The sequence below is a fragment of the Ensifer soli genome (genome assembly GCF_041928815.1).
Classification (GTDB): domain Bacteria; phylum Pseudomonadota; class Alphaproteobacteria; order Rhizobiales; family Rhizobiaceae; genus JBHFEI01.
In genome coordinates this window covers 112,545-336,789 of sequence record NZ_JBHFEI010000003.1, presented here as the reverse complement: position 1 = coordinate 336,789, position 224,245 = coordinate 112,545, and the positions used below count along the sequence as shown (strand labels likewise).

Sequence of the window (224,245 nt, the reverse complement as noted above, 5' to 3'; positions counted from 1 at the left end):
CGTCCGCCACACCCGCGATGATGCGGCATGTCCCTTCCGCCCCTCCCGGCTCCGGAAGGTTCTCCTTTCGGCGCGGCGTTCCCGGCAACAGCGGGCGCAGGAATGGGGTCATACGATATTGTCATGAATCGCGCGCCGCGCCATGGTCTAGAGAGGCAACACCCTCCCCGGATCCGAAGGACGCGAAGCTCCATGGCCGCCGAGCCTCATCTTCCCAATCTCTGGCATGCCACCGCGCCGGAGGCGCCCGTCACGCCGGCCCTCGACCACGACGTCAGCGTCGATGTCGCCGTCATCGGCGGCGGCTTCACCGGCCTTTCCGCCGCCCTGCACCTGGCGGAGCAGGGCGTCCGCGTCCTCGTCGCAGAAGCCGTGATGATCGGCCATGGCGGTTCTGGCCGCAATGTCGGCCTCGTCAATGCCGGCATGTGGACCCATCCGGACGATCTGGTCGCAACGCTCGGGGCAGTCGCCGGCGAGACACTGCTGAAGGCGCTGGGCGACGGGCCGTCGCTCGTCTTCGACCTCATCGAACGGCACGGGATCGACTGCGAGGCGGTGCGCAACGGCACGCTGCACCTTGCCGTCGGCGCGGCCGGGGTAAACGACATCACCGCGCGTGCCGCGCAATGGACGGCACGGGGCGCGCCCGTCGCGGTTCTGTCGGCCGCCGACGCGGAACGGCTGACCGGCGCGCCCGGCTTTGCCGGTGCCCTGCTCGACCGCCGCGCCGGCACGATCCAGCCGCTCGCCTATGCGCGCGGCCTCGCCCGGGCCGCGCTTGCGGCGGGCGCCGCGATCCACACGCAGACGCCGCTGACCGGCGCGCGCCGCGACGGCGGCCTCTGGCACCTGACCTTTCCGGGCGGCACCGTCTCGGCAACCCATGTGATCGTCGCCACCAATGCCTATGGCGCGATGCTTGCCGGCACGCCCTGGACGGCGCCGGTGAGCGAACTGACGATCCTTCCCTATTTCCAGTTCGCCACGCGGCCGCTCAGCGACAATCTCGCCCGCAGCATCCTTCCCGAGCGGCAGGGCTGCTGGGACACCGGCACGGTGATGACGTCGTTCCGGATGGACCGGCAGAACCGCCTCGTCTTCGGCAGCATCGGCCGGCTCGACCGGCTGGCGGCCTCGACCCACCGCGCCTTCGCGCGCCGTTCGCTGCGCGCGCTTTTCCCGCAGATCGCCGACCTGCCCTTCGAATACTGGTGGGACGGGCGCATCGGCATGACGACCGACGCCCTGCCGAGACTGCACCGGCTCGACGAGAACGTTCTTTCGGTGAGCGGCTACAACGGCCGCGGCATCGCGCCGGGCACGGTGTTCGGGCGCGCGCTGGCGCGGCATGTTCTGGGCGAGGAGAACGCGCTGCCGATCGCCGAGAGCCCGATCGTGCCGGATCGGATGCGAAGCCTCAAATCGGCCTTCTACCACGCCGGCGCCCACGCCGCCCATCTCGTCGACAGGCGGTTCTGAGCGTTTCAGGCCGCCGTCCGCGTGCCGGCCGGGATTTCGCCCGGAAGGAGCTTGAGGAGGTCGGTCGCAACACACGCGGCATTGGCGATCGCCTGGCCGGGACGCACCGTGCCTTCCAGCTCCGTTTCGAGCATCCGGCCGCGCTGAAGCATCGCGGCGAAGGCGGCCCGCTCGACGACCGGCGTCTCGAGCACGGGCACGCCGCGTTCGGCAAGCGCCCGCCTCAGTGCCGCAAGCAGCGATGCCGGCACCAGCGGGTTCAGCCGCGACAGGAGCACGGAATGCGTGAGCCGGACCGCCGACCGCGACTGCATCGCGGCGAGCAGCGCCAGCACCGGTTCTCCCCCGCCCTCCAGATGCTCCGCCGGCATCGGCACGACGACATGGTCGGCAACGCCGAGCGCACAGGCGAGAAAGGCATTCCGGTCCGTCGACAGGTCGATGACGACGTCGTGGCGCGCCCGTCGCCCTTCCCGCGCGAGGCTTGAGAGGCCGGCGGCACCCGGAAGCGTCGCCAGCGCCAGGCCGCTTGCCTTTGCGCCCGCCTGGCGGTGCCAGACCGTCAGGCTCTGCTGCGGATCGCCGTCCACCAGCGTGACGAAGCGGCCGCGGGCGGCCAGCGCGGTCGCCAGAAGGATGGCACAGGTGGTCTTGCCCGTGGCTTTGCGGCTGCTGGCGAACGTGATGACGGCCATGGTTCCTCTCAGGGTGGACGAAAGACGGGCAAGGACGCACGCGCACGGGCGTGCGACGAAGACAGGCTGGATCAGACCGGCGAAGGACCGCCGATATGCTTTCCCGATTGTTTCAGAACATGATTAAGAAAGAGGAAATCCGCCACCTGTGCGGCTGCGGCGACGCCCGTGGCGATCACCCGGTGGCTCCCACGCAAGGCAGGACATCGCCGATGGATGGGGCCCGCCGGGACGGGCCGGCGGAGCATGTCGATCGCAGCCCATGGAGCCGCCGACGAGATCCCATAAGGCGGGGAAACACGCCCTCAGCACCGGCGGAGCGGCGGCGTGCCACTCCGCCGCGCGCCATCAGATCGTTTCGGCGTAGAGCGCCTTGGCCGCGTCGAGCGTCAGTTCGACGGGGTTGCCGCCGGCGGTCGGATCGACGATCGCCATCGCCGCCATTTCGTCGATGCGATCGGTGGTGACGCCGAGGCCCGAGAGCTTGTCCGGCACGCCGAGCGTCTCGCGCAATTGCAGCACATACTCGTAGAAGCCGTCGAAACCGCCGGAAATGCCGAGATAGGCGGCGGCAAGGCCGATCTTCTCCTCGATCGCCGGACGGTTGAAGGCGAGCACCGGCGGCATCACGACGGCATTGGTCATGCCGTGATGGGTGTTGTAGATCGCACCGACCGGATGGGAGAGCGAATGGATGGCGCCGAGCCCCTTCTGGAACGAGACCGCGCCCATCGCCGCAGCACTCATCATGTGGGCCCGTGCCTCGATGTCCGTGCCGTCGGCATAGGCGCGGGGAAGATACTCCTTCACGAGGCGCAGGCCTTCGAGCGCGATGCCCTGGCTCATCGGATGGTAGAAGGGCGAGGAATAGGCTTCGAGGCAATGGGCAAAGGCGTCCATGCCTGTGCCGGCGGTGATCACCTTCGGCATGCCGACCGTCAGTTCCGGATCGCAGATGGTGACCGCCGGCAGGAACTTGGGATGGAAGATCACCTTCTTCGTGTGCGTCGCCGAATTGGTGATGACCGAGGCGCGGCCGACCTCGGAACCCGTGCCGGCCGTCGTCGGCACGGCGATGATCGGCGCGATGCCGTCGAGGCTCGCGCGCGTCCACCAGTCGCCGATGTCCTCGAAATCCCAGACTGGCCGCGTCTGGCCTGCCATGAAGGCGACGCACTTGCCGAGGTCGAGGCCGGAACCGCCGCCGAAGGCGACGACGCCGTCATGGCCGCCGTCGCGGAACGCCTTGACGCCGGCCTCGAGGTTGATGTCGTTCGGGTTCGGATCGACATCGGCGAAGATCGCCCGGCCAAGGCCGGCGGCCTCCAGAATGTCGAGCGCGTTCTGCGTGATCGCCATCGAGGCGAGGCCGCGATCGGTGATCAGCAGCGGCCGCGTGATGCCGACGGCCTTGCAATGATCGGCGAGTTCCTTGATGCGGCCGGCGCCGAACTTGATGGCGGTCGGGTAGCTCCAGTTTGCGGTGATCGACATGCGTGTCACGCCTTCTTCAGGTGGTAGGATTTCGGCCGGGTGAGGTTCTGGAAACCGAGGACGGAGAGCGAGCCGCCGCGGCCGGTTTCCTTGACGCCGGTCCAGCACAGCGCCGGGTCGAGATAGTCGGCGCGGTTCATGAACACGGTGCCCGTCTCGATCTCCGCGCCGATCGCGGCGGCACGCGCCGGGTCGCTCGTCCAGAGCGAGGCGGTCAGGCCGTATTTCGAATCGTTCATCAGGGCGATCGCCTCGGCATCGCCCGACACCTTCATGATGCCGACGGCCGGGCCGAACGTCTCCTCGGTCATGAACTCCATCGAATGATCGACGTCGACCAGAACCTGCGGCGCGAGATAGGCGCCGCCATCGTCGGCCGGGAACAGTTTCGGATCGACCAGCGCCTTCGCCCCCTTGGCGACGGCATCGGCGATCTGCTTGCGGACGGTCGCCGCGAAACGCTTGTTGGCCATCGGCCCGAGCGTCGTCCCCTGGTCGAGCGGATTGCCGAGCGTGTAGTTCGACACCCAGGCGACCGACTTTTCCACGAAATCGTCATAGAGCGACTCGTGCACGTAGATGCGCTCGATGCCGCAGCAGCACTGGCCGGAATTGTAGGTGGCGCCGTCCATCAGCGTATCGACGGCGGCGTCGAGATTGGCGTCCTCCATCACATAGCCCGGATCCTTGCCGCCGAGCTCCAGCCCGATGCCGGCGAAGGTGCCGGCCGCCGCCCGCTCGATGGCGCGGCCGCCCTCGACGGAGCCGGTGAAATTGATGAAGTCGAAGCGGCGCGAACCGAGCAGGGCCGAGGTCGTCGCATGGTCGAGGAAGACGTTCTGGAACACGTCCTCCGGCACGCCGGCCTCGTTGAAGGCGCGCACCATCCGCTCGCCGACGAGCAGGGTCTGCGCCGCGTGCTTCAGCACCACGGTATTTCCGGCCATCAGCGCCGGGGCGACCGTGTTGATCGCTGTCATATAGGGATAGTTCCACGGCGCGATGACGAAGACGACGCCATGCGGCTCGCGCAGGATGCGGCGCTCGAAGGAGGCGCTCTCCTCGATCACCATCGGCGCCAGCGCATCGGCGGCGACGGCGGCGACGAAGTTCGAGCGCTCGTTGAAGCCGCGGAACTCGCCGCCGTAGCGGACCGGCCGGCCCATCTGCCAGGCGATTTCCGGCACGACCTCATCGACCATCTCGTTCAGCCGCGCGACGCCGACAAGCACCAGCCTGACGCGGTCCTCGAGCGGCCGCTTCGCCCAGGCCTTCTGCGCCGCGCGGGCGCGGGCGGCGACGGCTTCCGCCGCCTCGAGCGTCAGGGCCTCGCGTTCGGCATAGACCGAACCGTCGATGGGGGAAATGCACTGGATCATCGTCATGACCGTCTTCCTGATCGTTTCAAAAGAAGAGGCGGCGGCCGGGCGGCCACCGCATGATGTCGGGCGTCGACAACGCCGGAATGGACTTGCGCTTCTACGCCCTCTCGAAGCCGCGCGCCACTTCCCAGTCGGTAATGCGGCGGTCGTACTCCTCCTGCTCCCAGAGGGCGGCGCGGGTGTAGTGGTCGACGACGTCGTCGCCGAAGGCCTCGCGCAGCATCGTCGAGCCGGTCAGGTGCGCGGCGGCATCGCGCAGCGTCTTCGGGATCTCGCGCACGCCCTTGCCGCCATAGGCGTCGCCGACGAAGGCCGGTTCCAGCTCCAGCTTGCCCTCAATCCCGGCGATGCCGGCGGCGAGCAGCGCCGCCATGGCGAGATAGGGGTTGAGGTCCGAGCCGCCGACGCGGCATTCGACGCGGATCCCCTTCGTATGGGCGCCGCAGAGCCGGTAGCCGGCGGTGCGGTTGTCGGGGCTCCAGATCGCCTTGGTCGGCGCGAAGGTGCCGGCCATGAAGCGCTTGTAGGAATTGATATAGGGCGCGAGGAAATAGGTGATCTCGCTCGCATGGGTGAGAAGCCCGGCCATGTAGGACTTCATCAGCGCCGACATGCCGTTCGGGTCGTCGTGATCTACGAAGAGCGGCTTGCCGTCGAGGCTCCACAGCGACTGGTGGATATGGGACGACGACCCGGCGGCGGAATAATGCCACTTGGCGAGGAAGGTGATCGCCTTGCCCTTGCTCCAGGCGATTTCCTTGCAGCCGTTCTTGATGATCGCATGCCGGTCGGCCATGGTCAGCGCCTCGGCATAGCGGACGTTGATCTCCTCCTGCCCCGCCGACGCCTCGCCCTTGGAGTTTTCCACCGGGATGCCGGCGCCCTGCAGCCCGTTGCGGATCGCCCGCATCACATCCTCTTCCTTGGACGTCTGGAAGATGTGGTAGTCCTCGTTGTAGCCGCTGGCGAGCTTGAGGTCGCGATAGCCGGAAAGCCGCGCCGCGTCATAGGTCTGGTCGAAGAGGAAGAATTCGAGCTCGCTCGCCATGAAGGCCTTCATGCCCATGGCCTCGAGGCGCTTCACCTGCTTCTTGAGGATGGCGCGCGGGGAATGCGGCACGTCCGCATGGGTCTTGTGGTCGAGCACGTCGCAGAGCACCAGCGCCGTGCCTTCGAGCCAGGGAATGCGGCGCAGCGTCGACAGGTCCGGCTTCATCGTATAGTCGCCGTAGCCCGTCTCCCAGCTCGTCGACGTATAGCCCGACACCGTCTCCATCTCGAGGTCGGTCGCCAGGAGATAGTTGCAGCTGTGGGTTTCCTCATAGGCGCCGTCGACGAAGAACTGCGCATGAAAGCGCTTGCCCATCAGCCGGCCCTGCATGTCCACGAGGCAGGCGAGCACGGTGTCGATCCGCCCCCCGGCGACATCTTTCTTCAGGTCTTCGAAGCTGTAGGTCACGGTCATGGCGCCGTCCGATCCTTGTCCGTCTCGTTCTGTCTTGAATGGACCGGCCGCATGGGACGCGGACAGTCCGGTGAATGGTCTGCCTGCCGCTCCGGGCCGACGCGTCAGAGGCTCGCAAGGCTCTCGTCGAGCAGGCCTCTCAGGACATCGGCGATCGCGTCCTGGCCATCCTCGGTTTCCAGAAGATCGTTGCGGACCTCGAGCATCACATTGGCGATGCCGTTCGCCAGTCCGTGCTCGATCAGCGTGTGCGTCACGCCGTCCTCAGGCCCGTAGGGTTCGTTGCGACGCACCGCAAGCGCCGTCGCCGAGCGTTCCGCCGCCAGCAGCATGGCATCGGCGAGGCGCGAATCGGCATCGTGGAGGATGCCGAGCTCGACGGCGCGCGGACGGCCGAAATAGACCGGCGTGAAACTGTGCATCGTCACCAGGATCGTCGGGCGGCCTGCATCCAACCGCGCCCGGATCAGCGCCGAGAGCGCATGGCGAAACGGTTCATAGATCTCGGCGACCCGCTCGGCCCGATCCTTCGGCGTCAGGTCACGGTTGCCGGGAATGTCGTAGACCTCGCTTTTCGCCGGCATGGCGCCCTCGGCCGTCGGCGGCCGGTTGCAGTCATAGGCAAGCCGCGAGAAGCGCTGATGGATCAGCACGCCGTCGAGCGCGCGCGACAGGCGCTGCGCCACGGCAAGCGCACCCGGATCCCAGGCGATATGGGCGCCGAGCGCCTCGTCCGGCAGGCCGAGCGTGCCGAGCCGTTCCGGCAACCGTTTCGACGCATGCTCGCAGACAAAGACGAACGGGCCCTTCGCGGCCGCGTTTTCCACAGCCACCGGCTCGCCGTCCGACGCCGTCAACAGACCTGTCACCTTGCCGCCCCTTGGCCGCCACGCAGCCGTTTCCCCGATTTTTGAAGAGAATTCTTCACGAATGCGCCAAAAGTCAATCCGTGCCTGAAAAAATCTCTTCAAAAAACGCATTGACTTGAATTGTGACAGAGTTGTTTAATCCGTTTCAATTTCCGGCGAAGACCGGATCGGGGGACCTGTGACGAGCATTGCGCCATCGGCCGCAGACGAATCGGGCATGACGGTGTCGGACGTGATCAACGCCCGCTTCCCGATGCTGACGCGCGCCGAGCGGCAACTGGCCGAATCGCTCCTCGAAAACTACCCCGTTTCCGGCCTCGGCTCGATCACCGCGGTCGCAGAAAGCGCCGGCGTGTCGACACCGACCGTGGCCCGCATGGTGCAGAAGCTCGGCTTTCGCGGCTTTCCCGATTTCCAGTCGCGGCTGCACCAGGAACTGGAGGCGACGATCTCCAATCCGATCGCCAAGCACGACCGCTGGCGCGCCAACGCTCCGAAAGGCCACATCCTCAACCGCTTCGCCGACGCGGTGATGAACAATCTGCGCCAGACGCTGTCGCAGCTCGAGACCGGCGACTTCGACAATGCCGCCGCGCTGATTTCGGACGGCCGCCGCCATGTCCATCTCGTCGGCGGGCGCATCACCGGGGCGATCGCGGAGTATTTCTTCACCCATCTCCAGGTCATCCGCCCCGGCGTCACCCAGATCGCGCCGCAGCCCGGCGCCTGGCCGCATTACGTGCTCAACATGAAGGCCGGCGACGTCCTGATCATCTTCGACATCCGCCGCTACGAGCGCGACATGGAGACGCTGGCGCGCATCGCCAGGGCGCGCGGCGTCGAGATCATCCTCTTCACCGACCAGTGGGGTTCGCCGGCGGCGAAATCGGCGACGACGACGTTCCGGCTGCAGATCGAGGCGCCCTCGGCCTGGGACAGTTCCGTCGCCACGCTCTTCGTCGTCGAGGCGCTGATCGAGGCGGTGCAGAGCGCCGAATGGGAGGGGACACGGGCGCGCATCGATGCGCTCGAAAGCATGTTCGACGCCGCGCGGCTGTTTCGCAAGCCCGGCTAGCAAAGAAAAGGCAGGCCGTGTTGCGGCCATGCCTGCGACAATTGGGAGACAGGGCATCGGCGTGAGCGGCACCTCAACCGAAATGCCCGACGATGTCCGGTCCGGGACGCCTGACGGCGGACCGGCGGAAATTCAGGCCGGAAGACAGGGGAGGAACCCGCTGCCGGACTGGAGCGCAGTTTTGTCGCAGGCGGTCGATCCTTCGGGTCCGCGGCCGCGACAATACTGTCACATGAGCGTCACCGGAAAACCTTAATCAGCCCACGCGGAACTGATGAACAACAACAGGAGAAACCCCGTGATTTCCAAGACCCGCCGCCTGCTTTCGCTGACCACGGCGATCCTCGTCGCGACCACGGCCGTCGCGGCCGCCGAGCCGAGCGCCGAACTGATCGAAGCGGCCAAGAAGGAGGGCATGCTGACGACGATCGCGCTGCCGCACGACTGGTGCGGCTATGGCGACGTCATCGCCTCGTTCAAGGCGAAGTATCCCGAAATCCAGGTCAACGAGCTCAACCCCGACGCCGGTTCCGCCGACGAGGTCGAGGCCGTCAAGGCGAACAAGGACAACAAGGGCCCGCAGGCCCCGGACGTCGTCGACGTCGGTCTCGCCTTCGGCCCGCAGATGAAGGCCGAAGGCTTGCTGCAGCCCTACAAGGTCTCGACCTGGGACGAGATCCCGGATTCCGTCAAGGACGCCGAAGGCTACTGGTACGGCGACTATTACGGCGTCATGTCGTTCTTCGTGAACAAGGACCTCGTCACCAACACGCCGAAGGACTGGGCCGACCTGCTGAAGCCGGAATATTCCGGCCAGGTGGCGCTTGCCGGCGACCCGCGCGCCTCGAACCAGGCGATCCTCGGCGTGCTCGCCGCCGGTCTCGGCAAGGGCGCAAAGTCCGGCAAGGACGCTGGCGAGGCCGGCCTTGCCTATTTCGCCGAGATGAACAAGGCCGGCAACTTCGTTCCGGTCATCGGCAAGTCCGGCACGCTGGCGCAGGGCTCGACCCCGATCATCGTCGCCTGGGACTACAACGCGCTCGGCTGGGCGAAGACGCTGAACGGCAACCCGCCGACCGAGGTCGTCGTTCCGGAAAGCGGCGTCCTCGCCGGCGTCTACGTGCAGGGCATCTCCGCCTATGCGCCGCATCCGAATGCCGCCAAGCTCTGGATGGAACACCTCTATTCGGACGAAGGCCAGCTCGGCTGGCTGAAGGGCTTCTGCCACCCGGCCCGCTTCAACGCCATGGTCAAGGCCGGCAAGGTTCCGCAGGAACTGATCGACGCCCTGCCGCCGGCGGCGGCCTATGAGAAGGCATACTTCCCGACGCTCGAGGAAGTCGACGCCAACAAGGCCGCCGTCACTGGCGGCTGGGACTCGGTCGTCGGCGCCAACGTCCAGTAAGGCCTGATCCCTTCCGCCCCGGCGCCCGGTCGCCGGGGCGGTTTTCGATATGCTTTTCCTTAAAAAAACAGGCGGACGACCGCCGACCTTCCAGGGGCGAACGGGGATGTCATCTGAAAATTCCGGCGCTGCGGCGCCGCCGGCAGGGGAGCGCGCGCAACTGCCGCTGCACTGGCTCGGCGTGCTGCCGTTTGCCGCCTTCGTGCTGCTGTTCCTCATCCTGCCGACGCTGAGAATCGTCGTCGGCGCCTTCCAGACGCCGGAGGGCGGCTTCACCGTCGACAACATTGCCGCGCTCTTCACCGACTCGATCATGCGCGCCTACTGGATCTCGATCCGCATCAGCGTCGCCTCCGCGCTGCTCGGCTGCCTCATCGGCTTCGCGATCGCCGCCGCGGTCGTGCTCGGCGGGCTGCCGAAGGCGATCCGCGGGCCGCTTCTGACCTTTTCCGGCGTCGCCTCGAACTTCGCCGGCGTGCCGCTCGCCTTCGCCTTCCTCGCGACACTCGGTCCCGTCGGCCTCGTCACCGTGTTCCTGAAGACCCAGCTCGGCATCGACCTGCGCCTGCTCGGCTTCAACCTTCTGTCCTTCTGGGGCCTGACGCTGACCTATCTCTTCTTCCAGATCCCGCTGATGATCCTGATCATCACGCCAGCGCTCGACGGGCTGAAGCGGGAATGGCGCGAGGCGGCCGAGATCCTCGGGGCGACCGGGGCGCAGTACTGGCGCATGGTCGCCTTCCCGATCCTGCTGCCGTCGCTGCTCGGCACCTTCGCCCTGCTCTTCGCCAATTCCTTCGGCGCCGTCGCCACCGCGATCGCGCTCACCGGCTCGTCGCTGTCGATCGCGCCGATCCTGCTCTTCGCCCAGATCCGCGGCGACGTGCTCGGCAATCCCCATCTCGGCTATGCGCTCGCCTTCGGCATGATCGTCATCACCGGCATCGCCAACGCGATCTACATCTGGCTGCGCGCCCGCAGCGAAAGGTGGCTGAAATGAAGAAGATCTTCGCCTGGGGCGCCCTCCTCTTCGGCCTGCTCTATTTCGCCCTGCCGCTGATCGGCATGACCAACTTCTCGCTGAAGATGCGCCGCGGCGAGTATTCGTTCGACGCCTACGGCAAGGTGCTCGCCGATCCCGCCTTCCAGCAGACCTTCGGCTATTCGGTGATCATGGCGCTGGCGACGATCGTCTTCGGCGTCCTTCTCGTCGTTCCGACCGCCTACTGGGTGCGGCTGAAGCTGCCCTTCCTTCGGCCCTATATCGAGTTCGTCACGCTGCTGCCGCTGGTCATCCCGGCGATCGTCATCGTCTTCGGCTATATCCGCCTCTACAACACCTCGAGCTGGCTGCCGCTGACGGGATCGATCACCGGTACCAACATCCTCCTGATGTTCGGCTATGCGACGCTGGCGCTGCCCTACATGTACCGCGCCGTCGACACGGGCCTGCGCACCATCGACGTGACGACGCTGACCGAGGCGGCCCAGAGCCTCGGCGCCGGCTGGATGACCATCCTCGCGCGCATCATCCTGCCGAATGTGCTCGTCGCCGTGCTGTCCGGCGCCTTCCTGACCTTTGCCATCGTCATCGGCGAGTTCACCATGGCCGCCCTCCTGAACCGCCCGGCCTTCGGGCCCTACATGCAGCTTCTCGGTGCAAACCGGGCCTATGAACCGGCCGCCCTCGCCGTGATCGCCTTCGGCATCACCTGGGGATGCCTCGGTCTCATCCAGCTCGTCTCGCGCTTCCAGAAGAGCGCGCCGCAAAAGGCCTGAGGATTTCACCATGAGCTTCCTGACCCTCACCCGTATCCAGAAGTCCTTCGGTCCCGTCCAGGTGGTCAAGGATTTCAACATGGCCATCGAGAAGGGCGAGTTCGTCTCCTTCCTCGGGCCGTCCGGCTGCGGCAAGACGACCGTTCTGCGCATGATCGCCGGCTTCGAGAGCCCGAGCGGCGGCGCGATCACCATCAACGGCCGCAACCAGAACGACCTGCGCCCGAACCAGCGCAACATCGGCATGGTCTTCCAGGCCTATGCGCTGTTTCCGAACATGAACGTCTTCGACAATGTCGCCTTCGGCCTCAAGGTCGCGGGCCGCCCGAAGGCGGAGATCGAGACGCGGGTGAAGGAGATGCTGAAGCTCATTCATCTCGAACATCTCGCCGACCGCTTCCCCTTCCAGATGTCCGGTGGCCAGCAGCAGCGCGTCGCGCTCGCCCGCGCGCTCGCGCCGAAGCCGCAGGTGCTCCTCCTCGACGAACCGCTCTCCGCCCTCGACGCCAAGATCCGCGTGTCACTGCGCGAAGAGATCCGCATGATCCAGCAGCAGCTCGGCATCACCACCGTCTTCGTCACCCACGACCAAGAAGAGGCGCTGTCGATTTCCGACCGCATCGTCGTGATGAATGCGGGCCGCGCCGACCAGATCGGCTCGCCCTTCGATATCTACAACCGGCCCGCCACCCGCTTCGTCGCCAATTTCGTCGGCACCCTCAACCTGATCGACGCCAAGGTCGTCGATCCCTCGGCCAACCGGGTCTCGATCGGCGACCAGGGCGTGACGCTTCGCGAGCCGCTCGGCGCGGTCAAGGCCGGCGACACCGTCTCGCTGGCACTTCGCCCGGAGGCGGGCTCGATCGCCGAAGGCGCGAAGGGCGACACGGCGCTGACCGGCACGGTCGTCTCGACCAACTTCCTCGGCTCCGTCATCCGCACCCGCATGAAGGTCGGCGCCAGCGTCATCTCCTTCGACATGTTCAACGCACCGGGCCTCGTTCCCCCATCCGTCGGTGAAACGGTGACGCTGCGCTTCACCGCGAGCGACCTGCTCGTCATCCGCGACTGAGGACGGGCGGAACGGACGTTCCCCGCGTGCCGGGAAAATCGGAAAATTTATCGCCGCTCCGCCGGTCCACGCGGTCGGCATCGTTTGAAATCTCCCCTGCAGGCGCTAGACTGGCGGCGTTCTCAGGGCGGGGCGGAACTCCCCACCGGCGGTATGAGGGGCAACCCTCGAGCCCGCGAGCGCCCGCCGCAGCCAGTGCGGCGGGGTCAGCAGATCCGGTGCGATGCCGGAGCCGACGGTCACAGTCCGGATGAAAGAGAGCGGCAGGGATGATCGGCACCGCCACGGGTGCCGGTGCGTCCGTGCCCGTTCGCCCAGGGGCAGACCGATCCAACGGCTCAACCCTGAAAGGCCAGACCCGCATGACCCTCTCCACCCGACCCTCCACCCGGATCGCCGTGATCCGCGCCCGCTGGCATGCCGACATCGTCGACCGCGCCGTCGACGCCTTCATCGCCGAATGGCGCGACACCGGCGGATCCGAAGCGGATGTCGACGTCATCGACGTGCCCGGCGCGCTCGAAATTCCGCTGCATGCGCAGACGCTCGCCCGCAGCGGCCGCTATTCCGCCGTGCTCGCCGTCGCCTTCGTCGTCGACGGCGGCATCTACCGCCACGATTTCGTCGCGGCAAGCGTGGTCGACGCCATCCTCCGCGTCGGCCTCGACACCGGCGTGCCCGTCCTGTCGGCCGTCCTCACGCCGCACCACTTCCAGGAGGGCGAGGCCCACATCGCCTTCTTCCGCGAGCATTTCGTGGTGAAAGGCAAGGAGGCGGCGCACGCCGCCCGCGACATCCTCGCCGCCCGCGCCGCGGCGGCCCTTGCCTGAAGCCGCCTGCCGCCGGCGCTGGGGTCTGTCAGGTTCATTTGAACCGGACAGACCCTCCGCTCTCGTTGTCGTTTGCCTTTTCGGCGGAACCGGATTGCACGTCTCCCTGACAAACTCCGGGGCCGGCGGCCTCCGCCCGCCTTGGGGCAACGCTCCGGCACTTGCCACCGGGGCGGGCGGGCGGTTAACCTCCCCCATGGCCTTCACGCTCCGGCAATTGCAGTATTTCGTCGCCGTTGCCGAACAGGGATCGGTGACGCGGGCGGCGCAGAACCTCTCCATCTCGCAATCCTCGATCACCGAGGCGGTGCGCGAGCTCGAAGGCGATCTCGGCGTCGCCCTCTTCGAGCGGCATCCGCGCGGCCTGACCATCACCCATAACGGCCACCAGTTCCTGCGCCATGCGACGAAGATCCTCGCCGACGTCTCCGACGCGCGCAGCGCCTTTTCGCCGAGCGCGCGGCCCGTCGGCGGCACGCTCAATCTGGGCGTCACCTCGCTCGTCGCCGGCTATGTGCTCTCCGATCTTCTCGCCCGCTACCGCCGCGCCTGCCCGGAGGTCGAGGTCAGCGCCATCGAGGACAACGGCTCCTATCTCGAACATCTGCTGATCGGCGGCGAGCTCGACGTCGCCGTCATGGTGATCTCGAACCTGCGCGACCGGATGGCGCTGCAGGCCGAGATCGTCGAGACCTCGCCCTACCGGCTCTGGCTGCCGCTCGGCCACCGGCTGGTCTCCGCCGACATCATCTCCATCGCCGACATCACCAGGGAACCGCTGATCATGCTGACGGTGGACGAGATCGAGGAGAACACCGGCAAGCTGCTCTCCGCCCTCGGCGCCCGTCCCCATGTCGCCTTCCGCACCCGTTCCGTCGAGGCCGTGCGCAGCCTCGTCGCGACCGGCGCCGGCATCGCGCTCCTCCCCGACCTCGTCTACCGCCCCTGGTCGCTCGAAGGCGACCGGATCGAAAGCCGCGACGTTTCCGGCGCGCTGCCCGTCGTTCAGGTCGGCATGGTCTGGCGCAAGGGCTCCGGCCTGCCGCAGTCGGCGCGCGATTTCATCGGTGTCGCCGAGGCGCTGCGCAGCGGTCGCGGCCGCTGAGCATTCGGAATTTCCGATAGCGACATTCTGTTTAATGAATTTGCGAAAGCGGCGAAATCGCGGCAGGTTTTTCTCCGGGAACCACACAATCGCAAAACGCGAACCACCGGGAGACCAAGATGAAGCATTTCCTTCGTTGCTGCACCGCCCTCACCCTCTCGCTCACGCTCTCCACGGCGGCCATCGCCCAGGAACCGCTGAAGGAACTCGGGCCCGGTGAAGGCGAGCTTTCGATCGTCGCCTGGGCCGGCTATATCGAGCGCGGCGAGACCGACAAGAATTACGACTGGGTCACGGAATTCGAGAAGTCGAGCGGCTGCAAGGTCTCGGTGAAGACCGCCGCCACCTCCGATGAAATGGTGGCGCTGATGAACGAGGGCGGCTTCGACCTCGTCACCGCGTCCGGCGACGCGTCGCTGCGCCTCGTCGCCGGAAAGCGCGTCCAGCCGATCAACACCGCGCTGATCCCGAGCTGGTCGACCATCGACGAGCGGCTGCAGAACGCGCCCTGGCACACGGTCAACGGCACCCATTACGGCACGCCCTATGTCTGGGGCCCGAACGTCCTGATGTACAACACCGAGGCCTTCAAGGGCGAGGCACCGAAGAGCTGGAAGGTCGTCTTCGAGGAGATGACGCTCCCGGACGGCACGTCGAACAAGGGCCGCATCCAGGCCTATGACGGTCCGATCCATGTGGCGGACGCCGCCAACTACCTGATGTTCCACAAGCCGGAACTCGGTATCAAGGATCCCTACGAGCTCAACGAGGACCAGTACAAGGCCGCCCTCGACCTGCTGCGCGTCCAGCGCACGCTCGCCAACCGCTACTGGCACGACGCGATGATCCAGATCGACGACTTCAAGAACGAGGGCGTCGTCGCCTCCGGCTCCTGGCCCTTCCAGGTCAACCTGCTGAAGGCCGAGAAGCAGCCGATCGCCTCCGTCTTCCCCGAGGAGGGCGCGACCGGCTGGGCCGACACGACCATGCTGCATGCCGACAGCGAGCATCCGAACTGCGCCTATATGTGGATGGAGCACACGCTGTCGCCGAAGGTGCAGGGCGATGTCTCCGCCTGGTTCGGCACGGTGCCGTCCGTTCCCGCCGCCTGCAAGGGCAACGAACTGCTGACGGATGAGGGTTGCGCCGCCAACGGCTACAACGACTTCGAGAAGATCAAGTTCTGGAAGACGCCGGTGACGAAATGCGCGAGCCAGAGTGAATGCGTGCCCTATCACCGCTGGGTCTCCGACTATATCGGCGTCATCGGGGGTCGTTGACCCGGGGCGGCCGCTGAAGAGGTCGGCATGCCGTCGGCTCCCCTCGCGTCATGCGAGGGCGCCACGGAGCTTCGGACCGGCTGATGACGCGTCGGTGGCTTTTGGCGCCCTGCCCTGTCGGCCCTCCAGCGGCGCAGGGAGGCGGCTGCCGCTGAGTCATCGCGATCGCGCCGGGTGATGATGCAGATAGCCGTTATTGCGGCCCACGCGCGAGTCAGGCCCCCTACGCGGAACCTCAAGCATGTCCAGCCGGAGCGAGATTGCCGTCGGCGTTGGACGATGCGAACACGAAAGAACACGTCAGGTGATGCGTTGTCACCGGACATGCTCCAGCAACGCCGTTGACGGACCCCTCCATGACCGCTGCCGTTCTCTTCGACACAGTGTCCCGCCATTTTGGCGCCGTCCGGGCCGTCGATGCCGTGGATCTCGCGATTGCCGAGGGCGAGTTCTTCGCCATGCTCGGGCCCTCCGGCTCCGGCAAGACAACCTGCCTCCGGCTGATGGCCGGCTTCGAGCAGCCGACCAGCGGCCATATCGAGATCTTTGGTGCGACCGCCGAAGGGGTTCCCCCCTACCGGCGCAATGTCAACACCGTCTTCCAGGACTATGCGCTGTTCCCGCATCTCTCGATCCTCGACAATGTCGCCTATGGACTGATGGTCAAGGGCGTCGCCCGCGAAACTCGCCATCGGGCGGCAGAGGATGCGCTCGCCATGGTCAAGCTTCCCGGATATGGCGCGCGCCGCCCGGGGCAGCTTTCCGGCGGCCAGCGCCAGCGCGTGGCGCTCGCCCGCGCGCTGGTCAACAAGCCGAAGGTGCTTCTCCTCGACGAGCCGCTCGGCGCGCTCGACCTCAAGTTGCGCGAACAGATGCAGGAGGAGTTGAAGACGCTGCAGAAATCGCTCGGCATCACCTTCGTCTTCGTCACCCACGACCAGGGCGAGGCCCTGTCGATGGCCGACCGCGTCGCGGTCTTCAACGAGGGCCGCATCGCCCAGCTCGGCACGCCGGAGGAGATCTACCGCAGGCCGAAGACGCGCTTCGTCGCCGACTTCGTCGGGTCCTCCAACGTGCTCGACGCCCGGACCTGTGCCCGACTTGGCATTCCCGCGCAGGCCGCCAGCATAAGGCCGGAATCGGTGCAGATCGGCGCCTCCTGGGCCGACCAGCTCACCCTGCCCGGCATCGTCACCGCCACCAGCTTCCTCGGCGCGGTCAACCGCGTCACCGTCGATTGCGACGGCCAGCGCATGAGCGTGCTGAGCCCGCCGACGCTCCCCGTTCCCGCCGTCGGCTCCCCCGTCGAGCTCGGTTTCGAACGCGCCGACCTCCATCCGATGGAGGCCGAATGACACTCGTCGCCGACACGCCGCTGACGCCGCCGGCGCGCAACCTCGCCGGCCGCCTGTCGGATTTCTTCTGGAAGCACCCGCATCTGCTTCTGCTCGTCCTGCTCGGGCCGCCGGTGCTCTGGCTTGGCATCATCTATCTCGGCTCGCTCTTTGCCCTCCTGCTGCAGAGCTTCTTCTCGATCGACGATTTTTCGGGGATGATCTCCTACGAGCCGACGCTTGCCACCTACCGCCAGCTCCTCGTCGCCAGCAATCTCGACATCATCATCCGCACCGTGGTGATGGCGGCGATCGTCACGCTGATCGCGGCCGCAGTCGCCTTTCCGATCGCCTATTACGCCGCCCGCTATGCGACCGGGAAGTGGAAGGCCGCCTTCTATCTCGGCGTGATGCTGCCGCTCTGGTCGTCCTATCTGGTAAAAGTCTATGCTTGGAAGCTGATCCTCGCCAAGGAAGGCATCCTCACCTGGATCTTTGCCAAGCTGCATCTTCTCTGGCTGCTCGACGCCTGGCTGGCGCTGCCGGTCGTCGGCGGCAATTCGCTCTCGGTCAGCTATACCGGCACGGCGATCGTTTTCGTCTATGTCTGGCTACCCTTCATGATCCTGCCGATCCAGGCGGCGCTGGAGCGCGTGCCGGGCAATCTGGTCGAGGCTTCGTCCGACCTCGGCGGCACGCCGCAGCAGACGTTTCGCCACGTCCTCTTCCCACTGGCGCTTCCGGGCATCGTCGCCGGCTCGATCTTCACCTTCTCGCTGACGCTCGGCGACTACATCATCCCGCAGATCATCGGCTCCTCGCGCCTCTTCATCGGCCAGGCCGTCTACGCCCAGCAGGGCACGGCCGGAAACATCCCGCTCGCCGCCGCCTTCACCGTCGTGCCGATCATCATCATGGGCCTCTATCTGTGGATGGCCAAGCGCATGGGGGCCTTCGATGCGCTCTGACCGGACCTCCCGCGCGCCGCTGGCGCTGAAGATCGCCGCCGCCGGCGGCCTTCTCTTCCTGCACCTGCCGATCCTTTTGATTTTCCTCTACGCCTTCACCACAGAGGAAAAGAGCTACCAGTTCCCGCCGCCCGGCCTGACGCTGCAATGGTTTGCCGTGACCTGGAACCGGCCGGACGTCTGGGAGGCGCTGACGCTGTCGGTCAAGGTGGCGGCGATCGCCACCGCGATCGCCATGGTGCTCGGCACGCTCTGCGCCGCCGCCGTCAGCCGCACCGCCTTTTTCGGCCGCGAGACGATTTCGCTCCTCGTCATCCTGCCGATCGCGCTGCCCGGCATCATCACCGGTATCGCGCTGCGCTCGGCCTTCTCGCTGGCGGAGATCCCGTTTTCGATCTGGACCATCGTGCTCGGCCACGCCACCTTCTGCATCGTCGTCGTCTACAACAATGCGGTCGCCCGCTTCCGCCGCGTCTCCGGCTCGCTGATCGAGGCGTCGATGGATCTTGGCGCCGACGGATTCCAGACCTTCCGCCACATCATCCTGCCGAACATCGGCACGGCGCTGCTCGCCGGCGGCATGCTCGCCTTCGCGCTCTCTTTCGACGAGGTGATCGTCACGACGTTCACCGGCGGCCAGCAGTCGACCCTGCCGATCTGGATGCTCGAGGAACTGGTGCGCCCGCGCCAGCGGCCGGTGACGAACGTGGTCGCCATGGTGGTGGTGCTCGTCACCTTCCTGCCGATCCTGATCGCCTACTACCTCACGCGCGACGGCGACCAGGTCGCCGGCGCCGGCAAATAACCGCAAAGACCATGACACCCAGGGAGAACGACATGGACACTCAGATGCTGATCGGCTCGACCTTCGCGGCCGGCACCGAGGCCGAGGAACCGATCCTCAACCCGAAGACCGGTGCCCTGATCCTCGATCTTCCCGAAGCCTCGCATGCCCAGATCGACGCGGCCGTCGACGCGGCCGACAGGGCGTTTTCGTCCTGGTCGCAGACGACCCCGGCCGAGCGTTCCGGCTATCTCCTGAAGATCGCGGACGCGATCGAGAAGGACGCGAGCGGCTTCGCCACGCTCGAATCGCTGAACTGCGGCAAGCCGATCAACGCCGTGCTCAATGACGAACTGCCGGCGATCGTCGATTGCTACCGCTTCTTCGCCGGCGCCATCCGCTCGATGCAGGCGACCGTCGCTGGCGAGTACCTGCCCGGCCACACCTCGATGATCCGCCGCGATGCGGTCGGCGTCGTCGGCTCGATCGCGCCGTGGAACTATCCGCTGATGATGATGGCGTGGAAGCTGGCGCCGGCGCTTGCCGGCGGCAACACCGTCGTCTTCAAGCCCTCCGAACAGACGCCGCTGACGGCGCTGAAGATGGCGAAGCTGCTGGCCGATATCCTGCCGGAAGGCGTGGTCAACATTGTGCTCGGGCGCGGCGAGACGGTCGGCAATGCCATCATCAACCATCCGAAGATCGCGATGGTGTCAATCACCGGCGACATCGCGACCGGCAAGAAGGTGCTCACGGCAGCGGCGAAGACGGTGAAGCGCACCCATCTGGAACTCGGCGGCAAGGCGCCGGTCATCGTCCATGACGATGCCGACCTCGACGCCGTCGTCAACGGCATCCGCACCTTCGGCTTCTACAATGCCGGCCAGGACTGCACCGCCGCCTGCCGCATCTATGCGCAGTCCGGCATCTACGAGACGCTCGTCGCCGACCTCTCCGCCGCCGTCTCGACCATCCGGTATAATCAGGAGGACGACACGGAAAACGAGATCGGCCCGCTGATCTCCAAGCGCCAGCGCGACCGGGTGGCGAGCTTCGTCGAGCGCGCCGCCGAGCAGACGCACATCGAGGTCGTCACCGGCGGCAGGAACGGCAGCGAGGCCGGCTTCTTCTACCAGCCGACCGTCGTCGCCGGCGCAACGCAGGAGGACGAGATCGTCCGGCGCGAGGTGTTCGGCCCCGTCGTCTCCGTCACCCGCTTCGACGATCCGGACCAGGCGATCACCTGGGCGAACGACAGCGACTATGGCCTTGCGTCGTCCGTGTGGACCAAGGACGTTTCCCGCGCGATGAAGGCGGCCGCCCGCCTGCAATATGGCTGCACCTGGATCAACACGCATTTCATGCTCTGCAACGAGATGCCGCATGGCGGGCTGAAGCAGTCAGGCTACGGCAAGGATCTGTCGATCTATGCGCTCGAGGACTATACGGCCGTCCGCCACGTCATGATCGCGCACGGATAAGCGGAAAGGGCGGGCGATGGCCCGCCCTTTCCGGCCCGTTGACGGGATTTTGACGGAGGATTTCCGCAAAGTGCTGCGCATCGCTCCCCGACCTGCCTATATAGGCAGCCGGAGGACCCGCATGACCCTTTATATCGCCGCCTTCGCCGCCCTGCTGATCGTCTACCTCGCCGCCCGCTCCTCCCGGTTCCGCAACATCGCCGAACCGATCCTGTCGGTCGGCGTCGCCATCCTTCTCCTCGTCGCCTTCGTCATCTGGCTGACGGACCGCCCGGCGCCCGAACCGCAGAGCGAGGACGTGGCGGCGCCGGCGCTGACGGCCGCGGACCTGTCGATTTCCGCGATCGCCTTCGAGCCCGCGCGCCAGGCGACGAGCTACCGCGCCACCGGCACGGTGACCAATGCGAGCACGACGGCGCGGCTCGACTATTTCCGGTTGGAGGCGACGCTGGAGACCTGCCCGGATCGCGCCTGCACGCCGGTCGGTTCCGACGAGGCGCTGATCGTGCTCGCCGTTCCGCCCGGCCAGTCGCGCAGCTTCGAGACCTTCTTCGTCGTCGCGCCGCGCGACGGCGCGGTGCCCGTCGATCCGCAATGGGTATGGGAGATCCGCGACGTGCGCGGGCAGCGCGTCGACTGACGCGCGCCGATCGGCAGGCCGGGGTTAGGCCGCGATCGCCTCGGCGACGCGGTCGCGGCCGGCCGCCTTGGCGCCGTAAAGGGCGCGGTCGGCCTGCTGCATGAGTTCGCCCGCCGTGACGATGCCGTTCTCGCCGTCGCAGGTGGCCACCCCGGCGCTGATCGAGACCGTGCCGATATCGCTGGCGCGATGCTCGATCCGCAGCCCCTTCACCGCCGCGCGAAACGCCTCGGCGAGCGCATGCGCGCTCTGCGCATCCGTGTCCGGCAGGATCGCCACCAGTTCCTCGCCGCCGTAGCGGCAGGCGAGGTCGGCGGGCCGCCGGACGATGGTGCGGAAGACCTGGCTGATGAACCGCAGGCAATCGTCGCCGGCAAGATGGCCGTAGCTGTCGTTGTAGGCCTTGAAACAGTCGACATCGACGAGGACGAGGCTGAGGCAGCTTCCGTCCCTGCCGCGACGGGCGAACTCGATCTCCAGCGTCTCGTCGAACACGCGCCGGTTCGAAAGCCCGGTCAGGCCGTCGATCGCCGCCAGTTCCTCGAGCTTCCGGTTGGCGTCGGCAAGCCGGTCGCCGGCATGCTTGCGCTCCGTCACGTCGATGATCGTGCCTTCGTACCAGCGGACCTTGTGGTTGGCGTCGAACACCGCCCAGGCCGTCTCGGAGATCCAGATGCGTTCGCGGGTCCTGTGCCGGTAGATCTCGGAGACGAAATCGACGACGCCGCCGTCGCGCTCCATCAGCATCGAGAACTCGTCCCGGCGTCTCGGATCGACATAGGATTCGCCGGCGATGTCACGCACCGCTTCGACCAGCGCGCTTTCGCTGTCATAGCCGTTGAGTTCCACCAGCGCCGGGTTGGCCCGCAGCACCTGGCCGTCCGGCGTCGAACGATAGATGCCGACGACCGCGTTTTCGAAGAGCGCGCGGTATTCCGCTTCCGCCGCCTTCAGCTCCTCGACCGCCTGGCGCTGCTCCGTCACGTCGGTCAGCACGAACAGGATACCTTCCTTCACCGGCGCCGTGCGGATCTGGAGCCAGCGGCCATCGGCAAGCTGAACCCCGTGATTGTCGCCTGCGAGAAGCATCCGGTAATGGCGTGCGATCCAGTCCTCGAGCTGGTGGCCCGGATCGACAAGCGCCTCGCCGCGGGCGACGCCGGCGCGCAGGATATCGACGTAGCGCGCGCCGGGCACCCTCAGGTCTGCCGTGCGCGGAAAGAGCTCGCGATAGCGGTTGTTGCAGAAGATCAGGATGCCGTTGCCGTCATAGATGGCGAGGCCGTCGGTCATCATGTCCATCGCATCGTTGAGGCGCTCGCGCGTCGCGTCGAGGTCGCAGCGCAGCTGTTTCTCGGCGGTGATGTCGCGGTTGTGCGTGATCAGCCCGACAAGACGGCCCGCGCTGTCGCGCAGCGGCACCTTCAGCGTCGAAACCCAGCCGGTGCTCCCGTCGGGAAAGGCGACGAACTGGTCGAGCCCTTCGATCACGCCCGCCTCGAGCACCCGTTTCTCGTCCTCCATGAACTGCCGGGCGATCTCGGGTGGATAGAAATCGGCGTCGGTCTTGCCGATGAGCGCGTCGACGCTGCCCGACCGCATCAGGGCCACGGTCCCCGGATTGGCGGCAAGGAAGCGGCCGTCGAGATCCTTGATGTTCAGCGAATAGGGAAGCGCCTCGATCGTCGTGCGGTAGAGACGGTTGGTCTCGATCAGGTCGCGCCGGCGCTGGTCGTGGCGCAAGACCAGGCTCGTCATCAGCGTGGCGATGAAGACCAGCACGCCGAACGGCACGGCGGCATCGGGAAACATCAGCGCGCGGACCTCGGGCGTCAGCGTCAGCGAGACGCCGACCGCGACGACCGCGACCGCGAGCGAGAACAGGAGGAGGGCGGCAAGCCCGAGACCGCGCCCCCGCACCATGTGGTATCCGGCGACGCCCACCAGCATGGCAAGCGCGATCGACGCGGATCCGACCACGACGCCCGCGCCGCCGAGATAAAGCCGGTAACCGAGCGCGAAGACCGCGGCGACCATCGCCGAGACCGGGCCGCCGAACAGCCCGGCATTGGCGACCATCGCCACGCGGCAATCGAGATAGACGCCGGGCGCCAGCGCGAGCGGCACCGACATCAGCACCATGGCGCCGCCGCCGGCGATGACGCCGAAGACATAGGGGCGCAGCCGGCCGATCGAGAGGGTGACATTGTCCTGGACGATGGTCCAGAGCATCAACGTCGCGGCGAGAACCGCGAGGTTGGTCACCAGCCCTTGCCAATCTCCAAGCATGGACACGCCGCTCCAGGTTACAAGATCCATCGCCAAGCGTCATGCTTGCCTGTGCTGCAGGCTCGGGCAGTCCTCCCGGGACGCGTCCGGCGGGTCCGTTCGCGCCCGCGCCGTCTGCAACCCGCAGCCAGAACGCCCTTGATACAGGTGTCGTCCTGTAGATTCGGTTAATCGATGCCGGCCCGCCCCGCATCGGCCCGAGGCAGGCCCTCGCCGCCTTCCACGGGCCTGTCCCCGCAGCCGAGCCAGCCGCCGGAAAAGCCGGCGCGGATCAACCCCTTCCGGATCACCGGCACGTCGCGCATCAGCCGCCAGACCAGCCCCGAGCATGCGTTCTCGATCATCAGCACCAGGAGACCCTGGTCGAGCCCGGTGAAGCGACGGTCGATGAAGCCTTCCGGGCCCGTCCCGGCGAGATCCGGCGTGAAGGCACCGTAGAAGCGGCCATCCGCCAGCACGCCGGGATAGCGCTGCAGGATGTGCCGCGTCGCGGAAAGCGCCGCCTCGGGCGCGAAGGGCAGGCAGGCGAGCGGGGCCCAGGGCGCGATCGTGCCGTCGTCCGGACCGAAGGGAGCGCCGCGCGCGAGGTAGCCGCCCGGCGACGGCCGGCGGCGTTTCGCGCCTCCCGCGGAGCGATCGGCGTTCGTCGGGCCGAGACAGGCGGTCAAGCCCCAGAGATCCTCGCCATATCCCCTGAACCCTTGAGGGTTCTCGCGCGCATAATGGCGCTGCGTCGCCACGGCCAGCCGCGTGTTCTCGGCGTAGTCCGTCGATCGGGCGGCCATGGCGGCATCCCGCAGTCCCGCGAAATCGATCCACGCATGGGAAAAGAGGTGGATGAACAGCGGGCCGGCATAGAGATAGGGCCGGCCTTCCACCGCAAGCCAGTCATAGGTCGCGGTAAAGGCGTCGTAGGCGGAAAACGGAACGGAATGCGTGTCGGCCCCGAGCGCCAGCACATGCAGGAGGATCGCCTCGCTGTAGCCCTGCCAGCGATAGGCGAGGCGCCCGCGCCCCGGCTTCCACCCCATCGTCATCGTGTCGCCGCCCGCAAGCGCGAAGGCCCAGTCGATCCGGTCGAAGAGGCGGGCGGCCCGCTCCCGCACTTCCGCCTCGCCGGGGTCGGCGCCGTCGAAGTAGCGCTGCGCCATCAGCACCCCGGCAAAGAGCAGGGCCGTGTCCATCGTCGAGGCTTCGGACTGCCAGGCGCGGTGCCCGGTCCGCATGTCGAGGAAGTGGTAGAAGAAGCCGCGATGGCTCGCCGCGCCCGGCTGCCGGCCGGTCGGCGCATCGTCGAGGAACCGCAGGCAGGCGAGCGTGCGCTTCAGGGCTTCCCGCCGCGTCACGAATCCGCGCTCGACGGCCACGGGATACGCCGAAAGCCCGAAGCCGGTGGCGGCGATGCTGGCCGGCGCGCCGGGGGCGGACGTGTCGGCGACGAGGCCGGTCCCCGGGTCGGTATGGTCCAGAAAATAGCCGAACGCCGACCGCTGCAGGGACGCGAGCGGCACCCCTTCCATCCATCCGTCCTGTTGCATGCGGGTTCCATCCGAGGCGAGATCGCGCCATCACTTAGGCCTGCGGCCGGGAAAGGCAACGGCAGGCCTCCCGGCGCCCCGCCTCACCTTTTGTTGATGGCGGGACAACGCTTCGGCGTCGCGCCGCGCCGATCCTGTGCTACTCTTTTACGGCTGATCGACCACGGGAGGCCCGATGCCATGATCCTGGCGACGCTCGCCCTTCTCCTCGGACTGACCGGCCTTGCCGGACAGCGGGCGATCCCGGTCGACGCGGGCGGCGACGTCGACGTGCAGCTCGTTCTTGCGGTCGACATGTCCGGGTCGATGGACATCGAGGAGGCACGCGTCCAGCGCTCCGGCTATGTCGATGCGCTGCGCCATCCGGACGTGATCAACGCCGTCACCGGCGGCCTGACCGGGCGGGTGGCGATCAGCTATTTCGAATGGGCCGGCACCGTCAACGAGGCCTCGCGCATCGACTGGCATGTGATCGGGAGCGCGGCGGACGCCGAGGCGCTTGCCGCAAAGATCGCCGCCGCCCCCGTGACGACGAGGCGGGGAACCTCGATCTCCAGCGCGATCGCCTATGGCGCGCGCCTGATCGGGGAGGCCCCCTTCCGCGCCCTGCGCCGCGTCATCGACGTTTCCGGCGACGGGCCGAACAATGCCGGGCCGCCGGTGATGCCGGCCCGCGAGAGGGTGGTCGGAAGCGGCATCATCATCAACGGCCTGGCGATCCAGATCCGCCCATCCGCCTCCGTCGGGCCGCTCGACCGCTACTATGCCGATTGCGTCATCGGCGGACCTGGCTCCTTCGTCCTGCCGGTCCATAAAGCCGAGGATTTCACCATCGCCATCCGCCAGAAACTGGTGCTGGAGATCAGCGGCCTCGATCCGAGAGAGGTCGTCATCCCGGCACAGGCGGCGCCGAAGACGGATTGCATGATTGGGGAAAAGCTGCGGCCGAGTTGGCTCGACCGATAGCGCTCAGGGTGCGAACGGCGCCATGGCGCCCGCATAGGCCTTCGAGAGAGGCGCGGCATAGGAGCCGCGCTTGCTGGTCGAAAGGCCGAGCGACACCAGCGCCTCGGCCTGCTTGACCGCCGCAGCCACGCCGTCGACGACCGGAACGCCATAGTCTTGCTGAAGCCGGCGCGCGAGATCCGCCATGCCGGCGCAGCCGAGCACGATCGCCTCGGCACCATCCTCGGCAAGCGCACGCTCAATTTCGCTCCGCAGCTTCGGCAGTGCCCCGGAAGCGGGATCCTCCAGTTCGAGGACGGGAATATCGGCCGCCCGGACCCTTGCCCGCCCGCCCATGCCATAATGCCGCGACAGGTTTTCAAGGAGCACGCGGGAGCGCTCCAGTGTCGTGACCACGGAAAAGCGCTGGGCGAGGAAACCGGCCGTGACGAGGGCGGACTCGCACAGGCCGAGAACGGGGACGTTCGCCCGCGACCGCGCCGCATCGAGCCCCGTATCGTCGAAACAGGCGATCACCGCCGCGTCGATCCCCTCCGCCTCGCCCCTTGCGATCTCGGCCAGCAGGCCGGGCACGGCGAGCGCGCCGTCGTAATGGCCTTCGATCGAGGCGGGCCCCATGCGCGAGGTCGCCTCGACGATCTCGGTGCCGGCGGCCGCGACCTCCCGTGCCGCCCCGGCGGCCTTGCGGGTCATCGAAACGGTGGTGTTCGGATTGACGATCAGGATGCGCATGGGATCAGAGGACTTTCGCCTGCTTGCGGCGGCTGTAGAGGATGAAGCCGAGCGCCGCGAGGATGATCGAGAAGGAGAAAAGCGTGGTCACCGTGCCGAGCGCGTAGAGAACGGGCGTCGTCACATTGGTGGTCATGCCGTAGATTTCGAGCGGCAGCGTGTTGTAGGTGCCGGACGTCATCAGCGTGCGGGCGAATTCGTCATAGGAGAGCGTGAAGCCGAACAGTCCGACGCCGATCAGGCTCGGCGCGATCATCGGCAGGACGACGTGGTAGAAGGTCTGCCAGGAGGTGGCGCCGAGGTCGCGTGCCGCCTCCTCATAGGCCGGCGAGAAGCGGTTGAACACGGCGAACATGATCAGAACGCCGAAGGGCAGCGTCCAAGTGAGATGGGCGCCGAAGCCCGACGAATACCAGGCCGGCTTGAAGCCGAGTTGCTGGAAGACGACGCCGATGCCGAGCGAGATGATGATCGACGGCACGACGAGGCTGGCGACAGTGATGTAGAACAGCGTCGTCGAGCCGCGAAACCGGTTGCGGAACGCGAGACCGGCGAGCAGCGAGACGACGACGTTGACCACCATCACCATGACGCCGAGGGTGAAGGACCGGCGGAACGAGGCGCCGAAATCGCCGACGGCCTGCTTCTCGAAGAGATTGCCGAACCAGTGCAGCGAGGCGCCGTTCATCGGGAAGGTGAGCCCGCCATTCGGGCCCTGGAACGACAGGATGAAGACGGCCGACAGCGGCCCGTAGAGGAACAGCACGAAGACGAGGAAGAAGGCGGCGAGCACATAGAATTCGAGGGTGCGCTTTTCGTGGCTCATCTCAGAGCTCCTTGCGGATGTCGACGACGCGCAGGATGGCGGCGACCATCATCAGCACGACGATCAGCAGCACCACGGCATTGGCGGCGGCGGCGGGATATTGCAGGAGCGACATCTGGTTCTTCATCATCAGCGCAACCGATGCGCTCTGCCCGCCGGACATGACCTGCACGGTCGAAAAATCCGCCATCACCAGCGTGACGACGAAGATCGAACCGATGGCGATGCCGGGCTTGGCAAGCGGGATGATCACGTTCCAGAGGATCTGCCCGCCGCTAGCGCCGGCGTCGCGCGCGGCCTCGATCAGCGAGCGGTCGATGCGCATCAGCGTGTTGAAGACGGGCGTCACCATGAACAGCGTGTTGAGATGCACCATGGCGAGGATGACGGCGAAATCGGAATAGAGCAGCCACTCGATCGGCTGGTCGATGACGCCGGCATTGACCAGCGTCGAGTTGACGAGGCCGTTGCGGCCGAGCACCGGGATCCAGGAGATCATCCGGATGATGTTCGACGTGAGGAAGGGCACGGTGCAGACGAGGAACAGGATCATCTGCATCGTCGCGGTGCGGATGTGGAAGGCAAGGAAATAGGCGACCCAGAAGCCGATGAAGGTGGTCAGCACCCAGACGATCGCCGTGTAGCGCAGCGTGTTGAGATAGGTCTTCCACGTCACCCAGGAGCCGAGCGTCTCCTCGTAGTTCATCGTCAGCAAGTCGGGATAGAGGCCGGCGAAGTCGTAATCCCAGAAGCTCACCACCGCGATCATCAGGATCGGCAGCAGGAAGAAGAAGCCGAGGATCAGGAGCAGCGGCGCGGCCTGAAGATAGGCGATGACGGCGGCCGGAAGCCTAAAACTGCGTTTCGCCAGGGCCGGCGCCCCGACCGCATCTGAGGAAAGCACTGTCGCCATCTGGAAGCCCCCGGGACGATCGTTTCAGGAGAGAGGCGACGCGGAGAGATCCGCGTCGCAGGCAAGCGCCCGCAGCCGGACGCGACGAGGCGTCGTCAGGCGGCGATGAACTCGTTCCAGCGCTTCACCATGTAGCGGTCCTCGTCCATGACCGAGTTCCAGCAGGCGACCTTGCCCATGCGCTCCTCGAAGGAACCGCCGTCGCGGACCGCCCCGGCCTTTTCCATGACCTTGCCCTCCGGGGACATGATGTCGCCCTCGGCCGGCTTGCCTTCGATCCAGTAGCCCCATTCGTCGGCGGTCATGTACTCCTTGGCGGTGTCCATCGCGGCCGAATAGTAGCCCTGGCGGTTGAGGTAGCCGCCGACCCAGCCGGACGTGTACCAGTTGATATACTCGTAGGCCGCGTCGAGCTGGGCGCCCGAGAGATGCGCGGCGAGACCGAGACCGCCGCCCCAGGAGCGGTAACCTTCCTTCAGCGGCTGGTACTTGCAGGCGATGCCCTTGGAGCGAACGGCGGCGACGGCCGGCGACCACATGGACTGGATGACGACCTCGCCGGACGCCATCAGGTTGACGGACTCGTCGAAGGACTTCCAGAAGGCACGGAACTGGCCGTCCTGCTTGGCCTTGATCAGGAATTCGATCGTCGCGTCGATCTCTTCCTTGGTCATGTTACCCTTGTCGGCATATTTGATGTTGCCCATCGCCTCCATGATCATCGCGGCGTCCATGATGCCGATCGAGGGGATGTTGAGGATCGAGGTCTTGCCCTTGAAGGCCGGGTCCATGATGTCGGCCCAGGTGGTGATCTCGCGGCCGACGAGGTCCGGGCGGATGCCGAGCGTGTCGGCATTGTAGATCGTCGGAACCATGGTGAAGAATTCCGTCTCGCCCTTGGCGAAGGTCTTCGCATCCATCGCCTCGACAAAGCCGACCGTGTGCGGCGCCGTCCCTTGCGCGATCACGCTGTCGGGCGTCAGCTTGCCGGTTTTGAACAGCGGCACGATCTTGTCGTAATATTTGAGCTTCTTGGTGTCCATCGGCTGGATCACGCCGGCGGGGAACACCTTCTTCAGGATCCAGTATTCGATGTCGGCGATGTCGTAGCTGTCCGGCTGGGTGACGGCGCGCTGGGCGGCCGCATCCGAATCGGTCGCCGTCATCTCGAGCGTGATGCCGAGGTCTTCCTTGCACTTCTCCGCGATCGCGTTGATGTTCGACACGCCGGTGCCGAACTGGCGCAGCGTGATCGGGTTCTGCGCCCAGATCGTCGGGAAGCCGGTGATCGCGCCAGAACCTGCGATCGCGCCGGCGGCGGCCGCACCCGTCTTCAACAGCGTGCGGCGCGTCAGGCCCGCAGCCGTCGTCTTCGTCGTTTCGCTTGTCATGCCCATGCTCCCTCTTTGAAGTTGTCTTGACGTCAGCCCGAGACGCGGCCGAGGAGGACCGCATCCTCCAGCGCCCAGCTCAGCGCGATCGCGTCGCCCGTCTGCACGGGCTTGGCGAAGTAATCGCCGTCGGAAAGGATGGCGGTGAAATCGTCGCTGCCGGCGCCCGCCACGGTGATCTTCACGGACGAACCGCGATATTCGACATTGGAGACGACGCCGTGGAAGCCGAGGCTGCGCTCGTCCGGCGCATCGAGGCGCACCCGGTCGGTGCGAACGCCGATATCGACCGGGGAGCCCACCTCGCGCCCCGCTCCCGCCACCTTGAAGGTCTGGCCCTCCGGCACTTCCATGGTGATGACGCCGTTGAGTTCCGAGACGACCCGGCCGGTCAGCACGTTGTGATCGCCCATGAAGCGCGCGACGAAGGCGGTCGCCGGCCGCTCGAACACCTCGCGCGGGCTTGCCGCCTGCTCGATGCGCCCGCCATTCATGATGACGATCAGGTCGGCGAGCGCCATCGCCTCTTCCTGGCTGTGGGTGACATGGACGAAGGTGATGCCGAGCGTCTTCTGCAGCTTCTTCAGTTCGGCCCGCATGCGGATCTTCAGGAACGGATCGAGGGCCGACAGCGGCTCGTCGAGCAGCAGCGCCTCGGGATCGGTGATCAGCGCGCGGGCGAGCGCCACGCGCTGCTGCTGACCGCCGGAAAGCTGCGCCGGGCGCCGGGTGGCATAGGGCTCCATCTGCATCAGCTTCAGCATGTCGAGCGCCTTGGCGCGGCGCTCCTCCTTCTCGACCCCCTTCATCTTCAGGCTGAAGGCGACGTTGTCGACGAGATCGAGATGGGGAAAGAGGGCATAGGACTGGAACATCATCGCCGTGCCGCGCTTAGCCGGCGGCAGGTCGGTGACGACGGCATTGCCGAGCCGGATGTCACCGGTCGAGATGCTCTCGTGCCCGGCGATCATACGCAGAGTCGATGTCTTGCCGCAGCCGGACGGGCCGAGGAAGCAGCAATAGCTGCCGGCGGGGATCTTCAGGCTGATGGCGTGGACCGCCGTCGTGGCACCATAGATCTTCGAAACGGAAGCGATATCGATTTCGGCCGCTTTGGACATCGTCTGGTTCCCCTTGATCGTGAACCAGACGATGCATCAAGCGTGCCAACTTCGAGAGCAGTCGGACAAGCCGCTGATATTGCTTCTTAAAACGAAGGGAAGACGGTCGCGGGAAAACCCTCGGCCAGATCCGGTGCATATTATTTAGTCTTTTGCATCCGATTTCAGCCTATCATTGTATACGATATGCCATCACCTCCGAGACGATTTCCGGTTAACATCGGCAGCGGAAATCGCTACGGTCTCCGGAGCATCGAAGTCGGACCCATGACGATTCCCGCAGCAGAAGACGCCAGCCTCGCCTCCCACCAGATCCGCGATGCGCTGCGCACGGCGATCGTGGAACACCGCCTCTCGCCCGGAACCAAACTTTCGGAGAACGACGTCGGCGGCCTGTTCAACGTCAGCCGCACGCTGGTGCGCGCCGCGCTGCAGGCCCTGTCCTATGAGGGGCTGGTGCAGGTGGAAAAGAACCGTGGCGCCTTCGTCGCCTCGCCGACGCCGGAGGAGGCCCGGCAGATCTTCGCCTCGCGGCGCCTGATCGAGCCCGGCATCGTGCGCGAGGCGGTGGCGCGGGCCGTGCCGGCGGACGTTGAGCGGCTCACGGCGCTGCTCGACACGGAGGCACGGCTGATGGACGAGCGCGGGCCGGACGCCCGCCGGGCCGAGATCAAGGCCTCAGGGGACTTCCACCTCGCGCTCGCAGCGATCGGCGGCAATCACATCCTGCAGCGTTTCATGGAGGAGCTGGTCGCACGATCATCGCTGGTGATCGCGCTTTACGGCCAGACAGCCGTGTCGAGCTGCGGCCATCGCGAGCATCGCCAGATCATCGACGCCGTCGGCCGCCGCGACGCCGACGCGGCCTGCGCGCTGATGCTGCACCATATCGACCACATCGAGGCCGACCTCGACCTCCGGGCGAAGCGGCAGGCGGATCTTCGCGCCGCCCTCAACCTTTAAGAGAGCCTACCTTCAAACGGCATACGACCGGCAGCCGCGATCCGAATACGGACGACGGGTACCGGCCGCGGATCCGGCACGTGCCGCAACTCAGGCATTCTTCTTTGCGTCGCCTTCCTGCGCGATCGCCGCGTCGTGATACCACCCGCTGCCGAAATCGGTCGAGGGAACGGTCTGGCCGCGATACTGCACCGAGTGGCGCATCCACTGCGAACGGTCGGATCCGAACGCCTTGGGGCGAACGGGGAACTGATAGATCTTTGCGGTCGGCTTTTGAAAACCCAGGTTCATCGTCGATTTCCTCTTTTGGTTGTGGATGCCACGGCATCCCTTGAGGAGGAATATAGCATAGCTGCTCAGGATTTCACCTGTTTGGCTAAAAAAAATACCATTTGCATATATTTTAGGCTTAATTCTGGGCTGCCGCTTTGTTGATGGGAATTCTGCCTTCAAAAAGGCACTCGCCCGGCGTGCATTTTCCCCGAAGGAAAGTGACATCGACGGGCGGTGGCGGATGCCCGTCAAAACCTGCCGCGCGCGCAAGCAGCACGGCTGAAAATGTGGAAACTGCAACAATTTAAGGCAGCCCCATACGACGGAACCCGAGGCCTGCCCAAAGGTTCCACCGGCTCCCGGACTGCCGCCGGCGCGGGCAGAAATTCCGGACGTCAGCCGCTCGGAGCTCAAACTGGCACGCGGCATGCATGGTGTCGGACAGCCGTTGGTGAATACACGCATCTTTGGCAGCGAGGCATACAACCAGACGTGAATGCCCCGTTTCATCAACCCATGAAAGGTTCGCAATGACTAAGTACAAGCTCGAGTACATCTGGCTCGACGGATACAAGCCGGTCCCCAATCTTCGCGGCAAGACGCAGATCAAGGAATTCGAATCGTTCCCGACGCTCGAGCAGCTGCCGCTCTGGGGCTTCGATGGTTCCTCGACCCAGCAGGCCGAAGGGCACAGCTCCGACTGCGTGCTGAAGCCCGTCGCCATCTATCCGGATCCGGCCCGTACGAACGGCGCGCTCGTCATGTGCGAAGTCATGATGCCCGACGGCAAGACCCCGCATCCGTCGAACAGCCGCGCGACGATCCTCGACGATCCCGACACCTGGTTCGGTTTCGAGCAGGAGTATTTCTTCTACAAGGACGGCCGCCCGCTCGGCTTCCCGGAGCATGGCTATCCGGCGCCGCAGGGCCCCTATTACACCGGCGTCGGCTACTCGAATGTCGGCGACGTCGCCCGTGAAATCGTCGAGGAGCACCTCGACCTCTGCCTCGAAGCCGGCATCAACCATGAAGGCATCAATGCCGAAGTGGCAAAGGGCCAGTGGGAATTCCAGGTCTTCGGCAAGGGCTCCAAGAAGGCGGCCGACGAGATCTGGATGGCGCGCTACCTGCTGCTGCGCCTTTGCGAAAAGTATGGCATCGACATCGAGTTCCACTGCAAGCCGCTCGGCGATACGGACTGGAACGGCTCGGGCATGCATTGCAACTTCTCGACCAAGTACATGCGCGAAGTCGGCGGCAAGGACTATTTCGAGGCGCTGATGGCGCAGTTCGACAAGAACCTGATGGACCACATCGCCGTCTACGGCCCGGACAACGACAAGCGCCTGACCGGCAAGCACGAAACGGCGCCGTGGAACAAGTTCAGCTATGGCGTCGCCGACCGGGGCGCCTCGATCCGCGTTCCGCACTCCTTCGTCAACAACGGCTACAAGGGCTATCTGGAAGATCGCCGCCCGAACTCGCAGGGCGACCCCTACCAGATCGCCTCGCAGGTTCTGAAGACGATCTCCGAAGTGCCGACCAGCGCCGCGTCGGCTGCCGCCTGATATCGGGTGGCCGGGCATCCGGCCGCCGCTCCTCCCAGGACGAAAATCCCCGGGCATCGACGATGCCCGGGGATTTTTCATGCGCGGTTTCGACGTATGTTTCAGCCGTGCATGGTGTTCAGGCCGTCGAAGACCGCTGCGATCGTTCCGTTTTCGGCGGCGAAGCGCAGTGGCTTGCAGCGCTCGACGATGATCTCGGCCGGTGTCGGCTGGGTGCCGAGAAGCGTGACCACCTCATCGATGAAATCGGCGAGCGGCATGGCGCGGGGATCGCTTGCCTGCGCCTCGCCCATCAGTTCGGTCTGCACATAGGGCGGCGCGATCTCGATGACCTCGATGCCGCTCTCCTTCAACCGGTGGCGCAACGACATCGAATAGGAATGAATCGCCGCCTTGGTCGCCGAATAGGTCGGCGTCGCCGCCAGCGGCACGAAGGCAAGGCCGGACGACACGGTCAGGATCGCGGCATCGTCCTTGCCTTTCAGGTGCGGAAGAAGAGCCGCCGTGAGCCGGATCGGGCCGAGCAGGTTCGTGGCGATCGTCTCCTCGGCGATCGCGAGATCGTCCGGCGCCGCGCCGATATCCTCGGGCTTCATGATGCCCGCATTGTTGATCACGACATTCAACGCGGGGAACTCGGCGACGGCCCTGCCGGCGAAGGCGGCGATGCTCGCCGGATCGGTCATGTCGACCGTCAGCGCGGCCATGCCCGGATGGGCGGCGACGACCGCATCGAGCGCGGCGCGCCGCCGGCCGGAAATGATCACCTGGTTGCCGAGCCGGTGCAGCGCCTCGGCCAGCGCCCGGCCGATGCCCGAGCCGCCTCCGGTGATGAGGATCGTATTGCCGGTGGTCTTCATAGCAGCATCCTTTCTTGATTGTCCGGCGAAAATCTAGGAGGATCGGTCTCCGATGGAAAGCAGGCACCCGAAAGATTGATACGCACCGGAAGGAGAGCGTGGATGAATCAAACATATATGTCGGATGTGACGAATCCCATGCCGCCGCCGGCGGAGGTCGATCCGGCGATCGAGGCGCTCGTCCGCGACATCATCGCGAAAGTGGCGGACAAATGGACGATGCTGATCTTGGAAGCGCTGGAGGAGCACGGCACGCTGCGCTTCACCGAAGTCGGCCGCGCGGTCGACGGCATCAGCCAGAAGATGCTGACGAAGACGCTGCGGCAGATGGAGGCGGACGGGCTGGTGGCCCGCACCATCCATCCGGTGATCCCGCCCCATGTCGACTACTGCCTGACGCCGCTCGGGCGGAGCCTCGGCGCGGCCTTCTGCGGCGTGTGGATCTGGGCCGAGACCCATCACGGCGCGATCGAGGCGGCGAGACGCGCCTTCGAGGCACGCGAGACAAGGCGCTGACGCCCTCTTGTGTTGCAGATCCCCTCAGAGGCGGGCGAAGAACCGCTGCGTCGCGGAAATGCGCGGCACGATCTGCATATGGGTCACATCGCCGCGGCGGAAGGCGTTGAGGAACCGCTTGTAATCCTTGAAAGCGACGCAGCCGTGGGAGTTGCCGTTCGGTCCGAGCAGGTAGGAATGGGCGAGAAGCCCGGTGCGGCCGAGCGGCGCGATGCCGTCTGTCGGCGTCAGGCGAATGGCCGCCACGCCGTGGAACAGCGCCTCGCGCATCGACAGGCGATAGCTGCCGGGCGGCGTCGGGCCGCGCATCTTCACATGGGTGTATTTCGGATTGTCGCGCATGTTGCCGATGCCGGAATGCGCCTCGAGCCGCTCGCCGTTCGGCATGTAGACCACGCCCGCGGTGATGTCATAGATCGCCGTCTTTCCCCGCGCCATCGGAACGGTGAAGCGCGACGTGCGCGATTCTTCCTCGGCCGCGTTCGGTTCGGGCCGGGCATAGGCGAGTTGCCGGCGCGGCGCCTGCCGCTCCTCTTCCTCCGCGATGACAGGCTTCACCGTGAGCTTCGGCCGCCAGGCGGGCAGCGGCAGGTTTTCCGGCAGCGGATGGACGAGGTTCGCCTGGCGCTCGGGCAGGATCAGGTCGAAGGGCTGGCTGGCCGAGGCGGCGGAGGAGGCCGCACGGCTGTCGGCATAGGCGGTGACCATCACGGACGGCAGGGATGCGGTCGTGATCGGGTCGACCGGCGGCAGGGCGGTGATCTCGACCCTTTCCCGGCCCACGACCGGCACGGCCGGCCGCCGTGCCGCCTCGGCCGCAAGCCGCACCTCTTTCAGTCGCCCATGCGAGGAACGGATGTCCTCCGGCGTCAGTTCGGCCATCTGCTCCTTCACGGTCGGCCGGATGCTCAGCCGCGCGAATTTCTCCGGCTGAAGCAGGCGCTCCGTCGATGTCGGGCGCGGCAGTTCCCGAAGGCCGAGCGACACGTCGATGCGCGCCTCCTGCATCGGCGGGGCGGCCGGCAGGCCGGTGCCGCCCAGGGCCCAGCCGCAGGCTGCAACGGCGAGACCGGCAAGCAGGCCGGCGCAGGCAAGGACGCCGGGCAGACCCAGGCGGCCGGCGAAGGAGGAGGAACGGTGTGCCGGACGGGACGTGTCGATCGCAGGCGCCATGATACTCGATACCCAAACTCGTGACCCGTCCCACGGCGCCTTCCAGCGCGCGCGAACGCGGCGGTTGAACGGAGTGCCGGCAGGCCTGACGCCGCCGACGCTCCGTCGATCCCGAGCAGAATGACGAATTATGGTAACCAAAGCCTTTAGACGCGATCACCGCATCTTGCCGGAAGCGTCGCGCGCTGTCGCGGGCCGACGCCTTCTCTCCGCGGTATCAGGAACGACGCCGGTTCGCCTGGGTCGAGTAGTAGATCTTCTTCTGGGCGTACATCTCGGCATCCGCGCGCTTGACGAGGTCGCTCACCGCCTCCCCGGCCCGGATCGTCGCCGCGCCGATCGAGACGGTCAGGACGGCGTTCGAATAATACTGGTTGTTGATCGTCAGGAGCCGGTCGATATTTTCCAGCGTCGCCTCGACGGCGGCCTCGTCCGCGCCGGGCATCAGCAGGGCGAACTCGTCTCCGCCGATGCGCGCGGCATGGTTCGGCGGGCTGACGGCCTCGTTCAGCACCTCGCCGAGCCGCCGCAGCAGCGCATCGCCCGCGTCATGGCCGAGCAGGTCGTTGGTCGTCTTCAGGCCGTTGAGATCGATGATGACGATCGACACCGGCCGCAGCGACTTGCGCTCCATCCGGTTGAGTTCGTCCATGTAGAAGGCCCGGTTGTGCAGCTTGGTCAGGACATCGTGCTTCCCGAGATATTCGAGATAGGCCTCCGCCTTCTTGCGGGCGGTGATGTCGGTCAGCGCCACCTGCACCAGCGACCAGTCGTCCTCATGGCCCGGCAGGACGGAGAACTGCATGAGGACGAACCGCTTCGAACCGTCCAGCGCATAATTCACCACCTCGCGATGGTGGAAGAGGTTGTTGTTCCAGAGCTCGACCAGCTGTTCGCGGAAATGCGGCTCCATGTCGTCGCGCAGCACATCGGCCAGCCGGCGCAGCAGCGTCTGCTTGTCCGGCGCGCGGAAGAGGTCGAGCGTCGCCTGGTTGATGTCGATCACGCGGATCTCGCTCATGCACTGGCGGACGAACTCCGGATGAACGTCGGTGAAGACCCGGAAATCGAGGATGCCGCGATCCCGCACGCTGTCGAGCAGCACCTTCACCCGGCTGAAATCCTCGACCCAAAGCGACACCGGCGAGTGTTCGAAAATGCCTTCCGCGTAGCGCCGGCTCTCCTGCTCGGCACGCCGCGCCGCTTCGCGCACCGTGACGTCCTCGGTCGTCAGCAGCACCTTGCCGAGGCTCTCCTCGTAACCCGGCAGCACGGAACCGCGCAGCTGGATGTCGAGCCTGCGACCGGACAGCGTATAATTGACGGCGTTGCTGGAAAACGCCGTCCGGCCGTCCCAGAGCTGGCCCAGCTCGTTGATGTGGCTTTGCAGCATGTCGCCGCGAAAGACGAGATGCAGGTTGGCGACGAGATGGGCTTGGTTCTCCGCCTCGAACAGTTCGAGCGTGCGGCGGTTGACCTTGAGCACGCGGATCCGCTGCGAGCAGGCCATGACGCGCGAGACGTCCTCGGCGAGGAAGGCGCGCAGATCCGTCACGCCCTCGGCGCGCCAGCCGTCGAAGATCGCCTTCACACCGCTGAAATCCTCGATCCACATCGCGATCGGCGCAAGGTCGAACGTCATGGCCTCGTCTGGATCGATCATGTCGTCGGTCTGCTCCCTGCCCTGCTGTCCTCCATGCCGAAGCCCCTCGATGCGATGGCGGCGGCACTGGTCCCGAAACATGTCTATACGACAAGCGGGTAAAACGTCGATTGACAATTTCAGGCGGCGCCCATGCCCTGCATGCATCGGTCGCCGCAGGGGAAAAACGGAAAACGCCGCCGGGAGATCCCGGCGGCGAAGCGATTTTCCATGCGTTCTTCCGGAGCGCTGCGGCTCAGAGGAAGAGGAAGTCCGAGGCCGACAGCTGTGCCGCGTCGGTCAGCCCGGTCAGCGTCACGGTGATGTCGGCGACGCCGTTGCCGTCGATGTCGATCAGCACCTTGTTGCCGCTGATGCGGGCCTCGCTGTTGTCGCTGCCGCCGCTGAAGGCATCGGCGCCGACATAGGCGAAGGTGCCGACCAGGGCGGCGGAGATGGCGATGAGGTCGCCTTCCGCCGCGCCGCCGTCGAGGGCGTTGAAATCGGCGATCGTGTCGCTGCCGCTCGACGTGTTGAAGAGGAAGCGGTCCGCACCGAGGCCGCCTGTCAGGATGTCGTTGCCGGTGCCGCCGTCGATCGTGTCGGCGCCAGCGCCGCCGGTGATCGTGTCGTTGCCGCCGCCGCCGTTCAGCACATGGGCGCGCGTGCCCGTGCCGGCCTCGATCGTGATCGTATCCGCCTTGGCGCCGCCATTGATGGTGTAGCCGGCAAGCCCGTCATCCTTGAGCTTCAGCGTGTTGCCGACCGACGACAGGGTGAAGACGCTCGTCGCCACGCTGGCATCCGTCAGGTCGACAAGACCGGACGAGGTCAGCGTAATCGCCCCGGTCTGGACCGCCGTCGTGAAGCCGTCGAGCTGGCTCGCCTTCAGCTGCACCCCGCCGGCAAAGCCCGAGAGGCTCTCGATGTTGGCGATCGTCGACGTGCTGAGATCGACGGCACTTCCCATGGCGGCGCCGAAGAGCGTGTCGGTGCCCGCGCCGCCGTCATAGCTGTCGCCGAAGGCGACGTCGGTGGTGGCGAGGATGCTCAGCGTGTCGTTGCCGGCACCGCCGCTGACGGTGTCGCGACCGGCGCCGCCGACCAGCGTGTTGTTGCCGTCATTGCCGATGATCACGTTGCCGAGCGCGTTGCCGGTGCCGTTGATCGCCGAGGTGCCGGTCAGCGTCAGGTTCTCGACCTCGGCGCCGAGCGTCCAGCTGAGGCTCGCCTCGACCGTGTCGGTGCCGCCGCCGGCGGTCTCGACGGTGGTGTCGCCGGAATGGTCGACGACATAAGTGTCGTTGCCGGCGCCGCCGATCATCGTATCGGCCCCGAGACCGCCGTTGAGAATGTTGCGGCCGCTGTTGCCGGTCAGGATGTTGGCGAGCAGGTTGCCGGTGCCGTTGATCGCGGCCGAGCCGGAGAGCGTCAGGTTCTCGATCTCGCTGCCGATCGTCCAGCTGATGCTCGACACCACGGTATCGGTGCCGCCATTCGCGGCCTCGATCACGGTGTCGCCGACATTGTCGACGATATAGGTGTCGTTGCCGAGGCCGCCGGTCAGGGTGTCCGCGCCGGCGCCGCCGTCGAGGACATTGGCCGCGCTGTTGCCGATGATCGCATTGGCGAGGCTGTTGCCGGTGCCGTTGATCGCCGAGCTTCCGGTCAGAACCAGGTTCTCGACTTCGGCCGACAGGGCCCAGCTGACGCTTGCCTGGACCGTGTCGACGCCGCCGTTCGCCGCCTCGATCACGGTGTCGCCGGCATTGTCGACGACGTAGGTGTCGTTGCCGGCACCACCGGCCATCGCATCGCCGCCGGCACCGCCGTTCAGCGTGTTGGCGCCGCTGTTGCCGGTCAGCGTGTTGGCGAGCGCGTTGCCGGTGCCGTTGATCGCGGCCGTGCCGGTCAGCACCAGCTTCTCGATCTCGTTCGCCAGAGTCCAGGTGATGCTGGACTGCACCGTGTCATTGCCGCCATTGGCCGCTTCGATCGTCGTGTCGCCGACATTGTCGACGATGTAGGTATCGTGGCCCGCGCCGCCGGTCATCGTGTCGGCACCGACGCCGCCATCGAGGATGTTGTTGCCGCTGTTGCCGGTGAGGCTGTTGTCGAGCGCGTTGCCGGTGCCGTTGATCGACAGCGATCCGGTGAGGACGAGCCGCTCGATATTGCCGGCCAGCGTCCAGCCGATGCTCGACTGCACCGTGTCCGTACCGCCATTGGCGAGTTCCACCGTCATGTCGCCGGCATTGTCGACGACATAGATGTCGTCGCCGTCGCCGCCCGTCATCGTATCCGCGCCCGCGCCGCCGTCGAGCCTGTTGGCGGCGCTGTTGCCGATCAGGGAATTGGCGAGCGCGTTGCCGGTGCCGTTGATGGCGCTGGTGCCGGTCAGAACCAGGGTTTCCACATTCGCGGCGAGCTGGATGCTGATGCTGGCGCGAACCGTGTCGGTGCCGCCATTGGCGGCCTCGATCACCTGGTCCTTCACGTGGTCCACGATATAGGTGTCGTCGCCGGCACCGCCGGTCATCGTGTCGGCGCCGGCACCGCCATCGAGCGTGTTTGCGGCACTGTTGCCGAGAAGCGCGTTGGCGAGCGCGTTGCCGGTGCCGTTGATCGCAGTCGTCCCGGTCAGCTGCAGCCGTTCCACCTCCGCGCCGAGAACATAGTCGATGCTCGACTGCACGGTATCGGTGCCGCCCTTCGCCAGTTCCACCACGACGTCGCCGGCATTATCGACGACATAGGTGTCGTCACCCGCGCCGCCGGTCATCGTGTCGGCGCCGGCGCCGCCGTTCAGGATATTGTTGCGGCTGTTGCCGGTGAGCGTGTTGGCGAGCGCATTGCCGGTGCCGTCGATCGAAAGCGCGCCGGTCAAGACGAGGCGCTCGATATTGTCGGCCAGGGTCCAGCTGATGCTCGACTGGACCGTGTCGACGCCATTGTTCGCCAGCTCCACCGTCGTGTCGCCGACATTGTCGACGACATAGGTGTCGTCGCCCGCGCCGCCCGCCATGGTATCGGCGCCGCCGGCCCCGTTCAGCGTGTTGTTGCCGCTGTTGCCGACAAGGGTGTTGTTCAGCTTGTTGCCGCTGCCGTCGATCGCCGCCGATCCGGTCAGAGTCAGGTTCTCGACATTTGAAAAGAGCGCGAAACTGACGCTCGACTGGACGCTGTCGATGCCGCCGGTGCTGATCTCGGTGATCTTGTCGCCGACATTGTCGACGATGTAGAGATCGTTGCCGGCACCGCCGGCCATGCTGTCGGCGCCTGCGCCGCCGTCGAGCGTGTTGGCGCCGCTGTTGCCGGTCAGCGTGTTGGCAAGGGCGTTGCCGGTGCCGTCGATCGCGGCGGTGCCGGTCAACACGAGCTTCTCGATCTCGGCTGCGAGCGTCCAGCTGATGCTCGACTGGACCGTGTCGGTGCCGCCACCGGCGAGTTCGACCGTCGTGTCGCCGGCATTGTCGACCACATAAGTGTCGTCGCCCTTGCCGCCGGTCATGGCGTCCGCGCCGGCGCCGCCATTGAGGATGTTGGCTGCGGCGTTGCCGGTCAGCGTGTTGTCGAGCGCATTGCCCGTGCCGTTGATCCCGACGGTTCCGGTCAGAACCAGGCGCTCGACATTGGCGCCGAGCGTGTAGCTGACGCTCGACTGCACGCTGTCCGTGCCGGCATTGGCCGCCTCGACGACGACGTCGCCGACATCATCGACGAGATAGGTATCGTCGCCGGCACCGCCCGCCATCGTATCGATACCGGCACCACCGTTAATATAGTTGGCGCCCGCATTGCCGGTGATGGTGTTGTTCAGCGTGTTGCCGATAGCATAGATGCTGCCGCTGCCGGTGAGAACGAGGTTCTCGATATTGGCCGCCAGCCGGTGGTCGACGCTGGCCTGGACCGTGTCGATGCCCTCGTTCAGGCTTTCCAAGACCTTGTCGCCGACATTGTCGACGACGTAGGTGTCATCGCCCTTGCCGCCGGTCATCGTGTCGGCGCCGGCGCCGCCGTCGAGGATGTTGGCGGCCGTGTTGCCGGTCAGGGCATTCGCCAGCGCATTGCCCGTGCCGTTGATCGCCGTGGTCCCGGTGAGCACGAGCTGCTCGACATTGGCGGTGAGGGCATAGCTGATGCCCGCGAGCACCCGGTCGGTTCCGGCACTTGCCGCCTCGGTGACGATGTCGCCGGCGTTGTCGACGACGTAGATGTCGTTGCCGAGCCCGCCCGCCATCGTGTCCGCGCCGACGCCGCCGTTTAGCGTGTTGTTGCCGGTATTGCCGGTCAGGGTGTTGTCGAGCGCGTTGCCGGTGCCGTTGGTCGCATTCGATCCGGTCAGCACCAGGCGCTCGATCTCACTGCCGAGCGTCCAGGTGATGCTGGAGCGGACCGTGTCCGTGCCGCCGCCCGCCGCCTCGACGGTGGTGTCGCCCTTGTCGTCGACGACGAAGGTATCGTCGCCGGCACCCCCCGTCATCGCGTCGGCCCCGGTGCTGCCGTCGAGCGTGTCGTTGCCGGCGCCGCCCGAAAGCGTGTTCTTGCCGGAATTGCCGATGATGATGTTGTTCAGCGCATTGCCGGTGCCGCTGAGGCCGGCGGAGCCGAGGAGCGTCAGGTTCTCGACGTCGGAGCCGAGCGTCCAGCTGACGCTGGAGCGGACCGTGTCCGTGCCGCCATTGGCCGCCTCGATCACCGTGTCGCCACTGTTGTCGACGACATAGGTGTCGTCGCCCGCGCCGCCCGAGAGCGTATCGGCGCCCGCACCGCCGTCGAGCGTGTCGTTGCCGGCGCCGCCGGCAAGCACGTTGACGCCGATCGTGCCGGTGATGACGTTGTCGAGGGCGTTGCCCGTGCCGTTGATGCTCGAAATGCCGGCGAGAACGAGGTTCTCGACCTCGGCGGAAAGCGTCCAGCTGATGCGCGACTCCACCGTATCGATGCCGCCATTGGCGAGCTCGACGGTCAGATCGCCGGCATTGTCGACGAAGTAGCGGTCGTTGCCGGCGCCGCCGGTCATCGTGTCGGCGCCCGCGTCGCCGTCCAGCCTGTCGTCGCCGGCACCGCCTGAAAGCACGTTCACCGCACTGTTGCCGATCAGGGTGTTGTTCAGCGCGTTGCCTGTGGCGTTGATCGCTGCCGAGCCGATCAGCGTCAGGTTCTCGACCTCGGAGGCGAGCGTATAGGTGACGCTCGAGCGCACCGTGTCGATGCCGCCATTCGCCGCCTCGACGACGATATCGCCGATATTGTCGACGATATAGGTGTCGTCGCCGAGCCCGCCGGTCATCGTGTCCGCGCCGACGCCGCCGTTGAGCGTGTTGGCGTTGGCATTGCCGGTGATCAGGTTGTTGAGCGCATTGCCGGTGCCGTTGATCCGCGCGGTCCCGGTCAGGACCAGCCGTTCCAGCTCGGCGCCAAGCGTCCAGCTGATGCTCGACTGCACGGTGTCGGTGCCCTCGCCCGCCACCTCGGTCACCTTGTCGTTGACGTTGTCGACGATGTAAATGTCGTCACCGGCACCGCCGATCATCTCGTCCGCGCCGGCGCCGCCGTCGATCGTGTCGTTGCCGGCATCGCCATAGATGATGTCATCCTGCGACTGGCCGGTGATCGTGTCGGCACCCGTCGTCACGCCGGTGACGTCGGTATAGCCCGCAGGCACCACGCGACCGTCGCCGAGGCGGTGGATAAAGCTCTTCGTTGCTGCACCAACTACAGTCGCCATGGTTTGTTCTCTTTCATGATCGGCGCCGGACACGCCCCGGAATCTGACTGTCCGACATCTACAACCTGTCCCTTAAACACGGCTGAATGAGCGTCATTAACAATTTCCATCAGCTATGATTATGATTTGATATTCATTTATTTTCAAAGACTTGACCGTATCGATCCGTCATCCGGATGGTTAATGCCCGTCGAAGATCAGGGGACCTCGGCAGGGACCGCCCGTGAAAGCCCCCTGAAGGCCGGCTGTTCCCGGGGAAACAGGCGCGACCGCAGGTTAAACATAAGGTCGACCCCGAAGGCCGCGACGGAGCGGCGGAAGAACGGGAGGCGGCCGATGGCCCGCATCGACAGAAGCACCGGGGACGACGACCAGTTCATCGAAGGCACGTCCTCGGCCGACACCATTCTCGGCGGCGGCGGACGCGACACGATCAATGGCGGGGGCGGCAGCGACGAGATCCGTGGCGGCGAGGGCAACGACTACATCAATGACGAATATTTCTATATCGGCTTCCGCTTCTTCGGCATCCTCCCCTACCTTGCCAATATCCATGACGGCGGCGGCAACGACCGTCTTTTCGGCGGCGGCGGCCATGACATCCTCTCCTCAGGCATCGGCAACGACACGATCAGCGGCGGTTTCGACAACGACCTGATTTCCGGCGGCATCGGCAACGACACGCTTGAAGGCGATGCCGGCGACGACGCGCTCTTCAACGAGGCCGGAAGCGACATCATCGACGGCGGCGCCGGCACCGACATCGTCATCTTCAGCTATCAGTCGGCCAACAGGCTGCAGGGCTATGCCGGCTCGCGCGACAATGCGGTGGCGGCACGCCACGACGTCGATTTCACCGTGCGCGACAGCGACGACTTGGACGTGCGCGCCGCCGTCTTCAGCGTCAGCTACCGCATCGATGTCGAGGCCGGCCGCTACGGCTATATCGACGACAACGAAGACCTCGTCAGCCTCGGTGCGGACACGATCCGCAATGTGGAGATCTTCGAGTTCCGCCATCAGCGCGCCGCTTCCGCGCGCAGCCAGGCCGATATCCTGCGCGACGACGACAATGCCCACACGATGCGCATGGGCGACGGCGACGACATCGTCGAGGGTCGCGGCGGCGCGGACATGCTCGACGGCGGCAATGGCAGCGACACGGCGGAGTATCTGTCCGCCGACACGGCGATCCTCGCCGATCTTATCGGCAATCGCGGACGCGGCGGCGACGCGGAAGGCGACCGGTTCCTCTCGATCGAGAACCTGACGGGCGGCCGCTTCGACGACACGCTGATCGGCGCCGACGGCATCAACGCGCTGAAAGGCATGGGGGGCGACGACCTGCTCGACGGGCGGCTCGGCAACGACACGCTCGACGGTGGCGAGGGCTCGGACACGGCGAGCTACGGCTATGCCGAGGCGGCGATCGTCGCCGATCTCGGCAGGAACGAGGTCGTCGCGACGAACATTCTCGTCGCCTTCGACGTCGACCGGCTGGTCTCGGTCGAGAACATCATCGGTTCGCGCTTCAACGACACGATGATCGGCGACGGCGGAGCGAACAGCTTCACCGGCGGAGCGGGGGCGGACGCGATCTACGGCTTCGGCGGGCGCGACCGCCTCGATCTGTCGCTCGGCGGCGACTTCGCCGATGGCGGAGCGGACATCGACACCATTCTCTACAAGGCGGCGAGCGGAGGCGTCGTCGCCGATCTCGTCGCTGGGCGCGGCGAGGAATGGAGCGGCAACGCGCCCGGCACGGACCTCTCCCCCCTGCCGCTCGCAGCCCCCCCGGTCGGCACCTCCCTGATCGCCGGGCCGCCCGTGACCGGTGGTCCGGCCCCGTCACCCGTCTCGATCGACCGGTTTTCCACCGTCGAACGCCTCGAAGGGTCCGCCTTCGCCGACCGGCTGGCGGGCGACGGCGCCAGCAACCGCCTCTACGGCGGAGGCGGGAACGACATGATCGAGGGGCGCGGCGGCGCCGACATCCTCGCCGGCGGCGAGGGCAGCGACACGGCCACCTACGCTGCCTCCGCCTCGGCGGTGACCGTCGATTTGTCGGTGTTCACCCCGCCCCCGGCCGGGCTGGCGCGGCCGGTTCTCATCGGAAACGAGGCGGCCGAACTCGAAGGCGCCTTCGGTTGGGGCCAGGGCGGCGAGGCCGAGGGCGACCGCCTCTCCGGCATCGAGAACCTCCTCGGCTCCGCCTTCGACGACAGGCTAACCGGCAACGGCGGCGCCAACCGGCTCGACGGCAATGGCGGCGCGGATCTTCTGGCTGGCGGCGCGGGCAACGACACGCTCGCCGGCGGCGCCGGCAACGACACCCTGCGTGGCGATGCCGGCCGCGACACGCTTGCGGGCGGCGCCGGCGCCGACCGTTTCGTCTTTCGCGCGACAGGCGACAGCGGCGCGGTGGCGGGCAGGGCCGACGCGATCCTCGACTTCCAGACCGGGCTCGACCGGATCGATCTCGCGGCCATCGACGCCGTCGGCCTGACGCTCGGCGACGACGCCTTCCGCCTGACCGGCGCCGCCTTCGACGGCAGGCCCGGCGCGATGATGATCGAGGCGGCCTCGGCGGCGATCCGGCTCGTCTCGCTGGATGTCGACGGGGATCGCGCGGCCGACATGGTCCTCGCCGTGACGCTCGCCCGGGGATCCGTGGCGCTCTCCGCCGCAGACTTCGTGCTCTGACATATCCCCAGCGAACGGAGGCGGCCGGTTTGATGTTGCAGCGTCTCTCGGGTGAAGGGCGGACGGCGGAGGAAGCCCGGGATCCTGCCGAGGGTATTCGCCACGCTGCGCTGAGGAGGCCATGCCTATCCTCGAAAACGGCCGCAGGCGCGGACCAGGCATCGCCGTATCCATGTCGAGCGGCTCCGACACGACCGCCCGTGCAACGGCCCGTCCCTGCCAGAGTTGGTCAGGTTGATACTGGACCAGCCGGACTCCAGGCTTCTTTGTTGCCGCTTGTCTGTTCAGGAAAGCCGGAGTCCTAATGTCCCTGATGAACTCAATCGTCTGGAGAATGGCGGACAGCATGGCATCGCCACTGCGGAAATGAGTCGGTCAGCGTTCTGCTGACGATTTCTAACGGAGCGGCGGACGTTCACAGGACATCCGCCTCCGTCGCAGAGCCCCTCGCCGCCACCGCCATCCGATCCCGCCATCCGGAGCCGCGCAGGGATCGCGCGGCTCCTTTCAAAGCCCGGGCATGGCTTTACCAGCGCGCGATCACCGGGCAGCCACGGACATTGGCGAAGGCAATCGCCGCGCGATAGCCGTGCCTGCGTCCCTCCACCACGACGCGGTTGCGCGAGACGCCGGCAATGTCGGGACGGCGCAGGCCATGGGCGCGGGCCTTGTCGATCGCGAGCCACGGCGCGCAGCGGCCGCGCCAGCCCTCGCCTCCATGCCGGCCGCGGTCACGACCATGGTCATAGCCACGGTCGCGGCCCCGGTTCCAGTCACGCTCGTCGCGATACTGCACCTCGTCCCAGCGCCCGCCGCCGTCGCGGATCTCGACACTCCAGCCGAAACCGTCGGCCATCGCCGGCGCGGCGGAAAACGCGCCCGCCGCCATCATCGCCACCATTGCCATCCTGCTGATCATCTTCATCATTCCGGTCTCTCCCCAACGGGCCTTCCGGGCGTATGCCGGACAACCCTTCCCATCGTCCCGGAGGGAACCATTCCGGCCGGGATCATGGCAGGAGACTAGACCGGCCGGGCTGAACCGGAGCGGAACCATCCGTTCAGCCGCCGTTCAGCGGTGCGTCCGTCAGGATGCGCGCAGCAGTCCTTCGAAAACCCGCATGTTGCGGTAATGGGTCAGGCGCTGGACCAGCCCGTCCTCGATCTCGAGCACGAAGATGCTCGGCACCGAATAGGCCTGCCCGCTGGCGGGGGGGAACCCGTCCATCGTTTCGCGGTAGGCGCCCCGCGCCGTGACGTCCACGGCCGCGCGCTGGCCGAAGGCATCGTGCATCAGCACCATATCGCCGAAAGTCTCGTCGAAATGGCGGAAATAGCTCATCACGGCCGTGACCAGCGGCTCGGCGCCGACAGTGCGCTGGCCGGTCAGGCTGTCGAGCGCCACGTCCTCGTCGATGAGCGCGCGGATCGTGGTGAAATCCCTCTGGTTCAGCGCCTCCATGAAGCGGAGCGCGATCGCCTGCGCATCGGTCATCCTGATCCTCCCGTCCGGTTTTCTTTTTGTCTCTAGGAGATAGGGCGATGCCGGCCTCCCCTCAAGGGAGGGTGGCCCGCCCTCAGGCGCCGAGATGCAGCACGATCTCGCGCCGGTGCGGCAGGTCGCGATGCTCGAAGAGGTAGATGCCCTGCCAGGTGCCGAGCATCAGCCGGCCGGCCGTCACCGGCACGCCGAGCGACACGGCGGTCAGCGCCGCCTTGATATGGGCCGGCATGTCGTCCGGCCCTTCGTCACGATGCACGATCCAGTCCATCGAGGGATCGTCGGTCGAGGGCACGAGCCGGTGAAAGAACCACGACAGATCGGTGCGCACGGAGGCGTCGGCGTTTTCCTGGACGATCAGCGACGCCGACGTATGGCGCACGAAGAGCGTGAGCAGGCCCTCCTGCGGCGCATGTCTTCCGACGAAGGCCTGGGCCTCGCGGGTGATCTCGTAGAATCCCTGCCCGCGCGTTGCGACGGTGACGATCGTCTGCGGCATGCCGGTCCCCTCGAAACGACGGCGCCCCGTCGCCGTCCCTCGAAGACTGTGTGGCACGCAAGGGGCGGAACCGCAAGCGCGCCGGGCTCAAAGCGCGACGAACGGAACGAAGCCGCCATAGATCATCCGCTTGCCGTCGAAGGGCAGGTCGGACATCGCGTCCTTCAGCCGTGGATCGGCCATCACCTTCTCGTTGATGCTGTCGCGTGCCTCGCGCGACGCATAGAGGATCCATGAAAAGGCGATCACCTCGTGGTCACGCGCCTGTACCGCGCGAGGAAAGGAGGTCAGTTCGCCATAGGGCGCGTCGTCGCCGATGCATTCGACATAGGCGAGCGCGCCATGCTCCTTCCACACCTCGCCTGCCTTGAGGGCCAGCCGCTTGTATTCCTCCAGCCGGTCCTTCGGCACGGCGACGATGAATCCGTCGGCATAGGACATCGCGAATAGTCCCTCTCCCGTCGATCTCGTCCGCAACGGCGCCTGCACCGTTTCGGTTCCGCGCGGCAGTGCGGATCGATGTCGGCGACGCCGGGCCCTGCCTCAGCAGCCGCCGCGCAACTGCCGGGCATAGGTCGTGGCGATCTTCGCCGCCCGCGCCGCGCCCTTGCGCGCGGTCGCGGTGAAGGAGCCGCGCGCGTAGCCGCCATGGCCGCTGTAATAGGCTAGGTAGAGGCGGTAGGCGTCGTTGCGGGCAATGCCGTTCGTCCGGTGGCTCTGGTAGTGATACCAGCCGATGAAGCGGATTGCGTCGGCGAAATTCGTGCGGCGTGCGGCAAAGCGGCCCGTCGCACGCCGATAGCGGTCCCAGGTGCCGTCCAGCGCCTGCGAATAGCCGTAGGCGCTCGATTCCCGCGTCCACGGAATGAAGCCGAGCAGCATCTTGCGCGGTGGCCGCGCATTGTGGCGGAAACCCGATTCCGTGTAGATCGTCGCCATCAGGATCGGCACGGGAATGCCGTATTCGCGTTCGGCCGCGTTGGCGGCGCGCCGCCAGTTGCCGAACATCCCGTCCTTCTGGGAAAACACCGCGCAGACATTGCCCTGCTGGCGCGGAATGCTGGCGCAGCCGGACAGAAGGATCAGCATCAGGCACAAACAAGCGATACGCACGGACAAGCTCTCTCGTTTGGCGAAACTTTATAAATGGTAAAACTTAACGATCGGTTTTGATCGACCTGTCCCTGTCGCGCATGCGAAAAGGCCCGGCGCGCTGCCGCGGGCCGGGCCTTCAAAAATCGGGTGGATGCCTTCGCCTCAGCTGTCGAGGAAGCTCCGGAGCTTGCGCGAGCGGCTCGGATGCTTGAGCTTGCGCAATGCCTTCGCCTCGATCTGGCGGATGCGTTCGCGGGTCACCGAGAACTGCTGGCCGACCTCTTCCAGCGTGTGGTCGGTGTTCATGCCGATGCCGAAGCGCATGCGCAGCACGCGCTCCTCGCGCGGCGTCAGCGAGGCGAGAACGCGGGTCGTCGTCTCGCGCAGGTTCGCCTGGATCGCCGCATCGATCGGCAGCAGCGCGTTCTTGTCCTCGATGAAGTCGCCGAGATGGCTGTCCTCCTCGTCGCCGACCGGCGTTTCGAGCGAGATCGGCTCCTTGGCGATCTTCAGCACCTTGCGCACCTTTTCGAGCGGCATGGCGAGCTTTTCCGCCAGTTCCTCCGGCGTCGGCTCGCGGCCGATCTCGTGCAGCATCTGGCGCGAGGTGCGCACGATCTTGTTGATCGTCTCGATCATGTGCACCGGGATGCGGATGGTGCGGGCTTGGTCGGCGATCGAGCGGGTGATCGCCTGCCTGATCCACCAGGTCGCATAGGTCGAGAACTTGTAGCCGCGCCGGTACTCGAACTTGTCGACCGCCTTCATCAGCCCGATATTGCCTTCCTGGATCAGGTCGAGGAACTGCAGGCCGCGGTTCGTGTATTTCTTGGCGATCGAGATGACGAGGCGAAGGTTCGCCTCCACCATCTCCTTCTTGGCAATGCGCGCCTCGCGCTCGCCCTTCTGCACCATATGGACGATGCGGCGGAACTCCGTCACCGAAATGCCGGTTTCGGTCGCGAGATTCTGGATCTCTCCGCGAATGTCGCGGATCATCGTGCCTTCGTTCTTGGCGAATTCCTTCCAGCCGCGCGCCGAGAGATTGGCGATCGACTTCATCCAGTTCGGATCGAGCTCCGCGCCGGAATACTGCTCGAGGAACGAGTCGCGCTTGACGCCATAGCTTTCGGCGAGACGAAGCAGCCGGCCCTCGTTCTGCACCAGACGCTTGTTGATGTCGTAGAGTTGCTCGACGAGGCTGTCGACGCGGTTCTGGTTGAGCGACAGCGACTTCACCGAGAGGATGAGTTCGTCCTTCAGCTCCTTGTAGCGGCGCTCCTGCGCCGGCGACAGCGTGCCGGTCGCGGCAAGGCGGGCCTCCACCTGCTGGTCCTGCAGCTTGCGCAGCTTCTTGTAGGTCTCGGCGATCGTGTCGAGCGTCTCCATCACCTGCGGGCGAAGCTCGGCTTCCATCGCGGCGAGCGAGAGGTTCGATTCGTCGTCGTCCTCCTCCTCCTCGACCGGTTCGGCGTCGGCGCCCCCGACATTGGTGATGTCGTCGTCATTGGCAGCGACGCGCGGCGGACGGCGGGTCTTTTCCTTCTCCTCGGCCGCCTTGCGGTCGGCCTCGATCTTCTCCGGGCTCTGGAACTGCGGCGCCGCCTTCGCCTCCGGACCCGAATAGGTCGTTTCGAGATCGATGATCTCGCGCAGGAGCGTCTGGCCCTCGTTCAGCTCGTCGCGCCAGATGATCAGCGCCTGGAAGGTCAGCGGGCTTTCACAGAGCCCCGCGATCATCGTCTCGCGGCCGGCCTCGATGCGCTTGGCGATCGCGATCTCGCCTTCGCGCGAAAGGAGCTCGACCGATCCCATCTCGCGCAGGTACATGCGCACGGGATCGTCCGTCCGGTCGGTCGGTTCCTTCTTCTTCGCCGTCGCCAGCGCCGTGCCGGCCGAGGTGGCGATCTCGCCGCCCTCGCTGTCGGAATCGCTGTCGCCGTCCTCGTCCTCGGTCGCGCCGGCCGCCTCTTCGGCGTCCTCGTCCTCGACGACGTTGATGCCCATCTCGTTCAGCATCGACATGATGTCCTCGATCCGGTCGGGATCGACCTGATCGGAGGGAAGCACCTCGTTGAGCTCGTCCATGGTCACGTAGCCGCGCTTTTTGGCGGCCTTGATCATCTTCTTGACAGCGTCATCCGAAAGGTCGAGAAGCGGTCCGTCCGGTGCACCCTCGCGCTCAGAATCCGCTTCTTCGTTTTCTTTGACCTTGGTTGCCATGTAGTCGTCGCTTTCCTTGGACAGCTTTCACTTCTAGGGCGCTGCAAATTCGTCGCCTGAGGGGCCATGCGCGGCTGCGGCCCTGCGACTCATTTCCCCTGACGTAACGGGATGATGTTTAAAGCCTGATTAACCACGGTGACCCTTGCAGTTCCGCCGGCGCTCCTCAGGTGGAGACAGCCGCTGGCTGACGTGGCATGATATCCGGCCCGAAGCCCTATCACGACGCCTCTTCTAATGAGAATGGTGATTCCCATAAAAATCGGCCACGTCAAGCCTTTACTGACGATGAGACGACGGAATCTGCCGGGAACGCGATCATTGCACCATTCCTCCGCTTGCACCCGCATGTAGTGGGCCGGCTGAGAAAGACAAGGGGCCCGCGCGGCGGCGAAGGAAAAGTGAACGGTCCTCACTCTTCCGGCAGGCGAGGATTACGCGCTCCGGCCGTGGGTGGCCATCGATTGTAGCCGACGGCCGGGTCGTTGGAACCGAAACGCCGGATCCATTCAAGCTCCATCGCCGTCAGTTCCGCTCTTGACGCCGAGTCCGACTCCCACAGGATCTCGCGCCGAACGGAAAAATCCCGGTACTGATCCGCGGAAAAATCAGCGGCCACCCGGTGCCGCGCCGGACTGCCGAAATAGAGGATGCTGCGCGTCCGGTCCTGCCCGACGTAGATTTTTCCGTTCGGGTAAGTGATCTTGTCGATGACACCGCCGCCCATTTCCCGCCTCCGTTCATCCCCAGCCCGCGGAGGGATGGGCGCCCCTTCGACCTCCGTGCTCCGCCGCGGGCAGCAGTCACATCGTCTCGACGAAATCCCCGATCACCGCGAGGAAGGCCTCGCCGAAGCGGTCGCGCTTGGTCTCGCCGATGCCGGGAATGTCGAGAAGCTCGGCGAGATCGCGCGGCCGTTCCCGCGCCAGCGCGATCAGCGTCGTGTCCGGGAAGATCACATAGGGCGGCACGTCGAGGTCCTTGGCGATCGACAGGCGCTCGGCCCGCAGCTTCTCGAAGAGCGCGCGATCGTCGCCCGAAAGGGTCGACCGGTCGCGCGCGGCCGGCGCCTGCCCTGCCCTCGCCTTCCGGCCCGTTTGCGGCCGGTCCTTTCGGAAGCGCACCTCACGCTCGCGGCGGAAGACGGCGCGTGCCTCCGGCTCGAGCTTCAGCGCGCCATAGGCGCCGTGGTCGACGCTGACGAGCCCGCCGGCGAGCAACTGGCGGAAGATCGACTGCCAGACGCCGGGCGCGATGTCGCGTCCCGCGCCGAAGACCGGCATCTGCGTGTGCCCGAAGCGCTCGGTCTTTTCGTTCGCCTTGCCGGTGAGGACGTCGATCAGGTGGCCGGTGCCGAAGCGCTCGCCGGTGCGGTAGATGGCGGCCAGCGCCTTGATGGCGGCCTCCGTCCCGTCCCAGGTCTCGACCGGCGTGTTGCAGGTGTCGCAATTGCCGCAGCCGCCCGGATGGGCCTCGCCGAAATGGGCAAGGATCGCCTGGCGCCGGCAGCCGACCGTTTCGCAGATCGCGAGAAGCGCGTTGAGCTTGGCGCGCTCGACCCGCTTCACCTCGTCGGCCGCCCCGCCCTCGTCGATCATGCGGCGACGCTGCACCACGTCGGCCATGCCATAGGCCATCCACACGTCCGAGGGCAGCCCGTCGCGCCCGGCGCGGCCGGTCTCCTGGTAATAGGCCTCGACCGAGCCCGGCAGGTCGAGATGGGCGACATAGCGCACGTCCGGCTTGTCGATGCCCATGCCGAAGGCGACGGTCGCCACCAGGCAGAGCGCGTCCTCCTTCAGGAAGGCATCCTGGTTTGCGTCGCGCAGCGCCCGGTCCATGCCGGCATGGTAGGGCAGAGCGCGCAGGCCCTGCGCATTCAGCCATTCGGCGGTCTCCTCGACCTTGGCGCGCGACAGGCAGTAGACGATGCCGCTTTCGCCCGGATGGCGGGCGAGAAAGCGCAGGAGCTGCTGGCGCGGCTGGTCGCGCTCGGCGATCTCGTAGGCGATGTTCGGCCGGTCAAAGCTGGTGGTGAACACTTCCGCTGCATCGAGCCGCAGCCGCTCGATGATGTCGTCGCGCGTGTGCGGATCGGCCGTCGCCGTCAGCGCCAGGCGCGGCACGCCGGGAAACTGCTCGGCAAAGGCGCCGAGCGCGCGGTATTCCGGCCGGAAGTCATGCCCCCATTGCGACACGCAATGCGCCTCGTCGATGGCAAGGAGCGCGATCGGCACACCTTCCATCATCTCGCGGAAGGCCGGCGTGACGATGCGCTCCGGGGTGACGTAGAGAAGGTCAAGCGTGCCGGCGGCGAGCGAACGGCGGACAGCGAGGAACTCCTCCCGCGTCAGCGACGAGTTGAGCGCCGCCGCCCGGACACCGAGCTGCGTCATCGCCTCGACCTGGTCGCGCATCAGCGCGATCAGCGGCGAGACGACGAGGCCGACGCCCTCGCGGCAGAGCGCGGGGATCTGGAAGCAGAGCGACTTTCCCGCACCCGTCGGAAACAGCACCACCGCATCGCCACCGGCCACGACCCGCTCGATGACGCGCTGCTGCTCGCCGCGAAAGGCGGAATAGCCATAGACGCTGCGCAGCACGTCGAGCGGGTCGCGGCGCCCGCCCTTAAACAGCCGCTTGATCGCGCCACCACCCTGCATCGCGTCACCCTTCATGATGGATCCCCGTCCTGTCGCCGGCAGCCTGCCTCATCGGGCACCCGCCGGCCCCTTGACCCGACCGGACAGCACGCCGAAACCGTCGATGATCGCCTCCTGGTTCTCGAGCCTGGCGATCTCCGCCTGCACTTCCTCCAGCGCGCGCAGGATCGCGGGAACCCCGTCGCCGTCGCCATCCTCGATCGCCTGGGCCAGTTCCTGCTCCAGTTCGCGGCGCTGGGCCGAGAGCGCGCGGCCGCGCTTGTGCAGCGCCAGCGCCTGCAGATAGCCCTCGCGCGCATCCTCGAAGGCGGCCGCCTCGGTCGCCGTCCACAGCCGCGCATTGCGGATCTGCCGGTCGAGCGCCTCGACGAGCGGCCCGAAGCCGGCGGCGGCGATCGCCTCGCGCAGCGCCTCGGGCGACAGTTTCGGTCCGCGCGCGGCGGCGATGTTAAGGATCTCCGGCCAAAAGCGCTTCAGGTCGGGATGATCGAAATCCATCGCCGACATCTCGTCGAACTCGTCGAAGAGGAGCTGCGGATGGCTGACGATGGTCAGAACCAGCACGCTTTCGCGCAGGAGCGGCACCGCCCTGTTGCCGCTGACGAGGGAGGACTGGGCGAGGCGGTCGGAAACGGGGCGCGGCGCCCCCCTTGCGTCGCGCCCGCCCCGATCACGCCGCTCGCCCTCGCGGCGACGGCCGGCGAAGGCATCGCCGCCGGAACGGCGCGCGCCCTGGAAAAAGGCGTTCAGCCGGTCGCGGACGTCCTGCCCGTAATGGCGCCGCACGCTCTCGTCGGCGATCACCCCCGTCACCTGCTTCAGCCGGGCCTCGAGCTCGGCCCGTTTCTCCGGCGTGTCGAAGGAAGTCCCTTGCGTCTCGCGCTGCCACAGCATCTCGGACAGGGACCGGGCGGCGTCGAGCACCCGGTCGAAGGCGGCGCGACCGTCCTGGCGCACGAGATCGTCGGGATCCTTGCCGTCCGGCAGCAGGGCGAAGCGCAGCGAGCGCCCCGGCTTCAGGTGCGGCAAGGCGAGGTCGAGGGCGCGGTTGGCGGCGCGGATCCCCGCCCCGTCGCCGTCGAAGCAGAGAACGGGCTGCGGCGTCATCTTCCACAGGAGATCGAGTTGGTTCTCGGTCAGTGCCGTGCCGAGCGGCGCCACGGCGTTGCCGACGCCCGCCTGGTGCAGCGCGATCACGTCCATATAGCCCTCGACGGCGATGATCGTGCCGGCCCCGTCCGCCCCTTGCGCTGCCCGGCGCGCCCGGGCGAAGTTGTAGAGCACGTTGCCCTTGTGGAAGAGCTCGGTTTCGTTCGAGTTCAAATATTTCGCCGGCGCGTCGGCGGACATGGCGCGGCCGCCGAAGGCAATCACCTTTTCCCGGGAGGAAAGGATCGGGAAGGTGATGCGGTCGCGGAACCGGTCGTAGGAGACGGGGATCTCGGGTCCATGCACCACGAGCCCGCAGGCCTCGATCTGCTCCTTCGGCACGCCCTTCCCGGCGAGGAATTCCTTGAGCGCATTGCGGCTGTCGGGCGCATAGCCGAGGCGGAACGTCTCGATGGTCCGGCCCGTCAGGCCGCGATCGCGCAGATAGGCCCGGGCCCTGGCGCCGGCGGCGGTCTGCAATTGCTCCTCGAAGAACGCGGCCGCCATCTCCATCACGTCGATCAGCCCGGTGCGCTCCCGGTCGCGCCGCTCGGCCTCGGCGTCCGGCTGCGGCATGGCGACGCCCGCCATGTCGGCGATCTGCTGCACGGCTTCCGGAAAGCTGACGCCGTCGAGATCCGTCAAAAAACGGAAATGATCGCCCGATACGCCACAGCCGAAACAGTGGTAGCGCCCCTTCCGGTCCTCGCAGTGAAAGCTCGGCGACTTCTCGCCGTGAAACGGGCAGCAGGCCCAGAAGTCGCCGCGCGTCGTGTTCGTCTTCTTGCGGTCCCAGGTCACGCGCCGGCCGATCACGCTCGAGATCGGAACGCGATCACGGATCTCGTCGAGAAAATGGGATGGGAAACGCATAAAACACCTCGCCCGGTCGTTATAGCCACGAGGCCGGAGGCAAACCAGTCCGAAGCCTTGCGCCGGGCGCGAAATTCGTCGCCCATAAGCGCTCGCTGATGAAACCGAATCCGAGGATCAGGCGTTGATGCTTCGTGCAGAAATGATTTGACGGCGGAAATGAGGCAAGCGAAGACATAAGCCGATTGGATTGGACTACTTTATGCCTATTTCAGTTTCAGAATTCGCCTCCAGCCCGGACTTTTTCAACGCCATCCTCGGGCATGCCCGCACGATGGTCGCCGGCTACAGCGAAAACCCGCGGGTGAGCTCGATCTTCGCCTCGCAGCAGCGATGGCTGATGGCCCATGCCGGCTTCGCCCTGCATTTCGACACGGGACACGAGGGCGGCCTCTACGCTGCCCGCTTCATCGCCGCGGTCACCGGCCACAATATCGCCAGCCGCAACACGGCAGCGAGCTTCCTGCAGGAAATGCAGGCCTACAAGCTCCTGCGCCTGCTCTCCGAGCCGCCGGACAAGCGGATAAGGCGACTGGAGCCGACCGAGCAGGCGATGACGGCGATGCGAAAATGGGTGCGCTGCCATCTCGCTCTCCTCGACAGCCTCGACGGCGGTTCGCGCGTCGCAACCTTTGAGAACGACCCCTGCCTGATCGCGCGGCTCCAGCCCTTTCTTGCCAGCCGCATCCTGCGAAACCCCCGCCTGCGCCAGCCCGGCCCGACCTTCGATCTCTTCACCTGGGCCAATTCGGGCGGCGTCGTGATGGATTTCCTCTTCGCCCGCATCACCGATTTCGATCCCGACATGGACCGCGTGATGATCGAACCGTTCTCGCCGCGCGACGTCGCCGAACATTTCCTGATCTCCAAGACCCACCTCAAGCGGCTGATCGGCAAGGCGGCCGAGATGGGCAGCAACGGCTGGGACGGCCTGCCCGGCAAAAGCCGGTTCTGGATCTCGCGCGATTTCATCCGCGAATACTGGGACTACCAGGCGGAAAAGTTCGCGCTTGTCGAGGAGGCCTACCGTCGCGCGGCGCAGAGCGCGCGCAAGATCGGCGGAACGGAGGGACGCGGCCTGACCTCGCCGCTCCTGCACGAATCGCTCAGGTCAGCAGCGCCTTGACGATGGCGGAGGCGCGGGAGAAATCCATCTGCCCCGCATGGCGCTGCTTGAGCAGGCCGACGACCTTGCCCATGTCGCGCATGCCCTGCGCCCCGGTCTCGGCGATCGCGGCGGCGGCGGCGGCCTTCACCTCTTCCTCGGAGAGCTGCTTCGGCAGGAAGGTCTCGATGACGGCGATTTCCTCGCGCTCCTTGTCGGCAAGATCCTGCCGGCCGCCGTCCACGTAGAGCCTTGCCGATTCCTCGCGCTGCTTGATCATCTTGGCGAGGATCTGCAAGATCTCCTCTTCGCTCGCCGCCGGCTTTCCGGTTCCGCGATTGGCGATGTCGCGGTCGTTGACGGCGGACTGGATCAGGCGGACGGTCGCGAGCGTGCGGGCATCGCGGGCCTTCATGGCGGTCTTGATGTCAGTGGCGATACGGTCGCGCAGCATGGGCTCTCTCCCTCAGGGGCAATGACGGCGGGCATCGGGGCCCGCGTCGATCGGGCGTCTTTAGCCCATGGACCGCCCCTCGCGCAAATGGCGCGCCGGGCCGAGCAGCGGACGGGGCGGGCGAGAGACCTAAATTTCCCGTGCAAGAATTGACCGGAGGGCGGGCTTTGTCTATTTTCCCGCACTTGCACACGAGAGAGGTGAAACGGACTGGCACGGCACCGCCGCATGCCCCGTTTCCACGCAACCACGACAACGGCCCTCCTGACGCGCCTGGCGAAAGCCCGGGCGCCGGACGGCGAACGGGATGACATCATGACCGCGACCCCCGCCTGGACGACGCACACGCCGACAGCGCTCCTTGTTCTTGCCGACGGCACCGTGATCGAGGGCACGGGGATCGGCGCCACCGGCAAGGTGGAAGCGGAAGTCTGCTTCAACACCGCGCTCACCGGTTACCAGGAGATCCTGACCGACCCCTCCTATCTCGGCCAGATCGTCACCTTCACCTTTCCCCATATCGGCAATATCGGCACCAACGACGAGGACATCGAGGACCTGACGCCGGCGGCGCGCCACGGTGCCGTCGGCGTGATCTTCAAGGCCGACATCACCGATCCCTCCAACTACCGCGCGGCAAGGCATCTCGACCAGTGGCTGAAGGCGCGCGGCATCATCGGCCTTTGCGGCATCGACACGCGGGCGCTGACCGTCTGGATCCGCGAGAACGGCATGCCGAACGCCGTCATCGCCCATGATCCGAACGGCGTCTTCGACGTCGAGGCGCTGAAGGCGGAGGCAAAGGCCTGGAGCGGCCTCGTCGATCTCGACCTTGCCAAGGTCGCGACCTCCGGCCAGACGTCGCGCTGGCAGCAGACGCCCTGGCTCTGGGACAAGGGCTATTCCGAACTTAAGGAGGCCGATGCCGCCTATCACGTCGTCGCGCTCGACTTCGGCGTCAAGCGCAACATCCTGCGCCTCTTTGCCGGGCTCGGCTGCCGCGTCACGGTCATGCCGGCGACGACGACGGCGGCGGAGGTTCTGGCGCAGAAGCCGGACGGCATCTTCCTGTCGAACGGCCCGGGCGATCCGGCGGCGACCGGAACCTATGCCGTGCCGGTGATCCGCGACCTCGTCGACAGCGGCCTGCCGGTGTTCGGCATCTGCCTCGGCCACCAGATGCTGGCGCTGGCGCTCGGCGGCACCACGGCCAAGATGCATCAGGGCCACCACGGCGCCAACCATCCGGTGAAGGACCACACCACCGGGAAGGTGGAGATCGTCTCGATGAACCACGGCTTCGCCGTCGAATCGGCCTCGCTGCCGGCGGGGGTCGAGGAGACGCATGTCTCCCTGTTCGACGGCTCCAACTGCGGCCTGCGCCTTGCCGGCAAGCCGGTCTTCTCGGTGCAGCACCATCCGGAAGCCTCGCCCGGTCCGCAGGACAGCCACTATCTCTTCCGTCGCTTCGTCAACCTCATCCGCGAGCGCAAGGGCGAACCGGCACTCGCCGAACGCTGAGGCGAGGACCTGGAGCATGTCCAGCCGAAGCGGGATCGCTTCGGCGTCGGACGCTGCGCCAAGAACAAGGAGAAAGCCCCGTTCGACGGGGGAAAAGACGCCGCGCCCTTTTCGGGCTGCGGCGTCTGCCTGTTTCGGGCTCCGCCGCTCAGCGGCGGGCGGAGACGAGGCGGAAGAACCGGAGGTTCAGCATGACCGCAGCGGCGAGAAGGCCGAGCAGAAAGCCGAACCAGACGCCGACGCCGCCCAGTCCAAGCGGGAAGGCGAGCACGAAGGCGAAGCCGAAGCCGATCGGCCAGTAGGCGACCATCGCCATGATCATCGGCACCGTCGCGTCCTTCAGACCGCGCAGCATGCCGGCGGCGATCGCCTGCAGCCCGTCGACGAGCTGGAACGCGCCGGCGATCACGATCAGCGGCCCGGCATAGGCGAGCACGGCAGCCGCATCCGGCCTTCCCGTATCGAGATAGAGCGCGGCGAGGCCGTAGGGGATCGTCGCGAAAAGCGTGCCGCCGAGGGCGGCACAGGCGGCACCGAGCACGAGGGCGGCGATCGCCGCGCGGCGCACGCCGAGCCCGTCGCCGCGGCCATGGGCGAGGCCGATGCGCACCGTCGCGGCCTGAGCGATGCCAAGCGGGACCATGAAGGCGATCGAGGCGAACTGCAGCGCGATCCCGTGCGCGGCGAGTTCGATCGTGCCGATCGACCCCATCAGCAGCGAAGCGACGGTGAACAGGCTGACCTCGGCAAGGATGGTGATGCCGATCGGCAGGCCGAGCCAGATCACCTCGCGGAAGCCAAGCCAGTCCGCGCGCCAGAACCGCACGAAGATCTCGTAGTCCCTGAGCTGCGGCACGATCTGGACGTAACCGACGGCAAGCGCCAGGCCGAGCAGCGCGACGGCGAGCGCGGCAAGCGCCGCCCCGACGATGCCGAGCGCCGGAACGCCGAAATGCCCGTAGATCAGCACGTAGCAGAGCGCCGCGTTGAGGACGAGCGTCGCCAGCGTGATGTGCAGGATGATGCCCGCCCGCTCCAGCCCGCTCAGGAAGGCGCGCAGCACCATGAAGAGGAGGCTCGGAAAGATCGCCCATTGCGCGACGCGCAGATAGGACTGCGCCAGCGCGGCGACCTCGGGCTGCTGGCCCGCGAATCTCAGCACCGCACCGGAATACCAGAGGATCGGCGCGGTGAGCGCCCCGTAAAGCACCACCACCCACATGCCCATGCGCACCGCGCGGCGCACGGCGACGGCATCACCGCGGCCGACCGCCTGCGCCACCATCGGCACGACCGCGTTGGCGAAGCCGGAACCGAAGATGAACAGGGTGAAGAACATCTGCGTCGCGAGGATGATCGCGGCGAGCTCCACCGCGCCGAGCTTGCCGACCATCAGCACGTCGGTCGCGTTGATGGCGAGCTGGGCGAGCTGGGCGCCGACGAAGGGCAGGCCGAGCGCGAATGTGGCGCGATAGTGCAGCGACCAGGAATTGTCGTCGGGGACGCGCTTGGCGTCGTTGATCGAGAGAAGCATGGCATGGGTCCGGCAATGGATGGACGGACGGGCCGCCGATCGGCGGCCGTCGCGTCGATGACGCAGTTCTTCCAAGACGTCCGCCCGGGCGCATCGCGCGGCCGGACGCTTCGACGGGAAGCCGGCTTGCAGGCGAGAACGGGATCCTGATAGTCGAACCCTGCCGCAAACGCCAGAGGCGTCCGCAGAGATGCTCATTATTTCATCAAAACATCACAGAAGTTGATCAATTTTCCACCACGCCCCGGTCTCCGGCCGCCGGCGGCGGCGCGGCCGGCACCTTGGCGACAAAGACGAGGACGCCGAGCCCGACGAAGACGGCGGCGGCGAGATAGGCCGCCCCGGTAAAGGCGACGGGAGCGTTTCCGCCGCTGAAGCCGCTGTAGATCTGGGTGAAGATCACCGGGCCGAGGATGGTGGTGATGCTGGAAAGGCTCGACATCGCCCCCTGGAGTTCGCCCTGCGCCGAGGGCGGGACCTTCGCGGCCGCGATGCTGCGCAACGGCGCATCGGCAAGGCCTTCGAGGCAGGTGAGAAGGATGACGGCATAGACCATCCAGCCCTGCCATGCCGAGGCATAGCCGAAAAGCGCCAGCGTCGTGAAGACGAGGCCCGTGAGCGCGGTCCGCCATTCGCCGAGCACCGGCACGACCCGCGGCAGGATCACGCCCATGACGATGGCGCCGCAGACGCCGAAGACGCCGAGCGACAGGCCGATCTGCCCCTCGCTCCAGCCGTAGCGGTCGGCCGAGACGAAGGGCCAGACCGCCGGATAGACGGCATGGCAGAGCCAGTAGAGGAAGAAGACCAGCCCGACCCAGCCGATGCCCGGATAGTTGCGCATCTGCTTCAGCGCGCCGAGCGGATTGGCGCGGCCCCATTCGAAGCGGCGGCGGTTTTCCTGCAGAAGCGTTTCCGGCAGCATGAACCAGGCAAACGCGAAATTGAGGAAGGCGAGCGCGGCGGCGCCATAGAAGGGAACGCGCGGGCCGAATTCCCCCAGCAGCCCGCCGATCACCGGGCCGATGGCGAAACCGGTGCCGAAGGCGATGCCGATCAGGCCGAAATTCTTCGCCCGGTTGCTGTCGTCGCTGGCGTCGGCGATCGTCGCCGAGGCGGTGGCGAAGCTGGCGCCGCTGATGCCGGCGAGCACGCGCCCGACGAAGAGCATCCAGTAGCTTCCGGCGAGCGCACAGATCAGGTTGTCGACGGCGAAGGTGAAGACCGAGGCGAGCAGCACCGGCCGCCGGCCGAACCGGTCGGACAGGTTGCCGATCAGCGGCGCGAACAGGAACTGCATGGCGGAATAGACGAGCAGCAGCCAGCCGCCGTCGACCGCCGCATCGGCGATGCTGTCCCCGGTCAGTTCCGACAGGAAGGCCGGCAGCACCGGCATGATGATGGCGATGCCGATCACGTCGAGAAACAGGATCATGAAGACGAGCACGAGGCCGCGACGGGCGATCTTCGGTTCGAGCATCGGGGAACCTGACATGGCGGCATCGTCTCCGGAGGGGGCGGTCGGAAGGGCCGGATCGAACCGTCAGCCGGTTCCGGTCGCGGCGTAGATTCTGACCTTGTCGAGATGCAGGCAGGCCCGCCCCTCGATCGACAGCCGCACGTAGCGGGCCCGCCTTGCGCCCTCCAGGCGGACGATCAGCGGATGCCCGTCGGCGCCGCCGAAGGGCCGGCCATCCGCCTTGTACACGTCGACATAGGAGGAATCGTCGAGCGAGACCGAGACCTTCAGGTGGCGCGACGGGGCCTGGTCGCCACCATTGATCCGGTTGAACACCCACACTTCGGACAGCGGGTAGGCGCTGCCGAGATCGACGCGCCACCACGGATCGTCCTCGAGCGCGGTGTGGAACGAATAGTCGCCGGAAACCGCGCCGGCCAGCGCCCGGTTCGCGTCCTCGTCCGCCACCTGCGAATGGGACCAGGGCGAGACGGAACTCGCGCGCGCGGTACCCAGTTCCGCGACGGACCGGCCGGATGCCTCGGGCACGCAGGCGATGGCATAGCCGATCTTCGACAGCCAGTGGCGCGCGAGCGAACGATCCTCCACCGCGTTGAACTGGGCGGCCTGGCTCTGGATCTCCTGGTCCGAAAAACTGCCCCAGACCTTCTGTCCGGCAAAGTCGCCGAAGGTGCCGCGCTCGACGCGGCGCCTGTAGTCGGTCAGCGACTTCATCGAGTAATGGTGGATGACGGCCGTCTCGAGGATGTCGCGCCCACGCGGCCCGTTGACGTAGCCGATCGCCTTCTCGGGAAAATTCACGTAATAGTCGTCCATGCTGTCGCCGACGACATTGACCACCCGCATGCGAAACTCGCTGAACATGTGCCATCCATGCCAGAAATGCGAGTTGCGGTGCGCCGCCGACGTGACGACCCCGACATCGATGCGCGACGGCCTGAAGATATTCTTGGTATAGTGGTGAACGCCCGCCTCGCGGCGCGTGTAGTTTTCGAGCACGCAGCCCCTCGGCCGCTCGAGGAAGCCGTTGTTTCCGAAATTGAGCCAGTTGAAGTACACGGCGTCCGCGTAGGGAAACCTGTCGAGGAAGTCGACGATCGTCCGGCCGCGCAGGTTGAGAAACTCGTCGATGTCGATGAAGGCGCACCACTCCGTCTCGTGCGCGTAATTCTCGAGATAATGGCAGTACATCGACCGCTGCTGCCCCTGATACGGGAAGTGATGATAGGTCACATATCCGCCATCCGGACCGCCGATGAACGGCAGGAGGGCCGAACGCAGGGAAGACTCGTCCTCATCGTTTGAATAGATGTAGATGTGGTCGACACCGAGGTCCTTGTAATAGGCAACCCATTCGGAAATATAGTCCGCCTCCCATCGCGCGCAGGCAACGGCAGACACTTTATATTTCTTCATTCCGTATTCCCCTGGACGACAGACCGGTGGCACGCTTCGCTGCATGCCTTACAGGAGGGTGACCGCCCTTTCAATGAAGGGTGGCACCTCGGACAGCAGATTCGCCATGTCTTGAGATCCGAAAAGCGCCGGCTGCCGCTTTTTCGCCACCGTTTCATCCAGGCACGGCGCGGCGGGGCCGACCCGCCGCCTGCCGGACCGACCGGCCGTGGCTGTCTTTCCTCACACCGGCCCGGAGAATGTGTCGCAATCGGACATCCGGCCGCTGTCGAAGCCGCGCTTGAACCATGTGCTGCGCTGCGCCGAGGTGCCGTGGTTGAAGCTTTCCGGCACGACGTAGCCCTGCGTGCGCTTCTGCAGCGTGTCGTCGCCGATCTGGCTCGCGGCGTTCAGCGCCTCTTCCAGGTCGCCGGCCGACAGCAGACCCTTCTGCTCGGTATACTTGCCCCAGATCCCGGCGAAGCAGTCGGCCTGAAGTTCGACGCGCACCGACATCTGGTTTGCTTCCGCCTCGCTCATCGACTGGCGCATCTGGTTGAACTTCGGCAGGACGCCGATCAGGTTCTGGACGTGATGGCCGACCTCGTGGGCAAGGACATAGGCCTGGGCGAAGTCGCCGGAGGCGTTGAACTTGCGCGCCAGTTCGTCGAAGAAGCCGAGATCGAGATAGACCTTGCGGTCGCCGGGGCAATAGAAGGGGCCGGTCGCGGAAGAGGCCGCGCCGCAGGCCGACGAGATGCCATCGCGGAAGAGCACGAGCTTCGGTTCCTCGTAGGTCTGGCCGTTGGCCTGGAAGATGCCGTTCCAGGTGTCCTCCGTCTCGGCAAGCACGGTCGCCATGAAGGCCTTCATCTCCTCTTCCTGGGGCGAGCCGGTCGTGGCACCTTCCGACTGCTCGTAGCCCGATGTCGGCGACAGACCGCCGCCGTCCATCACCTGCAGAAGGTCGATGCCCATCGCCTTCAGGATGAAATAGAGGACGACGAGGACGATGATCGTGCCGAAGCTGAGGCCGCCGCCGGCCCGGCGCATGCCGCCGCCACCCGGAATGCGGAAGCCGCCGCCCCGCCCGAACGGATTGGTCCTGAGCCCGCCGCCCGGCATGCCCCGGCGATCCTCGACATTGTCCGACTGGCGCCGCCCCTTCCATTCCATGCTGGTCACTCCCCTGTTCCTGCCGCCGTAAGGCCCGTGATGGCGATATAACGCGCGAGCGGCGGTTTTGCACAAGGGCATGCTGAAAAATGCCGGGCACGGCTTGGGAATGCCATATCGGCTTGACCGCGGAACGGTTTGCCGCTCCTATCCGCGCGAGGAAAAAGAATCCGGGAGGACTATCATCATGAAGGCTGTGAGGCTCGACGCGATCGGCAACCTGTTCGTGCGCGAGGTGGAAAAACCCGTGCCGGGACCGAACGACCTGCTCGTGCGGGTGGAGGCCTGCGGCGTCTGCGGCACCGACCGCCACATCCTGCACGGGGAGTTCCCCTCGAAGCCGCCGGTGACCCTCGGCCACGAATTCTGCGGCATCGTCGAGGCGGTGGGCGACAAGGTGACGACGGTCAAGCCGGGCGCCCGCATCACCGGCGACCCGAACATCTCCTGCGGCCTCTGCCCGCAATGCCTGAACGGCCGCGTCAATCTCTGCCGTAATCTGAAGGCGATCGGCATCCAGATCGACGGCGGCTTCGCCGACTACGTCATCGTGCCGGAAAAGCAGGCCTACGAGATCCCGCTCGACCTGCATCCGCATCACGGCGCCTTCTGCGAGCCGCTCGCGTGCTGCCTGCACGGCGTCGACATGGCCGAGATCAGGGCAGGCTCCAGCGTCGTCGTGCTCGGCGGCGGCGTCATCGGCATGCTCACCGTGCAGCTCTGCCGGATCGCCGGCGCGACGAAGGTCGTGCTGGTGACGCGGCAGGCGGAAAAGCGGGCGCTAGCCGAGGAGATCGGGGCGACGCACAGCTTCGACCCCTCCTCCGGCGATGCGATCGAGGGCCTGGTCGGGGCGAACGGCCTGCTGCCGGGCGGCGCCGACGTGGTGATCGAATGCGCCGGCGTTCCGGAGACGATGGAGCAGGCGCCGAAGCTGGCGAAGGCTGGCGGCACGGTCGTCATCCTCGGCGTCATGGCCGCCGGCGACAAGATCGAGATCGAGCCCTTCGACATCCTCTTCCGCGAGCTTCGCGTGCTCGGCTCCTTCGTCAATCCGTTCACCCATCGCCGCGCTGCCGACCTGATCGCTTCGGGCGCCGTCAAGGTCGAAAAGCTGATCAGCCGGACGGTCGGGATCGACGAGGCGCCGGACGTCATCTCCAATCCGCCCCGCAAGGGCGAGATCCGCGTCATGGTGCTGCCGAACGGCTGAAAACGCGCGGTTTCCGGCCTGTTGCACTCAAGAGTAATTTAATAGACCTGTCTTAAACTCCGACCGATATGCGTGGCCGAAGGGTTCCCGGGGGAAACGGGCTCCCTCGGTCCTGATACGGGAAGGGGCGACAGACATGCTGTTCAGGTCGGCGACGAGCCGCAACATCTTTTCCATCGCCGCAGCCGGCGTGGTCACGACGATCGCGGCGGCAGGCGTTCTCTTTTCCATCGCCTACAAGAGCACGCATGACGATGCGCTGACGCAGATGCGCCAGATCGCCGGCATCCATGCCGCCGAGATCGAGCGCGGCATGGCCGGCGGCATCGACGTCGCCCGCGGCCTGCGCAGCGGTCTCCTGGCGCTGTCGGGCGCGGCCAGCGCCGACCGCAACGCCGCCGACGCGCTGCTCAAGGAAACCCTTCTCGACAATCCCTCGACGCTCGGCACCTGGACCGTGTGGGAGCCGGACGCCTTCGACCGCGACGACAAGAGCTTTGCCGGCAAGGACGGCCACGACGCCACGGGACGCTATATTCCCTACTGGGTGCGCTCCGGCGCGACCGTCCGGCGCGAGCCGCTCGTCGACTACGAGAAGCCCGGCGCCGGCGACTATTATCTCCTGGCGCGCAACAGCGGCAAGACCGTGGTTCTGGAGCCCTACGCCTATTCGATCGACGGCAAGGACGTGATGATGACGACCATCTCCGTCCCGATCCTGCGCGACGGCAAGCCGGTCGCCGTCACCGGCATCGACATCTCGCTGGCGGAAACCAACGCCCAGCTCTCGAAGATCCGGCCGATGGGCGACGGGCTCGTTAGCCTGGTCACCGGCTCCGGCCATATTCTCAGCCATCCGGACGCCGCGCTGCTCGGCAAGTCGCTCAAGGACGCGGGGCCCGGCGTCGCCGGCTGGGATGGCCTGATCGCCCGGCCGGGGACGGAGACGCGGATCATCGCGCCGGACGGAACGCCGCAGATCGCGATTGCCTATCCGATCCGGCTCACCGACGAGATCCGCTGGTATGCGCTTGTCTTCGTGCCGGAAGCGACGGCGCTCGCAGGCGTCGACCGGCTCGCCTGGAGCGCGCTTCTCACCACCGTTGTCGCCGCCCTGCTGCTCGGCCTCGTCGGCTGGATGATCGCGCGCCGCTTCATCGGCCGCATCGACAATGTGATCGCCGAAACCACCCGCATCGCCGGCGGCGACCTGGAGGTGACGCTGAAGGACATCGACCGCAGGGACGAGATCGGCGACCTGTCGCGCTCGCTGAAGACGCTGCTCGACAGCAACCGCCGCCGGGTCGAGCTGGAGCAGGAGGCGAATGCCAACCGCGCCGCCCAGCTCGCGCAGGAGGCAGAGCGCGCCCGCATCGCCAGCGCGCAGGAACAGGACGTGCGCGACGCCGTCGGCGAACTGGCGGCGGGCCTTTCGCGGCTGGCCGAGGGCGACATGACGGTGCGCCTCGACCGGCCGTTCATCGCAGCGCTCGACGAGATCCGCGCGAACTTCAACCAGTCCGTCGAGAAGCTCGAATCGGCGATGCTTTCCTTCAGCGAGAATGCGCGCACGATCCACACCGGCGCCGAGGAAATCCGCAGCGCTGCCGACAACCTCGCCCGCCGCACGGAGCAGCAGGCCGCCTCCGTCGAGGAGACCGCGGCGGCACTGGAGGAGATCACCACCTCGGTGAAGGACTCCGCCCACCGCGCCGAGGAGGCCGGGGCCCTCGTCGCCCGCACCAAGGCGGGCGCGGAAAAGTCCGGCACGATCGTCGGCGACGCCGTCCAGGCGATGAGCGCCATCGAGCAGTCGTCGCAGTCGATCTCCAACATCATCGGCGTGATCGACGAGATCGCCTTCCAGACCAACCTTCTCGCGCTCAATGCCGGCGTCGAGGCGGCACGGGCCGGCGAGGCGGGCAAGGGGTTCGCCGTCGTCGCGCAGGAAGTGCGCGAACTGGCGCAACGCTCCGCCACCGCCGCCAAGGAGATCAAGAGCCTCATCCATTCCTCGAGCGACCAGGTGAAGCGCGGCGTCACCCTCGTCGGAGAAACGGGCGCGGCACTGCAGTCGATCGTGCGCGAGGTGCAGGAGATCGACGCCAATGTCACCGCGATCGTCCAGTCGGCGCGCGAACAGTCGACCGGGCTTCAGGAGATCAACGCCGCCGTCAACCAGATGGACCAGGCGACGCAGCAGAACGCCGCGATGGTCGAGGAATCGAACGCGGCGAGCCACACGCTGGCGACGGAGGTGTCCGCCCTCTCCGCCCGCCTCGGCCAGTTCAATCTCGGCCGCCGCTCCGAGACCGCGCGCGTTGCGGCGGCGCGCCCGGCAAGGATGGGGACGACGGTCGCCGCCGTCGAGACGCGCAAGCCCGCCTTGCGCGCGGTCCCCTCGCCCGCCCGGGCGCTCGGCGAAAAGCTGACATCGGCGTTCGGCGGCGCGCCGGCGGCCTCCGGCGGCGGCGACTGGGAGGAATTCTGAGACCACGGAAGAGCGGCGGCCTCGCGCCGCCGCATCCGTCGCCGCGCGGGCGGCACCCCGTCGCAGCCGCCCTCCAACTTTCCTTGGGAGCGGTCGATTTATGGGGTTGGTTTGCGCCGCGGACTTGCCTATAAGGCCCACCTAGCCTTGAAAGACGATCCTTGCGCATCCGGCCCGCGGCATCTCGCCCAGGCCGGTTTTTCGCGCAGGCGGTAAAGACGGACGGACCCATGCCAAAGCGCCAAGACTTGCAATCGATCCTCATCATCGGCGCTGGGCCGATCGTCATCGGCCAGGCCTGCGAATTCGACTATTCCGGAACGCAGGCCTGCAAGGCGCTGAAAGAGGAAGGCTACCGCGTCATCCTCGTCAATTCCAACCCGGCGACGATCATGACCGATCCGGGTCTGGCGGATGCAACCTATGTCGAGCCGATCACCCCGGAAGTCGTCGCCAAGATCATCGCCAAGGAACGCCCCGACGCGCTGCTGCCGACCATGGGCGGCCAGACGGCGCTCAACACCGCGCTCTCCCTGAAAAGAATGGGCGTGCTCGACCGCTACAATGTCGAGATGATCGGCGCCAAGCCGGCCGCGATCGACATGGCCGAGGACCGCGCGCTCTTCCGCGAGGCGATGGCCCGCATCGGGCTCGAGACGCCGCGCTCGATGCTCGCCAACGCCACCGAGATCAAGGAAGCCGACCGCAAGACGCACGAGGCGGCGCGGGCGGAACTGAAGACCAGGCTCTCCGGCGCCGAGCTCGACGCCGCGCTCGACGAACTCGAAAACCAGTGGAACCTCGGCGAGACCGACCGCAAGCAGCGCTACATGAGCCACGCTATGGCGGTCGCCGCCCAGGCGATCGACCATGTCGGCCTGCCGGCGATCATCCGCCCCTCCTTCACGCTCGGCGGCACCGGCGGCGGCATCGCCTACAACCGCTCGGAATTCTTCGACATCGTCAATGGCGGCCTCGACGCCTCGCCGACCACCGAGGTCCTCGTCGAGGAATCGGTGCTCGGCTGGAAGGAATACGAGATGGAGGTGGTCCGCGACACGGCGGACAACTGCATCATCATCTGCTCGATCGAGAACATCGACCCGATGGGCGTCCACACGGGCGACTCGATCACCGTCGCGCCGGCGCTGACGCTGACGGACAAGGAATACCAGATCATGCGCAACGCCTCGATCGCGGTGCTGCGCGAGATCGGGGTCGAGACCGGCGGCTCGAACGTGCAGTTCGCCGTCAATCCCGAAAACGGCCGCCTCGTCGTCATCGAGATGAACCCGCGCGTCTCGCGCTCGTCCGCGCTCGCCTCGAAGGCGACCGGTTTCCCGATCGCCAAGGTCGCCGCCAAGCTCGCCATCGGCTACACGCTGGACGAGTTAGAAAACGACATCACCGGCGGCGCGACGCCGGCCTCCTTCGAGCCGTCGATCGACTACGTGGTGACGAAGATCCCGCGCTTCGCCTTCGAGAAATTCCCCGGCGCCTCGCCGGTACTGACGACCGCGATGAAGTCAGTCGGCGAGGTGATGGCGATCGGCCGCACCTTCGCCGAATCGCTGCAGAAGGCGCTGCGCGGCCTCGAAACCGGGCTGACCGGCCTCGACGAGATCGACATTCCCGGCCTCGGCGAGGGCGACGACCGCAACGCCATCCGCGCCGCGATCGGCACGCCGACGCCGGACCGGCTGCGCATGGTCGCCCAGGCGCTGCGCCTCGGCATGAGCCCGGAAGACGTGCACCAGGGCTGCCGGATCGACCCGTGGTTCATCGCCCAGCTGAAGGCGATTGTCGACATGGAGGTGCGCATCCGCGAGCACGGCCTGCCGGAGGACGCGTCGAACCTGCGCATGCTGAAGGGCATGGGCTTCTCCGACGCCCGGCTCGCGACGCTGTCGGGCAAGCGGCCGAAGGAGGTGGCCGAACTGCGCAACCGGCTGAACGTGCGCCCCGTCTACAAGCGCATCGACACCTGCGCCGCCGAATTCGCCTCGCCAACCGCCTATATGTATTCGACCTACGAGGTGCCGTTCATCGGCGAAACGCGCAGCGAGGCCGAAATTTCCGACAGGAGGAAGGTCGTCATCCTCGGCGGCGGACCGAACCGCATCGGCCAGGGCATCGAGTTCGACTATTGCTGCTGCCATGCCGCCTTCGCGCTGAAGGATGCGGGCTTCGAGGCGATCATGATCAACTGCAATCCGGAGACGGTTTCGACCGACTACGACACCTCCGACCGGCTCTATTTCGAGCCGCTGACGGCGGAGGACGTCATCGAGATCCTAAAGGCCGAGCAGGAAAACGGGGAACTCGTCGGCGTCATCGTCCAGTTCGGCGGCCAGACGCCGCTGAAGCTGGCCGAGGCGCTGGAGAAGAACGGCATCCCGATCCTCGGCACAGCGCCCGACATGATCGACCTCGCCGAGGACCGCGACCGCTTCCAGAAGCTGCTGCAGAAGCTCGACCTCAACCAGCCGGAAAACGGCATCGCCTATTCGGTCGAGCAGGCACGGCTCGTCGCCGGCGAGATCGGCTTCCCGCTGGTCGTGCGCCCGTCCTACGTGCTCGGCGGCCGCGCCATGCAGATCATCCATTCGGAAGGCATGCTGCAGAGCTACCTGCTCGACACCGTCCCCGGCCTCGTACCGGAGGACATCAAGCAGCGCTACCCGAACGACAAGACCGGCCAGATCAACACGCTGCTCGGCAAGAACCCGCTGCTCTTCGACAGCTATCTGACCAATGCCATCGAGGTCGACGTCGACGCGCTGTCAGACGGCAAGGAGGTCTTCGTCTCCGGCATCATGGAGCATATCGAGGAGGCCGGCATCCATTCGGGCGACAGCGCCTGCTCGCTGCCGGTCCACACGCTGTCGGCCGAGGTGGTCGACGAGCTCGAACGCCAGACGAAGGCGCTCGCCAAGGCGCTGAACGTCGGCGGACTGATGAACGTGCAGTTCGCCATCAAGGACGGCACGGTCTACGTGCTCGAGGTCAATCCGCGCGCCTCGCGCACCGTGCCCTTCGTCGCCAAGACGATCGGCGCGCCGATCGCCAAGATCGCCGCCCGCGTCATGGCCGGCGAAGGCCTCGACGCGGCGATCTCCGCCTATGGCGCCCGGCCGGATCCGCGCAACCTGAAGCATATCGCGGTCAAGGAAGCCGTCTTCCCCTTCGCCCGCTTCCCCGGCGTCGACACGCTGCTCGGGCCGGAAATGCGCTCGACCGGCGAGGTGATCGGCCTCGACCGCGATTTCGCCATCGCCTTCGCCAAGGCGCAGCTCGGCGCCGGCGTCGACCTGCCGCGCGAAGGCACGGTCTTCGTCTCCGTGCGCGACGAGGACAAGGAGCGGGTGCTTCCGGCGCTCAATATCCTCACCGCGATCGGCTTCAAGGTGATGGCGACCGGTGGCACGCAGCGCTTCCTCGCCGAACACGGCATCGCCGCGATCAAGGTCAACAAGGTGCTCGAGGGCCGACCGCATATCGAGGACGCGATCCGCAACCGGCAGGTCCAGCTCGTGATCAACACGACGGACGGCTCGAAGGCGATCTCGGATTCGAAATCGCTGCGCCGTGCCACGCTGATGCAAAAGGTTCCCTACTACACGACGATGGCGGGCGCCCAGGCCGCCGCCGAGGCGATCCGGGCGCTGAAGGCCGGCAGCTTGGACGTCGCCCCGCTGCAGAGCTATTTCTGAGGCGTTCAGTAGCCGCCGACGATCGGCAGGATCTCGCCGGTGATGTAGCTCGAGCAGTGCGGCGAGGCGAGGAAGACATAGGCCGGCGCGATCTCTTCGGGTTGCGCCGGCCGTTTCATCGGCGTCTTCGAACCGAACTTCGCCACGTCCTCCGGCGTCTTGTCGGACGGGTTGAGCGGCGTCCAGACCGGCCCCGGCGCCACGGCATTGACCCTGATGCCGCGCGGGACGAGCTGGCCGGACAGCGCCTTGGTGAAGGCGTGGATGCCGCCCTTGGTCATCGAATAGTCGAGAAGCTCCTTGCTGCCCTCGAGGCCGGTGACCGAGCCGGTGTTGATGATGGCGCTCCCCTCGCCCATGTGGGGGATCGCGGCTTTCGCCATGTGGAAATAGCCGTACAGATTGGTCTTCAGCGTTTCGTCGAAATGCGCGTCCGAGAGATCGAGGATGTCGGCGGTGTGCACCTGGAAGGCGGCATTGTTGACGAGGACGTCGATGCGGCCGAAGACCTCGACCACGGCGGCGACCGCCTTGCGGCAGAAGGCCGCGTCCTTGACGTCGCCGGAGATGGCGAGCGCCTTCCGCCCCTCCGCCCGGATCGCCGCGACGGTGTCGTCGGCATCGCGCGTCTCGCCGATGTGGAGGATGGCGACATCGGCGCCTTCGCGGGCAAAGAGCACGGCGACGGCCCGGCCGATGCCGCTGTCGCCGCCGGTGATGAGCGCGATCTTGCCGGCGAGCTTTTCCGACCCCTTGTAGAAGGGTGCATCATAGAGCGGCGGGGGATCGAGGCGCGCCTCCTCGCCGGGTTTTGCCTGATGCTGCTCGGGAAAGGGCGGTACCGGATAGGGCCGCGCACCGGCCTGCATCGGCCTGTCGCCGTTGCCGGTGCTGGAAGCGGCATCGGCCCTGGCGACCTCGTTCTGGATGTCGCGCTGTTTCTCAAGCGTCGCCGCCACGGGGGATCGGCTCGTCGTCATGGCAGTCTCCTTTCATTGTTCCCTCCGGCCTAACCCGGCGCCATGGACAATGTTCCGGGCGGCGTTCCGGGCGGGCGGCGGCTGCGATTAATCTGGCGTTCGCGCGCCTCTTTCTGCTATAGAGGGCGTTCTGACGTTTTGAACGGTTCCGGCGGTAACGCGCCGGCGACCGTTTTCTTTTGTGCGGGAGGACGAGAAAGCCCACCCGCACCGATGATGAAGGACACTGCAATGGTCGAGAAAGTACCGATGACGCACTCCGGCTTTGTCAAGCTGCAGGAGGAGCTGCGCTGGCGCCAGCAGGAGGAGCGTCCCCGGATCATCGAGGCGATCTCGGAAGCGCGCGCCCATGGCGACCTGTCGGAGAATGCCGAGTACCATGCCGCCAAGGAAGCGCAGAGCCACAATGAGGGACGCATCGGCGAGCTCGAGGATTTCGTCGCCCGGGCGGAGGTGATCGACCTGTCGAAGATGTCCGGCTCCAAGGTGAAGTTCGGCGCCACCGTCAAGCTCGTCGACGAGGATACCGACGAGGAGAAGAGCTACCAGATCGTCGGCGACCAAGAGGCCGACGTGAAGGCGGGACGCATCTCCATCTCCTCGCCGATCGCCCGCGCGCTGATCGGCAAGGAGGTCGGCGATTCGATCGAGGTCAACGCGCCGGGCGGCGCCAAGGGCTACGAGATCCTCTCCGTCACCTGGGGCTGAGCCCGCGCCCGCATGGTCGACATCCGTGACGTCGAGGTCATCGCGCTGAACTTCAAGCGCCGCCTGTCCGGCGTGACCTCGACGATCGTCCAGCTCGTGCCCTGCCAGGCCGATCTCGGCCTTCGCATCGCCACCCTCGGCGTCGGCCTGCCGGACAGCCTGCCGAAGATCGCCTGGCGGTCGCTCTGGCGGCTCTGGTCGCCGCCGCCGGGACGGAGCCACCGCATCTGGCATGCGCGCCGCAACAACGAGATGGCCGTCGGCGTCCTGTTGCGCGACGGGCTGCGGATGCCGCTGAAGCTCGTCTTCACCTCTGCCGCCCAGCGCCGGCACACGGCCTATACCCGCTTTCTCATCCGCCGCATGGACGCCGTCATCGCGACGAGCGGCCGGTCCGGCGCGTTTCTCGACGTGGCGCATCGCGTTATCCGCCACGGCGTCGATGTGGCGCGTTTCCGGGCGGCGGCCCAATCGCAGCCTGAAGACGCGGGCGACGCCCCCCTGCTCGTCGGCTGCTTCGGCCGCGTCCGCCACCAGAAGGGCACGGACCTCTTCGTGCGGGCGATGATCGAGCTCCTGCCGCACCATCCGCAATGGAGGGCGGTCGTCTGCGGCCGCGTCACGGCGAAGGAGGCGCGCTTCGGCGAGACGCTGACGGAGGCCGTCTCCAAGGCGGGGCTCACCGACCGGATCCGCTTCCCCGGCGAGGTCGACGACATCACGCCGTGGTATCGCAGGCTGACGCTCTATGTCGCGCCGTCGCGCAACGAGGGCTTCGGGCTGACGCCGCTCGAGGCCATGGCGTCCGGTGTCGCGGTCGTTGCCTCCGACGCGGGGGCCTATGCCGAGATGGTCGTCCCCGGCGAAACGGGGGCCGTGGTGCCGGCCGGCGATTACGAGGCGCTGCGGGATGCGCTCGCGCTCTATCTCGCCGATCCGGTCGCCGCCCGGCGCGCGGGCGAAGCGGGCCTTGCCCGCGTCAGCGCCGATTTCGCCCTTGCGGGCGAGGCACGCGCCGTCAATGACGTCTATGCAACATTGCTTGATCCGTATACACGGGGTGCCGAGGCGTGACGGGCCGCCCTGCTCGCGGGCCGAGCCTGTCCGGCGATGTTTCCGGAGACGAGACGACGATGCAGCAAAGCCGGACGCCGACCGAGACCGTCAATGTCCTGTGCATGAAATGGGGCAGCCTCTACGACCGGGATTACGTCAACAATCTTTATCGGGGGGTGCGGCGGCACCTGAAGCGCCCGCACCGCTTCGTCTGCTTCACCGACGACGCGAGCGGCCTCGATGCCGGGATCGAGGTCTTTCCCCTGCCGGACCTCGACCTGCCGGCAGGCCACCGGGACAACCGCTGGCGCAAGCTCGCGCTGTTCCAGAAGGACCTCGCGGGCCTCAGCGGCACCGCCCTGTTCCTCGATCTCGATCTGGTGATCGTCGACGACATCGACTGCTTCTTCGACATGCCGGGGGCGTTCCGCATCATCCGCGACGACGACCTGTTCCGCGCCAAGCCCCTGCGCCGGATCCGCCCGGAGCGCGACCGCTTCCTCGCCTCGGTCGGCAACAGTTCGGTGTTCCGCTACGAGATCGGCGCCCACACCTATATCCTCGACGCCTACCGCGCCGATCCGGCCGCCGCCACCGCCGGCTACGAGATCTCGCAGCAGTTCCAGAGCGCGCAGCTCGCGGAGCACGGCCACCTGCACTACTGGCCGCGCGACTGGTGCGTCAGCTTCAAGAATGCCTGCGTGCCGCGCCCGCTTGCGAGCTTCTTCAGGGATCCCGCCCTACCGCACGGCGCGCGCATCGTCGTCTTCGCGGGCACGCCGAAGATGGGCGACGTGTTTTCCGGCCGGGGACGCAAATGGTATCGCCGCATCGGCGACGTTTCCTGGCTGAAGGCCGCCTGGACCGGACGACCCTGATGGCAAGACCGCTCACACCCCCGCCCGCCTTCGACGACAGCATGCCCTGGGGCACCTACCGGCCCTCCTGGCCGAATGCACTGCGCCTTTCGCTCGCCCACCGGATGCCGCCGCTGCTGAAGCAGACCGCACTTGCCCTGCGCCGACCGGTGAAATACGGCCTCGACACGCCGCTCGATCTTGAGATCCGCGGGCTCAGGCTGCGGCTGCTGCCGCGCGGCAATATTTCGGAGGAAAAACTCTACACCGCGCCGCAGCTCTTCGATCCGGACGAGTTCCGCATCATGGAGGAACGGCTGAAGCCCGGCGGCGTCTTTATCGACATCGGGGCAAATGCCGGCATCTACAGTTTCCACGCCGCGCGCTGCATGAAGGACGGCGGCCATATCCTCGCCGTCGAGCCGGATGCGGAAATGTGCCGGCGCATCCGCTTCAACATCGCCACCAATGCGCTTGCGACCATCGACCTCGTCTCCGTCGCGCTCAGCGACCATGAGGGGACGGCGGAGTTCTCCGTCAATCCGCGCCAGCGCGGCACGAACAAGCTCGCCGCGATCGGCACGGACGATCACGGCGACGAGGCCTTCGTCGCCACCGTGCCGGTGACCACGCTGTTTTCGCTCGTGGCCGCGCGCGGTTTCAGCCGGATCGACGTCTTGAAGATCGATGTCGAGGGCCATGAATACACCGTGCTCCGGCATTTCGTTGCCTCCGCCCCGACGGCGCTGCTGCCGAAGATCGTCATTGCCGAACATGGCGGCCACGGCACCGGAGAAACATTCGCGTTGCTCGAGGAAAACGGCTACAGGCGGCGCAAGACCACGCGGCTCAACGCGATCTTCGAGCGGGCTTGAGCGTTTCACGATCCGGGGTCTCAGGCGGGTGCGCCCGCGACGGACCCGCAACCCGCCCGATACGATCAAGGGCGCCAAGGCTTTGACGGAGACCCCGATGGCACGCAAGAAAAGCCGGCTCGAAACCTTCTTCTCGCTCAGCCGGCACCGCAAGCGGTGGGGCGGCGGCAAGCACAGCACGCTTGCCGGCGACCTTCAGCCACTGAAGGAGCGGCGGGTCGAGCCGAGCGACAAGGTCCATTATCCCGGCCACATCGCCTCGATCGACGACCACGTCGCCAATCTCAGGATCGAGTTCGCCGGCAAGCCGGAACTGGTGTTCGAGCATGCGAAGCTGATCGTGCTGATCCGCCGCGAATTCGACATTCCTGGAAACTATGCGCGCTTTCGCCGGCTGTGGGACGAGGAGACGGACTTCCTCTGCGAGCATCTCAACCTGCGCTGGCTGCTTTCGGCCGCCGACACCTTCGCCGACCATGACGCCGATCCCACCGCCCGGGCGATCGCGATGATGACCTCGGTCTTCGCCACCACCGTGAAGATCTACGAGACCGACCGCTTCATCTTCGGCCGCGCCTCCGAAACCCCGATCCCCGAACGGATGACGGACCTCAGGGAAAACCGCAGGCATCTCTTCGAAGGCATGCGCATGTTCCTTGTCGGCTCGGGCGACACGCTGCGCAACATGCGCTGGCGGCTCGAACCCTTCTTCGATCAGGGGCCGGCCGGCAGCCTGCTGCGCACGCTCTACGACCGCTTCCAGGCGAACGACACCGCCTTCCGCCGCTTCGCCGCCCTGCACGAGCGCGACCGCACGCGCTGGTAGGCCGGGCGGCCATCACAGCGCCACCAGTCCTTCGCGCTTGACCTGCCGGATCGTCAGCATGGTGCGCACCGTGTCGACCTCCTCGTTCGCCGTCAGCACCTCGATGACGAAATCCTGGAAACGGGTGAGGTTTTCGGCGACGCAATGCAGCAGGAAGTCGCTCTCGCCGGAGACCATCCAGGCCTGGCGCACCAGCGGCCATCCGGCCGTCGCGGCGGCGAAGGCCTTGAGGTTGGCGTCCGACTGGCGTTTTAGCCCGACCATGCAGAAGGCGACGAGATCGAAGCCGAGGGCGGGCGCGTTGAGCAGCGCGTGATAGCCCTCGATAATGCCGCCCTCCGAAAGCTGCCGGACGCGCCTAAGGCAGGGCGGCGGCGAGATGCCGACGCGGGCGGCGAGCTCCACATTGGTCATGCGGCCGTCGGCCTGCAATTCCTTGAGGATCTTCAGGTCGATGGCATCGAGGCTGGCACGGAACACGCTGGCGTCACCCTTGTCGCGGCCGGCACAGGCCGGAATCGGCCGGTGCCGCACCGGACTATCTCGCCCGACGCGTCGAAAATGTCACGGGGGCCGCGCGCCGATTGTGGTAAACGCCGCTGCACCCTTGAATGTGAAGGCCCTGCCCCCATAAATGACGGGGACGACAGGCGCCGGACGCATGCCGGGACGGCGCCGCCGAAACGACCGCAGGATCTGCCCAACAGGAATTTGCCCATGACGACCCGCCATACCGACGTCCTGATCATCGGCTCCGGCCCCGCCGGCTACACGGCGGCGATCTACACCGCCCGCGCCATGCTGAAGCCGGTGCTGATCGCCGGCATGGAGCAGGGCGGCCAGCTGATGATCACCACGGACGTGGAAAATTACCCCGGCTATGCCGAGCCCGTGCAGGGCCCCTGGATGATGGAGCAGATGCTGAAGCAGGCGCAGCATGTCGGTGCAGAGATCGTCAACGATCTCGTGACGAAGGTCGATCTCGCCGTGCGTCCGTTCCGCATCGAGACCGACAGCGGCACGGTCTGGACGGCGGATGCGCTGATCATTGCCACCGGCGCCAAGGCCAAATGGCTCGGCATCGAGACGGAGGCGACCTTCAAGGGCTTCGGCGTCTCGGCCTGCGCCACCTGCGACGGTTTCTTCTACCGCAAGAAGGACGTCGTCGTCGTCGGCGGCGGCAATTCGGCGGTCGAGGAGGCGCTCTACCTTTCGAACATCGCCGCGAGCGTCACGGTCGTGCACCGCCGCGACGGCTTTCGCGCGGAAAAGATCCTGCGCGAGCGGCTGATGGCCAAGCCCAACGTCCGGGTGATCTGGGACCACGAGGTCGTCGAATATCTCGGCGCGCCGGCAAAGCCGCCGATGCCGGCTTCGGTCGACGGCGTGCGCCTGCGCAACACCCGCACCGGCGTCGTCCAGGACGTCGCGACCGACGGCGTCTTCGTCGCCATCGGCCATGCGCCGGCCGTGGAGCTCTTCGAGGGGCAGCTCCGCCAGAAGCCGAACGGCTATCTCTGGACCGCGCCCGATTCGACGGCGACGGACGTGCCGGGCGTCTTCGCCGCCGGCGACGTCGCCGACGACGTCTTCCGCCAGGCGATCACCGCGGCGGGCATGGGCTGCATGGCCGCGCTCGAGGCGGAAAAATATCTGGCGGCGCAGGAAAGCGCACCGCATAATGCAACCCGCGCGGATGCGGCCGGCGAGAAGACGCTCGAGACCATCTGACCGGATCGACGAGGGCGGCGGACGAAGGGAGAGCGTTCACCGCCTGAAGCGGGCCGAAGGTCACAGGAGCGTCGCAATCCTGCCCGAGAAGGCGGGCGACCGCGCATCGTCCCGGCTCCGGCCGCAAGGGGACGGAGACAGAGACAACGAAACGGTGATCCGGCGATGGGGGAAACCGCACGCGACAGATCGCCAAGCAGGGGGACGGCATGCCGCTTGACTGGGACAAACTGCGGATTTTCCACGCGGCGGCGGAGGCGGGTTCCTTCACCCATGCGGCCGACAAGCTGCATCTGTCGCAATCGGCGATCAGCCGCCAGGTAAGTTCGCTCGAACAGGACGTCGGCATCAAGCTGTTCCACCGCCATGCGCGCGGGCTGATTCTCACCGAGCAGGGCGAGATCCTCTACCGCACCGCGCATGAGGTGCTGATGAAGCTCGAAAGCGTGCGCGTCCAGCTGACCGAGACCACCGACAAGCCGAGCGGCAAGCTGCGCATCACCACCACCGTCGGCCTCGGCCAGGGCTGGCTGACGGACAAGGTGCAGGAATTCATGTCCCTCTATCCGGAGGTCCAGGTCCAGCTCATCCTCGACAACGAGGAACTCGACGTCAACATGCGCCACGCCGACTGCGCCATCCGGCTGCGCAAGCCGCAGCAGTCCGACCTGATCCAGCGCAAGCTCTTCACCGTGCACATGCATGTCTATGCGGCGCCGAGCTATATCAACCGCTACGGCGAGCCGCACTCGGTCGAGGATCTCGACAATCACCGGATCATCACCTTCGGCGAGCCGGCGCCGAACTACCTGCTCGACGTCAACTGGCTTGAAATCGCCGGGCGCGAGCCGGACAGTCCGCGGGTCTCCCACCTGCAGATCAACAGCCAGACGTCGATCAAACGCGCCTGCCTGCTCGGCATCGGCGTCGCCATGATGCCGGACTATATCGTCGGCCGGGATCCGGGCCTGATCCAGCTGTCGATCAGCGCCGACATTCCCTCCTTCGACACCTATTTCTGCTATCCGGAAGAGATGAAGAACGCCGCCAAGCTGAAGGCCTTCCGCGATTTCATCGTCGCCAAGGCCCGCAACTGGAACTTCTGACGCCGGTTCCTCGAACCGCCCAATCTTGCGCCATCGGTTGTCGGCCGGATAACCGATGGTTTTTGCTGCCTCTTTGACACCGGGCTTCCGGCCGCGGCGGCATGATCCGGAAAATTGGCGCAAAAATATGCAGTTATGCGCCTAAAGCATGGCTCATCTGCACAATAATTGATTGCCTGCCGGCGCGAAAAGCCGCATATCACACCCAGCTGATGCACTTTGGTGGCTTTTTCCTCCCAGTGCCACCGCAGCAGCTGTTCCCCTCTGGAGGTTAGACACCTTCAAACTTAATAGGGCCCAAGGAAACTTGTGGCCCTTTTTTTTCGTCGGCGCGACAAAACTGCACGAAAACGACCCCTAAATCTGACAGTTCTTCGGCACGAAGCGCATTTTCTCATCATCCATCGTTGAAAACCTCTCGCGGCATCCTATATCTGCATCAGTCGTCGCACGATGGTGGCCTTTGCCTCCCATGCCGCCGCGACGGCTGTTCCCCTCTGGAGGTTATAGAACCTTCAACACCTCATGGGCCCAAGAGATCTTGCGGCCCATTTTTTTTGCGCCCTTGCGATCCGTCACCCTTGAATATCGTTTCCAGGCGATACAAATATCGCTAAAACGCGAATTAACGATACGACGGCGATGGACAGGGACGAGATACTGAAGGCGCTGGCGCATCCGGTGCGCATCGAGATCCTCGCGAAGCTGAAGGATCCGGCGGCGCATTTTTCCGCGCAGACGCACCCGCTCGACCACGGTGTCTGCGCCGGTCAGTTCCAGTCCTGCGGCCTGTCGCAGTCGACCGTTTCCGCCCATCTCGCCGCCCTCCAGCGCGCCGGCCTCGTCACGACGCACAAGATCGGACAGTGGGTCTTCTACAAGCGCGACGAGAAGACGATCGCCGCCTTCCTCGAGGATCTCGGCACCACGCTCTGATCCCGATCTTCCCTCCCAAGCCAGCCGAAAGGACCTTCCATGCCCACCCTCTTCGATCCGATCACCGTCGGGGACATATCGCTTGCCAACCGCATCGTCATGGCGCCGCTGACGCGCAACCGCTCGCCCGAGGCCGTACCGACCAATCTCGTCGCCGCTTATTACGAGCAGCGCGCCACCGCCGGCCTGCTTATCACCGAGGCGACCGCCATCACCCATCAGGGCCAGGGCTATGCCGACGTTCCCGGCCTCTACACGCCCGCAGCGCTGGAGGGTTGGCGCCAGGTGACGGACGGCGTCCACAAGGCGGGCGGCAAGATCGTCGTGCAGATGTGGCATGTCGGGCGCATCTCCCATGACACGCTGCAGCCGAACGGCGGCAAGCCGGTCGCCCCTTCCGCGATCCGCGCCAAGTCGAAGACCTACCTCATCAATCCCGACGGCACCGGTTCCTTTGCCGAGACCTCTGAGCCACGCGCGCTCGAGACGAACGAGATCGCCGGGATCGTCGAGGATTACCGCAAGGCCGCCCGCGCGGCGATCTCGGCCGGCTTCGACGGTGTCGAGATCCATGCGGCGAACGGCTACCTGATCGACCAGTTCCTGCGCTCGGGCTCGAATGTGCGCACCGACGCCTATGGCGGCTCGATCGAGAACCGCGCCCGCTTCCTGTTCGAGGTGGTCGAGGCGGTGACGAGCGAGGTCGGCGCCGGCCGCACCGGCATCCGCATCTCGCCGGTGACGCCCGCCAACGACGCCTTCGATCCCGACCCGCAGCCGCTCTTCACCCATGTCGTGGAAGGGCTTGCGCGCTACGGCCTCGCCTATGTCCATGTCATCGAGGGAGCGACCGGCGGGCCCCGCGACCACCGGCAGGGTGATGCGCCCTTCGATTATGCGGCACTGCGGGCGGCCTATGCGGCGGCGGGCGGAAAGGCCGCATGGATGGCCAACAACGGCTATGACCGCGCGCTGGCGCTGAAGACGGTGGAAAGCGGCGCGGCCGACCTCGTCGCCTTCGGCAAGCTGTTCATCGCCAATCCCGACCTCGTGCGCCGTCTGAAGGAAGACGCCCCGCTCAACACGCCCGAGCAGGCGACCTTCTACGGCGGCGGCGCGGCCGGCTACACGGACTACCCGTCGCTCGACCAGGTCGCCTGACGCGGCATGACGGCAGACCCCGCCCGGCAGCGGCGGGGTTTTCGCCCGGCTGCGGGCGTTGACAGGCGGCCGCCGCTGGCGCACCTCTCTCAGCCCATCCATCCGCAGGGAGACAGACATGATCGTCAGGGACGCGACCGGAGACGACCTCATCGGCATCACCGCCATCTACAATGACGCGGTGCTGAACACGACGGCGATCTGGAACGAGACCCCCGTCGACGTCGCCAACCGCGCCGCCTGGCTGACGGCACGGCGGGAGGCCGGCTACCCGGTCCTCGTCGCCGTGACGGACGCCGGTGCGGTCGGCGGCTATGCCTCCTTCGGCGACTGGCGCCCCTTCGAGGGCTACCGCTTCACCGTCGAGCACTCCGTCTATGTGGAAAAGGACGCCCGCGGCCTCGGCATCGGCCGGGCGCTGATGGACGCGCTGATCGAACGCGCGGTCGCTCTCGGCAAGCATGTCATGGTCGCCGGCATCGAGGACGGCAACAGGGCGTCGATCGCCCTGCATGAGCGCCTCGGCTTCGTGACCGTCGGGGTCGCGACGGAAGTGGGCACGAAGTTCGGCCGCTGGCTCGACCTGCGCTTCATGCAGCTGACCCTCCCCGTCTCCGGCGCGACGACACCGCTCGACCGCACGGCGCTTTGATCCGCCCCGCAGAAAGGCGCCCCGAACGTCGTCCGGAGCGCCCGATGTCACATCAAAAGCCGGGGAAAACTCAGCGGCAGGATCCGGCAAAACGCTGGATGCGCTTGCAGGCCTCCTCGAGGAGTTCCTCGGACGTGGCGTAGGAGATGCGGAAATTCGGCCCGAGGCCGAAGGCCGAACCATGCACGACGGCGACGCCTTCGGCTTCCAGAAGCTCGCTGACGAAATCCTCGTCGGTCTCGATTACCTTGCCCGACGGCGCCGTCTTGCCGATCAGCCCCTTGCAGGACGGATAGACGTAGAAGGCCCCTTCCGGAGAGGGGCACTCGATGCCGGTCGCCTGGTTCAGCATCGACACGACGAGGTCGCGGCGACGCTCGAATACCTTCTTGTTTTCCGGGATGAACGCCTGCGTGCCGTTCAGCGCCTCGACCGCCGCCCATTGCGCGATGGAGCAGGCGCCGGACGTCTGCTGGCCCTGGATCATGTCCATCGCCTTGATGAGGGCGAGCGGGCCTGCGGCATAGCCGATGCGCCAGCCGGTCATGGCATAGGCCTTGGAGACGCCGTTCATCGTCAGCGTGCGATCGTAGAGCGACGGCTCGACCTCGACCGGAGTGACGAATTTGAAATCGCCATAGGTCAGGTGTTCGTACATGTCGTCGGTCAGGATCCAGACATGCGGGTGCCTGACGAGGACGTCGGTCAGCGCCTTCAGCTCGTCATGCGAATAGGCGGCACCGGACGGGTTCGACGGCGAATTAAACACGAACCATTTGGTCTTCGGCGTGATCGCCTTGTCGAGGTCCTCCGCCGTCAGCTTGAAGGCGTTCTCCTGCCGGGCCTCGACGAAGACGGGCGTGCCGCCGCACAGCGCCACCATTTCCGGATAGGACACCCAGTAGGGCGCCGGGATCACCACCTCGTCGCCGGGGTTCAGTGTCGCCATGAAGGCGTTGAACAGGATCTGCTTGCCGCCGGTGCCGACGATCGTCTGGGCGGCCGTGTAGTCGAGGCCGTTCTCGCGCTTGAACTTGGCCGCGATCGCCTCGCGCAGTTCCGGGATACCGGAGACGGGCGTATACTTGGTCTCGCCGCGGTTGATCGCCTCGATGGCCGCCTGCTTGATGTTGTCGGGCGTGTCGAAATCCGGCTCGCCGGCACCGAGCCCGATCACGTCCCGGCCCTTGGCTTTCAGCTCGCGCGCTTTCTGCGAAACGGCGATGGTGGCGGAAGGCTTCACGCGGGAAAGGGCATCGGCAAGAAAGGCCATGATGAGGCGTCCTGATGGGTTCGAAAAAACCGGCATCGCCCGGCCGTGCGGGCCTTGCGTTGGCGGCGACGCGAAGCTGTATGTCGAAAGACGGCGGGGGTTTCAAGCATAAAGGCGGCGAAGGCGTGCAAGGGCCGGCGAATTCGCCGCTTTCCGGCCGTCAAAGGGGCTGGAAAACACAGCGGGACGGACGGCGCCAACAGGCAAGGATCCCCGCCACGATTTCACCACAGTAAGGACGACGGCCTGCCGCAATCCGGTCCTTGTAGAGCCCGCTTCACCCTGTTTCCTCGGCACCATTCAACAGGCATGGCATGAGGGGGCGGCAGCATGTTTCCGCGCGTCGGAAAAATCTTTTGTGTACCGGCCGGCCAGGGGCGGCGGGCGGTACGGGCGGTGGTCATGACGGCGGCGCTCGCGGCGGCGGGACACGCCATGGCGGCGCGCGCGGACAGTTCCATGGGCGAGGTACGACCAGCCGTGTTCGACGGGGTCGCCGACAGTGGCACGGAGGCCGGGCGGCGGCTTGCGACCGACGTGCTCCCCGGCGTGCACGGGCCGGACATGAAGCCGCGCGTCGCCGATCTTTTCGTCGGAACCCCGTCCCTCGAGGGCTCCACCGTTCTTCCCGGTGCGGGACAGCCCGCCCCCGATCTCTGGCGCGACCATTTCATCGACACGATGGTGACCGGCTCGATTGCGCCGCAGATGACGCGCTGGCTGGTGCCGGTCTCGAACTGGCAGTCCGGTGCCGCCGCCTTCAACGACGCCGAGCGGCACATCTATGCCGGCCTGATGCTGATCGCCATCGCGCTGATGGCGTCGATGAGCTTCGGCCTCTGGCGCTGGCAGGTGCGCGGACTGGTGGAGCACCATCTCCATGGCTGAGAAAAAGGCTGCCCCCCGCACGCCCGGCTTCCTGGAGCGCCTGTCGCCGGCCGAGACCCTCATCCTCGCCGCCATCGTCATGGCGGGGCTCGCCGGCGTCATGCTCGTGGGCAAGGGGCTGGCGCTGAAGGCGCAGGCCGGCATCGCGCTGTTCTAAGGCATGTCCGGTCAGATCGGATGGGATTGAATGTCCGGACGATGCGCCAGAACAGAGAGAGGGACCGTGTCCCGTGAACCCGTGATCGCCGGACACGCCTTAAATCGCGCACGCCGCCCTCACCCCGGATCACATGCCGTTGATCCGCCTTGCCGTCCGTTTCCTGCGCCCCACCTGATGGGCCATATGAGGACATGCAAAGGAACGGACATATGCCTGCAGGACGACACAGCACCGAGCTCCCGATCGCTCTCGCGCTTGCGGGCCTTCTCGCCGCTGCAAGCGCCACCCGCGCCGAGGAGCGCCAGTTCGAGACCCGCTCCGGCACCGTCACCGTTTCGACGCTCGCCACCGGCCTGAAGGAACCCTGGGCCGTCGAAGTGCTCCCGGACGGCGCGATGATCGTCACCGAGAAGGCGGGAGCGCTGCGGATCGTCCGCAATGGCGGCGTCTCCGCGCCGATCTCGGGCGTGCCGAAGGTGGCCACGCTCGGCCAGGGCGGTCTGCTCGACGTCGCGCTCGACCCGGACTTTGCCGAAAACCGCACGCTCTATCTTTCCATGTCGGTCGCCGGCAGCGGCGGGGCCGGCACGGCGATCGCACGCGGCACGCTTTCGGCCGATGAGCGGTCCCTCGCCAATGTGCGCGAACTGTTCCGCATGACGCCCTTCAGCCGGCGCGGCCAGCATTTCGGCTCGCGGATCGCGATCGCCGCCGACGGCACGCTGTTTTTCGGCATCGGCGACCGCGGCGACCGCAACCGCGCGCAGGACATGAAGGACCACGCCGCCTCGATCCTGCGGATCAACGCCGACGGCTCTATCCCGGCCGACAATCCCCATGCCGACGGACGAAAGGCCCTGCCGGAAATCTGGTCGAAGGGCCACCGCAACCCCCAAGGCATCGTCATCGACCGCGAGACCGGCAAGGTGATCACCGTCGAGCACGGCGCGCGTGGCGGCGACGAGGTGAACATCGCGGAGGCCGGAAAGAACTACGGCTGGCCGGTGATCACCTATGGGCGCGACTATTCGGGAAAGGAAATCGGCGAAGGTCAGGTGAAGGAAGGTTATGAACAGCCGGCCTTCTACTGGGATCCCTCGATCGCGCCCGGCGCCATCGACATCTATTACGGCCGGATGTTCCCCGAGTGGAACGGCGACCTGCTCGTCGCCGCGCTGAAATACCAGTTGCTCTCCCGCCTGGAGCGCGGCGACGACGGCAAGATCCTGGGCGAGGAACGGATGCTGAGGGGCGAGTATGGGCGCATCCGCGATGTCAAGGTGGCGCCCGACGGCGCGATCCTGATGGTCACCGACGGCAACGACGGCGCGCTGTTGCGCATGAGCCGGACGGTCGGACAGTAAGCGGGTGCCCGTCAGGGGCTTGTCGGCACCGGTCGCGGGATGATAGCGGAGCGGGCGTCGCGCCGGCGCGGCGCCGCATCCGCATCGGACCCGTCGATGACACGCATTCAGGCCAATCTTCTTCTGCTGCTTGCCGGCGCGATCTGGGGCGCGGGCTTCGTCGCCCAGTCGACCGCGATGGCGGCGATCGGTCCCTTCTGGTTCATCGGGCTGCGTTTCGCCTTGGCGAGCCTCGTCGCGCTGCCGCTCGCCTGGCGCGAGGCCCGCGCGGCGGAAAGGCCGCTCGACCGTGGCACCGTCCTCCCGTTCATCTGGATCGGCCTCGCGCTCTTTGCCGGCGCGGCGACCCAGCAGGTCGGCCTGCTGACGACGACCGTCACCGCCTCCGGCTTCCTCACCGGGCTCTATGTGGTGATCGTGCCGATCCTGACGGTGGTCTTCCTTCGCCGCCGGCCGCACTGGATCATCTGGCCGGCGGCATCGATGGCCTTCCTCGGCATTTTTCTTTTAAGCGGCGGCACGCTCTCCGGCCTGACGCCCGGCGATCTGCTGACGATCCTCTGCGCGGTGTTCTGGGCGATCCAGGTCGTGCTGATCGGCACCTTCGTCGGCCGCAGCGGCCGGCCGATGGCCCTGTCGCTCATCCAGTTCGTCGTCTCGGCCATCGGCGGCTGCGCCGCAGGCCTTCTGCTCGAGCCGCTCGACATGACCGCGATTCAGGGCGCGCTTGGCGAAATCCTCTATGCCGGCCTCTTTTCCAGCGGCCTTGCCTTCATCCTGCAGGTGGTCGGCCAGCGTCACACGACGGCGCCGCAGGCGGCGATCTTCCTGTCGAGCGAGGCGCTTTTCGCCGCCCTCTTCGGGGTCATGCTGCTCGGCGAGGTGATCACGCCGCTCGGCTATGCGGGATGCGCCATCATCTTCGCCGCGATGCTCCTCGTCGAGATCGTGCCGGAGCGCGAGGCGCGGCTGCGCGCAGGACGGGAGGCCTGACGCCGGCACGATCATCTGTCGACACCTGCCCGGTTATACTGTCCCGGAATGGAGCAGACCGGCGGGATACCGTAAAAGTTTCTTGACGATCGCCGCATTGTCTTGACCGCAGCGCCGCGATTGGCCTGAGCCGAAGCCTGAGGCCGTGCGGGTTCGTGGCTCTCGAAAAGGCGAAAGAGCGGCGGCGACGGTCGCCGGCGCCTGCCTTCAGGAGGGCAGATCCATGCTTCCGTTCAGCGATTTTCACGAATTATATCAGTGTTTTATCTATTGCGAGCCGTGCATTTGCACATCAGGGCATTTGACCGGTTTTTGAACAATGTGAAGACATCGCGGCGAATCAAAAAACTTTTGCTTGCCAATTTAAAATAAACCCATCACTCTTATTGCGTTCGGGCGATGTGCGAACGCGGGAAGACCTTGAAATATGCGTGCCGGCGACGTCAACTCTCCGGACGGCAGGATACCAGGAAGGCCTCCGGGCCGGATGGATGTCGTGCCGATGACAACAGGATCCTTTCCTCAGACGTGGATCATTGCCTGTGACCCACGCCCGCAGGGGCAAATCGTAATTGCTGCCCGCCGATGAACAGCGGCGTTAAAAGGACCTGACGCATGGCCGAAACTGGTACCGTGAAATTCTTCAATACTGAAAAGGGGTTTGGCTTCATTAAGCCCGACAATGGCGGTGCTGATATTTTCGTCCATATATCGGCCGTCCAAGCCTCCGGCCTGACGGGTCTCTCCGAGAACCAGAAGGTCAGCTTCGATACCGAGCCGGATCGTCGCGGCAAGGGTCCGAAAGCGGTCAACCTTCACGTTTCCGGCTGAGATCGCCCTGCTTCCTCGCGTCAGCGCATGCGGCACGACCGCATGACGCCGCACAGCGCGAGGAGCTTGCCTCAGACGTCCCGTCGAAGCCCGGCAATCGTCGGGCTTCGTCGTTCAGGCTGCATTCAGTCAATGCACGCTACGGTCCGCCATCATGATGCCCGGCAATTCCACCGGGCCATGCACAGGATTTGGAGCCATGAACAAGTTCATCAAGGCGGTCGTTCTGTCGGCGCTGGCGACGGCGACGGTTCTTCCCACGCTTTCGGTCGTCCATGCCGACGACCGCTATCGCCCGCGCCGCATCCATCGCCACCACGGTGGCGGCGATGCGGTGGCGCTCGGCGCCCTCGGTCTTGCGACCGGCGTGATCATCGGCGGCGCCATCGCGTCGCAGCCGCGCGAGCGGGTCTATACCGAGCGAGTCTATGTCGATCCCGAGCCCGAATACTACGAGCCGGCGCCGGTCTATCGCCGCCCGCCGCCGCGCCGGGTCGTGGTCGAAACCTACGGCACGCTCGAGCCCTGGACGCGCGAATGGTACAATTATTGCGCCGACCGCTACCGGTCCTTCAATCCGCGCACCGGCACCTTCCGCGGCTATGACGGCCGCGCCTATTTCTGCACCGCCGGCTGAACCGCCGCGATCCTGTCGTGGGAAAGGGCACGCCATGGCGTGCCCTTTTTCATGTCGGGAACCGGTTGCCGGGGCTTGACGCCGAAAAGCACGCACGAGACATCGCGCGAGAAGACGCCAAACCGGCCCGGGCAAGGGTTCGAGGATGTCGGGAACGGTCAAGGTGCCCTGCCCCACTCGATGTCGCCGAGTGAGGATGGATCATCGGCGTGCGCAGACCCGCGATCCCTCAAGCATCGCTTATTGAAGGGCGCCGCGGTCTTACGGGAGGGCTTGCGTGAAAGCCGAGACCCGAGGCGTAGCAGCGAACTCGGAAAAACCGCGACCGCCCCAAAGCGTATCGCGCTCTTTCAGATTCGCTCTTACCCTTGAGGTTTTTGTTTTTACGCGTGTCTTTTCGCAAAACCGCTGCACACCTTCGCGAGACACGCTCTAGGATCGGGCGTAATCGCCCTCAAAGCCCGCGCAGGTAGGGGTTGGTGCGCCGTTCCTCGCCGATCTGGCCGCCGGGGCCATGCCCGCAGATGAAGCCGACCGTGTCGCCGAGCGGCAGGATCTTGTCCCGGATCGAATCGAGCAACTGGTGATGGTTGCCGCCCGGAAGGTCGGTGCGGCCGATGGAGCCGTGGAACAGGACGTCGCCGACATGGGCGAAACCCTGGGCACGATGGTAATAGACGACATGGCCGGGCGCATGGCCCGGGCAATGCAGCACCTCGAACACATGATCGCCGAAGCCGACCGTGTCGCCCTCCTCCAGCCAGCGGTCGGGCACGACATTCTGCACCGTCATCGCCAGGCCGAAGCGCTCCGCCTGCGCTTCGAGCCGTTCCAGCAGCGGCAGGTCGTCCCGGTGCGGCCCGACGATCTCGACGCCGAGCGCATCCTTCAGTTCCTTGGCGCCCCCGGCATGGTCGATATGGCCATGGGTGATCCAGATCGCCTGCACGGCGATGCCATTCTCGCGCACGGTCTGCAGGATGACCTCGACATCGCCGCCGGGATCGACGACCACGCCCTCCCGCGTCTCCGAATCGAACAGAACGGTGCAGTTCTGCTGGAAATGGGTCACCGGTATGATTCCAGCCTGCAGCATGCCCTGTTCCTCAATAAGCCTCGGGGATGAGGGGATCACTCGGCGGCGGCTGCGACCGGATGGACTTCCTTCATATAGTCGTTCATCAGCGTCTCGCTGATCGTCGCCGGCGTGAAGCGATAGGGGCCGATCTCCGACACCGGCGTCACCTCGGCGGCCGAGCCGGTCAGGAAGCATTCGGAGAAGGACGGCAGTTCCTCCGGCGTGATGGCGCGCTCGACGACCTCGATGCCGCGGCGGCGGGCAAGTTCGATCACCGTCTGCCGCGTCAGGCCGTTGAGGAAGCAGTCCGGCACCGGCGTGTGCAGCACGCCGTCCCTGACGAAGAAGATGTTGGCGCCCGTCGCCTCGGCGACAAGACCGCGATAGTCGAGCATCATCGCGTCCGCATAGCCCTTGGCTTCCGCCGCATGCTTGGAGATGGTGCAGATCATGTAGAGGCCGGCCGCCTTCGAGGCGCAGGGTGCCGTGCGCGGGTCCGGACGGCGATACTCGGCGATGTCGAGGCGGATACCCTTCAGCTTCTCTGCCGGGTTGAAGTAGCTGCCCCACTGCCAGATGGCGATGGCGACGTTGATGCGGTTGTGCTGGGCGGAAACCCCCATCATCTCGCTGCCGCGCCAGGCGATCGGGCGGACATAGGCCTCTGAGAAGCCCTGGCGCCGCAGGAGCTCGATGCTCGCCGCGTCGAGCGCCTCGACGCTGTAGGGGATGGTGAAGCCGAGGATCTCGGCGGAGGCGTGCAGGCGGCGATTGTGCTCGGTCAGCTTGAAGATCCGCCCGCCATAGGCGCGCTCGCCCTCGAACACGGCGCTCGCATAATGCAGCCCATGGGTCAGCACATGGATCTTCGCGTCCTTCCACGGCACGAAGGCGCCGTTGAACCAGATCTCGCCATCCAGTTGATCGAAGGGAATGCTCGCCATCCTTATGCTCCTCCGGCGTCGTTGCGCCCTGTTCATCCGGCGTCCGCGCACCAGCGTCGCGATCGCTGCCCGCGCCATTTTCGCAATCGCGCATTGGCGGAAAGGTCGCGACCGCCTATTTTGCAGTGACGCCGAATATCGGGCTTTTTCGGGTCGCGACGCTATCAATCGCGACAAAATATGTCAATAAAGCTGACATATCTTTTCGTTTGTGTCGCCCGCGGCAGTTTGGTGGAAAGGACGAGTGCGTGAAGCGTGAGGGAAGCGACGTGGAGGGCGGAAAGACGCCGCCTGCCGGTGATCCGATCGATTTCGAGATCATCGAACTGTTTTTCTTCGCCTATCGCGACTTCACATCCGATCCGGACGCCATCCTGGAGACGCGCGGCTTCGGCCGCGCCCATCACCGGGTCGTCCATTTCGTCGACCGGGAGCCGGGCATGACGGTGGCCGACCTGCTGGAGACGCTGAAGATCACCAAGCAGAGCCTGGCGCGGGTGCTGAAGCAGCTGATCGATTCCGACTATATCCGGCAGGTCGCGGGGCCTGAGGACCGCCGCCAGCGCCAGCTCTTCACCACGGACAAGGGCAAGGCGCTCGCCCGCGCGCTTGCCGAGCCGCAATCGCGCCGCATCGCGCGCGCATTGGCGGCCACGGGTCCGCAGATGCGCGACACGGTCAAGCGTTTCCTGGAAAGCATGCGCAATCCGCAGGACGAGGCAGAGCGGAGGAGGCCCGACGCCCGATGAGCAAGACCGTTCCCATGGCCGACGACGCGGCCCATCTTCTGATCGTCGACGACGACCGCCGCATCCGCGACCTCCTGAACCGCTACCTCGCCGAAAAGGGGTTTCGCGTGACCTCGGCGGCGGACGCGGCGGAAGCGCGCCGCAAGCTGGAGGGTCTGGATTTCGATCTCCTGATCGTCGACGTGATGATGCCGGGCGAGAACGGCATGTCGCTGACCCGCAGCCTGCGCGGCGGCAAATCCGTGCCGATCATCCTGCTCACCGCGCGCGCCGAGCAGGAGGCGCGCATCGAGGGGCTCGAATCGGGCGCGGACGACTATGTCGCCAAGCCCTTCGACCCGCGCGAACTCGTGCTCAGGATCAACAACATCCTGCGCCGCAACGCGCAGCAGCAGCAACCGAAGGTCGACCAGGTGATCTTCGGCCCCTACACCTTCTCCGTCGTCAAGCGGGAGCTGCGGCGCGGCGCCGACCACATCCGCCTTACCGATCGCGAGCAGGACATCATGATGATGTTCTCGCAGCGCGCCGGCGAGACGATCGCCCGCCACGAACTCGTCGCCGACGATGTCGACGTCGGCGAGCGGACCATCGACGTGCAGATCAACCGGCTGAGGCGCAAGATCGAGGACGATCCCTCCAATCCCGTCTTCCTGCAGACGGTGCGGGGCATCGGCTACCGGCTGAGCGTCGACTGACCATGGCGCTGATCGGGGGCGGCGTGATCGGCAGGATGTTCGGCGGCGAGGCGCGCCGGCGCGCCGGGCGGTTTCTGCGCCGCCACCTGCCGATCGGCCTTTATGCCCGCTCGCTGCTGATCGTCATCATCCCCATGGTCCTGCTGCAATCCGTCGTCGCCTTCGTCTTCATGGAGCGGCACTGGCAGATGGTGACCGAGCGGCTGTCGGCCGCCGTCACCAGCGACATCGCAGCCCTGATCGACCTGATCGCGCGCGAGCCGGAGGGAAGCGACCATTCCGCCATCAGCCGCATCGCCAGCGAGCGGCTGAACCTCAACATCTCGGTCGACCCCGCGGGCGAGCTGCCGGCACCCCGGCCGAAGCCCTTCTTCGACATTCTCGACGAGACGCTTTCCGACCAGATCTCGCGTCAGATCCGCCTGCCCTACTGGATCGACACGGTCGGCAACTCGAAGATCGTCGAGATCCGCATACGGCTCGAAGGCGGCGAGATCCTGCGCATCTATGCGCGGCGCAGCCAGACCTACGCGTCGAACACCCATATCTTCCTCGCCTGGATGGTCGGGGCGTCCCTGGTGCTGCTCACCATCGCCATCCTCTTCCTGCGCGGCCAGATCCGTCCGATCGTCGCCTTGGCGGAGGCCGCCGAACGGTTCGGCAAGGGGCAGAAGATGGAGGACTTCTCGCCGCGCGGCGCCGTGGAGATCAGGCGGGCCGGCTTCGCCTTCATCAAGATGCGCGAACGCATCGAGCGCCAGATCGAGCAGCGCACCGCGATGCTGAGCGGCGTCAGCCACGACCTGCGCACCATCCTGACGCGCTTCAAGCTGCAGCTCGCGCTCGCCGGCGACCATCCGGACCTCGACGGCCTCAACCAGGACGTCGACGACATGCAGGCGATGCTGGAAGGCTATCTCGCCTTCGCCAGGGGCGCGGCCGAGGAGGATGTCGGTCAGCTCCGGCTGACGGAGCTGCTGGCGCGCTTCGAAGCGGAAGCGGACCTCGCCGGAAAGGTGCTGAGCGTGGCGATGGAAGGGTCGGACGCCATTCTCGTGCGGCCGAACGCCTTCACACGCCTCGTCACCAACATCGTCTCCAACGCGCTTCGCTATGCGCGCACCGTGCGCATCGATGCGCGCCACGGCGCCAAATGGCTGACGGTCACCATCGACGACGATGGGCCGGGCATTCCGGCGGACAATCGCGACGACGTGTTCAAGCCCTTTTTCCGCCTCGACGAGGCACGCAATCTCGACAGTTCGGGGACAGGCCTCGGCCTGTCCATCGCCCGCGACATCGCCCGCAGCCATGGCGGCGATGTCACGCTCGCCGACAGTCCGCTCGGCGGCCTGCGCGCGGTCATCCGCGTGCCGGCCTGAATCGGAAGTGACGGATTTTCAGGATCAGAACAGCTTCTTCCCGTTCGGCACGTTCCGCTCGGGCGAAACGAGGACGACCTCGCCCGTCGCATCGGCGAGGCCGAGCGTCAGCACCTCCGAACGGAAGGGCCCGATCTGGCGCGGCGGAAAGTTGACGACGCCGAGCACCTGCCGCCCGACGAGGTCGGCGGCGGCATAGTGGCCTGTGATCTGGGCCGAGGACCTGCGCGTGCCGATCTCGGGGCCGAAATCGATCACCAGCTTGTAGGCGGGCTTGCGGGCCTCGGGAAAGTCGAGGACCTCGAGGATGGTGCCGACGCGAATGTCGACCCGTTCGAAATCGGCATAGGTGATGGTGTCCGCCATGGTCTCAGCCGGCCAGGTCCTCGGCGCGCTGGCGCGCGGCCGCGATCGCCTTGTCGAACAGGGGCTGCATGCCGTCCTCGGCCATCAGGACCGAAAGCGCCGCCGCCGTCGTGCCCCCGGGCGAGGTCACGTTCTGGCGCAGCCGCGAAGCGTCGTCCCGGGACTGGTGCAGGAGTTCACCAGCCCCGGCGACAGTTTCCCGTGCAAGACGCATGGCGAGGTCCGCCTGAAGACCGGCCTTGCGGCCGGCCTCCGCCATGCACTCGACGAGATAGAAAACATAGGCAGGGCCGCTGCCGGAGACGGCGGTGACGGCATCGATGTCCGCCTCCGTGCCGACCCATTCGACCGGACCGCTGACCTTCAGGAGATCGTTGACGGCGTCGCGCTGCTCCTCCGTGACGGAGGGATTGGCGAAGGCGCCGGTGACGCCGCGCCCGATCATCGCCGGCGTGTTCGGCATGGCGCGCACCATGGCGCTAGCACCGAGGTGACGTTCGAGAAAGGCGAGCGTCCTGCCGGCGGCGACCGATACCACGACGGTGCCGGGTCCGACCAAGGGGACGAGCGGCGGCAGAACCGCCTCCATCACCTGCGGCTTCACGGCGAGGAACAGGACGGCGGCCGTCACGCCCTCCGGCACGGCCGTCGCGTGGCCGACGCCGCTCTCGGCGATCAGTTTCGCCATGGCCGGCGGCGGGCCGGGATCGATCACCAGCATGTCCGCGCCGGAGAGCCCGCTCTTCAGCCAGCCCGACAGCATCGCCCCGCCCATGTTGCCGGCACCGACGAGAACGACGGGCCCCGAAAGCCTTGATGCCATCACGCCTGCCCGACCGTTTCGAACATGGCGACGTTCACCGCGCCTTCGGCGTCCATGCCGGACCAGACGACGAACTGGAACGCCTGGAAATAGGCCTCGCAGGCATCGAGCGCGCTCGACAGCAGCACCTCGACCTGCTGGTTGGTCGGCTCGGCGCCGCCGGCGAGCAGCAGCGACTGGCGGAAGATCACGACGTCCTCCTGCCGCCAGAGATCGAAATGGCCCATCAGCACCTGACCGTTGATGTGCGACAGGAGCCGGATGACCTCGTTGACGCGGGCCTCCGGAACCTTGATGTCGAAGGCACAGGCGAGATGCAGCGCCTCGAACTCCTCCATCCAGGAGAAGGAGACGTGATAGTCCGTCCAGCGCCCCTCGACGGTCATGGCGATCTCGTCCTCGCCGGAACGTTCGAAGCACCAGTCATTGTTGGCAGCAACGAACTCGATCATGTCGACCGGGTTCGACTGACGCTCCACGTCCATTCCCATCAGGCTCATGCACCACTCCAAAGCCGGCAAAAAATGCCCGTCCCCGCGCTTTCGCGCGACGGTCGCAATACCACTCAAACACCGGAACAATCGACGATCTGACGCTCGGCAGCGGCACCATCCTGACAAGCGGAGCCTGCCTGGAGCTTGCGTGACCCGTTCCGAATCATCATTTAAAATCAGTGTATAATGGCTGAGTCGCGCTGCCATCCCCCTGCCGCGCATTTTGCCGTGGAGGACGTTTTCAGCGGTTCTCAAACTGATTCAGGGCTTGAATCTAAATGATTCACCCGTAAGGACTTTTTGAAGCTTTCCACAGGTGGAAAACTTTTTTGCCCGCACCTTTGGCAAGGGCCGAAAGAGGCTTGAAAAACAAGCGCGCGGGCAGCATCCGCCACCCGCGCGCCGGCGCAACGCTTGTGTGATTTCAGGACGGTCAGGACGCCTGGCCGGCGATCTTCGCCTCCAGCGCGGCGATGCGGGCGGCAAGCACGTCGTTTTCCTCGCGCGCCTTCACCGCCATGTCGCGCACGGCCTCGAAATCCTCGCGGCGGACGACGTCCATCGAGTTCAGCACGCGCTCGGCCTGCGCCCGGAAGGCCGTCTCCATTTCCCGGCGCACACCCTGCGCGGCACCGGCGGCATCCGTCATCAGCTTGGCAAAGTCGTCGAGAATGCGGTTCGTGCCCGTCGTCATCGTCCTGGCCTCCATTGATCGTGGCGGACCGGACGCTATGTCCAGCCTTGCCCCTGAGGTAGGAGACGGGATCCCCCGATGCAAGGAAAAAGGCGCCAATCAGCTGTTGACGCCCGGGCCCCCCGCTTGACCGGCTCAAGGCCGGACGCCATGGTCCGGAACCCGATGTTTGCTCAGGATTTTCCGACAACGTGACCCATCTCGCCGGCCTTCTCGCCATCCTGCCCTTCCCGCAGATCGACCCGATCGCCTTCGCCGTCGGGCCGTTGGCCGTGCACTGGTACGGGCTTGCCTATGTCGCGGGCATCCTGCTCGGCTGGTTCTACGCACGCCGGCTTCTCGCCGATCCCCGCCTGTGGCCGGAAGGCAAGGCGGCGATGACGCTGACGGAGATCGACGACGTCATCTTCTGGATCGCGGCCGGCATCGTGGGCGGCGGGCGGATCGGTTACATCCTCTTTTATGATTTTGCCGCCGTCGCCGCCAATCCGCTGCGCGCCTTCGAGATCTGGAACGGCGGCATGTCGTTCCATGGCGGCTTGATCGGCACGACCCTCGCCATGATTCTCTTTTCCCGGAAGCGCGGCATCCGCCCGCTGAGCCTGTTCGATGTCGTCGCCGCCGTGGTGCCGATCGGCCTCCTCTTCGGCAGGCTCGCCAACTTCATCAACGGCGAGCTCTGGGGCCGGCTCTCCTCGGCGCCCTGGGCGGTGATCTTTCCCGGCGCCGGTCCCTTCGCCCGCCATCCGAGCCAGCTCTACGAGGCGGCGCTGGAAGGACTGTTCCTCCTCGCCCTGCTCGCCTTCCTCATCTATCGGCGCGGCGCCCTCGCCAGGCCGGGCCTCGTCAGCGGCACCTTCATCCTCGTCTATGCGTCGGCGCGCATCTTCGTCGAGTTCTTCCGCGAGCCGGACGCGCAGCTCGGCTATCTCGCCGGCGGCTGGCTGACCATGGGCATGCTCCTCTCCCTGCCGATGGCGCTGCTCGGCATCGGCCTCATTCTCCGCGCGAGGCGCAACGGCGTCCAGCCGAACGACAGGCAGGCGCTGCCATGACCACACCGCTTGCCGAGAAGATCAAGGCGATCATCCGCGCCCAGGGCCCGATCAGCATCACCGACTATTTCTCGCTCTGCCTCGCCGATCCCGAGCACGGCTACTACAAGACGCGGGAGCCTTTCGGGCGGGAGGGCGACTTCACCACCGCTCCCGAGATCAGCCAGCTGTTCGGCGAGATGCTCGGCGTCTTCTTCATCCATGCCTGGCAGCGCCATGGCGCGCCCGTCCCGGTGTCCCTCGCCGAGATCGGTCCCGGCCGCGGCACGATGATGTCGGACATGCTGCGCGTCATTGCCCGCGCCGCGCCGGCGCTCTACGAGGCGCTCGACGTCCATCTGGTCGAGACGAGCGCGCGGCTGCGCCGGATCCAGACGCAGACGCTGGTGGCGCACAAGTACAAGATCGCCTGGCACGACAGTTTCGACACGCTGCCACAGAACTTCCTGCTTCTTGCCGCCAACGAGCTGTTCGATGCGATCCCGATCCGCCAGTTCGTCCAGACGGAATTCGGCTTCCGCGAACGCCTCGTCGGGCTCGACGCGGAGGGCGCGCTGACCTTCGCCGCCGGCGTCGCCTCTCTCGACCCCGACCTCCTGCCGCAGCCGGCGGCCCGCGTTCCGGTCGGCACCCTCTTCGAATACGCGCCCGCGCGCGACGCCGTGATGGCGGCGATCGCCGCCCATATCCGCAGGACCGGCGGCACCGCGCTCATCATCGACTACGGGCATCTGGCGACCGGGTTCGGCGACACGCTGCAGGCCGTGCGCGAGCACCAGTACGATCCGCCGCTCGCCCATCCCGGCGAGGCGGACCTGACGAGCCATGTGGATTTCGAAATGCTGGCGCGCCGTGCGGCGACGGAAGGGTTGCGGATCAACGGCCTCGTCCGGCAGGGCGATTTCCTCGTCGCCCTCGGCCTGATCGAGCGCGCCTCCGCGCTCGGCAACGACAAGGACGCGATCACGCAGGAAACGATCCGGCTCGGGGTCGAGAGGCTCGCGGGTGCCGGCGTCGGTAAGATGGGCGAGCTCTTCAAGGTGCTCGCCATCAGCAGCCCCGGCGTCGATCTCGTGCCGTTCCAGAAATGAGCGCCCATGCGGGCGTCATTGACAGCCGGGAGAACGGACGCCACCATCGTGCCCACGCCGCGACGGCGTCCCGACCGGGGCATTCCGCCTCGCGCGTCCCACAAGAGACGCGACAGAGCGCCTGCCGCGATGCGTTCCTTGGCGGGCCATGGCCGGTCGCCCCGGACAGGCAGACGATGCGTTCGCGTTCCGGGACCGCCTGCGCCCGCCCCTGACGGAAGGAAGACCCTGCCGATGACCTCCGACGCTCCGCCGCCTCTGCCGATCGAAAGCCCGAGCCTGGGCGTCCTGGCGCCGGGCGTGGCCCACGGCTACTTCACCCGCCGCGGCGGCCTCTCGCAGGGGATCTATGAAAGCCTCAATGTCGGGGTCGGCTCCAGGGACGATCCGGACCGGGTCGCCGCGAACCGGGCCCGCGTCGCCGCCCGCTTCGGGCTTTCACCCGACCGGCTTGCGACCGTGCATCAGGTCCACTCCCCCGATGTCGTGACGGTGACGCCGGAAAACCGGGCGGAACGACCGCAGGCGGATGCGATGGTGACGCGCCTACCCGGAATCGTCCTCGGCGTGCTCTCCGCCGATTGCGGTCCGATCCTCTTCGCAGACGCGCAGGCCCGCGTCATCGGCGCCGCCCATGCCGGATGGAAGGGGGCGCTGACCGGCGTGCTGGAGAACACGATTGCCGCGATGGTCGCGCTCGGCGCGCGGCGCGATGCCATCCATGCCTGCCTCGGTCCCTCGATCACCCAGCCGAACTACGAGGTTGGCGCCGAATTCGTCGAACGCTTCGTTGTGCACGACCCCGGCTACGCGGCCTTCTTCACGCCGTCGCCACGGCCCGGCCATGCCTTGTTCGACCTGCCGGGGCTGACGCTTCACCGCCTGCGCGCCGCAGGCGTCACGGCGAGCGACCTCGGGCTCTGCACCTATGCGGAGGAGGACCGGTTCTTCTCCTATCGGCGCACGACCCACAGAGGCGAGCCGGACTACGGCCGGCAGATATCCGCCATCGCGCTCCGGGAGGCCTGACATGGCGCTGCACTTCACCCAGGACGAATACGAGGCCCGCCTTGGCCGCCTGACGGCGGCGATGCGGGCCGAGAAGCTCGACGCCGTTCTGCTCTTCGCGCAGGAGAGCATGTACTGGCTGACGGGGTACGACACGTTCGGCTTCTGCTTCTTCCAGACCCTCGTCGTCACGGCGGATGGCGGCATGGTCCTGCTCACCCGCTCGCCCGACCTGCGCCAGGCCCGCCATACGTCGAACATCGAGACGATCCAGATCTGGATCGACCGGGCCAATGCCGACCCGACGATGGACCTCAAGAACCTGCTGAGCGACCTCGACCTGCTCGGCGCGCGCATCGGCGTCGAATACGACACCCACGGCATGACCGGCCATGTCGCGCGGCTGATCGACAACCAGTTGAGCACCTTCGGCACGCTCGTCGACGCCTCCTCCCTCGTCAGCCGGCTGCGGCTGGTGAAGAGCCCGGCCGAGATCGCCCATATCGAGACCGCCGCCGCCCTTGCCGACGCCGCGCTCGACGCGGCGCTGCCGCTGATCCGTCCCGGCGCCGGCGAGGCGGACATTCTCGCGGCGATGCAGGCCGCGGTGCTGTCGCGCGGCGGCGACTATCCCGCCAACCCCTTCGTCATCGGCTCGGGCGCGGATGCGCTGCTGATCCGCTACAAGTCGGGCCGCCGCATGCTCGACACGCAGGACCAGCTGACGCTCGAATGGGCGGGCGCCAGCGCGCATTACCACGCGGCGATGATGCGCACGATCGCCATCGGCACGCCGTCGAACCGCCAGCGCGAACTCTACAGCGCCTGCCGGGAGACGATCCAGGCGATCGAGATGGTGCTGCGTCCCGGCCATACGTTCGGCACCGTCTTCGACGTGCATGCGCGCATGATGGAGGAACGCGGCCTCGCCAAGCACCGGCTGAACACCTGCGGCTATTCGCTCGGCGCCCGCTTCGCACCGTCCTGGATGGAGCACCAGATGTTCCATGCCGGCAATCCCCAGGAGATCGCGGCGGACATGTCCCTCTTCGTCCACGTCATCGTCGTGGATTCCGACAGCGGCGCGGCGATGATGCTCGGCCAGACCTACCTGACGACCGGCGATTCGCCGCGGCCGCTCTCGCGCTTCGGGCTCGATGCGATCGCGCTGTGAGCCCTCGCGATTGACAGCGGCCGCCGCCGCTTCGTAAAACCGGCGAGGAAAGCGGCGCTGGAGGACTGGGAATGCCGAAGCGGATCCTCGCGATCCTGGCACTTGTCGCGACGGGCGTCCTGGCGGCCGGCTGCAACAGCACGGACGCCCTGACACCGCAGGTCGATGTCGGCAGCGGCGTCTCCACTCCGGTGACCCAGGCGGACACGGAGCGGATGGCGAGCGAACCCGGCACCACGGTCGGCCGGCAGGACCTGCCGCCGGCGACGGATACGGCGGGAGGGAGGCCGCAACGCCCGATCGCGCGCGGCGCCGACCCCACCTTCCGCGACGGGCCCGGAACGCTCGACGGCCAGGCGGCCGCCCTCGCAAGAGGCGATGCGCAGCCGGCGGCGACACCGCAACGGACAAACCCCGCCCCCACAGCGGCGGCACCGGCCGAGAGCAGCGAGACCATCCGCTTCCTGCCGATCATCGGGGCGCCGGTCGAGGCCGTCACGCCGCTTTCGCGACAGCTCGGCGCCGATGCGCGCGCGGCGGGGCTGACGATCCGCGGCGCCTCGGACGGCGCCAGCCGGCACATGCTGAAGGGCTATTTCTCCGCGCTTTCGGACGGCGGCAAGACCACGATCGTCTATGTCTGGGACGTGCTCGACGCGTCGGGCAACCGGCTGCACCGCATCCAGGGCCAGGACACGGCGGGACCGGCCTCGTCCAACCCCTGGTCCGGCGTGCCGGCCGACACGATGCGCGCCATCGCGACGAAGACGATCGCCGACTATGTCGCCTGGAAAAACGGCCGCGCAGGCTGATCGTGGCGTGCCGGGGACAGGCCATTAATCTTTTCCGGATAAAGCAGACCGTGCCGGATCTGGCCACTTGCATTCGAAACGCGGGGCGGTAAAAAGCGCCTCAGCCCCGGATGACCGGTGCCGTTCCGGGCCTTACGAAGTCGCGCATACGCTATCCTCCGGGGATGACAGCCGGATGATGATGAGGCGCCAGCACAGGCGGACCATCGATGAAGGTTTTCGCAGGCAATTCGAACAGGCTCCTCGCCGAAGCGATCTGCAACTATCTGAAATTGCCCCTCGGCCGGGCCTCCGTCCGGCGCTTTGCCGACCAGGAAATCTTCGTCGAAATCCAGGAGAACGTGCGCGGCGAGGACGTCTTCGTCGTCCAGTCGACCTCGTTCCCGACGAACGACCACCTGATGGAACTCCTGATCATGATCGACGCCATGCGCCGCTCCTCGGCGCGGCGCATCACCGCCGTCATCCCCTATTTCGGCTATGCCCGGCAGGACCGCAAGCCCGGCCCGCGCACGCCGATCTCGGCGAAGCTCGTCGCCAACCTCATCACCGAGGCCGGCGCCGACCGGGTGCTGACGATGGACCTGCATGCCGGCCAGATCCAGGGCTTCTTCGACATCCCGACCGACAATCTCTATGCCGTGCCGATCCTGTCGCGCGACATCAAGGAGCATTACGACCTGAAGAACGTCACGGTCGTCTCGCCCGATGTCGGCGGCGTGGTGCGCGCCCGCGCGCTTGCGAAACGGCTCGACTGTCTTCTCGCCATCGTCGACAAGCGCCGCGACAGGCCCGGCGAATCCGAGGTCATGAACATCATCGGCGAGGTCGAGGGCAAGGACTGCCTGCTGATCGACGACATCGTCGATTCCGGCGGCACGCTCTGCAACGCCGCGGAGGCGCTACTGGCGAACGGCGCGACCAGCGTCACCGCCTATATCACCCATGGCGTGCTGTCGGGCGGCGCGGTCGCCCGCGTCACCGCCTCCAAGCTCAAGGAACTGGTGATCACCGATTCCATCCAGCCGACAGGCGCGGTGCTTTCCGCCCACAATATCCGCGTGATCTCGACCGCCAACCTGATCGGCGAGGCGATCAACCGCACCAGCGCGGAAGAGTCGGTCTCAAGCCTCTTCGACTGAGCGTCCTCAGCGCGCCGCAGCACCCTGCGGAACGGCGCAGGCCTCGCCGCCGCCGAAGAGGCGCGACCGGGTGAGGAAGCGGCGCTCGCGGCCGTTGTCGAGCGAGAACATGCCGCCGCGCCCCGGCACGACGTCGAGAATGAGTTGCGTGTGCTTCCAGACCTCGAACTGGCTGGCGCTGATATAGACCGGCACGCCCCCGACCTCGCCGAGCTTCACGTCCCTGTCGCCGACGATGTAATCGTCCTTCGGATAGCACATCGGCGAGGAGCCGTCGCAGCAGCCGCCGGACTGGTGGAACAGGATCTCGGGATGATCCTGTTGAATGTCGCGGATGAAGGCGAGCGCCTCTTCCGTCGCCAGCACCCGCGGCTCGCCGTTGACCGTCTGGTCCATTCTCCTGTCCTCCCTGGTTTCGTTTCGTTTGCGGACGGGCCGATCCTGCGACACCCGCATCCCTTCATGACAAAAAGGCTCCCGGCACGAGGCCGGGAGCCGGGACGGCGGGTCCTGGAGGCTTTCCGCCGGTCAGAAGAAGCCGAGCTTCTTCGGGGAGTAGCTGACCAGCATGTTCTTCGTCTGCTGGTAATGGTCGAGCATCATCTTGTGGGTCTCGCGGCCGATGCCGGACTGCTTGTAGCCGCCGAAGGCGGCATGGGCCGGATAGGCATGGTAGCAGTTGGTCCACACGCGGCCGGCCTGGATGTTGCGGCCGAAGTGGTAGGCGCGGCTGCCGTCACGGGTCCAAACACCGGCGCCGAGGCCGTAAAGCGTGTCGTTGGCGATCTCCAGCGCCTCGTCGTCGTCCTTGAAGGTGGTGACCGAGACGACCGGCCCGAAGATCTCCTCCTGGAAGACGCGCATCTTGTTGTGGCCGCGCAACACGGTCGGCTTGACGTAGAAGCCGCCGGCAAGGTCGCCCTCGAACACGTTGCGCTCGCCGCCGGTCAGCACTTCGGCGCCTTCCTGCCGGCCGATGTCAAAATAGGAGAGGATCTTTTCGAGCTGCTCGTTGGAGGCCTGCGCGCCAATCATCGTCGAGAGGTCGAGCGGGCTGCCCTGCTTGATCGCCTCGACCCGCTTCAGCGCCTTTTCCATGAAGCGGTCGTAGATCTTCTCATGCACCAGCGCGCGGCTCGGGCAGGTGCAGACCTCGCCCTGGTTGAGCGCGAACATGGTGAAGCCCTCGAGCGCCTTGTCGAGGAAATCGTCGTCCTCGGCCATCACGTCGGAGAAGAAGATGTTCGGCGACTTGCCGCCGAGTTCGAGCGTGACGGGGATCAGGTTCTGGCTGGCATACTGCATGATCAGCCGGCCCGTGGTCGTCTCGCCGGTGAAGGCGATCTTGGCGATGCGCGGGCTGGACGCCAGCGGCTTGCCGGCCTCGAGGCCGAAGCCGTTAACGACGTTGAGAACGCCCGGCGGCAGAAGGTCGCCGATCACCTCGAGCAGCACATGGATCGAGGCCGGCGTCTGCTCGGCCGGCTTCAGCACGACGCAGTTGCCCGCCGCGAGCGCCGGCGCGAGCTTCCACACCGCCATCAGGATCGGAAAGTTCCACGGAATGATCTGGCCGACGACGCCGAGCGGCTCGTGGAAGTGATAGGCGATCGTCTCGTGGTCGATCTCGCTGATCGCGCCTTCCTGGGCACGGACGCAGGAGGCGAAGTAGCGGAAATGGTCGATGGCGAGCGGGATGTCGGCGGCGGTCGTCTCGCGCAGCGGCTTGCCGTTGTCCCAGGTCTCGGCGAGCGCGAGGCGGTCGAGATTGTCCTCCATGCGCTGGGCGATCTTCAGCAGGATGTTGGCCCGTTCGGTCGTCGACGTCCGGCCCCATTTTTCTTTCGCGGCATGGGCGGCATCAAGCGCCAGCTCGACATCGGCGGCCTCGGAGCGGGCGATCTGGCACAGAACGCCGCCGGTGACCGGCGTGGTATTGTCGAAGTAACGGCCGGAGACCGGCTCGCGCCATTCACCACCGATGAAGTTTCCATACCTCTGCTTGAAGGGGTTTTCGACGATCTTCTGATGCAACATGAACAATTCCTCCCAGAGAACACAGTCTCGACCGAGCTGATGGAAGGAACACTGCACCGGATCGCTTCGGAGGGTAAGACGGGCGGGGAGAGGCATCGCCCGAACCTGTCTCAATTCTGCGACAGGGCCTGCCGATTGCTATATTGCACCGCAGCAATTCAGTTGAGGGCGAGCTTCTTCATCTTGCGGTACAGCGTCGCGCGGCTGATGCCGAGGATATCGGCGGCGGCCGACACGTTGCCACCGGCCCGCGACAGCACGCGGCGCAGCGCCGCCCGCTCGGCGTCGGGCAGGTCCTCGCCCTCGCGCGGCGCCTCGTTCAGGAGATCACCGGCGGGAATGCCGGCCTCGATCCGCCGGTCGTCGATGTTCAGCGCCAGCCGCGCCGCGCGGGTGGCGCCGAGGACGAGATCGTCGCGGTCGACGGCGATCAGCGCCGGGGCGCTGCGGCCGGCCGCCGCCGGCACCCAGAGGATGCGCGCATCCTCGAAGGCGCGGCGGAAGAGATTGGCCTCGATCCGCCCCGCCGCGTCGCGCACGGCCTGCGACAGGATCGAGATCGTCGCGTCGGACGCGTCCTCGCGGCAGGTGGAAATGTCGAGCGCCGCGGTGATCCGTCCGCGATGGTCGCGGATCGGCGCGGTGGCGCAGGAGAGCCCGGTGTTGCGGCTGAGGAAATGCTGATCGCGGTGGATGATCACCGGGCGCTCGTCGGCGATCGCCGTGCCGATGCCGTTGGTGCCGATGCAGGCCTCGCTCCAGAGCGTGCCGGACCAGAGACCGAGGCCGCGGAAATCCTTGTCGTCCGAGGGCGACCCGCGCCGGTCGAGCGCCACGCCGTTCTCGTCGGTCAGGAGCAGGCAGCAGCCCGAGCGGCCGACGACGGCGAAGAGCCGGTCGAGTTCGGCCTCCGCCTCCGGCAGAAGATGGCCGGCATGGTCACAGGCATGGCGGAATTCCGCCTCCGTCAGGCGCATCGGCGCGCGCGTCTCTTCCGGCTGGAGGCCGTAGAGCGTCAGGCAGCGCCGCCAGGAGGCGGCAATCGGCGAGCTTGCCGCCGCCGAGGTCTGGGCTACGGTGTAGACATGGTCAGAATGGGCTGCGGACATGGGCTTTCCTCCCCGAAAGCGTCACTCCTGAAGCGGCGGGGCGGGCATCACCGATGCCTGCGCCGACGGCCAACCCAATATAGGTATTCTATCCGGCGGGTCCACTCCATACGACCTCCGTGCAAGGCATTCGCGGAGGCAGGGAGCACGCGCCGGTAAAAATCGCGTGTTGCCCGCCGGTCGGGTGTGATAGGGCGGCCGGGTTCCCTCTCGCCGCCGCAGGCCTCCACGATGATTCGCGATCTTTCCCCGCAAAGCCTGTTCATGGGCTTCCTCACCGCCTTCGTCGGCTTCGCCAGCAGCTTCGCCGTCGTCCTGCACGGCCTGACCGGCGCCGGGGCCACGTCCCTGCAGGCCGCCTCCGGCCTGATGGCGCTGTCGCTGGCAATGGGCGTCTGCGCGATCGTCCTCAGCCTCTGGACGCGGCTTCCCGTCAGCATCGCCTGGTCGACGCCGGGGGCGGCGCTTCTCGCCAGTTCGGGCATGATCGACGGCGGTTTCGCCGCTGCGGTCGGCGGCTTTGTCGTCTGCGCCGGACTGATCGTCGTCGCCGGCCTGTGGAGGCCGCTCGGCCGCGCCGTCGCCGCGATCCCCCCGCCGCTCGCAAACGCCATGCTTGCGGGCGTGCTCGTCAATCTCTGCCTCGCCCCCGTCAAGGCGATCGGCTTCGATCCGATGCTCGGCCTGCCGATCGTGATCGCCTGGGCGGCGGGCGGCGCGATCAACCGGCTGCTCGCCGTGCCCGCCGCACTCCTCGCCTTCATTCTCGTGCTTGCCTTCGGGGTCGAGATCCCGGCCGGCAGCCTCGCCCGGCTCGCCGAAACGCTCGGGCCGCCCGTCGCCTTCGTCATGCCGTCCTTCACCTTGGCCGGCGTGGTCAACGTGGCCATGCCGCTCTTCATCGTCACCATGGCCTCGCAGAACATTCCCGGCATTGCGGTCCTCAAGGTGCATGGCTACGAGCCCGATCCCGGCCCGCTCTTCGCCGCGACGGGCGTCTTCTCGCTGCTCGCAGCCCCTTTCGGCGGCCATGCGGTGAACCTCGCGGCGATCACCGCCGCCATGTGCGCGGGCGAGGATTCCCATCCCGATCCAAGGCGGCGCTACTGGTCGGCTGTCGTCGCCGGCGGCGTCTACATCGTCTTCGGCCTCTTCGCCGGCACGGTGACGGCCTTCGTCCGGCTGGCGCCACCGATCCTGATCGAGGCGGTGGCGGGGCTCGCGCTCGTCGGCGCCTTCGCCGCCTCCGCCTTTGCCGCCTTCAGGGATCAAGACCAGCGCGAGGCGGCCGCGATCACCTTCCTCGTCACCGCCTCCGGCATCGCGTTTGCCGGCATCTCCGGCGCCTTCTGGGGCCTTCTCGCCGGTGGGCTCCTGACGTTTCTCCGCCACGTCACCCGTCGCAACGCCTGAAATCCCGGCTTTTCCCGTGGCCGGCCTTGCAATGCGGCACCCGTTCGGCTAAGCACCCGCCGTCCGTGCAGACACCCTTGGAGGCAACGCGGATGGGGCGGCGTGCCGCTCCGACCTGCGGCCGCAAGGACCGGCAGGTTCTCCATATCATCAGAAAGGCAAAGCCATGAGCCACGACACCTACGAGCTCAAGGCCGGAACGCGCGAACGGGTTGGTAAGGGGTCCTCCCGTGAACTTCGCCGCAACGGTCTCATTCCCGCAGTCATCTATGGCGAGAAGCAGCCCCCGATCGCCATCACGCTTCCGGTCAAGGAAGTCACCCAGCGCATCCACGCCGGCGGCTTCATGACGACGGTGGCCGTCATCGACATCAACGGCGACAAGGTCCGCGTCCTGCCGAAGGACTACCAGCTCGACCCCGTGCGCGACTTCACGATGCATGTCGACTTCCTGCGCGTGTCGAAGGACAGCGTCGTCACCGTCGAGGTTCCGGTCCACTTCATCAACGAAGACGCCGCTCCCGGCATCAAGACCGGCGGCGTGCTGAACATCGTGCGCCACACGGTCGAACTGACCGTTCCGGCCGACGACATCCCGGAATCGATCGAGGCCGACCTGACCGGCCTGAAGATCGGCGACAGCATCCACATCTCGAACATCACGCTGCCGAAGAACGCCACGCCGACGATCACCGACCGTGACTTCACCATCGCCTCGATCGCGACCCCGGTCGTCGACGAGACCGAGGAAGAAGCCGCGACGGAAGAGTAAGCGCAAGGCCTGAAGGCATCCCGCTCGAAAGCCCGCTCCGCCCGGAGCGGGCTTTTTGCTGCGTGCAGGCCCCCGCCGGACGGGCCCGTGTCGGGGAGAATAGCCGGCCGGGCTTCAGCATGATTTAAGATTTTAATGGTCTCGTGGGGCGGAAGCAGGACCGCGAATTGCGGCAGACGAGAGTTCGAATGCAGCACGATGACCGACAGATCGAACGGAGCGCCGGGATGATGCACTCCGTCGAACGCCGATTTATCGCCATTGTCCTGATGGCGATGATGGTCGTCGTTGCCCCGGTGACGGCGCTGTTCCTCAGCATCTCCGCGAGCCGCATCGACCGCGACCTGCGCCAGAACGCGGAAATGCTGGTCGAGGCCTCGGCCCAAGCGCTGGCGAAGCCGCTCTGGGACTATGATTCCGAGGCCGCCGACAGGCTCGCCGATTTTCTCGTCAACGACAGCAGGATCGTCGCCGTGCGCGTCTACGACGCATCCGGGACGACGGTGGCCGAAGCGCCGGAGATCGTCCCCGCGCTCGACGGGGCTGCGCGCATCGGGCGTGACATCACCTATGCGGCGCGCGACGATGCGCATCCGGTCGGGTCGATCGAGGTATGGGTCGCGAGAAGCGGGCCGTTCACCCGTTTCGGCGCCGACGAAGTGAGCATGATCGTCATCCTGGTCATCGCCAGCAGCACGGCCTTCGCCGCAGCGATCGTCGGCAACCGCGTGATCGTCGTTCGCCCGCTGAAGCGGCTGACGGCCGCGATCGAGGCAACGCGGCGGCTCGGCTCGCGCCATCACGTCGACTGGGTCTCCGCCGACGAGATGGGCACGCTTGCGCAGAATTTCAACGAGATGCAGACGCGGCTGGAAAACGAGGAAACCCAGCTGAAGATCGCCCATGCCCGCGCGACCGACATCTACAACCGGACCCCGGCCATGCTCTTTTCCACCGATGCCGGCGGCCGGATCACGGCGGTGAGCGACTACTGGCTGCGCGCCACGGGCTACCGGCGCGAGGCCGTCATCGGCCGGGCCTTCCCCGATTTCATCGCCCCGGACTGGCATGAGGCCTATCACGCACGCGTGACCTGCCCGACTGCGGTCAACGCCGCGATCACCGAGGTGACGGTGCCGTTCCTGAAGGCGGACGGCGAGACGATGGTGGTGCTGATCCTCGAGACGCGCGACCAGGCGCGGCCCGGCGAAGAGGCGCCGACGCTCTCGGTGATGACCGATGTGACGGCGCTGAAGCAGGCGGAGAACCGCAACCATGTGCAGGCCGTCACCGACCATCTGACCGGGCTTTTGAACCGGCAGGGCTTCGAGGCGGCGCTCGACACGGCGATCCGCGACGCGGACCTGCGCGGCGAGCCGCTTGCCTGCATCTTCATCGACCTCGACCGCTTCAAGTGGATCAACGACAATTTCGGCCATACCTGCGGCGACGCAGTGCTGTGCGAGACGGTGTCTCGCATCCGCGGCGCGGTGCGCAGGGACGATATCGTCGCGCGGCTCGGCGGTGACGAATTCGCCATCCTGGTCGCAGCCGCCGATGCCGGCGCGCTATCGCGCGCGATCGGCGAGCGCATCTGCGGCGGCCTGCGCGAACCCGTCACCGTCGAGGGCACGGACCTCCACGTCAGCGCCAGCGTCGGCATCGCGCTCTATCCGGACCATGCGGCCAACGCGTCCGAACTGCTGCTCAAATCCGACATGGCGATGTATGCGCGCAAGCATGACGGAAAGAACGGCACGCAGATCTTCGATTCGAGCATGCTCGACGCCGCCCGCGAACGGCACGAGATCGAGCAGCAGATCGACGCGGCGCTGAAGGGCAACTGGTTCGAGGCCTATCTCCAGCCGATCGTCAGTCTGCGCGACGGGCAGATCGCCGGCTTCGAGGCGCTGATGCGGCTTAATCATCCGGTCAAGGGCGTGCTTCCGCCGGCAAAGATCGTCGGCATCGCCGAGGAAACCGGTTCGATCGGCCGGATCGGCGACGTGATCCTCGACAAGGCGATCGGCCATCTCGCACGGATCTCGACACTGTCCGGTACCGAGACGACCTATCTCGCCGTCAACCTGTCGCCGCCCCAGTTCGAGCAGAGCCTGCCGAGCCGGCTCGCGAGCCTGCTGCTGCGCCACAACGTGACGCCCGCGCGCATCGTCATCGAAATCACCGAGGCGTTGCTGATGCTCGACAATCCCGACGTGCACGCCGTGCTCGACCAGTTGAGCGACTTCGGCTGCCGCATCGCGCTCGACGATTTCGGCACCGGCTATTCGTCGCTGAGCTACCTCAACCGCTTCCCCGTCGACATCGTCAAGATCGACCAGTCCTTCACGCGGTCGCTGTCCGACGGCACCGCCGACGTGCGCAAGAAGAGCCGCATGCTGATCAAGGGCATCCGGACCATCTCCCACCAGATGGGCTGCACGGTCGTTGCCGAAGGCATCGAGACCGAGGAGCAATGGCAGATGCTGAACCGCCTGGGCATCGACCACGGCCAGGGCTACCTCTTCAGCCGTCCGCTCCACATCGACGCGATGATGCGGCTTCTCGAAAACGACTCCGAGGCCAAGGTCAACATCAGGGCCTGAGACACGCAACCGCCACGCCGGAGGACGCCGCATGAAAGCATGGATCGCTGGCTGCCTGCTGATGCTCCTGCCGGCGCTCGCGCGCGCGGAACCGTTGCGTCTTCTGACCGAGGAATACCCGCCCTATAATTTCAGCGGCCCGGAAGGCCCCTCCGGCATCGCGGTCGAGCAGGTCCGGCTGATGATGGAACGCGCCGGCATCGACTACGGGATCGAGATCATGCCCTGGGCGCGCGCCTTTGCCGACGCCGGGCGCGACGCCGGCACCTGCGTCTTCACCACCCGCCACGATGCCGAGCGGCACGCCCGTTTCAAATGGGTCGAGCCGCTGCTTGTCGACCGGATGATCATGATCCGCCGCGCCGGCACCGCGATCGCACCGGAGACGCTCGAGGCGGCGAAGGCCTTCACCATCGGCACGCAGCGCGACGATACATCCGCGAGCTTCCTCGAGGAGAACGGGTTCCCCCACCTCGACTACGCCGCCAGCATGACGCTGACCTTGAAGAAGCTCGTCGCCGGCCGCATCGACCTGATGATGACCTCGCTCAAGACCTATGAGAAGCTCCATGCCGAGGGCCATGCGATCGAGCCTGCCCTGGCGCTCGAAAGCGGCCGCTATGGCCTTGCCTGCAATCTCGCGATCGCCGACGACGTCATCGCCGGCATGCAGTCGGCGCTCGACGGCCTGATCGCCGACGGCACCCAGGCCCGGATCTACGCGCGCTACGGCCTGCGCGCCGGCGATTGAGGCGACGCGGCGTTGACGGGAGCGCCGCCGCTTGGCATTGAGCGGGGCGACGCGACCCGAAGCAACCGGAAACCCTCTGATGCAGATCATCGCCGGCCTCGGCAATCCCGGGGCGAAATATGCCGGAAACCGCCACAATATCGGCTTCATGGCCGTCGACGCGCTGCATGACCGCCACGCCTTCTCGCCCTGGACGAAGAAGTTCAGGAGCGAGATCGCCGAAGGCACGATCGGCACGCGCAAGGTGCTGCTCGTCAAGCCGCAGACCTTCATGAACCTTTCCGGCGAAGCGGTCGGCGAGGCGCTGCGCTTCTACAAGCGCGCGCCGGGCGACCTCACCGTCATCTATGACGAGCTCGATCTCGCGCCCGGCAGGGCGCGCATCAAGACGGGCGGCGGTCACGGCGGGCACAACGGCATCAAGTCGCTCGATGCCCATTGCGGCAAGGAGTATCACCGGTTGCGCCTCGGCATCGGTCATCCCGGCGACAAGGAGAGGGTCAACGGCCACGTGCTCGGCGATTTCGCCAAGACCGATCGCGTCTGGCTCGACCCGCTGCTGGAGGCGATCGCCGACCACGCCGCCATGCTTCTAGATGGAGAGGACTCGCAGTTCCTGAACAAGCTGGCGCTCGCGACCGGCGCCCCGGGCGAAGCGGAAGACAGGCCGAAAAAGACGGCCGGCCAGTCGCAAATCCGGCAGGCGCGCCCCGACCAGCAGCGGAAGACCCTGCCGACGACCGGGCCGATGGCCGACATGCTGAAGAAGCTCTTCGGCAAGGATCCGTAGCCGCGCTCCTCCATCACCGGGGGCGGAGATGCGATGCGTCAGTCGGCGGCAACCCACGCCGCGTCCATCGCCGCGCGGATCTCGTCGAGGGAAAAGAAGCTCGACGCGTCCTCGGTGCGCACGTCGAAATACCGGCGCAGCCGCTCGGGATCGATGGGAGGCCTGATCGTCATGACGCCGCCCGGCAGCAGGTCGATCTCGACACTGTCGCCGGCATGAACGCCGATATGCTGCAACAGCTCCTGCCGCAGCGTGACCTGTCCTTCCTCAGTCACTGTCAGGATCGTCATGACACACGTTCCTTCGAAGGCGATGCTCAAAATACGCTCAATATCGAGGCTGCACAAGTATTGCGCCGAAACGCGCCGGAATCGTTAACGTTCCCGCCTCGGTTGCGACCATTTCCGGGGCCTCCGTTCCGCCCTGCCCCGCCGCCATCCGGCGGGCACGATAATCGGCGCGCGAGGCTTGACCTTGCCGGCGGCATTGCCCATAGCCACCGGCAACAGCACTTCTTGACGGGATCATGCGTCCATGGGTTTCAAATGCGGGATCGTCGGACTGCCGAATGTCGGCAAGTCCACCCTCTTCAACGCGCTGACGAAGACGGCGCAGGCGCAGGCCGCCAACTATCCCTTCTGCACGATCGAGCCGAACACCGGCGAGGTCGCGGTGCCCGATCCGCGCCTGAGGGTGCTCGCCGACATCGCCCGGTCGAAGGAGATCATCCCGACCCGCATCGCCTTCGTCGACATTGCCGGCCTCGTCCGCGGCGCGTCGAAAGGCGAGGGTCTCGGCAACCAGTTCCTTGCCAACATCCGCGAGGTCGACGCGACGGTGCATGTCCTGCGCTGCTTCGAGGATGACGACATCACCCATGTCGAGGGGCGCATCGATCCGGTCGCCGATGCCGAGACGATCGAAACCGAGCTCATGCTCGCCGACCTCGAGAGCCTGGAGCGGCGCACGGAGCAGACGCGCAAGCGCGCGACCGGCCGCGACAAGGATTCGATGGCGATGCTGCCGGTGATGGAGGCATCGCTGAAGCTCTTGCAGGAGGGAAGGCCCGTGCGCACGCTCCTGCCGACGCTCGGGGCCGACGAGCAGGCGATCCTGCAATCGCTGAACCTCCTGACCGCCCATCCCGTCCTCTACGTCTGCAACGTCGCCGAAGCGGATGCGGCGACCGGCAACCGCCACACCGAGGCCGTCGCCGCCATGGCGAAGGCGCAAGGGGCGGAATCGGTCGTCATCTCGGCCGCGATCGAGGCGGAGGTGGCGCAGCTTCCCGACGGCGAATCGAAGGAATTCCTCGAGGCGCTGGGCCTGAGCGAGGCCGGCCTCGACCGCCTGATCCGCGCCGGCTACAAGCTCCTGCATCTCATCACCTATTTCACCGTGGGTCCGAAGGAGACGCGCGCCTGGACGATCGAGCGCGGCACGCGCGCGCCGCAGGCAGCAGGCGTCATCCATTCCGATTTCGAGCGCGGCTTCATCCGCGCCCACACCATCGCCTATGACGACTACGTCGCGCTCGGCGGCGAGCAGGGCGCCAAGGAGGCCGGCAAGGCGCGCGACGAAGGCAAGGACTATGTCGTCGCCGACGGCGACGTCATTCACTTCCGCTTCAACACCTGACGCGGCCGGAACCTTTTGCGGCCGACGCGGGATCGCTTCCGCCGCGATGGGTCAACGGACCGGATGCAGCCGGGCGCCGAGCGCCGGCGGCAGCGCGCCGACGGCATGCCGGCGCAGCGCCTGCCAGGCAAGGCCGATCGCAAGCACCATCGCCCCGACCGCGAAGACGATGACGAAGGCGTATTCCCCCGCCGCAAAGCCGCTCTGCCGCACGATCGTGGCGATGGCGATGCCGAGCGAGATCAGGCCGGAGGTGACGAAGGCGCGCCGGTCGATCAGGAGCCCGATCGCCATCAGCAGGGCGACGATGCCGAGCACCTGCCAGGCGCTGGTGACGCTCGTCGCCTCCCCCCACCAGTCGACGGTCCCGTCGCGCACGAAGATCACGCCGAGCAGGCCATAGAGCAGCGAGGGCGCGGCGGCGAGATGCAGCCAGAAGGCGATGTCCGAGCGCCGCGTCAGCCGGGCGGGATCGGACATGTCGTAGGCCATGGCGACGGCGAAGACGGCAATCGCCGCGACGAGCAGGATCGACACCGACAGCAGCCGGTGCTCGGCGAAGATGTCGCGGCTCGCCAGCACCGCCTCAAGCCCGGCAAGCACGAGAAGAACGGCGATGCCGACCACCGAGAGGATCAGCGCCGCGAAGGCGACCGGCACCCGGTAGCGCCAGCAATAGGGCGCGAGCAGCACGGGAAAGCCGGCGAGGAAGAAAAGCGTGTTTCCCGCCGATCCCGGATCGCCCGCCCGTCCATCGAGAAGAAGCGCCATGGTGACGCCAATCCAGATGACGAACGAGACGGTAAGCGCCACGGCCGGAAGGGCGAGGCGCTGCCGCCGGACGAGGATCTCCGACAGGATCACGATCGCCGGCAGCACGGCAAAGATGCTGCCGATCCCCCAGAGGCCGGAAATCGCCACGACGACACCGATCGTCATCAGGATGTCGTGGAAGCCACGGATGAAGCGGGGCTGCTCGGCCTCTTCCGCCGCGCGCCCGTCGGCTGCAAGCTGCGAGGCGGCGCGCGGATCGACCGTCATGGCCGCGTCGAGCAGGGGCGTGAGCCGTGCCGCCTGCTCGGCCGAAATGATCCCTTGCGAGACGGCGAGACTGAGGGCGTCGCGTGTTGACGGCATCACGGCATCTTTCTCTGGCTTTCGGCGGACGTCGCGCGTCTCGTCGCATGCGGGAAACGCGCGGGCAAGCCGGAATATTCGCCGCCGGACGCGGGTCGGCGCCCTCCGGCCGAAGGGCGCGGCTTTTCTCGCCGGAGCGATTCCGCTTTGCCGAATCATCGGCTAGACCATGACCGGGGAGGATGCAGAAACATGACGCTCGCATTCGAGGATTTCCATGTCGGCCGGCGCTTCGCCTACGCGCCGGTGACGGTCGCAGCGGAGGCGATGCTGTCCTTTGCCCGAAGCTTCGATCCGCAGCCGATGCATCTCGACGAGGAAGCCGGCCGCGCCGGCATTCTCGGCGGCCTCTCGGCCTCGGGATGGTTCACCGCTTCGCTCGGCATGCGGATGATGGCGGACGCCTTCGTCAGGGACTCGACGTCGCAGGGCTCGCCGGGCATCGACCGGATGGACTGGAGGAAGCCGGTCTTCGCCGGGGACGTTCTCGCCGGCGAAAGCGTCGTGCTCGACGCGCGTCCCTCGCGCTCGCGGCCGGGGATCGGCATCGTCCGCTTCCGCAACGAGATCACCCGCGCCGCGGCGGGCGGGAGCGAGACGGTCGCCCTCTCCGAATGCGCGATCCTGTTCCGGTGCCGCAAGATCACGAGGATGCGCGGCGATGCGGCTTGAGCACCTCCACCCGAAGGGCACGCGCGTGGTCATCGGCACGCTCGCGTTTCCCCGCGAGGACATCGTCGCCTTCGCCCGCGATTTCGATCCGCAGCCCTTCCACCTCGACGAGGAGGCGGCGCGCCGCTCGCTCTTCGGCGGGCTGTGTGCCTCGGGCTGGCATACGGCGTCGGGCTGGATGAAGACCTTCGTCGCCTTCTGGACGGAGGAAAGCCGCCGGCTCGCCGCCGACGGCATCGTCCCGCCGAAGCTCGGCCCCTCCCCGGGCTTTCGCGAGCTGAAATGGCTGAAGCCCGTCTATGCCGGCGATAGCATCACCTATGCGGTGACCTTCCTCAGCGCACGCGCCGTCGAAAGCCGGCCGGGCTGGCGGATGAACACCATTCTCTGCGAGGGCCGCAACCAATTCGACGAGGACGTGATCCGCTTCGAGAGCAGCGTCATCGAGTTCGTCTGAGCGCTGGGCGCCCTGCAAGACAGGCCCTCCGTCTCGCAGGCCCGGCAGCGTCGCCCCGGCGGGGGCCCTGCCATCGTGTTTCCGGAGCGACCGTTGGACGCCACTGCGATCCTGCCTTGGCTGGAGGCGCCTCAATGGCCCTCGAACGCGACGAGCGTGCGCACGTTGACGCCGAGCGCTTCCAGTTTCTTGCCGCCGCCGAGATCCGGCAGGTCAATGACGAAACAGGCGGCGACGATGTCCGCGCCCATCTGCTGCAGGAGCTTGACCGCCCCCTCGGCCGTGCCGCCCGTCGCGATCAGGTCGTCGACGAGGATGACCTTCTCGCCGGGCGCGATCGCGTCCTTGTGCATTTCCATCTCGTCGACGCCGTATTCGAGGCTGTAGGCGATGCGCACCGTGTCGTGCGGCAGCTTGCCCTTCTTGCGGATCGGCACGAAGCCGGCCGAGAGCTGGTGGGCGATCGCGCCGCCGAGGATGAAGCCGCGCGCCTCGATGCCCGCGATCTTGTCGATCTTCGTGCCGGCATAGGGATGGACGAGTTCGTCGATCGCGCGGCGGAAGGCGCGCGGATTGCCGAGCATCGTGGTGATGTCGCGAAATAGGATGCCCGGCTTCGGATAGTCCGGGATGGTGCGGATCGCGGCGATGAGCTCGGATTGCACGGTGGAGGTCATGGTCGCCTTCGACTGGAGAAAAGGGTTTCGCCCGTCCGCGTCCATAGCATCAAAGGCCCGTCTTTCTATAGGGCTTTGTCGGTCCTAGCGTCAGCGTCGCCGAACAAAGTGGGCCGTGCCTCGTTTTGATGCTAGGCTCGCAACCGCCGCCGGAAGAAGCGGTGGGAACATGGAAGGGCGAGCCGGGAGGCAAAACCACGCATGAAGGAGGAAAACCATGCGACTGTTCGAATGCGGTTCCCTCGTGCCGGGATGCGAATGGCACACGCGCGCCGACGAGGATGCGGAAATCGTCCGCAGGGCGGTGGAGCACCTGCGCGGCGCCCACGGTGAAACCGTCATCCGCGAATCGATGATCGACAACATCAAGGCACGCATCGTCGACGAAGCGAAAGCCGCCTGAGGACGGACGGAGCATGTCCGCCGGGCAGCGCCCCGGAGGACAGGCTCCGCCCTTTTCGTCCTGCCGCATCGTCCGACACCGGAGCGATCGCGCTCCCCACGACGCGAGGTCGAGAATCAGGCCTGTTCTGCTGCGATCGTCATGGCACTCTGCCGCGGCACGCCACAGTGCTCACCGGACAATCGGAAGATCCTTGAGAAGATCCGCCTTCCCCGCGCGAAAATTCCCCGCGACCCATCTCTCCTCGAGACGGGACAGCGTCTCGCCGAGGTCCGGGCCCGCGACCATGCCGGCGGCAAGGAGATCGGCGCCCGACACCGGGAAGACCGGTTTTTTCCATTCCAGCGCATGGGCGAGACGACGGGACCAGGCGGCGACCGCCGCCATCCGTGACGGGTCGTCGCCCGAGGCCGCGCGGGCAAGCGCCAGCGACAGCCTGATCCGCGTGGCGATGCCGTGTCTGCCGTGGCGGTAGAGCAGGCGTTCCAGGGTCGTGTCGGCCATGGTCTCCGTAAGGGCCGGCGCCTCTGCCCAGCCCGCCAGGAAGGCCTGTTCGGCGCGCGACAGCCGGAGCCTCGCGCCGAGCGCCGCCAGCCGCTCCGGATCGGGCGGAACCATTGCCGCGAGCCGGACCAGCGGTTCCGCCTCCCATCCGAAAGCAGCCTCCGCCTTGATGAGCGCCGGAATGGCGTCAATCCCCCATTTTTCCGTTTCCGGAAGGATTTCGGTCAGGATGCCCGCCTGCCGCATCCAGAGCAGCGCCCGCCCCGGGTCCGGCGCCGAGAGCAGCTTCTTCGTCTCGGACCACACCCGCTCGGCCGAAAGCTTCGCAAGACTGCCGCGGGCACGGGCGCAGGCGCGCAGGCCCTCCGCGTCGGGCCGCCCGGCGCCGTAGAAGGCGAAGAATCTGAAGAAACGCAGGATGCGCAGATGGTCCTCGGCGACGCGGTCTTCCGCCCGGCCGATGAAGCGCACGGTCCGCGTCTCGATGTCGGCCAGGCCGCCGACGAGATCGACGACCGTGCCGGACCGGTCGGCATAGAGCGCGTTGATGGTCAGGTCGCGCCGCTCAGCATCCGCCTTCCAGTCGTCGGTGAAGGCGACCTCCGCATGGCGACCATCCGTCGCGACATCGCGCCGCAGCGTCGTCACCTCGAACGGGACGCCGTCGACGACGAGGGTGACCGTACCGTGGGCGATGCCGGTCGGAACGGACCTGATACCGGCGCTTTGCGCGCGCGACACGATGGCATCGGGGGTAAGCGTCGTCGCGAGGTCGATATCGCCGGCCGGCACGCCCATCAGGCTGTTGCGCACCGCGCCGCCGGCGATCCGCGTCTCGGCGCCCTCGCCGTTCAGCAGATCGAGGACGCGCCGGAGCGCGGGATCGGAAAACCAGTCGGCGCCGGCGATCGAGGTCATGCATAGAGCCTTTCATAGAGCATGCGGACGATGCCCGCGGTAATGCCCCAGATCCGCCGCCCGTCATAGGGCATGGTGTAGTAATGCCGTTCGGCGCCCTGCCAGACGCTGGAGGCGCGCGCGTGGTTGACGGGATCCATCAGGAAGGACAGCGGCACGTCGAACACCTGCTCGACCTCGGCGGGATTGGGCCTGAGGTCGAAGCCCGGCCGAACCACGGCGAGCACCGGCGTGATGCGGAAGCCGGACAAAGCCATGTAATGCGGCAGCCGCGCCACCGGCTCGACGAAACCGCGGTCGAGCCCGATCTCCTCCTCCGTCTCCCGCAACGCCGTCTCCTCCGGTCCGCCGTCCTCCGGATCGACGGCCCCGCCCGGAAAGGCGACCTGGCCCGAATGCTTGCGCAGCGTGTCCGTCCGCTTGGTGAAGATGACGCGCGCCTCGCCGCCCGTGTCGACCACCGGCACCAGCACCGCCGCATCCCTCAGCGCCAGCGCCTCCAGCGTGGGCACGATCTCCGGATTCAGCAGGAAATCGCCGTGCTCGCGCCAGGCGACGTCGACCGGGCTACCGGACTGCATCAGGGCGCGGCGGCGGAAGTCGCCGGCGGTTAAGGACGACGGCGTCATTGCGACAGAGACTGAAGGTCGTCCGCCGGCATGATCGGAAAGACGGCACCGGCCGAGCGTACGGCGAACATCGCCCGGCCCTCCACCGCCACCTCCTCGCCGAGCGCGACGAGATCGTACATGAGCGCGCGCGAGAGCAGCGCTTCGAGGCGGCCGCGCACATGAAGGTAAGGCTTCAGCCCGCCGGCAGCACCGGTGACGGTGAAGCGCAGCGGATGGGCCTCGCCCGCCTCGACGACGTCGCCGACATTGGTGCGAAACGTCAGCACGGGCACGCCGTCCCGCCACGTTTGCGTCATCTCGACCGCGACGAAGGGCGCGTCGGCGACGCGGATGCGCAGCTTCTCGACGGGCGTGACCAGATAGGTGGCACCGTCCGCGTCGCGCCTCAGCACTGTGGAAAAAAGCCGCACCAGCGGTTGCCGGCCGATCGGCGTGCCGAGATAGAACCAGGTGCCGTCGGCGCGGATCTCCATGTCGATGTCGCCGCAGAAGGGCGGATCCCAGCGCTCGACGGGCGGCAGGCCGCGCGCGGGATCGCCGGCAGTGCCGGCCGCGCGCGCGATCAGCGCCTGAAGGCCCGCCACTTCGTCCGGCCGATGATCCTGCCGCTCCGCCATGCTTCCGTCCCGATTGGCCCTATTCTTGCGTTACACGAATGCAACGCTCACGACATAGTGCGCAAGGCTCGCCTTGTCAGCGCCACACGCGGGCATAAGTTAGTTTTTCGAGATTCGCGGGCGCGGGGCGCCCTCTGGAGACGCACGATGAACGTCATGACATCCCCCGACGCGCCTGCGGACGACAAGGCCATCATCGCCGCCGCCGAGAAGGCGCTCGCCGAGATCGCACTTGTCCGGGAGGAGGTCTCCAAGGTGATCTTCGGCCAGGAAAGCGTGGTGGAGCAGACTTTGCTCGCCGTGCTCTCCGGCGGCCATGCGCTGCTCGTCGGCGTTCCGGGCCTTGCCAAGACCAAGCTCGTCACCACGCTCGGCACCGTGCTCGGCCTTCAGTCCAGCCGCATCCAGTTCACCCCCGACCTCATGCCCTCCGACATCCTCGGCTCGGAAGTGATGGACCAGGACGAGACCGGGCGCCGCTCCTTCCGCTTCGTCGCCGGGCCGATCTTCACGCAGCTCCTGATGGCCGACGAGATCAACCGTGCCTCGCCGCGCACCCAGTCGGCGCTTTTGCAGGCGATGCAGGAGTACCACGTCACCGTGGCCGGCCAGCGCAACGACCTGCCCCATCCCTTTCACGTGCTTGCGACGCAGAACCCGCTGGAGCAGGAGGGCACCTATCCGCTCCCCGAGGCCCAGCTCGACCGCTTCCTGATGCAGGTCGACGTGCGCTACCCCGACCGCGACGCCGAGCGCCAGATCCTGCTCGAGACGACCGGCACGCGCGAGACGGAGATCCGCGGCGTGATCGACGCGGAAAAACTCGTCGCCATCCAGAAACTGATCCGGCAGATGCCGGTGAGCGAGACCGTGGTCGACACGATCCTGTCGCTGGTGCGCTCCGCCCGTCCGGGCAACGGCAATGCCGAGACCGACATGCATGTCGCCTGGGGTCCGGGTCCGCGCGCCGGCCAGGCGCTGATGCTCTGCGCCCGTGCCCGCGCGCTCTACGAGGGCAGGCTCGCGCCATCCGTCGACGATATCCTGGCGCTTGCCGAGCCGGTGCTGCAGCACCGCATGGCGCTGACATTCGCGGCACGGGCCGAGGGCATGACGGTGCGCGACGTGATCGCCGGCCTTGTCGGCCGGCAGACGGCCTGAAGGCGACGGTGCGGGCGACCGACAGCCGCCGGATGCCCGGGGAAGACGCTGGTTGCGCGCAGGCCGACCCGTATCGGCCGTGCCTGCCGTGCGCACGCAAAGGAGCATGAATGGCTGCCATCGGGTCGATCGTCGAACAGACGCCTTCGGGAGACCTCCTCCACCGCGCCCAGCAGCGTGCGCTTCTCGTGCCGGATTGCCTGGTCGAGGCCAGGCGCATCGCCAACACCGTGATCAGCGGCTGGCACGGACGGCGCAAGCGCGGCATCGGCGAGAATTTCTGGCAGTTCCGCCCCTACAGCGACGGCGAGAGCCTCTCGCGCATCGACTGGCGCCGTTCGGCGCGCGACGACCACACCTATGTGCGCGACCGCGAATGGGAGGCGGCCCACACGATCTGGCTCTGGGCCGACCTCTCGCCGTCGATGATGTACAAGTCCGTCTACGGCACCGTCTCGAAGGAGAGCCGGGCGCTGGTGCTGATGCTGGCGCTCGCCGAGATCCTCGCACGCTCCGGTGAACGCATCGGATGTCCGGGGGTGATGGAGCCGGTGTCCGCGCGCAACGCCGCCGAGCGGCTGGCGACCGCCATCCTCCACGCGCCGCCCGCGACCGGCCTGCCGGAGACCGGCATGGTGCGCGGATCGAGCGATCTCGTGCTGATCGGCGATTTCCTCGATCCGGCCGAGCGCGTGATGGAGCGGCTCGGGCCGCTCGCGAGGCGCGGTTTTCGCGGCCATGTCGTCGCCGTCGCCGATCCGGCCGAGGAGACCTTTCCCTTTGCCGGGCGCACGGAATTCACCGATCCCGAAACCGGCGAGAAGCTGACCGCAGGGCGGGCCGAGACGCTTCAGGAGGAATACCGGCGCGCCTATGACGCCCGGCGCGACGGACTCGGCGCAGCACTCCGCCATCTCGGCTGGACCTTCATTCCGCATCGGACCGATCATCTCGCCTCCGAGGCGCTCGTTTCCGTGCATGCCCATCTGTCCGGCATGCCGGGCCGGGCCAGCCACGGAGGCCGCCTGTGAGCGCCCTGTCCTTCGCCTTCCTCAATCCCTGGCTTCTCGCCGCGCTCGTGGCGCTGCCGGCGATCTGGTGGCTCTTGAGGCTGACGCCGCCGAAGCCGGTGGTCGAGGTCTTCCCGCCGCTGCGCATTCTCGCCGGCATCGTCAAGCGCGAGGAGACGCCGTCGAAAAGTCCGTGGTGGCTGACGCTGCTGCGCACGCTGATGGCGGCCCTTCTCATCCTGGCGATCGCCGATCCGGTGTTCAATCCGCGCGCCCGCAGCCTTGACGGCAGCGGGCCGCTGGTGATCGCCATCGACAACAGCTGGGCGACGGCCGAGGACTGGGAGCGGCGGGTCGCGACCGCCGAGGCGCTGATTGCGGAGGCCGAGGACACGGGTGTGCCCGTCTCGATCAGCTTCACGGCAGACCGCGAGCACGACGCGACGCCGGCCGCCCCTGAGCTCGCCCGCACCCGGCTCGCCGCCGCCCGCCCGCAGCCGCTGTCGCCCGACCGCGACCGCGCGGTGACGGCCATTGCCGCAGCCCTCGACGGCACGCGCCCCGGAACGCTCGCCTTCCTGACCGACAACATCGCGCCGCTTTCCGGTGACGACCCGGCCATGGCGAAGCTCGCCGCGCTGAACGCCGCCGACCTTCGCATCGTCGAGGCCGAGGCCGACGCGCCGATCGCCTTCAACGGCGCCGCGAACGGTGCCGACGCGATGACGGTGACGGCGACGCGCATCGACAACGATGCCCCGTTGACGACCCCGATCACGGCCTATGACGCCCGCGGCCGCTCGATCGCGACCGGCGCCATCACCTTCGGCGAAGGCGACACCGTCGCCTCGGGGACGCTTGCCGCGCCCTTCGAGCTGCGCAACGATTTCGCCCGCATCGGCCTCGACGGCGCGGCCAATGCCGGCGCCGCGCTGCTGCTCGACGACGGCTTCCGCCGCCGGCGGGTGGCGCTCTTAAGCGGCGAGGCGCGCGACCTGTCGCAGCCGCTGCTGTCGCCGCTCTATTACATCAACCGGGCGCTCTCGCCCTATGCCGATCTCGTCGATCCGAACGAGGCGGACCTTGCCGTCGCCATTCCGAAACTGCTCGAGGACCGGCCCTCGGTGATCATCATGGCCGATATCGGCCGCCTGCCGGAGGAGACCTATCCGCTGATGCGCCGCTGGATCGAGAATGGCGGCACGCTGATCCGCTTCGCCGGCCCGCGGCTCGCGGCCGCCCCCGCCGAGGATCCGCTGGTGCCGGTAACGCTGCGCCAGGGCGAGCGCGCGCTCGGCGGCGCACTCTCCTGGTCCGATCCGCAGCCGCTCGCCGACTATCCGGCCGCAAGCCCCTTTGCCGGCATGCGCAAGCCCGAGGGCATCCTCGTCCGCCGCCAGGTGCTGGCGGAGCCGACCGCCGATCTGCCGGAGCGCACTTGGGCAAGCCTTGCCGACGGCACGCCGCTGGTGACGACCACGACGGAGGGTTCCGGCCGCATCGTGCTCTTCCATGTCAGCGCCGAAGCGACCTGGTCGAACCTGCCGATCTCGGGCGACTTCGTCGAGATGCTGCGCCGGACGGTGCAGCTCTCGCGCGGCGGCGGCGTCGGCAGCACCGAGACCGCGCAGATCCTCAATCCCTATCGCCTGCTCAATGCCGACGGCGTGCTGACCGGCGAGATCGGTGCGGCCCGCCCGCTGGAGATTTCGGCAGGCGCGGTGCCGGCCGCATCGCCGGACAACCCGCCCGGCCTCTACGGCACCGAGGACGGCTTCACCGCGCTGAACCTCCTGCCGGCCGGAACGGAACTGAGACCGCTCGACCGCACCGCGCTCGGCGCCTACCGCGCCGAGCCGCTGATCGGCACCGAGACCTGGTCGCTGAAGCCCTGGCTGTTCACGCTGGCACTCTTCCTGCTGCTCGCCGATTGCCTGATCGTGCTGTTCATGGGCGGCGCCCTTGCCGCGCTTCGCCGTGCGCGGCGCCCGGCGCTGGCGGCACTGGTCATCGGCCTCGCGGCGCTCCCGTTGCTCGACCCCGTGCCGCAGGCCCGCGCCGACGACAGCCGGCCGGGCGACGAAAAGCTGCTGCAGAGCCTCGACAAGACCCATCTCGCCTATGTCGTCACCGGCGATGCCGAGGTCGACCGCATTTCCGAGCGCGGGCTCGCCGGCCTCACCGATTTCCTCACCTACCGCACCACGCTCGAACCCGGCGCTCCGGCGGGCGTCGACATCGCCAGCGACGAGCTCTCCGTCTATCCGATCATCTACTGGGCGATCTCGTCCAGCGCGCCGATGCCCTCTCCCCAGGCGATCAGCCGTATCGACGCCTATATGCGCGCCGGCGGCACCGTGCTCTTCGACACGCGCGACCAGTTCTCGACGCTGAACCTCAGCGGCGCGACCAGCCCGAACACGCAGCGCCTGCAGGACATCCTCGCCAATCTTGACATCCCGCCGCTGGAGCCGGTCCCGGTCGACCATGTTCTGACCAAGGCCTTTTATCTTCTGACGAATTTTCCTGGACGCTTCAACGGCAGCCCGCTCTGGATCGAGGCCCAGCCGGCCAGTGACGAGCAGACGGGACGGCCGGCGCGTTCCGGCGACGGCGTATCGCCGATCATGATCACCGGAAACGACTTCGCCGGCGCCTGGGCGATCGACGCCAATGGCGCCTCTCTTCTGCCGACCGTGCCGCCCGACGAGCTGCAGCGCGAGCATGCCTTCCGCGCCGGCGTCAACATCATGATGTATATGCTCACCGGCAACTACAAGGCCGACCAGGTGCATGTGCCCGCCCTGCTCGAGCGGCTGGGCCAATGAGGCTGAAACGCGCATGACCGTCGCATTCTCCCCGCTCATCCCCTGGAGCGTCCTCGCGCTTCTCGCGCTCGCCGCTCTGCTTTTGGCGGTTCTCGGCCTCTGGCGCGGCATGCGTGGCGCCGTGCTGCGCATGGTGGCGCTCGCCGCGCTCTGCCTGGCGCTCGCCAATCCCGTGCTGCAGCAGGAAGAGCGCCAGCCGCTGCCGACGGTGGTGGCCGTCGTCGTAGACCGCAGCCAGAGCCAGGAGAACGGCGACCGGATCCAGATGACCGACCGGGCGCTGACCGAACTGAAAGAGCGCCTGTCGCGCTTCCCGCAGGTTGAGACGCGCATCGTCGAGGCCGCCGACGATGGCGAGACGGAAGCGCCTTCCACCCGTCTCTTCTCGGCGCTGACGACGGCGCTCGCCGACGTGCCGCCGGCGCGCGTCGGCGGCGCGGTCTTCATCACCGACGGCCAGATCCACGACGTGCCGGAGATCAACCGGCCGCTCGGCTTCGACGCACCGGTGCACGGGCTGATCACCGGCCGCGCCGGTGAATTCGACCGGCGGGTCGAGACGGTCGCGGGTCCCCGCTTCGGCATCGTCGGCGAGGAGCAGACCGTCACCTACCGGGTCATCGACGACGGGCCGGCGCCGGGCGGGGCGGCGGAGGTGACGATCAGCCTCAACGGCGCGGTGATCGCCACCGAGAATGCCGAGCCCGGCGCAGACGTGCCCTTCACCTTCACAGTGCCGCGCGGCGGCAACAACATCCTCGAATTCGCCGCGAGCCCGCTTGCCGGCGAGGTGACCCAGGCGAACAACAGGGCGGTGCGCATCATCGACGGCATCCGCGAGAACCTTCGGGTCCTCTTGGTCTCGGGCGAGCCCCATGCCGGCGAGCGCGCCTGGCGCAATCTGCTGAAATCCGACGCCGCCGTCGATCTCGTGCATTTCACCATCCTGCGGCCGCCGGAAAAGCAGGACGGCACGCCGATCAACGAACTGTCGCTGATCGCCTTCCCGACCCGCGAGCTTTTCGTCGAGAAGGTCAACGAATTCGACCTGATCATCTTCGACCGCTACCAGCATCGCGGCGTGCTGCCGATCATCTACTACGACAACATCGCGCAATATGTCGAAAACGGCGGCGCGCTGCTGATCGCGGCCGGACCGGAACATGCGGGCCAGGACTCGATCGCGACGACGCCGCTCGCCAGCGTGCTGCCCGCCATGCCGACCGGCTATGTCAGCGAGACGGGCTTCTTCCCGCGCCTGTCCGAGGAGGGGCGCAAGCATCCCGTGACGCGCGGGCTCGAGGGGGCTGGGAGCGAACCGCCGGCCTGGGGCCGCTGGTTCCGCAGCATCGACGTCGACCGGCCGCTCGGCCAGACGGTGATGGAGGGGGCCGACGGCAAGCCGCTGCTGGTGCTGAACCGCGTCGGCAAGGGCCGCGTCGCCATGCTTCTTTCCGACCAGGGCTGGCTCTGGGCGCGCGGCGTCGAGGGCGGCGGCCCGAGCGTGTCGCTCTACCGGCGCACCGCCCACTGGCTGATGCAGGAGCCCGCGCTTGAAGAGGAGGCGCTGACGGCCAAGGTGACCGGCCGCACCATCGAAATCTCCCGGCAGACGATCGGCGATGACCCTGGCACGGCAACGCTGACCTCGCCGTCCGACGTCGTCACCGAGGCCCGCCTGGTCGAGGACACGCCGGGGCTCTACAAGGCGGAGGTGCGCTCCACCGAAACCGGCCTGTTCGAGATCGCCAATGGCGATCTCTCGACGCTCGTCCATGTCGGCAGCGTCGATGCGCCGGAGTTCAAGGCGACCGTGTCGACCGAGGAGACGCTGCGCCCCTTCGCCGAGAAGACCAAGGGGCTCGTCACCCGTGTCGCCGATGCCGCAGTGCCGCCGATCCTGCCGGTGCGCGGCAGCGTGCGCGTCGCCGACGACCAGCGCCTGACGATCCGCATGACCGACGAGACCGTGCTGAAGGGCATCGCGTCCTTCCCCCTCTTCGGCGGTTTCGCCGGGCTCGCCGCCGTGCTCCTGATGATCTCGGCGACGTGGTATCGCGAGGGCCGGTGATAACGGCTCAGCCGCGCCAGCGGATGGTCCCGGCGATGCGCTCATGCGTGCCGGGCGCGATCGGCACGACCAGCACCCGGTGCGGATCGACCGGCCCCGGAAACGCGATGGCGTTGAACGCGACTTTCTCGAAGCCGAGAGGCCCGTAATAGGGCGGATCGCCGACGAGGATCACCGCCTCGGAGCCCTTGCGCCGCGCCGCCTCGACGGCGATCCGCACCAGTTCGCGCCCGATGCCCCGGTTCTTGTGCGAGGGGCGCACCGCGAGCGGGCCGAGCAGATGGGCCTTCAGCGTTCCGGCCATCACCGGCGTCATGCGGACGGAGGCGATCGTCTCGCCGTCATCGGCGCAGATGAACGACAGCGCGCGGTCATGCGGGCCCTCCTCGCGGATGCGCGCCGCGGCGCGGGCGAAACGGCCGGGGCCGAATGCCTCCTCGTTGATGAGGTCGATGGCGGCGTCATGGGACGGATCTTCCGTCAGGTAGACGAGATCATGCTTCTTCATGGGAATGCGGAACCGGAACGGGGAAACGGGACGAGCGGCGGCGCACCCGAAAGGGTGGCGTCATCAGCTTCAGCGTCGTCGCAGGTTTCCTGAACGTGTCATCCTGTCCGTCCTCGCGCCTCGTTCGAAGGCTTGCGGCCCGATAGCAGAAATCTCCCGGCCGTCAAAGCCAAAAACGCAGCGTTCAGCATTTCGCGCCTGTCGCGGGCCGCGCGATCGGCTATCTCTAGGCGCAAGCAATGAAACGGGCGGCACGCGCCGCGGGAGAACGATCATGGGCATGCTGGTCGACGGCGTCTGGAAGGATGTCTGGTACGATACGACATCGACGAAGGGACATTTCAAGCGGAGCCAGTCGAGCTTCCGCAACTGGGTGACGGCAGACGGCGAAGCGGGACCGAGCGGCCGCGGCGGCTTCAAGGCCGAGGCGGGACGCTACCATCTCTACGTCTCGCTCGCCTGTCCCTGGGCGCACCGCACGTTGATCTTCCGGGCGCTAAAGGGGCTTGAGGAGATGATCTCCGTCTCCGTGGTCGAGCCCTATATGGGCGCGAACGGCTGGGAGTTCGCCCATGGCGATCCGGACGCCACGGTCGACCCGCTCTTCGGCGCCACGGCGCTGCACCAGATCTACACCCGCGCCGACCCGGCCTATTCCGGCCGCGTCACCGTGCCCGTGCTCTGGGACAAGGCGACCGGCACGATCGTCTCGAACGAATCGGCCGAGATCATCCGCATGTTCAACACCGCCTTTGCCGGCCTGACCGGCGAGACGCCCGATTTCTGCCCGGACGCGCTGCGCGACGAGATCGATGCGGTCAACGGCCGGATCTACGACGCAATCAACAACGGCGTCTACAAGGCCGGCTTCGCGACGACGCAGGCCGCCTACGAGGAAAACGTGCTTGCCCTCTTCGACGCGCTCGACGAGATGGAGGCACGGCTTTCGACGCAGCGCTACCTCGTCGGAGGGCAACTGACGGAGGCTGACTGGCGCTTGTTCACCACACTCGTGCGCTTCGACCCGGTCTATGTCGGCCACTTCAAGTGCAACATCCGCCGGATCGCCGACTATCCGGCGCTGAGCGCCTATCTGCGCGATCTCTACCAGACGCCGGGCGTGGCCCGGACTGTCCACATGCGCCACATCAAGGAGCACTACTATCGCTCGCACGGGACGATCAACCCGACCGGCATCGTGCCCGTCGGCCCGGTGATCGACCTCGACGCGCCGCATGGCCGCGAGACCCTCTGAGCGTCACCAGACGTCCGAGACCGGCGCGCCGGCAAGCTCCGCCAGCCGCCGGCGCGTCGCCGGCGTCACGCCCTCCGGCAGCGCGTCCAGCGGGAAGAAGCCGGCCTCGGCGATCTCGCGATCGGGAGGGCGCGGCGCCGTCTGGCGCACGCCGTCGCAGCGGTAGAAGATCACGTGGTCGCGCGGGCTGGTCAGGCGGTTGAAATAGACCTGCAGCAAGCGCGGCTCGTCGCCGAGGACGAGATTGCCCTCCTCGCGCAATTCCTTCTCCAGCGCCGCGCGCGCCGTCTCTCCGCGCTCGACGCCGCCGCCCGGCATGTGCCAGCCGGGCACATAGCCGTGCCGGACGAGGAAAACGCGGCCCTCCGCATCGAAGCAGGCGGCGCGCACGCCGAGCGTCATGCCCCGCGTCAGGGCGAAGTAACGATGGGCGGCCCGCGTCACCAGCCGTGTGCGCCAGTTGCGCCGCCCGTCCGGGCGCATCTCAGCCATGGCCTTCTTCCTTCCCGTTCCCTGCCCCGCCCTCTTCGCGGAATTCCCCCTGCCGTTCAAGACAGGAACCGCCTTGCAGAAACGACGTCGTGCCGCCGGCGGCAACAGAACGGAAAGCCTGCCCGCGGATTATCCGTAAAGCGATACCGGTATCGAGAAAATTGCGATAGGGAGGCCCCATGTTCAAACTGGCTCATATCTCCGACATTCATCTCGGCCCCCTTCCCCGGCTCTCCTTCCGCGAGCTGGCCTCGAAACGGATCACCGGCTTCCTCAACTGGCATCGCAACCGCCGCCGGCATCTCTTCGGCGACACGCTCGAAACGCTGATGGAGCATATCGAGGCGGCAAGACCCGACCACGTGGCGCTGACAGGCGACCTCGTCAACCTCGCCTCCTCGCGCGAGATCACCACGGCGACGGAATGGCTGCGCGAGGCCGGCCCGGCCGACTGGCTCTCCGTCGTTCCCGGCAATCACGACGCCTATGTGCCGGGCGCCTACGAGAAGACCACTGCCGCGTGGTACGACTACATGCGCGGCGATCTCGGCCCGGCGACATGGGACGACGACATGCATGTCTTTCCCTATGTGCGGGTGCGCGGTCCCGTCGCCCTCGTCGGCTGCTCGACCGCGCTCGCCACGCCGCCCTTCGCCGCCAGCGGCTATTTCGGCCGGCGGCAGGCCCGCGCCACCGTCGAGATGCTGCGCGCCGCCGGCGAAGCGGGCCTCTTCCGCGTCGTGATGATCCATCATCCGCCGATTCGCGGCGCGACCGCGATGCACAAGCGCATGATCGGCATCCGCCGCTTCGCCGCGACGGTCTCGGCCGGGGGCGCTGAACTCGTGCTGCACGGCCACACCCATCTCAACACCGTCCACTGGCTGAAGGGGCAGACCGGCCGCGTGCCGGTCGTCGGCATCGCCTCCGGCTCCCAGTCGCCCGGCGGGCAGAAACCGCCCTCGGCCTACAACCTGTTCCACATCGACGGCGCGCCCGGCCGGTGGTCGCTGCTGCGCGAACGCTATGCGACGCTTGACGACGGCGGCATCGGCCTCGACGAGACGACACGTTTTTAGGCGGGACGGCGAATAAAGCGTAAGCCCCAGACGTTCTCTGCGGAAACGCGCCGTTTCGCGCAGGGAGATGGTGCAAGGACAGGGAGGACGCGACGGGGCGTGCCCGCGGGCGGTGCGAGAAGGCCGCGGCGCCGCATTGCCGGCTGATGGTAAAGTGCCGAAAACTGCCGGGGCACGGGGCTGCGCGCTTGCGGACCCGCACCCAAATGTTTCATATCAACCGGCGTTTGACGACATCCGTGCTAAAAAGGCGGGCGTTTCGGCAACCGTACAGCGAACACGGTACGTATCCGGCACGTTTCATTGGTAGAACCATGCGTCCTGCGGCAGAATCGAGTGATTTTCGACGCGAACTGGTCAGCTTGCTGCCCAAGTTGCGCCGATTCGCCATGACACTGACCCGCAATGCCGCCGACGCCGACGACCTGGTGCAGGAAGCCTGCGAGCGGGCGATCGCCCGCAGCCACTTGTGGAACGGCGAGGGAAGGCTCGAAAGCTGGATCTATGCCATGACGCGGAACCTTTGGATCGACGAGATCCGCAAGAGGAAGGTGCGCACCGGCGCCGGGCTGGTGGACGCCTCCGACCAGACGGACCTTTCGGTCGACGCGACCGGCGAGCAGGCGGTCTTCGCCAACCAGGTGCAGAAGATGGTCCTGACCATGCCGGAGGGTCTTGCCAGCGTCTTCCTGCTCGTCAACGTGGAAGGCCACAGCTACCGCGAAACCGCCGAGATCCTCGGCATACCGATTGGAACGGTCATGAGCCGGCTTTCGACGGCGCGCCTGCGCCTCGCCGCCATGCTCGCAGAAACGACGGAAAGGAGGGCCTGAGGGGTGCAATCCACGCAGGGTCTCGCATTGGAAGTCCGCCTGTCCGCCTATCTCGACGGCGAGGTCAACGAGGCGGAAAAAACCGAACTGGCGCAGATGATCGCGACCGACGAGGACGCGCGGCGGATCTATGAGACATTGCAGGCGGGAAGCGCCTTCGGCAACGCGGCCTTCGAGGATTTTCTCCACGATCCCGTGCCGCTGGCGCTGGTCAGGCGGATCAAGCAGGGACCGGGCATCACCCCGAAGACCGAGCGGGTGACGGCGGCGGTCGCGCGGCCCGTCCGGCGCAAGCTCTGGCCGAAGGCGCTTGCCGCCTCGCTGGCGCTGGTCGCCGCCGGGGGCGTCGCCGGCTTCCTCATCGGCGCGACCCGCGGCGACGGCGCCGGCCCGGCGCAGGTCGCCCAGACGCGCAACTGGCTCGACGACGTCGCCGACTATCACCGCATCTATGCGAGCCAGACCCGCCGCCGCCTCGTCGAGGCGCCTGCGAGCGAAAAGGCCGACATCGAACCCTGGCTCGCCGCCAGCGTCGGCGTCCCCTTCCGCGTCCCCGACCTTTCCGCCCAGGGGCTGACCTTCGAGGGCGCCCGGCTCCTCGTCGCCGCGAGCAAGCCCGTGGCCCAGCTTCTCTACAGGGATGTCGACGGCGAGATCTTCGGCATCTGCTTCGTCAAGTCGGCCGGCGCGGACACGGACGGGATCAGCGAAAGCATCCGCGACGAATTCGCGCTGCTTTCCTGGCGCAGGGCCGGCGCCGCCTATGTCGTCATCGGTCCCTCCTCGGACGTCAAGCTCGAGGCGCTCGCCCGCGCGGTCGAAGCCGAGATCTGAGGCTTCGGCACCCGGGCGCCGCCTGCCTCCCGGACGGGAAGCAGGCGTGACCGGCCGATGGTCGCGTCAGCGGCCGGGCTGCTCCAGCACGCGGTTGGCGGCCGAGACGATCGCCTCCAGCGAGGCGGCGACGATGTTGGTGTTGATGCCGACGCCGAAGAGCCTGCCGCCCGGATGCTCGACCTCGACATAGGCGATCGCCGCCGCGTTCGAGCCGTGCTGCAACGAATGCTCGGAATAGTCGGCGACCGACAAAGGAATGCCGAGATAGATCGACAGCGCGTTGATGAAGCCGTCGATCGGGCCGGTGCCCTTGCCCTCGATGCGCTTCGCCGCGCCCTTGTCGGTGATCTCGGCCGCGACGACCCGGATGCCCTTGTGCTCGGTGCCCGACGGATAGGTGTGGTGATCGACGAATTTCAGCCGCGCGCCCGGCTGTTCTACATAGCGTTCGAGGAAGCGGGCATGGATGCGCTTCGAGGGAACCTCGACGCCTTCCTCGTCGGTGATGCGCTGGATGTCCTCGCGGAACTCGACCTGCAGGTTGCGCGGCAGGTTGATGCCGTAGTCCTCCTGCAGGATATAGGCAATGCCGCCCTTGCCGGACTGCGAGTTGATGCGGATGATCGCCTCGTAGGACCGGCCAACGTCCTGCGGGTCGATCGGCAGGTAGGGAACCTCCCAGAGCGGCGTGTTCGCCTTCTTCAAGGCCTTCATGCCCTTGTTGATCGCATCCTGATGCGAGCCGGAAAAGGCGGTATAGACCAGCTCCCCGACGTAAGGGTGGCGCTCGGGGATCGTCATCTCGTTCGAATATTCGTAGACGGCCTTGATCCGCTCGATGTCGGAGCAGTCGAGGCCGGGATCGACGCCTTGCGTGTACATGTTCAGCGCCAGCGTCACGACGTCGACATTGCCGGTGCGCTCGCCATTGCCGAACAGCGTGCCCTCGACGCGGTCGGCGCCGGCCATCAGCGCCAGTTCGGTCGCGGCGATGCCGGTGCCGCGGTCGTTGTGCGGATGCAGCGAGACGATGACGTTCTCGCGATTGTCGATGTTGCGGCACATCCACTCGATCTGGTCGGCATAGACGTTCGGCGTCGCCATCTCGACGGTGGACGGCAGGTTGAGGATCAGCTTGTTGTCGGGCGTCGGCCGGATGATCTCGACGACGGCGTTGCAGATCTCCAGCGCCACCTCGAGCTCGGTGCCGGTGAAGCTTTCCGGCGAATATTCGAAGCGGAAGCCGCCGCCGGCCTTTTCTGCCATGTCGGCGATCATCTTGGCCGCGTCAGTGGCGATCTGCTTGATGCCGGCGACGTCCTTGGCGAAGACGACGCGGCGCTGCAATTCCGAGGTCGAGTTGTAGAAATGCACGATCGGCCGCTTCGCGCCCTCCAGCGCCTCGAAGGTTCGGGTGATCAGTTCCGGCCGGCACTGGACGAGGACCTGCAGCGACAGGTCGTCCGGCACGTTGCCTTCGGTCACACACCAGCGGGCGAAGTCGAAATCGGTCTGGGAGGCCGAGGGAAAGCCGATCTCGATCTCCTTGAAGCCCATGTCGATCAGCAACTGGAACATGCGCGCCTTGCGGTCATGCCCCATCGGATTGACGAGCGACTGGTTGCCGTCGCGCAGGTCGACGGAGCACCAGATCGGCGCCTTCTCGATGGTGCGGCCCGGCCAGGTGCGGTCCGGCAGGGTGATCGGCTGGAAGGGGTGGTACTTACGGGCCGCCTCGGGCATGCCCTGCTTCACGGTGTGGGATTTCACGATCATCGCGTCACGTCTTTCGGTCTTGCCCGTCGGCCTCGCGAGATACCCGATCGCCATTAGAAATGCGACAGGAATGACGGGGGCGGAGGGCGGGAATGTCGGGGTTCATCAACGAGGAGCGATCGCCGGTCGGCTGTTCGGCCGCCGGGCGCTCCTCAGGGAACCCGGCAACCGCGCGTAAGGCCGAGGAGAAGCAGCGGAAGGACGGCAGCAAACGACCGGGCGGCGAAGCGCGCGGGCGAAAAGACAGCAATGCCGGTTCCGGTATCGATCATGGCACGATGCTATAAAGCCATGCGGGCCGGGAGGCAAGAGAGCGGCCGGGCGTCCCGGCAAGAAAAACGGCACGCCCCCGAAAGGGACGTGCCGCCTGTGGACGTCCGGCAATCGACGATCTCAGATGTCGGAAACCGAGGTCACGATGCGCGAGACGAGGCCGTAACCCTTCGCCTCCTCGGCGGAGAGCCAGTAGTCGCGGTCCGTGTCCTTGGCGATCTTCTCGACCGGCTGGCCGGTGGCCTCGGCGAAGATCCGGTTCAGACGCTCGTTCATCTTGATGATCTCGCGGGCCTGGATCTCGATGTCGGACGCCATGCCGCGCGTGCCGCCGGAGGGTTGGTGCAGCAGGAAGCGGGTGTTGGGCAGGCAGATGCGTCGTTCCTTCGGGGCGCTGACATAGATCAGCGCGCCGGCGGACGCCACCCAGCCGGTGCCGATGGTCCAGACCTTCGGCTTCACGAACTTGATCATGTCGTGGATGCTGTCGCCCGATTCGACATGGCCGCCCGGCGAATTGATGAAGATGCGGATGTCGTCGTCGCTCGCCGAGGAGAGCGCCACGAGCTGCGAGCAGACCTTCTGCGCCAGTTCCTGGTTGATCCCGCCATAGATGAAAATCGAACGCGACTTGAAGAGGTTCGCCTCCGTTTCCTTGCCGAGCGGCAGTTCCGTCTTCTTGTCGTCCTCGTCGTCATTCATCATGGGCATGTCTCCGCAGTGATGCCGTGTTCCGTCTCCTCCCAGATAAGGCGCTTCGCGGGGGAAAACAATGCAGCAATTGGCGGAAGGGTTACCGCAGGCGGGACGGGTCCGGGGCCGGCCGTTTGCAATGCGGCAAATACCGTATGGACAGCCGGACGAAGCGACTTAAGATGCGGCCTGTTATATGACAAGTCGCGGCACGCGCCCCGTCGCAAAGGCCGCCTTGAGGGGACCACATGAGATCACGACTTCTTCTCGCGGCGGCCATGCTCGTCGCCATGGCCGCTCCGGCCTTCGCCCATCTGAACCCTGCGGAGCACGGCTCCTTCATGGCCGGCGTGTCCCATCCGCTCTTCGGCCTGGACCATATCCTCGCCATGGTCGCCGTCGGCCTCTGGGCGTCCCAGATCGGCGGGCGCGCCCTCGTCGCGGTTCCCGCCGCCTTCGTCGGCACGATGGCGCTCGGCTTCGCGCTGGCGATCGCCGGCCTGTCCCTGCCCTTCGTCGAACCGGCGATCCTCGCCTCCGTCGTGGCGCTCGGCCTCCTGGTGGCGATGGCGGTGCGGCTCGACACGGTCGTCAGCGCCGCCGTGGTCGCGGTGTTCGCGCTCTTCCATGGCTATGCTCATGGCGGCGAGCTCGGAACGGCCGGCGCCCTCTCCTTCGGCATCGGCTTCGTGCTCTCGACCGCGCTCCTGCATGCGGCGGGCGTCGGTCTCGGCCTCGTCGTCGGCAGGCTCTCCGGCGGAGCGATGTTGTCGCGCCTCCTCGGCGGCCTGACGGCGCTCGCCGGCCTCAGCCTCGTCTTCGGCGCCTGAACCTTACCGCGAATTCATCCGGTCCGGCTTGGAAAAGCCGGAATCCGGTCTCCATCTTCGAAGGCATGGCGCCCCTGCCGGAAGCCCGGCGGCGCCGCAACCGGGGCGCGACGGCATCGTCCGCGGCAAGGCCCCTTGCTTTCAGGAGATGCAGGATGTCACCGGAAGAACGACAGCTTCTCACCCGTCTCTTCGACCGCGTCCATGCCGCGACAGCCGCCCCGCGCGACCGCGAGGCGGACGCGCTGATCGCAGACGCCGTCAGGGCAGACCCCGCCGCGCCCTACTATCTCGCCCAGGCGGTGATCGTCCAGGACAAGGGCCTGGAAGCGGCCGCAGCGGAGATCGCGCGGCTCGAGGCCCGCATCCGCGACCTCGAATCGGCGGGAAACTCACCGCGCCCCCTGGCCGAGGACGGCGGCTTCCTGTCGTCGCTCTTCGGCACCCGACAGGGCGCTGGCGGCGCTGGCGCGGATCCCGCCGGCCGTCCCGGTCCCTGGGAGCACGCGGAGCGCCCGGCCCCGTCGCGGCCTCAAGGCTTCGCCGAACGGCCGGCACCGATCTCGTCCGTGCCGAATGCCGGATCGGCCGGCGGCTTCCTTCGCGGGGCGATGACCACGGCGGCGGGCGTTGCCGGCGGGATGCTCCTCGCCAACACGCTGGGCGGCTTTTTTCACGGCCCTTCCTCCGGCCTGTTCGGCTCCGGCCTGCCAACGGGACTGCCCGTCGAGGAAACCGTGATCAACACCTATTACGACGGCAGAATGCCGGCCGGAAGCGAGGCCGGCGCCTGGCAGGCCGTCGACGACACGGATGCGGACGGGAGCATTTTCGACGGCACTCCGGACGACGGCGGAACGGATGCCTGAGGCCGCCGCGCCCGGCGCCTCGAAGAGATGTCAGCCCCGCCCGCGATAGGGCTGGACGCCCTGGTCGGGCAGCCAGACGCCGTCAGGCGGAGCGCCCGTCTGCTAGAAGACGTCGATCGGGATGCCGCCGCGCGGATACCAGTAGGCGCCGATCCTCAGCCATGCCGGCGCCAGCAGATCGACCAGCCGCTTGGCGATGTCGAGGGTGCAGTCCTCGTGGAAGGCGCCATGATTGCGGAAGGAATGGAGATAGAGCTTCAGCGATTTCGATTCGACCAGCCAGGCGTCCGGCACGTAGTCGATGACGATATGGGCGAAATCGGGCTGCCCGGTCATCGGGCAGAGCGAGGTGAATTCCGGCGCGGTGAAGCGCACGACGAAACCGGTGCCGGCATGGCTGCTCGGCACCCGCTCCAGCACGGCCTCCTCGGGTCGCGCCGCGCCCTCGACCGGCCGCCCGAGTTGGGTCAGGCCTGAAACATCGGTCCTGCTCATGCTGTCTCTTCCTTCGGGACCCTGATGCGCACGCCATGGGCCTTCTCGCTCTCCGGCTCGACATGGATGGCGATGCGGGCGGCGGCATGCACGGCGCGGATCGCGTCCTCGATCCGGTCGCAGATCGCATGCGCCTCGCCGACCGGCATGGCGCTCGGCACGACGAGATGGAAATCGACGAAGATCACGGCGCCCGCCTGCCGGGTCTTGAGGTCGTGGACACCGAGCGAGCCGCCGGCATGGGCGGCGATCGCGGCCTTCACCTCCACCTCCTCCTCCGGCGGGATCACCCGGTCCATCAACCCGTCGACGGAATGGGAGATCACCTTGAAGCCCTGGTAGAGGATGTTGCAGGCGACGAGAATGGCCAGCAGCGGATCGAGAACGGCGTAGCCGGTGAGGATGGCGAGCACCAGCCCGACGAGCACGCCGGCCGACGTGACGACGTCCGACATGACGTGCTGCCCGTCCGCCGTCAGCGCCGGCGAGCGGTCGCGGCGCCCGGTGCGGATCAGCACCGTCGCCCACACGGCGTTCATCACCGCGGCCCCCGCATTGATGGCAAGGCCGAGCACCGGCGCCTCGGGAAGCGTCGGCGCGGAGAGCGCCGGGATGGCCTCCCAGATGATCAGCAGTGCCGCGAGCACGATCAGCACGCCCTCGATGACGGCGGAGAAATATTCCGCCTTCTGGTGGCCGAAGGGATGGTCGTCGTCGGCGGGCTTCGCCGCATAGCCGATGACGACGAAGGCGATCACGGCCGCGATGACGTTGACGCTCGATTCGAGACCGTCGGACAAGAGCGCGACCGAACCGGTCACCCACCAGGCGACGAGCTTCAGCCCCATCACGCCGATGGAAAACGGAATGCCCCAAAAGGCGAGACGGCGCACCCTGCGAAATGCTGCCTGATCCATGATCTGTCCTTGCGCATGCGAGTGATTTGCAGATCCGGGAGACCGGAAACGACAGAACCGCCAAGGGCTGTCTCCAGCCCCGGCGGTTCACGGCGGTCGATATCGGGCAAGGACGCGTCTTTGTAAAGCCCCGGACAGCTTGCGGAGAGAAACATAACGATATATATAACGTGTTATTTAAAACGAGCGAGGGACGGATGGTCGAGGACGTGGTGCGTGAACTGGGATTCTTGTGCCTCGGCAGCCGCATGCGGCGGATCGGCGAACGTCTGCAGGCGGAAACGCAGGAGATCATCGCCAGCCTGGGCGTGTCGATCCAGCCGGCGCAGTACCCCTTCCTCGCGGCGATCGACCGCAACGGGCCGCTCGGCATCGGTGAACTGGCGCAGGCGACCGGTATCAGCCAGCCGGGCGCGACCCGCACCGTCGGCCAGTTGCTGGAACTCGGGCTCGTCGACATGCATCCCCTGCCCGGCGACCAGCGCCGCCGCCGCGTCTCGCTGACGCAGGCCGGGCAGGCGCTCGTCGATCAGTCGAAAGACCAGGTCTGGCCACGCATCGCCGCCGCCGTCACCGATCTCTGCGGGCCGCTCGACGGACCGCTGCTCGACCAGTTGGCCGCGATCGAGGACGGTTTGGCCGAACGGTCGTTGATCCGCCGCGCGGACGGACAGAAGGAGCAAGGACAATGAGGCATGTGCTCGACCGTCCGGCCTGGAGCGCGCTGACCGGCCGCCACGCCGCACTCGCCGAAGGCGGCGAGCGGGCCCGCCGCTACGATCCGGCGATCGTCCCCTTCGCCGCTGCGCGCGACGACACGCCGGAGAGCATCGCGGCGCTCGCGAGCCTGCCGAGGGGCGACGAGGGGCTGGTCTTCCTGCAGGCGGGTCCCGTGCCGCTGCCGGACGGACTGGTCGCCGAGATCGAGGCCGACGGCGTGCAGATGAGCGCAGCCGTGCCGCTTCCCCGCATCGCCGACCCGCGCATCGCGCGGCTCGGGCCGGAGGACGCCGCCGACATGCTGGAACTTGCGCTCCTGACGAAGCCGGGCCCCTTCACGCTGCGCGCCCAAGCGCTCGGGCCCTTCTGGGGCATCCGCATCGACGGGCGGCTGGCGGCGATGGCGGGCACGCGCATGCGGATGGAGGGCCATACGGAACTGAGCGGCGTCTGCACCCATCCGGAGCTACGCGGACGCGGGCTCGGCACGCTGATGTCGCGCTTCGTTGCCGGGGAGATCGCCGCGACCGGCGATATCGCCTTTCTGCACGCCTTCGCGAGCAATCGGGCCGCGATCGATCTCTATGCCGGTCTCGGCTTCACCCTGAGGTCCGAGATGAGCATCCGCTTCGTCCGGCGGCGGGGCTGACGCGGCGAGGACCGCATTGCCAGCCCGATTTCGCCGATCAGGCGACCCTGGTCTTCGCATCCACCCGGTTGGCGAGGTGCGAGACCACGTTCTCGATCATGCGCATGCCGGCGTCGCCGCCGAGGGTCATGATCGATTCGGGGTGGAACTGCACCGCCGCGACCGGCTCCTTGACATGCTCGATGCCCATGATCGTGCCGTCCTCGCTTTCCGCGGTGATCATGAAATCGCGCGGCAGCGTCGAGGGATCGGCGAAGATCGAATGGTAGCGGCCGACCGTCACCTCGCGGCCGAGGCCGGAGAAGACTATGCCGGGTTCGAGGACACGGATGCGCGACGGCTTGCCATGCATCGGGATCGCGAGCTGGCGCAGTTCCCCGCCATAGGCTTCCGCGAGCGCCTGCAGGCCGAGGCAGACGCCGAAGATCGGCAGGTTGCGCGCCCGCGCCTTCTTGATCGTCGCCTTGCAGTCGAAATCCTTCGGGCTGCCGGGACCGGGCGAGAGCACGACGAGATCGGGTTTCACCGTATCGTAGATCTCCTCGGCGACGGGCGTGCGCACGGTGGTGACCGTCGCGCCCGTCTGGCGGAAATAGTTCGCCAGCGTGTGGACGAAACTGTCCTCGTGGTCGACGAGCAGGATCTTCACCCCGGCGCCAACCGGCGAGACGTCGCGCGGGCCCTTTCTGTTGCTCGACTTGGCGTCACGGATCGCGGCGATCATGGCGGAGGCCTTCAGTTCGGTTTCGGCTTCTTCGTCTTCCGGGTTGGAATCGTTGAGCAGCGTCGCGCCGGCGCGCACCTCGGCGATGCCGTCCTTGATGCGGATGGTGCGGAGCGTCAGCCCGGTGTTCATGTCGCCGTTGAAGCCGACCATGCCGATCGCGCCGCCATACCAGGCGCGCGGGCTCTTCTCGTGCTTCTCGATAAAGCGCATCGCCCAGAGCTTTGGCGCGCCAGTGACGGTCACGGCCCAAGCATGGCTGAGGAAACCGTCGAACGCGTCCATACCGTCGCGCAGGCGGCCTTCGATATGATCGACCGTGTGGATCAGGCGGGAGTACATTTCGATCTGGCGGCGGCCGATCACCTTGACCGACCCCGGCTCGCAGACCCGGCTCTTGTCGTTGCGGTCGACGTCCGAGCACATGGTCAGCTCGGACTCGTCCTTCTTCGAGTTGAGCAGCTTCAGGATCTGCTCCGAATCGGCGATCGGGTCGTCGCCGCGCTTGATCGTGCCGGAGATCGGGCAGGTCTCGATCCGCCGGCCGGAGACGCGCACGAACATTTCCGGGGAGGCGCCGACGAGATATTCCTGGGCGCCGAGATTGATGAAGAAGGAATAGGGCGACGGGTTGATCGCCTTCAGCCGGTTGGAGATTTCCGACGGACGGCTTTCGCAGCGCTCGTAGAATTTCTGACCCGGCACGACCTCGAAGAGGTCGCCACGGCGGAAGCTTTCCTTGGCCTTCACCACGAGCTCGGCATATTCGCCCGGGCGGTGGTCGCCATGGGGCGGGATGCTGTCGACGATGCGGAACGGGTCCGGCGTCACATCCCGGGCCCTGCCCTCGGTCGACTGGTCGCCGTCGGAGAAATCATAGGCCTGGATCCAGGCCTTGGCCGAGTAATGGTCGACGACGAGGATCTCGTCGGGCAGGAACAGCACCATGTCGCGCTGGTCGTCCGGCCGCGTCAGCGTCAGGTCGATCGCGTCGAACTGGAAGGCAAGGTCGTAGCCGAAGGCGCCGTAGAGGCCGAGATTGGCATCCTCTTCCGAATGGAACAGTGCGGTGACGGCGCGCAGCACGGTGAAGACGGTCGGGATCTTCGACCGCTCCTCCTCGGTGAAGACGCGCGACGGCGCGTTCACCGTCAGGTCGAGCCGGCGCGGGGTCGACGCGCCGAGCGTGATGTCCTCCACCGTCGCCAGGTGCCGTGCGACGAAACCGAGCAGCACCTCGCCGCGCGCATTATAGGCTTCGATCCACATCGACCGGCCGAAGGAGGAGATGCCGAGCGGCGGATCGACCACGGCCGTGTCCCAGCGGGTGTAGCGGCCCGGATATTCGTAGTTCGACGAGAAGACCGCGCCGCGCCGCTCGTCGAGCCTGTCGACATAGCCGGCGATCGCGTCCGCATAGGATGCCGGACGGCTGCGGCGGGTGACCGTGATATGCCCGCGGGTCTCGTAGACCTCGGCGCCGTCTTCCAGAACTCGTGGTGCCATTCCCCTACACTCTCCTCTTGGACCCGGAGCGACGCGGCATAACAAAAAAGCCGCCTCGGTCTTCGGGCGGCTTTGGTCTCAATCACGCAGGACTGGTCAAGGCCGCCTCAGCGAGCCCACCACCAGATCGAAACGATGCGTGCGTTTTCCATAAGCAAAACTGTTAGCGCGAAGTCCGCCGCCACGCAAGCGGTTCACCCGGGATTGTGGTGGCGGGGCGCCGCGATCGGCCCGGATGCAACCATGCGATGGGCGAGAACGTTTGAAGGAGATGAACGGACCCGACAACGACATCCGCCCGCGGACCCCTCCCGCCGCATCATGGGGGAAAAAATCATTTGCGGCCATTCTCGCCCTCCTGATCGGCACCGGGGCCGACCTGCCGCAGACCGGCCCGACGCCGGCAGCAAAGCCCGGGATGACGGCCGAACGGCCGGCGCGGGAGCCCGCCGCTGATTTGCCGACGGATCGGGCCAAGGACAACCGGGCAGACGGCGAAGCCGGACCGGCGCTTTCCATTGCCGCCGAGGACGCGGACGCCTATGCGGCCTGTCTCAAGGACCTTGAGGCGCTCGGCGCGACGGCGGAGCCCGCCGCGCGCATCGACGATGGTCAGGGTTGCGGCATCGACCGTCCCGTGACGCTGACCGAAATCCGTCCCGGCGTCGCCCTTGAGCCGAAGGGCACGATGCGCTGCGAGACCGCGCTGGAACTTGCCCGCTGGACGGACGAATTCGTCATTCCCGCCGGCCGCGCGGCGCTTCCGGGCGACACTCTCGTCGCCGTCGAGCAGGCCTCGACCTATGTCTGTCGCCTGCGCAACGGGGCGTCGACGGGCAAGATCTCCGAGCATGCGCGCGGCAATGCCGTCGACATCGCCGGTTTCCGCTTCGCGAGCGGCAAGACCATCGGGATCGAAAAACGCCGCGAGGATGCGACGCTTGCGGGCGCCTTCCAGCGCAGCGTCAGCGCCACCGCCTGCCTGCGCTTCACCACCGTGCTCGACCCGGAAAGCGACGCGGCGCACGAGGACCACCTGCATCTCGATGTCCTCGCGCGCCGCAACGGCTACCGCTATTGCCGGTAAGCCGGCGTCAGATGAAGAAATCGTCGCCGTGCAGGCTGGCGATCGTCCTGTTTTCGAGAACGAGCACGTCCTTACCGAGCGTGATCACGACATCGCCGGCGACATCCCTGGCACGGTCGATGAGATCGTCGAAGCTCTGGATGGACGAGAAGCCGGTCAGCGCCACGACGTCGCCATCGCGGAAGTCGCGGATCGTGTCGCGCTGGTTCCCCTTGGCGAAGACGAAGACATCATCGCCGGGCCCGCCGATCAGCAGGTCGTCGCCGCTGCCGCCGTTCAGCACGTCGTCGCCGGCACCGCCGCGCAGGACATCATTGCCGCCGCCGCCGATCAGCGTGTCGTCGCCGGCATTGCCCCACAGCCAGTTCGCGCCCGCATTGCCGATCAGCATGTCGGCATTCTTGCCGCCGACCGCCTCCTCGATGACGACGCCGTTGGCGATCGAGAAGCCGCCGTCGACGCCCTGGAATTCACCGGTCGAGACGTCGAGCACGCGCGAGAAGAAGCCGCCGGCATGCTGGCCCTTGTCGAAGATCTCGAGGCGCAGCTCGCGCGACAGGAACGTGTAGAACTCGGTCAGCTTGATCGCCTTGAAGATCTGCATCAGGTCGGCCGAGACGCGCGCGGTGTCGAGGGTGGCCGCATTGAGGTTGATCAGGACCGACGACCCCTTGCCGGAATAGTCGATCCGGTCGCGCCCGCCGGAATCCCAGATGCTGTAATAGGCGCGGCCGATCGAGACGTCGCCCTCCGTCAGGTCGAGCACGGCGCGGGCGCCGTCCATCAGTGTATAGGTCGACCTGCCCGCCGCCTGCTCGGTCTTGCCGTAGAGCGCCTGCAGCAGCGCGATGTCGAGCGCCATCGGCGTGACGGCATGGCCGTAGCGCACGCCTTCGGAGGCGCCGTTGTAGGACATGACCGAATATTTCTCGTTGTCGAGCGCGCCGGTGACGGCGAGCGGCAGGCCGGTGTCCTCGTTATGGGTGTGCTTGAGGCCGAGCCCGTGACCGATCTCATGGATCATGGTCCAGCCGCCATAGGTGCCGCCGCCGCGCTCGGCCGAGGAGGTCAGCGCCGCGTTGGCGCTCGAGAACAGGCCGAGCGACCAGCTGTCGCTGCCGCCGGTTCCGGTCTTGACCAGACCTGGAAAGAGGAACGCCCCTTCCGTGTCCATCTCGTCCAGCCGGTTGTTCGACGCGCTGACGAAGAGCAGGTCCGCGCCCCGCGTCGAGGCGACTTCCGTGAAGGCGAGCCCCGTGACCGCCTCGACCTGCGAGAAGGAGCGCGCCGCCAGGGCCCTGAAGGTCGTGTTGAAGGACTCGTCCGCCGGTCCCTGGTAGATCGAGTGGTAGAACTGGCCGAAACGGTCGTTCAGGCCGATGGTTTCGTCATTGCCGAAATAGACCTGGAGCGAGGTTTCGCCCCAGATCCGCCCCATCGTCAGGGCCGTCACCAGCCGTTGGCCGGTAACGGGCAGGTCCTCGGAGAGTGCAGGACGGAATTTCGTCGTCGCCATCGAATCGCTCACCTCATGGAAAAAGATGGGCGCATCTAGCATGGAAGCGGATCGCAACAAGCACGCGGCCCGTAAATTCCGGTCGCGCGGCTGCGATTAACCGTTATCCTTCAATCTATTACACCCAAGAATGGGCCGGCGTCAGAACAGGCCCTCGATCTGGCCGGCCTCGTTGAGGAAGATCTTCTCCGACGAGGGTACTTTCGGCAGGCCAGGCATCGTCATGATCTCGCCGGTGATGACGACGACGAAACCGGCGCCGGCGGAGAGCCGGACCTCGCGCACCGGCACGGTGTGGCCGGACGGCGCGCCGCGCAGGTTCGGGTCGGTGGAGAACGAATACTGCGTCTTCGCCATGCAGATCGGCAGATGGCCGTAGCCCTGCTCTTCCCAGGCGCGCAGCTGGTCGCGCACCGCCTTGTCGGCGATCACCTCGCCGGCATGGTAGATGTCCTTGGCGATCGTCTCGATCTTGCGGAACAGCGGCATGTCGTCGGGATAGAGTGGGGCGAACTGCGACTGGCCGGATTCGGCGAGCGCGACGACCTTGCGGGCGAGATCCTCGATCCCGGCCGAACCTTCCGCCCAGTGGCGGCAGAGGATCGCCTCGGCGCCGAGCGTCGCCACATAGGCCTTGACGGCATCGATCTCGGCCTCGGTGTCCGAGACGAAATGATTGATGGCGACGACGACGGGCACGCCGAACTTCTTCACGTTCTGGATGTGCCTGCCGAGATTGGCGCAGCCCTTCCTCACGGCATCGATGTTCTCGCGGGAAAGCTCCTCCTTCTTCACCCCGCCATTCATCTTCATCGCCCGGACGGTGGCGACGATCACCGCGGCATCCGGCTTCAGCCCGGCTTTGCGGCACTTGATGTCGAAGAACTTCTCCGCCCCGAGATCGGCGCCGAAACCCGCCTCCGTCACGACATAGTCCGCGAGCTTCAGCGCCGTCGTGGTGGCGACGACCGAATTGCAGCCATGGGCGATGTTGGCGAAGGGCCCGCCATGGACGAAGGCGGGATTGTGTTCGAGCGTCTGCACGAGGTTCGGCTGCATCGCATCCTTGAGCAGCACCGTCATCGCGCCGTCCGCCTTGATGTCGCGGGCAAAGACCGGCGAGCGGTCGCGGCGATAGCCGATGATGATGTCGCCGAGACGCTTTTCCAGGTCCTTCAGATCGGTCGCGAGACAGAGAATCGCCATCACCTCGGAGGCGACCGTGATGTCGAACCCGGTCTCGCGCGGGAACCCGTTGGCAACGCCGCCGAGCGAGGCGACGATCGAGCGCAGCGCCCGGTCGTTCATGTCCATCACCCGGCGCCAGGCGATGCGGCGGATGTCGATCTGCTGCTCGTTGCCCCAGTAGATGTGGTTGTCGATCAGCGCGGCCAGCAGGTTGTGCGCCGAGGTGATCGCGTGGAAGTCGCCGGTGAAATGGAGGTTCATGTCCTCCATCGGGATCACCTGGGCATAGCCGCCGCCGGCGGCTCCCCCCTTGACGCCGAAACAGGGACCGAGCGAGGCCTCGCGGATGCAGACGACGGCCTTCTTGCCGATCCGGTTGAGCCCGTCGCCGAGGCCGACCGTCGTCGTCGTCTTGCCTTCGCCGGCGGGCGTCGGGTTGATGGCCGTGACGAGGATCAGCTTGCCGTTCGGACGGGCCGCCTGGGCGGCGATGAAGGCGGCACTGATCTTCGCCTTGTCGTGGCCATAGGGGAGGAGATGCTCGGGCGGGATGCCGAGCGTCGCGCCGATCTCCAGGATCGGTTTCTTCTCCGCCGCGCGCGCGATTTCGATGTCGGACGTCACCTCGGTCATGCCTGTTCCTCCCGCTTTTTGTTGCCAGCAATAGAGCGGGGTTTTGCCGGAGGGGCTACCCGGATTCGGCCCTTCCCTGGATCATTCGCGACAAAAATCAGCAGGATCCCGACGGTCACCGCGCCAGGATGTCGCGCATCTCCACGAGATTGGAGCGGACGCGCAGGATGTAGAAGCCCATCGTCGCGAGATGGGTCGGCATGATCCAGCCATCCTCGCGGCCGTTGGAGATGATCAGGGGCTGGATGCGCAGCGCGGCGCGCAGCTGCTTGATGCTCTCGTTCCAGATCGGCGCCAGACCGCGCTGGTTGATGACGCCGTCGAAATCGGCACCCGTCGCCGACAGGATGCCGTAATAGGCATAGAGCTGGCCGTAGGCGAACCAGAAGCGGTCGTCGGCGCGCGTGTCGAACCAGCCGCCATTGTAGTTTTCCGAACGCTCGCGCAGCATCGCCGAGGTGCTACCGATCGAGCTGGACACCCGGTCCATGAATTCGAGGAAGTTGTCGGCGCGCGCGTCGAAGACGACGGCGCAGCCGACGAGCTCGTCGTTGAAGGCGCGCAGGTCCGCCATGGCGGAGCGGTACTGGCTCGGCGTCGGCGTCAGCGGCCCGAAGGGCGAGAGGCCGAAATACCAGTTGGTCTCGTCATACTGCATCTTGCTGCGCGCGCTCTGCAGCCGGGTGTTGATGCCGGAGGTGCCGCGCATGCGCACCAGCGAATCGACGAGTTCGACCGTGGTACGGCGCACCGCCTCGTTGACGCCGCGCTGGAACGACGCCTTGTTGTCGAGAAAGGGCGTATGGTCCCAGTCGATGCCGAAGAGGCCGAGCTTGTAGAGGATCATCGAGGAGATCCAGGCATTCTGGTTCACCTCGAAATCGATGAGGTCGGCCGTGACGTCCACGATCGCCGAACGCTCGCAGCGGTTGGCCGGCGCCGTCTCGCCGGCCGCCGCCTTCACCGGCAGGCCGGCGTCGTTCTTGCGCTCGGCAAGCTGGTAGCGGTCGATGTAGTCGGGATTGAAGTTCGTCCAGACCTGCGTCTGCCAGATGAAATAGCCGTAAAGGCCGACAAGCAGAAGGATGGCGAGGCCGACCGGCCCCTTGATGATCCAGCGGCGCGCGCCGTACCACTGCGAAAAGGCGGTGAACGGCCACAGGAGTGCCGCGACCACGAGCCCGACGCCCCGCCCGATCGCGGAAAAGACCCGCTGGAAAAAGGCGACGACCGGATCAAGCATAGTCTGGCTCCTCTTTGATGCCGTAGAGCCGGCGGCGATAGCCGGCCTTGTCGGTGAGATAGGCGTCCTGAAGCAGGCCCACAACGTAGTCGCGGAATATTTCACCGTAGTGATTGTAGCTGTCGTAGAATCCCTGCTTGTCGAAGATGAAGCGGGAAACGAAATCCTCGGGCACGAGGGCGGCGATCAGGCGGTTGGTCAGCCACTGGTCGGGATGGCCGGGTTTCGCGCGCACCATCAGGAAGCGCTCGCGCGGAGAAACATCCTCGATCTTCAGGCTGCCGGTCGCGCCGAGAACGCGCATCGCCTCCTGCAGCAGCGGATAGCGCCCGTCGCGCGCGACGAGGGCGGCATTGCGGTGCAGCCAGGTCTGCACCCAGATCGGATCCGACAGGCGCGGCGCGCCGTCCGGGTCGGCGGTCATCGCCAGATGGGCGAGGATCATGCCGGCACGGTGCCTCAGCAGTCCCGAGGCTTCCGTCCAGGCGGCGCCCGGAAGCTCGAGCCGCCCGGTCGAGGCGAGGAAATCGAAGATGCGGCGATGGTCGTCGATGCCGATATAGGCGACCTGCCAGGGCCGTGACCGGCGGAACCCCGGCGCCTTCGGGTCCGAGATCACCGTCGTGCCGCGCGCATCGACGAAGACGAAGACACCGCCGAAATGATTGGCCCAATAGGCGTCGTGGCGGAAGATCAGCTTGTCGGGCACCAGCGCGTTCTGGCGGATGTCGCCGGTGACCTTGGCGAGCTCGACCATGCGGTTGAGGAGCTGATCGTCGGCCCAGGCGCTCGGCACCGTCATCACCCGGTCGGCAAGCGCCCGCAGTTCCGCCGCCTTGCCGAGCATGTCCTCGGCCGAAAGCACGTTGAAGCGCACCTCGTTGATCGACAGAAGATCCTCGATGCTCTCCACCGTCGAGACGGAATCCTCGATCTCGCCGTAGAGCGCATCGCGGATGGTGACCGCGTTGATCGCCCTGCTGTTGGCGGAAAAGAACTCGTGCATCAGCTGGGCGGTGTTGGAAAAGCTGGTATGGACCACCGGCAGTTCGACCTGCGCCGGGGCGAGGATGATGAAACGGCGGTTGACGCGGTTTGGGTCGAGATAGTCGCGGTCGCCGATCTCCTCGGCGATCTCCGGCGAGAACCCGGTCATGTCGATGGAGAAGCGCTCCAGCGCCGTCGGCCGCAGTCCGAAGCCGGCCAGCGCCTTGTTGTAGCGCGCGACGAGATGTGGCTCGGAGATCTCCAGCAGGCGGCCATAGATCAGTTCGGCTTCGAGGAGGCGCTTCATCCGTTCAGCCGTCGCATGTCGTCGGCTGCCGATCCAGCCCAGAAACCCCGTCGTTTCACCAGCGTCCCCCCGCCTTCATCGCCTCGATCTCCCGCAGCGCCTTCTCGCGCTGGCGCTCGCGGCGGATGAGTTCCCCAACCGCTGCATCGTCGGAGGTGTCGGTGTAGCGGAATTCGCTGTCGGCGTAGCGGTTGATCTCCTGCAGCACCATGTCGAGGGTGACGGGGCCGCGCAGCTCCGCGATCATCGCCTTCTTCTCGTCGTAGGGCCTGTGCATGAAGGCGCCGGCGGTGGCGAACCACTCGTCGGGCAGCTCCACGTCCATCGCTCGCATCTTGATCGCATCGGTGATGTTCTTGACCGCCCGGCCGGTGAAGCGGGGCTCGGCCTCCTTGATCCGGTGGAGATAGGCGCCGACATCGGCGAGCGTCGCGATCTTCCCGCGCTCCTTCTCGAAGCGTTCCCACACCGTGACGAGCCCGTCTTCCTGCGGCCGCTGGTGGCCGGCATAGGATTGCGACACCGCCTTTTTTATCTCCTGCCCCTCGAACAGCCGGTGATCGCCAAGCGGGATCGAATGGTTCTTGCCGACGAGAAGGGCGAAAATGTCGATATAGTCGGACTCTGTCTGCGGCCCGTCGACCAGCCAGCGGGCGCCGGCGCGCTGGCGCAGCGCGTCGTCGACATTTTCCGGATGGTTGGAGAACATGCCGAAGGTGCAGTTGCCGCGCACCACCGTCGAAGCGCCGGCGAAGCTTTCCATCAGCACCGCCGTCACCTCGTGCTGGCCGGCCGACGCCCGGTCGTCGGAGCGCTTGGCCGCCACCTGGTCGACATCGTCGATCGTGCCGAAGCCGATCGCGCGCGGATTGAGCACGTTGTCGACGAAATGCTTGCAGTTCTGTCCCGATTTGCCCTGGTAGGAGGAGATCTGGTCGACGCCGAAATTCTCGTAGTGGAAGGCGTAGCCGGCGACCTGGCAGTAGTCGTTGAGAAGGCCGGCCAGCATCTGGATAAGGATCGTCTTGCCGGTTCCAGGCTTGCCGTCGCCGATGAAGGTGAAGAGGAAGCCGCCGAGCTCGACGAAAGGGTTCATCTGCCGCTCGACATCATAGGCCATCAGCATCTTGGCGAGCTTCAGCGCCTGATACTTGGCGATGTGGTTGCCGATGATCTCCTCCGGCTTCTTGAAGCTCATCACCAGTGGCTTGCGCTTCGCGGCGGGCGCCGTGTCGAAGCCGTCCAGGGTGACATCGTCCTGATCGATGCGGATATGGACGTTTTCGAAAGGGCCGAGCGTGGGGAAGCGCGCCTTGCGCGCCACCAGCCCCTCGATCGCGACACGGGCTAAGGCGCGCGCACGCGCGATCAGCGTCGCCTCGTCGGGGGCGCCGGCGATCGTCCGATCGAGCGCGGCCACAATCGCCTTCAACGCATCCTGCGGCGTCTCGAAGGCGAAGGCGGGCTCGCTGCCGTCCTCGACCGGCTCCGCGTCCGCCGGCAGCGTCTGCGTCAGGTAGGCGGCAAAGGCGAAGGCGGCGACGAAGGCGGAGGCCGAGAGCAACGCCTTGAAGCGGCCGGCATCCTCGCCGGCAAGGGGCGCTGCGGCATTGCGGGCGCGCAGGGATTCCAGATCGGTCTGGCGGGCGAAGACGTCGCCGACGGCGAGCGCCACCTGCAGTCCGCGCCGCGCGCGATAGAGCAGCGCGTGCTGGCCCGGCGACAGGAGCGGATCGTCCGGGCGGACGGCCTGGATCGTCCGCGCCAGCTCGACGTCGCGCGTACGCCGGGAACCGGCGGTCGACACGGTCGAGACAAAGCGCCGGCCGGTGCCGGCGATCGCCGTCGACGGGCCGGCATCATCGGCCTCGATCAGCGGGAAGCGCGTCACGAGCGCCTGCGCCGCCGGAAGATGGCGCGCGATCTCGTCCTCGCCAAGCCTCGTCAGTCCCGCGTCGAGCGTCATCGCCTCATACCTCGCTCACCACCTGGTTGCCGGAGATGACATGCACCTTGTAGTCGCCGAAGATCGCCGCCGCCTCGCCGCTCGCATAGAGCGCCTGGTAGGCTTCGTGCGGCACCAGCGCATGCTTCTCGAACTGGCTGACGCCCATGCGCGCCGCCTCGAGATTGTCGGTGTCGATATGGAATTGCTGTGACGCCGGCGTCGAGGAGAAGAAGCCGCGCCGGGCGGGCTGCTCGGCCTTCGAGAACACGTCTTGGACCGTCCAGGTGAACAGCCAGGCCTCGTTCGGCTTGCGCACGCGGGAGAGGATGCCGTTGATCTTCTCGTTGTTCTCGGTGATCCCGGCGCAGTAGAACGGGCCGAGCACGACGCGGCGCAGAAGCTTCGGATGCAGCGTCTCGAAATCGCGGTCGAGACTGGTGGCGATCGTCACCGGGCTCAGCGAATAGGCGCTGTTCTTCGCGGCGAAATCATCGAAGCGGGTGGCGAGCGCCGGATTCAGAAGACCGCCGACCGGCAGCGGGATCTCCACATCCGGATTGAGCGTTCCCTCCGGTGTCACCAGCATCTCGACGATCGTCTCCGAGGAATCCTCGATCGTGGCGAGATAGATCAGCGGCAGGGTGCCGGCACCGTCGAAGGCGCCCCAGGAGACGCCGTAGGCCGGCCGGCGCGTCTCCCTGCCGACGCTGACGCGCACGGTCTCCGGCAGCACGAAGGGCGAGAAGATCTCGCCCTTGACGATCTGTTCCAGATAGAGGCGCTCGGCGATGCGCGCCTGCACGGCATCCGGAAAAGCGCGCTGGCGCAGGATGAAATCGACCATGTCGGCGCGCAGCCGGTCGGCCTCCGGCATGGCGGCGAGCCTTGCCTCGGCCGTCTGCCGGTCGTTCTCCAGTTCCAGCACGTTCTGGAACACGGGAAAGCCGCTTTCGGCCCGGGAAATGCGGAACTGGTCGATGAAGCCGATGCGGTTTTCCCAGCAGGCGAACGACGCCTTCAGCCGCGCGACATAGGGCATCAGCGCCGCTCCCGCCCCCTGCCCGCCCGCCGGACTGTTTTCGCCGAGATAGGTCTCGAACCCGGCGAGCGCCGCCCGGATCGAGGCGAAGTACTGCCCGACCGGGCCTTCCGAAGCGGCGTTCATGGCCTTCGTCCCGAAAGGCGCGTCCGGACGGACACCGCTGTGTTGCGGATGCACATCGCGCTTACTGCTGGACGTAGTTGCCGCTGTTGTGCTTGTCCATCACGTCTTTGAAGCGGCGGGCAAAGGCGTCGTCGGCGAGCTTCTTGCGGCGCTGGATGTCCTGCGTCGACAGCATGTTCTTCTCGTGCATCTCGAGGAGGTCGCCGATATGGCGCTGGGCGGCGGCACCGATGCCGGCCATCGTCTCCTCCGCCGCCGTGTCGACTTGGGTGCCGAGCGTGTTGATCCGGTGCGCCACTTCCTGCTGCGCCGCCGTCTTCAGCGAGTCCTCCAGCGCCTTGTAGAGGACGATGCGCTGCTCGGTGTCGATGCTGAGCTTGTTGATGAGCGTGTTCTGCGCCGCGATCTGGTTGTTCAGCGAATCGACGAAGGTCTGGAACATCGAGGTGTAGCGTTCGAGCGTCTGGCTCTCGGCGAGCAGCTCCTGCTCCTTGGCCTGCTTCTCGTTGTATTCGGTCGCGAGCACCGAGCGCTCGCCCTCGAGCTGGGTGCGGGTGATCTGGTCGGTGGAGGCGGAGATGCGGTTCTCGATGTCGAGAAGGGCGGGGTTCAGTTCCTCGATGCGCTTCTGCGTCTGCTCGAGCGCCGCGATGGTGCCCTTGCGCCGCTCGATCACCTGCATCAGGCTTGTCTCGGAGGTCTTGTAGCGCTGCTCCAGGATCGTCTTCTGCTCCTTGAGGATGCCGACGATCGTGTCCGACTTCGCCAGAAGTTCCTGCAGGTTGCCGGCGAGCGACATGTTGCGCACCCGGTCGGTGCGCATCCGCTGCGCCTTCTGCTTGGAGAAGATGCCGACGAATTTCTCGTAGCCGGTATAGCTCTTCATGCTTTCGAATTCGGATCCGAACACGTTCGTCGCGTCCTCGAGCCCGATGATGAGGTCAGCGATGTTGCCCTCCATCACCTTCTGCTGCTGCAGCACGTCCGAGATGCGGGCATTCTCGATGTCGAAATTGACGTCGCCGAGCTTGGTGTCGGACTTGGCGAAACGGTCGAGCACGGCGGTCGACTGGTCGAGCTTCGCCCGCATGTCGGTGACGACGGCCCGGGTCTTCGCGATCTCCGATTCGAAATTCTGCAGCGTCGCCATGCCGTCTCTCCTCGCCTGGTTCCGCCGTCGCGGCGGAACGCCTGCCTTTGCGCATATAAAAGGCGAAGAGGAGACGACGACAAGACGCCGGCGGGCGAAAATCGGTCGGGGTGGTGCGAAAGTGGCCGACGGACGGGTCGGCTACGGCCTGCCTGCCTCAACGAGATAGGCGATGAGGTCGGCGATGTCGCCGGGCTTCTTCAGGCCGGCAAAGGCCATCTTCGTTCCCGGCACGGTGAGGCGCGGCGCCAGAAGATATTGCGACAGCAGCGCCTCGTCCCAGACCTTGCCGGCGCCAAAGGCGGTCATGGCATCGGAATAGCGGTAGCCTTCGACGCTTCCGACCGGCCGGCCGAAAATCCCCTGGAGGCTCGGCCCGACCCGATTGACCGGCTCCGTCGCCGTATGGCAGGCGCCGCACGTGCGGAACACGGCCGCGCCCTTCGCGCTGTCGCCGGCAGCACCCGCCGGCGCGGGAAAACAGAGGGTGACAAGCGGAAGCAGGAAAAGAGCAGGCTTCATCGGACGGCGTCCCCGGCTGAGGAAGGCCCGTTCATCATATCGTCCCAGTGCCTCCGGCACAATGAGACATATTTTTCGTTGCCGCCGACCTCGAGCTGGGCGCCCTTGTGCAAGACCTTTCCGTCAGGCCCGAGCCGCACCACCATCGTCGCCTTGCGTCCGCAGTGGCAGATGGTGCGCACCTCGCGCAATTCGTCGGCGATGCCGAGCAGAAGGACGGAGGGCGGAAACACCTCGCCGCGGAAATCGGTGCGAAGCCCGTAGGCAAGCACCGGGATCTCCAGCCGGTCGGCGATGCGGGCGAGCTGCCAGACCTGGGCCTCGCTCATGAAATGCGCCTCGTCGACGAAGACGCAGGCGACGGGCGCCTCGCGGGTCATCGCCGCGACGAGCGCGAGGAGGTCGACCCCGGCATCGAAGGGGACGGCATCGGCGGAAAGGCCGATGCGCGAGGCGACCCTGCCCGTTCCGGTGCGGTCGGAGAGCGCCGGCACGAGGATGACGGTGCGCATCCCGCGCTCCTCGTAATTGTACGCCGCCTGCAGCAGGATCGTCGACTTGCCGGCGTTCATCGCCGAATAGTGGAAATAGAGCTTGGCCATCGCATTCTCTTCGGGGACGCTTCCCGCTACATGCCGCGCCGCGCCCGACGCCGCCAGTGGCCGCGGCGCGAAAATCACAGGAAATGGCGGCGGACGCCTTCGATGCGACAGTTGACGTCGCATTGCGGAACCGCCTCGTGCCGAACTGCCAATAGACTGCCGGGCGGGAAGACGCTTGAACTGGCCGACGATTGATGATTGGCTGGAACCACAAAGAGAAGGGAACTACCGCAATGTCCATCAGACCCGCTTCGTCGATCACCCTCATCGCAGCGACCGTTTCGCTTCTCGCGCTCGCCGCCGGCACGGCACGGGCGGCCGATCCGGAAAGCTGCTCCACCGTCCGCTTCTCCGACGTCGGCTGGACCGACATCACCGCGACAACGGCGACCGCCGCCAAGATCGTCGAGGCGCTCGGCTACACGCCGGACATCAAGGTTCTCTCGGTTCCGGTCACCTACCAGTCGCTGAAGAACAAGGACATCGACGTCTTCCTCGGCAACTGGATGCCGGCGCAGGAGAAGGACGTGAAGCCCTATCTCGACGAGGGCACGGTCGAATCGACCGGCGTCAACCTGGAAGGGGCGAAGTACACGCTCGCCACCAACGCCAAGGGCGCCGAACTCGGCATCAAGGATTTCTCCGACATCGGCAAGCACAAGGACGCGCTCGGCGGCAAGATCTACGGCATCGAGCCCGGCAATGACGGCAACCGCCTCGTCATGACGCTGATCGAGAAGAACGAGATGGGCATGGGCGGCCTCGAGGTCGTCGAAAGCTCCGAGCAGGGCATGCTCGCCCAGGTCGCCCGCGCCGACAAGGCCGGCGAGCCTGTCGTCTTCCTCGGCTGGGCGCCGCACCCGATGAACTCGGCCTTCGACATCACCTACCTCACCGGCGGCGACAGCACCTTCGGCCCGAACTACGGCGGCGCGACCGTCTACACCAACACCCGCGCCGGCTACGTCAAGGAATGCCCGAACATCGGCAAGTTCGTCACCAATTTGAAGTTCGACCTGCCGATGGAAAACGAGATCATGGGCAAGATCCTCAACGACGGCGAGGATCCGGGCGCGGCGGCACTCGCCTGGATCAAGGCGAACCCGAAGGCGATCGAGCCCTGGCTTGCCGGCGTGACGACGAAGGACGGCGGCGACGGACTGGCGGCGGTCAAGACCGCGCTCGGGCTCTGATCCCGGCGCCTGAACGAGCGAGGCGGGGCATGACCCCGCCTTTTTCGTCCGCGTCCGCCGCCTTTCCGACTGTCCTCCGCTAGGGGTCGATCTCCGTGGATTTCCTCACCGCAAACCGTGTTCCGATCGGCTGGGCCGCAAAGGCCTTCGTCGACATGCTGACGACCAATTTCAGCCTGTTCTTCGACTGGCTCTCCGGGGTCCTCGCCGGCGTCGTCTCCGCCCTCCTGTTCATCCTGCAGACGCCGCCGGCCCTCGTCGTCGTCGCCATCGTCACGGTGCTCTCCTGGTGGCTGCGCCGCTCGGTCGGTGTCACGCTCTTCACCTGTCTCGGGCTGCTGCTGATCATCAACCAGGGCTACTGGAAGGAGACGACCGAGACGCTGGCGCTGGTGCTCGCCGCCAGTGCCGTCTCGATGGCCATCGGCATCCCGCTCGGCATCGCCGCCGCCCGCCGCGCCTGGGTCTACGCCTTCATGCGCCCCGTGCTCGACCTGATGCAGACCATCCCCACCTTCGTCTACCTGATCCCGGCGCTGATCCTCTTCGGCCTCGGCATGGTGCCGGGCCTGATCGCCACGGTGATCTTCGCCATTCCCGCGCCGATCCGCCTCACCCGCCTCGGCATCATCTCGACGCCGCCGGCGCTGGTGGAGGCGGCCGAATCCTTCGGCGCGACGCCGATGCAGGTGCTGAAGAAGGTCGAGCTTCCCTTCGCCATGCCGCAGATCATGGCGGGACTGACCCAGACGATCATGCTGTCGCTGTCGATGGTGGTCATCGCCGCGCTGGTCGGCGCCAGCGGCCTCGGTGTGCCGGTGCTGCGCGCGCTCAACACCGTCAACGTCGCCAAGGGATTCGAGGCGGGTCTCTGCATCGTCATCCTCGCCATCATTCTCGACCGGCTGTTCCGGTCCTCCGACGAGGGAGAAGGCGCATGAGCGAGGCGGTCATCTTCAGGAATGTCGACATCATCTTCGGCAACAATCCGCAGGCCGCGCTCGCGCTGGTGGATCAAGGCAAGAGCCGTGACGAGATCGGCGCGGCGACCGGCCTCGTGCTCGGCGTGGCGGATGCGAGCCTGGCGATCCACGAGGGCGAGATCCTCGTGCTGATGGGGCTTTCGGGCTCCGGCAAGTCGACGCTGCTTCGCGCCGTCAACGGGCTGGCGCCGGTCGTGCGCGGCGAGGTGCAGGTGGCGAGCCCGACCGGGCCCGTCAATCCTTATCGCGCGACGCCGAAGGCGCTGCGCGATTTCCGCATGCATGCGGTGTCGATGGTGTTCCAGCAGTTCGCACTCCTGCCCTGGCGCACGGTCGCCGAGAATGTCGGCTTCGGCCTCGAACTGGCGGGCGTCCCGGAAAAGGAGCTGAAGGCCCGCGTCGGCGAGCAGCTCGACCTGGTCAACCTGACGAAATGGGCGAACCGCAAGGTCAACGAGCTGTCCGGCGGCATGCAGCAGCGCGTCGGCCTTGCCCGCGCCTTTGCCACCGGCGCGCCGATCCTGCTGATGGACGAACCGTTCTCTGCCCTCGACCCGCTGATCCGCACCCGCCTTCAGGACGAGTTGCTCGAATTCCAGCGGCGGCTGAAGAAGACCATCCTCTTCGTCAGCCACGACCTCGACGAAGCCTTCCGCATCGGCAACCGCATCGCCATCATGGAAGGCGGGCGCATCATCCAGTGTGGCACGCCGCAGGAGATCGTCAAGAACCCGGCCAACCAGTATGTCGCCGACTTCGTGCAGAACCTGAACCCGATCAACATGCTGACGGCGCAGGACGTCATGCGGCCGGGCGTCAGCCGCGCCGAGGCCGGCGGCGTCACCGGGACCGCCAGGCCGCAGACGCCGCTCGTCGACATCCTCGACGCCATGTCCCGCCAGCCGGGCGCGATCGGCGTCGTCGACAACGGACAGGTGGTCGGGACGATCAGCGCCCAGAACGTGGTCGAGGGCCTGACCCGCCACCGCAACAAGGCCTGATCCGATGAGCGAAACGGAAACCGACCGGCCGTCCGTCATCCGGCCGACGGACGCCGAGGCGCTGCGGCTGGCACGGAACCTCGTCCGGTCCGCGCGAAGCGGCGCGATCGCCGTGGTCGAGCCGGAAAGCGGCGGCTTTCCGTCCGTCAGCCGCGTTCTTCTCGGCATCGACGTCGACGGCGCGCCGGTGATCCTCGTCTCCGCCCTCTCCCTGCACACGCGGGCGCTGAGGGCGGACAGGCGTGCCTCGCTGCTGGTCGGGGAGCCGGGCAAGGGCGATCCGCTCGCCCATCCCCGCCTCACCGTCCAGTGCGACGCGGAGGAGGTCGTCCGGGACAGCGCGGCGCATTCGCGCATCCGCGCGCGTTTCCTGCGCCGCCATCCGAAATCGCAACTCTACATCGACTTTCCCGACTTTTCCTTCTTCCGCCTGAAGCCGTTGAGGGCGAGCCTCAACGGCGGCTTCGGCAAGGCCTATCTGCTGGCGGGCGAGGACCTCGCGATTGTCTCGCCGGCGATCGAGGCCCTCGCCGAACGCGAATCACGCGCGGTCGACCACATGAACAGCGACCATGCCGATGCGGTCGATTTCTATGCGCGGACCCATTGCGGCGCTGAATCCGGAGGCTGGGCCCTCGTCGGGCTCGATGCCGCCGGCCTCGATCTCGCCCGCGGCGACGCGCTGAAGCGCCTCGAATACGATGCACCGTTAACGGACGCATCCGAATTAAGGGGGGCCCTCAAGAAACTTTACGGTTAACTGTCCCCGGGAACCCCCATTTCTCGCAGTCAGCGGTTGCCCTTTTATGCATCACACCTAATTATTCAAATTGATCAAATACAACAAAGCTTGATGCAATTTGCCTTAGGAGTTCTCGATGCAGACCATCTCTCCCAAGACCCATCACAAGGCCGAGGTCGCCGCCGGTTTCCTCTCGGCCATGGCCAATCCGAAGCGCCTGCTGATCCTTAACGAACTCGTGAACCGGGAAATGGCCGTCGGCACTCTGGCAAACGAGGTCGGCCTCAGCCAGTCGGCGCTGTCGCAGCACCTGTCGAAGCTGCGGGCCCAGAACCTGGTCAAGACGCGGCGCGATGCCCAGACGATCTATTATTCGAGCTCGTCGGATGCCGTGATCAAGATCCTCGAGACGCTTCGCGATATCTACGGCGAGAAGGCCGCCGACGTGAAGCCGCAGCGCCGCAGCGCCTGACCGCAGACATCCTATCGGGCGAGACCACAGCGCCGTCCGGCACGCGCCCTAAGGGGACGTGCAGGCGGCGCTGTCGCATTTCGGGAACCGCGCGCGCCGGGATCGCGGGCCTAAAAAACGAAGAGGCCCCGCGCGTGGCGGTCACGCGCGAGGCTCTCAATGGACGGCTTGTCGCCGGACTTGTGCATGAGGCCGATCTTTTGATGGCGATTGCCCCGTGATCCATCATCCGCTCGGCACAGGCAGACAATGCGACGTCATGGTTGCGCCAGGCTTGCGCCGCGCACGCGGATTTACCGCCCGTTGAGATTTGCGCGGGCAGGATGGGTCATGACCGCTGACGCTTTCAACACGACTTACGACGCACCGATCCGCTGGGCCATCAGCGCGACCGGCGCGATCGCCCATTCGTTCGCATGCGACATCGCGCATGCGCAAGGGGCGCACCTCGTCGCGGTCGGGTCCCGCAGCCCCGAGGCGGCGCGGGCCTTCGGCGCATCCTTCGGCGACATCAGGGCCCATGGCGACCTCGCCGCCCTTGCCGCCGATCCGGCAATCGATGCGGTCTATATCGCCTCGCCCAACAGCGCCCATCTGGCGCAGGCGAGCGCGCTGATGCGGGCCGGCAAGCATGTGCTGGTGGAAAAGCCGCTCGCCGTTTCCGTCTCCGAGGCGCGCGCGCTCGTGGCCGTGGCAGCGGACACCGGTCGTTTCGCCATGGAGGGGCTCTGGACGCTGTTCCTGCCGGCGATCGACGCGCTGCGGGCTGCGCTTGAAGACGGAACGCTCGGGCGCATCGTCTCGGTCTCGGCCGAGCTTGCCTATGCCAAACCCTTCGACGCGGCGAGCCGCTTCTTCGCGCCGTCGCTCGGCGGCGGATCGGCGCTCGACATGGGCATCTACCCGATCGCGCTGACGCTGAGCCTGTTCGGCACGCCCGAGACGGTGACGGGCGCGTGGCATGCTGCCCCGACCGGCGTCGACGACGAGGCGCGCTTCCGGCTCGGCTATGGCGGATTTGCCGCCGAGCTTGCCTGCGGCTTCCGCCGCGACGGCGCCAACCGCTACGTGATCCGGGGCGAGCGCGCGACGCTGGTCGTCGACGCCCCCTTCCTCAAGGCCGCCCGCCTGATCCGGCTGGAGGGCGGACGCGGCGAAGGCCTGCTCGCGCCGGGCCCGGGACGCGGCGCATCGCTCCTGGCAAGGGTCGCCCGCCGCCTGCCGCTTCCGGGCGTCACGATCAGTGACTACGGCTTTGCCGGCGCGGGCCTCCAGTTCGAGATCGCCGCCGCGAGTGCCGCGATCCGGGCCGGCAGGACGGAGCATCCGCGGATGCCGCTCGCCCGCAGCATCGAGGCTCTGGAGATCATCGAGGCGATCCGCGCCCTGCCGCCCTCATAGGGATGTCGGCCGGTGGTCGGCGAGGCCGGCGTTCAGCGCCAGAACGATATCGGTCAGGTGCAGCGCCATCGTGCCGGAAAAGACCGGCGCCCGGCCGGCGGCGATCGCCTCCGCCTGGGCCGCGATGCCGCGGACGAAATCGATCCGCGAGGGATAGGCGGGCAGCGCGATCGGCCGCGCCTTTTCCGGATAGGGCACGGCCCGGCCGGCCGTCAGTCGCAGCGGAAACGTCCGGCCGAGGCTGCGCTGGAGCCGCTCGAACACCCGGTGGAGAAGCGGCTTCCTCGTGCCCCAGCGCTCGACATGGATCGCCGAACGGTTGTCCCAGAGGTCGCGCACGACGAGCACGCCGCCGTCGCCGACGATGGTCAGCGAGCGATCGCGCGGCGCGGCGAGGCCGCAGGTGAGCCGCGCCGTCAGGCCGGAGCGAAAGCTGAGGCAGCCGGTGGAAAAATCGGGCGCGAGCCTCAGCCCCTCGGTTCCCGGCCCCTTGTCCGGAAAGGTCAGCGCCGAGAACGCCGCGACATGGTCCACGGGGCCGAAGAGCGAGACGAGCCAGCCCGTCGCATAGCCCGCATGTTCCAGCGTGCAGCCGATCTCGAATTCGTGGACGCCGGGCCATGGCGCGCCCGAGCGGCTTTTCCACGACCGCCAGTTGTCGCGGAAGACGGGCCCGTCCTCCATTTCCGCATAGGCGAGGCGCGGCGTGCCGATCACGCCCGACGCGAGGAGCGCCGCGCAATGGGCGTGGGCGTCGCTGAGGGCATTGGCGGGCGCCGAGGCGAGCACGAGCCCGCGCGCGGCGGCGAGCGCGACGAGTTCCGCAGCCTCCGCGACCTCCATCGCCAGCGGCTTCTCGCAGTAGACATGCTTGCCCGCGGTCAGTGCCGCGCGGTTGACTGGGTAGTGGCTCTCCGGCGTCGTCAGGTTGACGACGATCGCCACCGCCGGATCGGCAAGCAGCGCCGCGACGTCCGGATAGGCCTTCGCCTTCCAGTGGCCGCAGAACTGCCGCAACCGCGCCGGATCGCGATCGAACACACCGGCAAGCGCCAGGCCGGGATGGTTGGCGAGCGTGGTCATGTAATAGTCGGCGACGAAGCCGGTTCCGATGAAGGCGATGCCGGTTGTCATTCTGCCGCCTCAGCGCGTGTCGGCGAGGAACGAGGCGATGTAGACCAGTGGCGCGTTCCAGTTGATGGTGATCTCGTTCGAGCCCCAGGCCATGATGTCGTCGACATAGCAGGCCTGCGGCACGCAGCCCTGGAGCTTCGCCCGGGCGACGTCGTCGACGAGGGTGGAGTTCGGCCCGCCGGCGAGCGACCCGTTCGGTGGATGCGGCAGGCTCGGATCGACCTGGTTCGCATACCATCGGCTGTGCTGGTTCTTCGACCAGGTCGTACCGTAGCCAGTGATGTAGGAGAGGTTCATCAGGTTGCGGCCGAGCAGGTAGTCCATGCTCTGGCGCACGCCGTCGAGAAACGGTTTCTCGCCGGTCAGGTCGTAGGCGGCCGCGACGACGACCATGTTCTGCAGGATCAGCTGGTTCGATCCCCAGTCGTAGCGGCCGCCGGCCGGGCGGTAGATGTGGCCGAAGGGTTCGGCGTCCTGCAGCGACAGGAAGGTGCGCGCGGCGGAAATGACCGAGCCGCGCACGAGCTCCGCGTCCTCGCCGGCAAGCTGCTTGGCAAAGAGCGCCAGCTCGATGCGGGCAAGGCCCGCGACGCTGCGCCAGTCGAAGGCGCCGATCGGCGAGAAGACCGGGCCGGCCCAGTGGCGAGTGTTCTTCGCGGCGGCGAGATAGCGCGTGTCGCCGGTGGTGATGAAAAGCTCCGCCGCCGCCCAGTAGGTCTCGTCGCTGATGTCGTCGTCATTGTAATCGCCGCCACCCTGCAGCCCGTCGGAGACCGGCGCCTGGAGGATCGGGTTCTCCTCCGCCGCGCGGAAGGCGCGTTCGGCGGCGGCGAGAAGGGTCCGGGCATAGGCGCGGTCATAGGGCGCGAAGAGCCGGGCGCCCTGCGCCGCGGCGGCGGCGAGGTTCAGCGTCGCCGCCGTCGAGGGGCGATGCAGCACGCGCTCCTCCGGATCGAGATGGGGAAGCATCGGCGTGCCGGTCCAGCGGCTGTCATGGACCTTGTGATGCACCATGCCGGCGAGCGGCTGACCGTCCGGCACCATCATCCTCATGAGAAAGTCGAGTTCCCAGCGCGCCTCGTCGAGAATGTCGGGAATGCCGTTGCCGGCCTCGGGAATGCGCGACAGGCCGTCGCTGAGGACGGGAGAGCTTGCGCCACCGTAAACGAGGCCGCGCTCGAAGGCGGCCATCAGCTGCGCGACCGAAATGCCGCCATTGACGACATATTTGCCCTGGTCGCCGGCGTCGTACCAGCCGCCGGAGACGTCGAGACTGTAGGAGCAGCCGCGCTGCGAGCCGAAGAGCGTGCGCGCCGCCGCGCCCTTGAGGCAGGTCACGTCGGTGTCGCCCCGGTTCGGCGCGACGCCGACATGGCCGGCGGGCCGGGCATAGGCCTCGCCGGCGATGTCGCCGCGGATCTCGATGCCGCTGCGCTGCGGATAGAACCAGGAGAGCGCGTCGACGCGCAGCCGCGCATAGGTGTCGCCGCCGATCGCAAAGGGCAGGCTCGCTTCCTTGCCAAGCACGATGCGATAGCCCTCGCCCTCGGTGCGGAACGGGGTGAAATCGGCCACATGCGTGCCGGCATCGACGGACGGATCGTGCCCCATCGGCTCGGTCGCGCCGCGCCCGACCGCCCGGCCCGTGCCGTCTACCAGGGTGAATTCCAACGGCGCTTCCGATTCCGAAAGGATTGTCGCCCGTTTCGGCCCGTCCGTGAAATAGCCGGCCTGGTTGACGCGGATGGCGCCGGCACCGGTCGCGGCGGTGGAAGGCGCCGTCGGGTCCTCGGTCATCGATACCCCGCTCAGGCAGAAGGTCCAAGGTGAGAGCGCGCCGCCCAGATGGAGGAGCACCTGCGCCGGCGCGGCGTCGGTGGCGGCGAAGCGGCGGTCGAGCACGACGCCGTCCGGGCCGGTCGCCGCGCGGAAATGCGCCTGCGCGGTGTAGGGCGCGTCCTGCTGCTGCACGAGGACGGGAAGCTGCGCCTCCCATTTCGAGGTCAGCGTCAGCCTCAGGCGATAGGCCGTGCCGGGCGTCAGGCGGAGGTCGTTGATGCCGGCCAGCCGGTCCCAGGCCTGTCCGCCCGCCGGCACATTGGCGCAGATCTCGCCATCCTTGCGGGTCAGCGTCACGCCACCGCTCGCCCAGAAGCCTTCGGCGCCGGCCGCATAGGCGCGCTCGCCGATCATCTCCGCCGACGCCCCGCCGGCGGCAAGGGCCAGCCCGCAGGCCAGCGCGGCGCCGAGCATGCGTATCGAGAAGCGCGTCATGTCCTGCCACCCGGGTTCGGCGAAAGTCGCGGCATTAAGGCGCCAAAGAGGTTAAACTTCGGGAAAGACGGTGGACGTCTTCGGCGGGATCTCCGGCCGTCGGCGCAGGCCATCGGGTCGAAGACGGCGCAATTCGCCCCCGGAATGCAGCACGAGCCCGACGAACGGCAAGGCGAGCGGCATATCGAAGCGGAAGAACCCGCCCTCCTGCCATTCCGGCGCCGAGCGGGGCGAGCGGCAGGGGCAGAGGCAGCCCGAGCGCCGACCGGCCGCGCATCGCCACGGAAAGGCCGGACGGATCGCGGAGGAGATCGAAGGAAAAGCGCAAGGGCCCGAACCGCTCAGCCAGCCGGCGCGATTTATGAGGCAGCGTGCTGCTAAACCTGTGTCCGCCGAAATCGCGGGTCCAGCATTCGACGCGGTCGCTTTCCTCGAAGGTGACATGCAGCGCATGTTCGCCCTCCGGCGGAAACGCCATGATCGCCGCGATCATCCGGGACAGGAGACCGCGGCCGCGCCGCACGCGCGTCCTGCCGGCGGCACCGCCGTCGCAGGCGATACCGTGGGTCTCCCGGACGGCGGGCGGCAGCCGGTCGAAAGTCGCAAAGGTCACACGGCGGCAGAGCGGCGGGCGGACCCGCCCGATCCGCGCGCCCCGTGCCGATCGAAAGCCCGGCGAAAGGCGGCTCGAAGGCCGGAAGGGAGAGTTTTCCGCCGACAGGACGCGCGCCGAAGTCGCCATAACCGCCGAGGAGGAGGACACGCTTTACAGGATGCGGTCGGCGGCGTCGGAGGGCGGCATCCAGCAGGTCTCGCGCCGTCCGAAGAGGCGGTAGCGGTCGCGCGCGATCAGGCGATAGAGCGGATCGCGAACGACGCGCGGCACCAGCCTCAGCAGGGCGAGCGCCTTCCAGGGCCAGCCGAGCCCTGCATAGATCGACAGCACGGCGTCGCTGTCGCGCCGCGCCCGGTCGCCCTCGACGACGATCAGCGTGTCGGGATCGGCGGGATCGATGCCGAAGCGGCGATAGAGCGCCGCCCCCGCCTCCCCTTGCATCGAGGCAAGGCGGAAACGGCGCGCATGATCCCGCGCAAGCACGAACGGCGCATTGGCCGAGCACAGCACGCATTCTGCATCGAAGACGACGATGGGGCGGGTGTCGGCCATGGCCGGGTTATAGGGTGGAGACGGGCCGGCGATCAATCCTGCGCCCGGGCTGGCTCACGCCTCCGTGGAGGATGACGGGGGGGCATTCCGTCATCAGCCTCCGGATCTCCCGGGCGGCGGTGCCGACGTCCCGGACACCGATGAATTTCAGCGTCGTTGTCCGCGTGCCCTCGCCGGTATCGATCGTGTCCTTCCGGAAAGCAACCGATCCGCCGCCCCTCCCGTCTTCCTTCATCTCGACGGAGTTGATTGCGGACGGCGCGACCGTCATGCTCCGGTGCCCGAGAAAGTCCGAGACGATCAGTACGCGGCGGTCCGTCACAGCATAGGCCGTACGTTTCGCGCGCAAGATCTCCACCACCGCGTTCCCCGTCGCCGCAATGCCGAGTGCGCTGAAGACGAGGGGAAGGATCAGCGACAGTATCTGCCGAAATTCTCCGGAGAATCTCTCGGGCAGGGGAAAGACCTGCGCCATGTTTATGCAGGCAAAGAGCAATCCAGCGCCTATGGAGACGGCATGTTCGGATGCGGTCTCTCTTGCGCCCGGGCGACCGGCCCATCGCAGGCTTTCGCCGGCATCAAGCTCCGCTCCAATGGCATCCTCAACATCCCATGTCATGGCCGCGCTCGATCTATTTGACACTCCTGCATCAGCAGAATCGCGGAAAAATATCCCGCCGACAAGCCATCGCGGCTCAGTCGCTCCTTCTCTTTGAACGGCATTTCCCGAATGCGCTGAAGACGCTAATCTCCGGCCGACCCAAGACGCGGAGAGATGCATGACGAACCCCCTCGAACGCCTGATCGACCAGGGAACGGGCCGGCAGCCGGCCGACCTCGTGCTGAAGGGCGGGCGCTTTTTCGATCTCGTCACCGGCGAACTGGTGGAAAGCGACATCGCCGTCTGCGGCGACCGCATCGTCGGCACCTGCGAGGGCTATCAGGGCGTCGAGGAGATCGACATCTCCGGCCGGATCGTTGTCCCCGGCTTCATCGACACCCATCTCCACATCGAATCCTCGCTGGTCACGCCGCACGAGTTCGACCGCTGCGTGCTGCCCTACGGCGTGACGACGGCGATCTGCGATCCGCACGAGATCGCCAACGTGCTCGGCGAGGCCGGCATCCGCTACTTCCTCGATTCGGCCGAGCGGACGATCATGGACATCCGGGTGCAGCTTTCGAGCTGCGTGCCCGCAACCCATCTCGAAACCTCCGGCGCCGACCTGCCGATCGAAAAGCTCCTGCCTTTCCGCGACCACCCGAAGGTGATCGGCCTTGCCGAATTCATGAATTTTCCCGGCGTCCTCCACAAGGATGCCGTCTGTCTCGCCAAGCTCGACGCCTTCCAGGGCGCCCATATCGACGGCCACGCGCCGCTTCTGTCCGGCCGCGACCTCAACGGCTATCTCGCCGCCGGCATCCGCACCGATCACGAATGCACGACCGCCGAAGAAGCGCTGGAGAAGATCCGCAAGGGCATGCACATCCTCGTGCGCGAAGGCTCCGTGTCGAAGGACCTGCATGCGCTGATGCCGATCCTGACCGAACGCCTCTCGCCCTACCTCGCGCTCTGCACCGACGACCGCAACCCGCTCGACATCGCCGAGCAGGGCCATCTCGACCACATGATCCGCACCGCGATCAAGAACGGCGTGGAACCCATCGCGGTCTATCGGGCCGCCTCGATCTCGGCCGCCCGCGCCTTCGGCCTCTTCGATCGCGGCCTGATCGCGCCCGGCTGGCGCGCCGACATCGTCGTCCTCGACAGCCTGGAGAACTGCCGCGCCGCGATGGTCTTCTCCGCCGGCCGCCGCGTCTGCGAGGCGCTGTTCGCGACACGCGAAACCGTGGCGCCGGTCGGGCTCGACAGCGTCAGGGCGCCATCGGTCGCGGCCTCGCACTTCGCCGTGCCGGCCGGCGAGGGCGAGACGCCGGTGATCGGCGTCACGCCCGGCAAGATCATCACCGAGCACCGGCGCTACCGCCTGCCGGCGGCCGGCAACGAGACCGGCATCGACCTGGGCCGTGACATCATCCGCGTCGCCGTCATCGAGCGCCACGGAAGAAACGGCAACCACGCCAACGGCTTCGTCCAGGGTTTTGGGCTGAGGAAGGGCGCGATCGCCTCGACGGTCGGCCATGACAGCCACAATATCTGCGTCGTCGGCGTCGACGCGGACGACATGGCGACGGCCGCCAACCGCCTGTCGGAGATCAAGGGGGGCTTCGTCGTCGTCGAGGACGGCAGGGTGACCGGCGAGATCGCGCTCCCGGTCGCCGGCCTGATGAGCCTCGAGCCCTACGAAACCGTGCGCGACACGCTGCATCATCTGCGCAAGGCGGCCTTCGCCCTCGGCGCGACGCTGGAGGAGCCGTTCCTCCAGCTCGCCTTCCTGCCGCTGCCGGTGATCCCGCACCTGAAGATCTCCGACAAAGGCATGGTTGACGTCGATCGCTTCGCGCTGATCGGCTGACCGGGGCGATCGCGGTCTTTCAGGTTCGCGCCCCGCGCCCTCGTTTTGATCGGGGGTGCGACGGGGAAGCGATCCCGCTCGGCGGGACAGGCTCTATGCCAGCCGGGCGCAGAAGACGTCGAGCGCGTCGAGCGCGATCTCGCCCTTGTCGAAGGCGGGGGCGAAGCCCGGCATCGGGATCACCTGCGCCACTTTCACGCCTTCCGGCAGACGCACGCTCTGCGGACCGCGGCGCAGGTTGAAGACGAAGACCAGCGTTTCGCCGTCCTTTTCGCGGGTGAAGGCAAGGATGTCCTCGTTGGTGTCGAGGAAGCGCATGCCGCCGTCGACGAGCGGCGCGTGGCGTTTGCGGAAGGCGAGCGTTTCCCGGTAATGGGCGAGCACGGATCCCTCCACGCCCTCCTGCGCATCGACGGCGAGCGCCCGGTGCTCCTCCGGCACGGGCAGCCAGGGCTTGCCCTTGCTGAAGCCGGCATTCGCGGCCTTCTTCTCCCAGACCATCGGCGTGCGACATCCGTCGCGCCCCTTGAAGGCCGGCCAGAAGCGGATGCCATAGGGATCGCGCAGGTCCTCGAAGGCGAGTTCGGCCTCCGGCAGCGCCAGTTCCTCGCCCTGGTAGAGGCAGATCGAACCGCGCAGCGTCGCAAGCACCGAGATCGCCAGCGACGCGACGCGGCTGCGCTCCTCCTGCGTCGCCGCGAAACGGCTGACATGGCGCACGACGTCGTGGTTGGAGAAGGCCCAGCACACCCAGCCGTCGGTCACGGCCTCGTGGAAGGCGGTGACGCAGTGCCGGATATGGGTCGCGGTGAAATCCGGCCCGAGGAGATCGAACGTGTAGCACATGTTGAGCTTGTCGCCGCCGCCGGTATAGGCGGCGACCGTCTTCAGCGAGCGCGCCCCGTCGCCGACCTCGCCGACCGAGGCGCGGTCCGGATATTCGTCGAGCAGGGCACGGAAGCGCTGCAGGAAGCCGATATTTTCCGGCTGCGTCTTGTCGTAGAGGTGATGCTGCATGCCGTAGGGGTTGACGTCCGGCGCGTCGAGGCCGGGACCGTCGTCGTCGCGCACCGCCGGCGGATTGTCGCGCAGTTCCCTGTCGTGGAAATAGTAGTTGACCGTATCGAGGCGGAAACCGTCGACGCCCCGGTCGAGCCAGAAGCGCACCGTTTCGAGCAGCGCGTCCTGCACGGCCTTGTTGTGGAAGTTCAGATCCGGCTGGCTGCCGAGGAAATTGTGCATGTAGTACTGCTTGCGCACGCCGTCCCATTCCCAGGCCGGGCCGCCGAAGATCGCCAGCCAGTTGTTCGGCGCCGTGCCATCCGGCTTCGGATCGGCCCAGACATACCAGTCGGCGCGTGGATTGGTGCGGTCGGAGCGGCTCTCCTTGAACCACGGGTGCTGGTCGGACGTGTGCGAGATCACCTGGTCGATGATAACCTTCAGGCCGAGCCGGTGCGCCTCCTTCATCATCGCGTCGAAATCGGCAAGCGTGCCGAACATCGGGTCGACGTCGCAATAGTCGGAGACGTCGTAGCCCATGTCGGCCATCGGCGAGGTGAAGAAGGGCGACAGCCAGATCGCGTCGACGCCGAGGCCGGCGATATAGGGCAGGCGCTCGGTCACGCCCCTGAGGTCGCCGATGCCGTCGCCGGTCGTGTCCTGGAAGGAACGCGGATAGACCTGGTAGACGACAGCGCCGCGCCACCAGTCGGGGTTGGACGGGGTCCGGCCGGATCGAGAGGCCATCGCGTGTCTCCTTGCTGTGCTGCCTGTCCTTCCCGGCTCTGCCGCCGGTCCGACATCCGTAAACCGCCCGAATCGGCGTGGCAACGGCCATTCGCCCTTGCCAGTCCTTCGACGCGACCCTACACCGCTTCGCAGGTCTGGCAACGGAGGAAGGCCCGATGGCGGGACGGCTGCTTTCGATCGGCGAATGCATGGTGGAGCTGATGCAGGCGGAGGGCGACCTCATGCGCAAGGGCTATGCCGGCGACACGTTCAACACGGCCTATTATGCCCGCATGGTCCTGCCGTCCGACTGGCAGGTCGACTATGTCACCGCCGTCGGCACCGATGTCGTCTCCGACGAGATGCTCGCCTTCATCCGCTCGACCGGCGTCGGCACGCAGTGGATCCGCCGGATCGAGGGACGCACCCCCGGCCTCTACATGATCCACCTGAAGAACGGCGAGCGCAGCTTCTCCTACTGGCGCTCGGCCTCGGCGGCAAGGCTGCTCGCCGACGACGCCGACGCGCTGAGGAGTGCCGTGGAGGCATCGGACGTCGTCGTCTTCACCGGCATCACGCTGGCGATCCTTGCCGCCGGCGCCGCCGAGACGCTGCTGGCGGAAATGCGCCGCGCGAAGGCGGCGGGCAAGACGGTCGCCTTCGATCCGAACATCCGCCCCCGGCTCTGGGATGACCCGGCCCACATGCGCGCGGCGATCACGGAGGGCGCCCGGGCGGCGACCCTCGTCCTGCCCGGCTTCGACGACGAGGCGGCGCATTTCGGCGATGCCGACGTGGAGGCGACGGTCGCGCGCTACCGGGGCCTCGGCGTGCGCGACGTCGTGGTCAAGGACGGCGCGAAGGGCGTGACGCTCGCGATCGGCGACGCAGCCCCCCTGCTCCTCCCCGCCGAACCCGTCGAAACCGTCGTCGACACGACGAGCGCCGGCGACAGTTTCAACGGTGCCTTCCTCGCCCGCCTCGTCACGGGCGCGCCGCCCGCGGAAGCGGCTGCGTTCGCCGCAAGGCTCGCGGCGGCGGTCATCGGCCATCACGGCGCGCTGGTCGGCCGCGACCGGCTCGGTCTGCCCGACAGACCCGCTCCGTGACCGGCGCACCGCCGGGAAGAACGGCGTTCGACCTCGAAAGCTGCGCCGCAAGTGCGGCGGCAGACCGGCTTCAGGACTGGGTGATCGCCTCTCTCGACGGCGGCCCGTGGGCCAATCCCGGCCTTCGCGACGGGCTGCTGCTGCATCGCCCTTTCTGGACCGGTCCCGTCGCCATGCCGCTCGCGCGGCTCGAACGCTGCTGTGGCCCCGAGCCGGAGATGGCCTATCGCATGCCCCTTGCGGGCTGGGCCGCGCGGATCGATGCGATCGCCGAAAGCCTCGATGTTGTGGAGAGCCTGCCGCCGCTCATCGTCGAATGGCAGACAGGTCGCCTCATCGTCCGCGACGGCAACCATCGCCATGGCGCGATGACGCGGAGGGGGTGGGTTTCCTGCTTCGCGGTCGTCTGGTGCAACAGCGCGGTGGAGCGCGAGGCGATGCTGTCGCACCTGCCGTGACGCTCGCGAGACCGCCGACAGGCCGCCTCGCAGCACGAAAAGAAGATTGGCCGATTTTGAAAGGAAGCGAACCATGCCGGGACTGGACACACTCATCGCCTTTGTCGCGACGACCGCGGCCTTCGCCTTCATCCCGGGCCCCGCCATGCTCTATGCGGCGGCGCGGACCATGGCGGGCGGACGCAGGGCCGGCCTGATGGCGGTGCTCGGCATCCATCTCGGCGCCTATGTCCATATCCTGGCCGCCGCCGCCGGACTGACGCTCCTGCTCCAGGCGGTGCCGCTCGCCTATACGCTTCTCAAGCTCGCCGGCGCGCTCTACCTGGTCTGGCTCGGCATCGGCCTCATCCGGGCGCGCGGATGGGAGGCGGGCGATGCGCCGGCGGCACGGTCGCCGCGTGCGGCCTTCCTGGAAAGCATCGCCGTCGAGGTGCTCAATCCGAAGACGGCGATCTTCTTCCTCGCCTTCCTGCCGCAGTTCGTCGATCCGGCGGCGGCCTTCCCGGTGTGGCTGCAGTTCGCCCTGCTCGGCGCCATCGTCAACGCCCTCTTCACCCTGGCCGATGGCGTCGGCGTCCTCCTGGCGGAGGTGCTCACGGCGCGGCTCCGGCGCTCCGCCGGTGCGCTGCGTCTTGTCCGCCGGGCGGGCGGCACCCTGCTCATCGGGCTTGGCGCCCATCTCGCCCTGCGCAGGACGTGAGGCAGGCGCCTATCGCTTCCGCGCGCGGCCCTCGAACGGATTGTCGGAGGCGCGCAGATGGATGCGGATCGGCACGCCGGGCATGTCGAAATCGGCGCGCAGCCCGTTGATCAGGTAGCGGATATAGGCTTCCGGCACGGCATCCGGCCGGGTGCAGGAGATCATGAAGCCCGGCGGGCGGGCCTTCACCTGCGTCATGTATTTGAGCTTCAGCCGGCGCCCGGAGACGGCCGGCGGCGGATGGCTCACCTGCTGCTGGTCGAGCCAGCGGTTGAGGCGCGCGGTGGAGACGCGGCGGTTCCAGACCCGGTCCGTGTCGATCACCGACTGCATCAGCTTGTCGAGGCCGTAGCCGGTCTGACCCGAGATCGGCACGGCGCGGATGCCGCGCGCCTGCGGCAAAAGCCGCTCGGTCTTCTCGCGCAGGCCCGCGAGCCAGGCCTGCGGATCCTCGACCAGGTCCCACTTGTTGAAGGCGAGCACGGCGGCGCGCCCCTCGCGGATGACGAGATCGACCAGCTGCAGGTCCTGCTTCTCGAAGGGGATGGTCGCGTCGAAGACGATGACGACGGTCTCGGCGAAGCGGATCGAGCGCAGGCTGTCGGCGACGGAGAGCTTTTCCAGCTTCTCCTGCACCCGCGCCTTCTTGCGCATGCCGGCGGTGTCGAACATCTTGATCGCCCGGCCGCGCCAGTCCCACTCGACGGCGATCGAGTCGCGGGTGATGCCGGCCTCCGGCCCGGTCAGCAGCCGGTCCTCGCCGAGAAAACGGTTGATCAGCGTCGACTTGCCGGCATTCGGCCGGCCGATGATGGCGACGCGCAGCGGCTTGGTCTCGTCATAGGCCGGCTCCTCCTCGTCCTCCGCGGCGGAGCGCGGCAGGTCGACATCGGTCTCGGCAACGTCGTCGTCGTCGCCGGCAAAGGCCTGCTCCTTGCCGATCGCCGCGACGATCGCGTCACGCAGGTCGAGCATGCCCTGCCCGTGCTCGGCCGAGATCGGCACCGGATCGCCGAGGCCGAGGGTGAAGGCGTCGTAGAAGCCGCCGTCGGAACCGCGCGCTTCCGACTTGTTGGCGACGAGCACGACCGGCTTGCCGCGCCGGCGCAAGAGCTCGGCCAGCGTCTCGTCGGCCGGCGTCAGCCCGCCCTTGGCATCGACGACGAAGAGGGTCAGGTCCGCCTCGTCGATCGCGGCTTCCGTCTGGGCCCACATGCGGCCCTGCAGGCTGTCGGGTGCGGATTGTTCGAGGCCGGCGGTGTCGATGATGGTGAAGCGCAGGTCGACGAGTTTCGCCTCGCCCGGCCGGCGGTCGCGCGTCACGCCGGGCATGTCGTCGACGAGCGCGAGCTTCCGGCCGACCATCCGGTTGAAGAGCGTCGACTTGCCGACATTCGGGCGCCCGACGATGGCGACGGTGAAGCTCATGGCGTCAGGCCTCTTTCGTTCAGGCGCCGGCCTTCGGCGCCTTGCCGCTGGCGGTGATCAGGTCGAGGATCATGCGGGCGCGGTTGGCGATGTTGCGCGGCGTCTCGGCGTCGTCGGCGATCTGCTGGAACCAGTCGCGCGCCTTGGCGAAGTCGCCGGTGCGGTAGGCGACGAGGCCGAGCACCTCGCGCGCCGAATGGCGCATGGCGTTGCCGGGAACGGCGATCTCCTCGACCTCGGCGGAGACGGCGGCATAGTCGGCGGTATCGACCATCAGGTAGGCGGCGCGCAGGCGCGCGGCATTCCGCACGGCGGCGGGGATCGACGTGTCCTTGCCGATGGCGGCGAAGGCGGCGATCGCCCCGGCCGCATCGCCGTTCTCGGCCTGCACGGTCGCGGCGCGCATGCGCGCCAGCACCGGATAGGCGCCGAACCCGTCCTGTTCGAGCTTCGACAGGGCGGCGGCCGCTTCCTCGGGCTTGTTCTCGCGCGCGAGGTTCAGCGCGGCGAGAAACGCGTCGCCGGAGCCCGAGGAGCGGCTGTCGCGCCAGTATTCGTAGCCGACCTTGCCGATCGTGCCGAAGACGATCAGCGCCGCGATGACCAGGAGCACGATGCCGAAGCGCTGCCAGATCAGCTTCATCTGGTCCGAGCGCAGCTCGTCGTTCACCTCACGGATGAAACTGTCGTTCTGATTGACCATCTGGCTTCCCGGTCGCCCGGCCTTCTTCCTGCCTTGTCGCGCAATGAACGGGCCTTCTACCCGATTTCGCCGGTATTGTAAGGGGGATTCGTCCGCAGCCGCTCACCCCTGGCCGATGACGATCGGCGCGACCCCGATCAGGAGTTCGTGCAGCTTCCAGATGAAGAGGCCCCAGAGAAGCGTGCCGGCGACGACCGCGATCGCGTCGTAGCCATAGGAGACGAAGGGCGGATAGGAGATCTCTCCCGCCCTGACCCGCCTCTTTGCCGAGATGCGCAGGATCACCGCCCAGGCGAGGAAGGCGGAGAAGAGCAGCACGGAATTGGTCTCGCCATTGGCGAGCAGGTGGGAGAAGGCCCAGATCTTGATCGCGACCAGCGCCGGATGCTTCAGGACGGTGCGGATCCTGCCCGGCGGCAGAAAGCCGGCGACGAGACAGATGCAGGCGACGAGCATCAGCGTCAGCGCCAGATGGGCCATTCCGCGCGGCGGGTTATAAAGCATGCCGGTCGTCGCGCGCGACTGGTCGAAGCCATAGGCGATCAGCACGATGCCGAGGAGGGCGCAGGCGCCGTGGATCGCATGCCAGAGCCCCGTGCCACCCCTTGCCATGACGCCCGCGCGCAGGCCGGGCGCGACGGCTTTGACCAGGTGGATGCCGATGAAGATCACGATGCCGAGAATGAGAAGGGCCATGGAAGTGTCCTGCCGGAGGATGCGGTTCTCCATCGCATAGGCCGGCGCGTTGCGATTTTCCAGCCCTGAAAGAGCCGTGCGACCAATCGCTCGCGCGAACCGGTTGAAGAAAAAGACCCAGTTTTGTTCCTCTCCCTTCGCTCACCGCGGTTGTGACTTGCAGCCGGCGATGTTAGCCTTTGATAAATGATGCAATTCTGGGGAGAAGACCGCATGGCCGCACCAAGCTTGACCTTCAGTTACTCGGGTCGCTCGAGCTTCGTCGATGTTGCTCAGCCAAGGGACTTCATCGATCCGACGCCGCCACCTCCGCCGACCAAGGGTTTCTATGTCGAAGAGGTCAGCTTCGATGTCTTCGCGGTCTTTATCGAGGATCTTGCAACAGGCGAGCGCACGCTGATCGAAGGGGCGTACCACTTTCAACCGCTGTTCTTCTCCGCCGACGAATCGATTCTGGTTCTGCAGAGCGGCAATGCCTCGTATCCCGGCTCCGTCTATTTCTATCACCTCGACACCGCCGAACTGAAGGTCGTCTCCACCTATCCGAACGGGACGAAGGCACAGGGCCATTCTCCGTCGCTCTCCGAAAACGGTGAGGTCCTCGCTTTCGTCTCGCTCGACCCACTGCTGCCGGACGACACCAACGGCGGTTCGGACGTCTATGTGAAGAACCTCACGGACGGCACGCTGCGGCGCGTGTCCTCCACCTTCGACGGTGGCGTGCCGAACGAAGCGGTCCGCAATGCGAAGATCAGCCCGGACGGCACGAAGGTGCTCTTCACCACCCAGGCCACGAACATGACGGGCTATCCCGACGGTCGCAACCAGGATGTGTTCGTCCGCGATCTCGTCACCGGGGAACTCGTCCACGTGTCTCGCGCGGCCAATGGCGGCGCATCGAACGGGACCAACAGCAATGCCTATTTCTCGCCCGACGGAAGCTGGATCCTGTTCAACAGCACGGCGACGAATCTGGTGGCGACACCGGGTTCGGGATCAAATCCAACTTATAAGTACGACCTGCGCCCCGAAGGCCGGCTGATCTTCGACGCCACGACCAGCGGCAGCACGATCCGTTTCGAGACCGGTGACGGATCTGCCGCCATCGTCGAAAACGGCGCTGGCGGAGCGCCCGTCCAGATCAGCCATCTCTATCAGGCGGACGGCAACTATACGGCGCGGCTCGTGGCCTCGCAGGCGGGGGAACCCGACAGCGTCCGCAACGTCAATGTCGTCATCCGGGGCTATGGCGACGCCGCCGTCAGCCTGGTCGGCACGGGCGGCATCGACATGATGCTGCTGTCGCGTTTCAACGATCTCGCCACGGGAGGCAATGGCGACGACATCCTGAAGGGTGCGGGCGGCGACGACACGCTCAGCGGCGGGAACGGCAATGACTGGCTCGATGGCGGGACAGGGGACGATACGCTGAACGGCGGGGCGGGCGACGACCGCTACTTTGTCGACAGTTTGCAGGACAGGGTCGTCGAGGGCGCCAATGCCGGCATCGACACCGTCTCGTCGACGGTCGACTACACACTCGGCGACCATGTCGAGAACCTGACCCTGCTTGGATTTGCCGCCCTGAGCGGCACGGGCAACATGCTGGCCAACACGATCATCGGCAATCGCGGCGCGAACACGCTGAACGGCCTTGCCGGGGACGACTGGCTCGAGGGCGGCGGCGGGAAGGACACGCTGGTCGGCGGACTGGGAGACGACACCTATGTCGTCGTCACCAATGACAACGACGTCATCGTCGAGGCAGCAAACGCCGGCACTGACACGGTCCGCGTCAGCACGACCGGCGTCCACACCTTTTACACGCTCGGCCGGAATCTCGAAAACCTCGTCCTGCTCGACGGCATGACGGGCGGGACGGGCAATGATGCCGACAACACCATCATCGGCAACCGCAGCGACAACCAGCTCAGAGGCGGCGCCGGCGCTGACAGGCTGGAGGGCGGCGCCGGGAACGATTATCTCGACGGCGGCGCGGGCAACGATCTCATGATCGGCGGCAGCGGCGACGATACCTATGTCTGGACGCCCGGCGACATCATCAACGAGCGCGCCAATGGCGGCATCGACACGGTCGAGACATCCTTCGACGTTTCCATTCCGCTCCTGATCGAGAACGTCCGGCTGACGGGTGCGACCCATGCCACGGCGACCGGCAATGACGGCGACAACGTCCTGACGGGCAACGACGGCAACAACACGCTACGCGGGCTTGGCGGCAACGACACACTGATCGGCGGCCCGGGCAGCAATCGGCTGGAAGGCGGCAGCGGCAACGATCTCTACATCGTCAGCGGAACCCGCGACACCATCGTCGAGGAGGCCGGTGGCGGCATCGACACGGTCCACAGCAGCGCCAACCATTTCCTCGCCGCCCATGTCGAAAATCTCGTCCTGCTCGGCACGGCAAACCTCGCCGGCAGCGGCAACGACCTCGCCAATGTCATCACCGGCAACAGCGGCAACAACAAGCTCCTCGGCGGCGCAGGCGACGACACGCTGATCGGCGGCGACGGCGACGACATCCTGCAGGGCGGCCTCGGCATCGACCGGATGATCGGCGGACAGGGCAACGACACCTACGGCTACAGCGCGGGCGACATCATCGTCGAGGAAGCGGACGGCGGCATCGATACGGTCGTCACCTCGGTCGCCGTGACGCTGGCCTCCATGGTCGAGAATGCCGAACTCTTGGGAAGCGCCCATGTCGGGGCGACCGGCAACGCCATTGCCAATGTGCTGACCGGCAATACCGGAAACAACCATCTGCGCGGCCTCGGCGGCGCCGATACGCTTCTCGGAGGGCGCGGCGACGACACGCTCGAGGGCGGCGCCGGCACCGATCTCCTCACCGGCGGCATCGGCAAGGACACGTTCCTTTATCGCAATGCCTCGGAGGGCGGAGACCTCATCGTCGACTTCGTCGGCGCCTGGGACAAGCTCGCCTTTTCCTCGGACGGCTTCGACCTCGGCCTCTCGCCGCGTCAGCTGGGCGCCCACATGTTCGTTGCCGGCAGCGGCGCGACCGCGACCCGCAACTATGCGCAGTTCCTCTACGACACCGACACCCAGACGCTCTCTCTGGACAAGGACGGCAGGGGATCGGGAGCGGCCGTGCTGATCGCAACCTTCGCCGACAACGTGCAGCTGCAGGCATCCGACATCTTCCTCATCTGAGGTTCGGCGAAACCGGAACGGCGGCGGGGCAACACAGCTTCGCCGCATTTGCGGGCGAGCACGGCGTCCGCCCGCAACGGTTCCGGATCCCGATGCCGAAGACGCTTTTTTTCCTCGCCCCTGTTCTTGCCGTCCTGCCTGTCGCGGAGGCCGCTGCAGAGCCCGGACTGCCGCCGCAGCTCGTCATCGTCTCCTTCGACGGCGCCCACGACAATGCGCTCTGGGAAAAGAGCCTGGCGATGGCCGAGCGGACCGGGGCGCGTTTCACCTATTTTCTCTCCTGCACCTTCCTGATGACCCGCGACGGCGCCGGCGCGGCCTATCGTGCCCCCGGCCACAAGGCCGGCCGCTCCAATGTCGGCTTCGCGCCCGACAATGCCGATATCCGCGTCCGCCTCGGCCATATCTGGCAGGCCCATCGCGCCGGGCACGACATCGGCAGCCATGGCTGCGGCCATTTCGACGGCAAGGACTGGAGCCGCGCCGACTGGAGAAACGAGTTCTCCGCCTTCCGCACGGCGCTCGCCGAGGGATGGCGGGCAAGCGGCGATGCGGGGGAAGAGCCGGAAGGCTGGGCGCGCTTCGCCGAGACCGAGATCAAGGGATTCCGCGCACCCTACCTCTCCGCCGGTCCGGGCCTCGTGCCGGCGCTAAAGGATTTCGGCTTCACCTATGACGCAAGCCTCGTCTCCAAGGGGCCGGTGCCGCCGGTCGGGGCCGCGGGCATCACCCGCTTCGCCCTGCCGCTGATCCCGGAGGGGCCCACCGGACGGCCGGTGATCGCCATGGACTACAATCTCTTCGTCCGCCATTCGATGGGCGTGGAAAACCGCAAGGACAGCGACACCTTCGAGGCGCGCACGCTGGACGCCTTCCGCGCCGCCTATCGCGCCCAGCATGACGGCGGGCGCATTCCGCTGCAGCTCGGCTTCCACTTCGTCGAGATGAACGGCGGCGCCTACTGGCGCGCGCTCGACCGCTTCCTCACCGAGGTCTGCCGCGCGCCGGAGACCGCCTGCGTTAGCTATCGCGAGGCGATGGACCGGCTCGCCGACGTTGCGCGGCCGACGGGCAGCACCTTCTGACGATCGGCCGCCGGCGCGACATCACGCCGGCCCGGTCTGCGGACGCGCCGCAGCAGCGCCGTCAGGTCTCCTGCGGACGCTCCAGGAATTCCTGGTCGATGGACGGCAGCGGCTCGTCGTCGATCGCCGCCTCGAAGGCGCGAAGGCGCTTGTAGATCGACAGAAGTTCGACGATCGTCGGCCAGGAGGAGACGAGATACTGGAAGGACGAGGTCACCTGGCCGAAGGCGCCGGAGATCTGGTTCAGCGCCCCGAGCGTGATCTTGCCGGCGATGATCGAGGGCGCCAGCATCAGGAGCGCGAAGATGTTGTTGATCTGCAGATAGAAGATGCGGGCGACGTTGAAATAGAGGTAGTGGAAATAGAGGCGGAAGTAGTTGCGCCGCACGTCGGCGAAGAGATCCGCGACCGTCGGCGGCTGGGCGCGGTCGGCATGGTCCTCGCCATAGACGAGTTCCTTGCGGTAGGCCGCCTCGACGCGCTGGTTGCGGAATTCCAGCCCCGGCAGCTTGATGCCGACCAGCGCCAGGAACACGGTGCCGAACAGCGACCAGAGGATGGCAGCAGTCACCAGCGGGTAGGGGATCGCGCCGACGATCGGCAGTTCGGTGACATTCGCCGAAAGCCGGATCAGCACGGGCGTGAAGGCGATCAGCGTCATGACGCTGTCGATCAGGCTGACGCCGAGCCCCTCCACGGTCGTGGAGAAGCGCATCGTGTCTTCCTGCACGCGCTGCGAGGCGCCCTCGATGTGGCGCAGCTTCGGCCAGTGCGACATGTAGTATTCGTTCATCGCCGTGCGCCAGCGGAAGATGTAGTGGCTGACGAAGAAGCGCGTCATCACGGCGACGGCGACTGCGACGAGCGCGATGCCGAGGAAGATGCCGATCTGGCCGTAGAACTGGTCGGCCGTCACCACGGCCGATTTCGACACCGCAGCCTGGATCAGGTCCCAGAAGGGTCCGTACCAGTTGTTGATCGCGACGCTCACCTGCACCTGGAAATAGGTGACGAAGAGAATCAGCGCCGAGCCGAGAATCGACCAGTTCTGCCAGCGATGCGGCGAATAGACATACCAGAAGGCGGCGAAGAGGCCGACGGCCGCGCCAAAATAGAGGTAGAACCAGAGGAAGGCAGGCGACCAGAAGGTCGAGATGCCGACGACCGGCGGCTGGTCGGAGGGCACCGGCGGCATGCCGAAGACGGCGCCGAGCCCCTCGCCGCCGAGATACCAGCTGAGGACGACGACCAGGCTCCAGACGACGAAGGAGATGAAGAACTGCTTCGGCTTGGGGAAGAAGGATTCGAACACGGAGGCGGCACTTTCGTTTCGGGATGCAGGTCTGCCGGGCGGCGCGTCCATGCCGCGCCGGAGCCTGCCATGCGCGCGAAACTAGGGCAAAAACCGGCGGGCAACAATCACGCAGAGCCAACCTTACCGTGATTTAACCGAGCCCGCCGCGACCGTCAGTTCATCGTCAGGATCACCGGGCCGTTGCGGGTGACGACGATCGTATGCTCGTACTGGACCGTCGGCGCCTGCGGCTCGCCGAAGAGCGTCCAGTCGTCCCGGTCGCCGCCGGAGGCGAACTGCGCGCCGAGCGAGAGGAAAGGTTCGATGGTGAAGACCATGCCCTCGCGCATCATCCGCCGTTCCGAGGGATCGGCCCAGGTGGAAATCTCGGTCGGTTCCTCGTGTAGCGCCCGGCCGACGCCGTGGCTGGCGAGATTGGTGACGAGGCTGTAGCGGTTCTTGGCGGCGAAGGCGCCGATCGCCCGGCCGATATTGCCGAGCGGACGGTCCGAACGCACCTCCTTGAGGCCGGTCCACAGCGCCCGTCGACCGTCGCGACAGAGCCGCGCGATCGAGGCCGGCACCGGCGGCACCGCGAAGGAGGCGCCGGTGTCGGCGAAGAAACCGTCCTTCTCGGCGGAAACGTCGATATTGACGAGGTCGCCGGCAAGGATGACGCGGGGGCCGGGAATGCCGTGGGCGATCTCCTCGTTGACGCTGATGCAGGTGGCGCCGGGAAAGCTGTAGACGATTTCCGGCGCGGACCGCGCGCCGGCATCATCCAGCACCTTGCGGCCGATGGCATCGAGTTCGCCGGTGGTCATGCCCGGCTCCAGCGCCTTCGACATCACCTCGAGCGCGCGGGCGCAGATCACGCCGATCGCCTTCAGGCCTTCGAGTTCGTCTTCCTGCGTGACCGTCATCTCAAGCGCCCTCGTGTCTCAACCGTCATGCCTCGACCGCCAGCGCGCCGGCGTCGCTGGCGATGGCCGCGCGCACCAGCGGCGCGACCTTCGTGCCGTAAAGTTCGATCCCGCGCATGATCGCCGCATGGGGCATCGGGCCGATCGCCATCTGAAGCAGGAAGCGGTCGTTGCGCAACAGACGCCAGTTCTCGACGATCTTTTCCGCGACCGTCTCCGGGTCGCCGACAAAGAGATTGCCGTAGCGGGAGCGGGCCTGGTCGAACTGGGCGCGGCTCGTCGGCCCCCAGCCGCGCTCGCGGCCGATGCGGTTCATCACCTCGGCCTGCGGCCCGTAGAACTGGTCGGCGGCCGCCTCCGTCGTGTCGGCAATGAAGCCGTGTACGTTGATGCTCGTCTTCAGCCGGGAGGAAGCAGCGCCGGAACGGCGGGCGGCCTCGCGGTAGAGGTCGAAGAGCGGCGCGAAACGGCGCGGCTCGCCGCCGATGATGGCGAGCGCCATCGGCAGGCCGAGCGCGCCGGCGCGCGCCACCGATTGCGGCGTCCCGCCGACGGCGATCCAAACCGGCAGTTCGTCCTGCAGCGGGCGCGGATAGACGCCGCGTCCATGGATCGCCGGCCTGAGGCCGCCGTCCCAGTCGACGATCTCGCTGTCGCGGATCTTCAGCAACAGCTCGAGCTTTTCGGAAAACAGCGCATCGTAATCATCGAGGCTCTGCCCGAACAGCGGGAAGGATTCGATGAAGGAACCGCGCCCGGCCATGATCTCGGCGCGCCCGTTCGAAATCAGGTCGAGCGTGGCGAACTGCTGGAAGACGCGGACCGGATCGTCCGAGGAAAGCACCGTGACGGCGCTGGACAGGCGGATGGATCTGGTGCGTGCGGCGGACGCCGCCAGCAACACGGAAGGGGCGGAGGCGACGTAGTCCGGCCGATGATGCTCGCCGAGGCCGTAGACGTCGAGGCCGACCTCGTCGGCAAGCGCGATTTCCTCGAGAAGCTCGGCGACGCGGGTCGCGCCCTCGCGGCCGCGGCCGAGCGGTGCCTGCGGATCGACGTCGGCGAAGGTGTAGAGTCCGAGTTCCATGGTGGCGGCAATTCCGTTGCGGGTGGATTGTTCCCCTGAGATAGGCCGCATCCGCCGCAATTGCCACAGGCCGCCGCGGCGACACAGCGTTCGCCGGGGCGATCAATCCGGCCTCGGCGCGGCGCTCAGGTTTCGCTCAGCGTCCGCCGCACGGCATTCTTCCAGCCCTTCAGCTTCGCCTGTCGCGTCTTCGCCTCCATCTGCGGCGAAAAACGCCGGTCGCGCGCCCAGGTCGCGGCAAAGCCCTGCCGGTCGGGCCAGAGGCCGGCGCGGCTGCCGGCGAGCCAGGCGACGCCGAGCGCGGTCGTCTCCAGGATCACCGGCCGGTCGACCGGCGCGTCGAGCACGTCGGCAAGGCGCTGCATCGTATAGTCGGAGGCGACCATGCCCCCGTCGACCCGGAGCACCGTATCCTTGCCGTCCGCCTTCCAGTCCTTGTGCATGGCGTCGAGCAGGTCGCGCGTCTGGTAGCAGACCGCCTCCAGCGCCGCGCGGGCGAACTCGGCCGGCCCGGTGTTGCGCGTCATGCCGAAGATCGCCGCGCGCGCTTCCGGATCCCAGTGCGGCGCGCCGAGGCCGGTGAAGGCCGGCACGAGATAGACCTCCTGCGCCGGATCCGCCTGTTCGGCGAGTTGCCCCGCCTCGGGCGCCGACCGGATCACCTTCAACCCGTCGCGCAGCCATTGCACGGCGGCGCCGGCGATGAAGATCGATCCTTCGAGTGCATAGGTCACCTCGCCGTCGAGGCGGTAGGCGATGGTGGTCAGAAGCCGGTTGCGCGAGCGCACGAGGTCGGCGCCGGTGTTGAGCACGGCGAAGCAGCCGGTGCCGTAGGTGGATTTCATCATGCCGGGCTCGAAGCAGGCCTGGCCGATCGTCGCGGCATGCTGGTCGCCGGCCACGCCGAGGATCGGGATCTGCGCACCGAAAAGGTCGGCTGCGGTCACCCCGAAATCGGCGGCGCAGTCCTTCACCTCCGGCAGCATCGCGGCCGGGACCCTCAGGATCTCCAGCAGTTCCTCGTCCCATTCCTGGGTCTCGATGTTGAACATCAGCGTGCGCGAGGCGTTGGTCGCGTCGGTGGCGAAGGAGGCGCCGCCCGTCAGCCGCCAGATCAGGAACGTGTCGATCGTGCCGAAGCAGAGCTCGCCCTTGGCGGCGCGGGCGCGCGCGCCCTTGACGTTCGCCAGCATCCAGGAAAGCTTGGTGCCGGAAAAATAGGGGTCGAGCAGCAGGCCGGTGCGGCGGGCGAAGGTCTTTTCGAGCCCCTGCTTCTTCAGCTTGTCGCAATAGGCGGCGGTGCGGCGGTCCTGCCAGACGATGGCGTTGTGGATCGGCCGGCCGGTCTCCCGCTCCCAGACGACCACCGTCTCGCGCTGGTTGGTGATGCCGATCGCGGCGACGTCGGAAGCACCGATACCGGCCTTTTCGAGCGCGGCCTTCACCGTCGCGACGACGGTGTCCCAGATCTCCTCCGGATCGTGCTCCACCCAGCCGGATTGCGGGAAATGCTGCGCGAATTCGCGCTGGCCGCTCCCAACCACCTTCTGGTCGCGATCAAAGACGATCGCCCGCGTCGACGTGGTTCCCTGGTCGATCGCCAGCACATAGCCGCCCATGCCACCCCTCCCGTGCCGACCGCCCTCTCCCGGGGCGGTACGCTTTCGAAAACTTCAACAGAAGACGAAAACGAATGTCAAACGAAAACAAATCGCGCCCGCCTGCCCGTATTTTTCCACGCGAGAGTGCCCGTGGCGGTTTAAAAACGCAATTGTCAGCCGCGATGATTTGGGCGTAGTTTGGATTGCGATGCAGCAGAACAGGACGCCCGCGACGGGCGAGACGTGACCACCATGGCAAGAACCGCCGTCATCACCGGCTCGACCAGCGGCATCGGCCTCGGCATCGCCAGGGCGCTGTCGGCGACGGGAGCCAATGTGGTCCTCAACGGTTTCGGCAGCCGCGAGGAGATCGACGCGGCGATCGCGGCCGTCGCCGCCGGCGGCGGCAAGGTGATCCACAATCCCGCCGACATGACGAAGCCGGACGAGATCGCGGCGATGATGGCGTCGGCCGCCGAGACGTTCGGCACGGTCGACATCCTCGTCAACAATGCCGGCATCCAGTATGTCGAGAAGATCGAGGATTTCCCCGTCGAGAAGTGGGACCAGATCATCGCGATCAACCTGTCGAGCGCCTTCCATACGATCCGCGCCGCCCTTCCCGGCATGAAGGCGAAGAAGAACGGCCGCATCATCAACATCGCCTCGGCGCACGGCCTCGTCGCCTCGCCGTTCAAGTCGGCCTATGTCGCGGCCAAGCACGGCATCATGGGACTGACGAAGACGGTCGCGCTCGAAGTGGCGGAGGCCGGCGTCACGGTCAATGCGATCTGCCCGGGCTATGTGCTGACGCCGCTGGTCGAGCGGCAGATCCCGGACCAGGCGAAGACGCGCGGCATCACCGAGGAACAGGTGGTGAGCGACGTGCTGCTGAAGGCGCAGCCGACCAAGGACTTCGTCACCGTCGAGCAGGTCGCGGCCCTTGCCGTCTTCCTCGCGAGCGACGCTGCGGCGCAGATCACCGGCACGCATGTGTCGATCGACGGCGGCTGGACGGCGCAATAGGCCCGGACATGGCGGGCAGGAGAACCGACGTGATGGCAGGAACCGCATGAGCGAGACGACGTCCCGCATCCGCTTCATCCTCAACGACCGGCCGGTCGCGATCGAGACGATCGCACCGACGGCGACGCTGCTCGACTATCTGAGGCTGACGCGGCGGCTGACCGGCTCGAAGGAAGGCTGCGCCGAGGGCGACTGCGGCGCCTGCACCGTTCTCGTCGGGCGGCTTGCCGGAGACGATCTCGTCTATGAAAGCGTCAATGCCTGCATCCGCTTCGTCGGCTCGCTCAACGCCACCCATGTGGTGACGGTCGAGCATCTCGCGGCGACGGACGGAACACTGCATCCGGTGCAGCAGGCGATGGTCGACTGGCACGGCTCGCAATGCGGCTTCTGCACGCCCGGCATCGTCATGTCGCTCTACGGCCTGTGGCTGTCGAAGGATGCGCCGACGCGCACTGACATCGAGAAGGCGCTGCAGGGCAATCTCTGTCGCTGCACCGGCTACGAGCCGATCGTCAAAGCGGCGGAAGCCGTGGCGCGCCTGCGTCCCGACGCCCTCTTCGATCCGATCCTGAAGACGCGGACCGAGATCCGCGCGGCGCTTTCGGAACTCGCCAACGCAGGGACGATCGTCGTCGGCGAGGCGGGACGGACGCTGATCGTCCCGGGCACGGTCGCCGGCCTCGCCGAGGTTCTGGCGCAGCATCCGCAGTCGACCATTGTCGCCGGATCGACCGATGTCGGCCTCTGGGTGACGAAGCAGATGCGCGCGATCGACCCGGTCGTCTTCATCGGCGGCCTTCAGGAGTTGCAGGCGATCCGGGAGGATGCCACCGGCATCACGATCGGCGCCGGCGTCAGCTATTCCGCCGCCTTCCCCGCTCTGTCCGCGGCGGTGCCGGCGCTCGCCCCCCTGATCGACCGGATCGGTGGAGAGCAGGTGCGCAACATGGGCACGATCGGCGGCAACATCGCCAACGGCTCGCCGATCGGCGACACGCCGCCGCCACTGATCGCGCTCGGCGCGACGCTGACGCTGCGCTCGGCCTCGGGCACGCGCAGCCTGCCGCTGGAGGATTTCTTCATCGCCTATGGCCGGCAGGACCGCGCCGCCGGCGAATTCGTCGAAAGCGTCTTCGTGCCGAGTCTGCCGGAGGGTACGCATTTCGCCGTCTACAAGATCTCCAAGCGGCGCGACGAGGACATTTCCGCGCTCTGCGGCGCTTTCCGCATCGCGCTTAACGGCGACGGCACGGTGACCGACGCCCGCATCGCCTTCGGCGGCATGGCCGCCACGCCGAAGCGGGCCGCGACCGTCGAGGCCGCGCTCCTCGGCAAGGTCTGGAGCGAGGACACGGTCACGGCGGCGCAGGGCGCCTTCGAACAGGACTACCAGCCGCTCTCCGACTGGCGCGCGACGGCCGAGTACCGGCTGCTGACGGCGAAGAACCTGCTGCTGCGCTTCTTCCTCGAGACAGGGGGCGATGAGGTGCAGGTTCGCCGCTTCGAGGGGGTGGCCTGATGCGACACCGCCTGCCCTCCGCGACCTTCCGCAAGCGCCCTCACATGGAGGCCTGACGCGCATGGATTCCACGCCCGCCGCCCCGAAGACCGCCATCGACGCGCCGCTTCACGCCGAACGCAAGCATGACAGCGCCCACAAGCACGTGACGGGGGCGGCCGACTATATCGACGACATGCCGGAACCCGCCGGCACACTGCATGCGGCGCTCGGCATGACCGACCGCGCCCATGCCGAGATCGTCGAGATGGACCTGTCGGCGGTCGAGGCCGCGCCGGGTGTCGTCCTGGTGCTGACCGCGAAGGACATGCCGCATTCGAACGACATCAGCCCGAGCCATCTGAACGACGAGCCGGTGCTCGCCGACGGGCTCGTCGAGTTCCACGGGCAGCCCGCCTTCGTCGTCGTCGCCGAGACGCGCGACATCGCGCGCCGCGCCGCAAGGCTCGCCCGCATCACCTATCGCGACCTGCCGCACCAGACCGACATCCTCGACGCGATCGCTGCCGGCGGCGCGCTGGTGACGAAGCCGCTGACCCTTGCGCGCGGCGAGGCCGAGGCGGAACTGGACCGGGCGGAGCACCGGCTGAAGGGCCGGATGCGCATCGGCGGGCAGGAGCATTTCTACCTCGAAAGCCACATCGCGCTTGCCATCCCCGGCGAGGACGACGAGGTGACCGTCTGGTCCTCGACCCAGCATCCGAGCGAGGTGCAGCACATGGTCGCCCATGTGCTCGGCGTCCCCTCCCACGCGGTCACCGTCAATGTGCGGCGCATGGGCGGCGGCTTCGGCGGCAAGGAGACGCAGGGCAACCAGTTCGCCGCCCTCGCCGCCGTCGCGGCGAAGAAGCTGAATCGCCCGGTGAAATTCCGCCCCGACCGCGACGAGGACATGACCGCGACCGGCAAGCGCCACGACTTCCTCGTCGACTACGACGTCGCCTTCGACGGAGATGGGCGCATTCACGCGCTCTCCGCCAACTTCGCCGCGCGCTGCGGCTATTCCTCGGATCTCTCCGGCCCCGTCACCGACCGGGCGCTGTTCCATGCCGATAACGCCTATTTCTACCCGCATGTGAGGCTGACCTCGCAGCCCCTGAAGACCAACACCGTCTCCAACACCGCCTATCGCGGCTTCGGCGGGCCGCAAGGAGTGGTCGGCGCCGAACGGGTGATCGAGGAGATCGCCTATGCCCTCGGCAAGGACCCGCTGGAGATCCGCAAGGCGAATTTCTACGGGCTGAAGGGCGAGGGCCGCGACCTGACGCCGTATCATCAGCAGGTCGAGGACAATGTCATCCACCGCGTCGTCGCCGAACTGGAGGAGAGCAGCGCCTATCAGGCGCGCCGCGCCGCCATCCTCGACTTCAATGCGTCGAGCCGGATCATCCGCAAGGGCATCGCGCTGACGCCGGTGAAGTTCGGCATCTCCTTCACCATGACGCCGTTCAACCAGGCGGGCGCCCTCGTCCATGTCTACCAGGACGGATCGATCCACCTCAATCACGGCGGCACGGAGATGGGCCAGGGCCTGCACACCAAGGTGGCGCAGGTGCTCGCCGACTGTTTCCAGTGCGATATCGGCCGGGTGAAGATCACCGCGACGACGACCGGCAAGGTGCCGAACACCTCGGCGACCGCCGCCTCCTCCGGCACCGACCTCAACGGCATGGCCGCCTTCGACGCCGCCCGCCAGATCAAGGAGCGGCTGATCGCGTTCGCCTGCGAGCGCTGGCAGACGACGCCGGACAATGTCGCCTTCGTGCCGCATCACGTGCGTGTCGGAACGGAAGAGATCCCCTTCCCCGACTTCATCCGCCAGGCCTATCTCGCCCGCGTGCAACTGTCGGCGGCAGGCTTCTACAAGACGCCGAAGATCCACTGGGACCGCGCGGCGGGACGCGGCACGCCGTTCTATTACTATGCCTATGGCGCCTCGGTCTCCGAAGTGTCGATCGACACGCTGACCGGCGAATACATCGTCGAGCGCGTCGACGTGCTGCATGATGTCGGCCATTCGCTCAATCCGGCGATCGACATCGGCCAGGTCGAGGGCGGCTTCGTCCAGGGTATGGGCTGGCTGACGACCGAGGAACTCTGGTGGGACGCGAAGGGGCGGCTGCGCACCCATGCGCCGTCGACCTACAAGATCCCGCTCGCCTCCGATCGGCCGAAGGTGTTCAATGTCAGGCTCGCCGAATGGTCGAAGAATGCCGAGCCGACCATCGGCCGCTCCAAGGCGGTCGGCGAACCGCCCTTCATGCTGCCGATCTCGGTGCTGGAGGCGCTGTCGATGGCGGTCGCGAGTGTCGCAGACTACCGCGTCTGCCCGCGGCTCGATGCGCCGGCGACGCCGGAGCGCGTGCTGATGGCGGTGGAGCGGCTGAAGGGGGCGTGATGGCGAGCGGGCATGCCGCGCCGTCGATGGCGGGAACCCATGACCCATAGACCCTTCCTCGCCGCGAACGGCCCCGCGATCCTCGTCGAGATCGCCGCCACCAAGGGCTCGACGCCGCGCGAGACGGACGCCTTCATGCTGGTCTCGCGCGACGCGCTCTGGGGCACGATCGGCGGCGGACAGCTCGAATATCTGGCGATCGACCATGCTCGCCGGCTGCTCGACACGCGGAGCGGGGCATCGCTCCTCGACATTCCGCTCGGCCCCGAGATCGGCCAGTGCTGCGGCGGGCGGGTCGAGATCTCCTTCGCGAGAGCCGAAGGCGAGACGCTGGCCGCGCTGAAACGCCGGATCGAGGACGATGCGGCGCGATACCCCGAGGTCTGGCTGTTCGGCGCCGGCCATGTCGGCACGGCGCTCGCCGCCGCACTGGCGCCGCTGCCGCTGCGCGTGATCGTCGTCGAGACGCGGGCGGACGAACTGAAAGGCCTGCCGCAGGGCGTGTTCCCTCGGCTTTCCGCCCTGCCCGAGGCGCTGATCGGCGGCATCCGGCCGGCAAGCGCCGTGGTCGTCCTCACCCACGACCATGCGCTCGATTTCCTCATCGCCGGCGCGGCGCTGCGGCGGCGCGACCTCGCCTATGTCGGCATGATCGGCTCGAAGACGAAGCGCGCGACCTTCGCCGGCTGGGCGCGCCGCGACGGGCTGGCGGAGGCGGACATCGGCCGGCTCGTTCTGCCGATCGGCGGCGCATCGGTCCGCGACAAGCGCCCCGCCGTCATCGCCGCGATGGTGGCAGCCGAGTTGCTGACGGTGCTCTGGCAGGCGGGGCATGCCGCTTCCGAACCGGCGGAAGCACGCGACACCGGCACCTGACGCAGGTCCCGGTCTTCCAGCCGCTCGCATGTTTTCCGTCGGTGTTTCAACGATGTCTGAAGCCGTACGTCATCACTTCCGGCTCGGACGATGGGGAACGGAGAAGACGGGCGCGTTTCAGGCGGCACTTTTTAGCGGATATTGCCGGCCTACCAGTCGTGGTCGCCGGGGCGCGGCCCGCGCCCGTCGCGAAAGCCGAGGTCGCGCCTTCGTGCCTCCGGCAGATCCTCGGGGTCAAGGCGCGTCGGGCTCGGGGAACGCCGCAGGATGCTGAGCGCCAGACGCAGGAGAGGCGCAAGGGCGGCGCGCCGCCCGTCACACACATGTTTCGCATCGCTCTGCGCCATGACCCGCAATCCCACCGCTGCAATGGCTTGCAGGATCGCCGGAAACATGCTGCGCTTCCAACGGAACGCCGGTCTGCATCCATCAAGAGGCCTTATCCATGAAACTGTCGCGGACCCTGCCGCTCAATGCCCTGCGCGTCTTCGAGGCGGCCGCCCGCATCGGCAGCTTCACCAGGGCCGGCGACGAACTCGGCATGACGCAGACGGCGGTGAGCTATCAGATCCGCCTGCTCGAGGAGCATATCGGCGAACCTTTGTTCCTGCGCCGCCCGCGCCAAGTGGTGCTGACGGAGACCGGCGAACGGCTGGCGCCGAAGCTGGCGCAGGCCTTCGCGCTCATGAGCGAGGCGGTTGCCTCCGCCCGCAGCGAGAGTGACGAGATCCTGCACGTCCATTCGACGCCGACCTTCGCGCAGCAATGGCTCGCCTCCCGCCTCGGCACGTTCCAGATCCGCCATCCGCGCATCGCCGTGCGGCTCGCCACCTCCGGCACGATCGTCGATTTTTCCCGCGAGCCTGCCGATGTCGCGATCCGCTGGGGCCGTGGCGACTGGCCGGGCCTTCTCGCCCACCGGATCATGCGGCTCGACTTCTCGCCGATGCTGAGCCCGACGCTGCTGGCGTCGAGCGGCGGCCTGTCGAGGCCGGCCGATCTCCTGCACCTGCCGATCATCAGCGCCGGCGACCGCTGGTGGCGCATCTGGTTCGCCGCAGCCGGCGTCGAGATGGCGGCCGTCGAGGCTCTGCCGCAAAGCGAGTTCGGCACGCAGAGCATCGATGCGGCGATGGCGATCGCCGGCCAGGGCGTCGCCATCGTCAATCCGGAGCATTTTCGCGACGACGTCGCGGCCGGGCGGCTCGTCCAGCCCTTTGCGCTCAGCGCCCATGACGGGCGCGACTACTGGCTCGTCTATCCCGAAAACCGCCGCAACGCGCCGAAGATCCGCGCCTTCAGGACCTGGATGCTGGAGGAAATCGCACGGGCGACCTGACGCGGAGTGCGGGCGAAAAGAGTGGATTTCCAACGCAATCACCTCTTCCATCGGCAGGCGAATTTGCGCAGAGTGACCGGCGGGGGGCAAAGAAGGGGAACTGCATGTATGAATTTGCCATCGCATGGGAATGGCTCCATTTCGCCGTCCGCTGGCTGCACGTCATCACGGCGATTGCCTGGATCGGCTCGTCCTTCTATTTCATCGCCCTCGATCTCGGCCTGGTGAAGCGCCCGCATCTGCCGCCCGGCGCCTATGGCGAGGAGTGGCAGGTGCATGGCGGCGGCTTCTATCACATCCAGAAATACCTGGTCGCGCCCGCCTCGATGCCGGAGCACCTGACCTGGTTCAAATGGGAATCCTACGCCACCTGGCTGTCGGGCTTCGCGCTGCTCTGTCTCGTCTATTACGGCGGCGCCGACCTGTTCCTCATCGACCGGAGCGTGCTCGACATTTCCGCCCCCGTGGCGATCCTCATCTCACTCCTGTCGCTCTCCGTCGGCTGGATCTGCTATGATCTTCTGTGCAAATCGCCGATCGGAAAGAACACCTGGGCGCTGATGATCCTGCTCTACATCGTGCTCGTCGCGATGGCCTGGGCCTATACGCAGGTCTTCACCGGCCGCGCCGCCTTCCTGCATCTCGGCGCCTTCACCGCGACGATCATGTCGGCGAACGTCTTCTTCATCATCATGCCGAACCAGAGGATCGTCGTCGCCGACCTGATCGCGGGGCGCACGCCGGATCCGAAATACGGCGCGATCGCCAAGCAGCGCTCGCTGCACAACAACTACCTGACGCTGCCCGTCATCTTCTTCATGCTGTCGAACCACTACCCGCTGGCCTTCGCGACCGCCTTCAACTGGGTGATCGCGGCGCTGGTCTTCCTGATGGGCGTGACGATCCGCCACTGGTTCAACACGACCCATGCGCGAAAAGGGCGTCCGACCTGGACCTGGCTCGCGACTGCGCTGATCTTCATCCTCATCATCTGGCTGTCGACCGTGCCGAAGGTGCTGACCGGCGAGGAAAAGGCGCAGGTCGCGCCCGCCTTCCAGCTCTTTGCTCAGAATGCCCATTTTCCGGCCGCGCGCGATGTCGTCGCCAGCCGCTGCAGCATGTGCCATGCGGCCGAACCGGTCTATGAAGGAATCGTGCGGCCGCCGAAAAACGTCAAACTCGAGACGGACGCCGAGATCGCCGCCCATGCGCGCGAGATCTACATCCAGGCAGGCCGCAGCCACGCGATGCCGCCCGGCAACGTGACGATGATGACGGCGGAGGAGCGCGGGCTGCTGACCGCCTGGTTCGAAAGCGCCGCCAGCGGAGAGACGACCCGATGAGCGCCACCCTTCTGCGCGGCCGCACCTTGAGCTTCCACCGCCGGCCCGAGGCGATCGACGACCGCGTCGCCTGGACCTACGAGATCGACGGCGCCGTTCTCGTCGAAAACGGCCTGATCGTCGACAGCGGCGACTACGGGGCGGTGAAGGCGAAGGCGCCGGAAGACGCCGTCGAGATCGACCACCATCCGCACCTGATCCTTCCCGGCTTCATCGACACGCATGTGCATTTCCCGCAGATGCAGGTGATCGGCTCCTATGCCGCCAACCTGCTCGAATGGCTGAACACCTATACGTTCCCCGAGGAATGCCGCTTCGTCGAAAGCGCCCATGCGAGCCGCATCGCCGTTCATTTCTTCGATGAGATGATCCGCCACGGCACGACGACGGCGGTCGCCTACTGCTCGGTGCACAAGGCCTCCGCCGACGCCTTCTTCGCGGAAGCCCTGCGCCGTGACATGCGCATGGTCGCCGGCAAGGTGATGATGGACCGCAACGCGCCGCAGGGCCTGCTCGACACCGCCGAGACCGGCTATGACGAGACCCGCGCGGTGATCGAGGCATGGCACGGCAAGGGCCGCAACCATGTCGCGATCACGCCGCGCTTCGCCATCACCTCGACACCGGCGCAGATGTCGGCGGCCGAGGCGCTGGTCCGGGAGTTTCCCGACCTGCATGTCCAGTCGCATCTTTCCGAAAACCGCGACGAGATCGCCTTCACCGCCTCGCTCTATCCGGACGCGATCGACTATACCGACGTCTATGCCCGCTACGGCCTGCTCGGACCGAAGACGCTGATGGGGCACTGCATCCACCTCTCCGAACGCGAGCGCGACGCGATGAGCGAGACCGGCACGGTCGCCGTCCATTGCCCGACCTCGAACCTCTTCCTCGGCTCCGGGCTTTTCCCGTGGAAGGACCTGATGCGCCGGGAGAAGCCGGTGCGTGTCTCCGTCGCCACCGACATCGGCGGCGGATCGAGCTATTCGATGCTGCGCACCCTGGACGAGGCCTACAAGATCCAGCAGTTGCTCGGCGAGCGGCTGAACCCGTTCGAAAGCTGGTACTGGATGACGCGGGGCAATGCCGAGGCGCTGTCGCTTGCCGACCGGATCGGCACGCTGGACGCCGGAACCGACGCCGACCTCGTCGTGCTCGACATGGCGGCGACGCCGGCGATGGCGCTGAAAGCGGAAGTGGTCTCATCGCTTTCCGACGAGCTCTTCCTGCTCCAGACCATGGGCGACGACCGCGCGGTCGCCGAGACCTATGTCGCCGGCAGGCCGATGAAGGCGGGGCTTGCGACCTGAGCGCACATTCTCGCCCGGGGCCGCTGACAGGCTTTCCGCTTGGTGCTAAGTCGCTTGCCACCCGTATCGCATGGCCGCGCAGGCATCCCGCGCGGCCTCTTTCCGAAAGCACGACGATGGCCGCTTCCCTCGACATCCGCGAACTCAAGGCGCTGGCGAAGCGCCGCGTCCCGAAAATGTTCTTCGACTATGCCGATTCCGGCGCCTGGACCGAAAGCACCTACCGGGCAAACGAGGAGGATTTTGCGAAGATCAAGCTGCGCCAGCGCGTGCTCGTCGACATGACCAACCGCTCGCTCGCGACGAAAATGATCGGCCAGGACGTCGCGATGCCGGTAGCGCTCGCCCCGACCGGGCTCACCGGCATGCAGCATGCCGACGGCGAGATGCTGGCGGCGCAGGCGGCCGAAGCCTTCGGCGTGCCCTTCACGCTCTCGACGATGAGCATCTGCTCGATCGAGGACGTCGCCTCGGTGACGAAGAAGCCGTTCTGGTTCCAGCTCTACGTCATGCGCGACCGCGATTTCGTCTTCAACCTGATCGACCGGGCGAAGGCCGCCGGCTGCTCGGCGCTGGTGCTGACGCTCGACCTGCAAATCCTCGGCCAGCGCCACAAGGACATCCGCAACGGCCTTTCCGCGCCGCCGAAGTTCACCCCGAAGCACATCTGGCAGATGGCGACGCGGCCGGCCTGGTGCCTGAACATGCTGAAGACGAAGCGGCGCACCTTCGGCAACATCGTCGGCCACGCCAAGGGCGTGACCGATCTCTCCTCGCTCTCCGTCTGGACGGCCGAGCAGTTCGACCCGCAGCTCTCCTGGAGCGACGTGGCCTGGATCAAGGAACGCTGGGGTGGGCCGCTGATCCTCAAGGGCATCCTCGACGTCGAGGACGCGAAGATGGCGACGGCAACAGGGGCCGATGCCATCATCGTCTCCAACCATGGCGGCCGCCAGCTCGACGGCGCTCATTCCTCGATCGCCATGCTGCCGCGCATCGTCGATGCCGTCGGCGACCAGATCGAGGTGCATCTCGACGGCGGCATCCGCTCCGGCCAGGATGTGCTGAAGGCGGTCGCGCTCGGCGCCAAGGGCACCTATATCGGCCGCCCCTTCCTTTATGGTCTCGGGGCCGGCGGCAGGGCGGGCGTCACCGCCGCGCTCAGCATCATCGCCAAGGAACTCGACATCACCATGGCGCTCTGCGGCAAGCGGCGCCTCGTCGATGTCGGCCGCGATATCCTCGCGGCGGACTGACGGGATCAGCTGCCGCGATAGGTGGAATAGCTGTAGGGCGACAGCAGCAGCGGCACGTGATAATGCGCCGCCGCGTCGGCGATGCCGAACCTGAGCGGGATCAGATCGAGAAAGGCCGGTTCCGTCACGACGGCGCCGGTGCCGCGCAGGTAGTCGCCGGCGTGGAACAGGAGTTCGTAGGTGCCCGTCCGCAGCGCCTCGCCGTCGAGCACCGGCCCGTCGACCCGGCCGTCGGCATTGGTCGCGACCGTGCGGATCAGGATACGCGTCCCCTCCTCCAGACGGTAGAGTTCGATCACCAGCCCTTCCGCCGGCCGGCCGAGGGCGGCGTCGAGAACATGGGTGGTCAGCCGGCCGGTCGTGCTCATGGCGGTCTCCTCAGGACAGCGGGTGGTTCAGGATGAAGGGCTGGTCGAAGACGAATTCCTCGAGATTGACGCCCGGCCCCTCGCGGTCGACGACGAGGAAATCGCTGACGGCGTCGATCGCGATCAGCGGATGGTGCCAGACGTTGCGGCCATAATTCACGCCCTGACGGCCGGTGGCGAGGAAGGCGCGGGGCCGACCCGGCCTTCCGCCCTCGTCCCCGGCCACCACGGCGAGCCAGGGGCGATCGTCGATCGGCGAGAAGCTCTGCGAGCCGAGCGGATGACGCTCCATCATGCCGATCGCGTAGGGGAAGGCGCGCGGCTGGCCGCGAAAGAGGTTGATGATGACGGATGCGCCTTCGCCGACGACATCGGCGCGCGCCAGAGCATGGAACCGCTCGGTCGTGCCGCCATTGATCATCCGGACCGTCGCGGGATCGGCCTCGATCAGCGTGCCGAAGGGCGCGAAGGCCGCGGCCGTCAGCGTCTCGATCGCGATCAGGCGGTCCATCGGCGCGTCCATGCATTGCGCGCGCCGCTCATCGCGCGTCTCCCGGCAGCAGACCTTCGAGACGCAGCCGTGCGATCTTTTCCACCTCGGCGCTCGCCGTCTCGAACTCCTCCTCCGCGCCATTGCCGATCCGCGCCTCGAAGGCCGCCAGGATGGCGTGGCGGTCGAGGCCCTTGACGGCGATGATGAAGGGAAAGCCGAACGTCTCGACATAGGCGGCGTTGAGCGCGGTGAACCGCGCGAATTCCTCCGGTGTCAGCCGGTCGAGGCCGGCGCCGGCCTGCTCCGCCCGGGACTCCTCCGTCAGGCCGCCGCTGACGGCGAGTTTTCCGGCAAGGTCCGGATGGGCGCGCAGCACGGCGAGGCGCTCCTCGCGCGTCGCTGCGCGGAACACGGCGCACATCGCCGCATGCACGGCGGGCGCCGTCAGCGGCAGGTCGGGACCATAGGCCCCTTCTGCGACCCAGGGCGAATGCTCGAAGACGCCGCCGAAGCGCGCGACGAAACTTTGTCCGTCCATGGTCAGAGATCCCCGTCCGGTCGGTGATGCGCGTGCCAGTGGCGGGCGATGTCGATGCGGCGCGTCACCCAGACCTTCTCCTTCGACTGGACGTAGTCGAGGAAACGCGCGAGCGACGCGGCGCGGCCCGGCCGGCCGACGAGCCGGCAATGCAGGCCGATGTTCATCATCTTCGGGCTGCCCGCCGCCCCCTCCTCGTAGAGTACGTCGAACGTGTCCTTCAGATAGGTGAAGAACTGGTCGCCCGAGTTGAAGCCCTGCGGCGTGGCGAAACGCATGTCGTTGGCATCGAGCGTGTAGGGGATGATCAGGTGCGGCTTGCCGTGGGTCAGGCCCGGCACCCAGTAGGGCAGCTCGTCGGCGTAGGAATCGCTCGAATAGACGAAGCCGCCCTCCTCCAGCACCAGCCTCAGCGTGTTGAGCGAGGGCTTGCCCTGGTACATGCCGAGTGGATGGGATCCGGTCAGCTCCGTGTGCAGCCGCACCGCCTCGGCGATGTGCCGGCGCTCGACCTCCTCCGGCACGTCCTTGTATTCGAGCCAGCGGTAGCCGTGGCTGGCGATCTCCCAGTCCGCCTCCTTCATCGCCGCGACCGCTTCCGGATTGCGGGCCATCGCCAGCGTCACGCCATAGACAGTGACCGGTAGGTTGCGGCTGGTGAACAGCCGCCACAGCCGCCAGAAGCCGGCCCTCGACCCGTATTCATAGATCGATTCCATGTTGAGGTTGCGCTGGCCGGGCCAGGGCTGCGCGCCGACGATTTCCGACAGCAGGTTTTCCGATGCCGGGTCGCCGTCGAGGATCGAGCTTTCGCCGCCCTCCTCGTAGTTGACGACGAACTGCACCGCGATGTTCGCCTGTCCCGGCCAACGGACCTCGGGAAGGATCCGCCCGTAGCCGACCAGGTCACGCGGATAGGCCTTTTCCACCATTCTGCCACCTCATGAAGACTGGACGGACGGTAGCATCGCGAAGCGGAAAGTCGAGACGAAAAAGCGGTTCTGCATGGGCGGCAGGCGCTTGCGTCCACCCGGCAAGGGCGCCGTCAGGCCGAGCGGCGGGCCATCACCTTGCCGAGCGGATGCTGCGAATGCACGCGCATCGGCCCGCCCGATTCCTGCTCGACGAAAAGCGCGATGCTCGCGATCCGCAACGGCCGCTCGAGCAGCGGCTCGAAAAGGGTCCGCAGCACCCGGTCGATCCGCTGCGTCTCGCGCGGGCCGACCGGCCCTGTCAGGCTCATATGGAAGCGGAACTCGTCCATCACGTAAGGATAGCCCCAGCGATGCAGGTTGGAAAACTGCGGCGCGGTCAGGCCGTCCGGGTCGCGCCGTTCGATGTCCGCATCGGTGAGCCCGGCACGGAAGGGGTCGAACGCCTCGACGATCCGGGCGGCGAGGCATTGCATCGGCTCCGACGGCAGCACGGGCGACAGGCCGAAGAAATTGCCGAGTCGCGCCACCTCGAGCAGCGGCATCTCGAAGGGCGAAACGGTGCCGGCGAACCGCATCAGCGCGTTCATCAGGCCCGCCTCGGTCGCGTCCGGGGCGAGGAGGAACGGCGCCTTAAGATTGGCATGGAAGCCGTAACGGCGCGGCACGGCCGTGAGATACGCAACCTCGCGAATGGAAAGGTCCCCGGCCGGCTGGGGCTCGAGGACATCGCCGGTATAGACGTTACGGCCGAGCCAGTTCGCCGCGGCGGTCGACAGCGGATCGTGCGGCGGCGGGGTGAAATAGATGGCGTAGCGCATGGTCCTCTCCGTTTGCGCCGCAACCTCCCGCTTCAGCGCCATGGCGGGAGGCCTAGGTGATTTGCGTGACAGCTTGACGAAGAAGAAGGAGGGAGGATGCCGTCCCCGGCATCGCGAAAATCCGGGGAACCATCGGGCGGCCCTGTCGTTACCCTTCCATCGAAACAACAACAGGAGGAACGCCATGAACATGCACAACACTCCGAACGACCTTTCCACCCGCGAAACCCATGACCTGATCGGCAGCGACAAGGTCGAGGGAACGCGCGTCTACGGTGCCGACGGCAAGCATATCGGCTCGATCGAGCGCGTCGTTCTCGAAAAGCGGAGCGGCCGCGTCGCCTATGCCGTCCTCGCCTTCGGCGGTTTCCTCGGCATCGGCGAGGACCACTACCCGTTGCCCTGGGCCAAGCTCAGCTACGATCCGGATCTCGGTGGCTATCGCACCGACGTGACCCGCGAACAGGTCGAGGCCGCGCCGAAATATTCGGACGACTCGGAATTCGACTGGTCGCGCGAAGGCGGGCGCCGGGTTTACGATTATTATGGGGTCCCCCCCTACTGGATGTAAGCAGGCGCCCTATATCGGCGTTCTGGGAGATGCGATCCCGGACAGAGATGATGGTGGCCCCGACAGTGTCGGGGCCATTGTTGTTTTTAAAACAAAGGCTTATCGCATGTCTGCCAGCGCGAGATGGGCTCCGACCGCAAATTCCGCCGGCAGCGCGAGCGTCGGATCGCCTGCAATCTCGGCCACGACACTGTCGGCCAGACGGTGGGCGAGGCCAAAACTGACCTTGTAGCCGCCGGTCATGAAGAAAAGACGCGGATGGTCCGGGTGACGGCCGAGCATCGGCTCCCGGCCGATCGCCCGCGGCCGCAGGCCCGCCCAGCGTTCGATCACCGGAGCGTCCTTCAGCATGGGCGCGAGAGCGACCGCCTGGCCGATCAGAGCATCGAGCCGGCCATCGGTGCCGAGCGGGTCCGGAGCGTCCGGCTCGCTGGTGCTGCCGATCGCAACATGGCCGGTCTCGTGCGGGACGATATAGAGGCCGTCGGCATAGACAATCGGCCAGGACGGGTCGATACGGGCGTCGAGCAATGCCGCCTGCCCCTTCACCGCCGAACCCGTCGGAGATGCGCCGACGGGCCTCATGCGGTCGATCAGCGGAAAACTCGCGACGCCGCAGGCGACGATCACCGCACCGGCCTCAAGCCGGGATCCGTCCTCGAATTGCACCGATCCCTCCTCCGCATCGATGCCGCGCACCCCGACGCCTTCGTCAAGGCGGGCACCCGGAAACCTACGCAGTTCCGCCGCGAGCAGCGCCAGGAGGCGGCGCGGATCGACCCGCGCCGAAAGGGTCTCGTGAACGAGGCCGCAGGCCATGGCGCCGTCCTCGGGCCAGCCGGAGATGGCGCTCCTGCCCTCCACGCGCCAGTGCGGCCCGAGGGCCGCCTGCCGCCAATGGATCGTGGCCTCCGCCGATTGCCGGAGCGCGATCTCGCGCAGATGGGGTTTGGAAAGCGGCACAAGGCGGCCGCAACGGCGATAGCCGGCCGACAGGCCGTTCGCCGCCTCGAGCGCGGCAATCTCGCCAGGGAGTGCCATCAGGGCCTCGAACTGGACCTGCTTCTTCTCGTTCCACCGGTCCGGACCGTGCGGCATCAGCGCGCCGAGAAGGCCGCCGCTCGCCCCCGCGCCGACCCTGCGTCCCTCGACGAGCCGGACGGAGGCGCCCCGGCGCGCAGCTTTTACCGCCGCCCACAGGCCCATGATGCCGGCACCGATGACAAGGACGTCAGGAGAGGTGCTGCCGCGGCCAGTGGATTGACCGGGCGCCCGCCCGTCGCTATCGCGTTGCGCCATGACCGGACCCTCCGACACTCCCCCTGCCGACACAAACGGCGCGCCGCTCGCATGGCATGACGGCGATATGCCGTATTCGACCGTCTTTGGCGATCATTTTTATTGCCGGCACGACGGGCGGCTGGAATGCGGCCACGTCTTCCTCGACGGCAACGGCCTGCCGGCGCGCTGGATCGGCGCGGCCGGCTTCACCATCGCCGAGCTTGGCTTCGGCACCGGACTGAACTTCTGCGAGACGCTCCGGCAATGGCGCCGGACGGCGCCGCGCGGCCAGACGCTCACCTATGTCTCGTTCGAGCGCTATCCGATGGATGGCGGGAGCATCGACCGGGCGCTTGCGCGCTGGCCGGAGCTCGCGGCGGAGCGGGAAAGCCTTGTCACCCGCTGGCCGCAGGCGCCCAGCGCGACGGTCGCGCTCGACTTCGAACCGGATGTCCGCCTTCTCGTCGTCTGCGGCGACGCGTTCACCGCGCTCTCGGACCGCGATCTTGCCGCCGACGCCTGGTTCCTCGACGGGTTCGCGCCGTCGCGCAATCCCGACATGTGGTCGCCGGAACTGATGGCGCTCGTTCACGCGCACACGCGCCCCGGCGGCGGCTTCGCCACCTATGCCGCGGCCGGCTTCGTCCGGCGCAATCTCCAGGCCGCCGGTTTTTCGGTGGAGCGCCGGCCGGGCTTTGCCGACAAGCGCGAGATGCTCTGCGGCAAAAAGAGCGCCTGAACGCGCCGCCGCTTCAGGCGAGAAGCGACGTGTCGCAAATGGGGAGGGCATCGCGCCGGCGAATCTGCGAGGTTTCGCCTCGTCGCAGCGGGGATGGTGCAGATGGACGAAAACAGGCTTTCGCAGGCGTTGGACACGCAACCGGCCCCGGCCGAACGCCGGCGCAGAAGCGGCGGACGCGGCGCCGAGCGCGGCCGCAGGACGGGCGCGGACGCACGCTATCTCCATCTCTCGAACACGATGACGCCCTCGCGCGTGCTCTCCGACGACGCGGTCGAGGCGATCCACGAGGCATCGCTGAAGATCCTCGAGGAGATCGGCCTCGACGTCATCCTGCCGGAGGCGCGCATGATGATGAAGGCGGCCGGCGCCGACGTGACGCCCGGCACCGACCGGGTCCGTTTCGACCGCCACATGATCATGGACTTCATGGCCTCCGCCCCGTCGCGCTTCACGCTGCATGCGCGCAACCCCTCGCGCAATGTCGAGATCGGCGGCAACAACCTCGTCTTCGCCCAGATCGCCTCCGCCCCCTTCGTCTCCGACCGCGACCACGGCCGGCGCGCCGGCAACCAGGAGGACTTCCGCAAGCTCGTCAAGCTCGCCCAGAGCTACGACATCGTGCACACGACCGGCGGCTACCCGGTCGAGCCCGTCGACATCCACGCCTCGGTGCGCCATCTCGACTGCCTGTCGGACCTGGTGAAACTGACCGACAAGGCCTTCCACGTCTATTCGCTCGGCCGGCAGCGCAACACCGACGGCATCGAGATCGCCCGGATCGGCCGCGGCATCACCATGGAGCAGATGGAGCGGGAACCGTCGCTCTTCACCGTCATCAACACCTCCTCGCCGCTCCGCCTCGACGGGCCGATGCTGCAGGGCATCATCGAGATGTCGTCGCGCAACCAGGTCGTCGTGGTAACGCCCTTCACGCTCGCCGGCGCCATGGCGCCCGTCACCATCGCCGGCGCGCTGGTGCAGCAGAATGCCGAGGCGCTCTGCGGCATCGCCTTTACCCAGATGGTCCGGCGCGGCGCGCCGGTGATCTATGGCGGCTTCACCTCCAATGTCGACATGAAGACGGGCGCACCCGCCTTCGGCACGCCGGAATACATGAAGGCGGTGATCGCCGGCGGCCAGCTCGCCCGGCGCTACAACCTGCCCTACCGCACCTCCAACACCAACGCGTCGAACACGCTCGACGCGCAGGCCGCCTACGAATCGGCCCTGTCGCTCTGGGCGCTGACCCAGGGCGGTGGCAACTTCATCATGCATTCGGCCGGCTGGAGCGAGGGCGGACTGACCGCCTCGTTCGAGAAGTTCATCCTCGACGTCGACATGCTGCAGATGGTGGCGGAATTCCTCGCGCCGCTCGATGTCAGCGAAGACGCCCTCGGCCTCGAGGCGGTGCGCGACGTCGGGCCGGGCGGGCATTATTTCGGCACGGCCCACACGCTGGCACGCTACGAGACCGCCTTCTATTCGCCGATCCTCTCAGACTGGCGCAATTTCGAGACCTGGACGGAAGCGGGAAGCCCGACGACCTTCGACCACGCCAACCGGGTCTTCAAGCAGAAGCTCGCGGACTACGAGCGCCCGCCCCTCGACCCGGCGGTCGAGGAGGAGCTCGACGCCTTCGTCGCGAAACGGAAGGCGCAGGGCGGGGTTCCGACCGACTTCTGACGCGCGAACATGAACGCGAATTCACTGAGCGAAAGGCACGGGCGGGTGTAAGGTGAAGCCGTTCCAGCAGAGATGACGCCGGTCGCCGGCGCGCTGGACCAGCAGAAGGAACAACGACCATGTTGAATGCAAGACGCCTTGCCTCAGCCGGTCTGGTTGCCCTGACAATTGCGGGTGCCACAATTGCCACCGCCGCCCAGGCCAATGCCCACGACAATTTCGGTGCTGGACTCGCGACCGGCCTCATCGGCGGCGCGCTGATCGGCGGCGCGGTCGCCTCGGCACCCGCCCCGCGCGTCGTCTACGACTACGGCCCCTACGGACCGGCGCCGGCCTACAGGACGGTGGTGACACCCTATTACGGGCCCCATTGCCACACGGCGCTGCACGAGAACCATTTCGGCCAGGTCTATCCCGTTCGCGCCTGCCGCTATTGGCCGGGCTGAGGAAAAGGCGCCGGGAGCGGTCTCTCCCACCCCCGGCGCAGGATATACGGGACCGTCGGAACCGCTTTCCCGTCAGGCGTCGAAGATCGCCGATCGCACATTGGCGATCAGCTTGTCGGTCGGCAGGTTGCTGTAGTTCTTGCTGATTTCATGGGACGTCCTGTCGAGGACGTCCTGCGAGAGCATGCCGCGCAGGTCGCCGAGCGTCTGTGGCGCGGCGCAGAGCACGAGACGATCGAAGGCGCCCTCCTTCGCATAGCGGTCGATGGTGTCGGCCACGTCGGCGGCAAAGCCCTGCTGATCGACCCGCACCGGATCGCTCGAATATTCCATCGCCGAGCGGCCTGGACCGACGGAGGAATGGCTGCGGCCCGGCCGGTCCGACTTGATGTCCTGGGCCTTCCGCGCCTCGGTCTGGAAAATCTCCTGCTCGGGCGTCTGCGGCTCGTCCTTGAGGAAATTCACGCCCTTCAGCAGGCGGCAGGTGCTGCCGTCCGCGGCGAGGATCCAGGTGTTCGTCATGGCTATACGCTCCTTGGCTGTTTCATCCGGTCCGCACCCGCGCGGGAAATCGGGATCCCGCGCAGGGAACGCCCTCACCCCAACGCCGCCCGAACGGGTTCGGTTCCCGTTCCCTTCATCCGTCGAAGGGCTGCCCTGCAAAAGCAAGGCTTGACTTTGCACCGCAAACAAACGACATGAACGCCAGCGTCACCTTCCGGCCGCCGCGTGAGCGAGCCCGGCGGCAACTCTTCGATACGGGCCGCGAAGAAGGAAGCGCATCTTAAGGATCATTCGCCGGAAGCGGCGGATGACGGCGCAGACGCTGATTTTCAACCCACAAGTTCCCAGATCACGCGGGGTTCTTGACGCAAGGCCTGCACCGGCCAGCCCTTGAGCGGCTCCGGTGTCGTTCGTCTTGCGCGCCCGAAAAGGCATTTGGACTTTGACACGTTTTGACGATCTGGGCCTGTCCCAGAACATCCTCACCACACTTACCGGCCTCGGCTTCACCACGCCGACGCCGATCCAGGCCGCCGCGATCCCCGAGGTCATGGCCGGCCGCGACCTGATCGGCCTTGCCCAGACCGGCACCGGCAAGACGGCCGCCTTCGGCCTGCCGATGATCGAGAAGCTGGTTGCCGAAGGCAGCCGCCCCGATCCGCGCAACATCCGCGCCCTCGTGCTCGCGCCGACCCGCGAGCTCGTCAACCAGATCGCCGCCAACCTCAAGGAGTTCGTCCGCAAGACGCCGCTCAAGATCGGCGTCGTCGTCGGCGGAGCCTCGATCAACAAGCAGACCTTCCAGCTGGAGCGCGGCGTCGACATTCTGGTCGCCACGCCGGGCCGCCTGCTCGACCTCATCGCCCGCAAGGCGGTGACGCTGACACGCGGCCGCTACCTCGTGCTCGACGAGGCCGACCAGATGCTCGATCTCGGCTTCATCCACGACCTGCGCAAGATCGCCAAGCTGGTGCCGAAGAACCGCCAGACCCTGCTGTTCTCGGCCACCATGCCGAAGGCGATCGCCGAACTGGCCGGCGAGTACCTGACCGATCCGGTCCGCGTCGAGGTCTCGCCGCCGGGCAAGGCGGCCGACAAGGTCGAGCAGTTCGTCCATCACGTCGCCGGCGGCGCGCAGAAGACCGAACTGCTGAAAGCGTCGCTCACCGACAATCCGGACGGCCGCGCCATGGTCTTCTCCCGCACCAAGCACGGCGCGGAGAAGCTGATGAAGCATCTCGACCATGTCGGCTTCAAAGTCTCGTCGATCCACGGCAACAAGAGCCAGAACCAGCGCGAGCGGGCCCTGAAGGCCTTCCGCGACGGCGAGATCCGCGTGCTCGTCGCCACCGACGTCGCCGCGCGCGGCATCGACATCCCCGGCGTCACCCATGTGTACAATTACGACCTGCCGGAAGTTCCGGACGCCTATGTCCACCGCATCGGCCGCACCGCGCGCGCCGGCCGCGACGGCATCGCCATCGCCTTCTGCGCGCCCGACGAATTCCGCCTGCTGCGCGACATCGAGAAGCTGACCGGCATCGCCCTGACGGTCGCCAGCGGCGAGCCGCCGGCGGGCCGCGTGCCGCAGGCGCCCGCCCGCAACGGCCAGCGCCGTGGCGGCCAGCGCGGCGCACCCCGTTCCGGCAGCGCCGCCCCTTCCGAGGCAGGCGACGGCGCGGCGCAGCGCAAGCAGCACCGCAAGGGCCAGGGCCCGGCTGCACAGGCCGCACACGAGGCGGCCGTCGCCAAGCGCAACCGCCGCAACAACCGGCCGGCACGCCAGCCGCTCGGCCAGCAGCCTTCCCGCGACGGCGCGCCGCAGGGCCAGCGTCGCGCGGGCGGCCATCGGCGCGACGAAGCCTGAGCCTTCGGCAGTCAGTGCAAAATCGGACAGCGGCGGGCGAGAGCCCGCCGTTTTCCTGTTCAGCCGCCCGCGCGCCTGCGGTTGGCGAGATAGACGCCGGCGACGCAGAGCAGCGTCCCGGCGATCATCGCCACGGTCAGCGGCTCGCCGAAGGCGACCGCCGCCTCCAGTGCTGCGAGCGGCGGCACGAGATAGATCAGCGATGCCGCCTTCGACACCTGCCCGCGGCGGATCAGGTAAAGAAGCAGCGCGATCGCACCGATCGACAGGCCGAACACCGACCAGGCCAGGGCGCCGAGCAGCGGCAGCCCCCATGTCACCCGCATCGGCTCGATCAGGACGGCGGCCGGCAGGGTCACGAGAAGCGCGCCGGCATATTGCAGCGGCGCGATGGCGCGGATGTCGCCCTGCTGCAGGTAGCGCTTCTGGTAGAGCGTGCCGAGGGTGACGGAGGCCATGCCGGCGATGTTGACGACGATCGGCCAGCCGCCGGAGGCAAGAAGCCCGGCGCCGCCGGCCAGCTTCGGCGCCACGGCGACCGCGATGCCGGCGAGCCCGATCACCAGCCCGAGGCGCTGGAGGGGAGAGATGCGCTCCCCCAGGAACCACGGCGCCACCGCGGCCGTCATCAGCGGCTGGAGGCCGGCGATGATGCCGGCGAGCGCCGCCGGCACGCCGGCGCCGATCGCCCACCAGACGGGCCCGAGGTAAAGACCGTGCAGCAGGATGCCCGAGACGAGCGCATGGCCGCCCGTCCGCCCGCGCGGCCATTCGGCACGCACCAGCAGCGAGAAGCCCGCGAGAAGGAGGCCGGCAAGCGCATAGCGCATGACCAGGAACGTCAGCGGGTCGGCCGACAGCGCGGCATATTTCGCCGCGATCCAGCCGGTCGACCAGAGAAGCACGAAGAGGGTCGGAGCCAGTCTGTCGAGGGTCATGGGGCACCTTGGGAAAGCGGCCGGCGGCCGGTATCGGGCCCGCGATAAAACCGCGCGGTGCGCGCGTCAAAGGAATTCCGTTGAGGCAAGCGATCAGCCGACCTTATCGACGACCTGCCGATTTTCCATGCAGTCGCCCGCAAAGACGGCAGGCTGGACGGCCGCACCCGCCGTGCAACGGCGGGAAAGCGGTCGCCGATGCGGCAGATGCGTCGCAAACAGGCGAACATGACGCGGCGCAAAATCTTGGTGCGCGACTGTGCATGCTTCTTGCATTGCCTTGGCTGTTGTAATCAAATGACAAAAAAAGGGGATTGCACCGTTGGCATTTGACGAAATGATGAATGCGGACAACAGCCCGCGTCAACCCTATCTCACCTACCACGAGTGGTACGAGAGCCAAGACCGCGCCCGTCTCCTCGCCAAATCCAAGGAAGCGGAAAACATCTTTCGCAAGACCGGCATCACCTTCGCCGTCTACGGCCACGCGGATTCGGCCGAAAAGCTGATCCCCTTCGACCTCATCCCGCGCATCATTTCCGGCCGCGAATGGCGCAAGCTCGCGCAAGGGATCGAGCAGCGCGTCATCGCGCTCAACGCCTTCCTCGACGACATCTACCACAAGCAGGAGATCGTCCGCGCCGGCCGGGTGCCGCGCGAGCTCATCGAGCGCAACGTCGCCTTCCTGCCGCAGATGATCGGCTTCCGCCCGCCGGGCGGCGTCTACACCCATATCGTCGGCACCGACATCGTGCGCACCGGCGAGGACCAGTTCTACGTTCTGGAAGACAATGCCCGCACCCCCTCCGGTGTCAGCTACATGCTGGAAAACCGCGAGACGATGATGCAGATGTTTCCGGAACTCTTCCATCAGAACCGGGTGCGGCCGGTCGAGAACTACCCCTATCTCCTGCGCCAGTCGCTCGCCTCGCTCGCCCCTCCGGGCTGTTCGGGCAAGCCGCGCGTGGCGGTGCTGACGCCCGGCATCTACAATTCCGCCTTCTACGAACACGCCTTCCTCGCCGACATGATGGGCGTCGAGCTGGTCGAGGGGTCGGACCTGCGCGTCGTCGACGGCAAGGTGAAGATGCGCACGACCCGCGGCTACGAGGCGATCGACGTGCTCTACCGCCGCGTCGACGACGACTATCTCGATCCGCTCACCTTCAAGCCGGAATCGGCCCTCGGCATTCCCGGGATCATGGACGTCTACCGCGCCGGCAACATCACGATTGCGAATGCGCCGGGCACCGGGATCTGCGACGACAAGGCGATCTATTCCTACATGCCCGAGATCGTCGAGTTCTACACCGGCCGCAAGGCGCTGCTCGAAAACGTGCCGACCTGGCGCTGTTCCGAGCCGCAGAGCCTCGCCTATGTGCTCGAGCATCTCGAGGAACTGGTGGTGAAGGAGGTGCACGGCTCGGGCGGCTACGGCATGCTCGTCGGCCCGACCGCGACGAGAAAGGAACGCGCCGTCTTCGCCGACAAGCTGAAGTCGCGGCCCGGCAATTATATCGCGCAGCCGACGCTGTCGCTCTCCACCGTGCCGATCATGGTGAAGAAGGGGATCGCGCCGCGCCATGTCGATCTCCGGCCTTACGTCCTCGTGTCGGACAAGGTGCAGATCATTCCCGGCGGCCTGACCCGCGTGGCCCTGAAGGCCGGCTCCCTGGTGGTGAATTCCAGCCAGGGCGGCGGCACCAAGGATACCTGGGTTCTGGAGGACTGATCGAGCATGCTTGGAAGAACCGCAAACGGTCTGTACTGGATGTTCCGCTATATCGAGCGGGCGGAGAACATCGCGCGCCTCATCGACGCGGGCCTGCGCCTGTCGCTGACGCGCAGCGAGGCGAGCGAGGAGGACTGGGACGGCGTGCTGCAGAGTTCGGGCGTGCGCGAACTCTACGACAACGCGCATCCGACCCTGACCTCCGCCGACGCGATCGATTTCCTGCTGCGCGACCGGCTGAACCCGTCGAGCGTGCTCTCCTGCATCGAGGCGGGACGCAACAATGCGCGCATGGTGAGGACGGCGCTGACGCGCGAGACCTGGGAATCGACCAACGAATGCTGGATCGAGCTGAAATCGGTGCTGGCGAAGCGGGTGAAGGCGACCGACCTGCCGCAGGTCATCGACACGATCAAGCGTCGGACGGCGCTGATCCGCGGCGCCTTCCACGGCACGATGCTGCGCAACGAGCTCTACAATTTCTCCCGCATCGGCACCTTCATCGAGCGTGCCGACAACACGGCCCGCATCCTCGACGTCAAATATTACGTGCTGCTTCCGGCCGTCTCCCAGGTCGGCTCGTCGATGGACAACATCCAGTGGGAATCGATCCTGCGCTCCGTCTCGGCCCACCGCGCCTATGGCTGGGTCTATGACGCGGAGTACCGCCCCGCCAACATCGCCGACTTCCTGATCCTCAACGGCCGCATGCCGCGCTCGCTCGCCTATTGCTACGAGAAGATCGCCAGCAATCTCGGCTATCTGGCGCGCGAATACGGCGAGAGCCATGCCGCCCACGCGACGGCGCAGGAGACGCTGCAATCGCTACGCGACCGGTCGATCAAGGAGATCATGGATCGCGGCCTGCACGAATATATCGAGGACTTCATCAGCCACAACAACCGTCTGGGGCAGGAAATCTCCGACGGCTACCGCTTCTATTGAGGCCCCCCGTGCGGCGGAGACCCCCATGCGCCTGAAAATCAGCCACACGACCGAATATGTCTACAGCGAACCGGTCGCCTATTCCCTCCAGCGCCTGCGCCTCCACCCGAAGACGGAGCCGGGCCAGACGGTGCTGAACTGGCAGACCACCGTCGAGGGCGCCCGCGCCGAACTCTCCTACAGCGACCATTTCGGCAACCGCATCGACCTCGTCAGCATCAATGGCGACCAGACGGTGATCCGCATCACCGCCGCCGGCGAAGTCGAGACGCGGGACCTCGCCGGCGTCTTCGGCGCCGACACCAGCTATGTGCCGCTCTGGCTCTACAAGCGCGACACGGCGCTGACCAAACCCGGCAAGCTGACGCGCGAACTGATCAGGTCGGTCACCGGCGACAGCGACCTGGCGACGATGCATGCGCTGATGGCGGCGATCCACAAGGCTGTCGCCTATCGCCCGGGAGAGACGCGGACCGACACCACGGCCGAGCAGGCGCTGGAACAGAAGAGCGGCGTCTGCCAGGATCACGCCCATATCATGATCACCGCCGCGCGGCTTCTCGGCCATCCGGCCCGCTACGTCTCCGGCTATCTGATGATGGACGACGTCGCGGAGCAGACGGCGAGCCATGCCTGGGCCGAGGTTCATCTCGCCGGCCTCGGCTGGGTCGGCTTCGACGCGGTCAACGAGATCTGCCCGGACGAGCGCTATGTCCGCCTCGCCACCGGTCTGGATTACCGCGATGCCGCGCCGATTTCCGGTCTCGTGCATGGCGCGGCGCACGAGACGCTGTCGGTCTCGCTGACGGTCGAGAGCCAGGGCCAGTCGCAGAGCCAGTCCTGAAAATCCCCTGAACGACGAAAGCGGGCGCCTCCGGCCGGAGGCGCCCGCTTTTCTTTGTTTTCGGCCGAAAGGCCCGCTTCCGACGCGCGAGCGTCAGTGCGAATCGCGCTCGACGACGGAGCCGCGCGCGCCGACGAGGAAGTCGAGGTCGGCGCCGCTGTCGGCCTGCATGACGGTCTTGATGTAGAGGCCGCCATAGCCGCCGGTGAGCGGCTTGACCGGCGAGACCCAGGCGGCGCGGCGGCGCTCCAGTTCCGCGTCCGACACGTCGAGATGCAGCTTGCGCGCGGGGATGTCGACGTCGATCATGTCGCCGTTCTCGACCAGCGCCAGAGGCCCGCCATCGGCGGCTTCGGGCGCGACATGCAGGATCACGGTGCCGTAGGCGGTGCCCGACATGCGCGCATCCGAGATGCGGATCATGTCGGTGATGCCCTTCTTCAGCACCTTCGGCGGCAGGCCCATATTGCCGACCTCGGCCATGCCCGGATAGCCCTTCGGCCCGCAATATTTCAGCACCATGATGCAGGTCTCGTCGATGTCGAGATCGTCGCGGTTGATGCGCGCGTGATAGTCCTCGATGCTCTCGAAGACGACGGCGCGGCCGCGGTGCCGCATCAGGTCCGGCGAGGCGGCCGAGGGTTTCAGGACAGCCCCCTTCGGCGCGAGGTTGCCGCGCAGCACGGCGATGCCGCCCGGATTGGCGAGCGCCTTGTCGGCCGGGCGGATCACATCGTCATTGTAGTTGACGACGTCCTTGACGCCCTCCCAGACGCTGGTACCGGCCACCGTGACGATGTCCTTGTGGATCAGCCCGGCTTCCGCCGCCGCCTTGATGACGACGGGCAGGCCGCCGGCATAATAGAACTCCTCCATCAGGTATTTGCCCGACGGCTGCAGGTTGACGATGGTCGGCACGTCGCGGCCGAGCCGGTCCCAGTCGTCGAGCGTCAGCTCGACGCCGACGCGGCCGGCGAGCGCCAGAAGGTGGAGCACCGCATTGGTCGAGCCGCCGATCATGCCGTTGATGCGGATGGCGTTCTCGAAGGCTTCCTTGGTCAGGATGTCGGAGGGCTTGAGGTCCTCCTTGACCATCTCGACGATGCGCCGGCCGGTCAGTTGCGAAATGACGCGGCGGCGCGCATCGACGGCGGGGATCGCGGCATTGCCCGACAGCGTCATGCCGAGCGCCTCGGCCATCGACGCCATGGTCGAGGCCGTGCCCATCGTCATGCAGCTTCCGGCCGAGCGCGCCATGCCCTGCTCGGCATCCATGAATTCGGCGAGCGACATCTCGCCGGACTTGACCATCTCGGAGAACTGCCAGATCGCCGTGCCGGAGCCGACATCCTTGCCGCGCCACTTGCCGTTCAGCATCGGCCCGCCCGAGACGCAGATCGCCGGGATGTCGACGCTCGCCGCCCCCATCATCAGGCTCGGCGTGGTCTTGTCGCAACCGCCGAGCAGCACGACGCCGTCGACCGGATTGCCGCGGATCGCCTCCTCGACATCCATCGCCGCGAGGTTGCGGAACATCATCGCCGTCGGGCGCAGCGTGCTCTCGCCGGTCGAGAAGACCGGGAATTCGACCGGGAAGCCGCCCGCCTCGTAGACACCGCGCTTCACCCGCTCCGCAAGGTCGCGCAGGTGGGCGTTGCACGGGGTCAGTTCCGACCAGGTGTTGCAGATGCCGATGATCGGCCGCCCGTCGAACGTGTCGGCCGGCAGGCCCTGGTTCTTCATCCAGGAGCGGTGCATGATGGCGTTCTTGCCGGTTCCGCCGAACCATTCATAGGAGCGGAGCCGGCGCGGCCATTCTGCCTTCTTCTTCGTCATGGTCTTGTCCTTGGCGTTTCGCGTCACGCCAGCGTGTAGGCGGTCTTGACGGTGGTGTAGAATTCGGCGGCGTAGCGGCCCTGCTCGCGCGAGCCGTAGGACGAGCCCTTGCGGCCGCCGAAGGGAACGTGGAAATCGACGCCCGCCGTCGGCAGGTTGACCATGACCATGCCGGCCTCGGCATTGCGCTTGTAATGCGTCGCGTGTTTCAGGCTTGTCGTGGCGATGCCGGAGGAAAGGCCGAAGGTCGTGTCGTTCGCCGTCGCCAGGGCCTCGTCATAGTCCTTCACGCGGATGACGGAGGCGACGGGGCCGAAGATTTCCTCGCGGCTGATCCGCATCTGGTTGGTCGCCTCGGTGAAGAGCGCCGGCTGGAGATAGAAGCCGGGCGTCTCGCGCGTCAGGCGCTCGCCGCCGAAGGCGAGCGTCGCGCCCTCCTGCGTGCCGAGCGCGATATAGTCGACATCCTGCTTCAGTTGCGTTTCGTCGACGACGGGGCCGATATGGGTGCCGGCCTTCAGCGCATCGTCGACGACGATGCCGGACAACCGCTCGGTCAGGGCCTTGACGAAGCGGTCATGGATGCCCTCGGTCACGATCAGGCGCGACGACGCCGTGCAGCGCTGGCCGGTCGAGAAGAAGGACGAATTCGCGGCCGCTTCCACCGCGACGGACAGATCCGCATCGTCGAGGATGACGAAGGGGTTCTTGCCGCCCATTTCGAGCTGGAACTTGCGATTGTGCTCGATCGAGGCGGCCGCCACGCGCTTGCCGGTCCCGGTCGAGCCGGTGAAGGTGATGGCGTGCACATCCGGGCTGTCGAGGATCGTCTGGCCGACCACCGAGCCCTTGCCCATGACGAGGTTCAAGACGCCCTTCGGCAGGCCGGCGCGGTGCAGGATGTCGACGATCGCCCAGGCGGAGCCCGGCACGAGATCGGCCGGCTTGAAGACGACGGTGTTGCCGTAACAGAGCGCCGGGGCGATCTTCCAGGCGGGAATGGCGATCGGGAAGTTCCACGGCGTGATGATGCCGACGACGCCGACGGCCTCGCGGGTCACCTCGACGCCGATGCCCGGACGGGCCGACGGCAGCGTTTCCCCGGCAAGGCGCAGCGTCTCGCCGGCGAAGAAGTCGAAGATCTGCCCGGCGCGCACCGTCTCGCCGATGCCTTCGGCAAGAGTCTTGCCCTCCTCGCGCGACAGGAGCCGGCCGAGTTCGTCCTTGCGGGCGAGGATCTCGTCGGCGGCCTTGCGCAGGATCGCATGCCGTTCGAGGATGCCCGAACGCGACCAGGCGGGAAACGCCGCCTTGGCCGCCGCGATCGCCGCCTTCGTGTCCTCGGCGCTGGCGCGGGCATATTCGCCGACCACGTCGCCGGTGTTGGACGGATTGATGTTCTTCACGGCATCGGTTCCGGCGACCCACTCGCCGGCGATCAGGTTCTGATGAATGGTCATGGGCCTTCGCCCTCCTTCGGTTCGGCCGCGCGTCGACGCGCCGCACGTATCAAAAAGTCAAAGCTCGCCGATGACGACATCGTCCTTCGCCGCGACCGCCAGCGGATTGCGCAGCGGCAGGCCAAAACCGGGCGCCTCGATCTCGAACACGTCGCCGGCTTCCGTCCTGATGCCGTCGCCGAAGGACAGCGTCGCCGTGCCGAACATGTGCACATGCACGTCGCCCGGCTGGCGGAAAAGAGCATACTTGAAGTGGTGGTGCTCAAGGTTGGCGAGCGTGTGCGACATGTTCGCCTCGCCGGAGAGGAAGGGTTTCTCCCAGATCACCGCGCCGTCGCGCAGGATGCGCGACGTGCCGCGAATGTCGTCCGGCGCGGCGCCGATGCGGATCTCGGGCCCGAAACTCGCCGGCCGGAGCTTCGAATGGGCGAGATAGAGATAGTTGATCCGCTCCGTCACATGGTCGGAAAACTCGTTGGAGACGGCGAAGCCGATGCGGAACGGCCGGCCGTCGTCGGCGATCACGTAGATGCCGGCGATCTCCGGCTCCTCGCCGCCGTCGAGCGCGAAGGAGGGCGAAACGAGCGGCGCGCCGGGCGCCGCAGCGACGAGGCCGTTGCCCTTGTAGAACCATTCCGGCTGCACGCCGGTCTCGCCCGGCGCCGGCTTGCCGCCTTCGAGGCCCATCCTGAACATCTTCATCGTGTCGGTGGCGCCCTCCTCGACCTTGGAGACCGCCGCATGCATCGCATCGCGGGTGGAGGCTGAGCCGAGATGGGTGAGGCCGGTGCCGGTCAGGTGCAGATGGGCGGGATCGGCATGGGTGATCGGCGACAGCAGCCGGCCCTCGGCATAGGCCGCGGCCAGGTCGACCGCCTCCCCGCGCCCGTGCGCCTCGACGACGCTCGCGAGCGAGCGGCCGGAATTGGCCGCCTCCAGCGCCAGCGCATGGACGCTCGCCGCGTCCTTGACGACATGCGCCGCCGACCCGTCGTCGTCGCGCACCGCGACGCGGATCGTTCCGTCGCTGTCAGAGATCTGCGAAATCAGCATTGCCTTCCATCCTGTCGTCTCTGGGTCCGGCGGGACGGTGCTCCGCCCGGCCATCCGGCCGGGCCGCCCCGTCACGGACCGTTCTGTCGAATGGGCCCGTCCGTCCGGACGTTCAGCCCTTGTTCTTGTTGTAGACGTCGAAGAACACGGCCGCGAGCAGCACCAGGCCCTTGACAAGCTGCTGGTAGTCGATGCCGAGGCCCATGATCGACATGCCGTTGTTCATCACGCCCATGATGAAGGCGCCGATGACCGCGCCGGTGATCTTGCCGACACCGCCGGACGCCGAGGCGCCGCCGATGAAGCAGGCGGCGATGACGTCGAGCTCGAAGCCGACGCCGGCCTTCGGCGTCGCCGAATTGAGGCGCGCCGCGATGATCATGCCGGCGAGCGAGGCGAGCACGCCCATGTTGACGAAGGCGTAGAAGGTCAGCCGCTCGGTGTTGATGCCGGACAGCTTCGCCGCCTTCTCGTTTCCGCCCATCGCGTAGATGCGCCGGCCGATCGTCGAGCGCGTGGTGATGAAGGTGTAGAACGCGATCAGCACGGCCATCACGACCAGCACGTTCGGGAAGCCCTTGTAGGTCGAGAGCTGGTAACCGAGGAAGATGGCGACGACGCCGATGATGCCCATCTGCAGCGCGAAGAAGGCGAAGGGCTCGTTCTCCGTGCCGTGTTGCTCGTTCACCCGCCGCTCCTTGAAGCCGTAATAGAAGGCGATCACGACCAGGACGACGACGGTGACGAGTGCGAAGAGATTGGTGACCGTGCCCGGTGCCGGATTGAGGAAATAGAGGAAATCCGGCACGAAGCCGGTGGAGAGAAGCTGAAAATCCTTCGGGAAGGGACCGATCGGCCGGTTCTGCAGCACGAGATAGGTGAGCCCGCGGAAGACGAGCATGCCGGCGAGCGTGACGATGAAGGACGGGATCTTCTGGTAGGCGACCCAGTAGCCCTGCGCCGCCCCGGCCGCCGCGCCGAGCACCAGACACAGGGGCACGACGATGGAATAATGGATGCCCCACTTCACCAGCATGATCGCCGAAAGTCCGCCGGTAAACGCGACGATCGACCCGACCGACAGGTCGATATGCCCCGCCACGATGATCAGCAGCATGCCGAGCGCCATGATAACGATGAAGGAATTCTGCAGGATCAGGTTGGTGATGTTGACGGGACGGAACAGCACGCCGTCGGTGATCACCTGGAAGAACAGCATGATCACCACGAGGGCGACGAGCAGGCCGTACTCGCGGATGTTGTTCCTCAGATATTCGCCGATCGAGGGCGAGGCCCTGCGGGAACCGGTGTCTGCGACCATTAGTGTTTCTCCCCGGAGCGCATGATGGCGCGCATGATGGATTCCTGGCTTGCCTCACCCTTCGGAAGCTCGGCGACGATGCGGCCCTCGTTCATGACGTAGATCCGGTCGCAAGTGCCGAGCAGCTCCGGCATCTCCGACGAGATCATCAGGATGCCCTTCCCCTCGGCGGCAAGCTGGTTGATGATGGTGTAGATCTCGTATTTCGCCCCGACGTCGATGCCGCGCGTCGGTTCGTCGAGGATCAGCACCTCGGGACTGGTGAACAGCCATTTCGACAGCACGACCTTCTGCTGGTTGCCGCCGGACAGGTTGACCGCCTCCTGGTAGATCGAATGGGAGCGGATGCGCAGCTTCGAGCGGTAGTCGCTCGCCACGCGCGCCTCCTTGTGCCCGTCGATCACGCCGGCGCTCGCGACGGCGGCGAGGTTGGCGAGCGTCGTGTTGTGCATGATGTTGTTGTTGAGCACGAGGCCGAGCTGCTTGCGGTCCTCCGTCACATAGGCGAGCCCCGCCTCGATCGCCTTCGGGATCGTGCTGACGTCGACGGGCTTGCCGTGCATGGTCACCTCGCCGGAGATCCGATGGCCCCAGGACTTGCCGAAGAGGCTCATCGCCGTCTCCGTGCGCCCCGAGCCCATCAGCCCGGCGATGCCGACGACCTCGCCGGCGCGGACGTTGAAATGGATGTCGTGCAGGAATTGCCGGTCGCGGTGGTGCTGGTGGTAAACGTTCCAGTTCTTCACCTCGAGCAGGACGCCGCCGATTTTCGGCGTGCGCGCCGGATAGCGGTCTTCCATGTCGCGGCCGACCATGCCCTTGATGATCCGGTCCTCGCTGATCTCCTCGCGGTGACAGTCGAGCGTCTCGACCGTGCCGCCGTCGCGGATGATGGTGATCTTGTCGGCGACCTTCTTGATCTCGTTCAGCTTGTGCGAAATGATGATCGAGGTCATGCCCTGCTTGCGGAACTCCATCAGGAGCTTCAGCAGCGCGTCCGAATCCGTCTCGTTCAGCGACGCGGTCGGCTCGTCGAGGATCAGCAGCTTCACCTTCTTCGACAGGGCCTTGGCGATCTCGACGAGCTGCTGCTTGCCGACGCCGATGTCGGTGATGCGCGCCGTCGGCGGCTCCCTGAGCCCGACCTTGTTCAGAAGCTCCTGCGTGCGAGAAAAGGTCTGCTTCCAGTCGATGACGCCGTTGGTGGCGATCTCGTTGCCGAGGAAGATGTTTTCCGCGATCGAGAGCAGCGGCACGAGCGCCAGTTCCTGGTGGATGATGATGATGCCGAGATGCTCGCTGTCGGAGATCGTCGAGAAATGCCGGACCTCGCCGCCGAAATGGATCTCGCCGTCATAGGTGCCGGCCGGATAGACGCCGGAAAGCACCTTCATCAGCGTCGACTTGCCGGCGCCGTTTTCGCCGACCAGCGCGTGGATCTCGCCCTCGCGCACCTTCAGGTTGACGTTGTCCAGCGCTTTCACGCCCGGAAACGTCTTGGTGATGCCGCGCATTTCGAGAATGATTGTGTCCATGTCCGATAGTCCTGCGGCGACCTGGGGATGACGAGGGAAAGACAGGCCGAGCTTATAGCATTCCATCGCCATGGCAGAAGGGGTTCGCGACAGGTCGCGAACCCCGAAGGTGGAAGGGAAGGATCAGTTGTTGATCTGGTCTTCCGTGTAGTAGCCGGCGCCGACCAGGATGTCCTTGACGTTGGTCTTGTCGGCGGACACCGGCTTCAGCAGGTAGGACGGGACGACCTTGACGCCGTTGTCATAGGTCTTGGTGTCGTTGATTTCCGGCTCCTTGCCTTCCATGATCGCGTTGGTCATGTTGACGGCGACCTTGGCGAGCTCGCGCGTGTCCTTGAAGACGGTGGAATACTGCTCGTCGGCGAGGATCGACTTGACCGAGGGAAGCTCGGCGTCCTGGCCGGTGACGATCGGCATCTTCAGGTCGCCGGAGCCATAGCCGACGCCCTTCAGCGCCGAGAGGATGCCAATGGACAGGCCGTCATAGGGGGCGAGAACGCCGTTGACCTGGGCATCCGTGTAGGTCGAGGACAGCAGGTTCTCCATGCGGGCCTGCGCGACCGCGCCGTCCCAGCGCAGCGTGCCGACCGTCTCCATGCCGGTCTGGCCGGACTTGATGACGATGTCGCCGCTGTCGATCAGCGGCTGCAGCACGGACATGGCGCCGTCGTAGAAGAAGAAGGCGTTGTTGTCGTCCGGCGAGCCGCCGAAGAGCTCGACATTCCACGGCTTCACGTCGCCGAAGCGCTGCTTCAGGCCGTCGACGAGGCTGGTCGCCTGCAGGACGCCGACCTGGAAGTTGTCGAAGGTGGCGTAGTAGTCGACATTGCCCGAATCGCGGATCAGGCGGTCATAGGCGATGACCTTGACGCCCTGCTCGTGCGACTTGGCGAGGATGTCGGACAGCGTCGTGCCGTCGATCGCGCCGATGACCAGAACCTTGGCGCCCTTGGTCACCATGTTCTCGATCTGCGCGAGCTGGTTCGGGATGTCGTCGTCGGCGAACTGCAGGTCCGGCGTATAGCCGGCCTCCTTGAACAGCTTCTCCATCGTCTCGCCGTCCGAGATCCAGCGCGTCGAGGTCTTGGTCGGCATGGAAATGCCGACGACGCCCTTGTCCTGGGCGAGCGCGGGGAAGGCGAAGGAGGCGACGCCGATCGCGGCGGCCGCCAGAAGCGAGGTAAGCAATTTCATTCGATCTCTCCCAGATCACGTGTTGAGGCGGGCTGGCCTGCCGCGCCATCGCATGCGCTTGCCGTCGACAACGGAAGAAAACCTTCCGGTAGATTTGGGGTTGAGGAACCTCCCGCCCAACGCTCCCACGTTGCCCGGCGCACATGGCGGCAAACTGGAATCAATTCCCATACCTGTCAAATGCAATAGTGGTTCTCCATCATATCATTTTCGATATAACACTGATAAAGAGTGTGATTTATTGCAACGCGACATGGAGAGGCGTCCACCGTGCCCGCCGACACTTCCCCGCTGACCTCAGGCCCCGGCGCGCCGGCCGACATGTTCCGCCCCGGGCTGAAGATCAGCCATCTCCGCCTCATCCTCGCCGTCGAGGAACATCGCCAGGTGAGTGCAGCCGCCCACGCGCTCAACATGTCGCAACCCGCCGCCTCGCGCATGCTCGGCGAGATCGAGGCGATCTTCCGCACGCCGCTCTGCGAGCGGGTCGCCCGCGGCGTCGAGCTGACCGCCTACGGAAAGGCGCTGGCGCGGCGGGCCCGCAGCATCTTCCTCGAACTGCGCGAGGCCGCCCGCGAGATCAACGAGTTGAAGACCGGGTCGGGCGGCTCGGTCTCGCTCGGATCGGTGACCGGCCCCGCCCTCAACCTCGCGGTGCCCGCAATCCGCCAGGTCTCGACCGCCTATCCCGGCATCGAGATCAGCGTGCAGATCGAGAACAGCAACGTGCTGACGCGCGAGCTTCTGGCCGGCCGCCACGATTTCGTCCTCGGCCGCATCCCGGAAGATGCGAACCCCGAGCACTTCGCCATGACCGAGATCGGCGAGGAGCATATCGCGCTGATCGTGCGCGACGGCCATCCCCTCCTCGACCGCGCGCCGGTCTCCGTCGACGACCTTCCGGGCTATGACTGGGTGTTCCAGCCGCGCGGGACGCTGCTGCGCCGCGCGGTCGAGGACCGCTTCCTCGCCGCCGGCGTGCCGCTGCCGGTGACGGTGATCAACACCTCCTCGATCGTGCTGACGATCGCCATCGTGCGCAACACCAGCGCGATCGCGGCCGTCGCGCGCGACGTCGCGACCCTGATTGCGGGGCACGGCGCCGATTCCGGCGACATCCGCGTGCTCCCCATCGATTTTCCGCTGCGCATCAAGCCCTACAGCCTGATCACCGCCCAGGGGCGGGCGCTGACGCCGAGTGCGCGGCTCCTCTACGACCTGATCTTCAAGCAGGCGACCGCCTGATGCCTGCAAGCCTCGCGCCATCGTCGCATGCCATGTCCTCCCTCCGGCAAGGCGGGGACCGCAGGACCATGTTCAGGATGTCGATCTTCCAGACCGTGCTCGACCGGCTGCGTCCGTCAGACGAGGCGGAGCCGGAGCCTTCCCCGGTGGCGGCGGGCATCCGCGGCCTGACCAGCGGATTCGTCGCCGGCACGAGCGGTGATAGGGATGGCGCCACGGCGGCGCGCGCCTATGCCGAGATCGCCGGCGACGCACCGGAACTGCCGCCGCCGGCCGATCCCCATCCCTGGCTCAGGCGGACAACCATGGAAGAGGTCGCGGCCGACCTCGGGCTGTCAGGCGGCGAATCGCCCGAGGACCTGGCGGCGCTGCGGCGCCGCTTCGCCAGCCTCAACCATCCAGACCTCTTTGCGGCGGAGCGCCGCGCCGATGCCGGGCGGCGGATGACCATCGCCAACAGCCTGATCGACGCTGCCCTCCGCCGCCATGCCGGGCGCAAATGAGGATCCTCGAATCCGGCCGGGCGGGTGGCGCGGGAAGCCGGGCGTCAGGTGGCGGGCTCGTCCGGCTTCGGCGGTTCCGGGGCCTTCGGGTTGAAGAAGATCAGCAGCACGCAGACCACATAGGTGGTGACGGCGAGGAACAGCATGCCCCAGACCATTTCGCCGTTGTAGAGCTCGATCGCGGTCCAGAACAGGCAGGAGGCGGCGATCAGCAGCCGCACCCACAGCGGCCGGTAGAACGGGTGGTCCGGATCGATGAATTTCTGCATGTTCATGGGCAAAGCCTCCTCGCGACCGTCGTCTTCTCGTTCAAATTTCGGGGATCCGCAACCCCGGCCGCGCGCGAACGGCTTGACGATCGCGTGTAAAATAGAATAAATATTCCGAAAATAACAGACGCCGCCGATTTGTTCTGTCAAGCGGCGGGATGGGGGAGACACCGGCATGCGGCCTTCGTGACGGGGGCCGCCGCCCTTCATCCGGACCAGAGCTCGCGCGGGCCCCGCCCGCCACGCCACCGCGGGACGGGCGACATCGCCCCGCGACCTCAGGGCGCCGAGCGGCGGCGCCCCAGCGAAAGAGTGTGACGATGACTGTAAGATTTGGCCTTCTCGGCGCCGGCCGCATCGGCAAGGTCCATGCCAAGGCCGTGAGCGGCGATCCGGACGCGGTCCTCGTGGCGGTCGCCGATGCGTTCGCGGGCGCGGCGGAAGCGCTTGCCGGGCAGTATGGCTGCAGCGTGCGCAGCATCGAGGAGATCGAGGCGGCCGACGACATCGACGCGGTCGTGATCTGCACGCCGACCGACACCCATGCCGACCTGATCGAGCGCTTCTCGCGCGCCGGCAAGGCGATCTTCTGCGAGAAGCCGGTCGATCTCGACGTTGAACGGGTCAAGGCCTGCATCGCCGTGGTCGAGGAGACCGGGGCGAAACTGATGGTCGGCTTCAACCGCCGCTTCGACCCGCATTTCCAGGCGGTGCGCCGCGCGATCGACGACGGTCGCATCGGCGCGGTCGAGATGGTGACGATCACCTCGCGCGACCCCGGCGCGCCCCCGGTCGACTATATCAGCCGGTCGGGCGGCATCTTCCGCGACATGACGATCCACGATTTCGACATGGCCCGCTTCCTGCTCGGCGAGGAGATCGTCCGCGTCGCCGCGACCGCCGCCGTCCTGGTCGACCCGGCGATCGGCGAGGCCGGCGACTATGACAGCGTCTCCGTGCTGCTGCAGACGGCAAGCGGCAGGCAGGCGATCATCTCCAATTCGCGCCGCGCCACCTATGGCTACGACCAGCGCATCGAGATCCACGGCGAAAAGGGCATGGTCTTGGCGGAGAACCAGCGACCCGTATCGATCGAGATCGCGAATGGCGACGGCTACACCCGCCCGCCGCTGCACGATTTCTTCATGACCCGCTACACCGAGGCCTATGCCAACGAGATCGCGGCCTTCATCGCCGCGATCGAGAAGGGCGCGCCGATCTCGCCGACCGGTGCCGACGGGCTCGCCGCGCTGATCCTCGCCGATGCCGCGCTGACCTCGGTGAAGACCGGGGCGGTGGTCGAACTCTCCTGAGGCCGGGCGCGGCGGAAGGGTTCCTTTTTCCCAAGGGCGAGACCGCCGCGCCTATTCCGTCTCTCCGGCCGGGGCGCGCAAGGCGGCGACATCCTGGTCCATCTCGGTCAGGACCCGGTCGAGATGGCCCTCGAAGACCAGCCGCTGCTCATCGAGGACCACCGAGATCGCCGGCGGCCCGTAGAGCCGCACCTGATGCGACTGGGCGAGCCCCTCGTCGAGGCCGCGCTGCAGCAGGTCGAAATAGCGCGTGCCCTGCCCGGTGACCACGACGGGCATCGGATCGTAGAGGCTGAGCACCCGCGACAGGCCCTGGCCGAGCGCGAGGCCTGCCTGCCGGAAGGCGTAGCCGGCCATGCGGTGGCCGGCGCGGGCGCTGGCCGCGATCTTGTCCATCTCGGCAAGCGGAACGAATTTCGCCGGGATCGTGTCGGGCGGCACCTCGAAGGCGGTGCGCAGGATGCCGTAGAAGCCGGCCGCCGCCTCGACACAGCCGATCGCGCCGCAGCGGCAGAGCCCGGCTTCCGCCCGGTGCAGCATATGGCCGAAATTCGGCGCCGTCACCTCCAGCGCGCCGGCACGGTCCTTACGCGCGATGCCGAGGCCGATGCTGTGGCCGAGCGACAGCGCGACCAGCCCGCGAAAGCGCGGCCCCGCGCCGGCGGCCGTCTCGTCCGCCGCCCTGTCGGCCTTCTGGCCGAGCGCCTGGGCGACCAGCAGCGTCTCGTTGCTGACCGTCACCTTGGCCTGCCAGTCGAGGCTGAGCAGCTCGACGAAATCGATCCGCTCCCGCCCGAAGACCGGCGACCAGATCAGGCAGCGCCCGTCGGGATCGACGGTACCCTTGCTGCTGATCGAGATCGCCAGCACCTTCTCCGGCGCCACGCCCGAGCGGGCGGCGATGCGCGAAAGGGCGGCGCGGAGACCTGCGGAAAAATGCGCCGTGCCGGAGATCGCGTGGTTGCGCGCCTCCTCGAAGCGGTCGATCAGCGTGCCGGCATAGTCGACCAGCGAATACTGCACCATGTCGGAGGAGATGCGCACCGCTATGAGGAAGCCGCCGTCGCGGCGCTGGCGGAAGAGCACGCGCGGCCGTCCGCGCCCGCCCTGCGGCTGCTGCTCCATCCGGCCGATGACGTTGACCTTTTCGAGGTCGGCCGTGATGGCGGAGACGGTCGCTGAGGCGAGACCCGTACGGGCGGAAATGTCGGTGTGCGACAGGGGACCGAAACGGCGAAGCGCCGAAAGCACCAGGGCGCAGTTCTGCTGGCGCACGAGTTCCGGGCCGGATTTCGTCAGCATGGCATGCGCCCGTTATTCCCGATCAGCCTTCGACACACATGCCCCTCCCAAAGCACCTGCCGGGCAGCAACACAAGCCGAGACACTCGGTTGACAGCCTGCAAAAACTCTGACATCTATTTTCTCGACTGTCGAGAAAAAAGTCCCGGGGGCTTTTTCGGCAGATTCGGGCCGGTTTGAGGACTCGTGCGGGAGGTTCGCCCGAGAGACCGGCCATCCGTTGGGAGGACATTTATGAGATCCGTTCTGAAGCTGATGGCGGGGGCCGCCATCATCGTTTCCCTGCATTCCGCGGCCATCGCCAAGGACCTCGTCGTCGGCGTGTCCTGGTCGAACTTCCAGGAAGAGCGCTGGAAGACCGACGAGGCGGCGATCAAGGCCGCGCTCGAGGCCTCGGGCGACAAGTACATCTCCGCCGATGCCCAGTCCTCGGCCGCCAAGCAGCTCACCGACGTCGAATCGCTGATCTCGCAGGGCGCGAACGCGCTCATCGTGCTGGCGCAGGACTCCGAGGCGATCGGCCCGGCGATCGAGAAGGCGACCGCCGAGGGCATCCCGGTCGTCGGCTATGACCGCCTGATCGAGAACCCGGCCGCCTTCTACATCACCTTCGACAACAAGGAAGTCGGGCGCATGCAGGCCCGCGAAGTGTTCAAGGTGAAGCCCGAGGGCAACTACGTCTTCATCAAGGGCTCCTCCTCCGATCCGAACGCCGACTTCCTCTTCTCCGGCCAGCTCGAGGTGCTGAAGGAGGCGATCGACGCCGGCAAGATCAAGAATGTCGGCGAAGCCTATACCGACGGCTGGAAGCCGGAGAACGCCCAGAAGAACATGGAGCAGTTCCTGACGGCCAACGACAACAAGGTCGACGCGGTCGTCGCCTCGAACGACGGCACGGCCGGCGGCGTCGTCGCCGCCCTGACGGCGCAGGGCATGGCCGGCTCCGTTCCGGTCTCCGGCCAGGACGGCGACCATGCGGCGCTGAACCGCGTCGCGCTCGGCACGCAGACCGTCTCCGTCTGGAAGGACGCCCGCGAGCTCGGCAAGCGCGCCGCCGAGATCGCCGCCGAGCTTGCCGGTGGCAAGACGATGGACGAGATCGCCGACGTGCAGACCTTCAACGGCGGCCCGAAGGGCGTCGAGATGAAGTCGGTCTTCCTCGCGCCGATGCCGATCACCAAGGACAACCTGAACGTCGTCATCGACGCCGGCTGGATCTCCAAGGAAACCGCCTGCCAGGGCGTCGCCGCCGGTTCGGTCGCGGCCTGCAACTAAAGGCCTGCCGATGTCGACGTCCGCCGGACACAGCGCCCGGCACGCGCGACACGGGCGGCACTGACCCGACATTCGAGCGCCGCAACGCAGGTTGCGGCGCTCGTGCGGTGCGCAAAGGGCGGCAGGGCCGCCGGAAAACGATATCGCGCGAGCAGGCGGCGCTGGCCGGACGGCGGCGCGACGCCCTCGCCGCCCGGAGCCCGTGCACGGGTTCCATCGCCCTGCGACAGGGCCATGCCGGGCGGCCGTATCAGAGTCCAAAAAAGTGGGGGAACGGCAGGATCATGGCCGACATCACGAATACCACGCATGCGAACCGCGCCCGCGCGGCGAGCGAACATCCGCTGAAGCGGTTCTTCCGCGCCACCGAGATCGACACGCGCCTGCTCGGCATGGTCGGCGCGATGCTGATCATCTGGATCGGCTTCGACCTCCTGTCGGGCGGCCTTTTCCTGACGCCGCGCAACCTCTGGAACCTCTCCGTCCAGACAGCCTCGATCGCCGTGATGGCGACCGGCATGGTGCTCGTCATCGTCACGCGCAACATCGATCTCTCGGTCGGCTCGATCCTCGGCTTCGTCGGCATGATCATGGGGGTGATGCAGGCGGAATTCCTGCCGAAACTCCTGGGCTTCAACCATCCGGCGATCTGGATCGTGACGCTGTGCTCCGGCCTCGTTCTCGGCGCCGCGATCGGCGCACTGCACGGGGCGATCATCGCCTTCCTGCGCGTGCCCTCCTTCATCGTCACGCTCGGCGGCCTGCTCGTCTGGCGCGGTGCGACCTGGTTCGTCACCTCGGGGCGCACGGTGGCGCCGATGGACGCAACCTTTCGCCTGATGGGCGGCGGCACCGAGGGTTCGATCGGCGCGACGGCGAGCTGGATCGTCGGCGTCATCGCCTGCCTCGCCATCGTCGGCACGATCATCAATGCGCGCAAGCAGCGTCGCCGCTTCGGCTTCCCGCAGCGGCCGATCTGGGCGGAATATTTCCTTTCGGGTGTCGGCTGTCTCCTCGTCCTCGGCGCCGTCGCCATCGTCAACGCCTATCCCTGGCCGGTGGCGATCGCGCGCAAATATGCCGACGCCAACGGCATCGCCTGGCCGGAAGGCGGCCTGTTCATCCCGCACGGCATCGCCGTGCCGGTGTTGATCGCCATCGGCGTCGGCATCGTCATGACCTTCATCTCGACGCGGCTGCGCTTCGGCCGCTACGTCTTCGCGCTCGGCGGCAATCCGGAAGCCGCGGAACTCGCGGGCATCAAGACCCGCTGGGTGACGGTGCGCATCTTCGCGCTGATGGGCATGCTCTGCGCCATCGCCGCCG

General features: G+C 66.8%; 199 protein-coding genes, 1 pseudogene and 1 riboswitch (1 of these 201 running past the window's edge). Of the genes and pseudogenes, 105 read left to right on the top strand and 95 right to left on the bottom strand.

Annotation, left to right across the window (positions count from 1 at the left end; translation table 11 throughout):
• Positions 1 to 192: 192 nt before the first annotated feature.
• Positions 193 to 1,482, top strand: a complete 1,290-nt coding sequence (locus ACEVQ6_RS06470) for an NAD(P)/FAD-dependent oxidoreductase (RefSeq protein ID WP_374888102.1) — start codon at positions 193 to 195, stop codon at positions 1,480 to 1,482.
• Positions 1,483 to 1,487: 5 nt separating this feature from the next.
• On the opposite strand, the gene ACEVQ6_RS06465 is transcribed toward ACEVQ6_RS06470, so the two are convergent.
• The 5 genes from ACEVQ6_RS06465 to ACEVQ6_RS06445 form a co-directional block, all read right to left on the bottom strand.
• Positions 1,488 to 2,177 (bottom strand): AAA family ATPase, encoded by a 690-nt coding sequence (locus ACEVQ6_RS06465; protein ID WP_374888101.1) that lies wholly within the window; start codon positions 2,175 to 2,177, stop codon positions 1,488 to 1,490.
• Between the two features lie 348 nt (positions 2,178 to 2,525).
• Entirely contained in the window at positions 2,526 to 3,671 is a 1,146-nt protein-coding gene (locus ACEVQ6_RS06460; RefSeq protein ID WP_374888100.1) for an iron-containing alcohol dehydrogenase, read from the bottom strand.
• Positions 3,672 to 3,676: 5 nt separating this feature from the next.
• Positions 3,677 to 5,056 (bottom strand): aldehyde dehydrogenase family protein, encoded by a 1,380-nt coding sequence (locus tag ACEVQ6_RS06455; protein ID WP_374888099.1) that lies wholly within the window; start codon positions 5,054 to 5,056, stop codon positions 3,677 to 3,679.
• Positions 5,057 to 5,150: 94 nt separating this feature from the next.
• Positions 5,151 to 6,518, bottom strand: coding sequence for a glutamine synthetase family protein (locus ACEVQ6_RS06450; protein ID WP_374888098.1), 1,368 nt, complete (start codon positions 6,516 to 6,518; stop codon positions 5,151 to 5,153).
• Positions 6,519 to 6,622: 104 nt separating this feature from the next.
• Positions 6,623 to 7,387 carry an N-formylglutamate amidohydrolase gene (locus tag ACEVQ6_RS06445; RefSeq protein ID WP_374888097.1) on the bottom strand — a complete coding sequence of 255 codons (765 nt, stop codon included), beginning with the start codon at positions 7,385 to 7,387 and terminating at the stop codon, positions 6,623 to 6,625.
• Positions 7,388 to 7,604: 217 nt separating this feature from the next.
• Between ACEVQ6_RS06445 and ACEVQ6_RS06440 the strand changes: the two genes are divergently transcribed.
• The 13 genes from ACEVQ6_RS06440 (at position 7,605) to ACEVQ6_RS06380 (ending at position 21,140) form a co-directional block, all read left to right on the top strand.
• The gene (locus ACEVQ6_RS06440; RefSeq protein ID WP_374888096.1) at positions 7,605 to 8,462 is read left to right on the top strand and encodes a MurR/RpiR family transcriptional regulator; all 858 of its coding nucleotides are present in this window, start codon (positions 7,605 to 7,607) and stop codon (positions 8,460 to 8,462) included.
• Positions 8,463 to 8,760: 298 nt separating this feature from the next.
• Entirely contained in the window at positions 8,761 to 9,867 is a 1,107-nt protein-coding gene (locus ACEVQ6_RS06435; protein ID WP_374888095.1) for an ABC transporter substrate-binding protein, read from the top strand.
• 106 nt (positions 9,868 to 9,973) lie between these two features.
• Positions 9,974 to 10,867, top strand: a complete 894-nt coding sequence (locus tag ACEVQ6_RS06430; protein WP_374888094.1) for an ABC transporter permease — start codon at positions 9,974 to 9,976, stop codon at positions 10,865 to 10,867.
• Positions 10,864 to 11,646: an ABC transporter permease gene (locus ACEVQ6_RS06425; RefSeq protein WP_374888093.1), complete on the top strand. Its 783-nt coding sequence runs from the start codon at positions 10,864 to 10,866 to the stop codon at positions 11,644 to 11,646. Before ACEVQ6_RS06430 ends, ACEVQ6_RS06425 begins: the two co-directional genes overlap by 4 nt.
• 10 nt (positions 11,647 to 11,656) lie before the next feature.
• The gene (locus tag ACEVQ6_RS06420; protein ID WP_374888092.1) at positions 11,657 to 12,718 is read left to right on the top strand and encodes an ABC transporter ATP-binding protein; all 1,062 of its coding nucleotides are present in this window, start codon (positions 11,657 to 11,659) and stop codon (positions 12,716 to 12,718) included.
• A 114-nt stretch (positions 12,719 to 12,832) separates the two neighbouring features.
• Positions 12,833 to 12,984, top strand: a riboswitch (FMN riboswitch).
• 96 nt (positions 12,985 to 13,080) lie between these two features.
• Positions 13,081 to 13,548, top strand: a complete 468-nt coding sequence (locus ACEVQ6_RS06415; RefSeq protein WP_374888091.1) for a 6,7-dimethyl-8-ribityllumazine synthase — start codon at positions 13,081 to 13,083, stop codon at positions 13,546 to 13,548.
• Between the two features lie 196 nt (positions 13,549 to 13,744).
• Entirely contained in the window at positions 13,745 to 14,653 is a 909-nt protein-coding gene (locus ACEVQ6_RS06410) for a LysR family transcriptional regulator (RefSeq protein ID WP_374888090.1), read from the top strand.
• Positions 14,654 to 14,772: 119 nt separating this feature from the next.
• Positions 14,773 to 15,933, top strand: a complete 1,161-nt coding sequence (locus ACEVQ6_RS06405; protein ID WP_374888089.1) for an ABC transporter substrate-binding protein — start codon at positions 14,773 to 14,775, stop codon at positions 15,931 to 15,933.
• 356 nt (positions 15,934 to 16,289) lie between these two features.
• Complete coding sequence (locus ACEVQ6_RS06400; protein ID WP_374888088.1) at positions 16,290 to 17,288, top strand: ABC transporter ATP-binding protein; 999 nt, start codon at positions 16,290 to 16,292, stop codon at positions 17,286 to 17,288.
• Positions 17,285 to 18,235 carry an ABC transporter permease gene (locus ACEVQ6_RS06395; RefSeq protein WP_374888087.1) on the top strand — a complete coding sequence of 317 codons (951 nt, stop codon included), beginning with the start codon at positions 17,285 to 17,287 and terminating at the stop codon, positions 18,233 to 18,235. Before ACEVQ6_RS06400 ends, ACEVQ6_RS06395 begins: the two co-directional genes overlap by 4 nt.
• Entirely contained in the window at positions 18,225 to 19,040 is an 816-nt protein-coding gene (locus ACEVQ6_RS06390) for an ABC transporter permease (RefSeq protein ID WP_374888086.1), read from the top strand. The genes ACEVQ6_RS06395 and ACEVQ6_RS06390 overlap by 11 nt, the downstream gene beginning before the upstream one ends.
• Before the next feature lie 32 nt (positions 19,041 to 19,072).
• Positions 19,073 to 20,500, top strand: coding sequence for a gamma-aminobutyraldehyde dehydrogenase (locus ACEVQ6_RS06385; RefSeq protein ID WP_374888085.1), 1,428 nt, complete (start codon positions 19,073 to 19,075; stop codon positions 20,498 to 20,500).
• A gap of 121 nt (positions 20,501 to 20,621) precedes the next feature.
• Positions 20,622 to 21,140: a hypothetical protein gene (locus tag ACEVQ6_RS06380; protein WP_374888084.1), complete on the top strand. Its 519-nt coding sequence runs from the start codon at positions 20,622 to 20,624 to the stop codon at positions 21,138 to 21,140.
• A gap of 24 nt (positions 21,141 to 21,164) precedes the next feature.
• On the opposite strand, the gene ACEVQ6_RS06375 is transcribed toward ACEVQ6_RS06380, so the two are convergent.
• Both ACEVQ6_RS06375 and ACEVQ6_RS06370 read right to left on the bottom strand, forming a co-directional pair.
• A complete protein-coding gene (locus ACEVQ6_RS06375; protein ID WP_374888083.1) occupies positions 21,165 to 23,429 on the bottom strand; it encodes a diguanylate cyclase in 2,265 nt (754 codons plus the stop codon).
• A 167-nt stretch (positions 23,430 to 23,596) separates the two neighbouring features.
• Positions 23,597 to 24,967 (bottom strand): glucoamylase family protein, encoded by a 1,371-nt coding sequence (locus tag ACEVQ6_RS06370; RefSeq protein ID WP_374888082.1) that lies wholly within the window; start codon positions 24,965 to 24,967, stop codon positions 23,597 to 23,599.
• 183 nt (positions 24,968 to 25,150) lie between these two features.
• Here ACEVQ6_RS06370 and ACEVQ6_RS06365 point away from each other — a divergent pair, with 183 nt between their 5' ends.
• Positions 25,151 to 25,933 (top strand): DUF1194 domain-containing protein, encoded by a 783-nt coding sequence (locus ACEVQ6_RS06365; protein WP_374888223.1) that lies wholly within the window; start codon positions 25,151 to 25,153, stop codon positions 25,931 to 25,933.
• Between the two features lie 3 nt (positions 25,934 to 25,936).
• Here the strand turns inward: ACEVQ6_RS06365 and ACEVQ6_RS06360 are convergent, their stop codons facing one another.
• From ACEVQ6_RS06360 to ACEVQ6_RS06340, 5 genes are all read right to left on the bottom strand, one after another.
• On the bottom strand, positions 25,937 to 26,665 hold the full coding sequence (locus ACEVQ6_RS06360; RefSeq protein WP_374888081.1) for an aspartate/glutamate racemase family protein: 729 nt from the start codon (positions 26,663 to 26,665) through the stop codon (positions 25,937 to 25,939).
• A 4-nt stretch (positions 26,666 to 26,669) separates the two neighbouring features.
• Positions 26,670 to 27,491 carry an ABC transporter permease gene (locus ACEVQ6_RS06355; protein WP_374888080.1) on the bottom strand — a complete coding sequence of 274 codons (822 nt, stop codon included), beginning with the start codon at positions 27,489 to 27,491 and terminating at the stop codon, positions 26,670 to 26,672.
• Between the two features lies 1 nt (position 27,492).
• Positions 27,493 to 28,404, bottom strand: coding sequence for an ABC transporter permease (locus tag ACEVQ6_RS06350; RefSeq protein WP_374888079.1), 912 nt, complete (start codon positions 28,402 to 28,404; stop codon positions 27,493 to 27,495).
• A gap of 95 nt (positions 28,405 to 28,499) precedes the next feature.
• Positions 28,500 to 29,795, bottom strand: coding sequence for an ABC transporter substrate-binding protein (locus ACEVQ6_RS06345; RefSeq protein ID WP_374888078.1), 1,296 nt, complete (start codon positions 29,793 to 29,795; stop codon positions 28,500 to 28,502).
• Positions 29,796 to 29,827: 32 nt separating this feature from the next.
• Positions 29,828 to 30,916 (bottom strand): ABC transporter ATP-binding protein, encoded by a 1,089-nt coding sequence (locus tag ACEVQ6_RS06340; protein ID WP_374888077.1) that lies wholly within the window; start codon positions 30,914 to 30,916, stop codon positions 29,828 to 29,830.
• 267 nt (positions 30,917 to 31,183) lie between these two features.
• Between ACEVQ6_RS06340 and ACEVQ6_RS06335 the strand changes: the two genes are divergently transcribed.
• Entirely contained in the window at positions 31,184 to 31,879 is a 696-nt protein-coding gene (locus ACEVQ6_RS06335; RefSeq protein ID WP_374888076.1) for a GntR family transcriptional regulator, read from the top strand.
• Positions 31,880 to 31,969: 90 nt separating this feature from the next.
• Here ACEVQ6_RS06335 and ACEVQ6_RS06330 read toward each other — a convergent pair whose 3' ends face one another.
• The gene (locus tag ACEVQ6_RS06330) at positions 31,970 to 32,581 is read right to left on the bottom strand and encodes a DUF2735 domain-containing protein (RefSeq protein WP_374888075.1); all 612 of its coding nucleotides are present in this window, start codon (positions 32,579 to 32,581) and stop codon (positions 31,970 to 31,972) included.
• A gap of 101 nt (positions 32,582 to 32,682) precedes the next feature.
• Here ACEVQ6_RS06330 and ACEVQ6_RS06325 point away from each other — a divergent pair, with 101 nt between their 5' ends.
• On the top strand, positions 32,683 to 33,720 hold the full coding sequence (locus ACEVQ6_RS06325; RefSeq protein ID WP_374888074.1) for a glutamine synthetase beta-grasp domain-containing protein: 1,038 nt from the start codon (positions 32,683 to 32,685) through the stop codon (positions 33,718 to 33,720).
• A 101-nt stretch (positions 33,721 to 33,821) separates the two neighbouring features.
• On the opposite strand, the gene ACEVQ6_RS06320 is transcribed toward ACEVQ6_RS06325, so the two are convergent.
• Positions 33,822 to 34,580 carry an SDR family oxidoreductase gene (locus ACEVQ6_RS06320; RefSeq protein WP_374888073.1) on the bottom strand — a complete coding sequence of 253 codons (759 nt, stop codon included), beginning with the start codon at positions 34,578 to 34,580 and terminating at the stop codon, positions 33,822 to 33,824.
• A 102-nt stretch (positions 34,581 to 34,682) separates the two neighbouring features.
• On the opposite strand from ACEVQ6_RS06320, the gene ACEVQ6_RS06315 reads away from it, so the two are divergent.
• Positions 34,683 to 35,096 (top strand): winged helix-turn-helix transcriptional regulator, encoded by a 414-nt coding sequence (locus ACEVQ6_RS06315; RefSeq protein WP_374888072.1) that lies wholly within the window; start codon positions 34,683 to 34,685, stop codon positions 35,094 to 35,096.
• A 24-nt stretch (positions 35,097 to 35,120) separates the two neighbouring features.
• On the opposite strand, the gene ACEVQ6_RS06310 is transcribed toward ACEVQ6_RS06315, so the two are convergent.
• The 3 genes from ACEVQ6_RS06310 to ACEVQ6_RS06300 all read right to left on the bottom strand — a co-directional run bounded on the left by ACEVQ6_RS06310 (position 35,121) and on the right by ACEVQ6_RS06300 (position 43,642).
• Entirely contained in the window at positions 35,121 to 36,269 is a 1,149-nt protein-coding gene (locus ACEVQ6_RS06310) for a DUF2778 domain-containing protein (RefSeq protein WP_374888071.1), read from the bottom strand.
• A gap of 217 nt (positions 36,270 to 36,486) precedes the next feature.
• Positions 36,487 to 37,932, bottom strand: coding sequence for a sensor domain-containing diguanylate cyclase (locus tag ACEVQ6_RS06305; RefSeq protein WP_374888070.1), 1,446 nt, complete (start codon positions 37,930 to 37,932; stop codon positions 36,487 to 36,489).
• Between the two features lie 235 nt (positions 37,933 to 38,167).
• On the bottom strand, positions 38,168 to 43,642 hold the full coding sequence (locus tag ACEVQ6_RS06300) for a hypothetical protein (protein WP_374888069.1): 5,475 nt from the start codon (positions 43,640 to 43,642) through the stop codon (positions 38,168 to 38,170).
• A gap of 336 nt (positions 43,643 to 43,978) precedes the next feature.
• Here ACEVQ6_RS06300 and ACEVQ6_RS06295 point away from each other — a divergent pair, with 336 nt between their 5' ends.
• Positions 43,979 to 46,345 carry a calcium-binding protein gene (locus ACEVQ6_RS06295; RefSeq protein ID WP_374888068.1) on the top strand — a complete coding sequence of 789 codons (2,367 nt, stop codon included), beginning with the start codon at positions 43,979 to 43,981 and terminating at the stop codon, positions 46,343 to 46,345.
• A gap of 526 nt (positions 46,346 to 46,871) precedes the next feature.
• On the opposite strand, the gene ACEVQ6_RS06290 is transcribed toward ACEVQ6_RS06295, so the two are convergent.
• From ACEVQ6_RS06290 to dnaG, 9 genes are all read right to left on the bottom strand, one after another.
• Complete coding sequence (locus tag ACEVQ6_RS06290; protein WP_374888067.1) at positions 46,872 to 47,273, bottom strand: hypothetical protein; 402 nt, start codon at positions 47,271 to 47,273, stop codon at positions 46,872 to 46,874.
• Positions 47,274 to 47,432: 159 nt separating this feature from the next.
• Positions 47,433 to 47,840, bottom strand: coding sequence for a ketosteroid isomerase-related protein (locus ACEVQ6_RS06285; RefSeq protein WP_374888066.1), 408 nt, complete (start codon positions 47,838 to 47,840; stop codon positions 47,433 to 47,435).
• Between the two features lie 82 nt (positions 47,841 to 47,922).
• Positions 47,923 to 48,345, bottom strand: coding sequence for a secondary thiamine-phosphate synthase enzyme YjbQ (locus tag ACEVQ6_RS06280; RefSeq protein WP_374888065.1), 423 nt, complete (start codon positions 48,343 to 48,345; stop codon positions 47,923 to 47,925).
• A gap of 87 nt (positions 48,346 to 48,432) precedes the next feature.
• Positions 48,433 to 48,786 carry a DUF1428 domain-containing protein gene (locus tag ACEVQ6_RS06275; protein WP_374888064.1) on the bottom strand — a complete coding sequence of 118 codons (354 nt, stop codon included), beginning with the start codon at positions 48,784 to 48,786 and terminating at the stop codon, positions 48,433 to 48,435.
• A gap of 102 nt (positions 48,787 to 48,888) precedes the next feature.
• Positions 48,889 to 49,434, bottom strand: coding sequence for a transglycosylase SLT domain-containing protein (locus tag ACEVQ6_RS06270; protein WP_374888222.1), 546 nt, complete (start codon positions 49,432 to 49,434; stop codon positions 48,889 to 48,891).
• A gap of 168 nt (positions 49,435 to 49,602) precedes the next feature.
• Positions 49,603 to 51,663, bottom strand: a complete 2,061-nt coding sequence (gene rpoD / locus ACEVQ6_RS06265) for an RNA polymerase sigma factor RpoD (protein WP_374888063.1) — start codon at positions 51,661 to 51,663, stop codon at positions 49,603 to 49,605.
• A 412-nt stretch (positions 51,664 to 52,075) separates the two neighbouring features.
• The gene (locus ACEVQ6_RS06260) at positions 52,076 to 52,390 is read right to left on the bottom strand and encodes a GIY-YIG nuclease family protein (RefSeq protein WP_374888062.1); all 315 of its coding nucleotides are present in this window, start codon (positions 52,388 to 52,390) and stop codon (positions 52,076 to 52,078) included.
• 76 nt (positions 52,391 to 52,466) lie between these two features.
• The gene (gene recQ / locus ACEVQ6_RS06255) at positions 52,467 to 54,368 is read right to left on the bottom strand and encodes a DNA helicase RecQ (RefSeq protein ID WP_374888221.1); all 1,902 of its coding nucleotides are present in this window, start codon (positions 54,366 to 54,368) and stop codon (positions 52,467 to 52,469) included.
• A gap of 6 nt (positions 54,369 to 54,374) precedes the next feature.
• The gene (gene dnaG / locus ACEVQ6_RS06250; protein WP_374888061.1) at positions 54,375 to 56,348 is read right to left on the bottom strand and encodes a DNA primase; all 1,974 of its coding nucleotides are present in this window, start codon (positions 56,346 to 56,348) and stop codon (positions 54,375 to 54,377) included.
• A 202-nt stretch (positions 56,349 to 56,550) separates the two neighbouring features.
• Here dnaG and ACEVQ6_RS06245 point away from each other — a divergent pair, with 202 nt between their 5' ends.
• Entirely contained in the window at positions 56,551 to 57,474 is a 924-nt protein-coding gene (locus tag ACEVQ6_RS06245) for a hypothetical protein (protein ID WP_374888060.1), read from the top strand.
• Here ACEVQ6_RS06245 and ACEVQ6_RS06240 read toward each other — a convergent pair.
• A complete protein-coding gene (locus tag ACEVQ6_RS06240; RefSeq protein WP_374888059.1) occupies positions 57,455 to 57,907 on the bottom strand; it encodes a GatB/YqeY domain-containing protein in 453 nt (150 codons plus the stop codon). The two genes, ACEVQ6_RS06245 and ACEVQ6_RS06240, sit on opposite strands and share 20 nt — an antisense overlap.
• Positions 57,908 to 58,222: 315 nt before the next feature.
• On the opposite strand from ACEVQ6_RS06240, the gene carA reads away from it, so the two are divergent.
• Positions 58,223 to 59,428 (top strand): glutamine-hydrolyzing carbamoyl-phosphate synthase small subunit, encoded by a 1,206-nt coding sequence (gene carA, locus ACEVQ6_RS06235; RefSeq protein ID WP_374888058.1) that lies wholly within the window; start codon positions 58,223 to 58,225, stop codon positions 59,426 to 59,428.
• Positions 59,429 to 59,576: 148 nt separating this feature from the next.
• Here the strand turns inward: carA and ACEVQ6_RS06230 are convergent, their stop codons facing one another.
• From ACEVQ6_RS06230 to ypfJ, 4 genes are all read right to left on the bottom strand, one after another.
• The gene (locus ACEVQ6_RS06230) at positions 59,577 to 60,962 is read right to left on the bottom strand and encodes an MATE family efflux transporter (protein ID WP_374888057.1); all 1,386 of its coding nucleotides are present in this window, start codon (positions 60,960 to 60,962) and stop codon (positions 59,577 to 59,579) included.
• A gap of 226 nt (positions 60,963 to 61,188) precedes the next feature.
• Positions 61,189 to 62,442 carry a TCR/Tet family MFS transporter gene (locus ACEVQ6_RS06225; protein ID WP_374888220.1) on the bottom strand — a complete coding sequence of 418 codons (1,254 nt, stop codon included), beginning with the start codon at positions 62,440 to 62,442 and terminating at the stop codon, positions 61,189 to 61,191.
• A 63-nt stretch (positions 62,443 to 62,505) separates the two neighbouring features.
• Positions 62,506 to 63,858, bottom strand: a complete 1,353-nt coding sequence (locus ACEVQ6_RS06220; RefSeq protein WP_374888056.1) for a glycosyltransferase family 2 protein — start codon at positions 63,856 to 63,858, stop codon at positions 62,506 to 62,508.
• 222 nt (positions 63,859 to 64,080) lie between these two features.
• Complete coding sequence (gene ypfJ, locus ACEVQ6_RS06215; protein ID WP_374888219.1) at positions 64,081 to 65,013, bottom strand: KPN_02809 family neutral zinc metallopeptidase; 933 nt, start codon at positions 65,011 to 65,013, stop codon at positions 64,081 to 64,083.
• Positions 65,014 to 65,200: 187 nt separating this feature from the next.
• On the opposite strand from ypfJ, the gene ACEVQ6_RS06210 reads away from it, so the two are divergent.
• From ACEVQ6_RS06210 to carB, 3 genes are all read left to right on the top strand, one after another.
• Positions 65,201 to 66,226: a zinc-dependent alcohol dehydrogenase family protein gene (locus tag ACEVQ6_RS06210; protein ID WP_374888055.1), complete on the top strand. Its 1,026-nt coding sequence runs from the start codon at positions 65,201 to 65,203 to the stop codon at positions 66,224 to 66,226.
• A 136-nt stretch (positions 66,227 to 66,362) separates the two neighbouring features.
• Positions 66,363 to 68,717 (top strand): methyl-accepting chemotaxis protein, encoded by a 2,355-nt coding sequence (locus ACEVQ6_RS06205; protein WP_374888054.1) that lies wholly within the window; start codon positions 66,363 to 66,365, stop codon positions 68,715 to 68,717.
• 230 nt (positions 68,718 to 68,947) lie between these two features.
• Positions 68,948 to 72,430, top strand: coding sequence for a carbamoyl-phosphate synthase large subunit (gene carB / locus ACEVQ6_RS06200; protein WP_374888053.1), 3,483 nt, complete (start codon positions 68,948 to 68,950; stop codon positions 72,428 to 72,430).
• Positions 72,431 to 72,435: 5 nt separating this feature from the next.
• Here carB and ACEVQ6_RS06195 read toward each other — a convergent pair whose 3' ends face one another.
• A complete protein-coding gene (locus ACEVQ6_RS06195) occupies positions 72,436 to 73,410 on the bottom strand; it encodes an SDR family oxidoreductase (protein ID WP_374888052.1) in 975 nt (324 codons plus the stop codon).
• A 231-nt stretch (positions 73,411 to 73,641) separates the two neighbouring features.
• Between ACEVQ6_RS06195 and greA the strand changes: the two genes are divergently transcribed.
• From greA to ACEVQ6_RS06170, 5 genes are all read left to right on the top strand, one after another.
• Entirely contained in the window at positions 73,642 to 74,118 is a 477-nt protein-coding gene (greA, locus tag ACEVQ6_RS06190; protein ID WP_374888051.1) for a transcription elongation factor GreA, read from the top strand.
• Between the two features lie 12 nt (positions 74,119 to 74,130).
• A complete protein-coding gene (locus tag ACEVQ6_RS06185; protein WP_374888050.1) occupies positions 74,131 to 75,192 on the top strand; it encodes a glycosyltransferase family 4 protein in 1,062 nt (353 codons plus the stop codon).
• Positions 75,193 to 75,251: 59 nt separating this feature from the next.
• Positions 75,252 to 76,052: a hypothetical protein gene (locus tag ACEVQ6_RS06180; protein WP_374888049.1), complete on the top strand. Its 801-nt coding sequence runs from the start codon at positions 75,252 to 75,254 to the stop codon at positions 76,050 to 76,052.
• Positions 76,052 to 76,906, top strand: coding sequence for an FkbM family methyltransferase (locus ACEVQ6_RS06175; RefSeq protein WP_374888048.1), 855 nt, complete (start codon positions 76,052 to 76,054; stop codon positions 76,904 to 76,906). The genes ACEVQ6_RS06180 and ACEVQ6_RS06175 overlap by 1 nt, the downstream gene beginning before the upstream one ends.
• A 97-nt stretch (positions 76,907 to 77,003) precedes the next feature.
• Positions 77,004 to 77,732, top strand: a complete 729-nt coding sequence (locus tag ACEVQ6_RS06170; RefSeq protein WP_374888047.1) for a hypothetical protein — start codon at positions 77,004 to 77,006, stop codon at positions 77,730 to 77,732.
• 12 nt (positions 77,733 to 77,744) lie between these two features.
• Here ACEVQ6_RS06170 and ACEVQ6_RS06165 read toward each other — a convergent pair whose 3' ends face one another.
• Complete coding sequence (locus tag ACEVQ6_RS06165) at positions 77,745 to 78,212, bottom strand: Lrp/AsnC family transcriptional regulator (RefSeq protein WP_374888046.1); 468 nt, start codon at positions 78,210 to 78,212, stop codon at positions 77,745 to 77,747.
• Positions 78,213 to 78,449: 237 nt separating this feature from the next.
• Here ACEVQ6_RS06165 and trxB point away from each other — a divergent pair, with 237 nt between their 5' ends.
• The 5 genes from trxB (at position 78,450) to ACEVQ6_RS06140 (ending at position 83,318) form a co-directional block, all read left to right on the top strand.
• Positions 78,450 to 79,463 (top strand): thioredoxin-disulfide reductase, encoded by a 1,014-nt coding sequence (gene trxB, locus ACEVQ6_RS06160; RefSeq protein ID WP_374888045.1) that lies wholly within the window; start codon positions 78,450 to 78,452, stop codon positions 79,461 to 79,463.
• A gap of 209 nt (positions 79,464 to 79,672) precedes the next feature.
• The gene (locus tag ACEVQ6_RS06155) at positions 79,673 to 80,569 is read left to right on the top strand and encodes a LysR family transcriptional regulator VtlR (protein ID WP_374888044.1); all 897 of its coding nucleotides are present in this window, start codon (positions 79,673 to 79,675) and stop codon (positions 80,567 to 80,569) included.
• Between the two features lie 642 nt (positions 80,570 to 81,211).
• Complete coding sequence (locus ACEVQ6_RS06150) at positions 81,212 to 81,505, top strand: ArsR/SmtB family transcription factor (RefSeq protein WP_374888043.1); 294 nt, start codon at positions 81,212 to 81,214, stop codon at positions 81,503 to 81,505.
• Between the two features lie 39 nt (positions 81,506 to 81,544).
• A complete protein-coding gene (locus tag ACEVQ6_RS06145; RefSeq protein WP_374888042.1) occupies positions 81,545 to 82,666 on the top strand; it encodes an alkene reductase in 1,122 nt (373 codons plus the stop codon).
• Between the two features lie 118 nt (positions 82,667 to 82,784).
• A complete protein-coding gene (locus tag ACEVQ6_RS06140; RefSeq protein WP_374888041.1) occupies positions 82,785 to 83,318 on the top strand; it encodes a GNAT family N-acetyltransferase in 534 nt (177 codons plus the stop codon).
• A 70-nt stretch (positions 83,319 to 83,388) separates the two neighbouring features.
• On the opposite strand, the gene ACEVQ6_RS06135 is transcribed toward ACEVQ6_RS06140, so the two are convergent.
• Entirely contained in the window at positions 83,389 to 84,591 is a 1,203-nt protein-coding gene (locus ACEVQ6_RS06135) for a pyridoxal phosphate-dependent aminotransferase (protein ID WP_374888040.1), read from the bottom strand.
• A 402-nt stretch (positions 84,592 to 84,993) separates the two neighbouring features.
• On the opposite strand from ACEVQ6_RS06135, the gene ACEVQ6_RS06130 reads away from it, so the two are divergent.
• The 6 genes from ACEVQ6_RS06130 (at position 84,994) to ACEVQ6_RS06105 (ending at position 89,464) form a co-directional block, all read left to right on the top strand.
• Entirely contained in the window at positions 84,994 to 85,479 is a 486-nt protein-coding gene (locus tag ACEVQ6_RS06130) for a hypothetical protein (protein ID WP_374888039.1), read from the top strand.
• Positions 85,472 to 85,636 (top strand): hypothetical protein, encoded by a 165-nt coding sequence (locus ACEVQ6_RS06125; protein WP_374888038.1) that lies wholly within the window; start codon positions 85,472 to 85,474, stop codon positions 85,634 to 85,636. Before ACEVQ6_RS06130 ends, ACEVQ6_RS06125 begins: the two co-directional genes overlap by 8 nt.
• A gap of 212 nt (positions 85,637 to 85,848) precedes the next feature.
• The gene (locus ACEVQ6_RS06120) at positions 85,849 to 87,003 is read left to right on the top strand and encodes a PQQ-dependent sugar dehydrogenase (RefSeq protein ID WP_374888037.1); all 1,155 of its coding nucleotides are present in this window, start codon (positions 85,849 to 85,851) and stop codon (positions 87,001 to 87,003) included.
• 96 nt (positions 87,004 to 87,099) lie between these two features.
• Positions 87,100 to 87,996 (top strand): DMT family transporter, encoded by an 897-nt coding sequence (locus ACEVQ6_RS06115; RefSeq protein ID WP_374888036.1) that lies wholly within the window; start codon positions 87,100 to 87,102, stop codon positions 87,994 to 87,996.
• 615 nt (positions 87,997 to 88,611) lie between these two features.
• Positions 88,612 to 88,827: a cold-shock protein gene (locus ACEVQ6_RS06110; RefSeq protein WP_374888035.1), complete on the top strand. Its 216-nt coding sequence runs from the start codon at positions 88,612 to 88,614 to the stop codon at positions 88,825 to 88,827.
• A gap of 199 nt (positions 88,828 to 89,026) precedes the next feature.
• Entirely contained in the window at positions 89,027 to 89,464 is a 438-nt protein-coding gene (locus ACEVQ6_RS06105) for a BA14K family protein (protein WP_374888034.1), read from the top strand.
• A gap of 454 nt (positions 89,465 to 89,918) precedes the next feature.
• Here the strand turns inward: ACEVQ6_RS06105 and ACEVQ6_RS06100 are convergent, their stop codons facing one another.
• Together ACEVQ6_RS06100 and ACEVQ6_RS06095 are read right to left on the bottom strand one after the other, a co-directional pair.
• The gene (locus tag ACEVQ6_RS06100; RefSeq protein ID WP_374888033.1) at positions 89,919 to 90,560 is read right to left on the bottom strand and encodes an MBL fold metallo-hydrolase; all 642 of its coding nucleotides are present in this window, start codon (positions 90,558 to 90,560) and stop codon (positions 89,919 to 89,921) included.
• 35 nt (positions 90,561 to 90,595) lie between these two features.
• Positions 90,596 to 91,486 carry a branched-chain amino acid aminotransferase gene (locus ACEVQ6_RS06095; protein WP_374888032.1) on the bottom strand — a complete coding sequence of 297 codons (891 nt, stop codon included), beginning with the start codon at positions 91,484 to 91,486 and terminating at the stop codon, positions 90,596 to 90,598.
• Positions 91,487 to 91,734: 248 nt separating this feature from the next.
• On the opposite strand from ACEVQ6_RS06095, the gene ACEVQ6_RS06090 reads away from it, so the two are divergent.
• From ACEVQ6_RS06090 to ACEVQ6_RS06080, 3 genes are read left to right on the top strand one after another with little or no spacing between them, the layout of a single operon-like run.
• Positions 91,735 to 92,235, top strand: coding sequence for a MarR family winged helix-turn-helix transcriptional regulator (locus ACEVQ6_RS06090; protein ID WP_374888031.1), 501 nt, complete (start codon positions 91,735 to 91,737; stop codon positions 92,233 to 92,235).
• Positions 92,232 to 92,933: a response regulator gene (locus tag ACEVQ6_RS06085; protein ID WP_374888030.1), complete on the top strand. Its 702-nt coding sequence runs from the start codon at positions 92,232 to 92,234 to the stop codon at positions 92,931 to 92,933. Before ACEVQ6_RS06090 ends, ACEVQ6_RS06085 begins: the two co-directional genes overlap by 4 nt.
• A gap of 35 nt (positions 92,934 to 92,968) precedes the next feature.
• Positions 92,969 to 94,315 (top strand): ATP-binding protein, encoded by a 1,347-nt coding sequence (locus ACEVQ6_RS06080; RefSeq protein ID WP_374888218.1) that lies wholly within the window; start codon positions 92,969 to 92,971, stop codon positions 94,313 to 94,315.
• Between the two features lie 24 nt (positions 94,316 to 94,339).
• Here ACEVQ6_RS06080 and ACEVQ6_RS06075 read toward each other — a convergent pair whose 3' ends face one another.
• The 4 genes from ACEVQ6_RS06075 to ACEVQ6_RS06060 all read right to left on the bottom strand — a co-directional run bounded on the left by ACEVQ6_RS06075 (position 94,340) and on the right by ACEVQ6_RS06060 (position 96,692).
• Positions 94,340 to 94,681, bottom strand: coding sequence for a tRNA-binding protein (locus tag ACEVQ6_RS06075; RefSeq protein WP_374888029.1), 342 nt, complete (start codon positions 94,679 to 94,681; stop codon positions 94,340 to 94,342).
• A 4-nt stretch (positions 94,682 to 94,685) separates the two neighbouring features.
• Positions 94,686 to 95,504: a pyrroline-5-carboxylate reductase gene (gene proC, locus ACEVQ6_RS06070; protein WP_374888028.1), complete on the bottom strand. Its 819-nt coding sequence runs from the start codon at positions 95,502 to 95,504 to the stop codon at positions 94,686 to 94,688.
• Positions 95,504 to 96,004, bottom strand: coding sequence for a type III secretion system chaperone family protein (locus ACEVQ6_RS06065; RefSeq protein WP_374888027.1), 501 nt, complete (start codon positions 96,002 to 96,004; stop codon positions 95,504 to 95,506). Before ACEVQ6_RS06065 ends, proC begins: the two co-directional genes overlap by 1 nt.
• A 427-nt stretch (positions 96,005 to 96,431) precedes the next feature.
• Positions 96,432 to 96,692, bottom strand: coding sequence for an accessory factor UbiK family protein (locus tag ACEVQ6_RS06060; RefSeq protein WP_374888026.1), 261 nt, complete (start codon positions 96,690 to 96,692; stop codon positions 96,432 to 96,434).
• Positions 96,693 to 96,883: 191 nt separating this feature from the next.
• On the opposite strand from ACEVQ6_RS06060, the gene lgt reads away from it, so the two are divergent.
• From lgt to ACEVQ6_RS06030, 6 genes are all read left to right on the top strand, one after another.
• Positions 96,884 to 97,747 carry a prolipoprotein diacylglyceryl transferase gene (lgt, locus tag ACEVQ6_RS06055; RefSeq protein WP_374888025.1) on the top strand — a complete coding sequence of 288 codons (864 nt, stop codon included), beginning with the start codon at positions 96,884 to 96,886 and terminating at the stop codon, positions 97,745 to 97,747.
• Positions 97,744 to 98,838, top strand: a complete 1,095-nt coding sequence (locus ACEVQ6_RS06050; protein ID WP_374888024.1) for a class I SAM-dependent methyltransferase — start codon at positions 97,744 to 97,746, stop codon at positions 98,836 to 98,838. The genes lgt and ACEVQ6_RS06050 overlap by 4 nt, the downstream gene beginning before the upstream one ends.
• 234 nt (positions 98,839 to 99,072) lie before the next feature.
• Entirely contained in the window at positions 99,073 to 99,867 is a 795-nt protein-coding gene (pgeF, locus tag ACEVQ6_RS06045) for a peptidoglycan editing factor PgeF (protein ID WP_374888023.1), read from the top strand.
• A gap of 1 nt (position 99,868) precedes the next feature.
• Positions 99,869 to 101,020 carry a M24 family metallopeptidase gene (locus tag ACEVQ6_RS06040; RefSeq protein WP_374888022.1) on the top strand — a complete coding sequence of 384 codons (1,152 nt, stop codon included), beginning with the start codon at positions 99,869 to 99,871 and terminating at the stop codon, positions 101,018 to 101,020.
• 71 nt (positions 101,021 to 101,091) lie between these two features.
• Positions 101,092 to 101,832 carry a hypothetical protein gene (locus tag ACEVQ6_RS06035; RefSeq protein WP_374888021.1) on the top strand — a complete coding sequence of 247 codons (741 nt, stop codon included), beginning with the start codon at positions 101,092 to 101,094 and terminating at the stop codon, positions 101,830 to 101,832.
• Positions 101,833 to 102,041: 209 nt separating this feature from the next.
• Positions 102,042 to 102,974 (top strand): ribose-phosphate pyrophosphokinase, encoded by a 933-nt coding sequence (locus ACEVQ6_RS06030; RefSeq protein WP_374888020.1) that lies wholly within the window; start codon positions 102,042 to 102,044, stop codon positions 102,972 to 102,974.
• A gap of 6 nt (positions 102,975 to 102,980) precedes the next feature.
• Here the strand turns inward: ACEVQ6_RS06030 and ACEVQ6_RS06025 are convergent, their stop codons facing one another.
• The 3 genes from ACEVQ6_RS06025 to ACEVQ6_RS06015 all read right to left on the bottom strand — a co-directional run bounded on the left by ACEVQ6_RS06025 (position 102,981) and on the right by ACEVQ6_RS06015 (position 106,120).
• Positions 102,981 to 103,370 (bottom strand): DUF779 domain-containing protein, encoded by a 390-nt coding sequence (locus tag ACEVQ6_RS06025; RefSeq protein WP_374888019.1) that lies wholly within the window; start codon positions 103,368 to 103,370, stop codon positions 102,981 to 102,983.
• Between the two features lie 132 nt (positions 103,371 to 103,502).
• Positions 103,503 to 105,011 carry an aldehyde dehydrogenase gene (gene adh / locus ACEVQ6_RS06020; RefSeq protein ID WP_374888018.1) on the bottom strand — a complete coding sequence of 503 codons (1,509 nt, stop codon included), beginning with the start codon at positions 105,009 to 105,011 and terminating at the stop codon, positions 103,503 to 103,505.
• Between the two features lie 158 nt (positions 105,012 to 105,169).
• A complete protein-coding gene (locus ACEVQ6_RS06015; RefSeq protein ID WP_374888017.1) occupies positions 105,170 to 106,120 on the bottom strand; it encodes a helix-turn-helix domain-containing protein in 951 nt (316 codons plus the stop codon).
• A 231-nt stretch (positions 106,121 to 106,351) separates the two neighbouring features.
• Between ACEVQ6_RS06015 and ACEVQ6_RS06010 the strand changes: the two genes are divergently transcribed.
• The 5 genes from ACEVQ6_RS06010 to pth all read left to right on the top strand — a co-directional run bounded on the left by ACEVQ6_RS06010 (position 106,352) and on the right by pth (position 112,452).
• A complete protein-coding gene (locus ACEVQ6_RS06010; protein WP_374888016.1) occupies positions 106,352 to 107,533 on the top strand; it encodes a benzoate/H(+) symporter BenE family transporter in 1,182 nt (393 codons plus the stop codon).
• 166 nt (positions 107,534 to 107,699) lie between these two features.
• A complete protein-coding gene (locus tag ACEVQ6_RS06005; RefSeq protein WP_374888015.1) occupies positions 107,700 to 108,305 on the top strand; it encodes a 50S ribosomal protein L25/general stress protein Ctc in 606 nt (201 codons plus the stop codon).
• A 227-nt stretch (positions 108,306 to 108,532) separates the two neighbouring features.
• Positions 108,533 to 110,911 (top strand): putative bifunctional diguanylate cyclase/phosphodiesterase, encoded by a 2,379-nt coding sequence (locus ACEVQ6_RS06000; RefSeq protein WP_374888014.1) that lies wholly within the window; start codon positions 108,533 to 108,535, stop codon positions 110,909 to 110,911.
• Positions 110,912 to 110,942: 31 nt separating this feature from the next.
• On the top strand, positions 110,943 to 111,662 hold the full coding sequence (locus ACEVQ6_RS05995; RefSeq protein WP_374888013.1) for a substrate-binding periplasmic protein: 720 nt from the start codon (positions 110,943 to 110,945) through the stop codon (positions 111,660 to 111,662).
• 79 nt (positions 111,663 to 111,741) lie between these two features.
• The gene (gene pth / locus ACEVQ6_RS05990) at positions 111,742 to 112,452 is read left to right on the top strand and encodes an aminoacyl-tRNA hydrolase (protein WP_374888012.1); all 711 of its coding nucleotides are present in this window, start codon (positions 111,742 to 111,744) and stop codon (positions 112,450 to 112,452) included.
• A 38-nt stretch (positions 112,453 to 112,490) separates the two neighbouring features.
• Here pth and ACEVQ6_RS05985 read toward each other — a convergent pair whose 3' ends face one another.
• Positions 112,491 to 112,742 carry an AbrB/MazE/SpoVT family DNA-binding domain-containing protein gene (locus ACEVQ6_RS05985; RefSeq protein WP_374888011.1) on the bottom strand — a complete coding sequence of 84 codons (252 nt, stop codon included), beginning with the start codon at positions 112,740 to 112,742 and terminating at the stop codon, positions 112,491 to 112,493.
• A gap of 244 nt (positions 112,743 to 112,986) precedes the next feature.
• On the opposite strand from ACEVQ6_RS05985, the gene ychF reads away from it, so the two are divergent.
• The gene (ychF, locus tag ACEVQ6_RS05980; protein ID WP_374888010.1) at positions 112,987 to 114,090 is read left to right on the top strand and encodes a redox-regulated ATPase YchF; all 1,104 of its coding nucleotides are present in this window, start codon (positions 112,987 to 112,989) and stop codon (positions 114,088 to 114,090) included.
• A gap of 51 nt (positions 114,091 to 114,141) precedes the next feature.
• On the opposite strand, the gene ACEVQ6_RS05975 is transcribed toward ychF, so the two are convergent.
• A complete protein-coding gene (locus ACEVQ6_RS05975; protein WP_374888009.1) occupies positions 114,142 to 115,227 on the bottom strand; it encodes a hypothetical protein in 1,086 nt (361 codons plus the stop codon).
• Positions 115,228 to 115,419: 192 nt separating this feature from the next.
• Between ACEVQ6_RS05975 and ACEVQ6_RS05970 the strand changes: the two genes are divergently transcribed.
• Positions 115,420 to 115,899 (top strand): MaoC family dehydratase, encoded by a 480-nt coding sequence (locus ACEVQ6_RS05970; RefSeq protein ID WP_374888008.1) that lies wholly within the window; start codon positions 115,420 to 115,422, stop codon positions 115,897 to 115,899.
• On the top strand, positions 115,889 to 116,356 hold the full coding sequence (locus ACEVQ6_RS05965) for a MaoC family dehydratase (RefSeq protein WP_374888007.1): 468 nt from the start codon (positions 115,889 to 115,891) through the stop codon (positions 116,354 to 116,356). The genes ACEVQ6_RS05970 and ACEVQ6_RS05965 overlap by 11 nt, the downstream gene beginning before the upstream one ends.
• 131 nt (positions 116,357 to 116,487) lie before the next feature.
• On the opposite strand, the gene ACEVQ6_RS05960 is transcribed toward ACEVQ6_RS05965, so the two are convergent.
• Positions 116,488 to 117,033, bottom strand: coding sequence for an adenine phosphoribosyltransferase (locus ACEVQ6_RS05960; RefSeq protein WP_374888006.1), 546 nt, complete (start codon positions 117,031 to 117,033; stop codon positions 116,488 to 116,490).
• A 217-nt stretch (positions 117,034 to 117,250) separates the two neighbouring features.
• On the opposite strand from ACEVQ6_RS05960, the gene ACEVQ6_RS05955 reads away from it, so the two are divergent.
• Entirely contained in the window at positions 117,251 to 117,436 is a 186-nt protein-coding gene (locus ACEVQ6_RS05955) for a DUF1059 domain-containing protein (protein ID WP_374888005.1), read from the top strand.
• A 171-nt stretch (positions 117,437 to 117,607) separates the two neighbouring features.
• Here the strand turns inward: ACEVQ6_RS05955 and ACEVQ6_RS05950 are convergent, their stop codons facing one another.
• The 3 genes from ACEVQ6_RS05950 to ACEVQ6_RS05940 are packed head-to-tail and all read right to left on the bottom strand — an operon-like array spanning position 117,608 to position 120,107.
• Positions 117,608 to 118,858, bottom strand: a complete 1,251-nt coding sequence (locus tag ACEVQ6_RS05950) for a CCA tRNA nucleotidyltransferase (protein ID WP_374888004.1) — start codon at positions 118,856 to 118,858, stop codon at positions 117,608 to 117,610.
• Positions 118,855 to 119,487, bottom strand: coding sequence for a CoA pyrophosphatase (locus tag ACEVQ6_RS05945; protein ID WP_374888003.1), 633 nt, complete (start codon positions 119,485 to 119,487; stop codon positions 118,855 to 118,857). Before ACEVQ6_RS05945 ends, ACEVQ6_RS05950 begins: the two co-directional genes overlap by 4 nt.
• Positions 119,484 to 120,107 (bottom strand): DUF1285 domain-containing protein, encoded by a 624-nt coding sequence (locus ACEVQ6_RS05940; RefSeq protein WP_374888002.1) that lies wholly within the window; start codon positions 120,105 to 120,107, stop codon positions 119,484 to 119,486. The genes ACEVQ6_RS05945 and ACEVQ6_RS05940 overlap by 4 nt, the downstream gene beginning before the upstream one ends.
• A 147-nt stretch (positions 120,108 to 120,254) precedes the next feature.
• Between ACEVQ6_RS05940 and ACEVQ6_RS05935 the strand changes: the two genes are divergently transcribed.
• The 4 genes from ACEVQ6_RS05935 to ACEVQ6_RS05920 all read left to right on the top strand — a co-directional run bounded on the left by ACEVQ6_RS05935 (position 120,255) and on the right by ACEVQ6_RS05920 (position 127,177).
• Positions 120,255 to 121,268 (top strand): AAA family ATPase, encoded by a 1,014-nt coding sequence (locus ACEVQ6_RS05935; RefSeq protein WP_374888001.1) that lies wholly within the window; start codon positions 120,255 to 120,257, stop codon positions 121,266 to 121,268.
• A 110-nt stretch (positions 121,269 to 121,378) separates the two neighbouring features.
• Complete coding sequence (locus tag ACEVQ6_RS05930) at positions 121,379 to 122,299, top strand: DUF58 domain-containing protein (protein WP_374888000.1); 921 nt, start codon at positions 121,379 to 121,381, stop codon at positions 122,297 to 122,299.
• On the top strand, positions 122,296 to 125,106 hold the full coding sequence (locus ACEVQ6_RS05925) for a DUF4159 domain-containing protein (protein ID WP_374887999.1): 2,811 nt from the start codon (positions 122,296 to 122,298) through the stop codon (positions 125,104 to 125,106). The genes ACEVQ6_RS05930 and ACEVQ6_RS05925 overlap by 4 nt, the downstream gene beginning before the upstream one ends.
• A 13-nt stretch (positions 125,107 to 125,119) precedes the next feature.
• Entirely contained in the window at positions 125,120 to 127,177 is a 2,058-nt protein-coding gene (locus ACEVQ6_RS05920; protein ID WP_374887998.1) for a hypothetical protein, read from the top strand.
• Between the two features lie 7 nt (positions 127,178 to 127,184).
• On the opposite strand, the gene ACEVQ6_RS05915 is transcribed toward ACEVQ6_RS05920, so the two are convergent.
• Positions 127,185 to 127,685 carry a GNAT family N-acetyltransferase gene (locus tag ACEVQ6_RS05915; RefSeq protein WP_374887997.1) on the bottom strand — a complete coding sequence of 167 codons (501 nt, stop codon included), beginning with the start codon at positions 127,683 to 127,685 and terminating at the stop codon, positions 127,185 to 127,187.
• A gap of 274 nt (positions 127,686 to 127,959) precedes the next feature.
• On the opposite strand from ACEVQ6_RS05915, the gene ACEVQ6_RS05910 reads away from it, so the two are divergent.
• Positions 127,960 to 128,940 carry a glutathione S-transferase family protein gene (locus tag ACEVQ6_RS05910; RefSeq protein WP_374887996.1) on the top strand — a complete coding sequence of 327 codons (981 nt, stop codon included), beginning with the start codon at positions 127,960 to 127,962 and terminating at the stop codon, positions 128,938 to 128,940.
• Between the two features lie 3 nt (positions 128,941 to 128,943).
• Here the strand turns inward: ACEVQ6_RS05910 and ACEVQ6_RS05905 are convergent, their stop codons facing one another.
• Complete coding sequence (locus ACEVQ6_RS05905; protein WP_374887995.1) at positions 128,944 to 129,432, bottom strand: NUDIX domain-containing protein; 489 nt, start codon at positions 129,430 to 129,432, stop codon at positions 128,944 to 128,946.
• A gap of 179 nt (positions 129,433 to 129,611) precedes the next feature.
• On the opposite strand from ACEVQ6_RS05905, the gene ACEVQ6_RS05900 reads away from it, so the two are divergent.
• From ACEVQ6_RS05900 to ACEVQ6_RS05890, 3 genes are all read left to right on the top strand, one after another.
• Entirely contained in the window at positions 129,612 to 130,511 is a 900-nt protein-coding gene (locus ACEVQ6_RS05900) for a metallophosphoesterase family protein (RefSeq protein ID WP_374887994.1), read from the top strand.
• Between the two features lie 314 nt (positions 130,512 to 130,825).
• Entirely contained in the window at positions 130,826 to 131,344 is a 519-nt protein-coding gene (locus ACEVQ6_RS05895) for an RNA polymerase sigma factor (protein WP_374888217.1), read from the top strand.
• Between the two features lie 3 nt (positions 131,345 to 131,347).
• Positions 131,348 to 132,178 carry an anti-sigma factor family protein gene (locus ACEVQ6_RS05890; RefSeq protein WP_374887993.1) on the top strand — a complete coding sequence of 277 codons (831 nt, stop codon included), beginning with the start codon at positions 131,348 to 131,350 and terminating at the stop codon, positions 132,176 to 132,178.
• A 66-nt stretch (positions 132,179 to 132,244) separates the two neighbouring features.
• Here the strand turns inward: ACEVQ6_RS05890 and leuA are convergent, their stop codons facing one another.
• Positions 132,245 to 133,957, bottom strand: a complete 1,713-nt coding sequence (gene leuA / locus ACEVQ6_RS05885; RefSeq protein ID WP_374887992.1) for a 2-isopropylmalate synthase — start codon at positions 133,955 to 133,957, stop codon at positions 132,245 to 132,247.
• Positions 133,958 to 134,049: 92 nt separating this feature from the next.
• Here leuA and ACEVQ6_RS05880 point away from each other — a divergent pair, with 92 nt between their 5' ends.
• Positions 134,050 to 134,244 carry a hypothetical protein gene (locus tag ACEVQ6_RS05880; protein WP_374887991.1) on the top strand — a complete coding sequence of 65 codons (195 nt, stop codon included), beginning with the start codon at positions 134,050 to 134,052 and terminating at the stop codon, positions 134,242 to 134,244.
• Between the two features lie 106 nt (positions 134,245 to 134,350).
• On the opposite strand, the gene ACEVQ6_RS05875 is transcribed toward ACEVQ6_RS05880, so the two are convergent.
• Positions 134,351 to 134,935 (bottom strand): ATP-dependent Clp protease proteolytic subunit, encoded by a 585-nt coding sequence (locus ACEVQ6_RS05875; RefSeq protein ID WP_374887990.1) that lies wholly within the window; start codon positions 134,933 to 134,935, stop codon positions 134,351 to 134,353.
• A gap of 236 nt (positions 134,936 to 135,171) precedes the next feature.
• On the opposite strand from ACEVQ6_RS05875, the gene ACEVQ6_RS05870 reads away from it, so the two are divergent.
• Both ACEVQ6_RS05870 and ACEVQ6_RS05865 read left to right on the top strand, forming a co-directional pair.
• Complete coding sequence (locus ACEVQ6_RS05870; RefSeq protein ID WP_374887989.1) at positions 135,172 to 135,753, top strand: HupE/UreJ family protein; 582 nt, start codon at positions 135,172 to 135,174, stop codon at positions 135,751 to 135,753.
• Positions 135,754 to 135,908: 155 nt separating this feature from the next.
• Positions 135,909 to 136,622, top strand: a complete 714-nt coding sequence (locus ACEVQ6_RS05865) for a DUF2076 domain-containing protein (RefSeq protein WP_374887988.1) — start codon at positions 135,909 to 135,911, stop codon at positions 136,620 to 136,622.
• Positions 136,623 to 136,652: 30 nt separating this feature from the next.
• Here the strand turns inward: ACEVQ6_RS05865 and queF are convergent.
• Both queF and ACEVQ6_RS05855 read right to left on the bottom strand, forming a co-directional pair.
• Positions 136,653 to 137,117, bottom strand: a pseudogene (queF, locus tag ACEVQ6_RS05860) (preQ(1) synthase).
• Positions 137,114 to 138,034, bottom strand: a complete 921-nt coding sequence (locus tag ACEVQ6_RS05855) for a cation diffusion facilitator family transporter (protein WP_374887987.1) — start codon at positions 138,032 to 138,034, stop codon at positions 137,114 to 137,116. Before ACEVQ6_RS05855 ends, queF begins: the two are co-directional and overlap by 4 nt.
• Positions 138,035 to 138,231: 197 nt before the next feature.
• Between ACEVQ6_RS05855 and ACEVQ6_RS05850 the strand changes: the two genes are divergently transcribed.
• Both ACEVQ6_RS05850 and ACEVQ6_RS05845 read left to right on the top strand, forming a co-directional pair.
• Positions 138,232 to 138,726, top strand: a complete 495-nt coding sequence (locus ACEVQ6_RS05850; protein WP_374887986.1) for a MarR family winged helix-turn-helix transcriptional regulator — start codon at positions 138,232 to 138,234, stop codon at positions 138,724 to 138,726.
• Positions 138,723 to 139,403, top strand: a complete 681-nt coding sequence (locus ACEVQ6_RS05845) for a GNAT family N-acetyltransferase (protein ID WP_374887985.1) — start codon at positions 138,723 to 138,725, stop codon at positions 139,401 to 139,403. Before ACEVQ6_RS05850 ends, ACEVQ6_RS05845 begins: the two co-directional genes overlap by 4 nt.
• A 37-nt stretch (positions 139,404 to 139,440) precedes the next feature.
• Here the strand turns inward: ACEVQ6_RS05845 and ACEVQ6_RS05840 are convergent, their stop codons facing one another.
• Positions 139,441 to 141,633, bottom strand: a complete 2,193-nt coding sequence (locus ACEVQ6_RS05840) for an anthranilate synthase (RefSeq protein ID WP_374887984.1) — start codon at positions 141,631 to 141,633, stop codon at positions 139,441 to 139,443.
• 271 nt (positions 141,634 to 141,904) lie between these two features.
• Here ACEVQ6_RS05840 and ACEVQ6_RS05835 point away from each other — a divergent pair, with 271 nt between their 5' ends.
• Entirely contained in the window at positions 141,905 to 142,720 is an 816-nt protein-coding gene (locus ACEVQ6_RS05835; protein ID WP_374887983.1) for an extensin-like domain-containing protein, read from the top strand.
• 7 nt (positions 142,721 to 142,727) lie between these two features.
• Here ACEVQ6_RS05835 and ACEVQ6_RS05830 read toward each other — a convergent pair whose 3' ends face one another.
• The 9 genes from ACEVQ6_RS05830 to ACEVQ6_RS05790 all read right to left on the bottom strand — a co-directional run bounded on the left by ACEVQ6_RS05830 (position 142,728) and on the right by ACEVQ6_RS05790 (position 153,981).
• Complete coding sequence (locus ACEVQ6_RS05830) at positions 142,728 to 144,236, bottom strand: M10 family metallopeptidase (protein WP_374887982.1); 1,509 nt, start codon at positions 144,234 to 144,236, stop codon at positions 142,728 to 142,730.
• Positions 144,237 to 144,377: 141 nt separating this feature from the next.
• Complete coding sequence (locus tag ACEVQ6_RS05825) at positions 144,378 to 146,057, bottom strand: formate--tetrahydrofolate ligase (protein WP_374887981.1); 1,680 nt, start codon at positions 146,055 to 146,057, stop codon at positions 144,378 to 144,380.
• Between the two features lie 115 nt (positions 146,058 to 146,172).
• Positions 146,173 to 147,300, bottom strand: a complete 1,128-nt coding sequence (locus ACEVQ6_RS05820) for a DUF2333 family protein (RefSeq protein ID WP_374887980.1) — start codon at positions 147,298 to 147,300, stop codon at positions 146,173 to 146,175.
• Positions 147,293 to 148,594 carry a DUF6638 family protein gene (locus ACEVQ6_RS05815; RefSeq protein ID WP_374887979.1) on the bottom strand — a complete coding sequence of 434 codons (1,302 nt, stop codon included), beginning with the start codon at positions 148,592 to 148,594 and terminating at the stop codon, positions 147,293 to 147,295. Before ACEVQ6_RS05815 ends, ACEVQ6_RS05820 begins: the two co-directional genes overlap by 8 nt.
• Positions 148,595 to 148,649: 55 nt before the next feature.
• Positions 148,650 to 150,560, bottom strand: a complete 1,911-nt coding sequence (locus tag ACEVQ6_RS05810) for an AAA family ATPase (RefSeq protein ID WP_374887978.1) — start codon at positions 150,558 to 150,560, stop codon at positions 148,650 to 148,652.
• 4 nt (positions 150,561 to 150,564) lie between these two features.
• A complete protein-coding gene (locus tag ACEVQ6_RS05805; protein ID WP_374887977.1) occupies positions 150,565 to 151,707 on the bottom strand; it encodes a hypothetical protein in 1,143 nt (380 codons plus the stop codon).
• Between the two features lie 61 nt (positions 151,708 to 151,768).
• On the bottom strand, positions 151,769 to 152,857 hold the full coding sequence (locus ACEVQ6_RS05800) for a hypothetical protein (RefSeq protein ID WP_374887976.1): 1,089 nt from the start codon (positions 152,855 to 152,857) through the stop codon (positions 151,769 to 151,771).
• Between the two features lie 141 nt (positions 152,858 to 152,998).
• Entirely contained in the window at positions 152,999 to 153,379 is a 381-nt protein-coding gene (locus ACEVQ6_RS05795; protein WP_374887975.1) for a c-type cytochrome, read from the bottom strand.
• Positions 153,376 to 153,981: a thymidine kinase gene (locus ACEVQ6_RS05790; RefSeq protein WP_374887974.1), complete on the bottom strand. Its 606-nt coding sequence runs from the start codon at positions 153,979 to 153,981 to the stop codon at positions 153,376 to 153,378. The genes ACEVQ6_RS05795 and ACEVQ6_RS05790 overlap by 4 nt, the downstream gene beginning before the upstream one ends.
• A gap of 233 nt (positions 153,982 to 154,214) precedes the next feature.
• On the opposite strand from ACEVQ6_RS05790, the gene ACEVQ6_RS05785 reads away from it, so the two are divergent.
• From ACEVQ6_RS05785 to ACEVQ6_RS05760, 6 genes are all read left to right on the top strand, one after another.
• A complete protein-coding gene (locus tag ACEVQ6_RS05785) occupies positions 154,215 to 155,174 on the top strand; it encodes a choline ABC transporter substrate-binding protein (RefSeq protein ID WP_374887973.1) in 960 nt (319 codons plus the stop codon).
• Positions 155,175 to 155,269: 95 nt separating this feature from the next.
• Positions 155,270 to 156,115, top strand: a complete 846-nt coding sequence (gene choW / locus ACEVQ6_RS05780) for a choline ABC transporter permease subunit (RefSeq protein WP_374887972.1) — start codon at positions 155,270 to 155,272, stop codon at positions 156,113 to 156,115.
• Positions 156,112 to 157,158, top strand: a complete 1,047-nt coding sequence (gene choV, locus ACEVQ6_RS05775; RefSeq protein WP_374887971.1) for a choline ABC transporter ATP-binding protein — start codon at positions 156,112 to 156,114, stop codon at positions 157,156 to 157,158. Before choW ends, choV begins: the two co-directional genes overlap by 4 nt.
• A gap of 4 nt (positions 157,159 to 157,162) precedes the next feature.
• Positions 157,163 to 157,918: a HugZ family pyridoxamine 5'-phosphate oxidase gene (locus ACEVQ6_RS05770; protein WP_374887970.1), complete on the top strand. Its 756-nt coding sequence runs from the start codon at positions 157,163 to 157,165 to the stop codon at positions 157,916 to 157,918.
• Between the two features lie 118 nt (positions 157,919 to 158,036).
• The gene (locus ACEVQ6_RS05765) at positions 158,037 to 158,372 is read left to right on the top strand and encodes an ArsR/SmtB family transcription factor (RefSeq protein ID WP_374887969.1); all 336 of its coding nucleotides are present in this window, start codon (positions 158,037 to 158,039) and stop codon (positions 158,370 to 158,372) included.
• Positions 158,373 to 158,702: 330 nt separating this feature from the next.
• Positions 158,703 to 159,773 (top strand): Gfo/Idh/MocA family protein, encoded by a 1,071-nt coding sequence (locus ACEVQ6_RS05760; protein WP_374887968.1) that lies wholly within the window; start codon positions 158,703 to 158,705, stop codon positions 159,771 to 159,773.
• Here the strand turns inward: ACEVQ6_RS05760 and ACEVQ6_RS05755 are convergent.
• Genes ACEVQ6_RS05755 through ACEVQ6_RS05735 form a run of 5 tightly spaced genes read right to left on the bottom strand, consistent with a single transcriptional unit; the run spans position 159,768 to position 164,968 of the window.
• Complete coding sequence (locus tag ACEVQ6_RS05755; RefSeq protein WP_374887967.1) at positions 159,768 to 160,907, bottom strand: Gfo/Idh/MocA family protein; 1,140 nt, start codon at positions 160,905 to 160,907, stop codon at positions 159,768 to 159,770. The two genes, ACEVQ6_RS05760 and ACEVQ6_RS05755, sit on opposite strands and share 6 nt — an antisense overlap.
• A 9-nt stretch (positions 160,908 to 160,916) precedes the next feature.
• Entirely contained in the window at positions 160,917 to 163,181 is a 2,265-nt protein-coding gene (locus tag ACEVQ6_RS05750; RefSeq protein WP_374887966.1) for a glycoside hydrolase family 9 protein, read from the bottom strand.
• A 34-nt stretch (positions 163,182 to 163,215) separates the two neighbouring features.
• On the bottom strand, positions 163,216 to 163,923 hold the full coding sequence (locus ACEVQ6_RS05745; protein ID WP_374888216.1) for a DUF4166 domain-containing protein: 708 nt from the start codon (positions 163,921 to 163,923) through the stop codon (positions 163,216 to 163,218).
• Positions 163,924 to 163,947: 24 nt separating this feature from the next.
• Positions 163,948 to 164,349: a thiol-disulfide oxidoreductase DCC family protein gene (locus ACEVQ6_RS05740; RefSeq protein WP_374887965.1), complete on the bottom strand. Its 402-nt coding sequence runs from the start codon at positions 164,347 to 164,349 to the stop codon at positions 163,948 to 163,950.
• Positions 164,350 to 164,356: 7 nt separating this feature from the next.
• Positions 164,357 to 164,968 (bottom strand): YdbT family protein, encoded by a 612-nt coding sequence (locus ACEVQ6_RS05735; RefSeq protein WP_374887964.1) that lies wholly within the window; start codon positions 164,966 to 164,968, stop codon positions 164,357 to 164,359.
• A gap of 160 nt (positions 164,969 to 165,128) precedes the next feature.
• On the opposite strand from ACEVQ6_RS05735, the gene ade reads away from it, so the two are divergent.
• Positions 165,129 to 166,826 (top strand): adenine deaminase, encoded by a 1,698-nt coding sequence (gene ade, locus ACEVQ6_RS05730; RefSeq protein ID WP_374887963.1) that lies wholly within the window; start codon positions 165,129 to 165,131, stop codon positions 166,824 to 166,826.
• 93 nt (positions 166,827 to 166,919) lie between these two features.
• On the opposite strand, the gene bglA is transcribed toward ade, so the two are convergent.
• Positions 166,920 to 168,575, bottom strand: coding sequence for a beta-galactosidase BglA (gene bglA, locus ACEVQ6_RS05725; RefSeq protein ID WP_374887962.1), 1,656 nt, complete (start codon positions 168,573 to 168,575; stop codon positions 166,920 to 166,922).
• 158 nt (positions 168,576 to 168,733) lie between these two features.
• On the opposite strand from bglA, the gene ACEVQ6_RS05720 reads away from it, so the two are divergent.
• From ACEVQ6_RS05720 to ACEVQ6_RS05710, 3 genes are all read left to right on the top strand, one after another.
• Positions 168,734 to 169,666 (top strand): sugar kinase, encoded by a 933-nt coding sequence (locus ACEVQ6_RS05720; RefSeq protein ID WP_374887961.1) that lies wholly within the window; start codon positions 168,734 to 168,736, stop codon positions 169,664 to 169,666.
• Positions 169,663 to 170,124 (top strand): hypothetical protein, encoded by a 462-nt coding sequence (locus ACEVQ6_RS05715; protein ID WP_374887960.1) that lies wholly within the window; start codon positions 169,663 to 169,665, stop codon positions 170,122 to 170,124. The genes ACEVQ6_RS05720 and ACEVQ6_RS05715 overlap by 4 nt, the downstream gene beginning before the upstream one ends.
• Before the next feature lie 73 nt (positions 170,125 to 170,197).
• Positions 170,198 to 170,824 carry a LysE family translocator gene (locus ACEVQ6_RS05710; protein WP_374887959.1) on the top strand — a complete coding sequence of 209 codons (627 nt, stop codon included), beginning with the start codon at positions 170,198 to 170,200 and terminating at the stop codon, positions 170,822 to 170,824.
• Between the two features lie 9 nt (positions 170,825 to 170,833).
• On the opposite strand, the gene der is transcribed toward ACEVQ6_RS05710, so the two are convergent.
• From der to ACEVQ6_RS05695, 3 genes are all read right to left on the bottom strand, one after another.
• Positions 170,834 to 172,252, bottom strand: a complete 1,419-nt coding sequence (gene der / locus ACEVQ6_RS05705) for a ribosome biogenesis GTPase Der (protein WP_374887958.1) — start codon at positions 172,250 to 172,252, stop codon at positions 170,834 to 170,836.
• Between the two features lie 19 nt (positions 172,253 to 172,271).
• Positions 172,272 to 172,955, bottom strand: coding sequence for a tetratricopeptide repeat protein (locus ACEVQ6_RS05700; RefSeq protein WP_374887957.1), 684 nt, complete (start codon positions 172,953 to 172,955; stop codon positions 172,272 to 172,274).
• 102 nt (positions 172,956 to 173,057) lie between these two features.
• Positions 173,058 to 173,651 (bottom strand): NnrU family protein, encoded by a 594-nt coding sequence (locus ACEVQ6_RS05695; RefSeq protein ID WP_374887956.1) that lies wholly within the window; start codon positions 173,649 to 173,651, stop codon positions 173,058 to 173,060.
• 213 nt (positions 173,652 to 173,864) lie between these two features.
• On the opposite strand from ACEVQ6_RS05695, the gene ACEVQ6_RS05690 reads away from it, so the two are divergent.
• On the top strand, positions 173,865 to 176,849 hold the full coding sequence (locus tag ACEVQ6_RS05690) for a hypothetical protein (protein ID WP_374887955.1): 2,985 nt from the start codon (positions 173,865 to 173,867) through the stop codon (positions 176,847 to 176,849).
• A 92-nt stretch (positions 176,850 to 176,941) separates the two neighbouring features.
• Positions 176,942 to 177,934 (top strand): polysaccharide deacetylase family protein, encoded by a 993-nt coding sequence (locus ACEVQ6_RS05685; RefSeq protein WP_374887954.1) that lies wholly within the window; start codon positions 176,942 to 176,944, stop codon positions 177,932 to 177,934.
• 61 nt (positions 177,935 to 177,995) lie between these two features.
• Here the strand turns inward: ACEVQ6_RS05685 and sbmA are convergent, their stop codons facing one another.
• The 4 genes from sbmA to glpK form a co-directional block, all read right to left on the bottom strand.
• Positions 177,996 to 179,246, bottom strand: coding sequence for a peptide antibiotic transporter SbmA (sbmA, locus tag ACEVQ6_RS05680; RefSeq protein ID WP_374887953.1), 1,251 nt, complete (start codon positions 179,244 to 179,246; stop codon positions 177,996 to 177,998).
• A gap of 155 nt (positions 179,247 to 179,401) precedes the next feature.
• The gene (map, locus tag ACEVQ6_RS05675) at positions 179,402 to 180,151 is read right to left on the bottom strand and encodes a type I methionyl aminopeptidase (RefSeq protein WP_374887952.1); all 750 of its coding nucleotides are present in this window, start codon (positions 180,149 to 180,151) and stop codon (positions 179,402 to 179,404) included.
• Positions 180,152 to 180,176: 25 nt separating this feature from the next.
• Positions 180,177 to 181,238 carry an LLM class flavin-dependent oxidoreductase gene (locus ACEVQ6_RS05670; RefSeq protein WP_374887951.1) on the bottom strand — a complete coding sequence of 354 codons (1,062 nt, stop codon included), beginning with the start codon at positions 181,236 to 181,238 and terminating at the stop codon, positions 180,177 to 180,179.
• 125 nt (positions 181,239 to 181,363) lie between these two features.
• Positions 181,364 to 182,857, bottom strand: coding sequence for a glycerol kinase GlpK (glpK, locus tag ACEVQ6_RS05665; protein WP_374887950.1), 1,494 nt, complete (start codon positions 182,855 to 182,857; stop codon positions 181,364 to 181,366).
• A 234-nt stretch (positions 182,858 to 183,091) separates the two neighbouring features.
• On the opposite strand from glpK, the gene ACEVQ6_RS05660 reads away from it, so the two are divergent.
• The 4 genes from ACEVQ6_RS05660 (at position 183,092) to xdhC (ending at position 188,661) form a co-directional block, all read left to right on the top strand.
• Positions 183,092 to 183,865: a 3-hydroxybutyrate dehydrogenase gene (locus tag ACEVQ6_RS05660; protein WP_374887949.1), complete on the top strand. Its 774-nt coding sequence runs from the start codon at positions 183,092 to 183,094 to the stop codon at positions 183,863 to 183,865.
• Between the two features lie 46 nt (positions 183,866 to 183,911).
• Complete coding sequence (gene xdhA / locus ACEVQ6_RS05655) at positions 183,912 to 185,387, top strand: xanthine dehydrogenase small subunit (RefSeq protein WP_374887948.1); 1,476 nt, start codon at positions 183,912 to 183,914, stop codon at positions 185,385 to 185,387.
• Positions 185,388 to 185,448: 61 nt separating this feature from the next.
• Complete coding sequence (gene xdhB, locus ACEVQ6_RS05650; protein WP_374887947.1) at positions 185,449 to 187,785, top strand: xanthine dehydrogenase molybdopterin binding subunit; 2,337 nt, start codon at positions 185,449 to 185,451, stop codon at positions 187,783 to 187,785.
• A gap of 39 nt (positions 187,786 to 187,824) precedes the next feature.
• Positions 187,825 to 188,661: a xanthine dehydrogenase accessory protein XdhC gene (gene xdhC / locus ACEVQ6_RS05645; RefSeq protein WP_374887946.1), complete on the top strand. Its 837-nt coding sequence runs from the start codon at positions 187,825 to 187,827 to the stop codon at positions 188,659 to 188,661.
• Positions 188,662 to 188,810: 149 nt separating this feature from the next.
• On the opposite strand, the gene ACEVQ6_RS05640 is transcribed toward xdhC, so the two are convergent.
• Positions 188,811 to 189,056, bottom strand: coding sequence for a hypothetical protein (locus ACEVQ6_RS05640; RefSeq protein WP_374887945.1), 246 nt, complete (start codon positions 189,054 to 189,056; stop codon positions 188,811 to 188,813).
• Positions 189,057 to 189,106: 50 nt separating this feature from the next.
• Here ACEVQ6_RS05640 and ACEVQ6_RS05635 point away from each other — a divergent pair, with 50 nt between their 5' ends.
• The 4 genes from ACEVQ6_RS05635 to ACEVQ6_RS05620 all read left to right on the top strand — a co-directional run bounded on the left by ACEVQ6_RS05635 (position 189,107) and on the right by ACEVQ6_RS05620 (position 193,909).
• Positions 189,107 to 190,000: a LysR substrate-binding domain-containing protein gene (locus tag ACEVQ6_RS05635; protein WP_374887944.1), complete on the top strand. Its 894-nt coding sequence runs from the start codon at positions 189,107 to 189,109 to the stop codon at positions 189,998 to 190,000.
• Between the two features lie 104 nt (positions 190,001 to 190,104).
• Positions 190,105 to 191,343, top strand: a complete 1,239-nt coding sequence (puuD, locus tag ACEVQ6_RS05630) for a urate hydroxylase PuuD (protein ID WP_374887943.1) — start codon at positions 190,105 to 190,107, stop codon at positions 191,341 to 191,343.
• Positions 191,340 to 192,653, top strand: a complete 1,314-nt coding sequence (gene guaD, locus ACEVQ6_RS05625) for a guanine deaminase (protein WP_374887942.1) — start codon at positions 191,340 to 191,342, stop codon at positions 192,651 to 192,653. Before puuD ends, guaD begins: the two co-directional genes overlap by 4 nt.
• A gap of 116 nt (positions 192,654 to 192,769) precedes the next feature.
• Positions 192,770 to 193,909, top strand: a complete 1,140-nt coding sequence (locus ACEVQ6_RS05620; RefSeq protein WP_374887941.1) for an alpha-hydroxy acid oxidase — start codon at positions 192,770 to 192,772, stop codon at positions 193,907 to 193,909.
• A 5-nt stretch (positions 193,910 to 193,914) separates the two neighbouring features.
• On the opposite strand, the gene uraH is transcribed toward ACEVQ6_RS05620, so the two are convergent.
• The 5 genes from uraH to ACEVQ6_RS05595 form a co-directional block, all read right to left on the bottom strand.
• On the bottom strand, positions 193,915 to 194,277 hold the full coding sequence (gene uraH / locus ACEVQ6_RS05615) for a hydroxyisourate hydrolase (RefSeq protein ID WP_374887940.1): 363 nt from the start codon (positions 194,275 to 194,277) through the stop codon (positions 193,915 to 193,917).
• Between the two features lie 10 nt (positions 194,278 to 194,287).
• Positions 194,288 to 194,788, bottom strand: coding sequence for an ureidoglycolate lyase (locus ACEVQ6_RS05610; protein WP_374887939.1), 501 nt, complete (start codon positions 194,786 to 194,788; stop codon positions 194,288 to 194,290).
• A 28-nt stretch (positions 194,789 to 194,816) separates the two neighbouring features.
• Positions 194,817 to 195,308, bottom strand: a complete 492-nt coding sequence (uraD, locus tag ACEVQ6_RS05605; protein ID WP_374887938.1) for a 2-oxo-4-hydroxy-4-carboxy-5-ureidoimidazoline decarboxylase — start codon at positions 195,306 to 195,308, stop codon at positions 194,817 to 194,819.
• Between the two features lie 2 nt (positions 195,309 to 195,310).
• The gene (puuE, locus tag ACEVQ6_RS05600; RefSeq protein WP_374887937.1) at positions 195,311 to 196,240 is read right to left on the bottom strand and encodes an allantoinase PuuE; all 930 of its coding nucleotides are present in this window, start codon (positions 196,238 to 196,240) and stop codon (positions 195,311 to 195,313) included.
• Positions 196,241 to 196,353: 113 nt separating this feature from the next.
• Positions 196,354 to 197,061, bottom strand: a complete 708-nt coding sequence (locus ACEVQ6_RS05595; protein ID WP_374887936.1) for a DUF1045 domain-containing protein — start codon at positions 197,059 to 197,061, stop codon at positions 196,354 to 196,356.
• A 184-nt stretch (positions 197,062 to 197,245) separates the two neighbouring features.
• Between ACEVQ6_RS05595 and ACEVQ6_RS05590 the strand changes: the two genes are divergently transcribed.
• Entirely contained in the window at positions 197,246 to 197,632 is a 387-nt protein-coding gene (locus ACEVQ6_RS05590) for a PRC-barrel domain-containing protein (RefSeq protein WP_374887935.1), read from the top strand.
• 99 nt (positions 197,633 to 197,731) lie between these two features.
• On the opposite strand, the gene ACEVQ6_RS05585 is transcribed toward ACEVQ6_RS05590, so the two are convergent.
• Entirely contained in the window at positions 197,732 to 198,931 is a 1,200-nt protein-coding gene (locus tag ACEVQ6_RS05585) for an NAD(P)/FAD-dependent oxidoreductase (protein ID WP_374887934.1), read from the bottom strand.
• Here ACEVQ6_RS05585 and mnmD point away from each other — a divergent pair.
• The 3 genes from mnmD to ACEVQ6_RS05570 all read left to right on the top strand — a co-directional run bounded on the left by mnmD (position 198,930) and on the right by ACEVQ6_RS05570 (position 201,784).
• Positions 198,930 to 199,652, top strand: coding sequence for a tRNA (5-methylaminomethyl-2-thiouridine)(34)-methyltransferase MnmD (mnmD, locus tag ACEVQ6_RS05580; protein ID WP_374887933.1), 723 nt, complete (start codon positions 198,930 to 198,932; stop codon positions 199,650 to 199,652). The two genes, ACEVQ6_RS05585 and mnmD, sit on opposite strands and share 2 nt — an antisense overlap.
• A gap of 102 nt (positions 199,653 to 199,754) precedes the next feature.
• Positions 199,755 to 201,338 carry a trimethylamine methyltransferase family protein gene (locus ACEVQ6_RS05575; protein ID WP_374887932.1) on the top strand — a complete coding sequence of 528 codons (1,584 nt, stop codon included), beginning with the start codon at positions 199,755 to 199,757 and terminating at the stop codon, positions 201,336 to 201,338.
• A 119-nt stretch (positions 201,339 to 201,457) separates the two neighbouring features.
• Complete coding sequence (locus ACEVQ6_RS05570) at positions 201,458 to 201,784, top strand: hypothetical protein (protein WP_374887931.1); 327 nt, start codon at positions 201,458 to 201,460, stop codon at positions 201,782 to 201,784.
• Between the two features lie 72 nt (positions 201,785 to 201,856).
• On the opposite strand, the gene ACEVQ6_RS05565 is transcribed toward ACEVQ6_RS05570, so the two are convergent.
• Positions 201,857 to 202,306: a host attachment protein gene (locus tag ACEVQ6_RS05565; RefSeq protein ID WP_374887930.1), complete on the bottom strand. Its 450-nt coding sequence runs from the start codon at positions 202,304 to 202,306 to the stop codon at positions 201,857 to 201,859.
• Between the two features lie 424 nt (positions 202,307 to 202,730).
• On the opposite strand from ACEVQ6_RS05565, the gene ACEVQ6_RS05560 reads away from it, so the two are divergent.
• Positions 202,731 to 204,155, top strand: coding sequence for a DEAD/DEAH box helicase (locus tag ACEVQ6_RS05560; RefSeq protein ID WP_374887929.1), 1,425 nt, complete (start codon positions 202,731 to 202,733; stop codon positions 204,153 to 204,155).
• Between the two features lie 59 nt (positions 204,156 to 204,214).
• Here ACEVQ6_RS05560 and ACEVQ6_RS05555 read toward each other — a convergent pair whose 3' ends face one another.
• Positions 204,215 to 205,093, bottom strand: a complete 879-nt coding sequence (locus ACEVQ6_RS05555; RefSeq protein WP_374887928.1) for a DMT family transporter — start codon at positions 205,091 to 205,093, stop codon at positions 204,215 to 204,217.
• A 337-nt stretch (positions 205,094 to 205,430) separates the two neighbouring features.
• Here ACEVQ6_RS05555 and ACEVQ6_RS05550 point away from each other — a divergent pair, with 337 nt between their 5' ends.
• Genes ACEVQ6_RS05550 through ACEVQ6_RS05540 form a run of 3 tightly spaced genes read left to right on the top strand, consistent with a single transcriptional unit; the run spans position 205,431 to position 208,614 of the window.
• Positions 205,431 to 206,825 (top strand): circularly permuted type 2 ATP-grasp protein, encoded by a 1,395-nt coding sequence (locus tag ACEVQ6_RS05550; RefSeq protein ID WP_374888215.1) that lies wholly within the window; start codon positions 205,431 to 205,433, stop codon positions 206,823 to 206,825.
• Positions 206,826 to 206,831: 6 nt separating this feature from the next.
• The gene (locus ACEVQ6_RS05545; protein WP_374887927.1) at positions 206,832 to 207,770 is read left to right on the top strand and encodes an alpha-E domain-containing protein; all 939 of its coding nucleotides are present in this window, start codon (positions 206,832 to 206,834) and stop codon (positions 207,768 to 207,770) included.
• Positions 207,771 to 207,795: 25 nt separating this feature from the next.
• Positions 207,796 to 208,614 (top strand): transglutaminase family protein, encoded by an 819-nt coding sequence (locus tag ACEVQ6_RS05540; protein ID WP_374887926.1) that lies wholly within the window; start codon positions 207,796 to 207,798, stop codon positions 208,612 to 208,614.
• Between the two features lie 93 nt (positions 208,615 to 208,707).
• On the opposite strand, the gene araD is transcribed toward ACEVQ6_RS05540, so the two are convergent.
• The 6 genes from araD to chvE all read right to left on the bottom strand — a co-directional run bounded on the left by araD (position 208,708) and on the right by chvE (position 217,013).
• Positions 208,708 to 210,450, bottom strand: a complete 1,743-nt coding sequence (gene araD, locus ACEVQ6_RS05535) for an L-arabinonate dehydratase (protein WP_374887925.1) — start codon at positions 210,448 to 210,450, stop codon at positions 208,708 to 208,710.
• Between the two features lie 23 nt (positions 210,451 to 210,473).
• Positions 210,474 to 211,910: an aldehyde dehydrogenase family protein gene (locus ACEVQ6_RS05530; RefSeq protein ID WP_374887924.1), complete on the bottom strand. Its 1,437-nt coding sequence runs from the start codon at positions 211,908 to 211,910 to the stop codon at positions 210,474 to 210,476.
• A 57-nt stretch (positions 211,911 to 211,967) separates the two neighbouring features.
• Positions 211,968 to 212,963 carry an AraD1 family protein gene (gene araD1 / locus ACEVQ6_RS05525; protein WP_374887923.1) on the bottom strand — a complete coding sequence of 332 codons (996 nt, stop codon included), beginning with the start codon at positions 212,961 to 212,963 and terminating at the stop codon, positions 211,968 to 211,970.
• 112 nt (positions 212,964 to 213,075) lie between these two features.
• The gene (gene mmsB / locus ACEVQ6_RS05520) at positions 213,076 to 214,284 is read right to left on the bottom strand and encodes a multiple monosaccharide ABC transporter permease (protein ID WP_374887922.1); all 1,209 of its coding nucleotides are present in this window, start codon (positions 214,282 to 214,284) and stop codon (positions 213,076 to 213,078) included.
• On the bottom strand, positions 214,284 to 215,819 hold the full coding sequence (mmsA, locus tag ACEVQ6_RS05515) for a multiple monosaccharide ABC transporter ATP-binding protein (RefSeq protein WP_374887921.1): 1,536 nt from the start codon (positions 215,817 to 215,819) through the stop codon (positions 214,284 to 214,286). The genes mmsB and mmsA overlap by 1 nt, the downstream gene beginning before the upstream one ends.
• Positions 215,820 to 215,942: 123 nt before the next feature.
• Positions 215,943 to 217,013, bottom strand: a complete 1,071-nt coding sequence (gene chvE, locus ACEVQ6_RS05510) for a multiple monosaccharide ABC transporter substrate-binding protein (protein ID WP_374887920.1) — start codon at positions 217,011 to 217,013, stop codon at positions 215,943 to 215,945.
• Positions 217,014 to 217,334: 321 nt separating this feature from the next.
• Between chvE and ACEVQ6_RS05505 the strand changes: the two genes are divergently transcribed.
• Entirely contained in the window at positions 217,335 to 218,258 is a 924-nt protein-coding gene (locus tag ACEVQ6_RS05505; RefSeq protein ID WP_374888214.1) for a LysR family transcriptional regulator, read from the top strand.
• Positions 218,259 to 218,335: 77 nt separating this feature from the next.
• Positions 218,336 to 218,761, top strand: coding sequence for a hypothetical protein (locus ACEVQ6_RS05500; protein WP_374887919.1), 426 nt, complete (start codon positions 218,336 to 218,338; stop codon positions 218,759 to 218,761).
• 44 nt (positions 218,762 to 218,805) lie between these two features.
• Here ACEVQ6_RS05500 and ACEVQ6_RS05495 read toward each other — a convergent pair whose 3' ends face one another.
• Complete coding sequence (locus ACEVQ6_RS05495; RefSeq protein WP_374888213.1) at positions 218,806 to 219,030, bottom strand: hypothetical protein; 225 nt, start codon at positions 219,028 to 219,030, stop codon at positions 218,806 to 218,808.
• A 320-nt stretch (positions 219,031 to 219,350) separates the two neighbouring features.
• Here ACEVQ6_RS05495 and iolG point away from each other — a divergent pair, with 320 nt between their 5' ends.
• On the top strand, positions 219,351 to 220,343 hold the full coding sequence (gene iolG, locus ACEVQ6_RS05490; RefSeq protein WP_374887918.1) for an inositol 2-dehydrogenase: 993 nt from the start codon (positions 219,351 to 219,353) through the stop codon (positions 220,341 to 220,343).
• A 51-nt stretch (positions 220,344 to 220,394) separates the two neighbouring features.
• On the opposite strand, the gene ACEVQ6_RS05485 is transcribed toward iolG, so the two are convergent.
• Positions 220,395 to 221,645: an ROK family protein gene (locus tag ACEVQ6_RS05485; protein ID WP_374887917.1), complete on the bottom strand. Its 1,251-nt coding sequence runs from the start codon at positions 221,643 to 221,645 to the stop codon at positions 220,395 to 220,397.
• Between the two features lie 233 nt (positions 221,646 to 221,878).
• Here ACEVQ6_RS05485 and xylF point away from each other — a divergent pair, with 233 nt between their 5' ends.
• Positions 221,879 to 222,919 carry a D-xylose ABC transporter substrate-binding protein gene (gene xylF, locus ACEVQ6_RS05480; protein ID WP_374887916.1) on the top strand — a complete coding sequence of 347 codons (1,041 nt, stop codon included), beginning with the start codon at positions 221,879 to 221,881 and terminating at the stop codon, positions 222,917 to 222,919.
• 284 nt (positions 222,920 to 223,203) lie between these two features.
• Positions 223,204 to 224,245, top strand: the 5' portion of a protein-coding gene (locus tag ACEVQ6_RS05475; RefSeq protein ID WP_374887915.1) for a sugar ABC transporter permease. 272 nt of this gene lie beyond the right edge of the window; 1,042 of the gene's 1,314 nt are visible here — the first part of the coding sequence; the start codon lies at positions 223,204 to 223,206; the stop codon falls past the right edge of the window.

What these genes read in the sequence shown, in the direction of transcription:
- ACEVQ6_RS06470 (WP_374888102.1), top strand. Translation starts at nt 193, where the DNA reads ATGGCCGCCGAGCCTCATCTTCCCAATCTCTGGCATGCCACCGCGCCG.
- ACEVQ6_RS06465 (WP_374888101.1), bottom strand. Translation starts at nt 2,177, where the DNA reads ATGGCCGTCATCACGTTCGCCAGCAGCCGCAAAGCCACGGGCAAGACC.
- ACEVQ6_RS06460 (WP_374888100.1), bottom strand. Translation starts at nt 3,671, where the DNA reads ATGTCGATCACCGCAAACTGGAGCTACCCGACCGCCATCAAGTTCGGC.
- ACEVQ6_RS06455 (WP_374888099.1), bottom strand. Translation starts at nt 5,056, where the DNA reads ATGACGATGATCCAGTGCATTTCCCCCATCGACGGTTCGGTCTATGCC.
- ACEVQ6_RS06450 (WP_374888098.1), bottom strand. Translation starts at nt 6,518, where the DNA reads ATGACCGTGACCTACAGCTTCGAAGACCTGAAGAAAGATGTCGCCGGG.
- ACEVQ6_RS06440 (WP_374888096.1), top strand. Translation starts at nt 7,605, where the DNA reads ATGACGGTGTCGGACGTGATCAACGCCCGCTTCCCGATGCTGACGCGC.
- ACEVQ6_RS06430 (WP_374888094.1), top strand. Translation starts at nt 9,974, where the DNA reads ATGTCATCTGAAAATTCCGGCGCTGCGGCGCCGCCGGCAGGGGAGCGC.
- ACEVQ6_RS06425 (WP_374888093.1), top strand. Translation starts at nt 10,864, where the DNA reads ATGAAGAAGATCTTCGCCTGGGGCGCCCTCCTCTTCGGCCTGCTCTAT.
- ACEVQ6_RS06420 (WP_374888092.1), top strand. Translation starts at nt 11,657, where the DNA reads ATGAGCTTCCTGACCCTCACCCGTATCCAGAAGTCCTTCGGTCCCGTC.
- ACEVQ6_RS06415 (WP_374888091.1), top strand. Translation starts at nt 13,081, where the DNA reads ATGACCCTCTCCACCCGACCCTCCACCCGGATCGCCGTGATCCGCGCC.
- ACEVQ6_RS06410 (WP_374888090.1), top strand. Translation starts at nt 13,745, where the DNA reads ATGGCCTTCACGCTCCGGCAATTGCAGTATTTCGTCGCCGTTGCCGAA.
- ACEVQ6_RS06405 (WP_374888089.1), top strand. Translation starts at nt 14,773, where the DNA reads ATGAAGCATTTCCTTCGTTGCTGCACCGCCCTCACCCTCTCGCTCACG.
- ACEVQ6_RS06400 (WP_374888088.1), top strand. Translation starts at nt 16,290, where the DNA reads ATGACCGCTGCCGTTCTCTTCGACACAGTGTCCCGCCATTTTGGCGCC.
- ACEVQ6_RS06395 (WP_374888087.1), top strand. Translation starts at nt 17,285, where the DNA reads ATGACACTCGTCGCCGACACGCCGCTGACGCCGCCGGCGCGCAACCTC.
- ACEVQ6_RS06390 (WP_374888086.1), top strand. Translation starts at nt 18,225, where the DNA reads ATGCGCTCTGACCGGACCTCCCGCGCGCCGCTGGCGCTGAAGATCGCC.
- ACEVQ6_RS06385 (WP_374888085.1), top strand. Translation starts at nt 19,073, where the DNA reads ATGGACACTCAGATGCTGATCGGCTCGACCTTCGCGGCCGGCACCGAG.
- ACEVQ6_RS06380 (WP_374888084.1), top strand. Translation starts at nt 20,622, where the DNA reads ATGACCCTTTATATCGCCGCCTTCGCCGCCCTGCTGATCGTCTACCTC.
- ACEVQ6_RS06375 (WP_374888083.1), bottom strand. Translation starts at nt 23,429, where the DNA reads ATGCTTGGAGATTGGCAAGGGCTGGTGACCAACCTCGCGGTTCTCGCC.
- ACEVQ6_RS06370 (WP_374888082.1), bottom strand. Translation starts at nt 24,967, where the DNA reads ATGCAACAGGACGGATGGATGGAAGGGGTGCCGCTCGCGTCCCTGCAG.
- ACEVQ6_RS06360 (WP_374888081.1), bottom strand. Translation starts at nt 26,665, where the DNA reads ATGCGCATCCTGATCGTCAATCCGAACACCACCGTTTCGATGACCCGC.
- ACEVQ6_RS06355 (WP_374888080.1), bottom strand. Translation starts at nt 27,491, where the DNA reads ATGAGCCACGAAAAGCGCACCCTCGAATTCTATGTGCTCGCCGCCTTC.
- ACEVQ6_RS06350 (WP_374888079.1), bottom strand. Translation starts at nt 28,404, where the DNA reads ATGGCGACAGTGCTTTCCTCAGATGCGGTCGGGGCGCCGGCCCTGGCG.
- ACEVQ6_RS06345 (WP_374888078.1), bottom strand. Translation starts at nt 29,795, where the DNA reads ATGACAAGCGAAACGACGAAGACGACGGCTGCGGGCCTGACGCGCCGC.
- ACEVQ6_RS06340 (WP_374888077.1), bottom strand. Translation starts at nt 30,916, where the DNA reads ATGTCCAAAGCGGCCGAAATCGATATCGCTTCCGTTTCGAAGATCTAT.
- ACEVQ6_RS06335 (WP_374888076.1), top strand. Translation starts at nt 31,184, where the DNA reads ATGACGATTCCCGCAGCAGAAGACGCCAGCCTCGCCTCCCACCAGATC.
- ACEVQ6_RS06330 (WP_374888075.1), bottom strand. Translation starts at nt 32,581, where the DNA reads ATGCCGCGTGCCAGTTTGAGCTCCGAGCGGCTGACGTCCGGAATTTCT.
- ACEVQ6_RS06325 (WP_374888074.1), top strand. Translation starts at nt 32,683, where the DNA reads ATGACTAAGTACAAGCTCGAGTACATCTGGCTCGACGGATACAAGCCG.
- ACEVQ6_RS06320 (WP_374888073.1), bottom strand. Translation starts at nt 34,580, where the DNA reads ATGAAGACCACCGGCAATACGATCCTCATCACCGGAGGCGGCTCGGGC.
- ACEVQ6_RS06315 (WP_374888072.1), top strand. Translation starts at nt 34,683, where the DNA reads ATGAATCAAACATATATGTCGGATGTGACGAATCCCATGCCGCCGCCG.
- ACEVQ6_RS06310 (WP_374888071.1), bottom strand. Translation starts at nt 36,269, where the DNA reads ATGGCGCCTGCGATCGACACGTCCCGTCCGGCACACCGTTCCTCCTCC.
- ACEVQ6_RS06305 (WP_374888070.1), bottom strand. Translation starts at nt 37,932, where the DNA reads ATGATCGATCCAGACGAGGCCATGACGTTCGACCTTGCGCCGATCGCG.
- ACEVQ6_RS06300 (WP_374888069.1), bottom strand. Translation starts at nt 43,642, where the DNA reads ATGGCGACTGTAGTTGGTGCAGCAACGAAGAGCTTTATCCACCGCCTC.
- ACEVQ6_RS06295 (WP_374888068.1), top strand. Translation starts at nt 43,979, where the DNA reads ATGGCCCGCATCGACAGAAGCACCGGGGACGACGACCAGTTCATCGAA.
- ACEVQ6_RS06290 (WP_374888067.1), bottom strand. Translation starts at nt 47,273, where the DNA reads ATGATGAAGATGATCAGCAGGATGGCAATGGTGGCGATGATGGCGGCG.
- ACEVQ6_RS06285 (WP_374888066.1), bottom strand. Translation starts at nt 47,840, where the DNA reads ATGACCGATGCGCAGGCGATCGCGCTCCGCTTCATGGAGGCGCTGAAC.
- ACEVQ6_RS06280 (WP_374888065.1), bottom strand. Translation starts at nt 48,345, where the DNA reads ATGCCGCAGACGATCGTCACCGTCGCAACGCGCGGGCAGGGATTCTAC.
- ACEVQ6_RS06275 (WP_374888064.1), bottom strand. Translation starts at nt 48,786, where the DNA reads ATGTCCTATGCCGACGGATTCATCGTCGCCGTGCCGAAGGACCGGCTG.
- ACEVQ6_RS06270 (WP_374888222.1), bottom strand. Translation starts at nt 49,434, where the DNA reads ATGCTGATCCTTCTGTCCGGCTGCGCCAGCATTCCGCGCCAGCAGGGC.
- rpoD (WP_374888063.1), bottom strand. Translation starts at nt 51,663, where the DNA reads ATGGCAACCAAGGTCAAAGAAAACGAAGAAGCGGATTCTGAGCGCGAG.
- ACEVQ6_RS06260 (WP_374888062.1), bottom strand. Translation starts at nt 52,390, where the DNA reads ATGGGCGGCGGTGTCATCGACAAGATCACTTACCCGAACGGAAAAATC.
- dnaG (WP_374888061.1), bottom strand. Translation starts at nt 56,348, where the DNA reads ATGCGTTTCCCATCCCATTTTCTCGACGAGATCCGTGATCGCGTTCCG.
- ACEVQ6_RS06245 (WP_374888060.1), top strand. Translation starts at nt 56,551, where the DNA reads ATGCCTATTTCAGTTTCAGAATTCGCCTCCAGCCCGGACTTTTTCAAC.
- ACEVQ6_RS06240 (WP_374888059.1), bottom strand. Translation starts at nt 57,907, where the DNA reads ATGCTGCGCGACCGTATCGCCACTGACATCAAGACCGCCATGAAGGCC.
- carA (WP_374888058.1), top strand. Translation starts at nt 58,223, where the DNA reads ATGACCGCGACCCCCGCCTGGACGACGCACACGCCGACAGCGCTCCTT.
- ACEVQ6_RS06230 (WP_374888057.1), bottom strand. Translation starts at nt 60,962, where the DNA reads ATGCTTCTCTCGATCAACGACGCCAAGCGCGTCCCCGACGACAATTCC.
- ACEVQ6_RS06225 (WP_374888220.1), bottom strand. Translation starts at nt 62,442, where the DNA reads ATGCTCGAACCGAAGATCGCCCGTCGCGGCCTCGTGCTCGTCTTCATG.
- ACEVQ6_RS06220 (WP_374888056.1), bottom strand. Translation starts at nt 63,858, where the DNA reads ATGAAGAAATATAAAGTGTCTGCCGTTGCCTGCGCGCGATGGGAGGCG.
- ypfJ (WP_374888219.1), bottom strand. Translation starts at nt 65,013, where the DNA reads ATGGAATGGAAGGGGCGGCGCCAGTCGGACAATGTCGAGGATCGCCGG.
- ACEVQ6_RS06210 (WP_374888055.1), top strand. Translation starts at nt 65,201, where the DNA reads ATGAAGGCTGTGAGGCTCGACGCGATCGGCAACCTGTTCGTGCGCGAG.
- ACEVQ6_RS06205 (WP_374888054.1), top strand. Translation starts at nt 66,363, where the DNA reads ATGCTGTTCAGGTCGGCGACGAGCCGCAACATCTTTTCCATCGCCGCA.
- carB (WP_374888053.1), top strand. Translation starts at nt 68,948, where the DNA reads ATGCCAAAGCGCCAAGACTTGCAATCGATCCTCATCATCGGCGCTGGG.
- ACEVQ6_RS06195 (WP_374888052.1), bottom strand. Translation starts at nt 73,410, where the DNA reads ATGACGACGAGCCGATCCCCCGTGGCGGCGACGCTTGAGAAACAGCGC.
- greA (WP_374888051.1), top strand. Translation starts at nt 73,642, where the DNA reads ATGGTCGAGAAAGTACCGATGACGCACTCCGGCTTTGTCAAGCTGCAG.
- ACEVQ6_RS06185 (WP_374888050.1), top strand. Translation starts at nt 74,131, where the DNA reads ATGGTCGACATCCGTGACGTCGAGGTCATCGCGCTGAACTTCAAGCGC.
- ACEVQ6_RS06180 (WP_374888049.1), top strand. Translation starts at nt 75,252, where the DNA reads ATGCAGCAAAGCCGGACGCCGACCGAGACCGTCAATGTCCTGTGCATG.
- ACEVQ6_RS06175 (WP_374888048.1), top strand. Translation starts at nt 76,052, where the DNA reads ATGGCAAGACCGCTCACACCCCCGCCCGCCTTCGACGACAGCATGCCC.
- ACEVQ6_RS06170 (WP_374888047.1), top strand. Translation starts at nt 77,004, where the DNA reads ATGGCACGCAAGAAAAGCCGGCTCGAAACCTTCTTCTCGCTCAGCCGG.
- trxB (WP_374888045.1), top strand. Translation starts at nt 78,450, where the DNA reads ATGACGACCCGCCATACCGACGTCCTGATCATCGGCTCCGGCCCCGCC.
- ACEVQ6_RS06155 (WP_374888044.1), top strand. Translation starts at nt 79,673, where the DNA reads ATGCCGCTTGACTGGGACAAACTGCGGATTTTCCACGCGGCGGCGGAG.
- ACEVQ6_RS06150 (WP_374888043.1), top strand. Translation starts at nt 81,212, where the DNA reads ATGGACAGGGACGAGATACTGAAGGCGCTGGCGCATCCGGTGCGCATC.
- ACEVQ6_RS06145 (WP_374888042.1), top strand. Translation starts at nt 81,545, where the DNA reads ATGCCCACCCTCTTCGATCCGATCACCGTCGGGGACATATCGCTTGCC.
- ACEVQ6_RS06140 (WP_374888041.1), top strand. Translation starts at nt 82,785, where the DNA reads ATGATCGTCAGGGACGCGACCGGAGACGACCTCATCGGCATCACCGCC.
- ACEVQ6_RS06135 (WP_374888040.1), bottom strand. Translation starts at nt 84,591, where the DNA reads ATGGCCTTTCTTGCCGATGCCCTTTCCCGCGTGAAGCCTTCCGCCACC.
- ACEVQ6_RS06130 (WP_374888039.1), top strand. Translation starts at nt 84,994, where the DNA reads ATGACGGCGGCGCTCGCGGCGGCGGGACACGCCATGGCGGCGCGCGCG.
- ACEVQ6_RS06125 (WP_374888038.1), top strand. Translation starts at nt 85,472, where the DNA reads ATGGCTGAGAAAAAGGCTGCCCCCCGCACGCCCGGCTTCCTGGAGCGC.
- ACEVQ6_RS06120 (WP_374888037.1), top strand. Translation starts at nt 85,849, where the DNA reads ATGCCTGCAGGACGACACAGCACCGAGCTCCCGATCGCTCTCGCGCTT.
- ACEVQ6_RS06115 (WP_374888036.1), top strand. Translation starts at nt 87,100, where the DNA reads ATGACACGCATTCAGGCCAATCTTCTTCTGCTGCTTGCCGGCGCGATC.
- ACEVQ6_RS06110 (WP_374888035.1), top strand. Translation starts at nt 88,612, where the DNA reads ATGGCCGAAACTGGTACCGTGAAATTCTTCAATACTGAAAAGGGGTTT.
- ACEVQ6_RS06105 (WP_374888034.1), top strand. Translation starts at nt 89,027, where the DNA reads ATGAACAAGTTCATCAAGGCGGTCGTTCTGTCGGCGCTGGCGACGGCG.
- ACEVQ6_RS06100 (WP_374888033.1), bottom strand. Translation starts at nt 90,560, where the DNA reads ATGCTGCAGGCTGGAATCATACCGGTGACCCATTTCCAGCAGAACTGC.
- ACEVQ6_RS06095 (WP_374888032.1), bottom strand. Translation starts at nt 91,486, where the DNA reads ATGGCGAGCATTCCCTTCGATCAACTGGATGGCGAGATCTGGTTCAAC.
- ACEVQ6_RS06085 (WP_374888030.1), top strand. Translation starts at nt 92,232, where the DNA reads ATGAGCAAGACCGTTCCCATGGCCGACGACGCGGCCCATCTTCTGATC.
- ACEVQ6_RS06080 (WP_374888218.1), top strand. Translation starts at nt 92,969, where the DNA reads ATGTTCGGCGGCGAGGCGCGCCGGCGCGCCGGGCGGTTTCTGCGCCGC.
- ACEVQ6_RS06075 (WP_374888029.1), bottom strand. Translation starts at nt 94,681, where the DNA reads ATGGCGGACACCATCACCTATGCCGATTTCGAACGGGTCGACATTCGC.
- proC (WP_374888028.1), bottom strand. Translation starts at nt 95,504, where the DNA reads ATGGCATCAAGGCTTTCGGGGCCCGTCGTTCTCGTCGGTGCCGGCAAC.
- ACEVQ6_RS06065 (WP_374888027.1), bottom strand. Translation starts at nt 96,004, where the DNA reads ATGAGCCTGATGGGAATGGACGTGGAGCGTCAGTCGAACCCGGTCGAC.
- ACEVQ6_RS06060 (WP_374888026.1), bottom strand. Translation starts at nt 96,692, where the DNA reads ATGACGACGGGCACGAACCGCATTCTCGACGACTTTGCCAAGCTGATG.
- ACEVQ6_RS06050 (WP_374888024.1), top strand. Translation starts at nt 97,744, where the DNA reads ATGACCACACCGCTTGCCGAGAAGATCAAGGCGATCATCCGCGCCCAG.
- pgeF (WP_374888023.1), top strand. Translation starts at nt 99,073, where the DNA reads ATGACCTCCGACGCTCCGCCGCCTCTGCCGATCGAAAGCCCGAGCCTG.
- ACEVQ6_RS06040 (WP_374888022.1), top strand. Translation starts at nt 99,869, where the DNA reads ATGGCGCTGCACTTCACCCAGGACGAATACGAGGCCCGCCTTGGCCGC.
- ACEVQ6_RS06035 (WP_374888021.1), top strand. Translation starts at nt 101,092, where the DNA reads ATGCCGAAGCGGATCCTCGCGATCCTGGCACTTGTCGCGACGGGCGTC.
- ACEVQ6_RS06030 (WP_374888020.1), top strand. Translation starts at nt 102,042, where the DNA reads ATGAAGGTTTTCGCAGGCAATTCGAACAGGCTCCTCGCCGAAGCGATC.
- ACEVQ6_RS06025 (WP_374888019.1), bottom strand. Translation starts at nt 103,370, where the DNA reads ATGGACCAGACGGTCAACGGCGAGCCGCGGGTGCTGGCGACGGAAGAG.
- adh (WP_374888018.1), bottom strand. Translation starts at nt 105,011, where the DNA reads ATGTTGCATCAGAAGATCGTCGAAAACCCCTTCAAGCAGAGGTATGGA.
- ACEVQ6_RS06015 (WP_374888017.1), bottom strand. Translation starts at nt 106,120, where the DNA reads ATGTCCGCAGCCCATTCTGACCATGTCTACACCGTAGCCCAGACCTCG.
- ACEVQ6_RS06010 (WP_374888016.1), top strand. Translation starts at nt 106,352, where the DNA reads ATGATTCGCGATCTTTCCCCGCAAAGCCTGTTCATGGGCTTCCTCACC.
- ACEVQ6_RS06005 (WP_374888015.1), top strand. Translation starts at nt 107,700, where the DNA reads ATGAGCCACGACACCTACGAGCTCAAGGCCGGAACGCGCGAACGGGTT.
- ACEVQ6_RS06000 (WP_374888014.1), top strand. Translation starts at nt 108,533, where the DNA reads ATGATGCACTCCGTCGAACGCCGATTTATCGCCATTGTCCTGATGGCG.
- ACEVQ6_RS05995 (WP_374888013.1), top strand. Translation starts at nt 110,943, where the DNA reads ATGAAAGCATGGATCGCTGGCTGCCTGCTGATGCTCCTGCCGGCGCTC.
- pth (WP_374888012.1), top strand. Translation starts at nt 111,742, where the DNA reads ATGCAGATCATCGCCGGCCTCGGCAATCCCGGGGCGAAATATGCCGGA.
- ACEVQ6_RS05985 (WP_374888011.1), bottom strand. Translation starts at nt 112,742, where the DNA reads ATGACGATCCTGACAGTGACTGAGGAAGGACAGGTCACGCTGCGGCAG.
- ychF (WP_374888010.1), top strand. Translation starts at nt 112,987, where the DNA reads ATGGGTTTCAAATGCGGGATCGTCGGACTGCCGAATGTCGGCAAGTCC.
- ACEVQ6_RS05975 (WP_374888009.1), bottom strand. Translation starts at nt 115,227, where the DNA reads ATGCCGTCAACACGCGACGCCCTCAGTCTCGCCGTCTCGCAAGGGATC.
- ACEVQ6_RS05970 (WP_374888008.1), top strand. Translation starts at nt 115,420, where the DNA reads ATGACGCTCGCATTCGAGGATTTCCATGTCGGCCGGCGCTTCGCCTAC.
- ACEVQ6_RS05965 (WP_374888007.1), top strand. Translation starts at nt 115,889, where the DNA reads ATGCGGCTTGAGCACCTCCACCCGAAGGGCACGCGCGTGGTCATCGGC.
- ACEVQ6_RS05960 (WP_374888006.1), bottom strand. Translation starts at nt 117,033, where the DNA reads ATGACCTCCACCGTGCAATCCGAGCTCATCGCCGCGATCCGCACCATC.
- ACEVQ6_RS05955 (WP_374888005.1), top strand. Translation starts at nt 117,251, where the DNA reads ATGCGACTGTTCGAATGCGGTTCCCTCGTGCCGGGATGCGAATGGCAC.
- ACEVQ6_RS05950 (WP_374888004.1), bottom strand. Translation starts at nt 118,858, where the DNA reads ATGACCTCGATCGCCGGCGCCGACTGGTTTTCCGATCCCGCGCTCCGG.
- ACEVQ6_RS05945 (WP_374888003.1), bottom strand. Translation starts at nt 119,487, where the DNA reads ATGACGCCGTCGTCCTTAACCGCCGGCGACTTCCGCCGCCGCGCCCTG.
- ACEVQ6_RS05940 (WP_374888002.1), bottom strand. Translation starts at nt 120,107, where the DNA reads ATGGCGGAGCGGCAGGATCATCGGCCGGACGAAGTGGCGGGCCTTCAG.
- ACEVQ6_RS05935 (WP_374888001.1), top strand. Translation starts at nt 120,255, where the DNA reads ATGAACGTCATGACATCCCCCGACGCGCCTGCGGACGACAAGGCCATC.
- ACEVQ6_RS05930 (WP_374888000.1), top strand. Translation starts at nt 121,379, where the DNA reads ATGGCTGCCATCGGGTCGATCGTCGAACAGACGCCTTCGGGAGACCTC.
- ACEVQ6_RS05920 (WP_374887998.1), top strand. Translation starts at nt 125,120, where the DNA reads ATGACCGTCGCATTCTCCCCGCTCATCCCCTGGAGCGTCCTCGCGCTT.
- ACEVQ6_RS05915 (WP_374887997.1), bottom strand. Translation starts at nt 127,685, where the DNA reads ATGAAGAAGCATGATCTCGTCTACCTGACGGAAGATCCGTCCCATGAC.
- ACEVQ6_RS05910 (WP_374887996.1), top strand. Translation starts at nt 127,960, where the DNA reads ATGGGCATGCTGGTCGACGGCGTCTGGAAGGATGTCTGGTACGATACG.
- ACEVQ6_RS05905 (WP_374887995.1), bottom strand. Translation starts at nt 129,432, where the DNA reads ATGGCTGAGATGCGCCCGGACGGGCGGCGCAACTGGCGCACACGGCTG.
- ACEVQ6_RS05900 (WP_374887994.1), top strand. Translation starts at nt 129,612, where the DNA reads ATGTTCAAACTGGCTCATATCTCCGACATTCATCTCGGCCCCCTTCCC.
- ACEVQ6_RS05895 (WP_374888217.1), top strand. Translation starts at nt 130,826, where the DNA reads ATGCGTCCTGCGGCAGAATCGAGTGATTTTCGACGCGAACTGGTCAGC.
- leuA (WP_374887992.1), bottom strand. Translation starts at nt 133,957, where the DNA reads ATGATCGTGAAATCCCACACCGTGAAGCAGGGCATGCCCGAGGCGGCC.
- ACEVQ6_RS05880 (WP_374887991.1), top strand. Translation starts at nt 134,050, where the DNA reads ATGTCGGGGTTCATCAACGAGGAGCGATCGCCGGTCGGCTGTTCGGCC.
- ACEVQ6_RS05875 (WP_374887990.1), bottom strand. Translation starts at nt 134,935, where the DNA reads ATGATGAATGACGACGAGGACGACAAGAAGACGGAACTGCCGCTCGGC.
- ACEVQ6_RS05870 (WP_374887989.1), top strand. Translation starts at nt 135,172, where the DNA reads ATGAGATCACGACTTCTTCTCGCGGCGGCCATGCTCGTCGCCATGGCC.
- ACEVQ6_RS05865 (WP_374887988.1), top strand. Translation starts at nt 135,909, where the DNA reads ATGTCACCGGAAGAACGACAGCTTCTCACCCGTCTCTTCGACCGCGTC.
- ACEVQ6_RS05855 (WP_374887987.1), bottom strand. Translation starts at nt 138,034, where the DNA reads ATGGATCAGGCAGCATTTCGCAGGGTGCGCCGTCTCGCCTTTTGGGGC.
- ACEVQ6_RS05850 (WP_374887986.1), top strand. Translation starts at nt 138,232, where the DNA reads ATGGTCGAGGACGTGGTGCGTGAACTGGGATTCTTGTGCCTCGGCAGC.
- ACEVQ6_RS05845 (WP_374887985.1), top strand. Translation starts at nt 138,723, where the DNA reads ATGAGGCATGTGCTCGACCGTCCGGCCTGGAGCGCGCTGACCGGCCGC.
- ACEVQ6_RS05840 (WP_374887984.1), bottom strand. Translation starts at nt 141,633, where the DNA reads ATGGCACCACGAGTTCTGGAAGACGGCGCCGAGGTCTACGAGACCCGC.
- ACEVQ6_RS05835 (WP_374887983.1), top strand. Translation starts at nt 141,905, where the DNA reads ATGAACGGACCCGACAACGACATCCGCCCGCGGACCCCTCCCGCCGCA.
- ACEVQ6_RS05830 (WP_374887982.1), bottom strand. Translation starts at nt 144,236, where the DNA reads ATGGCGACGACGAAATTCCGTCCTGCACTCTCCGAGGACCTGCCCGTT.
- ACEVQ6_RS05825 (WP_374887981.1), bottom strand. Translation starts at nt 146,057, where the DNA reads ATGACCGAGGTGACGTCCGACATCGAAATCGCGCGCGCGGCGGAGAAG.
- ACEVQ6_RS05820 (WP_374887980.1), bottom strand. Translation starts at nt 147,300, where the DNA reads ATGCTTGATCCGGTCGTCGCCTTTTTCCAGCGGGTCTTTTCCGCGATC.
- ACEVQ6_RS05815 (WP_374887979.1), bottom strand. Translation starts at nt 148,594, where the DNA reads ATGAAGCGCCTCCTCGAAGCCGAACTGATCTATGGCCGCCTGCTGGAG.
- ACEVQ6_RS05810 (WP_374887978.1), bottom strand. Translation starts at nt 150,560, where the DNA reads ATGACGCTCGACGCGGGACTGACGAGGCTTGGCGAGGACGAGATCGCG.
- ACEVQ6_RS05805 (WP_374887977.1), bottom strand. Translation starts at nt 151,707, where the DNA reads ATGAACGCCGCTTCGGAAGGCCCGGTCGGGCAGTACTTCGCCTCGATC.
- ACEVQ6_RS05800 (WP_374887976.1), bottom strand. Translation starts at nt 152,857, where the DNA reads ATGGCGACGCTGCAGAATTTCGAATCGGAGATCGCGAAGACCCGGGCC.
- ACEVQ6_RS05795 (WP_374887975.1), bottom strand. Translation starts at nt 153,379, where the DNA reads ATGAAGCCTGCTCTTTTCCTGCTTCCGCTTGTCACCCTCTGTTTTCCC.
- ACEVQ6_RS05790 (WP_374887974.1), bottom strand. Translation starts at nt 153,981, where the DNA reads ATGGCCAAGCTCTATTTCCACTATTCGGCGATGAACGCCGGCAAGTCG.
- ACEVQ6_RS05785 (WP_374887973.1), top strand. Translation starts at nt 154,215, where the DNA reads ATGTCCATCAGACCCGCTTCGTCGATCACCCTCATCGCAGCGACCGTT.
- choV (WP_374887971.1), top strand. Translation starts at nt 156,112, where the DNA reads ATGAGCGAGGCGGTCATCTTCAGGAATGTCGACATCATCTTCGGCAAC.
- ACEVQ6_RS05770 (WP_374887970.1), top strand. Translation starts at nt 157,163, where the DNA reads ATGAGCGAAACGGAAACCGACCGGCCGTCCGTCATCCGGCCGACGGAC.
- ACEVQ6_RS05765 (WP_374887969.1), top strand. Translation starts at nt 158,037, where the DNA reads ATGCAGACCATCTCTCCCAAGACCCATCACAAGGCCGAGGTCGCCGCC.
- ACEVQ6_RS05760 (WP_374887968.1), top strand. Translation starts at nt 158,703, where the DNA reads ATGACCGCTGACGCTTTCAACACGACTTACGACGCACCGATCCGCTGG.
- ACEVQ6_RS05755 (WP_374887967.1), bottom strand. Translation starts at nt 160,907, where the DNA reads ATGACAACCGGCATCGCCTTCATCGGAACCGGCTTCGTCGCCGACTAT.
- ACEVQ6_RS05750 (WP_374887966.1), bottom strand. Translation starts at nt 163,181, where the DNA reads ATGACGCGCTTCTCGATACGCATGCTCGGCGCCGCGCTGGCCTGCGGG.
- ACEVQ6_RS05745 (WP_374888216.1), bottom strand. Translation starts at nt 163,923, where the DNA reads ATGGCGACTTCGGCGCGCGTCCTGTCGGCGGAAAACTCTCCCTTCCGG.
- ACEVQ6_RS05740 (WP_374887965.1), bottom strand. Translation starts at nt 164,349, where the DNA reads ATGGCCGACACCCGCCCCATCGTCGTCTTCGATGCAGAATGCGTGCTG.
- ACEVQ6_RS05735 (WP_374887964.1), bottom strand. Translation starts at nt 164,968, where the DNA reads ATGACATGGGATGTTGAGGATGCCATTGGAGCGGAGCTTGATGCCGGC.
- ade (WP_374887963.1), top strand. Translation starts at nt 165,129, where the DNA reads ATGACGAACCCCCTCGAACGCCTGATCGACCAGGGAACGGGCCGGCAG.
- bglA (WP_374887962.1), bottom strand. Translation starts at nt 168,575, where the DNA reads ATGGCCTCTCGATCCGGCCGGACCCCGTCCAACCCCGACTGGTGGCGC.
- ACEVQ6_RS05720 (WP_374887961.1), top strand. Translation starts at nt 168,734, where the DNA reads ATGGCGGGACGGCTGCTTTCGATCGGCGAATGCATGGTGGAGCTGATG.
- ACEVQ6_RS05710 (WP_374887959.1), top strand. Translation starts at nt 170,198, where the DNA reads ATGCCGGGACTGGACACACTCATCGCCTTTGTCGCGACGACCGCGGCC.
- der (WP_374887958.1), bottom strand. Translation starts at nt 172,252, where the DNA reads ATGAGCTTCACCGTCGCCATCGTCGGGCGCCCGAATGTCGGCAAGTCG.
- ACEVQ6_RS05700 (WP_374887957.1), bottom strand. Translation starts at nt 172,955, where the DNA reads ATGGTCAATCAGAACGACAGTTTCATCCGTGAGGTGAACGACGAGCTG.
- ACEVQ6_RS05695 (WP_374887956.1), bottom strand. Translation starts at nt 173,651, where the DNA reads ATGGCCCTTCTCATTCTCGGCATCGTGATCTTCATCGGCATCCACCTG.
- ACEVQ6_RS05690 (WP_374887955.1), top strand. Translation starts at nt 173,865, where the DNA reads ATGGCCGCACCAAGCTTGACCTTCAGTTACTCGGGTCGCTCGAGCTTC.
- ACEVQ6_RS05685 (WP_374887954.1), top strand. Translation starts at nt 176,942, where the DNA reads ATGCCGAAGACGCTTTTTTTCCTCGCCCCTGTTCTTGCCGTCCTGCCT.
- map (WP_374887952.1), bottom strand. Translation starts at nt 180,151, where the DNA reads ATGACGGTCACGCAGGAAGACGAACTCGAAGGCCTGAAGGCGATCGGC.
- ACEVQ6_RS05670 (WP_374887951.1), bottom strand. Translation starts at nt 181,238, where the DNA reads ATGGAACTCGGACTCTACACCTTCGCCGACGTCGATCCGCAGGCACCG.
- glpK (WP_374887950.1), bottom strand. Translation starts at nt 182,857, where the DNA reads ATGGGCGGCTATGTGCTGGCGATCGACCAGGGAACCACGTCGACGCGG.
- ACEVQ6_RS05660 (WP_374887949.1), top strand. Translation starts at nt 183,092, where the DNA reads ATGGCAAGAACCGCCGTCATCACCGGCTCGACCAGCGGCATCGGCCTC.
- xdhA (WP_374887948.1), top strand. Translation starts at nt 183,912, where the DNA reads ATGAGCGAGACGACGTCCCGCATCCGCTTCATCCTCAACGACCGGCCG.
- xdhB (WP_374887947.1), top strand. Translation starts at nt 185,449, where the DNA reads ATGGATTCCACGCCCGCCGCCCCGAAGACCGCCATCGACGCGCCGCTT.
- xdhC (WP_374887946.1), top strand. Translation starts at nt 187,825, where the DNA reads ATGACCCATAGACCCTTCCTCGCCGCGAACGGCCCCGCGATCCTCGTC.
- ACEVQ6_RS05640 (WP_374887945.1), bottom strand. Translation starts at nt 189,056, where the DNA reads ATGTTTCCGGCGATCCTGCAAGCCATTGCAGCGGTGGGATTGCGGGTC.
- ACEVQ6_RS05635 (WP_374887944.1), top strand. Translation starts at nt 189,107, where the DNA reads ATGAAACTGTCGCGGACCCTGCCGCTCAATGCCCTGCGCGTCTTCGAG.
- puuD (WP_374887943.1), top strand. Translation starts at nt 190,105, where the DNA reads ATGTATGAATTTGCCATCGCATGGGAATGGCTCCATTTCGCCGTCCGC.
- guaD (WP_374887942.1), top strand. Translation starts at nt 191,340, where the DNA reads ATGAGCGCCACCCTTCTGCGCGGCCGCACCTTGAGCTTCCACCGCCGG.
- ACEVQ6_RS05620 (WP_374887941.1), top strand. Translation starts at nt 192,770, where the DNA reads ATGGCCGCTTCCCTCGACATCCGCGAACTCAAGGCGCTGGCGAAGCGC.
- uraH (WP_374887940.1), bottom strand. Translation starts at nt 194,277, where the DNA reads ATGAGCACGACCGGCCGGCTGACCACCCATGTTCTCGACGCCGCCCTC.
- ACEVQ6_RS05610 (WP_374887939.1), bottom strand. Translation starts at nt 194,788, where the DNA reads ATGGACCGCCTGATCGCGATCGAGACGCTGACGGCCGCGGCCTTCGCG.
- uraD (WP_374887938.1), bottom strand. Translation starts at nt 195,308, where the DNA reads ATGGACGGACAAAGTTTCGTCGCGCGCTTCGGCGGCGTCTTCGAGCAT.
- puuE (WP_374887937.1), bottom strand. Translation starts at nt 196,240, where the DNA reads ATGGTGGAAAAGGCCTATCCGCGTGACCTGGTCGGCTACGGGCGGATC.
- ACEVQ6_RS05595 (WP_374887936.1), bottom strand. Translation starts at nt 197,061, where the DNA reads ATGCGCTACGCCATCTATTTCACCCCGCCGCCGCACGATCCGCTGTCG.
- ACEVQ6_RS05590 (WP_374887935.1), top strand. Translation starts at nt 197,246, where the DNA reads ATGAACATGCACAACACTCCGAACGACCTTTCCACCCGCGAAACCCAT.
- mnmD (WP_374887933.1), top strand. Translation starts at nt 198,930, where the DNA reads ATGACCGGACCCTCCGACACTCCCCCTGCCGACACAAACGGCGCGCCG.
- ACEVQ6_RS05585 (WP_374887934.1), bottom strand. Translation starts at nt 198,931, where the DNA reads ATGGCGCAACGCGATAGCGACGGGCGGGCGCCCGGTCAATCCACTGGC.
- ACEVQ6_RS05575 (WP_374887932.1), top strand. Translation starts at nt 199,755, where the DNA reads ATGGACGAAAACAGGCTTTCGCAGGCGTTGGACACGCAACCGGCCCCG.
- ACEVQ6_RS05570 (WP_374887931.1), top strand. Translation starts at nt 201,458, where the DNA reads ATGTTGAATGCAAGACGCCTTGCCTCAGCCGGTCTGGTTGCCCTGACA.
- ACEVQ6_RS05565 (WP_374887930.1), bottom strand. Translation starts at nt 202,306, where the DNA reads ATGACGAACACCTGGATCCTCGCCGCGGACGGCAGCACCTGCCGCCTG.
- ACEVQ6_RS05555 (WP_374887928.1), bottom strand. Translation starts at nt 205,093, where the DNA reads ATGACCCTCGACAGACTGGCTCCGACCCTCTTCGTGCTTCTCTGGTCG.
- ACEVQ6_RS05550 (WP_374888215.1), top strand. Translation starts at nt 205,431, where the DNA reads ATGATGAATGCGGACAACAGCCCGCGTCAACCCTATCTCACCTACCAC.
- ACEVQ6_RS05545 (WP_374887927.1), top strand. Translation starts at nt 206,832, where the DNA reads ATGCTTGGAAGAACCGCAAACGGTCTGTACTGGATGTTCCGCTATATC.
- ACEVQ6_RS05540 (WP_374887926.1), top strand. Translation starts at nt 207,796, where the DNA reads ATGCGCCTGAAAATCAGCCACACGACCGAATATGTCTACAGCGAACCG.
- araD (WP_374887925.1), bottom strand. Translation starts at nt 210,450, where the DNA reads ATGACGAAGAAGAAGGCAGAATGGCCGCGCCGGCTCCGCTCCTATGAA.
- ACEVQ6_RS05530 (WP_374887924.1), bottom strand. Translation starts at nt 211,910, where the DNA reads ATGACCATTCATCAGAACCTGATCGCCGGCGAGTGGGTCGCCGGAACC.
- araD1 (WP_374887923.1), bottom strand. Translation starts at nt 212,963, where the DNA reads ATGCTGATTTCGCAGATCTCTGACAGCGACGGAACGATCCGCGTCGCG.
- mmsB (WP_374887922.1), bottom strand. Translation starts at nt 214,284, where the DNA reads ATGGTCGCAGACACCGGTTCCCGCAGGGCCTCGCCCTCGATCGGCGAA.
- mmsA (WP_374887921.1), bottom strand. Translation starts at nt 215,819, where the DNA reads ATGGACACAATCATTCTCGAAATGCGCGGCATCACCAAGACGTTTCCG.
- chvE (WP_374887920.1), bottom strand. Translation starts at nt 217,013, where the DNA reads ATGAAATTGCTTACCTCGCTTCTGGCGGCCGCCGCGATCGGCGTCGCC.
- ACEVQ6_RS05505 (WP_374888214.1), top strand. Translation starts at nt 217,335, where the DNA reads ATGTTCCGCCCCGGGCTGAAGATCAGCCATCTCCGCCTCATCCTCGCC.
- ACEVQ6_RS05500 (WP_374887919.1), top strand. Translation starts at nt 218,336, where the DNA reads ATGTCGATCTTCCAGACCGTGCTCGACCGGCTGCGTCCGTCAGACGAG.
- ACEVQ6_RS05495 (WP_374888213.1), bottom strand. Translation starts at nt 219,030, where the DNA reads ATGCAGAAATTCATCGATCCGGACCACCCGTTCTACCGGCCGCTGTGG.
- iolG (WP_374887918.1), top strand. Translation starts at nt 219,351, where the DNA reads ATGACTGTAAGATTTGGCCTTCTCGGCGCCGGCCGCATCGGCAAGGTC.
- ACEVQ6_RS05485 (WP_374887917.1), bottom strand. Translation starts at nt 221,645, where the DNA reads ATGCTGACGAAATCCGGCCCGGAACTCGTGCGCCAGCAGAACTGCGCC.
- xylF (WP_374887916.1), top strand. Translation starts at nt 221,879, where the DNA reads ATGAGATCCGTTCTGAAGCTGATGGCGGGGGCCGCCATCATCGTTTCC.